Origin of the sequence: Arthrobacter sp. PGP41 (assembly GCF_002953935.1) — a bacterium.
Lineage (GTDB): Bacteria > Actinomycetota > Actinomycetes > Actinomycetales > Micrococcaceae > Arthrobacter.
Genome location: NZ_CP026514.1, coordinates 1,649,158 through 1,879,843 on the forward strand (window position 1 = coordinate 1,649,158; position 230,686 = coordinate 1,879,843).

General features: G+C 64.5%; 206 protein-coding genes, 7 tRNA genes, 3 pseudogenes and 1 riboswitch (2 of these 217 running past the window's edge). Of the genes and pseudogenes, 134 read left to right on the forward strand and 82 right to left on the reverse strand.

Translation table 11 applies throughout. From position 1 onward, the window contains the following. The 16 genes from C3B78_RS07455 to dnaE all read left to right on the forward strand — a co-directional run. Positions 1 to 116: the 3' portion of a UDP-N-acetylmuramoyl-tripeptide--D-alanyl-D-alanine ligase gene (locus C3B78_RS07455; RefSeq protein WP_104997503.1), read on the forward strand. The gene continues 1,351 nt to the left of window position 1, outside the view; the window shows 116 of its 1,467 coding nt (coding positions 1,352–1,467); the start codon falls outside the window, past its left edge; it ends in the stop codon at positions 114 to 116. Continuing rightward, positions 113 to 1,222: a phospho-N-acetylmuramoyl-pentapeptide-transferase gene (gene mraY / locus C3B78_RS07460; RefSeq protein WP_104997504.1), complete on the forward strand. Its 1,110-nt coding sequence runs from the start codon at positions 113 to 115 to the stop codon at positions 1,220 to 1,222. Before C3B78_RS07455 ends, mraY begins: the two co-directional genes overlap by 4 nt. After that, positions 1,204 to 2,778, forward strand: a complete 1,575-nt coding sequence (gene murD, locus C3B78_RS07465) for a UDP-N-acetylmuramoyl-L-alanine--D-glutamate ligase (protein WP_199775354.1) — start codon at positions 1,204 to 1,206, stop codon at positions 2,776 to 2,778. The genes mraY and murD overlap by 19 nt, the downstream gene beginning before the upstream one ends. 2 nt (positions 2,779 to 2,780) lie before the next feature. After that, positions 2,781 to 4,121 (forward strand): putative lipid II flippase FtsW, encoded by a 1,341-nt coding sequence (gene ftsW / locus C3B78_RS07470; RefSeq protein WP_104997506.1) that lies wholly within the window; start codon positions 2,781 to 2,783, stop codon positions 4,119 to 4,121. 6 nt (positions 4,122 to 4,127) lie between these two features. Beyond that, on the forward strand, positions 4,128 to 5,228 hold the full coding sequence (murG, locus tag C3B78_RS07475; protein ID WP_104997507.1) for an undecaprenyldiphospho-muramoylpentapeptide beta-N-acetylglucosaminyltransferase: 1,101 nt from the start codon (positions 4,128 to 4,130) through the stop codon (positions 5,226 to 5,228). After that, complete coding sequence (murC, locus tag C3B78_RS07480; protein WP_104997508.1) at positions 5,225 to 6,601, forward strand: UDP-N-acetylmuramate--L-alanine ligase; 1,377 nt, start codon at positions 5,225 to 5,227, stop codon at positions 6,599 to 6,601. The genes murG and murC overlap by 4 nt, the downstream gene beginning before the upstream one ends. Then, positions 6,594 to 7,547, forward strand: a complete 954-nt coding sequence (locus C3B78_RS07485; protein WP_104997509.1) for a cell division protein FtsQ/DivIB — start codon at positions 6,594 to 6,596, stop codon at positions 7,545 to 7,547. Before murC ends, C3B78_RS07485 begins: the two co-directional genes overlap by 8 nt. 183 nt (positions 7,548 to 7,730) lie before the next feature. After that, positions 7,731 to 8,969, forward strand: coding sequence for a cell division protein FtsZ (gene ftsZ, locus C3B78_RS07490; protein ID WP_104997510.1), 1,239 nt, complete (start codon positions 7,731 to 7,733; stop codon positions 8,967 to 8,969). 8 nt (positions 8,970 to 8,977) lie between these two features. Next, a complete protein-coding gene (locus tag C3B78_RS07495; RefSeq protein WP_104997511.1) occupies positions 8,978 to 9,667 on the forward strand; it encodes a polyphenol oxidase family protein in 690 nt (229 codons plus the stop codon). Then, positions 9,660 to 10,430, forward strand: coding sequence for a YggS family pyridoxal phosphate-dependent enzyme (locus tag C3B78_RS07500; RefSeq protein ID WP_104997512.1), 771 nt, complete (start codon positions 9,660 to 9,662; stop codon positions 10,428 to 10,430). Before C3B78_RS07495 ends, C3B78_RS07500 begins: the two co-directional genes overlap by 8 nt. 90 nt (positions 10,431 to 10,520) lie before the next feature. Beyond that, positions 10,521 to 11,051 carry a cell division protein SepF gene (locus C3B78_RS07505; protein ID WP_104997513.1) on the forward strand — a complete coding sequence of 177 codons (531 nt, stop codon included), beginning with the start codon at positions 10,521 to 10,523 and terminating at the stop codon, positions 11,049 to 11,051. A gap of 120 nt (positions 11,052 to 11,171) precedes the next feature. Further along, complete coding sequence (locus C3B78_RS07510; protein ID WP_104997514.1) at positions 11,172 to 11,459, forward strand: YggT family protein; 288 nt, start codon at positions 11,172 to 11,174, stop codon at positions 11,457 to 11,459. Positions 11,460 to 11,636: 177 nt separating this feature from the next. Further along, entirely contained in the window at positions 11,637 to 12,329 is a 693-nt protein-coding gene (locus C3B78_RS07515) for a DivIVA domain-containing protein (protein ID WP_104997515.1), read from the forward strand. 91 nt (positions 12,330 to 12,420) lie between these two features. Beyond that, positions 12,421 to 12,993, forward strand: coding sequence for a signal peptidase II (gene lspA / locus C3B78_RS07520; protein ID WP_104997516.1), 573 nt, complete (start codon positions 12,421 to 12,423; stop codon positions 12,991 to 12,993). 4 nt (positions 12,994 to 12,997) lie between these two features. After that, positions 12,998 to 13,924, forward strand: a complete 927-nt coding sequence (locus tag C3B78_RS07525) for an RluA family pseudouridine synthase (RefSeq protein ID WP_104999689.1) — start codon at positions 12,998 to 13,000, stop codon at positions 13,922 to 13,924. Between the two features lie 36 nt (positions 13,925 to 13,960). Beyond that, positions 13,961 to 17,518, forward strand: coding sequence for a DNA polymerase III subunit alpha (dnaE, locus tag C3B78_RS07530; protein WP_104997517.1), 3,558 nt, complete (start codon positions 13,961 to 13,963; stop codon positions 17,516 to 17,518). A 78-nt stretch (positions 17,519 to 17,596) separates the two neighbouring features. Here dnaE and C3B78_RS07535 read toward each other — a convergent pair whose 3' ends face one another. Beyond that, on the reverse strand, positions 17,597 to 18,055 hold the full coding sequence (locus C3B78_RS07535; RefSeq protein WP_104999690.1) for a flavin reductase family protein: 459 nt from the start codon (positions 18,053 to 18,055) through the stop codon (positions 17,597 to 17,599). Between the two features lie 178 nt (positions 18,056 to 18,233). On the opposite strand from C3B78_RS07535, the gene C3B78_RS07540 reads away from it, so the two are divergent. From C3B78_RS07540 to nrdR, 3 genes are all read left to right on the forward strand, one after another. Next, entirely contained in the window at positions 18,234 to 18,770 is a 537-nt protein-coding gene (locus tag C3B78_RS07540) for a hypothetical protein (RefSeq protein WP_104997518.1), read from the forward strand. Between the two features lie 4 nt (positions 18,771 to 18,774). Continuing rightward, positions 18,775 to 20,142, forward strand: coding sequence for a histidinol dehydrogenase (gene hisD, locus C3B78_RS07545; protein WP_104997519.1), 1,368 nt, complete (start codon positions 18,775 to 18,777; stop codon positions 20,140 to 20,142). 138 nt (positions 20,143 to 20,280) lie between these two features. Further along, positions 20,281 to 20,784: a transcriptional regulator NrdR gene (gene nrdR / locus C3B78_RS07550; RefSeq protein ID WP_104999691.1), complete on the forward strand. Its 504-nt coding sequence runs from the start codon at positions 20,281 to 20,283 to the stop codon at positions 20,782 to 20,784. Positions 20,785 to 20,993: 209 nt separating this feature from the next. Here nrdR and ppgK read toward each other — a convergent pair whose 3' ends face one another. Beyond that, positions 20,994 to 21,797, reverse strand: coding sequence for a polyphosphate--glucose phosphotransferase (gene ppgK, locus C3B78_RS07555; RefSeq protein ID WP_104997520.1), 804 nt, complete (start codon positions 21,795 to 21,797; stop codon positions 20,994 to 20,996). Positions 21,798 to 21,926: 129 nt separating this feature from the next. Then, the gene (map, locus tag C3B78_RS07560) at positions 21,927 to 22,805 is read right to left on the reverse strand and encodes a type I methionyl aminopeptidase (RefSeq protein WP_104997521.1); all 879 of its coding nucleotides are present in this window, start codon (positions 22,803 to 22,805) and stop codon (positions 21,927 to 21,929) included. A gap of 121 nt (positions 22,806 to 22,926) precedes the next feature. Here map and C3B78_RS19645 point away from each other — a divergent pair, with 121 nt between their 5' ends. Next, the gene (locus C3B78_RS19645) at positions 22,927 to 23,091 is read left to right on the forward strand and encodes an SPOR domain-containing protein (protein WP_120691318.1); all 165 of its coding nucleotides are present in this window, start codon (positions 22,927 to 22,929) and stop codon (positions 23,089 to 23,091) included. A gap of 111 nt (positions 23,092 to 23,202) precedes the next feature. Here the strand turns inward: C3B78_RS19645 and panB are convergent, their stop codons facing one another. After that, positions 23,203 to 24,099 carry a 3-methyl-2-oxobutanoate hydroxymethyltransferase gene (gene panB / locus C3B78_RS07565; RefSeq protein WP_104997522.1) on the reverse strand — a complete coding sequence of 299 codons (897 nt, stop codon included), beginning with the start codon at positions 24,097 to 24,099 and terminating at the stop codon, positions 23,203 to 23,205. A gap of 276 nt (positions 24,100 to 24,375) precedes the next feature. On the opposite strand from panB, the gene glnA (C3B78_RS07570) reads away from it, so the two are divergent. The 4 genes from glnA (C3B78_RS07570) (at position 24,376) to C3B78_RS07585 (ending at position 29,791) form a co-directional block, all read left to right on the forward strand. Then, positions 24,376 to 25,716 carry a type I glutamate--ammonia ligase gene (gene glnA / locus C3B78_RS07570; protein ID WP_104997523.1) on the forward strand — a complete coding sequence of 447 codons (1,341 nt, stop codon included), beginning with the start codon at positions 24,376 to 24,378 and terminating at the stop codon, positions 25,714 to 25,716. 9 nt (positions 25,717 to 25,725) lie between these two features. Beyond that, positions 25,726 to 28,737, forward strand: coding sequence for a bifunctional [glutamine synthetase] adenylyltransferase/[glutamine synthetase]-adenylyl-L-tyrosine phosphorylase (locus C3B78_RS07575; RefSeq protein WP_104997524.1), 3,012 nt, complete (start codon positions 25,726 to 25,728; stop codon positions 28,735 to 28,737). 80 nt (positions 28,738 to 28,817) lie between these two features. After that, positions 28,818 to 29,261: a VOC family protein gene (locus C3B78_RS07580; protein WP_104997525.1), complete on the forward strand. Its 444-nt coding sequence runs from the start codon at positions 28,818 to 28,820 to the stop codon at positions 29,259 to 29,261. 5 nt (positions 29,262 to 29,266) lie between these two features. Next, positions 29,267 to 29,791 (forward strand): GNAT family N-acetyltransferase, encoded by a 525-nt coding sequence (locus tag C3B78_RS07585; protein WP_104997526.1) that lies wholly within the window; start codon positions 29,267 to 29,269, stop codon positions 29,789 to 29,791. A 277-nt stretch (positions 29,792 to 30,068) separates the two neighbouring features. Here C3B78_RS07585 and glnA (C3B78_RS07590) read toward each other — a convergent pair whose 3' ends face one another. Further along, on the reverse strand, positions 30,069 to 31,493 hold the full coding sequence (glnA, locus tag C3B78_RS07590) for a type I glutamate--ammonia ligase (protein ID WP_104997527.1): 1,425 nt from the start codon (positions 31,491 to 31,493) through the stop codon (positions 30,069 to 30,071). Between the two features lie 304 nt (positions 31,494 to 31,797). Here glnA (C3B78_RS07590) and C3B78_RS07595 point away from each other — a divergent pair, with 304 nt between their 5' ends. Further along, complete coding sequence (locus C3B78_RS07595) at positions 31,798 to 32,235, forward strand: RDD family protein (protein ID WP_104999692.1); 438 nt, start codon at positions 31,798 to 31,800, stop codon at positions 32,233 to 32,235. 36 nt (positions 32,236 to 32,271) lie between these two features. On the opposite strand, the gene C3B78_RS07600 is transcribed toward C3B78_RS07595, so the two are convergent. The 4 genes from C3B78_RS07600 to lipB all read right to left on the reverse strand — a co-directional run bounded on the left by C3B78_RS07600 (position 32,272) and on the right by lipB (position 35,248). Beyond that, positions 32,272 to 32,628 (reverse strand): DUF3817 domain-containing protein, encoded by a 357-nt coding sequence (locus tag C3B78_RS07600; RefSeq protein ID WP_104997528.1) that lies wholly within the window; start codon positions 32,626 to 32,628, stop codon positions 32,272 to 32,274. A gap of 83 nt (positions 32,629 to 32,711) precedes the next feature. Then, positions 32,712 to 33,464 (reverse strand): DUF4191 domain-containing protein, encoded by a 753-nt coding sequence (locus C3B78_RS07605; RefSeq protein ID WP_104997529.1) that lies wholly within the window; start codon positions 33,462 to 33,464, stop codon positions 32,712 to 32,714. Positions 33,465 to 33,563: 99 nt separating this feature from the next. Then, a complete protein-coding gene (gene lipA / locus C3B78_RS07610; RefSeq protein ID WP_104997530.1) occupies positions 33,564 to 34,583 on the reverse strand; it encodes a lipoyl synthase in 1,020 nt (339 codons plus the stop codon). Beyond that, complete coding sequence (lipB, locus tag C3B78_RS07615; RefSeq protein ID WP_104997531.1) at positions 34,580 to 35,248, reverse strand: lipoyl(octanoyl) transferase LipB; 669 nt, start codon at positions 35,246 to 35,248, stop codon at positions 34,580 to 34,582. The genes lipA and lipB overlap by 4 nt, the downstream gene beginning before the upstream one ends. A gap of 163 nt (positions 35,249 to 35,411) precedes the next feature. Here lipB and C3B78_RS07620 point away from each other — a divergent pair, with 163 nt between their 5' ends. Next, positions 35,412 to 37,079 carry a serine/threonine-protein kinase gene (locus C3B78_RS07620; protein WP_104997532.1) on the forward strand — a complete coding sequence of 556 codons (1,668 nt, stop codon included), beginning with the start codon at positions 35,412 to 35,414 and terminating at the stop codon, positions 37,077 to 37,079. 27 nt (positions 37,080 to 37,106) lie between these two features. Here the strand turns inward: C3B78_RS07620 and C3B78_RS07625 are convergent, their stop codons facing one another. Continuing rightward, positions 37,107 to 38,033 (reverse strand): TIGR01777 family oxidoreductase, encoded by a 927-nt coding sequence (locus C3B78_RS07625; protein WP_104997533.1) that lies wholly within the window; start codon positions 38,031 to 38,033, stop codon positions 37,107 to 37,109. Between the two features lie 73 nt (positions 38,034 to 38,106). On the opposite strand from C3B78_RS07625, the gene C3B78_RS07630 reads away from it, so the two are divergent. After that, a complete protein-coding gene (locus C3B78_RS07630; protein ID WP_104997534.1) occupies positions 38,107 to 41,613 on the forward strand; it encodes a S41 family peptidase in 3,507 nt (1,168 codons plus the stop codon). A 67-nt stretch (positions 41,614 to 41,680) separates the two neighbouring features. Here C3B78_RS07630 and C3B78_RS07635 read toward each other — a convergent pair whose 3' ends face one another. From C3B78_RS07635 to C3B78_RS07655, 5 genes are all read right to left on the reverse strand, one after another. Further along, positions 41,681 to 42,109: an OsmC family protein gene (locus C3B78_RS07635; protein WP_104997535.1), complete on the reverse strand. Its 429-nt coding sequence runs from the start codon at positions 42,107 to 42,109 to the stop codon at positions 41,681 to 41,683. Between the two features lie 205 nt (positions 42,110 to 42,314). Beyond that, positions 42,315 to 42,665: a hypothetical protein gene (locus tag C3B78_RS07640; protein WP_104997536.1), complete on the reverse strand. Its 351-nt coding sequence runs from the start codon at positions 42,663 to 42,665 to the stop codon at positions 42,315 to 42,317. Between the two features lie 151 nt (positions 42,666 to 42,816). Continuing rightward, positions 42,817 to 44,583 (reverse strand): 2-oxoglutarate dehydrogenase, E2 component, dihydrolipoamide succinyltransferase, encoded by a 1,767-nt coding sequence (gene sucB, locus C3B78_RS07645; RefSeq protein WP_104997537.1) that lies wholly within the window; start codon positions 44,581 to 44,583, stop codon positions 42,817 to 42,819. Between the two features lie 114 nt (positions 44,584 to 44,697). After that, a complete protein-coding gene (gene lpdA / locus C3B78_RS07650) occupies positions 44,698 to 46,080 on the reverse strand; it encodes a dihydrolipoyl dehydrogenase (RefSeq protein ID WP_104997538.1) in 1,383 nt (460 codons plus the stop codon). Positions 46,081 to 46,337: 257 nt separating this feature from the next. After that, positions 46,338 to 47,864 (reverse strand): leucyl aminopeptidase, encoded by a 1,527-nt coding sequence (locus C3B78_RS07655; RefSeq protein ID WP_104997539.1) that lies wholly within the window; start codon positions 47,862 to 47,864, stop codon positions 46,338 to 46,340. A 259-nt stretch (positions 47,865 to 48,123) separates the two neighbouring features. Between C3B78_RS07655 and C3B78_RS07660 the strand changes: the two genes are divergently transcribed. The 4 genes from C3B78_RS07660 to C3B78_RS07675 all read left to right on the forward strand — a co-directional run bounded on the left by C3B78_RS07660 (position 48,124) and on the right by C3B78_RS07675 (position 53,400). Then, positions 48,124 to 49,062 carry a proteasome assembly chaperone family protein gene (locus tag C3B78_RS07660; RefSeq protein WP_104997540.1) on the forward strand — a complete coding sequence of 313 codons (939 nt, stop codon included), beginning with the start codon at positions 48,124 to 48,126 and terminating at the stop codon, positions 49,060 to 49,062. A 51-nt stretch (positions 49,063 to 49,113) separates the two neighbouring features. Then, positions 49,114 to 50,466, forward strand: a complete 1,353-nt coding sequence (locus C3B78_RS07665) for an MFS transporter (RefSeq protein ID WP_104997541.1) — start codon at positions 49,114 to 49,116, stop codon at positions 50,464 to 50,466. Positions 50,467 to 50,543: 77 nt separating this feature from the next. Continuing rightward, positions 50,544 to 51,785 (forward strand): DUF4192 family protein, encoded by a 1,242-nt coding sequence (locus C3B78_RS07670; protein ID WP_104997542.1) that lies wholly within the window; start codon positions 50,544 to 50,546, stop codon positions 51,783 to 51,785. Positions 51,786 to 52,089: 304 nt separating this feature from the next. Then, positions 52,090 to 53,400 (forward strand): RNA polymerase sigma factor, encoded by a 1,311-nt coding sequence (locus C3B78_RS07675; protein ID WP_104997543.1) that lies wholly within the window; start codon positions 52,090 to 52,092, stop codon positions 53,398 to 53,400. A gap of 183 nt (positions 53,401 to 53,583) precedes the next feature. On the opposite strand, the gene C3B78_RS07680 is transcribed toward C3B78_RS07675, so the two are convergent. Next, entirely contained in the window at positions 53,584 to 53,805 is a 222-nt protein-coding gene (locus C3B78_RS07680; protein ID WP_104997544.1) for a DUF7455 domain-containing protein, read from the reverse strand. A gap of 255 nt (positions 53,806 to 54,060) precedes the next feature. On the opposite strand from C3B78_RS07680, the gene C3B78_RS07685 reads away from it, so the two are divergent. Next, positions 54,061 to 56,169 (forward strand): DNA gyrase/topoisomerase IV subunit B, encoded by a 2,109-nt coding sequence (locus C3B78_RS07685; protein WP_104997545.1) that lies wholly within the window; start codon positions 54,061 to 54,063, stop codon positions 56,167 to 56,169. Between the two features lie 43 nt (positions 56,170 to 56,212). Here the strand turns inward: C3B78_RS07685 and C3B78_RS07690 are convergent, their stop codons facing one another. Both C3B78_RS07690 and C3B78_RS07695 read right to left on the reverse strand, forming a co-directional pair. Then, positions 56,213 to 57,202 (reverse strand): M56 family metallopeptidase, encoded by a 990-nt coding sequence (locus tag C3B78_RS07690; RefSeq protein WP_104997546.1) that lies wholly within the window; start codon positions 57,200 to 57,202, stop codon positions 56,213 to 56,215. Positions 57,203 to 57,208: 6 nt separating this feature from the next. Beyond that, complete coding sequence (locus tag C3B78_RS07695) at positions 57,209 to 57,595, reverse strand: BlaI/MecI/CopY family transcriptional regulator (protein WP_104997547.1); 387 nt, start codon at positions 57,593 to 57,595, stop codon at positions 57,209 to 57,211. Positions 57,596 to 57,866: 271 nt separating this feature from the next. On the opposite strand from C3B78_RS07695, the gene C3B78_RS07700 reads away from it, so the two are divergent. The 3 genes from C3B78_RS07700 to cydD are packed head-to-tail and all read left to right on the forward strand — an operon-like array spanning position 57,867 to position 64,080. Next, positions 57,867 to 59,471 (forward strand): cytochrome ubiquinol oxidase subunit I, encoded by a 1,605-nt coding sequence (locus C3B78_RS07700; protein ID WP_104997548.1) that lies wholly within the window; start codon positions 57,867 to 57,869, stop codon positions 59,469 to 59,471. A 27-nt stretch (positions 59,472 to 59,498) separates the two neighbouring features. Then, a complete protein-coding gene (gene cydB, locus C3B78_RS07705) occupies positions 59,499 to 60,548 on the forward strand; it encodes a cytochrome d ubiquinol oxidase subunit II (protein WP_104997549.1) in 1,050 nt (349 codons plus the stop codon). 1 nt (position 60,549) lies between these two features. After that, positions 60,550 to 64,080 (forward strand): thiol reductant ABC exporter subunit CydD, encoded by a 3,531-nt coding sequence (gene cydD, locus C3B78_RS07710; RefSeq protein WP_104997550.1) that lies wholly within the window; start codon positions 60,550 to 60,552, stop codon positions 64,078 to 64,080. Here the strand turns inward: cydD and C3B78_RS07715 are convergent. Together C3B78_RS07715 and C3B78_RS07720 are read right to left on the reverse strand one after the other, a co-directional pair. Then, positions 64,062 to 64,580, reverse strand: a complete 519-nt coding sequence (locus C3B78_RS07715) for a DinB family protein (protein WP_104997551.1) — start codon at positions 64,578 to 64,580, stop codon at positions 64,062 to 64,064. The two genes, cydD and C3B78_RS07715, sit on opposite strands and share 19 nt — an antisense overlap. A 19-nt stretch (positions 64,581 to 64,599) precedes the next feature. Further along, on the reverse strand, positions 64,600 to 67,119 hold the full coding sequence (locus tag C3B78_RS07720) for a DNA gyrase/topoisomerase IV subunit A (protein WP_104997552.1): 2,520 nt from the start codon (positions 67,117 to 67,119) through the stop codon (positions 64,600 to 64,602). Positions 67,120 to 67,208: 89 nt separating this feature from the next. Here C3B78_RS07720 and C3B78_RS07725 point away from each other — a divergent pair, with 89 nt between their 5' ends. From C3B78_RS07725 to C3B78_RS07740, 4 genes are read left to right on the forward strand one after another with little or no spacing between them, the layout of a single operon-like run. After that, complete coding sequence (locus C3B78_RS07725; protein WP_104997553.1) at positions 67,209 to 69,893, forward strand: bifunctional acetate--CoA ligase family protein/GNAT family N-acetyltransferase; 2,685 nt, start codon at positions 67,209 to 67,211, stop codon at positions 69,891 to 69,893. 42 nt (positions 69,894 to 69,935) lie between these two features. Beyond that, complete coding sequence (locus C3B78_RS07730) at positions 69,936 to 70,676, forward strand: DUF5998 family protein (RefSeq protein WP_104997554.1); 741 nt, start codon at positions 69,936 to 69,938, stop codon at positions 70,674 to 70,676. Position 70,677: 1 nt separating this feature from the next. Further along, positions 70,678 to 71,946: an alkaline phosphatase family protein gene (locus C3B78_RS07735; protein ID WP_234005548.1), complete on the forward strand. Its 1,269-nt coding sequence runs from the start codon at positions 70,678 to 70,680 to the stop codon at positions 71,944 to 71,946. Beyond that, on the forward strand, positions 71,939 to 72,664 hold the full coding sequence (locus C3B78_RS07740) for a thymidine kinase (protein ID WP_104997555.1): 726 nt from the start codon (positions 71,939 to 71,941) through the stop codon (positions 72,662 to 72,664). Before C3B78_RS07735 ends, C3B78_RS07740 begins: the two co-directional genes overlap by 8 nt. A gap of 44 nt (positions 72,665 to 72,708) precedes the next feature. On the opposite strand, the gene sepH is transcribed toward C3B78_RS07740, so the two are convergent. Beyond that, positions 72,709 to 74,046 carry a septation protein SepH gene (gene sepH / locus C3B78_RS07745; protein WP_104997556.1) on the reverse strand — a complete coding sequence of 446 codons (1,338 nt, stop codon included), beginning with the start codon at positions 74,044 to 74,046 and terminating at the stop codon, positions 72,709 to 72,711. A 211-nt stretch (positions 74,047 to 74,257) separates the two neighbouring features. On the opposite strand from sepH, the gene C3B78_RS07750 reads away from it, so the two are divergent. Continuing rightward, a complete protein-coding gene (locus C3B78_RS07750) occupies positions 74,258 to 74,557 on the forward strand; it encodes a DUF4193 domain-containing protein (RefSeq protein WP_104997557.1) in 300 nt (99 codons plus the stop codon). Here C3B78_RS07750 and C3B78_RS07755 read toward each other — a convergent pair. After that, positions 74,533 to 75,033 carry a DUF3093 domain-containing protein gene (locus C3B78_RS07755; RefSeq protein WP_104997558.1) on the reverse strand — a complete coding sequence of 167 codons (501 nt, stop codon included), beginning with the start codon at positions 75,031 to 75,033 and terminating at the stop codon, positions 74,533 to 74,535. The two genes, C3B78_RS07750 and C3B78_RS07755, sit on opposite strands and share 25 nt — an antisense overlap. A gap of 172 nt (positions 75,034 to 75,205) precedes the next feature. Between C3B78_RS07755 and dut the strand changes: the two genes are divergently transcribed. From dut to C3B78_RS07775, 4 genes are all read left to right on the forward strand, one after another. Continuing rightward, positions 75,206 to 75,736, forward strand: coding sequence for a dUTP diphosphatase (gene dut, locus C3B78_RS07760; RefSeq protein WP_104997559.1), 531 nt, complete (start codon positions 75,206 to 75,208; stop codon positions 75,734 to 75,736). Between the two features lie 104 nt (positions 75,737 to 75,840). After that, positions 75,841 to 76,554, forward strand: a complete 714-nt coding sequence (locus C3B78_RS07765; protein WP_104997560.1) for a DUF3710 domain-containing protein — start codon at positions 75,841 to 75,843, stop codon at positions 76,552 to 76,554. Then, the gene (locus C3B78_RS07770; RefSeq protein ID WP_311217745.1) at positions 76,547 to 76,936 is read left to right on the forward strand and encodes a hypothetical protein; all 390 of its coding nucleotides are present in this window, start codon (positions 76,547 to 76,549) and stop codon (positions 76,934 to 76,936) included. Before C3B78_RS07765 ends, C3B78_RS07770 begins: the two co-directional genes overlap by 8 nt. Further along, a complete protein-coding gene (locus C3B78_RS07775; RefSeq protein WP_104997561.1) occupies positions 76,933 to 77,721 on the forward strand; it encodes a DUF3159 domain-containing protein in 789 nt (262 codons plus the stop codon). Before C3B78_RS07770 ends, C3B78_RS07775 begins: the two co-directional genes overlap by 4 nt. Before the next feature lie 21 nt (positions 77,722 to 77,742). On the opposite strand, the gene C3B78_RS07780 is transcribed toward C3B78_RS07775, so the two are convergent. Both C3B78_RS07780 and C3B78_RS07785 read right to left on the reverse strand, forming a co-directional pair. Then, a complete protein-coding gene (locus tag C3B78_RS07780) occupies positions 77,743 to 78,492 on the reverse strand; it encodes a potassium channel family protein (protein ID WP_104997562.1) in 750 nt (249 codons plus the stop codon). Then, positions 78,489 to 79,163 (reverse strand): potassium channel family protein, encoded by a 675-nt coding sequence (locus C3B78_RS07785; RefSeq protein ID WP_104997563.1) that lies wholly within the window; start codon positions 79,161 to 79,163, stop codon positions 78,489 to 78,491. Before C3B78_RS07785 ends, C3B78_RS07780 begins: the two co-directional genes overlap by 4 nt. A 119-nt stretch (positions 79,164 to 79,282) precedes the next feature. Between C3B78_RS07785 and C3B78_RS07790 the strand changes: the two genes are divergently transcribed. The 11 genes from C3B78_RS07790 (at position 79,283) to C3B78_RS07840 (ending at position 94,253) form a co-directional block, all read left to right on the forward strand. Continuing rightward, positions 79,283 to 81,259 (forward strand): APC family permease, encoded by a 1,977-nt coding sequence (locus tag C3B78_RS07790; RefSeq protein ID WP_104997564.1) that lies wholly within the window; start codon positions 79,283 to 79,285, stop codon positions 81,257 to 81,259. Then, positions 81,259 to 82,629 (forward strand): class I SAM-dependent RNA methyltransferase, encoded by a 1,371-nt coding sequence (locus C3B78_RS07795; RefSeq protein ID WP_104997565.1) that lies wholly within the window; start codon positions 81,259 to 81,261, stop codon positions 82,627 to 82,629. Before C3B78_RS07790 ends, C3B78_RS07795 begins: the two co-directional genes overlap by 1 nt. Positions 82,630 to 82,794: 165 nt before the next feature. Then, a complete protein-coding gene (locus C3B78_RS07800) occupies positions 82,795 to 85,620 on the forward strand; it encodes an aconitate hydratase (RefSeq protein WP_104997566.1) in 2,826 nt (941 codons plus the stop codon). A gap of 141 nt (positions 85,621 to 85,761) precedes the next feature. After that, on the forward strand, positions 85,762 to 87,735 hold the full coding sequence (dxs, locus tag C3B78_RS07805) for a 1-deoxy-D-xylulose-5-phosphate synthase (RefSeq protein ID WP_104997567.1): 1,974 nt from the start codon (positions 85,762 to 85,764) through the stop codon (positions 87,733 to 87,735). Continuing rightward, positions 87,732 to 88,349, forward strand: a complete 618-nt coding sequence (locus tag C3B78_RS07810) for a DUF402 domain-containing protein (protein WP_199775356.1) — start codon at positions 87,732 to 87,734, stop codon at positions 88,347 to 88,349. Before dxs ends, C3B78_RS07810 begins: the two co-directional genes overlap by 4 nt. Continuing rightward, a complete protein-coding gene (locus C3B78_RS07815; protein ID WP_104997568.1) occupies positions 88,346 to 88,906 on the forward strand; it encodes a hypothetical protein in 561 nt (186 codons plus the stop codon). Before C3B78_RS07810 ends, C3B78_RS07815 begins: the two co-directional genes overlap by 4 nt. A 9-nt stretch (positions 88,907 to 88,915) precedes the next feature. Next, complete coding sequence (locus C3B78_RS07820) at positions 88,916 to 89,893, forward strand: aldo/keto reductase (RefSeq protein ID WP_104997569.1); 978 nt, start codon at positions 88,916 to 88,918, stop codon at positions 89,891 to 89,893. A gap of 8 nt (positions 89,894 to 89,901) precedes the next feature. Then, positions 89,902 to 90,927, forward strand: coding sequence for a nucleoside hydrolase (locus C3B78_RS07825; protein WP_104997570.1), 1,026 nt, complete (start codon positions 89,902 to 89,904; stop codon positions 90,925 to 90,927). Between the two features lie 160 nt (positions 90,928 to 91,087). Next, positions 91,088 to 91,906: a glycosyl transferase family 9 gene (locus tag C3B78_RS07830; protein WP_104997571.1), complete on the forward strand. Its 819-nt coding sequence runs from the start codon at positions 91,088 to 91,090 to the stop codon at positions 91,904 to 91,906. Positions 91,907 to 91,914: 8 nt separating this feature from the next. After that, positions 91,915 to 92,658: an energy-coupling factor transporter transmembrane component T gene (locus C3B78_RS07835; protein ID WP_104997572.1), complete on the forward strand. Its 744-nt coding sequence runs from the start codon at positions 91,915 to 91,917 to the stop codon at positions 92,656 to 92,658. A 2-nt stretch (positions 92,659 to 92,660) separates the two neighbouring features. Beyond that, a complete protein-coding gene (locus C3B78_RS07840) occupies positions 92,661 to 94,253 on the forward strand; it encodes an ABC transporter ATP-binding protein (RefSeq protein ID WP_104997573.1) in 1,593 nt (530 codons plus the stop codon). Between the two features lie 13 nt (positions 94,254 to 94,266). On the opposite strand, the gene C3B78_RS07845 is transcribed toward C3B78_RS07840, so the two are convergent. From C3B78_RS07845 to C3B78_RS07885, 9 genes are all read right to left on the reverse strand, one after another. Then, a complete protein-coding gene (locus tag C3B78_RS07845) occupies positions 94,267 to 96,426 on the reverse strand; it encodes a 3-hydroxyacyl-CoA dehydrogenase NAD-binding domain-containing protein (protein WP_104997574.1) in 2,160 nt (719 codons plus the stop codon). Next, complete coding sequence (locus C3B78_RS07850; protein ID WP_104999696.1) at positions 96,423 to 97,685, reverse strand: thiolase family protein; 1,263 nt, start codon at positions 97,683 to 97,685, stop codon at positions 96,423 to 96,425. Before C3B78_RS07850 ends, C3B78_RS07845 begins: the two co-directional genes overlap by 4 nt. 291 nt (positions 97,686 to 97,976) lie before the next feature. Continuing rightward, complete coding sequence (locus C3B78_RS07855) at positions 97,977 to 99,311, reverse strand: HRDC domain-containing protein (RefSeq protein ID WP_104997575.1); 1,335 nt, start codon at positions 99,309 to 99,311, stop codon at positions 97,977 to 97,979. 121 nt (positions 99,312 to 99,432) lie between these two features. Further along, positions 99,433 to 100,083, reverse strand: coding sequence for a DUF3000 domain-containing protein (locus C3B78_RS07860; RefSeq protein WP_104997576.1), 651 nt, complete (start codon positions 100,081 to 100,083; stop codon positions 99,433 to 99,435). Between the two features lie 67 nt (positions 100,084 to 100,150). Next, a complete protein-coding gene (locus C3B78_RS07865) occupies positions 100,151 to 101,236 on the reverse strand; it encodes a threonine aldolase family protein (RefSeq protein WP_104999697.1) in 1,086 nt (361 codons plus the stop codon). An 8-nt stretch (positions 101,237 to 101,244) separates the two neighbouring features. Beyond that, positions 101,245 to 102,021, reverse strand: coding sequence for an SDR family oxidoreductase (locus C3B78_RS07870; RefSeq protein WP_104997577.1), 777 nt, complete (start codon positions 102,019 to 102,021; stop codon positions 101,245 to 101,247). Further along, positions 102,018 to 103,385, reverse strand: a complete 1,368-nt coding sequence (locus tag C3B78_RS07875) for a DUF6421 family protein (protein WP_104997578.1) — start codon at positions 103,383 to 103,385, stop codon at positions 102,018 to 102,020. The genes C3B78_RS07870 and C3B78_RS07875 overlap by 4 nt, the downstream gene beginning before the upstream one ends. Positions 103,386 to 103,527: 142 nt before the next feature. Further along, on the reverse strand, positions 103,528 to 104,046 hold the full coding sequence (gene msrB, locus C3B78_RS07880) for a peptide-methionine (R)-S-oxide reductase MsrB (RefSeq protein ID WP_199775357.1): 519 nt from the start codon (positions 104,044 to 104,046) through the stop codon (positions 103,528 to 103,530). 14 nt (positions 104,047 to 104,060) lie between these two features. Then, on the reverse strand, positions 104,061 to 104,552 hold the full coding sequence (locus C3B78_RS07885) for a hypothetical protein (RefSeq protein WP_104997579.1): 492 nt from the start codon (positions 104,550 to 104,552) through the stop codon (positions 104,061 to 104,063). A 124-nt stretch (positions 104,553 to 104,676) separates the two neighbouring features. Here C3B78_RS07885 and C3B78_RS07890 point away from each other — a divergent pair, with 124 nt between their 5' ends. Then, a complete protein-coding gene (locus C3B78_RS07890) occupies positions 104,677 to 105,957 on the forward strand; it encodes an alpha/beta hydrolase family protein (protein ID WP_104997580.1) in 1,281 nt (426 codons plus the stop codon). On the opposite strand, the gene ybaK is transcribed toward C3B78_RS07890, so the two are convergent. From ybaK to C3B78_RS07905, 3 genes are read right to left on the reverse strand one after another with little or no spacing between them, the layout of a single operon-like run. Further along, on the reverse strand, positions 105,934 to 106,440 hold the full coding sequence (gene ybaK / locus C3B78_RS07895) for a Cys-tRNA(Pro) deacylase (RefSeq protein ID WP_104997581.1): 507 nt from the start codon (positions 106,438 to 106,440) through the stop codon (positions 105,934 to 105,936). The two genes, C3B78_RS07890 and ybaK, sit on opposite strands and share 24 nt — an antisense overlap. Before the next feature lie 23 nt (positions 106,441 to 106,463). Further along, the gene (locus C3B78_RS07900) at positions 106,464 to 106,922 is read right to left on the reverse strand and encodes a SufE family protein (protein WP_199775358.1); all 459 of its coding nucleotides are present in this window, start codon (positions 106,920 to 106,922) and stop codon (positions 106,464 to 106,466) included. A 38-nt stretch (positions 106,923 to 106,960) separates the two neighbouring features. Beyond that, positions 106,961 to 107,884 carry a sulfurtransferase gene (locus tag C3B78_RS07905; protein ID WP_104997583.1) on the reverse strand — a complete coding sequence of 308 codons (924 nt, stop codon included), beginning with the start codon at positions 107,882 to 107,884 and terminating at the stop codon, positions 106,961 to 106,963. 216 nt (positions 107,885 to 108,100) lie between these two features. Here C3B78_RS07905 and zapE point away from each other — a divergent pair, with 216 nt between their 5' ends. Then, the gene (gene zapE / locus C3B78_RS07910) at positions 108,101 to 109,138 is read left to right on the forward strand and encodes a cell division protein ZapE (RefSeq protein WP_104997584.1); all 1,038 of its coding nucleotides are present in this window, start codon (positions 108,101 to 108,103) and stop codon (positions 109,136 to 109,138) included. Between the two features lie 118 nt (positions 109,139 to 109,256). Here zapE and C3B78_RS07915 read toward each other — a convergent pair whose 3' ends face one another. The 6 genes from C3B78_RS07915 to C3B78_RS07940 form a co-directional block, all read right to left on the reverse strand. After that, the gene (locus C3B78_RS07915; RefSeq protein ID WP_104999699.1) at positions 109,257 to 109,520 is read right to left on the reverse strand and encodes an antitoxin; all 264 of its coding nucleotides are present in this window, start codon (positions 109,518 to 109,520) and stop codon (positions 109,257 to 109,259) included. Between the two features lie 158 nt (positions 109,521 to 109,678). After that, positions 109,679 to 109,750: transfer RNA gene (locus C3B78_RS07920), tRNA-Val, on the reverse strand. Between the two features lie 40 nt (positions 109,751 to 109,790). After that, a tRNA-Gly gene (locus C3B78_RS07925) sits at positions 109,791 to 109,863 on the reverse strand. 58 nt (positions 109,864 to 109,921) lie between these two features. Further along, positions 109,922 to 109,996 (reverse strand) — tRNA-Val (locus C3B78_RS07930). 39 nt (positions 109,997 to 110,035) lie between these two features. Continuing rightward, a tRNA-Cys gene (locus C3B78_RS07935) sits at positions 110,036 to 110,106 on the reverse strand. Between the two features lie 47 nt (positions 110,107 to 110,153). Continuing rightward, positions 110,154 to 110,226, reverse strand: a tRNA-Gly gene (locus tag C3B78_RS07940). A 296-nt stretch (positions 110,227 to 110,522) separates the two neighbouring features. On the opposite strand from C3B78_RS07940, the gene C3B78_RS07945 reads away from it, so the two are divergent. The 14 genes from C3B78_RS07945 to hisF all read left to right on the forward strand — a co-directional run bounded on the left by C3B78_RS07945 (position 110,523) and on the right by hisF (position 121,762). Next, positions 110,523 to 110,594, forward strand: a tRNA-Val gene (locus C3B78_RS07945). Positions 110,595 to 110,698: 104 nt separating this feature from the next. Continuing rightward, positions 110,699 to 111,559, forward strand: a complete 861-nt coding sequence (locus C3B78_RS07950) for a cytochrome (protein ID WP_104997585.1) — start codon at positions 110,699 to 110,701, stop codon at positions 111,557 to 111,559. 63 nt (positions 111,560 to 111,622) lie between these two features. After that, entirely contained in the window at positions 111,623 to 112,234 is a 612-nt protein-coding gene (gene def / locus C3B78_RS07955; RefSeq protein WP_104997586.1) for a peptide deformylase, read from the forward strand. Further along, positions 112,231 to 113,151 carry a methionyl-tRNA formyltransferase gene (fmt, locus tag C3B78_RS07960; RefSeq protein ID WP_104997587.1) on the forward strand — a complete coding sequence of 307 codons (921 nt, stop codon included), beginning with the start codon at positions 112,231 to 112,233 and terminating at the stop codon, positions 113,149 to 113,151. Before def ends, fmt begins: the two co-directional genes overlap by 4 nt. Next, positions 113,148 to 114,719: an RsmB/NOP family class I SAM-dependent RNA methyltransferase gene (locus C3B78_RS07965; RefSeq protein WP_104997588.1), complete on the forward strand. Its 1,572-nt coding sequence runs from the start codon at positions 113,148 to 113,150 to the stop codon at positions 114,717 to 114,719. Before fmt ends, C3B78_RS07965 begins: the two co-directional genes overlap by 4 nt. 18 nt (positions 114,720 to 114,737) lie before the next feature. Further along, positions 114,738 to 115,418: a ribulose-phosphate 3-epimerase gene (gene rpe / locus C3B78_RS07970; RefSeq protein WP_104997589.1), complete on the forward strand. Its 681-nt coding sequence runs from the start codon at positions 114,738 to 114,740 to the stop codon at positions 115,416 to 115,418. 39 nt (positions 115,419 to 115,457) lie between these two features. After that, positions 115,458 to 115,607: riboswitch (FMN riboswitch) on the forward strand. Positions 115,608 to 115,780: 173 nt separating this feature from the next. Beyond that, positions 115,781 to 116,962, forward strand: a complete 1,182-nt coding sequence (gene ribD / locus C3B78_RS07975) for a bifunctional diaminohydroxyphosphoribosylaminopyrimidine deaminase/5-amino-6-(5-phosphoribosylamino)uracil reductase RibD (protein WP_104997590.1) — start codon at positions 115,781 to 115,783, stop codon at positions 116,960 to 116,962. Continuing rightward, positions 116,962 to 117,606, forward strand: coding sequence for a riboflavin synthase (locus tag C3B78_RS07980; protein ID WP_104997591.1), 645 nt, complete (start codon positions 116,962 to 116,964; stop codon positions 117,604 to 117,606). Before ribD ends, C3B78_RS07980 begins: the two co-directional genes overlap by 1 nt. Further along, positions 117,603 to 118,358 (forward strand): 3,4-dihydroxy-2-butanone-4-phosphate synthase, encoded by a 756-nt coding sequence (ribB, locus tag C3B78_RS07985; RefSeq protein ID WP_104997592.1) that lies wholly within the window; start codon positions 117,603 to 117,605, stop codon positions 118,356 to 118,358. Before C3B78_RS07980 ends, ribB begins: the two co-directional genes overlap by 4 nt. Continuing rightward, on the forward strand, positions 118,355 to 119,095 hold the full coding sequence (ribA, locus tag C3B78_RS07990) for a GTP cyclohydrolase II (protein ID WP_104997593.1): 741 nt from the start codon (positions 118,355 to 118,357) through the stop codon (positions 119,093 to 119,095). Before ribB ends, ribA begins: the two co-directional genes overlap by 4 nt. A gap of 69 nt (positions 119,096 to 119,164) precedes the next feature. Further along, positions 119,165 to 119,653: a 6,7-dimethyl-8-ribityllumazine synthase gene (ribH, locus tag C3B78_RS07995; protein ID WP_104997594.1), complete on the forward strand. Its 489-nt coding sequence runs from the start codon at positions 119,165 to 119,167 to the stop codon at positions 119,651 to 119,653. Positions 119,654 to 119,754: 101 nt separating this feature from the next. After that, positions 119,755 to 120,018 (forward strand): phosphoribosyl-ATP diphosphatase, encoded by a 264-nt coding sequence (locus tag C3B78_RS08000; RefSeq protein ID WP_009358176.1) that lies wholly within the window; start codon positions 119,755 to 119,757, stop codon positions 120,016 to 120,018. Positions 120,019 to 120,108: 90 nt separating this feature from the next. Then, a complete protein-coding gene (hisG, locus tag C3B78_RS08005) occupies positions 120,109 to 120,969 on the forward strand; it encodes an ATP phosphoribosyltransferase (protein ID WP_104997595.1) in 861 nt (286 codons plus the stop codon). A 16-nt stretch (positions 120,970 to 120,985) separates the two neighbouring features. Beyond that, complete coding sequence (hisF, locus tag C3B78_RS08010; protein ID WP_104997596.1) at positions 120,986 to 121,762, forward strand: imidazole glycerol phosphate synthase subunit HisF; 777 nt, start codon at positions 120,986 to 120,988, stop codon at positions 121,760 to 121,762. Between the two features lie 83 nt (positions 121,763 to 121,845). Here the strand turns inward: hisF and C3B78_RS08015 are convergent, their stop codons facing one another. Continuing rightward, positions 121,846 to 122,490 carry a TIGR03085 family metal-binding protein gene (locus C3B78_RS08015; protein ID WP_104997597.1) on the reverse strand — a complete coding sequence of 215 codons (645 nt, stop codon included), beginning with the start codon at positions 122,488 to 122,490 and terminating at the stop codon, positions 121,846 to 121,848. A 112-nt stretch (positions 122,491 to 122,602) separates the two neighbouring features. On the opposite strand from C3B78_RS08015, the gene hisI reads away from it, so the two are divergent. The 11 genes from hisI (at position 122,603) to pyk (ending at position 137,906) form a co-directional block, all read left to right on the forward strand. After that, positions 122,603 to 123,046 (forward strand): phosphoribosyl-AMP cyclohydrolase, encoded by a 444-nt coding sequence (gene hisI / locus C3B78_RS08020; RefSeq protein ID WP_104997598.1) that lies wholly within the window; start codon positions 122,603 to 122,605, stop codon positions 123,044 to 123,046. Positions 123,047 to 123,190: 144 nt separating this feature from the next. Next, a complete protein-coding gene (locus C3B78_RS08025) occupies positions 123,191 to 124,753 on the forward strand; it encodes an anthranilate synthase component I (RefSeq protein ID WP_104997599.1) in 1,563 nt (520 codons plus the stop codon). Continuing rightward, positions 124,750 to 125,385: a Trp biosynthesis-associated membrane protein gene (locus C3B78_RS08030; protein WP_104997600.1), complete on the forward strand. Its 636-nt coding sequence runs from the start codon at positions 124,750 to 124,752 to the stop codon at positions 125,383 to 125,385. Before C3B78_RS08025 ends, C3B78_RS08030 begins: the two co-directional genes overlap by 4 nt. Before the next feature lie 104 nt (positions 125,386 to 125,489). Further along, the gene (locus C3B78_RS08035; RefSeq protein WP_050055433.1) at positions 125,490 to 125,777 is read left to right on the forward strand and encodes an HGxxPAAW family protein; all 288 of its coding nucleotides are present in this window, start codon (positions 125,490 to 125,492) and stop codon (positions 125,775 to 125,777) included. After that, a complete protein-coding gene (gene trpC, locus C3B78_RS08040) occupies positions 125,777 to 126,598 on the forward strand; it encodes an indole-3-glycerol phosphate synthase TrpC (protein WP_104997601.1) in 822 nt (273 codons plus the stop codon). Before C3B78_RS08035 ends, trpC begins: the two co-directional genes overlap by 1 nt. A 118-nt stretch (positions 126,599 to 126,716) precedes the next feature. After that, positions 126,717 to 128,045, forward strand: a complete 1,329-nt coding sequence (gene trpB, locus C3B78_RS08045) for a tryptophan synthase subunit beta (protein WP_104997602.1) — start codon at positions 126,717 to 126,719, stop codon at positions 128,043 to 128,045. After that, the gene (trpA, locus tag C3B78_RS08050; RefSeq protein WP_104997603.1) at positions 128,042 to 128,866 is read left to right on the forward strand and encodes a tryptophan synthase subunit alpha; all 825 of its coding nucleotides are present in this window, start codon (positions 128,042 to 128,044) and stop codon (positions 128,864 to 128,866) included. The genes trpB and trpA overlap by 4 nt, the downstream gene beginning before the upstream one ends. 3 nt (positions 128,867 to 128,869) lie before the next feature. Next, positions 128,870 to 130,024 (forward strand): prolipoprotein diacylglyceryl transferase, encoded by a 1,155-nt coding sequence (gene lgt, locus C3B78_RS08055; RefSeq protein ID WP_104997604.1) that lies wholly within the window; start codon positions 128,870 to 128,872, stop codon positions 130,022 to 130,024. 264 nt (positions 130,025 to 130,288) lie between these two features. Then, positions 130,289 to 134,902, forward strand: coding sequence for a glutamate synthase large subunit (gene gltB, locus C3B78_RS08060; RefSeq protein WP_104997605.1), 4,614 nt, complete (start codon positions 130,289 to 130,291; stop codon positions 134,900 to 134,902). Beyond that, complete coding sequence (locus C3B78_RS08065; RefSeq protein ID WP_104997606.1) at positions 134,895 to 136,352, forward strand: glutamate synthase subunit beta; 1,458 nt, start codon at positions 134,895 to 134,897, stop codon at positions 136,350 to 136,352. The genes gltB and C3B78_RS08065 overlap by 8 nt, the downstream gene beginning before the upstream one ends. Before the next feature lie 63 nt (positions 136,353 to 136,415). Beyond that, complete coding sequence (gene pyk, locus C3B78_RS08070; RefSeq protein WP_104997607.1) at positions 136,416 to 137,906, forward strand: pyruvate kinase; 1,491 nt, start codon at positions 136,416 to 136,418, stop codon at positions 137,904 to 137,906. Here the strand turns inward: pyk and C3B78_RS08075 are convergent. The 3 genes from C3B78_RS08075 to C3B78_RS08080 all read right to left on the reverse strand — a co-directional run bounded on the left by C3B78_RS08075 (position 137,903) and on the right by C3B78_RS08080 (position 140,078). Then, positions 137,903 to 138,832, reverse strand: coding sequence for an IS3 family transposase (locus C3B78_RS08075; protein ID WP_234005549.1), 930 nt, complete (start codon positions 138,830 to 138,832; stop codon positions 137,903 to 137,905). The two genes, pyk and C3B78_RS08075, sit on opposite strands and share 4 nt — an antisense overlap. Beyond that, entirely contained in the window at positions 138,829 to 139,152 is a 324-nt protein-coding gene (locus C3B78_RS20000) for a helix-turn-helix domain-containing protein (protein WP_234005550.1), read from the reverse strand. The genes C3B78_RS08075 and C3B78_RS20000 overlap by 4 nt, the downstream gene beginning before the upstream one ends. Before the next feature lie 320 nt (positions 139,153 to 139,472). Then, positions 139,473 to 140,078: an ANTAR domain-containing response regulator gene (locus tag C3B78_RS08080; protein WP_009358190.1), complete on the reverse strand. Its 606-nt coding sequence runs from the start codon at positions 140,076 to 140,078 to the stop codon at positions 139,473 to 139,475. Between the two features lie 203 nt (positions 140,079 to 140,281). Here C3B78_RS08080 and C3B78_RS08085 point away from each other — a divergent pair. From C3B78_RS08085 to C3B78_RS20345, 6 genes are all read left to right on the forward strand, one after another. After that, positions 140,282 to 140,363: transfer RNA gene (locus tag C3B78_RS08085), tRNA-Leu, on the forward strand. An 86-nt stretch (positions 140,364 to 140,449) separates the two neighbouring features. Further along, positions 140,450 to 141,580, forward strand: a complete 1,131-nt coding sequence (locus C3B78_RS08090) for a tyrosine-type recombinase/integrase (protein WP_104997608.1) — start codon at positions 140,450 to 140,452, stop codon at positions 141,578 to 141,580. Between the two features lie 130 nt (positions 141,581 to 141,710). Continuing rightward, positions 141,711 to 141,983 carry a hypothetical protein gene (locus C3B78_RS19650; RefSeq protein ID WP_158677199.1) on the forward strand — a complete coding sequence of 91 codons (273 nt, stop codon included), beginning with the start codon at positions 141,711 to 141,713 and terminating at the stop codon, positions 141,981 to 141,983. Between the two features lie 181 nt (positions 141,984 to 142,164). After that, on the forward strand, positions 142,165 to 142,878 hold the full coding sequence (locus tag C3B78_RS08095) for an HNH endonuclease family protein (protein ID WP_199775359.1): 714 nt from the start codon (positions 142,165 to 142,167) through the stop codon (positions 142,876 to 142,878). Positions 142,879 to 143,313: 435 nt separating this feature from the next. Then, positions 143,314 to 146,109 (forward strand): DUF4365 domain-containing protein, encoded by a 2,796-nt coding sequence (locus C3B78_RS08100; protein ID WP_104997609.1) that lies wholly within the window; start codon positions 143,314 to 143,316, stop codon positions 146,107 to 146,109. A gap of 126 nt (positions 146,110 to 146,235) precedes the next feature. Beyond that, on the forward strand, positions 146,236 to 146,868 hold the full coding sequence (locus tag C3B78_RS20345) for an RNA-guided endonuclease InsQ/TnpB family protein (protein ID WP_442778270.1): 633 nt from the start codon (positions 146,236 to 146,238) through the stop codon (positions 146,866 to 146,868). Position 146,869: 1 nt separating this feature from the next. Here the strand turns inward: C3B78_RS20345 and C3B78_RS08105 are convergent, their stop codons facing one another. Further along, positions 146,870 to 147,691: a hypothetical protein gene (locus C3B78_RS08105; RefSeq protein ID WP_104997610.1), complete on the reverse strand. Its 822-nt coding sequence runs from the start codon at positions 147,689 to 147,691 to the stop codon at positions 146,870 to 146,872. Between the two features lie 643 nt (positions 147,692 to 148,334). Between C3B78_RS08105 and C3B78_RS08110 the strand changes: the two genes are divergently transcribed. The 5 genes from C3B78_RS08110 to C3B78_RS08135 all read left to right on the forward strand — a co-directional run bounded on the left by C3B78_RS08110 (position 148,335) and on the right by C3B78_RS08135 (position 153,197). Beyond that, entirely contained in the window at positions 148,335 to 148,625 is a 291-nt protein-coding gene (locus tag C3B78_RS08110; RefSeq protein ID WP_104997611.1) for a type II toxin-antitoxin system RelE/ParE family toxin, read from the forward strand. A gap of 15 nt (positions 148,626 to 148,640) precedes the next feature. Further along, positions 148,641 to 149,738 carry an ImmA/IrrE family metallo-endopeptidase gene (locus tag C3B78_RS08115; protein WP_158677201.1) on the forward strand — a complete coding sequence of 366 codons (1,098 nt, stop codon included), beginning with the start codon at positions 148,641 to 148,643 and terminating at the stop codon, positions 149,736 to 149,738. Between the two features lie 341 nt (positions 149,739 to 150,079). After that, on the forward strand, positions 150,080 to 150,568 hold the full coding sequence (locus C3B78_RS08120; RefSeq protein WP_104997613.1) for a hypothetical protein: 489 nt from the start codon (positions 150,080 to 150,082) through the stop codon (positions 150,566 to 150,568). Continuing rightward, positions 150,565 to 151,602: a hypothetical protein gene (locus tag C3B78_RS08125; protein ID WP_104997614.1), complete on the forward strand. Its 1,038-nt coding sequence runs from the start codon at positions 150,565 to 150,567 to the stop codon at positions 151,600 to 151,602. The genes C3B78_RS08120 and C3B78_RS08125 overlap by 4 nt, the downstream gene beginning before the upstream one ends. A 419-nt stretch (positions 151,603 to 152,021) precedes the next feature. Continuing rightward, positions 152,022 to 153,197, forward strand: a complete 1,176-nt coding sequence (locus C3B78_RS08135; RefSeq protein WP_158677202.1) for an alpha/beta hydrolase family protein — start codon at positions 152,022 to 152,024, stop codon at positions 153,195 to 153,197. On the opposite strand, the gene C3B78_RS20350 is transcribed toward C3B78_RS08135, so the two are convergent. Beyond that, positions 153,089 to 153,427, reverse strand: coding sequence for a winged helix-turn-helix domain-containing protein (locus tag C3B78_RS20350; RefSeq protein WP_104997617.1), 339 nt, complete (start codon positions 153,425 to 153,427; stop codon positions 153,089 to 153,091). The genes C3B78_RS08135 and C3B78_RS20350 overlap by 109 nt on opposite strands. Before the next feature lie 192 nt (positions 153,428 to 153,619). On the opposite strand from C3B78_RS20350, the gene C3B78_RS08145 reads away from it, so the two are divergent. After that, entirely contained in the window at positions 153,620 to 154,129 is a 510-nt protein-coding gene (locus C3B78_RS08145) for a hypothetical protein (RefSeq protein WP_234005551.1), read from the forward strand. 31 nt (positions 154,130 to 154,160) lie between these two features. Here the strand turns inward: C3B78_RS08145 and C3B78_RS08150 are convergent, their stop codons facing one another. Then, entirely contained in the window at positions 154,161 to 154,484 is a 324-nt protein-coding gene (locus C3B78_RS08150; protein WP_104997618.1) for an ArsR/SmtB family transcription factor, read from the reverse strand. A gap of 186 nt (positions 154,485 to 154,670) precedes the next feature. Between C3B78_RS08150 and C3B78_RS08155 the strand changes: the two genes are divergently transcribed. The 5 genes from C3B78_RS08155 to C3B78_RS08180 all read left to right on the forward strand — a co-directional run bounded on the left by C3B78_RS08155 (position 154,671) and on the right by C3B78_RS08180 (position 161,007). Continuing rightward, complete coding sequence (locus C3B78_RS08155) at positions 154,671 to 155,570, forward strand: hypothetical protein (RefSeq protein ID WP_104997619.1); 900 nt, start codon at positions 154,671 to 154,673, stop codon at positions 155,568 to 155,570. A gap of 975 nt (positions 155,571 to 156,545) precedes the next feature. Beyond that, a complete protein-coding gene (locus C3B78_RS20005) occupies positions 156,546 to 157,433 on the forward strand; it encodes a C40 family peptidase (RefSeq protein ID WP_158677203.1) in 888 nt (295 codons plus the stop codon). Positions 157,434 to 157,909: 476 nt separating this feature from the next. Continuing rightward, positions 157,910 to 159,334 carry a hypothetical protein gene (locus C3B78_RS08170; protein WP_158677204.1) on the forward strand — a complete coding sequence of 475 codons (1,425 nt, stop codon included), beginning with the start codon at positions 157,910 to 157,912 and terminating at the stop codon, positions 159,332 to 159,334. A 360-nt stretch (positions 159,335 to 159,694) separates the two neighbouring features. Next, complete coding sequence (locus C3B78_RS08175; protein WP_104997623.1) at positions 159,695 to 160,273, forward strand: Pycsar system effector family protein; 579 nt, start codon at positions 159,695 to 159,697, stop codon at positions 160,271 to 160,273. A gap of 2 nt (positions 160,274 to 160,275) precedes the next feature. Further along, positions 160,276 to 161,007 carry an adenylate/guanylate cyclase domain-containing protein gene (locus C3B78_RS08180; protein ID WP_199775360.1) on the forward strand — a complete coding sequence of 244 codons (732 nt, stop codon included), beginning with the start codon at positions 160,276 to 160,278 and terminating at the stop codon, positions 161,005 to 161,007. A gap of 291 nt (positions 161,008 to 161,298) precedes the next feature. On the opposite strand, the gene C3B78_RS08185 is transcribed toward C3B78_RS08180, so the two are convergent. After that, positions 161,299 to 162,270 (reverse strand): hypothetical protein, encoded by a 972-nt coding sequence (locus C3B78_RS08185; RefSeq protein ID WP_104997625.1) that lies wholly within the window; start codon positions 162,268 to 162,270, stop codon positions 161,299 to 161,301. 726 nt (positions 162,271 to 162,996) lie between these two features. Here C3B78_RS08185 and C3B78_RS08190 point away from each other — a divergent pair. The 8 genes from C3B78_RS08190 to C3B78_RS08225 all read left to right on the forward strand — a co-directional run bounded on the left by C3B78_RS08190 (position 162,997) and on the right by C3B78_RS08225 (position 171,717). After that, complete coding sequence (locus C3B78_RS08190; protein WP_056393728.1) at positions 162,997 to 163,284, forward strand: hypothetical protein; 288 nt, start codon at positions 162,997 to 162,999, stop codon at positions 163,282 to 163,284. A gap of 444 nt (positions 163,285 to 163,728) precedes the next feature. Then, on the forward strand, positions 163,729 to 164,661 hold the full coding sequence (locus C3B78_RS20355; RefSeq protein ID WP_442778271.1) for a type IV secretion system protein: 933 nt from the start codon (positions 163,729 to 163,731) through the stop codon (positions 164,659 to 164,661). Further along, positions 164,654 to 166,150: an SCO6880 family protein gene (locus C3B78_RS08200; RefSeq protein ID WP_104997627.1), complete on the forward strand. Its 1,497-nt coding sequence runs from the start codon at positions 164,654 to 164,656 to the stop codon at positions 166,148 to 166,150. The genes C3B78_RS20355 and C3B78_RS08200 overlap by 8 nt, the downstream gene beginning before the upstream one ends. Positions 166,151 to 166,377: 227 nt before the next feature. Then, entirely contained in the window at positions 166,378 to 167,592 is a 1,215-nt protein-coding gene (locus tag C3B78_RS08205) for an ATP-binding protein (protein ID WP_199775361.1), read from the forward strand. Positions 167,593 to 167,681: 89 nt separating this feature from the next. Further along, entirely contained in the window at positions 167,682 to 169,412 is a 1,731-nt protein-coding gene (locus C3B78_RS08210; RefSeq protein WP_158677206.1) for a type IV secretory system conjugative DNA transfer family protein, read from the forward strand. Beyond that, the gene (locus tag C3B78_RS08215) at positions 169,399 to 169,911 is read left to right on the forward strand and encodes a hypothetical protein (protein WP_066285540.1); all 513 of its coding nucleotides are present in this window, start codon (positions 169,399 to 169,401) and stop codon (positions 169,909 to 169,911) included. The genes C3B78_RS08210 and C3B78_RS08215 overlap by 14 nt, the downstream gene beginning before the upstream one ends. Positions 169,912 to 169,995: 84 nt before the next feature. Beyond that, on the forward strand, positions 169,996 to 171,156 hold the full coding sequence (locus tag C3B78_RS08220) for an ArdC-like ssDNA-binding domain-containing protein (RefSeq protein ID WP_158677207.1): 1,161 nt from the start codon (positions 169,996 to 169,998) through the stop codon (positions 171,154 to 171,156). A 57-nt stretch (positions 171,157 to 171,213) separates the two neighbouring features. Further along, positions 171,214 to 171,717 (forward strand): single-stranded DNA-binding protein, encoded by a 504-nt coding sequence (locus C3B78_RS08225; protein ID WP_104997631.1) that lies wholly within the window; start codon positions 171,214 to 171,216, stop codon positions 171,715 to 171,717. A gap of 337 nt (positions 171,718 to 172,054) precedes the next feature. Here the strand turns inward: C3B78_RS08225 and C3B78_RS08235 are convergent, their stop codons facing one another. The 3 genes from C3B78_RS08235 to mobF all read right to left on the reverse strand — a co-directional run bounded on the left by C3B78_RS08235 (position 172,055) and on the right by mobF (position 176,559). After that, the gene (locus C3B78_RS08235; RefSeq protein WP_104997633.1) at positions 172,055 to 172,339 is read right to left on the reverse strand and encodes a hypothetical protein; all 285 of its coding nucleotides are present in this window, start codon (positions 172,337 to 172,339) and stop codon (positions 172,055 to 172,057) included. A 65-nt stretch (positions 172,340 to 172,404) separates the two neighbouring features. After that, a complete protein-coding gene (locus C3B78_RS08240) occupies positions 172,405 to 172,935 on the reverse strand; it encodes a hypothetical protein (RefSeq protein WP_104997634.1) in 531 nt (176 codons plus the stop codon). A gap of 21 nt (positions 172,936 to 172,956) precedes the next feature. Then, a complete protein-coding gene (gene mobF, locus C3B78_RS08245; RefSeq protein ID WP_104997635.1) occupies positions 172,957 to 176,559 on the reverse strand; it encodes a MobF family relaxase in 3,603 nt (1,200 codons plus the stop codon). 83 nt (positions 176,560 to 176,642) lie between these two features. Between mobF and C3B78_RS19660 the strand changes: the two genes are divergently transcribed. Further along, positions 176,643 to 176,852, forward strand: coding sequence for a hypothetical protein (locus C3B78_RS19660; RefSeq protein WP_158677208.1), 210 nt, complete (start codon positions 176,643 to 176,645; stop codon positions 176,850 to 176,852). A 524-nt stretch (positions 176,853 to 177,376) separates the two neighbouring features. On the opposite strand, the gene C3B78_RS08255 is transcribed toward C3B78_RS19660, so the two are convergent. Further along, positions 177,377 to 178,291: a sugar-binding transcriptional regulator gene (locus C3B78_RS08255; RefSeq protein WP_199775402.1), complete on the reverse strand. Its 915-nt coding sequence runs from the start codon at positions 178,289 to 178,291 to the stop codon at positions 177,377 to 177,379. Between the two features lie 353 nt (positions 178,292 to 178,644). Here C3B78_RS08255 and C3B78_RS08260 point away from each other — a divergent pair, with 353 nt between their 5' ends. From C3B78_RS08260 to C3B78_RS08295, 8 genes are all read left to right on the forward strand, one after another. Continuing rightward, a complete protein-coding gene (locus tag C3B78_RS08260; protein WP_104997637.1) occupies positions 178,645 to 179,637 on the forward strand; it encodes a sugar phosphate isomerase/epimerase family protein in 993 nt (330 codons plus the stop codon). Beyond that, entirely contained in the window at positions 179,638 to 180,579 is a 942-nt protein-coding gene (locus tag C3B78_RS08265) for a PfkB family carbohydrate kinase (protein ID WP_104997638.1), read from the forward strand. A gap of 131 nt (positions 180,580 to 180,710) precedes the next feature. Continuing rightward, the gene (locus C3B78_RS08270) at positions 180,711 to 181,775 is read left to right on the forward strand and encodes a sugar ABC transporter substrate-binding protein (RefSeq protein ID WP_158677209.1); all 1,065 of its coding nucleotides are present in this window, start codon (positions 180,711 to 180,713) and stop codon (positions 181,773 to 181,775) included. A gap of 19 nt (positions 181,776 to 181,794) precedes the next feature. Continuing rightward, positions 181,795 to 183,300, forward strand: coding sequence for a sugar ABC transporter ATP-binding protein (locus C3B78_RS08275; protein WP_104997640.1), 1,506 nt, complete (start codon positions 181,795 to 181,797; stop codon positions 183,298 to 183,300). After that, entirely contained in the window at positions 183,297 to 184,379 is a 1,083-nt protein-coding gene (locus tag C3B78_RS08280; protein WP_104997641.1) for an ABC transporter permease, read from the forward strand. The genes C3B78_RS08275 and C3B78_RS08280 overlap by 4 nt, the downstream gene beginning before the upstream one ends. 174 nt (positions 184,380 to 184,553) lie before the next feature. Continuing rightward, positions 184,554 to 185,462 (forward strand): amidohydrolase family protein, encoded by a 909-nt coding sequence (locus C3B78_RS08285; protein ID WP_158677210.1) that lies wholly within the window; start codon positions 184,554 to 184,556, stop codon positions 185,460 to 185,462. 65 nt (positions 185,463 to 185,527) lie between these two features. Beyond that, entirely contained in the window at positions 185,528 to 186,880 is a 1,353-nt protein-coding gene (locus C3B78_RS08290) for an NAD(P)H-dependent oxidoreductase (RefSeq protein ID WP_104997643.1), read from the forward strand. A 44-nt stretch (positions 186,881 to 186,924) separates the two neighbouring features. After that, complete coding sequence (locus tag C3B78_RS08295) at positions 186,925 to 187,818, forward strand: NAD(P)-dependent oxidoreductase (RefSeq protein ID WP_104997644.1); 894 nt, start codon at positions 186,925 to 186,927, stop codon at positions 187,816 to 187,818. 268 nt (positions 187,819 to 188,086) lie between these two features. Here C3B78_RS08295 and C3B78_RS20360 read toward each other — a convergent pair. Continuing rightward, positions 188,087 to 188,322, reverse strand: a pseudogene (locus C3B78_RS20360) (DUF2188 domain-containing protein). 793 nt (positions 188,323 to 189,115) lie between these two features. Beyond that, the gene (locus C3B78_RS08305; protein WP_104997645.1) at positions 189,116 to 189,490 is read right to left on the reverse strand and encodes an ArsR/SmtB family transcription factor; all 375 of its coding nucleotides are present in this window, start codon (positions 189,488 to 189,490) and stop codon (positions 189,116 to 189,118) included. Between the two features lie 128 nt (positions 189,491 to 189,618). Here C3B78_RS08305 and C3B78_RS08310 point away from each other — a divergent pair, with 128 nt between their 5' ends. The 6 genes from C3B78_RS08310 to C3B78_RS08330 all read left to right on the forward strand — a co-directional run bounded on the left by C3B78_RS08310 (position 189,619) and on the right by C3B78_RS08330 (position 194,425). Beyond that, on the forward strand, positions 189,619 to 190,353 hold the full coding sequence (locus tag C3B78_RS08310) for an NADPH-dependent F420 reductase (RefSeq protein WP_104997646.1): 735 nt from the start codon (positions 189,619 to 189,621) through the stop codon (positions 190,351 to 190,353). 64 nt (positions 190,354 to 190,417) lie between these two features. Continuing rightward, entirely contained in the window at positions 190,418 to 190,573 is a 156-nt protein-coding gene (locus C3B78_RS08315) for an NAD(P)-binding domain-containing protein (RefSeq protein WP_158677295.1), read from the forward strand. A gap of 768 nt (positions 190,574 to 191,341) precedes the next feature. Continuing rightward, the gene (locus C3B78_RS08320) at positions 191,342 to 192,103 is read left to right on the forward strand and encodes an SDR family NAD(P)-dependent oxidoreductase (protein WP_104997647.1); all 762 of its coding nucleotides are present in this window, start codon (positions 191,342 to 191,344) and stop codon (positions 192,101 to 192,103) included. A 66-nt stretch (positions 192,104 to 192,169) separates the two neighbouring features. Next, positions 192,170 to 192,463 carry a flavin reductase family protein gene (locus C3B78_RS20365; RefSeq protein ID WP_158677211.1) on the forward strand — a complete coding sequence of 98 codons (294 nt, stop codon included), beginning with the start codon at positions 192,170 to 192,172 and terminating at the stop codon, positions 192,461 to 192,463. Next, positions 192,460 to 193,791: an NtaA/DmoA family FMN-dependent monooxygenase gene (locus C3B78_RS08325; RefSeq protein WP_234005552.1), complete on the forward strand. Its 1,332-nt coding sequence runs from the start codon at positions 192,460 to 192,462 to the stop codon at positions 193,789 to 193,791. The genes C3B78_RS20365 and C3B78_RS08325 overlap by 4 nt, the downstream gene beginning before the upstream one ends. 340 nt (positions 193,792 to 194,131) lie before the next feature. Then, positions 194,132 to 194,425 (forward strand): Dabb family protein, encoded by a 294-nt coding sequence (locus C3B78_RS08330; RefSeq protein WP_158677212.1) that lies wholly within the window; start codon positions 194,132 to 194,134, stop codon positions 194,423 to 194,425. A gap of 223 nt (positions 194,426 to 194,648) precedes the next feature. Here C3B78_RS08330 and C3B78_RS08335 read toward each other — a convergent pair whose 3' ends face one another. The 5 genes and pseudogenes from C3B78_RS08335 to C3B78_RS08355 form a co-directional block, all read right to left on the reverse strand. Further along, a complete protein-coding gene (locus tag C3B78_RS08335; RefSeq protein ID WP_104997650.1) occupies positions 194,649 to 195,056 on the reverse strand; it encodes a nuclear transport factor 2 family protein in 408 nt (135 codons plus the stop codon). Between the two features lie 167 nt (positions 195,057 to 195,223). Further along, entirely contained in the window at positions 195,224 to 195,436 is a 213-nt protein-coding gene (locus C3B78_RS08340) for a dodecin (protein WP_104997651.1), read from the reverse strand. 130 nt (positions 195,437 to 195,566) lie between these two features. Continuing rightward, positions 195,567 to 195,689, reverse strand: a pseudogene (locus C3B78_RS20220) (zinc-binding dehydrogenase); the annotation flags it as partial. Positions 195,690 to 196,152: 463 nt separating this feature from the next. Beyond that, the gene (locus tag C3B78_RS20370; RefSeq protein WP_104997652.1) at positions 196,153 to 196,491 is read right to left on the reverse strand and encodes an alcohol dehydrogenase catalytic domain-containing protein; all 339 of its coding nucleotides are present in this window, start codon (positions 196,489 to 196,491) and stop codon (positions 196,153 to 196,155) included. A gap of 59 nt (positions 196,492 to 196,550) precedes the next feature. Then, positions 196,551 to 197,306, reverse strand: coding sequence for an ABC transporter permease (locus C3B78_RS08355; RefSeq protein WP_104997653.1), 756 nt, complete (start codon positions 197,304 to 197,306; stop codon positions 196,551 to 196,553). Here C3B78_RS08355 and C3B78_RS08360 point away from each other — a divergent pair. Next, on the forward strand, positions 197,271 to 197,510 hold the full coding sequence (locus C3B78_RS08360; protein WP_199775362.1) for an ATP-binding cassette domain-containing protein: 240 nt from the start codon (positions 197,271 to 197,273) through the stop codon (positions 197,508 to 197,510). The genes C3B78_RS08355 and C3B78_RS08360 overlap by 36 nt on opposite strands. Before the next feature lie 671 nt (positions 197,511 to 198,181). On the opposite strand, the gene C3B78_RS08365 is transcribed toward C3B78_RS08360, so the two are convergent. The 6 genes from C3B78_RS08365 to C3B78_RS08390 all read right to left on the reverse strand — a co-directional run bounded on the left by C3B78_RS08365 (position 198,182) and on the right by C3B78_RS08390 (position 204,238). Then, on the reverse strand, positions 198,182 to 199,099 hold the full coding sequence (locus C3B78_RS08365) for an HpcH/HpaI aldolase/citrate lyase family protein (protein ID WP_234005553.1): 918 nt from the start codon (positions 199,097 to 199,099) through the stop codon (positions 198,182 to 198,184). A gap of 16 nt (positions 199,100 to 199,115) precedes the next feature. Then, positions 199,116 to 199,427 carry a hypothetical protein gene (locus C3B78_RS08370; protein ID WP_234005554.1) on the reverse strand — a complete coding sequence of 104 codons (312 nt, stop codon included), beginning with the start codon at positions 199,425 to 199,427 and terminating at the stop codon, positions 199,116 to 199,118. Next, positions 199,424 to 200,503, reverse strand: a complete 1,080-nt coding sequence (locus tag C3B78_RS08375; protein ID WP_104997655.1) for a tartrate dehydrogenase — start codon at positions 200,501 to 200,503, stop codon at positions 199,424 to 199,426. The genes C3B78_RS08370 and C3B78_RS08375 overlap by 4 nt, the downstream gene beginning before the upstream one ends. A 36-nt stretch (positions 200,504 to 200,539) precedes the next feature. Beyond that, positions 200,540 to 201,487: a phosphoglycerate dehydrogenase gene (locus tag C3B78_RS08380; protein ID WP_104997656.1), complete on the reverse strand. Its 948-nt coding sequence runs from the start codon at positions 201,485 to 201,487 to the stop codon at positions 200,540 to 200,542. A 115-nt stretch (positions 201,488 to 201,602) separates the two neighbouring features. Continuing rightward, positions 201,603 to 202,979 carry a cation:dicarboxylate symporter family transporter gene (locus C3B78_RS08385; protein WP_199775363.1) on the reverse strand — a complete coding sequence of 459 codons (1,377 nt, stop codon included), beginning with the start codon at positions 202,977 to 202,979 and terminating at the stop codon, positions 201,603 to 201,605. Between the two features lie 92 nt (positions 202,980 to 203,071). After that, positions 203,072 to 204,238 (reverse strand): mandelate racemase/muconate lactonizing enzyme family protein, encoded by a 1,167-nt coding sequence (locus tag C3B78_RS08390; RefSeq protein ID WP_104997657.1) that lies wholly within the window; start codon positions 204,236 to 204,238, stop codon positions 203,072 to 203,074. A 221-nt stretch (positions 204,239 to 204,459) separates the two neighbouring features. Here C3B78_RS08390 and C3B78_RS08395 point away from each other — a divergent pair, with 221 nt between their 5' ends. Further along, complete coding sequence (locus C3B78_RS08395) at positions 204,460 to 205,161, forward strand: GntR family transcriptional regulator (RefSeq protein ID WP_104997658.1); 702 nt, start codon at positions 204,460 to 204,462, stop codon at positions 205,159 to 205,161. A gap of 1,033 nt (positions 205,162 to 206,194) precedes the next feature. Here the strand turns inward: C3B78_RS08395 and C3B78_RS08400 are convergent. The 4 genes from C3B78_RS08400 to C3B78_RS08415 form a co-directional block, all read right to left on the reverse strand. Continuing rightward, positions 206,195 to 207,517, reverse strand: coding sequence for an NtaA/DmoA family FMN-dependent monooxygenase (locus tag C3B78_RS08400; RefSeq protein ID WP_104997659.1), 1,323 nt, complete (start codon positions 207,515 to 207,517; stop codon positions 206,195 to 206,197). Between the two features lie 83 nt (positions 207,518 to 207,600). Further along, entirely contained in the window at positions 207,601 to 208,929 is a 1,329-nt protein-coding gene (locus C3B78_RS08405) for an NtaA/DmoA family FMN-dependent monooxygenase (RefSeq protein WP_104997660.1), read from the reverse strand. 3 nt (positions 208,930 to 208,932) lie between these two features. Beyond that, entirely contained in the window at positions 208,933 to 209,397 is a 465-nt protein-coding gene (locus C3B78_RS08410; RefSeq protein WP_104997661.1) for a flavin reductase family protein, read from the reverse strand. 79 nt (positions 209,398 to 209,476) lie between these two features. Beyond that, positions 209,477 to 210,955 (reverse strand): MDR family MFS transporter, encoded by a 1,479-nt coding sequence (locus C3B78_RS08415; protein WP_104997662.1) that lies wholly within the window; start codon positions 210,953 to 210,955, stop codon positions 209,477 to 209,479. A 191-nt stretch (positions 210,956 to 211,146) separates the two neighbouring features. On the opposite strand from C3B78_RS08415, the gene C3B78_RS08420 reads away from it, so the two are divergent. Together C3B78_RS08420 and C3B78_RS08425 are read left to right on the forward strand one after the other, a co-directional pair. Continuing rightward, positions 211,147 to 211,770, forward strand: a complete 624-nt coding sequence (locus C3B78_RS08420; RefSeq protein ID WP_104997663.1) for a TetR/AcrR family transcriptional regulator — start codon at positions 211,147 to 211,149, stop codon at positions 211,768 to 211,770. Positions 211,771 to 211,986: 216 nt separating this feature from the next. Beyond that, positions 211,987 to 212,580 (forward strand): hypothetical protein, encoded by a 594-nt coding sequence (locus C3B78_RS08425; protein ID WP_199775364.1) that lies wholly within the window; start codon positions 211,987 to 211,989, stop codon positions 212,578 to 212,580. Here C3B78_RS08425 and C3B78_RS08430 read toward each other — a convergent pair. After that, positions 212,482 to 213,243, reverse strand: a complete 762-nt coding sequence (locus C3B78_RS08430) for an SDR family NAD(P)-dependent oxidoreductase (protein ID WP_104997664.1) — start codon at positions 213,241 to 213,243, stop codon at positions 212,482 to 212,484. The two genes, C3B78_RS08425 and C3B78_RS08430, sit on opposite strands and share 99 nt — an antisense overlap. Positions 213,244 to 213,500: 257 nt before the next feature. Beyond that, positions 213,501 to 214,286, reverse strand: coding sequence for an NADPH-dependent F420 reductase (locus C3B78_RS08435; protein WP_267895223.1), 786 nt, complete (start codon positions 214,284 to 214,286; stop codon positions 213,501 to 213,503). An 80-nt stretch (positions 214,287 to 214,366) separates the two neighbouring features. Between C3B78_RS08435 and C3B78_RS08440 the strand changes: the two genes are divergently transcribed. The 7 genes and pseudogenes from C3B78_RS08440 to C3B78_RS08470 form a co-directional block, all read left to right on the forward strand. Further along, the gene (locus C3B78_RS08440) at positions 214,367 to 214,714 is read left to right on the forward strand and encodes an ArsR/SmtB family transcription factor (protein WP_104997666.1); all 348 of its coding nucleotides are present in this window, start codon (positions 214,367 to 214,369) and stop codon (positions 214,712 to 214,714) included. Between the two features lie 743 nt (positions 214,715 to 215,457). Continuing rightward, complete coding sequence (locus tag C3B78_RS08450) at positions 215,458 to 216,192, forward strand: NADPH-dependent F420 reductase (RefSeq protein WP_104997668.1); 735 nt, start codon at positions 215,458 to 215,460, stop codon at positions 216,190 to 216,192. Positions 216,193 to 216,507: 315 nt separating this feature from the next. Beyond that, positions 216,508 to 216,969, forward strand: coding sequence for an SDR family oxidoreductase (locus tag C3B78_RS08455; RefSeq protein WP_158677214.1), 462 nt, complete (start codon positions 216,508 to 216,510; stop codon positions 216,967 to 216,969). Continuing rightward, a complete protein-coding gene (locus C3B78_RS08460) occupies positions 216,966 to 217,259 on the forward strand; it encodes a Dabb family protein (protein WP_104997670.1) in 294 nt (97 codons plus the stop codon). The genes C3B78_RS08455 and C3B78_RS08460 overlap by 4 nt, the downstream gene beginning before the upstream one ends. A 46-nt stretch (positions 217,260 to 217,305) precedes the next feature. Then, the gene (locus tag C3B78_RS19670; RefSeq protein ID WP_157238396.1) at positions 217,306 to 217,473 is read left to right on the forward strand and encodes a hypothetical protein; all 168 of its coding nucleotides are present in this window, start codon (positions 217,306 to 217,308) and stop codon (positions 217,471 to 217,473) included. Between the two features lie 277 nt (positions 217,474 to 217,750). Further along, a complete protein-coding gene (locus C3B78_RS20375; RefSeq protein WP_104997671.1) occupies positions 217,751 to 218,032 on the forward strand; it encodes a PfkB family carbohydrate kinase in 282 nt (93 codons plus the stop codon). 305 nt (positions 218,033 to 218,337) lie between these two features. Further along, a pseudogene (locus C3B78_RS08470) lies at positions 218,338 to 218,490 on the forward strand (IS3-like element ISRhosp5 family transposase); the annotation flags it as partial. 443 nt (positions 218,491 to 218,933) lie between these two features. Here the strand turns inward: C3B78_RS08470 and C3B78_RS08475 are convergent. The 9 genes from C3B78_RS08475 to C3B78_RS08515 form a co-directional block, all read right to left on the reverse strand. Then, on the reverse strand, positions 218,934 to 220,640 hold the full coding sequence (locus C3B78_RS08475) for a CocE/NonD family hydrolase (protein ID WP_104997673.1): 1,707 nt from the start codon (positions 220,638 to 220,640) through the stop codon (positions 218,934 to 218,936). Positions 220,641 to 220,781: 141 nt separating this feature from the next. Further along, complete coding sequence (locus tag C3B78_RS08480; protein ID WP_104997674.1) at positions 220,782 to 221,546, reverse strand: SDR family NAD(P)-dependent oxidoreductase; 765 nt, start codon at positions 221,544 to 221,546, stop codon at positions 220,782 to 220,784. 58 nt (positions 221,547 to 221,604) lie between these two features. Next, a complete protein-coding gene (locus C3B78_RS08485; protein ID WP_104997675.1) occupies positions 221,605 to 222,621 on the reverse strand; it encodes an ABC transporter permease in 1,017 nt (338 codons plus the stop codon). Further along, positions 222,618 to 224,186 carry a sugar ABC transporter ATP-binding protein gene (locus tag C3B78_RS08490; RefSeq protein WP_104997676.1) on the reverse strand — a complete coding sequence of 523 codons (1,569 nt, stop codon included), beginning with the start codon at positions 224,184 to 224,186 and terminating at the stop codon, positions 222,618 to 222,620. Before C3B78_RS08490 ends, C3B78_RS08485 begins: the two co-directional genes overlap by 4 nt. Before the next feature lie 81 nt (positions 224,187 to 224,267). Then, positions 224,268 to 225,365, reverse strand: a complete 1,098-nt coding sequence (locus C3B78_RS08495; RefSeq protein WP_104997677.1) for a sugar ABC transporter substrate-binding protein — start codon at positions 225,363 to 225,365, stop codon at positions 224,268 to 224,270. A gap of 126 nt (positions 225,366 to 225,491) precedes the next feature. Then, on the reverse strand, positions 225,492 to 226,577 hold the full coding sequence (locus C3B78_RS08500) for a sugar ABC transporter substrate-binding protein (protein WP_104997678.1): 1,086 nt from the start codon (positions 226,575 to 226,577) through the stop codon (positions 225,492 to 225,494). Positions 226,578 to 226,893: 316 nt separating this feature from the next. Next, positions 226,894 to 227,034 carry a hypothetical protein gene (locus C3B78_RS20010; protein ID WP_231754780.1) on the reverse strand — a complete coding sequence of 47 codons (141 nt, stop codon included), beginning with the start codon at positions 227,032 to 227,034 and terminating at the stop codon, positions 226,894 to 226,896. 228 nt (positions 227,035 to 227,262) lie between these two features. Next, a complete protein-coding gene (locus C3B78_RS08510) occupies positions 227,263 to 228,714 on the reverse strand; it encodes an MFS transporter (RefSeq protein WP_158677216.1) in 1,452 nt (483 codons plus the stop codon). A 267-nt stretch (positions 228,715 to 228,981) separates the two neighbouring features. Beyond that, complete coding sequence (locus tag C3B78_RS08515) at positions 228,982 to 230,028, reverse strand: AraC family transcriptional regulator (RefSeq protein WP_157238390.1); 1,047 nt, start codon at positions 230,026 to 230,028, stop codon at positions 228,982 to 228,984. A 546-nt stretch (positions 230,029 to 230,574) separates the two neighbouring features. Between C3B78_RS08515 and C3B78_RS08520 the strand changes: the two genes are divergently transcribed. Further along, a protein-coding gene (locus C3B78_RS08520) for a glycoside hydrolase family 15 protein (protein WP_104997682.1) crosses the window boundary here: on the forward strand, positions 230,575 to 230,686 show its 5' portion. It continues 1,682 nt past the right edge of the window; the window shows 112 of its 1,794 coding nt (coding positions 1–112); the start codon lies at positions 230,575 to 230,577; its stop codon lies off the right edge, out of view.

Genomic DNA, 230,686 nt, shown 5'->3' on the forward strand with positions numbered 1-230,686 from the left:
GCGACCTGGTGCTGTTCAAGTCCTCCAACAGCGTGGGACTGCGCCATTTGGGCGATCGGATAGCATTACCCCCACAAACCCCGCAGCCCGCCGATGAAAGGAGCACACTGCTGTGATTGCACTTTTGATCGGCGCCGGACTGGCCCTGCTCTGCGCCCTGGTGGGCACGCCGTTGTTCATCCGGCTCCTGGTCCGCCGCGGCTACGGCCAGTTCATCCGCGACGACGGCCCAACCTCCCACCACACCAAACGCGGAACACCCACCATGGGCGGGACCGTGGTGGTGGCAGCGGTCCTTTTGAGTTACGGCCTGACGCACCTCATCATGCTCATGATGAACCCGGATTCCCCTGGCCCGTCCGCCTCCGCCCTGATCCTGCTGTTCCTTATGGTGGGTATGGGGCTTGTCGGATTCCTGGATGACTTCATCAAGATTTCGCGCCAGCGCAGCCTGGGGCTCAACGCCAAGGCGAAGCTGATCCTGCAGGCAGCAGTGGGCGTCATTTTCGCTGTGCTGGCCCTCAACTTTCCCGATGAGGACGGCCTCGCGCCGGCCTCCACCAAGATTTCCCTGGTCCGGGACCTGCCCTGGCTGGACCTCGCCTTCGGCGGAACCGTGCTGGGTGCCATCCTCTTCGTCATCTGGTCCAACCTGATCGTCACTGCGGCGACCAACGGGGTAAACCTCACGGACGGCCTTGACGGGCTGGCTGCCGGGGCCTCGGTCATGGTTTTCGGCGCCTATACGCTGATGGGCATTTGGCAGAACAACCAGGCCTGCGGCTCGCCCCGGGAAGCCGGCAGCGGGTGCTACCAGGTCCGGGACCCCCTGGACCTGGCCCTGCTGGCCGCCATCATGAGCGCCGCGCTGGTGGGATTCCTGTGGTGGAACACCTCTCCGGCCAAGATCTTCATGGGAGACACCGGCTCCCTCGCCATCGGCGGTGCGATCGCAGGTTTTGCCATCCTTTCCAGGACCGAGCTGTTGCTGGGCATCATCGGCGGACTGTTCGTCCTGATCACCCTTTCGGTGATCATCCAGGTGGGTTACTTCAAAGCCACCGGCGGTAAACGCGTCTTCAAGATGGCACCGCTGCAGCACCACTTCGAACTACAGGGGTGGGCTGAGGTGACCGTGGTGGTCCGGTTCTGGATCCTTGGTGGACTCTTCGTCGCCGTGGGCCTGGGAATTTTCTACGCTGAATGGGTTGTGCTGCTGTGACCGTTTCCCCACGCCTCCAGGAGCTCGTGAGCTGGGATTCCGACTGGGCCGGGCTGCGGGTCGCAGTCACCGGCATCGGGGTGTCAGGGTTCGCCGCCGCTGACACCCTGATCGAACTCGGTGCCCGAGTGGTGGTGGTTGACGCCGCCACCAGCGACACGGCTAAAGCCCACGCCGAAACCTTGAAGATCGTCGGCGCCGCCGACGTCCTGCTCGGCGCTGATGCGGTGCTGCGCCTGCCAAAGATCGACGGCAAACTTCCGGAGCTGATCGTGACGTCACCTGGCTGGCGTCCGGACCAGGCCTTGCTGGCCGCTGCTGCACGGGCCCACATCCCGGTATGGGGCGACGTTGAACTCGCCTGGCGGGTGCGCGAGCGGGAAGGCCGCAAGACAGCGGACTGGCTGGCCATCACCGGAACCAACGGAAAGACAACCACGGTAGGCCTCACCGAATCCATGCTGCGCGCCGCCGGGCTGAAAGCCATCGCCGTGGGCAACGTGGGCACGCCAATCCTGGATGCCATCCGGGACCCCGTTGAATACGACGTTTTCGCGGTCGAACTCTCCAGTTTCCAGCTGCACTGGTCCGAATCCCTCTCGCCGGTGGCCAGCGTGTGCCTCAACGTTGCCGAGGACCACGTCGACTGGCACGGCTCCTACGATTCCTACCTTGCGGACAAGGCCAAGGTCTACGAACGCACCCAAAAGGCCTGCCTCTACAACGCTGAGCAGATCGAAACGGAACGCATGGTGGAAAACGCCGACGTGGTGGAAGGGTGCCGGGCTGTCGGCTTCACTACCCTTACCCCCGCCATCAGCATGCTGGGCGTGGTGGAAGGCCTGCTGGTGGACCGGGCGTTCATCGAAGAACGAAAGGACAGCGCCGCGGAACTGGCCTCGATCGCGGACCTTGGAGCCATTGCGCCCCGGCACATGGTGGCCAACGCCCTGGCGGCCGCGGGCTTGGTACGCGCCTACGGCGTGGAGGCCAAGGCCGTCCGGCAGGGAATCCAGGACTATGTGCCCGGCAACCACCGCATCCAGCCCGTGGCCCGCCACAACGGAGTCCTGTGGATCAACGACTCCAAGGCCACGAACCCGCATGCGGCAGCCGCTTCGCTCGCCTCATTCAGCAACGTCATCTGGATCGCGGGAGGTCTCTCCAAGGGTGTCACCTACGACGACCTTGTGCGGGAGCACGCGCACCGGCTCAAGGCGGTGGTCCTGATCGGAACAGACACTTCCGAGCTGGCCGGCGCCCTCTCGCGACACGCGCCCGATGTCCCGGTGATCCAGCCGGCATCGGGTGACACTGAACAGGTGCAGACTGCTGCAACAGACGGCATCCAGGCCGGTTCCCCCCTGGCCGGGAAACCGGTGATGGCCAGGGCGGTTGCGTCAGCAGCCCAGCTGGCCGGCTCCGGCGATACTGTGCTGATGGCTCCGGCAGCTGCTTCCATGGATCAGTTCTCTTCCTACGCTCACCGTGGTGACACTTTCATCGAAGCTGTCCGCGAGCTGGTGGAAGGGCAGGCCCAGACCGGCGAGGAGTAACAATGGTCAGCACGCCAACACGCCCGCCTGCCCGGCAGCAGGCCGGCAAGCCGCGGCCCGGCTCCTCGGCAACTCCCGCCAGCAGGCCCGCCACTGCCGTTACCCGGCTGCGGGCCGGCTACCGGAAGTTCTGGTCGGCTCTGGAAGGAACCGGAACTTCCCGCAACGGCTCCACCTACTACCTCATCCTGGGATCCACCCTCGCCCTGACGGCGATCGGCATCATGATGGTGCTCTCCGCGTCCAGCGTCGAGTCGATCGCCGCCGGAAAATCGCCGTACGGGGACGCCCTGAAGCAGGGCATGTTCGCCGGGATCGGCATCTTCACCATGTTCGTGCTCTCCCGGGTCAACGTTGTGTGGCTTCGGCGGCTGGCGTGGCCCGCAATCATCGCGGCCCTGGTCCTCCTGGGACTGGTGCAGCTTGTGGGTGCGGAGGTCAACGGCAACAAGAACTGGATCGACCTCGGCGGCATTACCTTCCAGCCGTCCGAAGCGTCCAAGCTGGCCCTCGCGCTCTGGATGGCTACCGTTTTGGCCAGGAAGGGAAAGCTCCTCCGCCTCTGGCAGCACGTCGCCGTCCCTGCCGTCCCGATGGCCATCATCATCGTTGTGCTGGTCCTGGTGGGCAATGACCTTGGGACGGCCATGATCATCATGATGATTACGGCGGCCGCCCTCTTCTTTGCCGGGGCACCCCTGTATCTCTTCGGTATCGCAGGCCTGGTGGCCGCTGCCGGAACGGCCGTCATGGCTGTGACCAGTTCAAACCGCATGTGCCGGATTACTTCGTGGTGGACCGGGGAGTCCTGCGCCGACGGCATCGACGCCAACTACCAGGCCACCAACGGGCTCTACGGGCTGGCGTCGGGAGGCTGGTTCGGCGTTGGGCTGGGGCAGAGCCGGCAAAAGTACAGCTGGATCCCCGAAGCCCATAACGACTTCATCTTTGCCATCATCGGCGAGGAACTCGGCCTGGTGGGGACCGTCGTCGTCCTCATCCTCTTCGCCATCCTGGGCGCAGCGATCTACCGTGTGGTGGTGGCGCAGGCGGACATGTTCCACCGGGTGCTGGCCGGCACCATCATGGTGTGGCTGCTGGGCCAGGCCACGGTCAACATGTCCGTGGTGACCGGCCTCATGCCCGTCATCGGCGTGCCGCTGCCGTTCATTTCCTACGGGGGCTCGGCGCTGCTGATGTCGCTCTGCGCCATCGGGGTGGTGCTTTCCCTGGCAAGGGAGCAGATGGCCCCGTCCATCCGGCCCAAGCGGATGCTCAAGTTCAAGGCCAAGCCGGCGCGGCAAGACGCGGCCCGGAAGAAGACTGCAAGAAAGCGTGCCTAGCCCTCCATGACCTCCAAAACCCCTTCCATTGTCCTGGCAGGCGGCGGCACCGCCGGGCACATCAGCCCGCTGCTGGCCATTGCCGCTGCCCTCCGGAGCGCGTCCCCCGGAGCTGCCATCCTCGCCGTCGGCACGCCGTCCGGGATGGAAACCAGGCTCGTCCCCGCTGCAGGCGTGGAGCTGGCCACCATCGACAGGGTTCCGTTCCCACGGAAACCTTCAGCCGACATGGTGCGGCTTCCCGGCCGGCTCGCCGGTGCCGTGCGCCAGGCCGGGGCCATCCTGGACAGTGCGGCCGCGGACGTCCTGGTGGGCGTCGGCGGCTACGTGTGCACGCCCATGTACCTCGCTGCCCGGAAACGCCGCATCCCCATTGTCATCCACGAGGCAAATGCCCGTCCGGGCCTCGCAAACCGGGTGGGTGCCATGATGACCCACCGGGTCGCCGTCGCCTTCTCCAACACCCCGCTGCGGCATGCAACCCACGTGGGAATGCCGATGCGTTCCGAGATTTCCGGGCTGGACAGGGCCGCCGCGCGAACCGCCGCCCGGGAGTCCCTGGGCCTGGACCCGGTACAGCCGGCGCTGATCGTCACCGGCGGATCTTCCGGGGCCCAGAGCATCAACAGGACCATCGCCGCCGCCGTGGACCGCCTTGCCGGCGCGGGCATCCAGACCCTGCACATCACCGGGCGCGGCAAGACCGTCCTTGACGCCGCCGGCAGGCCCCTTGCGGCAGACGGCTACCGGCAGGTGGAATACATCGACGGCATGGAGCTTGCCTATGCTGCGGCGGACGTGCTGCTGGCCCGCTCCGGTGCGGCCACGGTATGCGAGGTAGCCGCCGTCGGGGTACCTTCAGTCCTGGTGCCGCTGCCCATTGGCAACGGTGAGCAGGCCCTCAACGCCGCCGGACTGGTGGCTGCCGGCGGCGCGCTCCTGGTCAACGACCGGGACTTCACGGCCGAATGGGTGGACCAGGAACTGGTGCCGCTCGTCACGGACCGGCCACGGCTTGCCGCAATGTCAGCCAGTTCCTACCGGCTTGGCATCCGGAACGCCGATCAGCGGATGGCTGATCTCATCCTGGAAGCGGTGGCAGCATGAACCACGCCAAAATCCCTACTCTGGAATCGCTGGGCAGGGTCCACTTCGTGGGCATCGGGGGCGTCGGCATGTCAGCCGTGGCCAGGATCATGGTGGCCCGCGGCGTTCCGGTCAGCGGCTCCGACGCCAAGGACCTGCCGGTGATGGCCGACCTCGCGGCAGCCGGTGCGCGCATTGCCGTGGGATATGCCGCCGCAAACCTCGGAGACGCCCAGACGGTTGTGGCGGGCTCGGCCATCCGCCCGGACAACCCCGAGATCCTTGCCGCCCGGGACGCGGGCCTGCCGGTCCTCCACCGCTCCCAGGCGCTGGCCTCCACCATGGGCGATGACACGGTGGTCACCGTGGCGGGAACCCACGGCAAGTCCACCACCACCTCCATGGTCACCGTCCTGCTGCAGGGCGCGGGCCTGGACCCCTCGTTCGCCATCGGCGCCAACGTTCCGGCGCTCGGCGTCAACGCCGCCCACGGAAGCTCCGGGATCTTCGTGGCGGAGGCAGACGAGTCCGATGGATCCTTCCTCAACTACCGGCCGCGGATTGCCGTCGTCACCAACGTGGAGCCGGACCACCTGGACCACTACGGCACGGCTGAGGCCGTGTACGAATCCTTTGACCGGTTCACCGCGCTGCTGCCCGCCGACGGGGTGCTGGTCGCCTGCGCGGACGACGCCGGCGCGCTGGCCCTCGCCGAAAGGACCAGGCAGCGGGGCACCACCCGCGTGGTGCTTTACGGAACCAAAGAGGGCGCGGACCTCGTGCTGCACGACGGCGGTCCCGGCGACACAGCCGTCTCCACACCGTCGGGCCGCTACCCGCTTGACCTGCAGGTGCCAGGGCGGCACAACGCGCTGAACGCGGCGGCCGCTTTCGCCGTCGCCCTTGAACTGGGAGTTGACCCCGGCGTGTCGGCCGCCGCCCTTGCGCACTTTTCCGGTGCGTCCCGGCGCTTTGAGCTCAAGGGCGAGGCGAGGGGAGTGCGGGTTTTCGACGACTACGCCCACCATCCGACGGAAGTCCGCGCTGCCCTCGCCGCAGCCCGCTCCGTTGCAGGGGACCACAAGGTGCACGTCCTCTTCCAGCCGCACCTGTTTTCCCGCACCCGGGAGTTCGCGCAGGAGTTCGCCGATGCCCTCAACCTTGCCGACACCGCTTTGGTCCTGGACATTTATCCCGCCCGTGAGGATCCCATCCCGGGTGTCACCAGCCAACTCATAGCCGACCACCTGGATGAAGGCGGCAGGCTGGTGGCGGCCGGGGACGCCGTCGCACTCCTTGCGGCCGCCGCGGCGGACGGGGACATCGTGTTGACTGCGGGCGCCGGCGATGTCACCGCGTATGGGCCGCAGATCGTCGAGGCCCTGCGTGGCTAGCACCCGCCGGCCCACCTACACATCCACGGGCCGGTCCGGCGGAGGCGGCGGCGGCGAAGGCGACGTCATTTCGGCGTCCCGGAGTGTTCCCGAGCCTGCTCCCGAAGAACTGCAGAAGCCGAAGAAGCCCCGGCAACCCGGAAAAGCCGGCACCCGCGGTTTCGGCCGCGGCAAGCGCAACGGGAACAAGGCGGAGGTCCAGGCATCGTCCGATGCAGCAGGGGCGAACGTGGTGGCTTTCCCCGAACCGAAAGGGAAGCGGCGGAAGCGGAATATCCTGACGACTGCGGGCATCCTCGTTGCGATTGTGGCGGGGCTGCTGGCGGCGGCCTTTTTTTCCCCCGTGCTGGCCGTCCACACCATTTCGGTGTCCGGCACGCGACTGCTGACGCCGGCCCAGGTGCAGGCCGCGCTTGAGCCGTTGCAGGGGAAGCCCCTACCGCAGGTAACCGACGAAGAGGTAGCGCGGCTGCTGGAACCGCTGGTCCAGGTCAAGTCTGTCTCCGCTCAGGCGAGGCCGCCGTCCGGCCTCGCTGTTGCCGTGCGGGAAAGGGTACCGGTGGCCCTGGTCAAGCAGGGGGAGCAGTACCAGCTGGTGGACGTCGACGGCGTACAGCTGGCTGCCACGGCAGATCCTGCCTCGGTGTCGCTGCCTGTGATCGACGGCGGCGCGGGCACGATCGGCCAGGATCTCTTCCGCGCCACGGCCGCAGTCCTTGGCGCCTTGCCGGCAGACGTGCTCGCGAAGCTGTCCAACGCTTCCGCCCAATCGGTGGACGCGGTGGAACTCAAGCTCGTGGACGGCCAGACCATCATCTGGGGCAACGCGGGCGAAAAGGAGCTGAAGGCCAAAGTACTGGCCGCACTCCTGAAGGTTCCGGCCGACCCCAAGAATCCGGTCAGGGTCTACGACGTGAGCGTTCCCCGGCACCCGGTGACCCGTTAACGCTTTATTTTCCGGTATTAATCCGACACGCGGAGCCGGTTATTGAATGTGGCAACCAGAGGAAATACCGTCACAGACATGAGTTACTTGACATAACTATAACCTTCAACTCGAAGGTTAAGGTTTCAGGCTTCAAGCTCTCCATCAGTTTTCGCAATAAGACACGAACAAGGGACACGTAACGTGGCAGCTCCGCAGAATTACTTGGCCGTCATCAAAGTCGTCGGCATCGGCGGCGGTGGCGTGAACGCAGTCAACCGCATGATCGAGGTCGGCCTCCGAGGTGTTGAATTCATCGCCATCAATACCGACGCCCAGGCCCTGCTCATGAGCGACGCGGACGTGAAGCTCGACGTCGGACGCGAGCTGACCCGCGGGCTGGGAGCAGGCGCCAACCCTGAGGTGGGCAAGCAGGCGGCCGAGGACCACGCGGACGAGATCGAGGAAGTCCTCCGCGGTGCCGACATGGTCTTCGTGACGGCAGGCGAAGGCGGCGGCACCGGTACCGGCGGCGCTCCCGTTGTTGCCCGCATCGCCCGCTCCCTTGGCGCTCTGACCATTGGCGTGGTCACGCGCCCCTTCACGTTCGAAGGCCGCCGCCGTGCAGGTTCCGCCGAAGCCGGCATCGACGCCCTGCGCGATGAAGTGGACACCCTGATCGTCATCCCCAACGATCGGCTCCTGTCCATCAGCGACCGCAACGTTTCCGTCCTGGACGCCTTCCGCTCGGCCGACCAGGTGCTGCTCTCCGGTGTCCAGGGGATCACGGACCTCATCACCACCCCGGGCCTGATCAACCTCGACTTCGCGGACGTCAAGTCCGTTATGCAGGGCGCGGGCTCCGCGCTCATGGGCATCGGCTCCGCGCGCGGCGAAGACCGTGCTGTCAAGGCTGCCGAACTCGCCATCGCGTCCCCGCTGTTGGAGGCCTCGATCGACGGTGCCCACGGCGTCCTGCTGTCCATCCAGGGCGGTTCCGACCTCGGCCTGTTCGAGATCAACGAGGCCGCGCGGCTGGTGCAGGAAGTTGCCCACCCAGAGGCAAACATCATTTTCGGTGCCGTGATCGACGACGCCCTGGGTGACGAGGCCCGGGTGACGGTCATCGCTGCCGGCTTCGACGACGTCAAGGCCACCTCGCCCTCCATGGACCAGTCCCAGCCCCAGGTGGCGCCCCAGCGGCCAGCCGCTCCGGCTGCTGCTCCCGCCCCGTCCCAGGCCCCGTCCGCCGGCAGCCACCAGTCGCACGTCCAGCCTGTCCACGCAGGGGTAGGTGCAGCAGGCCTCAGTAACTGGGGGCAGCAGCGCCCGTCCTCCGTTCCGGCTGACTCCGGCTTCGACGTGGATCTTCCCTCCGTGGTGGAACCTGACCTGACCGGCAGCCACTCGGATGACCTGGATGTCCCCGACTTCCTGAAGTAGGCCGCGGCTTGTTCCATTGGCGCGCCGAGATCCTGCCCGGGGTGTCGGCGGCATTCACTGACACCGGTGCCGGAAACCTCGCACTGCACGTGGGTGACGACCCCCTGGCAGTGCGGCGGCGCCGTGAACGGCTGGAGGCTGCCACGGGCATCGGGCCTGATGGCCTGCGGTTCATGGACCAGGTGCACGGAACGGCCGTTGCCGTGATGGAACGCGCCAGCGTGGCTCCACAAGCCGACGCCATGGTTTCGCGCGGGCTGCCGCTCGCCGTGATGGTGGCCGACTGCATTCCTGTCCTGCTTGCCGGCGAGTCGGCCCACGGTCCCGTCCTGGCCGCCGTGCATGCAGGGCGGCCAGGCGTGGCCAATGGCGTCATCCCCTCGGCCGTGGACAGCATGAAGTCCTTGGGCGCTTCGGCCATCAAGGCCTGGCTTGGGCCGTCCATCTGCGGCAGCTGCTACGAGGTTCCGTCGGCACTTCGGGATGAGGTTGCCGCCCTGGTGCCCGCGACGCGATCCACCACATCCTGGGGCACGCCGGCACTGGACCTTCCGGCCGGCGCCCGGAGCCAGCTGGAGCGTGCCGGGGTTGACGTGGAATACGCGGGGCCGTGCACCTTCGAGACCGACTCCCTCTATTCATACCGCCGCGACAGGAACACAGGGCGTTTCGCCGGCTTGGTCTGGTGCCATGGGTGAGCCTTCGGCATACGACGGCGATGCGGGCCGCCGGGATCCGCTCACCGGGGATCCACGCACCGCAGAGCTGGCCGGCCGGCTGGAAGGTGTTCGAGCCCGCATCGGTGCGGCCGCCGCGGCGGCCGGACGTGGGGACCGGCTGCCCACACTGATAGTGGTCACCAAGTTCCATCCGGCGGAGGACATCCGGCGGCTCGCGTCCCTGGGCGTCACTGACGTCGGTGAAAACCGCGACCAGGAGGCTGCCGGGAAAGCCGAAGTCCTGGCCGACTGCGGGCTCATCTGGCATTTTGTGGGACAGCTGCAGACCAAGAAAGCCAAATCAGTGGTCCGCTATGCCGCCGCGGTCCATTCCGTGGACCGGCCCCAGCTCGTGGATGCCCTGGCCAAGGCCGTGCGAATCCAGCAGGACAACACGGGCCGGGCACCCCTGGACTGCTTCATCCAGGTCAGCCTGGAGGACGACGCCGGTGCCCACCGGGGCGGCGCCGCCCCGTCCGACCTGCCGCTGCTGGCCGACCGGATAGCGGCAGGGGAGGGCCTCCGCCTGGCAGGCGTGATGGCCGTGGCCCCGCTGGGTGCCCCGCCCGGGCCCGCCTTCGAGAAGCTCGCCGGGATCTCTGCCCGGCTGGTGGAACAACATCCCGGTGCCACTGCCATCTCCGCCGGCATGAGCCAGGACCTTGAAGCCGCCATAGCCTTCGGGGCGACACACCTGCGAATCGGCTCCGATATTCTCGGATCGCGTCCCCTAGTGGGGTAGCGTCGGTCCTATTGGAAGTGATGGGCGGGGGACTCCAGTGCTGTCAAGTCATTGGGCGGCCCGCATACGGGACACGATTAGGAGTCGACCATGGCCGGCGCTCTGCGCAAGACAATGATCTATCTTGGGCTCGCCGACGGCGATGAGCATTACGAGTCCGAGCACCAGTCAACACGTAAGGATGAGGACGAAACGATGGAAGCTGACCGCGAGGAGCGCCGTGCACCTGCACCCGTCCGCGAGGTCAGCCGCGAAGCGTCCTACACCCCCGAAGAGGAATACCGCGCCCCAGTGACTCCCATTAAGCGAGCGGCCTCCAGCCGCGAAGAAACCAGCGGACTTCGCCAGATCACCACGATCCATCCCCGCTCCTACAACGATGCCAAGCTCATCGGCGAAAGCTTCCGGGACGGCATTCCGGTGATCATGAACGTTACCGACATGGGCGAGGCCGATGCCAAGCGCCTGGTGGACTTCTCCGCCGGCCTGGTTTTTGGACTCCGCGGGAGCATCGAGCGGGTCACCAACAAGGTCTTCCTGCTGTCGCCGTCATACGTTGAAGTCATCGGCGATGACAAGAAAGCCAGCGAAACACAGGCAAGCTTTTTCAACCAAAGCTGAGCACCAGGCGGTGCGTGGATGCCAGACAGGGGCACCTGTCTGGCATCTGTGCTGAAATAGACGGGACACACCGGCAGCACGCCGCGGTGCACATAGGGACATGGAGATATGAGTTAAGTCATGGGAATCGTTTTCGGACTTGTCTATCTCGCGCTGCTTCTGTTCTTTGTTGCACTGATCATCCGGCTCGTCTTTGACTGGGTCCAGATGTTTGCGCGGGAGTGGCGTCCGCGGGGAGTAGCCCTGGTGGCGGCCCACGCCGTGTATTCAATCACCGATCCGCCCCTGAAAGTACTGCGCCGGCTGATACCGCCCCTGCGTTTGGGCGGCATCTCCCTGGACCTGGGTTTCCTGATCCTCTTCATCGCCGTCAGCATTGCGATGGGGATCACCAGGGGACTTGCCTGATTTACCCGAAATAGACCTAGCAGCGCAGGTGGACCCGCCCGGGAACAGCTACTGTGAAGCGAAGAAAACTCGTGTTTGACACCGCAGTGTTGAATTAGAGTAACCAGACCATATTTAGGTACCGTAGTTTTGACGGCCGGAAGGCCTACTGACTAACTAGACCAGTGAGGTGACCAGATGGCTTTGACGCCAGAAGACGTTGTCAACAAGCGCTTTCAGCCGACCAAGTTCCGCGAGGGCTACGACCAGGACGAAGTTGATGACTTCCTGGACGAGATCGTTGTTGAGCTCCGCCGCCTGAACCAGGAGAACGACGAACTTCGCAAGAAGCTCGCCGAAGCCGGATCCAGCGTTCCGGCCAGCTCGGCCGCTTCCCCCGTTGTGGAGAAGGTCCCCGCGCCCGTCAAGGCCGACAAGGATGAGGCACGCGAAAAGGCGGAAGCCGAAGCCAAGGCTGCCGAAGCAGCGAAGAAGAAGGACGTTCAGCCGTCCGCTCCTGCCGCCGCAGCCCCCGCAGCCTCCAACGCTGCCGCCGTCGCAACCCCTTCGGCTGAGTCCGCCGCCGGCCTCCTGGCCATGGCCCAGCAGATGCACGATCGGCACGTCGCCGAGGGCCAGGCCCAGAAGGACAAGATCATCGCCGAGGCGCAGATCGAAGCCAGCAGCCTGGTCAACGATGCACAGGAGAAGTCCCGCAAGATCCTTGGCGCCCTCGAGCAGCAGCGCTCCGTCCTGGAGCGCAAGGTTGAGCAGCTCCGCGGCTTCGAACGCGACTACCGTTCACGCCTGAAGGCCTACATCGAAGGCCAGCTTCGCGACCTGGACGCCCGCGGTTCCGTTGCTACGCCGGAAGTCAGCGAAGCCAACTAGTCCGTCAAGCACGTATTCTGAAAGCCGGTGGCTGAGGATTCCTCGGCCACCGGCTTTTGGCATTGACACCGGTCTTACGAATGAAAGCACCATGACTGACGAACTTGCTGCGGACTCCGCACGCCCTGTCCCACCTGCCCCGCGTCCAGGCCGCACGGTGCTGCTCTCCGTCTTCGCAGGGTTTGCCCTCTTCGCCTATGTCCTGGACCAGCTCACCAAGCTGTGGGTCACGTCCAGCATGGTGGAAGGCGAACGGATCCCTGTGCTCCCGCCGCTGCTGCACTGGTACTTCATCCGGAACTCCGGCGCTGCGTTTTCCATCGGAGAGAACGTCACGTGGGTGTTCTCCATCATCATGGCCGGGGTGGCTGTGGCAATCCTCTTACAGATCCGCAAACTGGGATCGCTCTGGTGGTCCCTGGCGCTGGGCCTGCTCCTGGGCGGTGCACTGGGCAACCTCACCGACCGGCTCTTCCGTGAACCGTCCTTCGGCATGGGACACGTGGTGGACTTCATCCAGCTTCCCAACTTCGCCATCTTCAACATCGCCGACTCGGCGGTGGTTTCCGCCGTCGCCATCATCTGCATCCTGACACTGCGCGGCATAGCCCTGGATGGCAGCCGGGTGACCACGGAACGCAAGGACAAGGCCGACGATGCCTGAAACGATGCCTGAGCGGATTGTCGTTGCAGACGAATACGGTGGAACCCGCGCCGATGCCGGCCTTGCAGGACTCCTGGGCATCTCGCGTTCCCTCGCGGCGTCCCTCCTTGCCGAGGGCCATGTGCAGAGCAAGGGGACAAGGCTGGGCAAGTCGGCAAAGCTGGTTGCGGGTGACGTGCTTCACGTCAGCAGGCCGGAACGGCGTGACCCCCTGGAAGTCGTGGAGGAAGTTGTGGAAGGCCTGAAGATCCTGCTGGATGACGAGGATTTTGTCGTGGTTGACAAGCCGGTAGGCGTTGCCGCCCATCCGTCGCCCGGGTGGGTCGGGCCCACGGTAGTGGGCGGCCTGGCCGGGGCCGGCTACCGCATCTCCACCTCCGGATCGCCGGAGCGGGCGGGCATCGTGCACCGGCTCGACGTCGGAACGTCCGGTGTCATGGTGGTGGCAAAGTCCGAGCGCGCCTACACGGCACTGAAGCGGGCCTTCAAGGAACGAACGGTGGACAAGGTCTACCACGCCGTTGTCCAGGGCCTTCCGGATCCGCTGGCGGGAACCATCGATGCACCCATCGGCCGGCACCCGGGGCATGACTGGCGTTTCGCGGTGATTGAGGACGGGCGCCACTCCGTCACGCACTACGAAGTGCTGGAAGCCTTTGGCAAAGCCAGCCTGGTGGAGGTCCACCTGGAAACGGGCCGCACCCACCAGATCCGCGTCCACTTTTCCGCACTCCGGCACCCCTGCGCCGGCGACCTGACGTACGGTGCCGATCCGCGGCTTGCTGCCACCCTTGGCCTGACACGTCAGTGGTTGCACGCCCGGGAACTGGGATTCGACCACCCGGTGTCGGGCGAACCCGTCCGGGTCACCAGCGACTACCCGCAGGACCTCGCGTTTGCCCTGGAAATACTCGAGTCCGGGAAGGCCTGACGCAGTCCAGCCGGACCCGGCGCATAGAATAGTGCGGTGACTTCCAGCAACAACTCGTTTGTCCATCTCCACAACCACACCGAGTACTCGATGCTGGACGGCGCCGCCAGGCTCGGCGAGCTGTTCGACGAAACGGAGCGGCTGGGCATGCCTGCCCTCGCCACCACCGACCACGGCTACCTCTTCGGGGCCTTCGACTTCTGGAAGAAGGCCACGGACAAAGGGATCAAGCCGATCATCGGCGTCGAAGCCTATGTGACTCCCGGAACAGCACGCGGTGACAAGAGCCGCGTGCGCTGGGGTGAGGAACACCAGCGCAAGGACGATATTTCCGGCGGTGGCTCCTACACCCACATGACCCTCCTCAGCTACAACAACGCAGGCATGCGGAACCTGTTCAGGGCATCCTCCATCGCCTCCCTGGATGCAGTCTTCGGCAAATGGCCGCGCCTGGACCGGGAACTGCTGAACACCTACTCCGAGGGCCTGATCGCCACCACGGGCTGCCCGTCCGGTGAAATCCAGACCCGGCTGCGGCTGGGCCAGTACCGCGAGGCGCTGGAGGCCGCTGCGGAGTTCCGGGACATTTTCGGGGCGGAGAACTACTTCTGCGAACTCATGGACCACGGGTTGGACATCGAGCGGCGCGTCACCGGGGACCTGCTGCGGCTCGCCAAGGAGCTGAACCTCCCCCTGGTTGCCACCAACGACCTCCACTACACCCATGAGCACGATGCCAAGGCCCACGAGGCCCTGCTGGCCATCCAGTCCGGTTCCACCCTCCTGGAACCCACCTACGACAACGGCGGGTCCCGCTTCGCCTTCTCCGGCAGCGGCTACTACCTGAAGTCACCCCAGGAAATGCGGGAACTGTTCCGCGACCACCCCGACGCGTGCGATAACACCCTCCTGATCGCCGAGCGCTGCGAAGTGTCCTTCAACACCGGGGCCAACTACATGCCGCGGTTCCCCTGCCCGCCGGGGGAGGACGAAACCTCCTGGCTGGTCAAGGAAGTGGCCAAGGGGCTTGAGTACCGTTATCCGGGCGGTGTCCCCGACAACGTCCGTGCCCAGGCCGACTATGAACTGGGCGTCATCACCTCAATGGGCTTCCCCGGCTACTTCCTGGTGGTGGCGGACTTCATCAACTGGGCCAAGAACAACGGCATCCGGGTAGGCCCCGGACGTGGTTCCGGCGCCGGCTCCATGGTGGCCTACGCCATGCGCATCACCGACCTCGACCCCCTGCGCCACGGCCTGATCTTCGAACGCTTCCTGAACCCGGACCGCGTCTCCATGCCCGACTTCGACGTCGACTTCGATGACCGGCGCCGCTCCGAAGTCATCGACTACGTGACCCGGAAGTACGGCGACGAACGCGTGGCCATGATCGTCACCTACGGCACCATCAAGACCAAGCAGGCGCTGAAGGACTCCTCGCGCGTGCTGGGCTACCCGTTCAGCATGGGTGAGACGCTCACCAAGGCACTGCCTCCGGCGGTGATGGCCAAGGACATCCCGCTGGCCGACATCCAAAACCCGGAGGCCAAGCGCTATGGCGAAGCGGGCGACTTCCGCCAGCTCATCAGCACCGACCCCGAAGCTGCGAAAGTCTTCGAGACCGCGCTGGGCATTGAGGGCCTGAAGCGGCAGTGGGGCGTGCATGCAGCAGGCGTCATCATGTCCTCTGATCCGATCATCGACGTCATTCCCATCATGCGCCGGATCCAGGACGGCCAGGTCATTACCCAGTTCGACTACCCCACGTGTGAGGGCCTCGGCCTGATCAAGATGGACTTCCTGGGCCTGCGGAACCTGACGATCATTTCCGACGCCCTGGAAAACATCAAGATGAACCGCGGCATCGACCTGGACCTGGAAAACCTGGAACTCGACGACGCCCCTTCCTACGAGCTGCTGGCCCGCGGCGACACCCTGGGCGTCTTCCAGCTGGACGGCGGACCCATGCGGTCCCTGCTCAAGCTGATGAAGCCTGACAACTTCGAAGACATTTCCGCCGTGCTCGCCCTGTACCGTCCGGGCCCGATGGGTGCGAACGCCCACACGGACTACGCGCTGCGGAAGAACGGGATCCAGGAAGTCATTCCCATCCACCCGGAACTGAAGGAACCGCTTGCGGAGATCCTGGGCGGAACGTACGGCCTGATCGTGTACCAGGAACAGGTCATGGCGGTGGCCCAGAAGCTGGCCGGTTACTCGCTGGGCCAGGCGGACATCCTCCGCCGCGCCATGGGCAAGAAGAAGAAATCGGAACTGGACAAGCAGTTCGCCGGCTTCTCCCAGGGCATGCAGGACAACGGCTACTCCATGGAAGCCGTGAAGACCCTCTGGGACATCCTGCTTCCCTTCTCCGATTACGCCTTCAACAAGGCACACTCCGCCGCCTACGGCGTCATCTCCTACTGGACCGCCTACCTCAAGGCCCACTACGCGCCGGAGTACATGGCCGCCCTGCTGACCTCGGTGGGTGATGACAAGGACAAGTCGGCGATCTACCTCAACGAATGCCGGCGCATGGGCATCACCGTGCTGCCGCCGGACGTGAACGAGTCCGCCCTGAACTTCACCCCGGTGGGCAACGACATCCGCTTCGGCATGGGCGCCATCCGCAACGTCGGCGTCAACGTGGTGGAGGCCATGGTGGCCGCCCGCGAAAGCGAGGGCGCCTTCACGTCCTTCAAGGACTACCTGATGAAGGTCCCCGCCGTTGTCTGCAACAAGCGGACCATCGAATCGCTGATCAAGTCCGGGGCCTTCGACTCATTGGGCCACCACCGCCGGGCCCTGGCCATGATCCACGAAGAGGCCATCGACTCCGTCATCACGCTCAAGCGGAACGAAGCGATCGGACAGTTCGACCTCTTCGCAGGGTTCGACGCAGCCGAATCCGAGTCATCCCTGAGCATCGAGATCCCGGACCTGCCGGAATGGGAGAAGAAGGACAAACTCTCCTTCGAACGGGACATGCTGGGGCTGTACGTCTCGGACCACCCCCTGCAGGGCCTCGAAGGGCTGCTGAGCCAGCATGCGGAGATGAGCATTACCTCAGTCCTCGGCGAAGACGGACCGCAGGACGGCGCGATCATCACCATCGCCGGCATGATCACCTCGCTGAGCAGGCGCATCGCCAAGGCCAGCGGCAACGCCTACGCCAGGGCCGAAGTGGAGGACCTGGGCGGCTCCATGGAAGTCATGTTCTTCGGCCAGGTCTATGGCCCCATCGCCTCTGTCCTCGCCGAGGACCTGATCGTGGTGGTCAAGGGACGCCTGCAAAAGCGCGACGACGGCGCCATCACCCTCAACTGCATGGAACTGTCCGTTCCGGACCTCAGCGAGGGGCTCAACGGCCCGCTGGTGATCACCATGCCCACCTACAAGGCCACGGAAGCGGTAGTCACCGAACTTGGCGACGTCCTCCGTACCCACCGCGGGAACTCAGAAGTTCGGCTGCACCTGCAGGGGGATACCCGGACGGAGATCATGGGCCTGCCGGTCCACCTGCGCGTGAACCCCAGCCCGTCCCTGTTCGGCGACCTGAAAGTGCTTCTCGGACCCGCCTGCCTCGACGCCTGACGAGGCCCTGGACGCCTGACAGGGGGACGGACGACGGCGGCAAGTGCCGCCGGCCGCCCATTGTCCGCGGCGAGTGCGTCAGATCTCGTAGTCCAGCGGGACCGGCTGGCCGTACGCCCCGCCGTGGTACAGCAGGGGAGAGCCGTCGCCGCCTACCTGCCCGTCCACCACCTGGACCACCACAACGGCGTTGTTTTCGAAGGACAGGCGCATCTGCACTTCGCCAATGAGCCAACCGGCTACGCCTTTGAGCACCGGCACGCCGTGCGGGCCCACCTCCCAGTGGTCACCCTCGAAACGGTTGCCGGCACCCGCAAACCGGTCAGCGAGCTGCTGGTTCTCCAGGCCCAGCATATGGACCCCCAGGTAGGTGGTGTTTGCCACGGCCGGCCACGACCGTGAGCTGCGGGCCATGTTGAAGGTGAAGCGCGGGGGCTGGGCGGAAAGCGAGGCAACCGAGGTGGCGGTGAAACCGTAGGGCTGGTCCTGGTAGTTCACCGTGATGATGGCGACGCCGGCGGCATGGCGCCGGAACATCTCCTTGAACGTCCGCTCGAACGGAACGTCAGCTGCTGTCACGGAAACTCCTGGTGGGCTGGATGGCTGGTTATGTATGTTCTCCTTCAAGGGTATTGGTCCCCCCGCACCGGTGGAGAATCCCTTGAAGTCCGCGTACGGCGGTTAACCCGCCGGAACATTTGTTAAGGTTTGTTGCATGACGAAAGCCACCCTCCGCACGCGCCCGCGGCTGTCCTGGGCGATGTTCGCGGTCCCTGCAGCGGCGGGTCTCCCGCTGGGCATCCTGTGGTGGCTCCTGGCTCCCGGTGGCCTCAACCTGGTCACCCGGGATCCGGCCCTCTCCAGCGGCACCAATCCGGAGGTCTGGCTTCCGCGGGACCTGACGCTGGCCGGCCTGCTGGTCCTTGCCGGGTGCCTCCTGGCCGTTTTCCTGGCGGACCGCAAGCGCGCGGATCCGCAGGCGGACCTCCTGATGGGCCTGGCTGGTGCCCTGTGCGGCGCAGTGGTCGCCTGGCAGGCGGGGCTCCTCAGCGCGCAGTTATGGGCGCCCGACGTGGATGCCTCGGCGAACGCCAGCATCGCCTTTTCGCTGCGCGCCTGGCCGGTGCTGCTCCTGTGGCCCGCCGCCACGGCCGTGTCGGTTTTCGCACTGGAGCTTCATAACCTCCTGGGCAGGAAGTCCGACGACGAAACGCACCAGTCGCGGCACGCTGCGGCAGGGCCCGTAAAATAAACCAGTGACCATTTCTTCGGAGAATTCCGCCAGCCCAGCCGCCGCCGTCGTAAACTTCCGCACCGTTGACCTGCGCGGCCAAAGCCTGACCCTCGCCGGCTTGCGCGCCGCTGTCCCGCGCGCCCAGGGCCAGACCGTGGCGGACGCTGAAGAAAAGGTCCTGGACATCATTGCGGCCGTCCGGCGGGGCGGCTTCGGAGCGCTGGGAGAACTGGCCCTTCGCTTCGACGGCGTGCAGCAGCGCCACCCGCTGGTTCCGCAGGAGGCCCTGGCCGCGGCGCTCGAGGAGCTCGAGCCGTCCGTCCGCAGCGCGCTCGAGGAGTCCATCAGCCGCGCGCGGCGCTTCGCCGACGGCCAGCGTCCCCGCAACATCGAGGTCCGGCTCGGCGACGGGGCCGTGGTGGCCCAGAACTGGGTGCCGGTGGCAAGGGTGGGACTCTACGTCCCCGGCGGCCTCGCCGTCTATCCGTCATCCGTGATCATGAACGTTGTTCCGGCCCTCGCTGCGGGCGTGCGCTCGATTGCCCTGGCCTCGCCTCCCCAGAAGGAGTTCGCGGGACTGCCGCACCCCACCATCCTGGCCGCCGCCGCACTGCTGGGAATCACCGAGGTGTATGCCATCGGCGGCGCCCAGGCGATCGCCGCGTTCGCCTACGGTGTTGAGGCAACGGATGCCGGCCCTGCACTGGAGCCGGTGGACGTGGTGACCGGGCCCGGCAACATTTTCGTTGCCACCGCCAAGCGCCTGGTCAAGGGCGTCGTGGGGATCGATTCGGAGGCCGGCACCACGGAGATCGCGATCCTGGCAGACGCTACCGCCCAACCGGCCCTCGTGGCCGCCGACCTCATCAGCCAGGCTGAGCACGACCCCAAGGCGGCCTCGGTGCTGATCACCGATTCCGAGGACCTTGCCGCGGCGGTCCGCGCCGAACTCGGCCGCCAGGCGGCGGCAACCAAGCACTCGGTGCGTGTCCTTGAAGCGCTGTCCGGCCCGCAGTCCGGGGTTGTCCTGGTGGACAACCTGGACCAGGGCATTGCCGCATGCGACGCCTACGCGGCCGAACACCTGGAGATCATGACCCGGGACGCCGCGGGCGTCGCCGCCAGGATCCGGAACGCCGGCGCCATCTTTGTGGGCGACTACAGCCCCGTCAGCCTGGGGGACTACTGCGCGGGATCCAACCACGTCCTGCCCACCAGCGGCACCGCAGCTTTTTCGTCCGGCCTGAACGTCACCACGTTCCTGCGGGCCATCCAGGTGGTCAACTACAGCCGTGACGCACTGGCCGAGGTCAGCGGACACATCGTCAGCCTGTCCGGTGCGGAGGACCTTCCCGCGCACGGGGAAGCGGTGACGGCCAGGTTCGCCTGAGAACCCGCAGGTAGCAACATCTAGTAGCCGCGACCACAACATGTAGTATTACACGCTTGTTATTAGGGGTCCCCAGGACATAAAATGGGAGGCGCTGAAGTTGCGCCGGCACCGGCGCCCGGGAAGGAGGGTGGCACCATGTACTGTCCGTTCTGCCGCAACCCGGATTCCCGGGTGGTGGACAGCCGCATGGCCGATGACGGTTCGGCCATTCGCCGGCGCCGCCAGTGCCCGGAATGCGGCCGAAGATTCACCACTGTGGAAACCACCAGCCTTTCCGTGATTAAGCGGTCTGGCGTGGGGGAGCCCTTCAGCCGCAGCAAGGTGATCAACGGGGTGCGCAAGGCCTGCCAGGGACGGCCCGTCAGCGAAGACGACCTCGCGCTGCTGGCGCAGGAAGTCGAGGAGCAGATCCGTTCCTCCGGTGCGGCCGAGATCGACGCCCACGAGGTGGGCCTGGTCATCCTCGGTCCGCTGCAGAAGCTTGACAAGGTCGCCTACCTGCGGTTTGCCAGCGTCTACCAGGCTTTTGAATCCCTTGAGGACTTCGAAACCGCGATCGCCCTGCTCCGGCAGGAAGAAGAAGGCGCCCCGGGTATTACCGCAAAGGGCGCGAAAAGCTCCGAGAAGAGCCCCTTATAGACTCCGGTGGCGGCAGCGGAGGGGAAGCCGCAGCCGCCACCGGCACCAGCATGCCCAACAAAAAATCTTGACGGCCGCATCACCTGGCGCCCGCATCTTCTGGCGGTGCGATGAGTTCACCGTCGACGCCTGGTTCGGCCCTTACGGCGCCTTCGCCGAAAAACTGATCCGTGCCGCCGCCAACTGCCGGGCGGCGGCACGGCAATTTGCTACTTGGCGAGCTTGTGCTTCAGGGCGATTTCGATGGCGGCCCCGACGATGCCGGCCTCGTTGCGAAGGACCGCCGGCACGATGGGGGTACGGAGCCGAAGGTTGGGCAGGTACTCGTCGGCACGCTTGGAGATGCCGCCGCCCACAATGAACAGTTCGGGCGAGAACAGGAATTCGACGTGGGAGAAGTAGCGCTGCAGCAGGACGCTGTATTCGTCCCAGGACAGCCCGTCGCGTTCCCGTGCCACGGCCGAGGCTTTCGATTCGGCGTCGTGGCCGTCGATTTCCAGGTGTCCCAGTTCAGCGTTGGGAACCAGCTTGCCATCGAAGATGAAGGCGGAGCCGATTCCCGTGCCCAGGGTGATCACCAGGACGGTGCCCTTGACGCCGGCCCCGGCGCCGTAGCGGGCTTCCGCCAGCCCTGCGGCGTCGGCGTCGTTGATGACTTCCACCGGCCGGCCCAGGCGGGACGTCAGGAGCGCGTCGATGTCCGTGTTGAGCCAGCTCTTGTCCACGTTGGCAGCGGAGTGGACCACGCCGTGCTGGATGATGCCGGGGAAGGTCACGCCCACGGGCGAGCCGGCGGCCGGGGCCTCGGGCCGGGCAGAAAGCTCGGAAACCACCAGCGCCACTGCCTCGGCAACGGATTCCGGGGTAGCCGGCTGGGGCGTGGGAACCCGGAACCGTTCACCCAGCAGCTTGCCCTTCTTCAGGTCGACGATGCCGCCCTTGATTCCAGTGCCTCCGATGTCGATGCCGATCAGGGGGGCGTTCTTGTTCGACTTTTCGTCATTCTTGGCCAATGGGTATCCGTTCGTGGCAGAGGCGGGCAGGGTAGGAGCGGCCGGAAAGCCGCCGGGATTGGTGTCCGGTAAGGAACCGGGAAGGGGGTGCAGCGATCAGTACATCAGGCCGGAGACCAGGTGAACAGGCTACGGCAGGGTCAGGATTTCGGCGCCGGAGTCCGTCACCAGCAGGGTGTGCTCGAATTGGGCAGTGCGCTTCCGGTCCTTCGTGACCACTGTCCAGTCATCCGCCCACATGTCCCACTCCACGGTGCCGAGCGTCAGCATCGGCTCGATGGTGAAGACCATGCCTGCCTCGATCACCGTGTTGTAGGCCGGAGCGGCGTCGTAGTGCGGAATGATGAGCCCCGTGTGGAAGGCTTCGCCCACGCCGTGGCCGGTGAAATCCCGCACAACACCGTAGCCGAAGCGCTTGGCGTAGGACTGGATGGCGCGGCCGATCACGTTGATTTCCCGGCCCGGGGCCACTGCCTTGATGGCCCGGTTCAGAGACTCCCGTGTCCGTTCCACCAGCAGCCGGGATTCCTCGTCCACATCGCCCACCAGGAAGGTGTAGTTGGTGTCTCCGTGGACACCGTTGATGAAGGCGGTGATATCGATGTTGAGGATATCGCCGTCCTGGACCACGGTGCTGTCCGGAATGCCGTGGCAAATGACCTCGTTCAGGGACGAGCACAGTGACTTCGGGAAGCCCCGGTAGCCCAGGGTGGAAGGGTAGGCGTGGTGGTCAAGGAGGAACTCATGGCCCACCTTGTCCAGCTGGTCCGTGGTGACGCCCGGCCGGATGTGTTTGCCGACTTCCACGATGGCCTGGGCGGCGATCTTCGAAGCGATCCGGATCTTTTCGATTGTTTCGGGAGATTTGACCTCGGAGCCGGTGAACTTTGCCGGGGCAGGCTTGCCCACGTACTCCGGCCGGGGGATGGACGCCGGGACGGGACGCTGCGGACCTATGGTTCCCGGAGTGAGGGTGCCGATGGGTGCAGTCGAGGCAAGGGAAGGCATAGATTGATCATATAAGGCACTGCAGAACGCCTAACAACCGGAAGCCGCGCGGGACCTGCGAAAGAATCTAAGTTACGCGGATCACGCCGCCGCTTCCCCGCCGCCGGAACGAGGAGCAACGATGACTGAGTACTGGTACAACGTCAGGACGCACGAGATCGAAGAGGACCGGCTGTCCGACTGGAGCCAGCTGATCGGGCCCTACAAGACACGGGAAGAAGCCGAACACGCCCTTGAGAAGGTCCGTGCCCGCAATGAGGCGTGGGAAAAGGACGACGACGACTGACCGCGGGGACGGCAGGCCCGCCTGGGGCGGGCGTGCCTGGCCTGCCTGGCCTGCGGGTATGGCCCGCCCGGCGGTGGAACCCGCGGCCCGGCGGGTGGAACAGGCCCGGAGCTAGAACGAGTGTTCCGGCCCGGGGAACTGGCCGGACCTGACGTCCTCGGCGTAGGCAGTGGCCGCATCCATCAGCGTGCCCCGCAGGTCCGCGTACTGCTTGACGAACTTGGCCATCCGCCCGCCCCGCAGCCCCGCCATATCCTGCCAGACGAGCACCTGCCCGGTAGTTTCCTTGCCGGCGCCGATCCCTACCGTGGGAACGGAGACGGCCGCATCCACCGCCGCCGCCGTTTCGGCCGGAACCATTTCCATCAGGACGCTGAAGGCCCCCGCATCGGCCAGCGCGACGGCGTCGTCAATCAGCCGCTGTGCGTCGCCGCCGCGGCCCTGGACGCGGTACCCGCCCAGCGCATGCTCGCTTTGCGGGGTGAAACCGATGTGCGCCATCACCGGAATCCCGGCCTGCACCATGGCTTTCACCGTGGGGGCATAATATTTGCCGCCCTCGATCTTGACGGCGTGCGCCAGGCCTTCCTTGAGGAACCTGACGCCCGCGGCCACGGCCTGCTCAGGGGAAACCTCATAGCTGCCGAACGGCAGGTCGGCCACGATCAGCGCGCGCTTGGCGGACCGCGCCACCGCCCGGCACAGTGGCAGCAGCTCATCCACGGTGACCGGAAGGCTGGTTTCGTTGCCGAACACGTTGTTCGACGCCGAGTCGCCCACGAGGAGCACCTCGATCCCGGCAGCGTCGAAGATCTCCGCCGTGTACTGCTCATAGGCGGTCAGCATGGCGAACCTGGTCCCGTCCCGCTTGGCCTGCTGAAGGTGGTGGATGCGGACCTTGGCTGGCTTCCGTTCCGAAGCGGACGCTGCAGCCGGTCCGGGCCCGCTGCCGTAGGGGGCGGGGACGTCGGCGGACATGCTGGAGTCGGAGCTGTTGCTTGAGGCCATGGCATGAGCGTAGTGCGGTACCCGCCGTCGTAGCTACCGGGGGTCGTCGCCTCCGGTGGTGATAAGCGTCATAGGACGAAGCTGGAGCAGGTCCCCGGAAGCGGGCGAAGGCTGCACTCCGAAGCCAAAATCCGGCGGGGAGGTGTTAACGCTGTGTTACGCGCAGCGCAGGCTCCAGCATTGGCGCCGAATGCTTAGTACAGTGTTGGTGAACTGCTGCCGGCTTTTCCCCTCTGCGGACCCGGAGCATGGACGTTGACCGGAGAAGAGGCCATCATGGACCGCCAGCAAGAGTTTGTCCTGCGCACAATCGAAGAGCGCGACGTACGATTCGTACGCCTGTGGTTCACCGACGTCGTGGGCTCGCTCAAATCCGTGGCGCTTGCCCCCGCTGAAGTTGAGGGCGCCTTCGAGGAAGGCCTGGGGTTCGACGGTTCCGCGATCGAAGGCCTGGCCCGGGTGTTCGAATCCGACATGCTGGCCCAGCCTGATCCATCCACGTTCCAGATCCTGCCGTGGCGCGGTGAAACGGAGCAGACCTCCAGGATGTTCTGCGACATCCTCACGCCCGACGGCGAGCCGTCCGCCGCGGATCCGCGCAACGTGCTGAAGCGTACCCTCGCGAAGGCGGCGGACATGGGCTTCACGTGCTACACCCACCCGGAAATCGAGTTCTACCTGCTCAAGTCGCAGGAGCCCGGGCCGGATGGTGCACCCGTGCCGGTGGACGAGGGCGGCTATTTCGACCATGTTCCCGGCGGCGTGGCCCAGGACTTCCGCCGCACGGCGGTGACCATGCTCGAATCCGTGGGCATTTCGGTGGAATTCAGCCACCACGAGGCCGGCCCCGGCCAGAACGAAATCGACCTCCGGTACGCGGATGCGCTGCAGACGGCGGACAACATCATGACGTTCCGCACCGTGATCAAGGAAGTGGCTCTCCAGCAGGGCACCTACGCCACCTTCATGCCCAAGCCGTTCACCGCCCATCCCGGCTCCGGCATGCACACGCACTTCTCCCTGTTTGAGGGGGACACCAACGCCTTCTACGAGGCCGGCGCGGAATTCCAGCTGTCCAAGACTGCCCGCCAGTTCATCGCGGGCATTCTCAAGCACGCCCCCGAATTCACTGCGGTGACCAACCAGTTCGTCAACTCCTACAAGCGGCTTTGGGGCGGCGGGGAAGCTCCCAGCTACCTGAGCTGGGGGCACAACAACCGCTCGGCGCTGGTCCGGGTTCCGCTGTACAAGCCGGGCAAGGGCCAGTCCGCCCGGATCGAATACCGCGGCATCGATTCCGCGGCGAACCCCTACCTGGCATACGCCGTCCTGCTGGGAGCCGGCCTGAAGGGCGTCGAGGAAGGCTACGACCTTCCCGCCGCGGCCGAGGACGACGTCTGGTCGCTCAGCTCGGCGGAACGCCGCGCCATGGGCCACGATCCGCTGCCCGCAAGCCTCCATGACGCCATCCGGGCCATGGAAGAATCCGAACTGATGCCCCAGATCCTGGGCGAGCAGGTTTTTGAGCACTTCCTGCGCAACAAGCGCGCCGAGTGGCAGGACTACCGCCTGCAGGTGACGCCCTACGAGCTGCAGCGCAACCTCGGCATCCTCTAGGCGGCGGGCGTGAGCCTGGCGCGCCGCCTGATTGCGGCCGGCTTCAGCGACCTTGACAAGGGCGAGCGGTTCCTGGCTGCCCCGGAGCTGGAAGGGCTGGACCAGGACCGGCTGTTCGCGGGCCTGCACATGTCAGCCAGCCCGGACACTGCCCTGCAATCCCTGGTCCGCCTGATAGAAAAGCACCCGGACCTCAGGGACCTGGCCGCCGCCGACCCCGACACCAGCGAACCGATGTACCGGGTCCTCGGTGCGTCCGAGGCACTGGGGGAGTTCCTCATCCGCCACCCGGAACACCTGGAAGCCTTCCGGGTCCGGGCAAGCCCTGAGCCGCTGCAGGCGAATCCCGCGGACCTGCGCGAAGCCCTCCTGCAGTCCGTGGGCGCCGACCCGCGTGCCGAGCGCCCGGTGGCAGCCAGCACCGGATCCGATGCCTATGCCGCCCTGCGCACGGCCTACCGCAGGGGAGTGGTGGATCTCGCCGTCAAGGACCTGTGCGCCGCCGATCCGTTGGACTTCCTGCCGGCTGTGGGGGGCGAACTCGCGGACCTCGCCGGGGCAGCCATCGAGGCGGCCCTCGCAGTCTCGCGCGCCGAGGCCGCCGGGCAGTACGGAGCGGATGCCGTCGCCGCAGTCGGACTGGCCGTCATCGGCATGGGCAAATGCGGCGCCCGCGAGCTGAACTACATTTCCGACGTCGACGTCATCTACGTCGTGGACTCCGGCGACCTCGAGGACGCGCAGGCGAGCACCATCGGGGCTGCCCTTGCCAGCGGCATATCCCGCGCCATCTCTTCCGTGGCCCGCGAACCGGGCCTGTGGGAGGTGGACGCCAACCTGCGGCCGGAAGGCAAGTCCGGGCCCCTGGTCCGCACCCTGGCCTCGCACGAGACGTACTACGCCCGCTGGGCCGAAAGCTGGGAGTTCCAGGCGCTGCTGAAAGCCAGGACCATTGCCGGTGACGCCGCCCTGGGCCGCCGCTACGAGGAAGCAGTCGCCCCGCTGATCTGGAGTTCGGCAAGCCGTGACGGCTTCGTGGAATCCGTCCAGGCGATGCGGCGCCGCGTCACCGAGCACATCCCGGCCGCAGAGGAGCAGCGGCAGATCAAACTGGGCCGCGGCGGGCTCCGCGACGTTGAGTTCACCGTCCAGCTCCTTCAGCTTGTGCACGGAAAAGCAGATGAAACGCTGCGACGGCGTGACACTACCTCTGCCATTGCCGCCCTGTCCGCCGGAGGGTACATCGGGCGCTCCGACGCTGCTGCATTCGATAACGCCTACCGGTACCTGCGGCTGCTGGAGCACCGCATCCAGCTCTTCCAGTTGCGCAGGACCCACCTCATGCCGGTAGCCGAGCCGGCCCTCCGGTCGCTGGCCAAGGCAGTGCTGGGGCCTTTCTCCAACGAGCGGCCCCATCCCGACGCGCTGCTGGCCACGTGGCAGAAAACCAAGCGTTCTGTACGGGAACTGCACGAGCGTATCTTCTACCGGCCGCTGCTCAACACGGCCGCCAAGCTCAGCAGCGAGGACGCCAAGCTGACCCCGGAAGCCGCCCAGGGCCGGCTGGCGGCCCTCGGGTACCGGGATCCGCAGGGCGCCATGCGGCACATCGAGGCACTCACGGCCGGGGTCAGCAGGCGCGCCGCCCTCCAGCGGCAGCTGCTGCCAATCCTGCTGGACTGGCTGGCCGAAGGCGTGGACCCGGATGCCGGGCTGCTTGCGTTCCGGCGCGTCAGTGAGGCCTTGGGAACCACGCACTGGTACCTGGGAATGCTCCGGGACTCCAACGCCGCAGCGGAACGACTGTGCCACATGCTCTCGAACTCCAGGCTGATAGCGGATCTCCTTGAGGTCTCGCCCGAGTCCGTGGCATGGCTGGGCCACGACAAGGACCTGGTCCCCTTGAGCTTCGAAGCGCAGTGGCAGGAGATCACCTCCAAGATGTCCCGGCATGCGGATCCGGAAAGTGCCATGCGCCTTATCCGGCTGATCCGGCGGCGGGAAATCCTCCGGACCGCCGTGGCAGATTCAGCCGGGCTGCTGGACCAGGACCAGGTGGGGACGGCGCTGGCTGATACCGACCGTGCTGCCGTACTGGGTGCCCTGCGGGTGGCCGAAGGCATCGTCTCCGCCGGCGGCCCGCTGAAAACGGCAGTCCTGGTGGTGGCCATGGGCAGGCAGGGCGGCGGCGAGATCGGCTACGGTTCGGACGCGGACGTTATGTACGTGCACAGGGCCCTTCCCGGTTTCAGCCAGGAGGAAGCGCAGGAGCAGGCCGCGCGGATCGTTGCGAAGGTCTCCACCCTGCTGACGCAGCCCCTTAAGCCGGCCATCATGGCCGAGCGCGTCCTGCAAATGGACGCGGACCTGCGGCCCGAGGGAAAGAACGGCGCTATGGTCCGCTCGCTGGACTCCTTCGCCGAGTACTACCGGCGGTGGTCCCTGATCTGGGAGGCCCAGGCGCTCCTGAGGGCCCGCCCCATGGCCGGTAACGATGATCTTGCCAAGGATTTCCTCGACCTCATCGACCCCATCAGGTACCCGGAAACCATCGCGGATACCGACGTGCGGGAAATCAGGCGGATCAAGGCGCGCGTGGAGGCAGAACGGCTGCCCCGCGGCGCCGATCCCGCACGGCACCTGAAACTGGGCCGCGGCGGGCTGAGCGACGTCGAGTGGCTGGTCCAGCTCCTTCAGCTTCAGCACGCGGGCCGGCATCCCGAACTGCGGACAACCTCGACGCTCGCGGCGCTGGAAGCCGCTGCGCAGCTGGGCTTGCTGGCCCGGGCCGATGCCGACCTTTTGGCGCGTGCCTGGCGCCTGGCCAGCCGTATCCGGTCCGCCAACGTTACCTGGAGCGGCAAAGCCTCGGACCTGCTGCCCTCCTCCCGCCGCGACCTGGAAGCCGTGGCGCGCTGGTGCGGTTACGAGCCCGGTCAGGCCGCCGTCCTCGAAGAGGACTACCTGCGGGTCAGCCGGCGGGCCCGGGCGGTCTTCGAGCGGGTTTTTTACGGACAGTAGCCGCGACCGGCAGCCGGACGCCTCCCCGGCGGTAGCTGAGCAGGGCTGACACCCGCCCTGGCCGGTGCTACTTTGAGCCCATGGCAACCCAAATCTATTTCAACCTGCCCGTCAAAGACCTGAAACGCTCGGTGGACTTTTTCACGGCCCTTGGCTTCTCCTTCAACCCGGACTACACCGACGAGAATGCCACCTGCATGATCGTCAACGAGAACGCCTACGTCATGCTCCTGGTGGAGTCCTTCTTCAAGACCTTCACCTCCAAGGACGTTGCGGACAGCAAGGGCTCCGCGGAGGCGATCATCGCCTACTCCGTGGACAGCCGGGAGGCCGTGGATGAGGCCGTCAGGACAGCCCTGTCCTCCGGCGGGTCCCCGTCCGAAAAACCCCAGGACTACGGATTCATGTATAACCACAGCTTCCAGGATCCGGACGGCCACCTCTGGGAAGTGATGTGGATGGACCCGGCCGGCCCGCCGGCCGAGTCCGCAGCCGGCGGCGATGCCGCCGGCCCCCAGTCCTGAGCGGCATGGGCAGAAGCATTTGGCTCATTTCGCTCCAGGACCTCGACGCCGACGCCCGGGCCGTCCAGCTCGGAGCCGTGGCAAACCTGGAGCTGGGCCCCGGGCAGGAGCGGTTCGTCGGTGACCCGTTCCGAATGGCACTGGCAGGACTGGCTGAGGAATCGCGGCGGCCCTACGTCATTGAGTGCGCCGGCAGGGCCGTTGGGGTGCTGACCCTGCAGGCCGGCGCAGCACGCCTGGCAGGGTGGCCGGACGAGGCGTCTGCGTGGCTTCTGCGGGGTTTCATGATCGACCGGCGGGAACAAGGCCGCGGGCTCGGCGGCCTCGCCGCAGCCGCCGCTGTGGCGGCCGCTGAAAAACTCACCGCCCGGCACCAAACCCGGGAGGCCGGCGTCGTCCTTTCAGTCAATGAAGCCAATCCTGCGGGCGTGTCCGCCTACTGCCGGGCCGGCTTCGAGGACCGGGGCCAGTACACCGGAGGGGCAGCAGGACCCCAGCGCATTATGTTCCGAAGTTTTCGGCCGCGATAGCGCCTCGGCGCCGGGGCGCCGTTTGCACTGAGAAAGCGATTGCCCGATCATGTGGATTGGCGGTGTTCTTCAACCTTGTTGGGGGGAAGGCTGGAACGGTCTTCATCCCGGGGGGCATTCGTCAGGGGGTCTGGTTCCCGGTCTCAGCACGTCTGGAACCGGGCCCCCACCTTTTATCTCTTTTCCGGGTACGACTTTCCCGGACACGCAAAGGCGGCCACCGGATAACCGGTGGCCGCCTTTGCTGCCTTAGGAGTCCTGAAGACCAGGTCCGGGACTAGACGCCGTAGTAGAGCTCGAACTCGTAGGGGTTCGGCCGCAGCGACAGCGGGCGGATCTCGTTCTCGTACTTGTACTCGATCCAGGTGTCGATCAGGTCCTGGGTGAAGACGCCGCCGGCCTGCAGGAACTCGTTGTCCTCGCGCAGGGCCTCCAGGGCTTCCTCGAGGGTGCCCGGAGCCTTCGGGATGTCCTTGGCTTCCTCGGCCGGGAGCTCGTAGAGGTCCTTGTCGATGGGAGCCGGGGGCTCGATGCGGTTGCGGATACCGTCAATGCCGGCCATCAGCTGGGCAGCGAACGCCAGGTAGGGGTTGGAGGAGGGGTCCGGCGCGCGGAACTCGATACGCTTGGCCTTGGGGTTGGTGCCCGTGATGGGGATACGGATACCGGCGGAGCGGTTGCCCTGCGAGTAGACCATGTTGACCGGAGCTTCGAAGCCCTTGACCAGGCGGCGGTAGGAGTTCACCGTCGGGTTGGTGAAGGCCAGGACGGCGGAGGCGTGCTTGAGCAGGCCACCGATGTACCAGCGGGCGGTGTCGGACAGGCCTGCGTAGCCCTTTTCGTCATAGAACAGCGGCTCGCCGCCGTTCCAGAGCGACTGGTGGCAGTGCATGCCGGAGCCGTTGTCGCCGAAGACCGGCTTGGGCATGAAGGTTACGGACTTGCCCCAGGCGTCTGCGGTGTTCTTGATGACGTACTTGAACTTCTGCAGGTCATCGGCAGCGTGGGTCAGCGTGGTGAACTTGTAGTTGATCTCAGCCTGGCCGGCGGATCCAACTTCGTGGTGGCTGCGCTCGACCTCGAGGCCGGCCTCGTCCAGTGCAACACACATGGCGTCACGGAGGTCAGCCTGCTTGTCCTGGGGAGCTACCGGGAAGTAACCGCCCTTGACGGCGGTCTTGTAGCCGAGGTTTCCGCCCTCTTCCTCGCGGCCGGTGTTCCAGTAGGCTTCCTCGGAGTCGATCTTGTAGAAGCTGCCCTGCGGGGAGGACTGGTACTGGACGTTGTCGAACACGAAGAACTCGGCTTCGGGAGCGAAGAACGCGGTGTCGGCGATGCCGGTGGATGCCAGGTACGCCTCAGCCTTCTCGGCAACGCCGCGGGGGTCGCGGTGGTACGGATCGCCCGTGCGCGGGTTGACGATGGAGAAGTTCAGCGCGAGGGTCTTCTCCATGCGGAAGGTGTCCAGGAACGCCGTGGTGACGTCGGGGATGAGCTGCATGTCAGACTCAGCGATGCCCTGGAAACCGCGGATGGAGGATCCGTCGAAGAGCTGGCCGTTGATGAAGAAGTCGGCGTCAACACTCTTCGCGGGGACGTTGAAGTGCTGCTGGACGCCCGGAAGATCGGTGAAACGGATGTCGACGAACTTAATATCTTCGTCCTTGATGAACTTGAGGACTTCGTCCGCAGTCTTGAACATCTATGCTCCTTACGCATATGTAAATATCTGGCGTGCAAGCCAGCTGATCCAGCGCAATCCGACAGCAGGGAAACAACGCAGTGTTTCCCTGCTGTGTATTACCTGCCGTGTTTTACCTGCTGTTTTACCTGCCGGTGGGTTGCTTGAAACTGGTAACAGCCTATGGACGCAGCATTTCCCGTCCGTGTCCGCATTGTTTCGGGCAGGTTACAGAATGCCCTGATATGGCAAGGCTATCTTCCGTCCACTCTGTGGTCTAACGCCATCCACAGTGTGGTCCGCGGGAAGTCGCTAAGCTTGCATGGTGGTAGATCGCAAAGACATTGGCTCCTGGCTCTCCGGCCCCGACACCTCGGGCATCTCCAAGTATCCGGGGGAGAGGCTGGGGCTGCCGGAGTCGGGCCCGGGCTCCATCGCACGGGCAGGCCGCAGGATCGCGGCGATCACGATCGACTGGACAGTCGCGCTGCTGATCAGCAACTTCGCCTTCGCGGGCGACGCCTGGGCCACGCTGGCAATTTTCGCCGTCGAACAGACCCTGCTGGTCGGGACCCTCGGCTACAGCATTGGACACCGTGCGGTGGGCATCCACGTGGTGAGGGCCGGGGGTGCTGCGCCCGGTCCGCTGGCCGCACTGGTGAGGTCCCTGCTGCTGTGCCTGGTGATCCCCGCGGTGATTTTCGATCCTGACCACCGCGGCCTCCACGACAAGGCAATGAATACGCTGTTGGTCCGCCGCTAGGCGCCCGAAGCCCCGGCGGCGCGGAGCCGCCCCAGGCTAGACGGAACTTGGTTCCCGGACGGCAGCTGCGCCGTTGGGTGCCCCGGCAAGGCTGAGGTACCGGCGCTGTCCCGCCCATCGTTCGAACAGGATGGTGGCGAACGGGAACACGGCGGACAGGCCCGCGAACAGGGCAACCACGAAGGGCCAACCCTGCAGCCGCCAGAGTGCCAGGGCGCAGATGCCATACCCCACGAACAGGACCCCGTGAATGGGGCCCGCCACCTGGACGCCAATCTCCGTGGTGCCGGCGATCCACTTGAAGTACATGCCGATGAGGAGCGCCGCCCAGCTGAAGGCTTCCGCGACGGCCAGGATCCGGAACGCGCGGATCACTGCTTTTGTGAGTTTCATGGTGTTGTCCTGTCCTGATGTGGGGGCTGCAAAGAAAACGCCCCGGCTGCCGGCCAAAGCCGGAACCGGGGCGGGTTCAAAACCTAGCGTCCGCGGTTGGGACGAGCCTTGTAGGGGTCAATGCCCTTGGGAATCGGCAGGCGGTTGCCCAGTGACGCGATCCGCTTGGACACGGCACTCACCTCAAGCTTGGTCAGTTCCTTCTTGAGCTTGCCCATCTTCTTGGCTACTTCGCTGAGGGGCACCTGGCCTTCGCCGCGGCCGCTTTCAATCACGTGCACGGTGACGTTGGGCAGTATGCGCGCCAGGCGCTTGCGTTCGGCTTCCAGCAGCGGCTTCACCCGGTGCGTGGGGCCTTCGCTGACCAGCACGATGCCGGGACGGCCGATCGCGCGGAAGACGGCGTCCTGGGTGCGCGGGTTGACGGCAACGGGCTGTTCCTCGGTGATCCAACCGCGCCGCAGGGTGCCCAGCGCAGCGCCGGAGGCGCCGGGCTGGTCCTCAATTTGCGCGAAGGCGGCGCGTTCTGCCCGGCGCGACAGGATGAACGTGGCACCGAGCAGGCCCAGCGGGATCCCGATGATGAGGCCGGTGATCCAGTTGTCCAGCCAGAAGCCCACCAGGAAGCTGACAGCCACAACGCCAAGGAAGACCAGCAGCATAAGCCACGGAACCATGGGGTCATGACGGCGTGTCATGGTGAAGACTTCGCGGATCTGCTTGAGCCGGCTGGGCTTCTTGACCTTCGCCTCTTTGGGCTTCCGCGAGAAGAGGCCACGCTTGACTGCGCTGGAGCCAGACGGAGTGGAGTTGCTGGAATCAGGGGATTTCGCCATAGTTCCTCAATTCTACGTGACCAAAGCCCAAGGGCCGGCACCGGAGTCTTCCGGTGCCGGCCCTTGGGGTGACGCTGTGTTTTTCTGGCAGTGCGCAGCTCAGGAGCGGGCGGCGAGCAGGGTGCTGGCTTCCTGGCGGGTGGTGCCGGAGTCCTGGATGCCGTCGGCGATGTGGGCGAGTTCGGCGGGGATGTCGCGGCCTTTCTTGCGCATTGCGGTGGCCCAGAGCCGGCCGGCGCGGTAGGAGGAGCGGACCAGCGGGCCGGACATGACGCCCAGGAACCCGATCTCGGTGGCCTCGTCCTGCAGGTCCACGAATTCCTGCGGCTTGACCCAGCGGTCCACCGGCAGGTGCCGTTCGGACGGGCGGAGGTACTGGGTGATGGTGATCAGGTCACAGCCGGCCTCGTGCAGGTCCCGGAGGGCTTCGGAGATCTCTTCGCGGGTTTCGCCCATGCCCAGGATCAGGTTGGACTTGGTCACCATGCCCAGGTCCCGGCCCTGCGTGATCACGTCCAGGGACCGCTCGTAGCGGAACGCGGGCCGGATCCGCTTGAAAATCCTCGGCACGGTCTCCACGTTGTGCGCGAACACCTCGGGGGCGGAGTCGCAGATCGCCTTGATGTGTTCGGGCTTGCCGGAGAAGTCCGGGATCAAAAGTTCGACGCCGGTGCCGGGGTTCAGTTCGTGGATCTTCCGGACCGTCTCGGCGTAGAGCCACACGCCCTCGTCGGCGAGGTCGTCGCGGGCCACCCCGGTGACGGTGGCATACCGGAGCTGCATGGCCTGCACGGAGCGGGCCACCTTGGTGGGTTCGAACATGTCCACCGGGGACGGCTTGCCGGTATCGATCTGGCAGAAGTCACACCGCCGGGTGCACTCGGACCCGCCGATCAGGAACGTGGCCTCCTTGTCCTCCCAGCACTCAAAAATATTGGGGCAGCCGGCCTCCTCACACACCGTGTGCAGGCCCTCTTTCTTCACCAGGTTCTTGAGCTGGACGAATTCCGGCCCCATCTGGACCTTCGCCTTGATCCAGTCCGGCTTCCGCTCCACGGGAACAGCCGAGTTGCGCTGCTCAACGCGCAGCAACTTCCGGCCTTCAGGTGCCAATGTCACAGGAGAGCTCCTTCGGGGCTTGAGACGAGTGCTTCTTCATGCTTGCGGAATTCCTCGACGAAACGGTCCACGATGTCGGCCGGGGCAATGTCCTGGCCCGTCTCGAGGGACATCGTGGTGACCCCGGCATCGGTGATGCCGCAGGCGATGATCTGCGCGTAGGGCGCAAGGTCGTTGCTGCAGTTGATGGCAATCCCGTGCATCGTGACTCCATTCAGGACACGAATGCCGATGGCTGCGATCTTGCGGTCCGGGCCCTTGCTGTCAGCCTTGATCCAGACACCTGCCCGGCCCTTGATGCTTTCGGCCTTGATGCCGTAGTCCGCCATGACGGCAATCATGACCGCCTCCAGCCGTTCTACGTAGTCCCGGATGCCTGCCCGGTTCTTCAGCTTCAGGATGGGGTAGGCGATCAGTTGGCCAGGCCCGTGCCAGGTCAGCTTGCCGCCGCGGTCTACAGCCACCACCGGCGTGCCGTCAAACGGCCGTTCGTGGTCTTCTGTGAGCTTGCCGGCCGTATATACAGCCGCATGCTCCAAGAGCAGGACAGTGCTGGGTGCTTCACCGGCGACGACTTTGTTGTGGAGTCCGCGCTGGATGTCCCAGCCCTTTTGGTAGTCGACGAAATCCGGAGCAAGACCCAGCGTGGAAAACTCAAGAGTCATGGCATCCAGCTTAGACCCCGCGGCGTCCCGCGCCCGGTTTAGTGCTTAACCTCACCCACCTGCTGGAGGCATGTCACTGGCGCTCCGGAACCAGTGCGGAGCCCGGATGCCAAGCCTGTGGATAACTTCTGCGGGCCTTGCCGGATTGGGCTAGACATGAGCTATGGAAGATTTGCAGGCACCCGAGGTGCCGGGCTTCGCCGTTGAACGCTTGCTTGGGCAGGGCGGGAGCGCGGTTGTCTGGCTGGCCAGGGAGCAAAGGACGGGGCGGAACTTCGCGGTTAAATGCTTCCGCTCAGGTCAGCGCCGGGCAAACGGCCCGGCGACGGTGACGGAGGATGCCGTGCGGCGTGAGATCCGGATCCTGTCCGTCCTGGACCACCAGCACCTGGTCAAAGCGCGTGATGCCGTCCGGCTGGCAGGGCAGCCGGACGGCGGTACGGCCCTGGTCATGGACTATGCGCCCGGCGGGTCACTGGCCGCCCTCGTATCCAGCCGCGGCAGGCTCACTGTCGGCGAAACAGTCACGGTACTGACGCCCCTGGCCCAGGTCCTGGACTACCTGCACAGCAAAGGATTCACCCACTCGGACGTCTCCCCGGGAAACGTCCTGTTCACCGGACAGGGCAAACCGCTGCTGTCCGATCTCGGCATAGCGCGGATGCTGGGTGACCCCGGCAGCATGGCACTTTCCGGAACGCCCGGCTTCACGGACCCGGCCCCGGTGGACGCAGTGCGGGGCCTCCAACCCGAACGGGACGTCTACTCGACGGCGGCACTGGGCTGGTTCTGCCTGACCGGCCAGGCTCCGCCCCGGACGGCTGACCGGCCGCCGCTTTCGCTCCTTCTTCCGGAGGTTCCGCGGGAGATGGCGGCCGCCCTGGAAGCCGGGCTCAACGAAGACCGGCGGGCCCGGCCCTCAGCGGCTGCCCTTGGCACGGCCGTCTACCGCAGCGCCTCGCCCCGGCCGCTGGACCTCGCTGCAGCGGTCCATCCCACGGTGATCCCGGAACTCATTACCCGCCGGCACATCCCGGCGCCGTGCCGGAGCGGAACAGTCAAGGACAAGGCCGCGGCCGCCGGCAGGCGGATCGCCACAGCGAAGCGGGGGGCGCTGCCGCTTCCCAGGCAACGCATGCCGTTCCCGGACGCCACGGGTGAGGTTCATCCGGCCCGCGGCAAACACCGGCTCACGGCGCCCGGCAGGGCGCGCCGCCGTAAGCCGGGATTGCGGCGCGTGCTGCCCGCCGCCGCGGCAGTGGCAGCCGCCGGCCTGTGGTGGCTCGCTGGAACCGGTGGTGCACCCGCCGAATCTGCCCCTGCTCCGGGACCAGCTGCCATTACTGCCCCGCCTCCGGCCCCTGCCGGTACAGCAACCGTAGGTACAGGGCGCGGCACTCAGGGCGGTGCAGGCCTTGCCGATGCCGCCAGGCAGCAAGCAGGGGACTCCGATCCCGTCCGGGCGGTCGAGGGCCTCGCCCTCCTGCGGGACCTTGCATTCAGCAGGGGCTATTGGGAACTGCTGGCAGAAGTCAACGCAAAGGATTCGCCGGCAGCGGCCACGGACCAGCAGTCAGCGGAGCCCCTTCGCAGCTCCGGCCATGTCCTGGAGGGTTTCTCCAGCAACCTCGCGGAGCTTCGCGCCGAGGACGGTGCAACTGCCGCGCGGGCCGTGGTGAGTGTTGTGTCCAGTTCCTCCGCCTATGAGGAGAAGGACGCCCAGGGCGTCGTAGTACGGGCCGGGCCGGCGGCGGGAGCGCGCCAGCTCAGGCTGGTCCTGATAGCCGGGGACGGCGGGTGGCGGATTAGCGAGATCCTGCCGGGCTCCTGATCCTGGCGCACCGGCCTGCCGGCAGCGTCAGCCCAGGCCGGCCCCTTCCCTGCCTGCAACCTTGTCCTTGCCCGCCACCCACTGCGCGGCCTGTGACAGCGTGGGATGCTGCCACTCGAAACCGGCCGCCTGCAGCACGGCAGGCTCCATGCGCTGGCTGGACAGCAGGAGCTCGTCCGCCAGGCCACGCATCACCAGCCGGAGGACAGGGGCAGGAACCCGCAGGGCCGCGGGGCGGTGCACGGCGCGGGCGAGAGCCCCCACCAGGGCATTGACGTCGGCATCCTCGGGAGCACACAGGTTGACCGGCCCGCTGATGCCGGACTCCAGCAAAAAGAGGAACGCCGCGGACACGTCCGGAAGGGTTATCCAGGGCCAGTACTGGCGGCCGTTCCCCAGCGGACCGCCCACGCCCAGCCGAATCAGCGGCAGCAGCCGGCCCAGGGCGCCTCCCTTCCTGCTGAGGACCACACCCGTCCGTGTCACCACCACCCGCACACCCGGGGGAGCGGTGGCAGCGGCGTCCTCCCATTCCCCGCAGATCGCCGCCAGCGTCCCGGACCCCCGTGGCGCATCTTCCCTGAGCACGGTATTTTCGGCGTCGCCGTAGTAATTGGAGCCGGACTGGCTCAACAGGACATGCGGCGGGGAATCAAGCTGCTGCATCGCCCGGGTGAGGGTATGCGTTGAATCCACCCGCGAGCGGAAGAGCTCCTCAACGCGCCTGCGGGTCCAGGGCCGGTCACCGATGCCGGCGCCGGAGAGATTGACGACGGCGTCCGCCCCGGCAAGGGCCTGCGGGTCCAGTTCGCCCGCGGCGGGGTTCCACCGGACTTCCGCCGCCCTGCGGGGGTCCCGCCTGACCAAGGACACGACGTCGTGTCCGGTGTTCCGGAAGGTTGCTGACATGGATTTGCCGATCAGCCCGGAGGCCCCGGCCATGACGATGCGCATGGTCCATCTCACCACGCCACGTCCCCGGCGGCACCTCCCGACGGGCTGCGGAAGGGTTGACTATGATCGAACGATGACCTTTTCGAGCTACTTCCGTTTCCCGCATCTGCATGGCGATCTGGTCACCTTCGTGGCCGAGGATGACGTGTGGATTGCGCCCCTGGGCGGCGGACGCGCCTGGCGCGTCTCGGCACTCCAGATGCCCGCCCGCAACCCCCGCTTCACCCCCGACGGGAAGCGGCTGGTGTGGACAGTGGTCCAGGGAACGGCGCCTGAGGTGGTATCGGCAGAGGTCGATGGCGGGGGGTACCGCCAGCTGACCTACTTCGGCCACAGCACCACCAGGGTCAAGGGCTTCACGGCCGGCGGTTCGGTAGTTGTGACGAGTGCTTTCCGGCAGGCGGAAAGCAGGCACACGCACGCCTACAGCGTTCCGCTGGAGGGCGGCTGGGCGGAGGAACTCCCGTTCGGACCTGTCGAGTCCGTGGCTTTTGGCCCCGAAGTGGGCGATGAGCGCCCCGTGGTAGTGGGCAGCGTGCTGTCCCGGGAACCGGCCTGGTGGAAGCGCTACCGCGGAGGCACGGCAGGGAAACTGTGGATCGACACCGATGGCAACGGGGAGTTCGAGCGCCTCCTCCCGGAGCTTGAGGGCAACCTCGCTGATCCAATGTGGGTGGATGGCCGCATTGCGTTCCTTTCCGATCACGAGGGTTACGGCAACCTGTATTCGGTCCTGCCCGGCGGAAAGGACCTGCGCCGGCACACGGACCACGAGGACTTCTACGTCCGGCACGCCTCCACGGACGGCAAGCGCGTTATCTTCGAGTCCGCCGGCGAGCTCTGGGTGCTGCACGATCTCGGTTCCGACGCCGTCCGGCTGGACATCAGCCTTGGCTCCGCATCGCAATCCAGGCGCCCTGCACTGCTGAAGGCCACCAAACACCTCGGCGCGGTGGTACCGGACACCAGCGGCTCCGCCAGCGCTGTCGAAGCCCACGGGACCATCCACTGGCTTCGCCACAAGGATGGTCCCTCCCGCATCATTGAGGCAACGCCGGGCGTCCGCGCCCGCCTGCCCCGGCCCCTCGGCGACGGCCGGATCGCCTACCTGGCGGACCACGACGGCGCGGAGGCGCTGTATATCAAGGACATCGCGGCACCCGTCCCGCACCCTGCTGCTGCAGCCGGCGTGACCAGCGCGGCAGTGGACCACAAGGGAACTGTTGCCCCGCCCGCGCCGGCGCCGACGGACGACGTCGTGCTGCCGCAGCCCGTCCCTGCTGCCGGCGCTGCCGTGCTCGCCGGGAACACCCCGGCGGCCCATGGCCCGGACGAGCAGGCCGACGTCGCGCCTGAATCAGGCGCCCCGGCTGCGGAGGCGCCGGCAGGGCCGGCCGCAGTCCGCATCGCCTTCCCCAAGCCGTCGCGTGCCAGTGCGCTCGAGGCGAGCCCGGACGGGTGCCGGATAGCCTTGGGAACGTCATTCGGCGAGGTCTACGTGGCAGACACGCGCACGGGCGAACTGACACTGGTGTCCAGCATCGGCGAAGGCACCGTTGCGGACCTGGCATGGTCCGGGGACTCGCAGTGGCTCGTATGGTCGGAACCGGTCACGTCCTTCGGCTCCCGCAGCCGGTTGCGGCTGGCCAACGCGGCACAGCCCGGTGCCGCCCCGGTGGAAGTCACCGATGGGCGCTTCTGTGACCAGTCGCCGGCCTTCACCCCCGACGGCAAGTTCCTGGCCTTCCTCTCCAACCGCAGCTTCGACCCGGTGTACGACGGACACTCCTTCGACCTCTCCTTCCCCAGTCCCATCAAGCCCTACCTTGTGGCGCTTGCGGCGGACACGCCGTCGCCCTTCGGCCCCGCCGTGGACTCAGACGGCGGAGGCGCGGCAGCCACACAGGAAGAGGAAAAGCCCGACGACGGCTCCCGCCCTGGCAACGCCCTGCCGGAGGTCCGGGTGGATCCCGAGGGCCTGGCGCACCGGGTCATCACCGTGCCTGTGCCGCAGGGCAACTACACGTCCCTGAAGGCCGCCGAAGGGGCGCTGCTGTGGCTCGACTGGGCCCTGGCCGGCGTGACCGGTGATGGAAAAGCCAGCCAGGAGGACAAGGACTCCCGGCCCAGCCTGGTCCGGTACGACCTTGGCCGGCGCAAGCTGGCCACCCTCGTGGATGCGCTGGACAGTTACCGGCTGTCAGGGGACCGCAGCACCGTGGTGCTGATCTCGGACAAGGAGGTCACCGTGGTCCCCGCCGACGCGAAGGCGGATGAGGAGTCCGGGAAGCTGGTCAAGGTGGATCTCGGCCGGATCAGGGTCATGATGGACCCGCTAAGTGTCTGGGGGCAGGCCTTTGACGAGGCCTGGCGGCTGCAGCGGGATTTCTTCTGGACGGAGGATATGGCAGGGCAGGACTGGGATTCCATCCACCGCCGCTACCGTCCGCTCGTGGAACGCCTCGGCTCGCACGATGACCTGGTTGACCTCCTGTGGGAGCTGCACGGCGAGCTGGGGACGTCCCATGCCTACGTCCGGCCGGCGCCTGTCACCGAAAACGGCAGCCACGGCCAGGGCAGGCTCGGCGCGGACCTGGCGTACGTCTCCGGCGGGTGGGAGATCACCCGGATCCTTGCCGGCGAGTCCTCCGATCCGCTGGCCACTTCACCCCTGACCAGGCCTGGAATCGGCGCCAAGGCGGGCGATATCCTGCTGGCTGTCGACGGCGTGCCGCTGTCCGAAGGCGTCACCCCGGCCATGCAGCTGGTGGGAGCGGCCGGACGGGCAGTCGAGCTCACCCTCCTGAGTGGTCCGGCACACGGGGCCGCAGCAGGCACCCAGCGCCGCGTCGCCGTGGTTCCCGTCAAGGACGAGGAGCGCTTGCGGTACCAGGACTGGGTTGCCTCAAACCGGCGGACTGTCCGCGAAGCCTCGGGGGGCAAGTTCGGCTACCTGCACATCCCGGACATGATGGCCAACGGCTGGGCACAGCTGCACCGGGACCTGGACACTGAAACTGCGCTTGACGGCCTTATCGTGGACGTGCGACGCAACCGCGGCGGCCACACCTCGCAGCTGGTCGCGGAATTGATCGGCCGCAAGGTGACCGGGTGGAGCATGCCGCGCGGTGAAAAGCCGCGGACATACCCGCACCACGCACCGCGCGGTCCGGTGATTATCCTGGCCGACGAATTCGCCGGCTCGGACGGCGACATCATCACCCAGGTGTCCAAGCTCAGGGGGATCGGACCGGTGATCGGCACCCGCACGTGGGGCGGCGTGGTGGGCATCGACAACCGGTTCTCCCTTGCGGACGGCACCGGCGTGACGCAGCCGCGGTACGCCACCTGGTTCGGCGGCGGTGTGGGCTGGAGCGTGGAGAACTACGGGGTGGAGCCGGATATCGAGGTGGTATTTCCTCCGCACGCCTATGCGGCAGGCCGGGACCCCCAGCTGGAGTACGGCATCGGCACGCTTAAGGAGATGGTGCAGGAACTGCCCACGGACCGTCCGCCGGCCCGCGAAGGGTACCGCCGGCTGCGTCCCGCTCCGCTCCCCGCACGGCGGCAGGGCCAGTAGCCGCCGCGCACAAAAAGCCCCGCCTGGCCGTCACGGCCAGGCGGGGCTTTTGCTTACCGGCGCCGGGTCAGGACTCCAGCGTTGCATCCAGGGTGATGTCGATGCTGGCCAGGGCGCCGGAAACGGGGCAGCCCACCTTTGCCTCGCTTGCGATCTTCTGGAACTCTTCCTCGGAGATGCCCGGGATCCGTGCCGACATGGTCAGGTGGCTTCCCGTGATGCCGGTTCCCGGGACGAACGTGACGTCAGCCTTGGTGTTCACTTCCTCCGGCGCGTGGCCGGCCTGGGCCAGTGCGTGGCTGAAGGCCATGGAGAAGCAGGCCGAGTGGGCTGCGGCAATCAGTTCCTCCGGGCTGGTCTTGCCGCCGGAAGCCTCGGTACGGGCCTTCCAGGTGACCTCATAGGTGCCGAGGCCTGAGCTGTCCAGCGTGGTGTTCCCGGAACCTGACATCAGGTCGCCGTTCCATACCGTGTGCGCGGTGCGTGTTGCTGCCATTACCACTCCTCAAGTCGATTCAAACCGGGGCAGGCCAGTGCCCGGCCCCGCCGTCTCCCATCCTAGGGATTTCGCGGGAACCGTGCACCAGCTGTCCGCTGTCAGAGGATTGTTACCACGCTTGTTATGTACCGCCGGTTAGATGGCGACGGCGACGCCCCCGCGGAAGGGGCGTCGCCGCTGTCATTGTTTCAGCGTGTGGCTGCTACTGCCAGAGCGTGGCGATGGCGATGTTCAGCAGCGCGAGTCCGCCCACGCCGTGGGCCAGGCCCGCGCTGATGTCCTCGCCCTTTTTGTACTTCCGGCGGCCGATGAAGGCCAGTACGCCCACAACCAGGGCGATGACGAGCTTGATGCCCAGCTTGGGGTAGTTGGCGTCCATGTCCAGTGCCGGGATGAGTCCCATCAGGGCAACCCCGGTCAGCAGCTGCAGCATGGCGCCGTCAAATTGGCGGGGGTGGACGGTGGGCTTCTTCATCTGCCCGATCCAGATGCCCACGATCATGGCCGCGCCGACGATGTGCAGGAAAACCACAATGTTATAGACGATGTTCATGAGACCAGTGTAGCCAGAGGTTCTACGGGACGTAGTAGTGCCGGCGCGGGCCCGTGCGCCCGGGGACGTGCCCGCTTAAATGCCGACGGCGGCGCAGGCTTTGCGGAGGTTTCCCGCCGCTGCCTGCGCCGCCGTCGTGCGCTTTTGCCTGTTACAGCCCGAGGTCCGCCTCGAAGGCGCCTTCCTCAAGGCGTGCCTTCAGGGTCTGGAGGAACCGGCCGGCGTCCGCGCCGTCCACCAGGCGGTGGTCGTACGTCAGGGACAGGTACATCATGGACCGGATGGCGATCGAATCGTCACCGTTGTCATCGGAAACCACTACCGGGCGCTTGACGATGGCGCCGGTGCCAAGGATGCCCACCTGCGGCTGGTTGATGATCGGGGTGTCGAACAGGGCGCCGACGGATCCGATGTTGGTGATGCTGAACGTGCCGCCGGACAGCTCGTCCGGGCCGATCTTGCCGTCGCGGGTGCGGCTGGCAACGTCGGCAATCTTCCCGGCCAGTCCGGCGAGGTTCAGGCTGCCGGCGTCGGAGATGACCGGGACCAGCAGGCCCTTGTCCGTGTCGACGGCGATCGCCAGGTGTTCGGCGTTGTGGTACGTGATTTCCTGCTTGTCCTCGTCGTACGCAGCGTTGAGCTTGGGGTGCTGCTTGAGGGCCTCGGCCACGGCCTTGGCGATGAACGGCAGGAAGGTCAGCTTGGTGCCGTTCTGGGCCTGGAACGAGTTCTTGGCCTTGAGGCGGAGCTTGGCGATCTTGGTCATGTCCACTTCGTGGACCTGGGTCAGCTGGGTGGAGATTTCCAGCGACTCACGCATGCGGCGGGCGATGACCTGGCGGATGCGCGGTGCCTTCTGGGTGGTGCCGCGCAGCGAGGAAACCGCGGCTCCGGATGCTGCCGGTGCCGGAGCGGACGCTGCCGGGGCTGCCTGAGCGGGTGCGGCCTTGGCTTCGGCTGCCGCGATGACATCCTGCTTGCGGATGCGGCCTCCGACGCCGGTGCCGGAGAGCGAGGTGATGTCCACGCCGTGCTGGTTGGCCAGCTTGCGGACCAGGGGGGTGACGTAGCCGGACTCGCCGCCGGCGGCGGGTGCCTCGGCTGCGGCCGGAGCGGCCGGAGCTGCTGCGGCCTTCGGTGCTTCCTGCTTGGGTGCTTCCTGGGCAGGTGCAGCCTGCGGAGCCGGTGCCTCAGCTTTGGACTCTTCCGCCTTGGGGGCTTCCTCTGCAGGTGCAGCCGGGGCGGGGGCCTCTGCGGGCGCTGCTGCCGCACCTGAGCCGATGACGGCCAGGACGGAGCCAACCTCTGCGGTTTCGTCCTCGTTGACGCGGATCTCCTGGAGGGTGCCGGCCACGGGGGAGGGGATTTCGGTGTCTACCTTGTCGGTGGACACCTCCAGCAGGGGCTCGTCCACCTCGACGGCGTCGCCGACGGCCTTCAGCCAGCGGGTGACCGTGCCCTCGGTAACGCTCTCGCCGAGGGCCGGGAGGGTGACCTCGTGGCTCTCGCCGCCGCCGGCGGCCGGTGCCTCAGGTGTGGAAGCTTCCTGCGCGGGAGCTTCCTGGGCAGGTGCCTCCTGCGCCGGGGCTTCGTCCGGTGCGGCGGCTTCAGTGGACGGGGCCTCGGCCGGAGCGGACTGCTCAGCGGCAGGGGCCTCATCGGCCGGGGCGCCGCCGCCGGAGCCATCGCCAATGCGGACCAGGGGAGCGCCGACCTCGGCGGTCTCGTCCTCGGCAACCAGGATTTCCTCAATCACGCCAGCTACAGGAGAGGGGATTTCAGTGTCTACTTTGTCGGTGGAGACTTCGAGCAGCGGCTCGTCCACCTCTACCCGGTCACCTACCTGCTTGAGCCAGCGGGTGACGGTTCCTTCGGTGACGCTCTCACCGAGGGCGGGCAAGTTAACGGATTCAGACATGTCGTCCCCGTTCTCCTTATTGATCTTTAGTGCGGATGATTGCTGCCTGTTGGCCAGCCTAGTGCACCCGGCATTCCGTGCCGGGTGCACCAGGCCCTGTGATGCTGGGGGAGACTAGCCGTGAAGGGGCTTGCCCGCGAGTGCAAGGTGGGCTTCGCCCAGGGACTCGTTCTGCGTGGGGTGGGCGTGCAGCAGCTGGGCCACATCCTCGGGGTACGCTTCCCAGTTCACGATCAGCTGGGCTTCGCCCACCTGTTCGCCCATGCGGGCACCGATCATGTGGACGCCCACCACCGGGCCGTCCTTCTGGCGGACCAGCTTGACCAGGCCGGAGGTGCCCAGGATGGAGCTCTTGCCGTTGCCGGCGAGGTTGTATTCCTGGGTCTGGACCTGGTCTTCGCCGAACTTCTCCTTGGCGGCCTTTTCGGTGTAGCCGACCGTGGCGATTTCGGGGTCGGAGTAGGTGACCTTCGGGATGTTGATGTCCTCGACGACCACAGGCTTCAGGCCAGCGATTTCCTCGGCCACGAAGATGCCCTGCTGGTAGCCGCGGTGCGCCAGCTGGACGCCCGGCACGATGTCGCCCACGGCGTAGATGTTGCCGACGCCGGTGTGAAGGCGTTCGTTAGTGATGACGAAGCCGCGGTCGATTGTGACGCCCGCTTCCTCGTAGCCAAGGTTGGCGGTGACGGGGCCGCGGCCCACGGCAACAAGGAGGAGGTCGGCTTCGAAGGTCTTGCCGTCCACCAGGGTGACCTTGACGCCGTCGTCATTCTGCTCGACGCCCTGGAAGAACACGCCGGTGGAGAACTTGATGCCGCGCTTCTTGAAGGCCCGTTCGAAGTTCTTCACGATGGTGGCGTCCTCGTTGGGAACCAGCGAGGGCAGGCCCTCGACGATCGTGACGTCCACGCCGAAGGACTTCCAGACGGAGGCGAATTCGACGCCGATCACGCCGCCGCCCAGGATAATGGCGCTCTTGGGGATGGAATCCATGGTGAGGGCCTGGTCCGAGGTGATGACTTTGCCGCCGATTTCCAGCCCCGGGAGGGTGCGGGAGTAGGAGCCGGTGGCCAGGACGATGTTCTTGCCCTTGTACGCCGTGCCGTTGACCACGACGGTGTCAGTGCCCTGGAGTTTGCCTTCACCCTCGATGACGGTGATGCCCTTGGACTTGATGAGGCCCTGGAGACCCTTGTACTTGCCGGCGATGATGCCGTCCTTGTACGCGTTGACGGCGTTGATGTCGATGCCGTCGAGGGTGACGTTCACGCCGTACTTGGCGGAGTCCCGTGCGTGGTCGGCCAGCTCCGCGGAGTGCAGGAGGGCCTTGGTGGGGATGCAGCCGTTGTGGAGGCAGGTGCCGCCCAGTTTGGCTTTCTCCACGAGGCCGACGGTGAGGCCAAGCTGTACTGCCCGCAGCGCGGCGGCGTATCCGCCGCTGCCGCCACCGAGTACCAGGATGTCGAATTCTTGCGCAGTTGCCTGATCGGCCACTTAGACGCTCCCTCGCGTGAACGATGACGCGGTCCTGCGCATCATCTGGTCTTGGAACCTGGACTGCCGTGATTATTCCAGCAGGCCAATTCTTTTGCATTTGTGACTACCGTGGTTCACCTTAGCGAACCACTTATCCATGCTCCACCCTGGCACCACGTTTGTGGAGCGCTTGTGTCGAGTGTCACGCGGCTTTGTGGCACAGGGATCACCGGTCCCGCAAAGCCTGGTGCCAGCCCGCTGCGGGCCGCCATATGTCAGGCGGCAGCAGCCAGGATGTCCTCCACATAGGCCACCAGGGTCCGGACGGTGCAGCCCGTTCCCTGCTTGTGGGTGTAGCCATAGGGGCTCCCGTTGTTGAAGGACGGCCCGGCGATGTCGATGTGGGCCCAGGGGATCTGTTCCCCGTCCTTGCCCTTACCCACGAATTCACGGAGGAAAACTGCGGCGGTCATCATGCCGCCATGGCGTTCGCCGATGTTCGCGAGGTCGGCCACCTGTGAGTCGAGGCTGGGACGCAGTTCCTCGGGAAGCGGCATGGGCCATACGAGTTCGCCGGCGCGGTCCGCTGCGGCCTTGAGCGGGCCGGTCACGCTGTCCGATCCCATGACGCCGGCCGTCCGGTTTCCCAGTGCGATCAGCTGTGCCCCGGTGAGCGTTGCGACGTCGATGATGGCGTCCGGGTACTCGGCACTGGCAGCCACGATGCCGTCGGCCATCACCAGCCTGCCCTCGGCATCGGTGTTCAGGACCTCCACGGTCTTCCCGCCGAACATCGTCAGGACGTCGGCCGGCCGGGAAGCGGCGCCGGAGGGCATGTTCTCGGCGATGCAGAGCCAGGCGGTGGCCTTCACCGGCAGGCCAAGTCCCGCCAGGGCCAGGACAGTGTTAAGGACGACGGCGGCGCCCGCCATGTCGCTCTTCATGTCGCCCATGCCGAGGGCCGGCTTAATGGAGATTCCGCCGGTGTCAAAGGTGATGCCTTTGCCGACGAGCGCGATCTTTGACGTTGCCTTGGCGGGAGAGTATTCCACCTTGACCAGCCGCGGCTGGCGGGCGGAGCCCTTGCCCACGCCCATGATGCCGCCGAAGCCTTCCTTCTCGAGGCGCTTCTCGTCCCACACGGTGACCTTCACGGGCAGGCCCTTGGCCAGGTCCTTGGCAGCCTCGGCGAAGGACTCGGGGTAGAGGTGGCTGGGCGGCTGGTTCACCAGCGAACGGGTGGCGTTTACCGCCTTGCCGATCAGTGTGGCCCTTTTAAGGACAGGGGCAAGTTCCTTCTGGTCGGCCAGGTCGGTGAAAATGACCGCGTTGCGGACAGGATCCTTCAGGCCTTCCCTGGAGGTGCGGAACTCTGTGAAGGAATAGGCCCCCAGGGCGGCACCTTCGGCCACCGCTGCGACGTCGGCGGCAGTCGCCGTCGGGAACGCCAAGGCAACCGTGGCGAAACCGGCGAGCTGGCGGATGGCGGAACCGGCTGCCCGGCGCAGTGCTTCCCCGGCCAACGGTTGCGCAGGCGTTACCTTGCCCACGCCCGCCAGGACCAGGACGCCCGCGCCGGTCTCGGGGAGGCCCGGCAGGCGCACCAGCTGGTCCGCGGCACCCGTGACGCCGAGCGCCTTAAGGGAATCAGCCAGCGCTTCGGCGGACCTGGCCGTCAACGGGTTCTCCAGGAGGACGGGACCGTCTGCACCCTGCCCCACGCCTATGACCACTGCGTCGCTGGGACTCTTCTTCAGGTCCCGAGAGAGGGTACTAAGGTTGATTTCAGTATTCTTGACCACGGGGTCAGTCCTCGATTCTCGAAAGATGTTCGGGCAGGGAGCATGTTCGGCGTTCTGCCATGGTTCCCCGGGTACGGCCGTTCGGAACGCAGTCCGGGAGTTGCAGGCCCGTCTGGCAGGCCAGTTCCGATCGTAGCCCTTGGCCGCTGCGCACGGGGTATTTCGTGAGAGTTGCGCCACACCGGGCGCCGGAATGCGAGGCCGTCCCGGGGCGTTGTAAAGAAAGAATGTCCACCCGCACCTATGAAAGGAACATGCCGTGCTTGAACGGATTTCCGGCTCCCTCCTGGACCCCGGTGCGCTTTATGCGAGCAACATTGAGCTGTTCCACAGCCCCGGGCTCCGCGGGCTGAACCTGGTGATGGGCTTCACCGGGTTCGCCGATGCCGGCCACGTGGTGAAGCAGATCAACGCGGAACTGCTCGACTCCCTCGACGCCGAGCCGGTGGCGGTCTTCGACGCCGACCAGCTGATTGACTACCGCTCACGCAGGCCGCACCTGACGTTCGTGGAGGACCACCTCCAGGATTACCAGGAGCCGAAGCTGGCCCTGTACCGCCTCGTGGACGGGCTCGGGAAGCCCTTCCTCCTGCTGGCAGGTTTCGAACCGGACCTGCAGTGGGAACGCTTTGCGCGCGCAGTGGTGGGCATCGTGGAGCAACTGGACGTCAACCTGGTCACCTGGATCCACTCCATTCCCATGCCGGTTCCGCACACCCGCCCTGTGGGCGTCACGGTGCACGGCAACCGGCCGGAGCTGATCGAGGGCATCTCGGTGTGGAAGCCCACCGTGGAGGTTCCCGCAGCTGTAGGACACATCCTGGAACTCCGCCTGGTGGAGGCAGGACGGAATGTTGCCGGTTACGTCATCCACGTCCCCCACTACCTGGCCGAGGCCGAATACCCCACGGCCGCCGTCGCAGGCCTGGAGTACCTGGGCGCGGCCACCTCGCTGATGCTGCCCTCGGACAGGCTCCGCGAAGCCGGGCGCGAGGTCGGCCGCCAGATCGCCGAACAGATTGACGCCTCCGAGGAAGTCCAGCAGGTGGTGTCGCGGCTGGAGACCCGCTACGACGAAAAGGCCGAGGGCACGGTCCGCCGCTCGCTCCTCGCGGACGAGAACGACGAACTGCCCAACGCCGACGTCCTGGGCGCCGCGGTGGAAGCGTACCTGGCCCGGGAGAACCCGGGTCAATAAAGCGGCTGGGTCAATAAAGGCCGCCGGCGGCTGCCCGGGCATAATGAAGTGGTGACTGCACCCCGCGCCTGGCTTATCTGGACCATCGGAATCTTTGGGTACCTGGTAGCCGTGGCGCAGCGCACGTCCTTTGGCGTGGTGGGGCTGGAAGCCACGGAGCGGTTCCATGCCAGCGCATCGGCGATTTCGTTCTTCACTGTCCTCCAGCTCCTTGTCTACGCCGGGCTCCAGATCCCGGTGGGCCTGCTGGTGGACAGGTTCGGCTCCCGCGCCATGATCTCCTGCGGCGCTGCCCTGATGGGCCTGGGCCAGCTCCAACTTGCTTTTGCCGACACAATTCCCGGGGGAGTGGCCGGCCGCGTGCTGGTGGGGGCCGGGGACGCCATGACCTTTATCTCCGTGATCCGCCTGATTCCCTTGTGGTTCGCTCCCGCCCGGGTGCCCCTGGTGACCCAGCTGACGGGCATGTCCGGCCAGTTGGGCCAGCTGTTCAGCGTCATCCCGTTCGCCTTCGTCCTCCATCTCTCAGGCTGGACCACCGCATTCCTGATGCTGGCAGGCCTGTCCGCGCTCGCAGTTGTCCTGGTCCTGCTGCTCCTGCAGGACGCCCCGCCGGGCACCGAGCGGCCGCACGCAAAGCAGGGCCTGCGGGCTACCGGCGCATCCCTGGCCCGGGCCTGGCGCCAGCCGGGGACGAGGCTGGGCATGTGGAGCCACTTCACCATCCAGTTCAGCGGCACGGTGTTTGCCATGACGTGGGGCTACCCCTTCCTCCTTTCGGGCCAGGGGCTGGACGCCGGAACGGTTGCCGCCCTCATGGCGCTGTACGTCGCCGCCGCAATGGCGGTAGGGCCATTCATCGGACGCTTCGTTTCACGGCATCCGTTGCGGCGTTCCACCATGGTCCTGCTGATTGCCGGCGCTACCGCGGGGGCATGGGCTGCCGTCCTGCTGACTCCCGGACAGGCACCCCTCTGGCTGCTGGCCGGCCTTGTCGTGGTGCTTGCCGTCGGCGGCCCCGGTTCGATGATCGGCTTCGACTTCGCCCGGACGTTCAATCCGGCGCACCGGATCGGAACGGCGACGGGCATCGTTAACGTGGGCGGGTTCATCGCAGCCCTTGTTGCGATCTTCCTGATCGGGCTGGTGCTGGACGTCCTGTATGCCAGCGGTTTCTCCAACGGCATCCTGTACGGACTGGATCCGTTCCGTATTGCCCTGAGCGTCCAGTTCCTGCTGCTCGGATCCGGTGCGGCGGCGATGCTGGCATGCCGGCAAAAGGTGCGGCGCCAGATGGCCGCGCAGGGCGTCATTGTTCCACCCTTGCGCAGCGCCCTTGCCCGCCAGCGGCGGGAAAGCCTCGCCCGGCGCCGGCAGCCGACGCCTACGGACGGTGCGGACTAGTCCTGCACAGCGCACGTTTCCCCACATAGCCGGATCAGGTCCTTATCCGGGTCCGGCGGTCCGTGAAGGCTGGAGGCATGACACCTCCAGAACACCTGACAATCCGCAGCCCGGAAGACGTCCTGGGCTTCATTCCCCACTCACTGGGCTACTGGCCGTCCGCAAGCCTCGTCGCCATGACGTTGCAGGGCAAACGGCTGGGCGCCACGCTCAGGCTGGATCTTCCCGGCCCGGACGTCCTGGCGCAGCCCGCCGCTTTTGCCCGGACGGTCTGCAGCTACCTTGAAGCGGACCGGAATGCCGACGGGTCGCTGCTGGCACTCTTCACCAACAACGGCTGGCTGGCCGGGCCGGACTGCTATGGCAGCCTGCTCGCGGGGCTGCAATGGGCGCTGGACGGAGCAGGGATGCCGGTCCGGGATGCCTGGTACGTCGGCACCGAGTATTGGCGGGACGCGTTTTGTGCTGATCCTGCGTGCTGCCCCTTCCCCGGACGTCCGGTGCAGGAGATCCGGGACAGCACCCTGAACGCCGAAATGGTGTACCGCGGAAGCAGCGTGGGCCCGTCCCCCCAGGACCAGCCGGCTGCGGTCCTGCCCGGTTCCAGCCTGCATTGTGCTGCAGTGCTTGAGGCGGAAGCGGCGTGGTTGGCGCAACTGGACCTGCGCCGCGGAAGCAGGGCGCAGTTTGACGCTGTCCTGGGGCTATGGGATGCCCAGCTTAACCGTCCCCCGGGTGAAGCGTGGCTTCCCGAGGTTGAACGCGACGGCTTCCTGCGGGCAACCCTGTTGGTACCGCGATGGCGGGATGCCGTCCTGATGATGGCGGCCGCCGGAAGGGCGGCAGCGGAAGCCGGGGCCGGGCAGTCACCCACCTTTCGCGAGGAGTGCCGCCTTGAACCTGTGGCCCCGCCGGCAGGATCCCTTGGCGCCGGCATTGGCGGGAAGGCCGCTCCGGCCGGTGGTCCTGTACATGGCGGGGTGACGGAAGCGGGTGTTCCCCGCTACGGCGATGTCCTGATGGGGATCCAGCCTGCCGTTCCGGACTGGGAGAGGCTCGACGCCTTGGATTCCATTTTCCTGCAACTCGCGGCATCCGGAGGTAGGGCTGGGGCAGCATCGCTCACGGGAAGGGGCTGGATCGCATGGTGCCGGGGGCGTGGCTCCTTCTCCGCGGCCTACCTTGCCCAGGCCCTGGACGTGGAACCCGGGTACCGGCTCGCGGAACTGCTGCTGGAACTGGTCCGCCGGGGAACCATCTGCGGCTGGGCGGCACGGAAGGAGGCCGCCTGGCAGAAATTCGGCCCCGACGCGGCGTGATCGGTGGGCGCAGGGATTGCGGGGAGGGTGCAGCGGGCACGTGCCGGCGGGCTGGCCGAACGAGGAGAACGGGGGAGAGGCCCCTTCCGGGAAATCATGAGACAATGGATGCCGAGACCCGGTTGGGTCCGTGTATCGAGCGTCCAGGATTGTGCCCTTTCGGGGAACATTACAGCGGTTCCGGCAGTTGTCTTAATAGACTCTGCGGGCCGTGGTGGCGCTTGGTTTTCACCACGGACTTGACAGGGTCATAGTGGTGTTGCCCGTATGGTGATTCCACAGACCACCGCTAGAAAGGTTTTCTGTGACCCCGTCTTCCACGAAGAAGGACCCCTCCGCCCAGGACGAACTGTCCGCCGAGGAGAAGCAGGCTGCGACCAACGCCAAGCGGGCAGCTACGCGGGCAGCCAACAAAGCATCTGCCGGTGAGGCCGCGGACGGCAAGCGCGAGCCCAAGAAGCGCGGGCCCAGGCCCGGCGCAAAGGCAGCTGCCGAGGCCGCCGGCAAGTCTGCGGCTGGCGGCGCTGACGATGTAGAAGAAGTCGACGAAGAGCTCGACGACATCATCCTCGAAGGACCTGAGGTTATCGAGGACGACGCCGAGGCCGATCCCGCCAAGGGTGCCGCCGGCTCCGGCAAGGGCTTCGTCTACTCGGACGCTGATGACGACGACGCACCCGTGCAGCAGGTCATGTCCGCCGGAGCTACTGCCGATCCCGTCAAGGACTACCTGAAGCAGATCGGTAAGGTTGCGCTGCTCAACGCCGAGCAGGAAGTCGACCTTGCGCTCCGGATCGAAGCCGGACTTTTTGCCGAGGAAAAGATCAACGCCGACGACGGCTCCATGGATCCGAAGTACAAGCGCGAGCTTGAATTCATCATCCATGACGGGAAACGTGCCAAGAACCACCTCCTGGAAGCGAACCTCCGCCTGGTGGTCTCGCTGGCCAAGCGTTACACCGGCCGCGGCATGCTGTTCCTGGACCTCATCCAGGAAGGCAACCTGGGCCTCATCCGTGCGGTGGAGAAGTTCGACTACACCAAGGGCTTCAAGTTCTCCACCTATGCCACCTGGTGGATCCGCCAGGCAATCACCCGCGCCATGGCCGACCAGGCCCGCACCATCCGTATTCCAGTGCACATGGTCGAGGTCATCAACAAGCTGGCCCGCGTGCAGCGCCAGATGCTGCAGGACCTGGGCCGTGAACCCACGCCCGAAGAGCTGGCCCTCGAACTGGACATGACGCCCGAAAAGGTCGTTGAAGTCCAGAAGTACGGCCGCGAGCCCATTTCGCTGCACACGCCCCTGGGCGAGGACGGCGACTCCGAGTTCGGCGACCTGATCGAGGACTCCGAAGCCGTGGTTCCGGCGGATGCCGTGAGCTTCACGCTCCTGCAGGAGCAGCTGCACTCCGTCCTGGACACACTCTCCGAGCGCGAGGCCGGCGTTGTGGCCATGCGCTTCGGCCTGACGGATGGACAGCCGAAGACTTTAGACGAAATCGGAAAGGTCTACGGAGTCACGCGTGAGCGCATCCGCCAGATCGAATCGAAGACCATGTCCAAGCTCCGCCACCCGTCGCGGTCGCAGGTGCTCCGGGACTACCTGGACTAAACAGAACCGGTCAAACACAGCGGCCCGCCGGCCGCCGCGCCCCCCGCGCGGCAGCCGGCGGGCCGCTTGGTTTCCCCAGGCCGTCCGGGCTGTTGCGGCGGGCCAGGGCGGTGCTTTGAAGGTTGTGGTTAAAAGGATTGGGACCCCACCTTGCGGTGGGGTCCCAACAACTTCGGGAAGAACCTAGTCGATTTCCACGACTGCCTTCTCGTGAAGCCTGCCCGTCTCGTCGTGCCAGTCGGAGCTCAACGGCTTGAGGGTTGCCTCCACTGCACGGGCGTGGTGGCCGCAGAACAGCAGTTCACCGCCGGAGGACTCCAATACAACCCGGACGTAAGCCTGGGCTCCGCAACGATCGCACCGGTCGAGTGCGTTGAGTGTGCGGTCTGCCACTGCTGTTGTCATGTCGGCCTCCTTAGTAGATCAGTACGTCTATATAACCAGCATTCGTAACAAATCCATCGCAAGGATGGGGCAAGTTCGCTGTGCGCGTATCCGCAAAATTGGCTCAAGTTCGCCGCAGGGCCCGCCGGCACCACCCGCGTGGCACGGTCCACACCCCCGGCCAGGTGTGGCAGCCGGCCTGCCGGTCCCGGGCCGACTACCCTAGAGGAAGCGATCCCAGCCTGCTGTTTCCGTCCCTGAAGGAGTTCATCACCAGTGGCACCAAGTTCTGATTACACTGCCCGGCACCTGTCTGTACTGGAGGGCCTCGAGGCTGTCCGCAAGCGCCCGGGCATGTACATCGGTTCCACCGACTCCCGCGGACTCATGCACTGCCTCTGGGAGATCATTGACAACTCCGTGGATGAGGCCCTGGCCGGGTTCGGCCACGACATCAAGATCATCCTCCACGCCGACAACTCCGTGGAGATCCATGACGACGGCCGCGGCATCCCTATCGACAAAGAACCCAAGACCGGCCTGACGGGCGTCGAAGTGGTCTTCACCAAACTCCACGCGGGCGGCAAGTTCGGCGGCGGCTCCTACACGGCCTCAGGCGGCCTGCACGGCGTCGGCGCATCCGTGGTCAACGCGCTGTCCTCCCGCCTCGACGTCGAAGTGGACCGCGGCGGCAAGACCTACAAGATGTCCTTCCGGCGCGGCGAGCCCGGGCGCTTCAAGGACGTTGGCTCCAGGATCGACCCCGCCGCACCCTTTACCCCGTTCGTGGACGATTCCGTCCTGGACGTGGTGGGCAAAGCAAAGCGCGGGGTCACGGGCACCCGGATCCGGTACTGGGCCGACCGGCAGATCTTCACCCCGGATGCAAAGTTCTCCTATGACGAACTGGCGGCCCGTGCGCGCCAGACCTCCTTCCTGGTACCAGGCCTCAAACTGACGGTGCGGGATGAGCGGAGGTTCCCGGGAACACCCGGGGAGGCAGGAGTCCACGAAGAAGTCTTCCACCACGACGGCGGCATCTCCGAATTCGTCGAGTTCCTCGCCGCCGATCCCGCCGTCACCGACGTCTGGCGGCTGCACGGCTCCGGAAAGTTCAAGGAGACAGTTCCCGTCCTGGACGAGCGCGGGCACAGCCAGCTGGCGGAGGTGGAACGGGACTGCGAGGTGGATGTCGCGCTGCGCTGGGGCATCGGCTACGACAGCACCGTCCGGAGTTTCGTCAACATCATCTCCACCCCCAAGGGCGGAACGCACCAGTCAGGCTTTGAGCAGGCCCTGGTCAAGACGTTCCGCAAAGCGGTGGAAACCAACGCCCGGAAGCTCAAGGCGGGCAATGACAAGATCGAAAAGGACGACATCTTCGCGGGCCTGACCGCCGTCCTGACGGTACGGCTTGCCGAGCCCCAGTTCGAAGGCCAGACCAAGGAAATCCTGGGCACCTCGGCGGTGCGCGCCATCGTGTCCAAGGTGGTGGAACAGGAGATCAGCGCCAAGCTCGGTTCCGCGAACCGGAATGACAAGGCCCAGTCCGCGCTGCTGCTGGAAAAAATCGTCAACGAGATGAAGTCGCGCATCTCGGCGCGGGTGCACAAGGAAACCCAGCGGCGCAAGAACGCCCTGGAAACATCCTCGATGCCCACCAAGCTTGCCGACTGCCGCACGGACGACGTCGACCGTTCCGAACTGTTCATCGTGGAAGGCGACTCAGCACTGGGCACCGCCAAGCTGGCCCGGTCCTCGGACTTCCAGGCCCTGCTGCCCATCCGCGGCAAGATCCTCAACGTCCAGAAGGCGTCCGTGGGGGACATGCTCTCCAACGCCGAATGCGCAGCCCTCATCCAGGTGGTGGGCGCTGGTTCCGGCCGCAGCTTCGACATCAGCGCCGCCCGCTACGGCAAAGTGATCCTGATGACGGACGCCGACGTTGACGGTGCCCACATCCGTACGCTGCTCCTGACGCTTTTCTTCCGCTACATGCGCCCCATGATCGAAGACGGCCGCGTTTTCGCCGCTGTCCCGCCGCTGCACCGGGTGGAGGTCATCAACGCGGGCCAGAAGGCGAATGAAATGATCTACACGTACTCGGAGGCGGAACTCCACGTCCTCCTGGCCCGCCTGGCCAAGGAAGGCAAGCGGTACAAGGAGCCCATCCAGCGCTACAAGGGCCTGGGCGAAATGGATGCCGAGCAGCTGGCCGAGACCACCATGGACCCGCGGCACCGCACCCTGCGCAAGGTGGGCATCGAGAACGCCAAGCAGGCAGAGGAAATCTTTGACCTGCTGATGGGCTCGGACGTCTCGCCGCGCAAGGACTTTATCATCGCCGGCGCCGCCAGCCTGGACCGGGAGCGCATCGACGCCTGACGGCGGGCGGTGAGCCGGAGGTCCGGAGGTACGACGCCGGGACTCAGCCCAGCAGGCCCGGCACCACCAGCAGGGCGGTGGGCAGCGCCAGCAGCAGCACGGATCCGGCCATCACCATGTTCCGGACCGGCGCCGGCAGCTCAGGCTGGGGTGAGAGCAGCCTGCTGACCCGGGAGGCCGTGGTGCGGGCCGGGTCCGGGCCGGGCGTGCCGGCGGCCTCGAGCCCGGACAGGGCCAGGCTGGAAGCTGCGGGACGGAGTTCCGCTCCGCCGGTGTTCCCGGCCGATCCGCTGGCCACGATGGCGATTGCCTTGATCAGCGTGGCCTTGCTCTCGGTTTTGAGCGCGACGTCGTCGGCCAGCATTTCGATCAGCGAATTCACCGCCTCCTGGGCAAGGCGGGTGGTGGGCAGCCATGGCAGCGCTTGCCGCCAGGCGGCAAAAGCCCACAGCAGCAGGTGGTGCCGTTGGTTCAGGTGCGCATTCTCATGGATCAGGACCGCCCGGAGTTCTGCCGGTTCAAGGGCCGCCATCAGGCCATCCGAGAGGACCGTCACCGAGCGGGCGCCGCCGGGAAGGCAGTAGGCCACGGGGGAGTCATGGCTGATAACGAGCGTTCCCGTTCCTTCAGCGGACGGTGAGGCCAGGAGGGCCAGCAGTTCGCGGTGGCGCCGGCGCTGGCGCTCAATCTTGTAGTAGGTCAGCAGCAGGGTGAACACCAGGTGGGCGGTAAGCAGGGCGGCGGCGGACAGGGCAAAGATGTGCCAGAATCCCAAAGCCGTGGTGGGGGCATTGAAGAGCACCATTCCGGCCAGCGCCCGAAGCCCCGCAATCAGGTTGTCGCCGATAGGCTCCAGGCCGTAGACCAGCATGGCGCCGATCATCGACAGGCCGCCGGCCAGTGCGATCGCCTGCCACAGGATCATGGCAGTGAACGGCGAACGGGCGGGCCACTTCGCCCGCGAGAGGAGGATAGGCACCGGCCACGCCAGGACTATCGCAAGGACCGCCAGCAGGTATGAGGCCCAGAACATGGTGCGTTACAGGTGGCCCAGCAGTTTGCGCAGCGTCTCGGCCTCGCCCTCGGAAACGGACCCAATGAAGCGTGCCAGCACGGCCTCGCGGTCCGGCGCGGACCCCAGAACTTCATGCATCAGCTCAGCGGTGTGGTCCTCACGGCTGGACACCGCCTGGTAGCGGTGCGGGCGGGTGCCGCGTTCGCGCTCCACCAGGCCCTTCTTTTCCAGCCGGGACAGCACGGTAAGGACGGTGGTGACGGCAAGTTCCTTGCCTTCATGGCCTGCAGAGCCGTCCTGTCCGGCCGACGTCCGCGCCAGCCGGTCCCGCAGTGTATTAGCGGTGGCTGCTTCCTGGCCCGCCCAGAGCAGATCCATCACTGCCCGTTCCAGTTCACCAAGACTAGCCATTGCACTTTTCCTTTGTTCCCCGAGCCACCGCGTGGAAGCGGCGGTGGCTGCATGCTTCGCTTCAACTACAGGTTCTAATTTACCCGGTTTTCACGGGACTTTCTACGTTGGGTAGAACACTTGGCCTGCCGCTTCCCTTGCCTGCGGCTCCAGGGGCGTGGAAGCTGGTTTTTACACCGCTGCCGACGTTGTTCTACACTCGGTAGAAGTTCAGTTCTACAAAACGTAGAAGATCTGCATTTCGCTGACACGAGGGGCCGCCTTGGACGCTATGGACGCGCTGGAAATCGCACGCTGGCAATTCGGCATCACCACGGTTTACCACTTCATGATGGTTCCGCTGACCATCGGCCTTGGCCTGGTTGTGGCCGTCATCCAGACCGCCTGGCACCGCACTGGCAACCCCGAATACCTGCGGATGACCAAGTTCTGGGGCAAGCTGTTCCTCATCAACTTCATCATGGGCGTGGCCACCGGCATCGTCCAGGAGTTCCAGTTCGGTATGGCCTGGAGCGAATACAGCCGGTTCGTGGGCGATGTTTTCGGCGCGCCGCTGGCACTGGAGGCGCTCCTCGCCTTCTTCGTGGAATCCACGTTCCTGGGCTTGTGGATCTTCGGCTGGAAACAGCTCAAGCCCGGCATCCACCTGGCCTGCCTGTGGATAGCCGTTATCGGTTCCGTCTTCTCCGCCTACTTCATCATTGTCGCCAACAGCTGGATGCAGCACCCGGTGGGTGTGGAGATGATCGACGGCCGGCCCGTCATGACTGACGCCTGGGCCGTCTTCACCAACAACACCGCCCTCGTTGCCGTGCCCCACACACTGTTCGGCGCCCTGGCGGTGGCGGGCGGCTTCCTCCTAGGCATCGCCTGGTACCACCTGTGGCGGAGGCGGCGCGACGGCGTGGACACCGTGGGTGCCGACGGCAAGGTGGTCCCCGGCGAAGCAGCAGGTATACCCGGCCGTGACGTGAATGACCACAAGGTCTGGCTCCGGTCCCTGCGGATCGGTGCCGTGGTTGCCATGATCTCCTTCGCCGGGACTGCCCTCACCGGCGACCTCCAGGGCAAATTGATGTTCGAGCAGCAGCCCATGAAGATGGCCGCGGCAGAAGCTGCCTGCCACGACGGCACCGGCTTCTCGGTCCTCAGCATCGGCAACATCGGCTCGCAGAACTGCGACGACATCGTGGCCCTGATCGAGGTTCCGGGCATCCTCTCCTACCTGGCGAAGGGTGACTTCACCACCGAAGTCAAGGGCGTCAACAGCCTGCTGCCCGAATACCGGGAGAAGTACGGCACGAACCTGCCGGACAATCCGATCTACGGTGAACGCGCCGGGCAGGAGATCGACTACCTGCCGGTCATGGAGGTGACCTATTGGGGCTTCCGCATGATGATCGGCTTCGGCGGGCTTGCAGCCCTGGCAGCGCTGGTGGCGCTGTGGATCACCCGGAAGGGAACCGTTCCCGAGTCTTCGTGGCTCATGCGGCTGGCGGTCTTCGGCATCCTGGCCCCGTTCGGCGCCAACGCCGCCGGCTGGATCTTCACGGAAATGGGACGCCAGCCTTTTGTGGTGGCCCCCAATCCCGACCCCAGCGGCATCGACCAGGTGTTTATGTTCACCGCCGCCGCCGTTTCGCCGGGGGTCTCGGCGGGAGAACTGCTGGCATCACTGGTAACGCTGACGGCAGTTTACGCAGTCCTGCTGGTGGTTGAAGTCAAGCTGCTGGTCAAGTACATCCGGGGTGGAGTAGTTTCCGCCATGCCGGAACTGGTGCACGCCCCCGTAGACGAGGACGGGGACGCCACGCCCGGACCGGGCGGCCCGGGCGCGGGGAAACCTGCCGACGACGTCCTGGCCTTCGCGTACTAGCCCGATACCAAGCAGAGGAAACACAGAATGGAACTGCTCCCAACCATCTGGTTCATCGCCATCGCCGTGCTGTGGACCGGGTACCTCTTCCTCGAGGGCTTCGATCTCGGCGTCGGAATGCTCATGAAGCTCTTCGCCCGCAACAACACCGAACGACGGGTCCTGCTCAACACCATCGGCCCGGTCTGGGACGGCAACGAGGTTTGGCTCCTGACCGCCGGCGGCGCCACCTTCGCTGCCTTCCCGCTCTGGTACGCCTCACTGTTTTCGGCGCTCTACCTGCCGCTGCTGGTGGTGCTCGTTGCCCTGATCTTCCGCGCGGTGGCCTTCGAATACCGCGGCAAGGTGGACACGGATCAGTGGCGTGCCCGCTGGGACTGGGCCATCGCCCTGGGCTCCTTTTTCGCGGCTTTCGGAGTGGGCGCCGCGCTGGCCCTCACCACCACCGGGCTTCCCCTGAATGCGAACGGCGACCGTGAGGGCGGTCCGTTGGCCTGGTTCAGCGGCTACGCCGTGCTGGGCGGGCTGGCCGTGGCGGGTTTCTCGCTGCTGCATGCGCTGGCCTTCCTGGCCCTGAAGACTGACGGCGACGTCCGGCACCGGGCCCGCCGGTGGTTCGTGCGGCTGCTGCCGGTGCTGTTGCTGCCCATCGCCGCGTGGGCGCTCAGCATCCAGTTCCTCGACGGCAAGCCCTGGACCTGGGCCCTGGTCATCCTCGCCGTTGCCGCGGCAGCCGCAGCCTGGGTCCTGGCCCGCAAGGCAGCCGAAGGCAAGGCATTCCTGGCCCTCGGCGCCTTCCTGGTACTTGGTACTGCGTGCATATTCGGCGCAGTATTCCCCGTGGTGCTGCCCTCTACCTTGGACAGCGCCTTCGACCTGACCGTTTCAAACGCCTCCTCCTCGGACTACACCCTTGGCCTTATGAGTGTCGTGGCAGCCCTCGGCCTCCCCCTGGTCATCGCATACCAGGCATGGACCTACTGGGTCTTCCGGAGGCGTGTGAGCGCGGCACACATCCCGGAGGCGCACAGCTTCCTGCCGGCCATCGCCGCCAGGGCCTTCACCACGAAGGGCTGACATGCGGCCACGTTTCCCGCCCGGTCCATCCACCCGCTCCGCCATCTATGTCCTGGGACTGCTGGCCGCGCTCAAGGCGCTGTCTCTTGTGCTCATGGGGCAGGCGGTGGCATCGGCCCTCGCCGGAATGGTGACGGGAGACCCGGGCTGGGCCGGAGAGGTCCCCCTGGGGCTGGCCGGCGCGGTCCTGCGCTCCCTGACGGTCTGGGGACAAGCCGTTGCATCCCGCCGGGCCGCCCTTGGCATCAAGGAGGAGCTCCGCGCCGGGCTCCTTGAACGGGCTCTGCGCAACGGCGTAAGGGAGACCGGACCGGCCGACGGCGGACTCGCCGTCCTGGCAACCCGCGGCCTGGACGCCCTGGACAGCTACTACACCCAGTTCCTCCCCGCCCTGGTGAACTGCGCCGCGATTCCGCTGCTGCTCGGGGCACGGGTCCTCTACGCCGACTGGGTCAGCGCAGTGGTGGTTGTCCTGACGGTGCCGCTCGTGCCGCTGTTCATGGTGCTGATCGGCCGGTACACCGAGGACAGCGTCCGCGAGGCGCAGGCCTCCCTCGCAAGGCTCTCCGCCCACATGCTGGAGCTCGCCAAAGGCCTGCCCGTCCTGGTGGGACTCGGCCGGGCCACGGCGCAGCGCAAGGCCCTGGAAGAGATCTCGGAGGAATACCGCGCACGCACCATGGGAACCCTGCGCACGGCCTTCCTGTCGGCGCTCGCGCTGGAACTGATCGCAACCATCTCCGTCGCTGTGGTGGCGGTGTTCATCGGCGTCCGCCTGGTGCACGGCGACATGCCCCTCGAGGCAGGCCTGCTTGCCCTGATCCTGGCGCCGGACTGCTATCTTCCGCTGCGGGAACTGGGCACCGCCCACCACGCCAGCGACGATGGCCGGGTTGCCCTCGCCGCGGCCACCGCTGTCACGGATGCTCCCGAGCCACGCCCGCTTCCTGCAGCCAAGGCAGGAAGGCCCGGGGCGCCGGTCACTGTCACGGACCTTGCCGTGAGCTACGGCGGAAGGGCGGGGCCCGCCGTCGGCCCGCTCACGTTCTCGGCGCCCCAAGGCAGGATCACCGCCCTCGACGGCGCCAGCGGCGCAGGAAAGAGCACGGTCCTCGGCGTCCTGGCCGGGACCATTGGCGACGGCGCCGGCACCACGGTAACCGGCACGGTCCGGGGCCTTGACCGTACCGTCCTGGCCTGGGTGCCGCAGCACCCCGCGATGCTCGCGGACACCGTCCTTGACGAGGTGCTGCTCTACCTTTCCGGGGACATCCAGGGCGCCCGCGTCCAGGCAGGCGCGGAAGCCGCCGCACGCGCCTGCCTGGCCCGCGCTGCCGCCGGCCACCTGGCCCAACAGCACCCGGCGGAACTGAGCCCGGGCGAGCTGCGCAGGGTCGCCCTGGCCCGGGGGCTGGCAAGGATCGAGGCCGGCGCCACCGTCCTGTTGCTCGACGAGCCCACCGCACACCTGGACGACGCCTCGGCGATGGCTGTCGAGGAGGCCATCAGGAAGCTCCGGGGCCGGGTGACGGTGATCCTGGTGGCGCACAATGAACGCACCCGCAGCCTCGCGGACCATGTGGTGCCGGTGGCCGGACCTGGCGGGACAGCACCCCCCGCCGCGCACCCGACGGATGCATTCCGGGCAAAACCTGCTGCCGCGGCCGGCTCCGCCGTCGGCGAAGAGACCTACGCCCCGGCGGGCACGGCTGCCGGCGCCGCAACCCCCGCCGCCGCCGAACCAGCCGACAGCCGCGCCACCGCCCGACTACTCGCAGTGCTCCTTGCGCCGGTCCGCGGCAAGTTCGCGGCCGCCGCGGTGGTGGGCACGCTGGCGGCTGTGTTCGCCGTGGCATTGTCCGGCCTGTCGGGCTGGCTGATCATCCGGGCCAGCGAGCAGCCGCCCATCCTGTACCTGCTGACCGCGATCGTGGGGGTGCGGTTCTTTGGAATCGGGCGGGCCGTGCTCCGATACTGGGAACGGCTCCTCCTGCATGATGCGGTGTTTTCCGCCCTCACCCGGCTCCGCGGACAGCTATGGGAGTCGCTGAGCCGCAGGGCGCTCGCACTCCGCCGCCTGCTCCAGGGCGGCAACGTCCTGGGATCGGTGATTGACGACGTCGATACTGTCCGCGACCTCCTGCCCCGCGTTGTGCTGCCGCCTGCTACCGCCCTCGCCGTCTCCTTGCTGGCACTGGCCACCACCGGCCTGCTGGTGCCGGCCGCGCTCCCGGCCGTCCTTGCCGCCGCCGCGGCCAGCCTGTTCCTGGCGCCCGCCGTCGCACTGTGGGCTGACGGCAAATCTGCCGGCGCCGAACAGATGCTGAGGTCCGGAGTTCTGCGCCGCACTTCCGCAGCCCTCGATGCCAGGGCCGATCTGCACGCCAACAGCGTCGCCTTCCCGGTCCTTGCCGGACTGCGCGCGCAGGACCGAAGTGCCACCCGGGCGTCCCGGCGCTCAGCCTGGGCGGACGGACTGGGACACGCCATCACCACCGCTTCGTGCTGTGCGGCGGCTTTCGCTGCCGCCTGGCTGGCGGCTCCCGCGGTGCTCGAGGGCCGCCTCGAGCCCGCCACTGCGGCGGTGGTGGTGCTGCTGCTCCTCGCTCTGGTGGAACCTTACGCAGCGATGACGACGGCGGTACGCCAGTTCCCGGCGCTTCGGACGGTCATGCGGCGCGTCGCCGCGTCGGGCGCGCTGGACGGCGCCGCCCCCGATTCCGGCGACGCCCCCGATTCCGACGGCGGCACTGCCGACGGCCTGCAGGAGGTGCCTCCCCGGCGCAACGGTGCTCCCGGCGTCGAACTCGAAAACCTTGCCGCGGCCTGGCCGGGCGGGGCGCCGGCGTTTACCGGGCTGGACGCGGTTGCGGAACCGGGGCGTTGGCTGGCAGTCACCGGGCCCTCCGGCTCCGGAAAGTCCACCCTGCTCTCGGTCCTGCTGGGCTTCCTTCCGGCCGCCGCGGGGACTGCCCGGGTGACCGGCCGGGCCGCGTGGTGCCCGCAGGAGGCCCACCTCTTTGACTCGACCATCCGCGGCAACCTGCTGCTGGGCAAGCCTTCCTCCGGGGATCGGGCTGCCGGCGGCGAGGAAGCCGGCGGCGACGCCGAACTTCGGGATGCGCTTGCTTCCGTTGGGTTGTCCAGCCTGGTGGAGCGGCTGCCGGCGGGCCTGGACACCCGGATCGGTCCCGGAGGGGCGTTCCTGAGCGGAGGGGAGCGCCAGCGCCTGGTCGTGGCCCGCACGCTAATGACGGGCGCGGAGGTGATCCTGCTGGATGAGCCGACGGCCCACCTGGATGCGGAATCGGCACAGGCCATGCTGGCGGACCTCCGCGCGGGGCTGCGGAACCGCACTGTGGTGCTGGTAACCCACAACCCGGCTGACATCGCCCCCGGAGACGCCCGCCTGGTGCTTGGCCCCGGCTCGGGGAACACAGGACGTGCGCCGGCGCCTGCTGCTGCCCCGACCTATGCCTCGACTGCGTATGCGCTTACCGCGGCAGAGGGGGATCAGCCGTCCACGTCGTGAAGGTGATGGACGACGTCGTGCAGGAAGTACTGGGCCAGCGTCAGGACAGTGAATTCAGAACCGTTGCTGCGCAGCCCTTTCCGACCCCACTCCGCTTCGCGGACACCGGCAAACGACTCCGCCACCTGCTTGCCCTCTGCGGCCAGCTCAGCGCTCACCACCGCGGGATCGGCGTTGGCGTAGTCCTTGTCCAGCGCTGTCCGGTCCTGGTCCCAGTTCTCGAACCGGGCGTCGTCCGAATCCAGCATGAGGTTCAGCCGCTGGTCAAAGAGGCTGAAGACGTCCCGGACGTGGCAGGCGTACTCCAGCGCCGACCAGGTGTGCTCATTCGGTCGCTCGGCAGCGTCCGGCCTGCGCAGGACAGCACGCCAGCGGGGAAGCATGTTTTCGATAGTCCCGGGGACCGTCGACGGCGTCACCGTGGAAGCGTCGAAAGAGCATTCCGGGCATGGACGGGTCAGGACCCAGGTCCAGTCCTTCTCATCAGGAACGATAGGCATGGAAGCAGTCTAAGCGGGATCAGGCAGTCCCGGCGGGATCAGGCCAGGCCATGGCGGGACCCACCACATCCACCGGCTGGGAGAGCGGGACGCCGGATCCGTCACGCCGGCCATGCTCCTGCGGCAGGGACCTGGCGACCCCGGCTGCCGAGGCCGCCTTGGCGGGGCCGTGGCCTGCCCAAGCGAGCAGCAGCGTGTCCTCGCCCTTCAGGAAGCGGTGGGCCCGCACACCGGCCGTTGCACGTCCCTTCACGGGGTACTCGGAGAATGCCGTCACCTTGGCCGTGCCGGGGGCGGTGCCGGGAAGGGCGCCGGTGGTCCCCGCGATGGTCACCACCACGGCGGCCTCGTCCTTCGGCTGGATGGCGCCGAAATACAGCACCCGGTCCCCGGGCGCCAGCTTGATGCCCGCCATGCCGCCCGCCGTACGGCCCTGCGGCCGCACGGTTGCGGCACCAAACTTCAGCAGCTGGGCCTGGCTGGTCAGGAACACCAGCTCGGCATCATCAGCTCCCGCCGGCACCACGTTGACCACAAAGTCCTTGTCCTTCAGGGAAATGACGTCCCAGTCTTCCCGGTTCAGCGGATAGTCCGGCTGCACGCGCTTCACCACTCCCTGGGCAGTTCCGATGGCCAGCACTTCGTCCAGCGGGACGAACGCCACCAGGGTTTCCCCCTTCACCAGGGTCAGGAAGTCCTTGGCCGGCACCCCGCCGGCGAGGTTCGGCAGGCCCGAGACCGGGGGCAGGACCGGCATGTCCATCACCTGGAGGCGCAGCATACGGCCCTGCGAGGTAACCGCGGCGATCTCGCCCCGCGCCGAGGTCTTGACCACGGACGTGTACACATCGTGCTTGGCCCGCGGACCGGCCTCCGCCAGCGGCTCCTGGTTGCTGGTGCGGGCCACCTGCCCGGACGCGGTCAGGATTGCCCAGCAGGGGTCGTCCGCAATTTCCAGGGCCAGCGGCGCGGCCTTGCCCTTCTTTCCCGCGGCCAGGGCGAGGTCGGCGGCAACTGTTGGGGCCACGGCCTCTGATTCCAGCAGGACCGTCCGCCGCGGCGTGCCGTGCTGCTCGGCGATGGCGCCCAGTTCGTCGGACACCAGGGTGCGCAGCCGCTCCTCTGAGCTCAGGATGGCCTCCAGCTCCGCTATCTCGCGGCGGAGCTCATCCTGTTCCTTCTCGAGCTCAATCCGGGAGTACTTGGTCAGCTGGCGCAGCCGGAGCTCCAGGATATAGTTCGCCTGGATTTCCGTGAGGTCGTAGATGGACATCAGCCGGGCCCGGGCGGCGGCGGCCTCATCCGAGGACCGGATGATCTGGATGACTTCGTCGATGTCCACGATGGCGATGAGGAGGCCCTCCACCAGGTGGAGGCGGTCCTTCTTCTTCCCCAGCCGGAACACGGTCCGGCGGCGCACCACGTCGATCCGGTGGTTCACGTAGACGGTGAGCAGCTGCACCAGGCCCAGGGTCTGCGGCTGGCCGTCCACCAGGGTGACGTTGTTGATGCCGAAGGAGTCTTCCATCGGCGAGTAGCGGTAGAGCTGCTGCAGGACGGCGTTGGGGTTGAAGCCGTTCTTGAGCTCGATGACCAGCCGCAGGCCGTGCTTCCGGTCGGTCAGGTCGACGATGTCGCTGATGCCCGTCAGCTTCTTGGCATTAACGGCGTCCTTGATCTTCTCGATGACCTTCTCCGGGCCCACCATGTAGGGGAGCTCGGTGACCACCAGGCCGGTCCGGCGCGCGGAAAGCTGCTCGATTTCCACCTTGGCCCGGGTCTTGAAGGACCCGCGCCCGGTGGCGTAGGCGTCGCGGATGCCGTCCAGGCCCACAATCCGCCCGCCGCTGGGCAGGTCCGGGCCGGGTACGAAGCGCATGAGGTCATCAAGCGTCGCGTCCGGGTTGGCGATCAGGTGCCGCGCGGCGGAGATGACCTCCACGAGGTTGTGCGGGGCCATGTTGGTGGCCATGCCGACGGCGATGCCGGTGGCGCCGTTGACCAGCAGGTTGGGGAACGCTGCCGGCAGGACGTCCGGCTGGGTCAGCTGGTTGTCGTAGTTGGGGACAAAGTCCACCACTTCTTCATCGAGATGGTCTGTCAGCGTGAGGGCGGCGGCGGCCAGCCGTGCTTCCGTATACCGCGGAGCCGCAGGGCCGTCGTCGAGCGAGCCGAAGTTACCGTGCCCGTCAATGAGCGGCAGCCGCAGCGAGAAGTCCTGCGCCATGCGCACCATGGCGTCGTAGATGGCGGTATCGCCGTGCGGGTGCAGCTTGCCCATGACCTCGCCCACCACGCGGGCGCTCTTCACGTGGCCGCGGTCCGGACGCAGGCCCATGTCGCTCATCATGTAGAGGATGCGGCGCTGCACCGGCTTGAGCCCGTCGCGGGCGTCGGGAAGGGCCCGCGAGTAAATCACCGAATACGCGTACTCCAGGAAGGACCCCTCCATTTCGGAGGTGACATCGATGTCCACGATGTTCTCCGTGTAGGGGGTGCTGTCTTCCACGGTGGGGGCTGGGCTTTGGCGGCGGGCCATGGGGTTGGTAAATCCTTCTGGTGTGCTGTGCAATCGGTTTATTGTGCGCGAGCGGCGGTGCTGCGGGAGATTTTGGCTAGGCTAAGCCTATGGTGGATCAGCCCGTGGACGGCGAATATCCGGAACATTGGGAAGCCGATGTCGTCCTGCGGGACGGCGGAACCGCGCATCTGCGGCCAATCCATCCCTCGGATGCGGACGCTGTCCAGGCATTCCACATGGGACAGTCGCAGAATTCAATCTACATGCGCTTCTTCGCGTTCAAGGCCAAACTCTCCAGCAAGGAGCTCAAGCGGTTCACCGAGGTGGATTACCGGGACCGGGTGGCGTTCGTCATCACCATCGGCGGCGAAATCGTCGGCATCGGCCGGTATGACCGGCTCGACGACCCCGCCGAGGCGGAAGTGGCGTTCAACATCGCGGACGCCCACCAGGGAAGGGGCATTGGCTCCATCCTGCTGGAACACCTTGCCGCCGCCGCCCACGAAAACGGCATCCGCCGCTTCAGCGCCGAAGTGCTGCCGGAAAACCGCAAGATGCTGATGGTCTTTTCCGATGCCGGGTATGACGTCAAACGGCATTTTGACGACGGCGTCGTCAGCCTGGAGTTCAACATCGACCCCACGGAAAAGTCCCGGGCTGTGATGGAATCCCGCGAACACCGCGCAGAGGCGAGGAGCGTCCGCGACCTGCTGACGCCGTCGTCCGTTGCCGTCATCGGCGCGAGCCGAAAATGGGGGACCGTGGGGTACCAGCTGCTGGAGCACATCATTGAGGGCGGCTTCCGCGGCAGCGTGTATGCCATCAACCCCGAGGCGCTGGAACTGGCTGGCATGATGTCCTTCGGCAGGCTCTCCGAGGTCCCCGAGCCCGTCCAGCTTGCGGTGGTGGCCGTCCCCTACGAGGAAGTCGCCGCCGTCGTGGCCGACTGCGCCGCAGCCGGAGTGAAGGGCCTGGTGGTTGCATCGGCGGGCTTCGCGGACGACGGCGAACGCGGCCTCGCGAGGCAGCGGGACCTGGTACGCCAGGCCCGGGCCAACGGCATGCGGGTGATAGGACCGGCGTCCCTGGGAATTGTGAACACCCACCCCGACGTGTCGCTCAACGCTTCCATGGCACCCGTGATGCCGCTGCGGGGCAGCCTGGGGCTGTTCTCCCAGTCGGCCGCCATCGGCGTCTCGCTCTACGCCGCCTCCAGCAGGCGGCGGCTGGGCCTGTCCACTTTCCTCTCCGCCGGCAACCGCGCCGATGTTTCCGGCAACGACATGATGCAGTACTGGGAGGACGACGCCGACACCTCGGCAGTCGGCCTGTACCTGGAATCCATCGGCAACCCGCGCAAGTTCTCCCGGCTGGCCCGCCGGCTGGCCCGCATCAAGCCGGTGATCGTGGCCAAGTCCGACGCCATGGGGCTTCGGCTGCCGCCCGGGCACGCCGTCCGCACCACCCAGGCGCCGGCAGGAGCCCTCGACGCCATGCTGCGCCAGTCCGGCGTCATCCGGGTGGAAACCATAGAGCAACTGGTGGACGTTGCGCAGGTGGTCTCCGGCCAGCCGCTTCCGGCCGGGCCCGGGCTGGCCATCTTCAGCAACTCCCAGGCGCTGGGCAAAGTGGTGGCAGACAGTGCCTCCTCGCACGGCCTGGGCGTTGGCCAGGTGGTGGCCGGGGTGGACCTCGACGCCGGCCAGTCGGTTGCCCTTCCCGCCCTGCGCTCGGCCCTGCTCGCCGCGCTGGAGTCGGACGCCGTCCACGCAGCCGTCGCTGCCCTGCTTCCGGCCCGCGGGCTCACCGTGGACAGCATCGCCGAGGTCCTGGCCGAATGCTCCGTGAAGTCCGGAAAACCCGTGGTGGCCGCATTCACCGGGATCCTGGATCCGTCTGTCTACGTTGAGGGGATGGTGGGGCCCGGGGAGCGTGCCGTGCCCTGCTTTTCCAACCCCGGCGCAGCGGTGGCCGCGCTCGCGGCCGTGGTGCGGTATGCCGAGTGGGTCTCGCGCGACCACGGACATTTCGTTGAACCGGAAGGCTGCGATCCGCAGGCCGCCCGGGCCGAACTCGAGGCCCACCTCCGCGACGTGAAAGGTGAGCAGCTCAAGCAGCTGGACCCGGCAGCCACGCGTTCCCTCCTGGGCCACTACGGCATCACCGTGCTGCCCTCTGCCGGCTTTGACACCCCTGACGAGGCGGTGGAGGCTGCGGAGGCCCTCGGCTGGCCGGTAGCGCTGAAAACCACCGACCCCTCGCTGCGCCACCGGCTGGACCTCGGGGGAGTGCGGCTGGACATCCAGGACGCCGAGTCCCTGCGCCTGAACGTGCTCCAGATGCGCCGCACCCTGTCCCGCTACGGCGATCCTGCCCTGGAGGTGCAGACCATGGCGCCCGTTGGCCAGGCCTGCACCTTCCGGGCCATCGAAGACCCCCTCCTGGGACCGGTCATCTCCTTCGGACTGGCGGGCGACGCCGTCAATCTGCTGGATGACTGGGCCCACCGGGTGCCGCCCTTGTCCGCGGCGGACGTGCACGACTTCATCCGCGGACCGCGCGCGGCACGGAAGCTGTTCGGCTACCAGGGCCTGCCCGCCGTGGACGTTGCCGCACTCGAGGACCTTGCCGGCAGGCTCGCGTGGCTGAAGGACAGCCACCCGGAGATCGCGCTGCTGGAATTCAATCCTGTGCTTTGCGGGGCCTCCGGTGCGGTCATCCTGGCCGCGGACGTGCGGATCGGCAACGCGGCCCAGCGCACCGACAGCGCCCGCCGCGCCATGCTCGGCTGACGCGGTTAGCAATGTGACCTGCCCATCTGTGAAAATGGGGGAATGAGCTCACAGCCTCCCGCGTCGGCGCCCCAAACGCCCGGCAATGAAAATCAGGCAGTCCGCCACAGCTCACACAACCACGGTGCCCAGGGCCAAAGCCTGGACGGCGCACTGCAGAAGGCCGGTTTCTACCCGCGCCTTGTGGCCGACGTGGTGGATGACGCCCTGGACGGACGCGACTGTGTAGCCCACCTGGTGCACCTGGAAACCCACTTCGACCGGGCCGAGGTCCGGCGCCACATCACCGTGCTGGTGCTGACCGCGGACATGCTGGTGATCACCCATGTGGACGACCAGCAGCTGGACGAGGCCGGTGAACAGATCGTGGCCCAGATCTCCACGGAGTCGGTTCCCGTGGCGCAGATCCGCTCCGTGGTGCTCAGCTACATGTACGCCCAGCCGCAGAACTACAAGCCATCGGATCCCGTGCGCGAGGTGACGCTGTCCATCGCCTGGTCCGGCGGCCAGCGGTTGGACATGGGCCCCGCCAGTTGCGGTGATCCCCAGTGCGAAGCCGACCATGGCTACAGCGGCACCATTGCCCAGGAGGACATCGTCCTCCGGATCAGCGCTGAGGCGGACGGGCTGCAGGCAGTCCAGGACGCCAAGTTGTTTGCCCGTGCGCTGCGCGCAGTCAACACGGGCTCCGCCGCTCCCGTGCCGCACATCCAGTCCCTTCCTCCGCGCCCGCGTCCGGGTGTGTTCGGCAACCGGCTGAGCCGCGGGCACCAGCAGCGCTGAGATGCCGGAAGAACGCCGCCTAACCATTCCCGCCGCAGTTGCTCCGCCGCACGCCGCTCCAGTCCAGGCAGGCGCGGCGGCTGACCTTCCGCCCGCCCCCGCCTACGGGCGGCGCTCCGTAGCGGATGTGCTGACCAGCGCCGCGGCAAGCCTGGGCCTCGATGGCTTCACCAATACGCTTGGCCTTCCTGCGGCGTCGCGGGTCTGCGTCGTCGTGGCCGACGGCCTGGGCCGGAACCTCCTGAAGCAGAGGTCCGCGCACACACCCTTCCTCAGGTCCGTCATCCAGTCCGGGCAGGGGGAAGTTCCTGTGTGGCTGGACTCGGCATTTCCCTCCACCACGGCCGCCGCGCTGGCAAGTTTCGGTACGGGGTTGCCCCCCGGCCAGCACGGCATGGTGGGCTACGACGTGCTGGACCCGGCGCAGGACAAAGTGGTCAACATGCTCGGCAACTGGGACGCAGGGGTGGACCCCCTCGCCTGGCAGCCGTTCCCCACCGTGCTGGAACGGGCTGCAGGCCAGGCGGCCGTCACCACGGTCAGCCTTCCCCAGTTCGGGGATTCGCCCATGACCAGGGCTGCCCTGCGCGGCGGGACCTTCGTGGCAGGCACCACCTCGCACGCCCGGACGGAAGCCGCCGCAGAAGCCCTCGCCGCCCCCGGCCCCGCCCTGTTGTACTTCTACCTTAACGAGCTGGACAAGGCCGGACACCGCTACGGCTGCCAGTCCGAACACTGGGAGCACCAGCTCGAGGAGCTGGATGCCACCATGAAGCGGTTGCATGCCTCCCTGCCTGCCGGCACCACCATCCTGCTGACCGCGGACCACGGCATGCTGGACGTGCCGGAACAACAGCGCATCGACTTCTCAGCAGACCCGGCGCTGGTGGAAGGGGTCCGGCACACGGCCGGCGAACCGCGCATGGTGCACCTCTACCTGGAAACCGGAGCGGACGGCACGGGGCCCGACGCCGGTGCACGCGAACGGCTTCTCGCGGCCTGGCGCGGCCGGTTCGGTGCCCGTGTCTGGGCCTTCACCAGGGAGGACGCCATTGCGGCGGGCCTCTTCGGTCCGGTCCGGCCCGACGTCGAGGGCAGGATCGGAGACGTGATGATTGCGGCCCGGGATGAGCTGGCACTGTATGACACACGGCGTGTCCGCCCCACTGCGATGGAAGTCGTGGGCCAGCACGGATCACTGACCAAGGCTGAGCGGGAGGTTCCGCTGCTGTGTTTCACGGCCGGGGGCAGGAGCGTCCGCCGTGGCTGAACTCGTCTTCTTTTCGGGCACCATGGACTGCGGCAAATCCACGCTCGCACTGCAGATGGATCACAACCACCGTGCCCGGGGCCGGGGCGGTGTGCGCTTTAGCCGCAACGACCGTGCCGGCGAATCCCGCATCTCCAGCCGGCTCGGCCTCGAAACCGACGCAGTGGAGGTGGCGGACGGCACGGACTTCTGGGAGGAAGTCATGCTGCGGCGCACCCAGGGCCAGCGCGTCGACTACCTGATTTGCGATGAGGCACAGTTCTATACGCCGGAGCAGGTGGAACAGTTGGCGAAAGTCGTGGACGAGATCGGCGTCGACGTTTTTGCCTTCGGCATTACCGCCGACTTCCGCACCAGGCTTTTCCCCGGCTCGCAGCGGCTGATCGAACTTGCGGACCGGGTGCAGGTTTTGCAGGTGGAGGCCCTGTGCTGGTGCGGCCGCCGGGCAACGCACAACGCAAGGACGGTGGACGGCGTCATGGTCACCGAAGGCGCCCAGGTGGTGGTGGGTGACGTCGACATGGCCCTTGATGGAGCAGCGGCTCCCGCAGCAGGCCACATTCCCGTTGTGGGCTACGAAACCCTCTGCCGGCGCCACTTCATGCGGCGCGTCACGGCCCATGGTGCCAACCTCATGGCTGAGCAGGACCCGCTGCTGCCTTTCGAGGTGGATGCGTGCCTATGGCGCGGCACCGGCGCAACCGGGCCGGGCGCCTAAGCGTCCGGTGCTCCGGCGCCGGCTGGCCGGCGCACAGGCAGTACCTAGTCTCCGCGGGTCCCGAAGACTATCTCGTCCCAGGATGGAACGCTGGAGCGTTTGGGCCTTGCAGGTTGCCTTTCCGGTGCGCCCGTTTCCGGAAGCTGGCCGGTGGTGGGGGAGTTATCGTCAGTCCGCGGTGCCGGCCGGCGCGGACTGCCGCCCAGCAGTTCGTCCAGTCCTGCTCCGCTGCCTGAGGCGCCGTTGCCGCGTGCCGCGTCAGGATCCGCTGAACCGGAGGGGCACTGGGGCGATGCCACGATTGTTATCTCCCGGGTGTCTGTACTGACACCGTTGTGCAACCTGAGGTTGTCGTCCACCGGGTCCGGGTGCGGGGGGATGAGGCTCAGCCGGGAAAGCATCGACGGGCGGGCGTCCCGGCGCCGGATGAAGGCATCACCCTGGGCAGCGGGGGCACTGCCACGGTCCGCCTCCGGCTCCGCGTCCTCGTCATCCGCTTCCGGCGTGACCTCGGAGGGCCGGGGATGGGCGGCCGGCACGCCGTGCGTGAGGAGAAGGGCCAGCGCGTCGTCGGAATCCTCATCCACGCCAAGCCGCTGGCCCCGGCGCGAACGCAGCATGTCCAGGAGGCCGTCGGATTCCTTTTCCTTGCCCGGGGCCTGGCCGGGGTTGCCTCCCTGGCTTCCGGGAGCGGCATCGGCATCGGTTTCAAAGTCAAAGGGCCGGTCGGAAACGGCCGACAGCCGGCGGGCAGGAACGGGACCGTCCAGGGGTTCCAGTTCGCTCAGTTGCTGGGCCCACCGGTTGGCGTTCTGCAGCGACTTCCGCGCCGGGCTGAAGGTCCACAGTGCCGGGGGCTCCTCACCAATGCCCGGGGTGTTGCCCTTCTTGGCTTCGAAGGTGGCCGAGACAGTCCAGGTCCCATCCTGGCGACGCCAGGAATCCCACTCCACCGTTGCCGGGTCAATGCCATGGGCGGCGAGCCGGTGCCCCACCATGTCATTGAGCGTGGCAGGGTTGTCGCCGAACGCGGACCGGTAGCCGTCATGGCCGGGGGAAGGTGTGGCCACTTCCACTTTTCGGGCCTGGTGGGCAACATATTCCCGTTCGGCAAGGACCGGCCCCTCATACCGTTCAACCTTGGCCAGCGGAAGCCCGGAAAGCTCGGCGACGTCGGCTGCGGTGGCACCGGCGCGTATCCGCGCCTGGATGTCCCGTGGGGACATCGGAACTCCTGGCCGCTCAGCACGCGGCTTAACCGCAGGCCGGCTGGCCGTCCTCAGCGCTTCGTCGATCGGCAGCTGGAACATCTCGCCGCCGGCCCCGCTCAACAGGAGGTGAGTCCCGTCGTCGTGTACGCCTACAAGCCGTAGATCCTGCATACAAATCCTCCACCCTGGCATTACTATCACTCGAAACTTTGCCACCCGAGGGGCGGGTTTTCGGTCAAGGGGCAGGGCGCGCCGCGATTTTCCGGGACAAGGCTCGCAAATCGGGTGCCACCCCCGGCCTTCCGCCCGGGCACCAACCCGGTGCACCCCGCGTTATGAAGGGTGTTGTCCCGGACACGTCAGGAAGAAGGCCAGGGCCGCGATGTCCACCGATTACGATGCGCCGCGCAAGTCCGGGGAAGACGCCACGGCGGATTCCCTGGAAGAGTTGAAGGCGCGCCGCGCGGACAAACCGGTTGCTGTGGTGGATGAGGACGAAAGCGAGCTTGCGGCCGGCTTCGAACTGCCGGGCGCGGACCTCTCCGGCGAGGAACTGGTGGTCCAGGTGGTTCCGGCCCAGGCTGACGAATTCACCTGCTCCTCGTGCTTCCTGTTACGGCACCGCTCCCAGATCGCCAGGGAGAAGGACGGCCGGTTTTACTGCAGGGACTGTGAGGGCTGAAGGGCTGCCGCGAGTCTGTCCGGGTGCCGGGTGGAAGCCAGCCAGTAGGGCGTGGGGTCCGAGGGGTCGGTAATGCCGATTTTGACGACCGGATCAATCCAGCCACGGATGCAAAGGTAGGCCAGGCCGTTCAGCCGGGTGCCGCGTTCCGCCGTCGCTTCTTCACCGCGGAATGGCTGGGCGGCACCCACGAAGCGGCGTTCAATGGTTGCCCGCCCCACCGTCAGGGTGTTTTCGGTGACCAGGATGGTGGGGGTGGAAAGGATCAGGAGTACGGCGATGATCGTGAAGAGCACCACCGCAGCCGTGTAGCCCGCAGCCGCGCTGATAGGTGCAAACACCAGGATTCCGGCACCCGAGATGCCCGCTGCGATGATCCAGATCCAGGCATTGGGCCACAGCTTTTCCCGGTAGACCACTGCGGCTTCGGCGGATGGTGTGTTCGGAACGGGCGCGGCGGAACTGGATTCGGGCATGACGCAAGCTTTCCATCTTTCCCTCGCTATTTCATCCCGGCCGCTTCTGTCCCGGCGCCTGCTGCACACTCCCCGCCGGCACGGTGCCTGCCGCCCCCGGTAGGTGCTGGCAGGCGCCGGCGGGCGCCCGCGCCTAGGTGCGGACGATGGGCGCGGGTTAGAGTGAGTGACTGTGACTGATCATTCCGCAGCCGTAGACACCTTCCCCGCAGCAGCACCTGCCGGCCTGGCGGCGTCGGCCGCGGCGCCCACACTGCAGGTGCAGCTGAAGATGCTGGATCCAGGCCTTGAGGCGCCGTCGTACGCGCACCCTGGTGACGCCGGCGCCGACCTTCGTGCCAGGGAGGACGTTGTCCTGCAGCCGGGGGAGCGCAAGCTGGTGCCCACGGGAGTGGCAATTGCCCTCCCTGAGGGCTTCGTTGCCCTGATCCATCCGCGGTCCGGGCTTGCCACCAAGCACGGCCTGACCATCGTCAACGCCCCCGGAACGGTTGATGCCGGATACCGGGGGGAAATAGCCGTCACCCTGCTGAACACCGACGCGAACCAGTCCATTGAGCTGAGCCGCGGCGATAGAATTGCGCAGATGGTCATCCAGCGTGTGGAGCACGCGCAGTTCATCCCCGTCAATGAATTAAGCGGGTCCGTGCGCGGTACGGGAGGATTCGGATCTACCGGCGGATTCAACCCGCCGCGGGCCTAAAGAACGATTTCCGTTCGGGCAGTATTGCTGCCGGGCGCGTACAGCAGGACGGCGGGACCCCCACGGGCCGGACCGGCACATTTCACAACTAAGGAGACACCCTCATGGTCTTTGGGCTCGGCAGGAAAGCCAAGAAGGAACAGACAGCCGAACCGGACGACTCCCTGAACGCCGCGGAGGCTTCCGCCGACATGGCGGCCGCCGCGGGCATCCGGGCGAACGGCCCCTTTGATGAATCCGAAATCACCAGCCGCGACGGCTACGTGGATCTGGGCGCGCTGCTGATCACGCCCAGCGAGGGCCTCCAGTTGCGCCTTGAGGTCGAGGAAGCCACCCAGCGCGTCGTTGCGGTGACGCTGGACCTCAATGGCTCCAGCCTGCAGCTGCAGGCATTCGCCGCTCCCAAGACCGAGGGCCTGTGGGACGAGATTCGCGAGCAGATCGGCCAGTCCGTGGGTGCGCAGGGTGGCCAGGTGGAAGAGATCGACGGCAGCTTTGGGACCGAACTCGTGGCCAAGTTGCCTGCGGGGCTTCCCGACGGCAGCCAGGGCTACCGGGTGGCCCGCTTTGTGGGCGTGGATGGACCGCGCTGGTTCCTTCGCGGAGTGCTGGGCGGTCCGGCGGCCCTGGAACGTGAAGCAGCCGAGCCGCTGGAGGCGCTGTTCAGGCAGGTTGTGGTGATCCGCGGGGACAGCCCCATGCCGCCCCGCGACCTGCTGCAGCTGCGCCTGCCCAAGGACGCGGCCACCACGCCTCCTCCGCCTGCCCCTTCCCTTGGGGAACCGGAACGTGGTCCGGAAACCACACAGATTGGCTGACGCGGCACCCGGGGACGGGCTCCAGCCCCGCCCTGCCGTTCTCTCCCTGGATGAGCTTCCGGATAAGGGCCGCGTCGTTTGCCAGGGACGCATTGAATCGGTGACGTACCTCCCGGCGGACCAGGCACCTGCGTTCACCGCCATTGTTTCCGACGCCGAGCCGGGCCGCGCCGAACCAGGCCGGGCCGAACCCGGCAGGAGGCAGTCCGGCCAGGCCAAGGCACATGGCAGGCTCCGGGTTGTATGGCTGGGGCGCCGCCGCGTGCCGGGCATCGAAGCCGGCGCCGAGCTCCGGCTTGAAGGAATGCTGTCCCGCAGCCAAGGCCTGCCTACCATGTTCAACCCACGCTACGAAATACTGTCCCGCCAGGAGAACGAATGACCGAGCCCCAGCCCGACCCGTCCTCCGGACCCCCAAGCAACGGCACCCCTGGCCGTGATGGAAGCCAGGGACCGGCCCGGGAGCCGTCACCGGTGGCCGGCCTTGCGGCGGAGTACGCGGCCAAGGCGGGGCTGCACCGGACGCACGACGGCCGGGTGGACGTCCTGCGCAGTGCCGGCGGTGTCCAGGGCATTGCCGAAAGCATCGTGCCCGGACTCATGTTCCTGGTTGCCTTCACCATTACCAGGGAGCTGACGCTGTCCCTGGTGGCGGCACTGGCTTCCGCCGCGGTGTTCACCGTGGTCCGGCTGGTCCAGCGGCGCCCCCTCACCCAGGCGTTGGCCGGTGTGGTGGGCGTAGGCATCTCGGCCTGGCTCGCCAACAGCACCGGCAAGGCGGAGGATTTCTACCTCCCCGGTTTCTTCACCAACGCCGGTTACATCCTGGCGATGGTGCTCTCCATCTTCCTCAAATGGCCGGTGGCCGGTCTGCTCTTCGGGTTCATCCGGAACGAGGGCCTCGACTGGCGCAAGGATCCCGCCCGGGTCAGGGCCTACCAGCTCGGCACCTGGATCATCGTTGCGGTCCTGGTGCTTCGGCTCGTGGTGCAGGTTCCGCTCTACCTCATGGGCCCGGACGGGCTAGCCGCGCTGGCCACCACCCGGCTGATCATGGGCGCGCCCCTGTACATCCTGGGTGTCTGGATTGCCTGGCTGGTGACACGGCCGGCCCCCGTCGACGCCGGCACGGACCCCAACGGGGAGGACGCGGGCCGGAAAGCCTGACGCCCTGACGGCCGGATCGTCCTAGCCCTCGAACCCGTCGTCCTCGGGCGCCTGCTGCGCGCCCCTGGCCCCGGCCGGCAGCGGAGCGTCCGCCTCCCCGGCCGTATCAAGGGCGTCAGGCGCCAACAGGGCGCGCAGGTGGTCCTCAGCTGCAATGGTGGTGACGAAGAACAACTCGTCGCCGCCGTCGATCACGTCGTCCCGGCTGGGCGTGATGGGAGCATGATCACGCAGGATGGCCACCAGGGTTGAATCCTCCGGCCACCGGATGTCGCCGACCGTCTGGCCGATCACATGCGAGTCGTGCGGCACGGTGAACTCCACGAGGGAAGAAACGCCGGTCTGGAGGGTGAGCAGCCGGACCAGGTCGCCGATCTCCACGGCTTCCTCCACGAGGGCGGTCATGAGCTGCGGAGTGTTGACGGCGACGTCAACGCCCCAGGAATCGTTGAACATCCAGTCGTTCTTGGGGTTGTTCACCCGCCCCACGGTGCGGCCCACCCCGAATTCGGTTTTGGCCAGCAGGGAAACCACCAGGTTGACCTTGTCATCGCCGGTGGCCGACACCACCACGTCTGCGTCTTCCACTTTGGCCCCCTGCAGCGTGCTCAGCTCACAGGCGTCGCCCACCAGCCAGTGTGCGCCGCGGAGGCCGCTGCGTCCAATGACCTCCGGTTTGAGGTCGATCAGGAGGATCTCATGCTTGTGCGCCAGCAGTTCCCTGGCGATGGACGAGCCGACGCTGCCGGCACCCACAATCACGACTTTCACTGATACTCCTTGGCGGGTGCTTTGGCGAGGATATGGGCTACCTGGGCGCTGCGGTCAACCTGCAGCATCGCATGCACGGTATCGCCGTCCTGGTAGGCGGTGGCGGCGTCCGGCAGGAGTCCCTCACCAAAACGGGTCAGGTACGCCACCCGGATAGCGGCGGCTTTCTCAATGGTGCTCACCCGTTGCCCGATCCAGCTGGCGTCGAGGTCGAGCTCGGCGAGCACCAGGCGTCCGGACGGCTCCCGGAAATCACCTGCGAGGTGCTGTTCGGGCAGGATACGCCGCAGTACCTGGTCCGCGCTCCAGCGCACGGCCGCAACGGTGGGAATCCCAAGGCGCTGGTAGATCTCGGCACGGCCGGGATCATAGATGCGGGCCACGACGTGGGGGACGTGGAACGTTTCCCTGGCTACCCGGGTGGCAAGGATGTTGGAGTTGTCGCCGCTGGAGACGGCGGCGAACGCGTACGCTTCAGCCACGCCGGCCTGTTTCAGGGTGTCCCGGTCGAAGCCGACGCCGGTGACTTTGCGTCCGGTGAATCCTTGCCGGAGCCTGCGGAAGGCGCGGTCGTCCTGGTCGATGATGGCCACGGAATGCCCGGCGTCCTCCAGCGTGTGCGCCAGCGTTGCCCCTACCCGGCCACATCCCATGATCACGAAATGCGCCACGGTCTCTCCTCTGTATTCCTGTCAAGCTCCTGCTGCTAGAACTCTACCGCCAGCGTGCGGGCTCCCGTTGTCGCCCGGTCCGTCATGACATCGTCCGGGAATCAGACTAGCTTTGTGGGGTGTTGACAATATTGAACGCCGTCAAGCGTGTGCTGGTGGGGAGGCCATTTCGAAATGACCGCCTGGCCCACACGCTGCTTCCCAAACGGATCGCACTTCCGGTCTTCGCCTCCGACGCACTCTCTTCCGTAGCCTATGCGCCGGACGAGATCCTGCTGACGCTGGCGCTGGCGGGCGTCAGTGCGGTGGCGTTCTCGCCGTGGGTGGGCGTGGCGGTGATGGTGGTCCTGCTGACGGTGGTGGCCTCCTACCGGCAGAACGTCCACGCCTATCCTTCCGGCGGCGGCGACTACGAGATCGCCGGCGAGAACCTGGGGAGGTACGCAGGCCTCACGGTGGCGTCGGCACTGCTGGTGGACTACGTCCTGACAGTGGCGGTGTCCATATCCTCGGCGGCCGCCTACCTCACCACCGCCGTCCCTTCCCTGCACGGCCAGCAGGCCGCCATTGCCGCCACCGGCGTCGTCATCCTTGCTCTGGTGAACCTGCGCGGGATCAAAGAGGCCGGCACCCTCTTCGCCGTCCCCACCTACATCTTTATGGCCTCCATCCTCGGCATGACGGCGGTGGGACTGTTCCAGGCGGCAACCGGACAGCTGGGCCAGGCGCCCTCCGCTGCCTTCACGATCGTCCCCGCCCCTGGTTTCGACGAGGGCCTTGTGGGCCTCGCCGGCGCCTTCCTGCTGCTGCGGGCCTTTTCCTCGGGCGCCGCGGCGCTGACCGGCGTCGAAGCCATCAGCAACGGCGTGCCCAACTTCCGGCCGCCGAAGAGCAAGAACGCCGCCACCACCCTGTTGCTGCTGGGCGTCATCGGCGCCACCATGCTGGCAGGCATCATCTACCTGGCCAATGCCACCAAGGTGCACATCGTCCTGGACCCGGCAACCGAGTTCCTGCTCAACGGCAACCCGCTGCCGGAGGGGTACATCCAGAACCCTGCCATCAGCCAGATCGCCCAGACGATTTTCGGTCCGGGATCCATACCGTTCTACATCGTGGTGGCCGCCACCGGCGTGATCCTGGTGTTTGCCGCCAACACCGCTTTCAACGGCTTTCCGGTGCTGGGCTCCATCCTCGCCCAGGACGGCTACCTGCCGCGGCAGCTGCGCACCAGGGGTGACAGGCTGGCGTTCAGCAATGGCGTCCTGGCCCTCGCCGCCGGCGCCCTGGTGCTGATCATCGCCTTCGACGCGGACGTCACCAAGCTCATCCAGCTCTACATCGTGGGTGTCTTCATCTCGTTCACCGCCAGCCAGCTGGGGATGATCCGGCATTGGGGGCGGCAGCTCAAGCTGGCCAAGGACAAGGCAGTCCGGCGCCGGATGGCCAAGTCCCGCGTCATCAACAGCATCGGCTTCGGCATGACGGCCACGGTCCTGGTCATCGTGCTGGTCACCAAGTTCGAGCAGGGCGCCTGGATTGCCCTGCTTGCCATGGTCATCCTGTTCCTCATCATGTGGAGCATCAGGGCGCACTACGACAACGTGGCCAGGGAACTGGCAGTGGACGAGGACTCTTCGCCGCGTGCCCTTCCCACCAGGGTGCACGCCGTCCTGCTGGTGTCCCATGTGCGCAAGCCCGTGCTGCGGGCGCTGGCGTATGCCAGGGCATCCCGGCCTTCCCGGCTTGATGCGGTAACAGTGGACATCGATGCCGAGGAAACCGCGCAGACCGTGGCTGACTGGGAAAAGCTGGAGATTCCGGTGCCGCTGACCGTGCTGGCCAGTCCGTACCGCGAGACTGTCACACCCATCATGGAGTACGTCAAACACATGCGGAAGGATTCCCCGCGCGACCTGATCGTGGTCTACATCCCCGAATACGTTGTAGGCAAGTGGTGGGAGCAGCTGGTCCACAACCAGACTGCCCTGCGAATCAAGACCCGGCTGCACTTTGAACCCGGCGTCATGGTGGCGAGCGTCCCCTGGCAGTTGAAATCATCCGAAGAAGCGAAGAACCTGCAGGACGTCCAATAATGGCAAACACAGAAACACGGCCGCCCCTGACCGGAGACGCAGGCAGGGAAGTAGTGCTCGACGTCGGTCCGGTGGCCCACGGCGGCCACTGCGTTGCCAGGCACGAGGGCCGGGTGATTTTCGTCCGGCACGGCATTCCCGGGGAAAAGGTGCGGGTGCGGCTGACGGATGCGGAGGAAAAGGCCAAATTCTGGCGGGCGGACGTCGTCGAGGTCCTTGAAGCCTCTCCGGACCGCGTGGACCACTTCTGGCGCCTGGCCGATTCAACGCGGGCCTGGAGCCACGGACACCCCCCGGTGGGCGGAGCCGAGTTCGGCCACATCACCCTCGCCCGCCAGCGCAGCCTCAAAGCGGAAGTGCTTGCCGAACAGCTCAAGCGGCTCGCCGGCGTCGAGCAGCTGCCCGGTGGGGCCGGGAGCGTGGAAGCCGTGGGCGGAACGGCCGACGGCGGGGACGGCCTTGGGTGGCGCACGCGCGCGGGCTTTGCGGTCACCCCCGGCGGCAGGCTGGGCATGCACGCGCACCGCTCCACGCACATCGTTCCGGTCCGGGAGATGCCGCTCGCTTCGGAGGCAATCAACAACCTGCGCCTCTGGGACGTCGACCTCCAGGGCATCGAGCGCGTGGAAGTGGCTGCACCGGCCAACGGCTCGCGTCCCCTGGTGCTGCTGGCGCCAGGACCGGGAACCAAGCCCAAACGGCTTAGCGCCATCGCAGCCCAACTGCCCGGCGAGGTGTCCGTAGCCACTTTCGACCCCGCTACTGAGGCCGTGCAGCAGCTTCGCGGCCGTACGTGGGTGCAGGAATCAGCGGCCGGGCACGACTACCGGGTCACCGGCGCAGGGTTCTGGCAGATCCACCGCGACGCGCCCGGGGCCCTTGTGGGGGCTGTCACAGAATTCCTCCGCGGCGGGGGCTTCCTCCACCCCGGGGCGGTTGTTGCCGACCTCTACGCGGGAGCCGGCCTCTTCACCGCAGTCCTGGCTGACGCGGTGGGGGAGACGGGGTCCGTCCTGTCCGTGGAAGGTGCCGCCGGAACCAGCCGGGATGCACGGAAGAACCTGCACGGGGCGCCCCAGGTGGAGATCGTCCAAGGCAGGGTGGAGCGCGTGCTCCGCCAGAAACCGCGGAGTTTTGACGCCCTGATCCTGGACCCGCCCCGGGCGGGGGCAGGGAAGGCAGTGGTGAGCCAGCTTGTTGAGGCCCGCCCCCGCGCCATTGCCTACGTGTCCTGTGATCCGGCGTCGTTCGCCCGGGACGTGGGGTACTTCCGCCAGGCGGGATGGGGGCTGTCAGGCCTCCGTGCCTTCGATCTCTATCCCCATACCCACCATCTGGAGACGGTGGCGCTGCTGGCGCCCCTTCCGTGATGCCACTGCGGTTTTCGACTACGATGGCCGTAGTAGTCCCACGTCGCGCTCCGTAGTCACGGCCGGCCGTGTGCAATTTTCGGGCCCGAAACTAATTAGGGCTTCCTAACTAGCAGGCGGTCAACCGCGCGACAAAGATGAAACTGTTGCGAGAGGAGTCCTGCGATGAGCACTGTGGACAGCTTCGGTTCAAAAGGCAAACTTAATGTAGCCGGAACCGAATACGAAATTTTCCGGTTGAACTCCGTTGAAGGTGCAGAAAACCTTCCGTTCAGCCTCAAGGTATTGCTTGAAAACCTGTTGAGGACCGAGGACGGCGCGAACATCACTGCCGATCACGTCCGCGCCTTGGCAGGCTGGGATCCCAATGCCCAGCCCGATACAGAAATCCAGTTCACGCCTGCACGCGTGATCATGCAGGACTTCACCGGCGTCCCCTGCGTGGTGGACCTGGCGACGATGCGTGAAGCGGTCAAGGAACTGGGCGGCGACCCCAAGCGGGTGAACCCCCTGGCGCCTGCCGAGATGGTCATTGACCACTCGGTCCAGATCGATGCTTTCGGCAACTCCGGCGCACTGGAGCGCAACATGGAGATCGAATACCAGCGCAACGGGGAGCGTTACCAGTTCCTGCGCTGGGGCCAGACCGCGTTCGACGACTTCAAGGTGGTTCCCCCGGGAACCGGCATCGTCCACCAGGTCAACATCGAATACCTGGCACGCACCGTCATGACCCGTGAAGTTGACGGCGCGCTCCGTGCGTACCCGGATACCTGCGTGGGCACCGACTCGCACACCACCATGGTCAACGGCCTGGGCGTGCTCGGCTGGGGCGTTGGCGGCATCGAAGCCGAGGCCGCCATGCTGGGCCAGCCCGTCTCCATGCTGATCCCGCGTGTTGTGGGCTTCAAGCTGAGCGGTTCCATCCCGGCGGGCGCTACGGCAACCGACGTGGTGCTGACCATCACCGAGATGCTCCGCAAGCACGGCGTTGTGGGCAAGTTCGTGGAGTTCTACGGCGAAGGCGTGGCCGCTGTGCCGCTGGCCAACCGCGCCACCATCGGCAACATGAGCCCGGAGTTCGGTTCCACGGCCGCCATGTTCCCGATCGACGACGTCACCCTGGACTACCTGCGCCTCACCGGCCGCTCGGAGCAGAACGTCGCCCTCGTGGAGGCGTACGCGAAGGAGCAGGGGCTCTGGCACGATGCTTCCCGCGACATCAAGTTCTCCGAGTACCTGGAACTGGACCTGTCCACGGTTGTTCCGTCCATCGCAGGCCCCAAGCGCCCGCAGGACCGCATCGAATTGACCGAGGCCAAGGACGAGTTCCGCCACGACCTCAAGAACTACGTTTCCCACGATGCTAACGCCGGTACCCTGGACGAATCGCTGGAGGAGTCCTTCCCGGCCTCCGATTCGCCTTCCTTCACCGCCGGTGCCACGCACATCTCCGACACCGACCGGGAGCCCCCGAAGTACTCGGCAGGCCACGGGGCGGCGGGCCGGATCTCCCAGCCTGTGCCGGTCAAGACGGCTGACGGCCGCGAGTTCGAGCTGGACCACGGTGCCGTCACCATCGCCTCCATCACCTCCTGCACCAACACGTCCAACCCCTCGGTCATGCTGGCCGCCGCAGTCCTGGCGCGCAACGCCGTGGACAAGGGCCTGACGTCCAAGCCGTGGGTCAAGACCTCCGTAGCCCCCGGCTCGAAGGTTGTCACCGACTACTACGAGAAGTCCGGCCTGACCCCCTACCTGGAGAAGCTCGGCTTCTACATCGTGGGCTACGGCTGCGCCACCTGCATCGGCAACTCCGGCCCGCTGGAAGCTGAAGTTTCGGAAGCCATCCAGGCCAACGACCTCGCCGTTGCTGCTGTCCTCTCGGGCAACCGCAACTTCGAAGGCCGCATCAACCCGGACGTCAAGATGAACTATCTGGCCTCCCCGCCGCTGGTCATCGCCTACGCCCTGGCCGGTTCCATGGACTTCGACTTCGAAACGGACGCCCTGGGCAAGGACCAGGCCGGGAACGACGTCTTCCTCAGGGACATCTGGCCCAACCCGGTCGAGGTCCAGCAGGTCATCGACTCCTCGATCGACAAGGACATGTTCGCGAGGGGCTACGAAGGCGTCTTCGAGGGCGACGCCCGCTGGAAGGCGCTCGACACTCCCGCCGGCGACACCTTCGCCTGGGATCCGAACTCCACCTACGTCCGGAAGCCCCCGTACTTCGAGGGCATGCAGGCGCAGCCGGAGCCGGTCAAGGACATCACGGGCGCCCGCGTGCTCCTGAAGCTGGGCGATTCGGTCACCACCGACCACATCTCCCCGGCCGGTTCGTTCAAGTCCGACACCCCTGCCGGCCAGTACCTGCTGGCCAACGGCGTGGAGCGCAAGGATTTCAACTCCTACGGTTCCCGCCGCGGCAACCACGAGGTGATGATCCGCGGAACGTTCGCCAACATCCGCATCAAGAACCAGATCCTGGACGGCGTCGAAGGTGGCTTCACCCGCGACTTCACCCAGGAAGGCGGCCCGCAGGCCTACGTCTACGACGCCGCGCAGAACTACCAGGCAGCCGGCACCCCGCTGGTGATCCTGGCCGGCAAGGAATACGGTTCCGGTTCCTCCCGCGACTGGGCTGCAAAGGGTACCGCCCTGCTGGGCGTCAAGGCCGTCATCGCCGAGAGCTACGAGCGCATCCACCGCTCCAACCTCATCGGCATGGGCGTCCTGCCGCTGCAGTTCCCGGCCGGCGAGTCCGCTGCAACCCTGGGCCTTTCCGGCACGGAGACGTTCTCGGTCGAGGGCGTCACCGCCCTGAACGAGGGCACCACGCCCAAGACCCTCAAGGTCACCGCCACCGCTGAAGACGGCACCGCCAAGTCCTTCGACGCCATCCTGCGCATCGATACTCCGGGTGAAGCGGACTACTACCGGAACGGCGGCATCCTGCAGTACGTGCTGCGGCAGATCTCCGTCAACTAGCGGGTTCCGCGAGCAGGCACCACCTCCCGAAGCCCCGGCCGGTCACCGACCAGCCGGGGCTTCGGCTTTTGGGGTGAGCCAGGCCCTGCGGGCCGAGGCGTTAGAGTTAAACGGCACGTCTACCACCCGAAGGAGGGGTCATTGGGAATCTTGGACACCATCCGGAATCCGCAGGACCTGAACGAGTTGTCCGAAGAACAGCTGAAAGAGTTGGCTTCGGAGGTCAGGGAGTTCCTGATCACGAACGTCTCCCAGACCGGCGGCCACCTCGGACCAAACCTCGGCGTGGTGGAGCTGACACTTGCCGTGCACCGCATCTTCGATTCGCCCCGTGACAGCATCGTTTTTGACACCGGCCACCAGTCGTACGTCCACAAGCTCCTGACCGGGCGCCAGGACTTCAGCACCCTTCGCCAGGAAGGCGGCCTCTCCGGCTACCCGTCCCGCGCGGAGTCCGAACATGACATTGTGGAGAGTTCGCACGCCTCCTCTTCACTGTCGTGGGCCGACGGCATCTCCCGCGCCCGGCAGCTGACCGGCGAAGGCGACCGGCACGTCGTCGCCGTCGTAGGCGACGGTGCCCTCACCGGCGGCATGGCCTGGGAAGCCATCAACAACATCGCCGCGGACAAGAAGCGCCGCGTTGTCATTGTGGTCAATGACAACGGCAGGTCCTACGCTCCCACCGTGGGCGGCTTCGCCGACTACCTGGCCTCGCTGCGCCCCACCATCGACTCCTTCCGCGCCACCCCCGCCTACGAACGGGCGCTGGACTGGTGGAAGAAGAAGCTGCAGAGCGGCGGGCCCGTTGGCCAGTTCACCTACAAGAGCCTGCACGCCATGAAGAAGGGCATCAAGGACTGGTGGGCGCCGCAGGGGATGTTCGAGGACCTCGGCATGAAGTACATCGGCCCGGTGGACGGCCACAACCTCCAGGCGATGGAGCACGCCCTCGCCACGGCCAAGCACTACGCGGGCCCGGTGATCGTCCACGCCATGACCGAAAAGGGCCACGGCTACGCTCCTGCACGTGCCCATGAGGCTGACCAGTTCCACGCCGTCGGCATTATCGACCCCGAAACGGGCGAGCCCACCGGAACCGCCGGGGCCCAGTCCTGGACGTCCGTGTTTGCCGATGAGATCGCCGCCATCGCGGATGAGCGGAAGGACGTCGTGGGCATTACCGGCGCCATGCTCATCCCCGTGGGCCTGCACAAGTTCGCTGCCCGGCACCCGGACCGCGTGATCGACGTCGGAATCGCCGAACAGCACGCCCTCACCTCCGCTGCGGGAATGGCGTTCGGCGGCCTGCATCCGGTGGTCGCCGTCTACGCCACCTTCCTCAACCGGGCCTTCGACCAGCTCCTGATGGACGTGGCGCTGCACAAGGCAGGCGTCACCATCGTCCTGGACCGTGCCGGGGTCACCGGGCCGGACGGTGCCAGCCACCACGGCATGTGGGACATGTCCATGGTCCAGATCGTTCCCGGCCTCCATCTGGCGGCGCCGCGCGACGCCACCAGGCTGCGCGAGGAACTCCGCGAAGCTGTAGCCGTCAGCGACGCACCCACGGTGGTCCGCTTCTCCAAAGGCTCCGTTGGAGCCGAAGTGGAAGCGCTGGAACGGCTCCGTGACGGCGTGGACGTGCTGGCCCGCAGGCCCAGCGGCTCAACCGAGAACGATGTCCTGATCATCAGTGTGGGCGCCATGTCCGAACTCGCGCTGGATGTGGCCAACCGGCTTGGCGCGCAAGGCATCAGCTCCACGGTGGTGGACCCGCGCTGGGTCCTGCCCGTTCCGCGCTCCATCATTGCCCTGGCGTCCCACCACCGCCTGGTCATTTGCATCGAGGACGGCGTCCGTGCCGGCGGCGTCGGTTCACGGATCCGCCAGGAAATGCGCGCAGCAGGCGTGGACACCGCCCTGAACGAGGTGGGCCTGCCGGTCGAATTCCTGGACCACGGCACCCGCGGACAGATCCTCGAACGCGTGGGCCTGACCGCCCAGCAGATCACGCACGACGTCGTAGCGCAGGTTCTCGGGACCAAGGTCCCGTTTGCGCGTCCCCTGCCCGGACAACAGCACCCCACCACCGGCAGCCTTCCGATTCTGTGAGGGAAGAAGACGCACTGAAGTACCCGGGTGCAGCGGGGGAGTCCGGGCGGCCCGTGCACACCACTACCACGCGGGTTCCCGCCGGGCTGCAGCCTGGCCAGCTGGTAGTGGCCAGGAACAGGAAATGGAACGGCAAGGCGCACTGGGTAGTGCCGGGGCGCTACCTGGGCGAAGACGAACATGGGTGGTGGATCTTCCAGGGAACCAATGAGTTCTGCTCCAGGCCCGGTGCGGCGTTCTACACCAAATCCGACGCCGTGCTGCTGGTTCCGCGCTCCGGCGACTGGGTTGCCACGTTCTACGATGACGCCCACCCGAACGGGGTCCGGGTGTACGTGGACCTGGCCGTGGGCCACGAGTGGACCGTCATCCGGCCCGCCGTCACCGAGTTCCATGTGATCGACATGGACCTGGATGTCATCCGCACCGAAGACCGCGGCGTGTTCATCGACGACCAGGACGAGTTCGCCGAGCACAGTATCTCCATGCATTACCCGGACCGGCTGGTGGCGGACATCCAAAAGGCCGCAGACCAGCTTTACCATGCCGTCAAGGCGCAACACGCTCCGTTCGACGGCACTGACGTCGCATGGTTCACAAAGGGACGAAAATGAGCGGAATTGTCAGGGTCTACAAGCGCGACGACGAGGGCACCCTCCACTTCCGGGAGGCCTGGTACGACGGGGACTACAGCCAGTTCGTCATGAACTACGGCGTGGTGGGGCACCAGAGCAAAACGGAAGAAACCGACGTGCCGGATGCGGAGGCAGCCGAGGGGCTCCTGGACGCCTTCGCGGCCCAGTGCGCCGAGGACGGATACGCCGAAATCCCCGACGAGGAGCAGTTCTGGGTGGTTGCCCAGTTCGCACTCAAAACCAGGGAAGGCACGGACCGGGACCGCTACCTCGAAGAGAAGGCAACGGACGCCCTCATCAGCCACCTCGCCTGGCGTGGACTGGGAACCGTGGAGCGTTCCGGGTTCACGGATTACAAGCTGAACATCTTCTGCCTTTGCCCCGACGTGAACAAGGCCGTCAACGCCATCAAGGTCTGCACCCGCGGCGAGGACCTGGACTTCACCAAGCTGAGCATCGGGGCCGCCCCGTACAACGAGCCCGAGCACTTCAAGCTCAAGCACTCAGCCAAACCCGCCACCGGCTTCAGCCTTTAGGAGCATCCCGTGACCGCGTACCGCCGCGTCGGCAAATCCGGCCTGACCGTCTCCACCGTGGGCCTGGGCTGCAACAACCTTGGCCGCGCCAACACCGTCACCGAATCCCAGGAAGCCACGGACGCCGTCGTCCACGCCGCACTCGACGCCGGAATCACCCTGTTCGACGTCGCAGACACCTACGGCCGGGAACCCGGCCTCAGCGAGACGATGCTGGGCAGGGCCCTCGGCAGCCGGCGGCCCGACGTCGTCCTTGCCACCAAGTTCGGCATGGACATGAAAGGCGCGAGCGGGCCGGACTTCGGCGCCCGAGGCTCGCGCCGCTACATCATCCAAGCGGTGGAGGCGTCGCTGCGGCGGCTGGGCACCGACTGGATCGACCTCTACCAGTTCCACACCCCGGATCCGCTGACCCCGATTGACGAAACCCTGTCCGCACTCGACACACTCGTCACCAGCGGCAAGGTCCGCTACCTCGGGCACTCCAACCGCGCCGGCTGGCAGATCGCCCAGGCCGAGTACGTCGCCCGCGAACTCGGCGGCGCCCGCTTCATTTCAACCCAGAACCACTACAACCTCCTGGACCGCCGGGCGGAACTCGAGGTGACCCCGGCCGCCGAGGAGTTCGGACTGGGCGTCCTGCCGTACTTCCCCCTCGCCAACGGACTGCTGACCGGCAAGTACTCGCCCGGCCACGCCCCGGAGGGCTCCAGGCTCAGCCACACCCGCACGCACCTCGTCCACGACGCCGACTGGGACCAGCTGGACAGGTTCAGCAGCTTCGCCAGGGACCGCGACCTGAACGAAATCCAGGTTGCGTTCTCCTGGCTGGCGGCCCAGCCCTCGGTGGCCAGCGTCATCGCCGGAGCCACCCGGCCTGAGCAGGTGCGCCAGAACGCCGGAGCAGCGGACTGGGTTCCTTCTGACAAGGACCTTGCCGAGCTCGACGATATTTTCCCCGCAGCGCCCAAGGTGGCGCTCTTCTAGGAAACGACATGACCGCCTTCCTGCTGGATGTGGACACCGGCATCGACGACGCCCTGGCACTCGCGTACCTTGCCGCCCTCCCGGACACGGAGTTCGTCTCCGTCACCGCAACCCCCGGAAACGTGGACGCGGACCAGGTGGCCCGCAACACGCTGGCACTGCTGGAACTCTGCGGACGCCCCGGGGTGGAAGTGGCGGTCGGCGCGCGCGGACCGCTGGCCATACCGCTGCTGACCACGCCGGAAACGCACGGCCCGCAGGGCATCGGGTACGCGGTCCTGCCGGAACCTGCCGGCGCTGTGTCGGCGCGCCACGCCGTCGACCTGTGGGTTGACCACGCACGCAACCGGCCGGGGGAGCTCACGGCCCTGATCACAGCGCCCCTGACCAACTTCGCGCTGGCCCTGCGGCAGGAACCCCGGCTGCCCGAGCTGCTGGCAAAGGTGGTGATCATGGGCGGCAGCTTCTACCACCAGGGCAACACCACGCCCACGGCGGAGTGGAACACGCACGTGGATCCGCACGCGGCCAAGGAAGTCTATGCCGCCTTCCGCGGGCAGCCGCTGGAGAAACTGCCGGTCGTCTGCTCGCTGGACACCACTGAGCGGATCGAGCTGCACCCGGCGCACGTCCAGCAGCTGGCCGAGGCGGCCGGCGCGACAGTTCCCGAGCTGGTGCTGCCCGGCCAGCCCGAAGGACAGCGCAGCACCTCGGACAACGTGCTCATCAGGCACCTGTCCGATGCCCTGCGGTTCTACTTCGAATTCCACCGCCACTATGACCAGGGATACCTGGCCCATGTCCACGACTTCTTCGCCGCCGGTGTGGCCGCGGGCACCCTGGAGTTCCAGGCACTGCCCGCCACCGTCGACGTCGAGACCGGGTCTCCGCTCCTGATGGGCACCACCGTGGCGGACTTCCGGGGACTGTGGGGCATTCCGCCCAATGCCAGGGTGGTGACGGCGAACCAGCCTGAAGCCGCCTTCCGGGAACTGGTGTCCGCCGTCGGGAGCATGGCCCGGCGCCTGGGCTGAGCGCCGCAAAACCTCGCTGGGCCGCGCAAAACGGCCGCGGTAGAATGGTTCGCGTCCGGCCCGGCCACACGCCGCCGGCTGCTGCCGAGGTGACATAGGCGGCGCTCCGCCCGGCCCGGGAACTCCGGGTCCTCCGCGCCCGCACCCTGAAGGAACCTCCATGTCATCGCATTCCCTGACGTTGCCGTCCCCGGCGCCCGCCGCCGCCCGCAAGCGCCGGCTGCTGGAAATCCTCGGCGCCCTGGCCATCGCCGGCACCTACGTCTACCTGGTGCTGAACCAGCCTGCAGACATCACCGGGGGACCGGGCAGCGCGTCCGCCTTGATCGCCCTTTCCGGCTTCCTCGTCGGCGCCGTGCTGCTGATTGTCGCCGTCCTGCCTACGCTGCCGGCCTCCACTGTGGTGCTGATCCCCGTGGCACTGGTGCTGAACATTGTGCTTGGCCAGTTCGTCGGCAGCACCCTGGTCCCGTTCTACCTTGACACCATCGGCACGGTCCTCATCGCGGTGCTGGCCGGCCCGGCGGCGGGTGCGGCGACCGGTGCGCTGAGCAGCATTGTCTGGTCCTTCTTCAACCCCACCGTGCTGCCGTTCGCCGCCGGGGCCGCACTGATCGGCTGCCTTGCCGGCCTCGCCGCCCGCCATGGAATGTTCCGCCGCTTCTACCTCGCCCCCGTAGCAGGGTTTGCCACCGGCATCATCGGCGGCGTGGTGTCCGCGCCGGTGGCGGCTTTCGTCTTTGGCGGTACTTCCGGAGTGGCCACCGGTGCCATCGTCAGTGCCTTCCGCGCCATGGGCGACACCCTCCTGGCCGCCATCACCAAACAGGCGCTCATCTCCGACCCCATGGACAAAGCGATAGTGTTCACCGTGGTGGCCCTCCTGGCCTACGCGCTTCCGCGCCGCGCGCGGCTGCAGTTCCCGTTCATCCGCCGGCACCGCGTGCTGGCCGGCAAGATGCCTGAACAGAGTTCCTGACCAGTCTGATGCGCCTCCACCCGCTGACCTCGCTGGCAGCCGCCGGCAGCACGGCGGCCATTACGACGGCGGCAGCCAGTTTGCCGCTGTCCCTCGCCGTCGTGGCCGCGGCCGCCGTCGTGTCGGCCCGCGCGGGCACGGCGCGCAGGACGCTTCCGGCCGCCGCTGCTGTCCTGGTCCCGCTGGGGCTGTCACTGCTGGTCATGCATGGGCTGTTCTTCCCTGAGGGGCGGACCGTCCTGGCGCAGTGGGGGCCGGCCCGCGTCACCACGGAGGGGCTTTCCTTTGCCGTGGAGCGGGCGGCACAGCTGGGGGCGGCAGTCCTTGCGCTCCTGGTCTTCTCCTTCAGTGTCAGCGTTCCGGACCTGGTGGCGGCGTTGTCCGCCCGCGGCGTCCAGGGCCGGTTCGCTTTCGTGCTGGCGTCCACCCTCACCCTGCTGCCGGCCATCACCTCCAGGGCGGAGGGGATCCGGCAGGCCCAGGAATCCCGCGGCCTGGTGATCCGGCGCGGGCTGCTGCACCGCGTGGCCGCCTTCCGCCGCCAGGCGGTCCCGCTGGTCCTGTCCCTGGTCGAGGACGCCGGTACCCGTGCAGCGGCGCTGGAGTCCCGTGGCTTCAGCAACCCGGGACCCCGGACCACCTACCGCGACGTGCCGGATTCCCAACTCCAGCATGTGCTCCGGGTTGGCCTGCTGGTGGCCGCCTCAGCGGCGGTTGCCCTCCGGCTTTGGCTTTCCGCGGTGGGAACCTAAATATGGCCGGAGGCCGGGACACCCTGGAAACCGCCGGACCCATACTGTCGGCCGGCATCAGCACCTTCACGTTCCATGACGACGCCGCCCCCGTCCTGCAAGGGATGGAGCTCGCCTTCGTCCCCGGAACGTTCACCGCTGTGCTCGGACCGTCGGGAAGCGGGAAATCCACTCTGGGCCGGGTGCTGGCCGGCTGGCTTCCGCCCGGTGGCGGGGGAACCCTCCACGGCTTCCTGGAGCTCGCGGGTACCCGCCTGCAGTTCGGCAGCGGCAGGGATCCGCGCATCAATCCCGCGGAATGGGGCCGCCAGGTGGGGTTTGTTCCCCAGGATCCAGCCGCCGTCCTGTCCACGGTGCGGGCCACAGTGGCCGAAGAACTCGCGTTCGGCCTCGAGAACAGGGCAGTGGAGCGCGCCGCCATGAAGGCCACGGTGGAACGTACCGCCGCGCTCCTGGGACTCACGGACCTCCTAAACCATCACCCGGCCCGGCTTTCCGGCGGCGAGCTGCGCCGGCTTGCCATTGGGTGCGCCATCGTCACGGAACCGCGGGTGCTGATCATGGACGAGCCCTTCGCTTCGCTGGACAGCGCCGGAACCGCCGGACTGGCACAGCTGGTGCGGGACCTCGTCAAGGGCGGCACCGCCGTCGTGGTCCTCAGCCAGGTGGTCGACGCGCCGCTGCTTGACGCCGGGACGTGGCATGTCGTGGTGGACGGCAGGGTGACGGCCAGCGGCACCCCTGCCGACCTGCATCCGGGCTCCGGGCTGCTGCCCTCGGGCATCCGGCGCCCTGGCAGCCTGGTGGAAGGAACACTTGCGGCACGGCCCCGCGGATCAGCGCGCCCGGCCGTGCCGGCCAGTGTGCCGCCTGGCACGGCACCAACCGTCCCGGCCTTGGAGCTCCGCGGGGTCTCCTTCGATTACGCAGGCGGCGGCAGGAGGACCCCTGGCCGTACGCGGCGGGGAGGTGGTCCCGACGACGCCAAACAACCCCAGGTGCTGCGGGACGTCAACCTGGCGGTCAAGCCCGGAGAGATCGTGGCAGTCACCGGCCCCAACGGCGCAGGGAAATCAACGTTGCTGCGCCAATTCAACGGTCTGCTGCGGCCCGCTTCCGGGCAAGTCCTCGTCCGTGGCTCAGACATCGCCGGGATCCCGGCGGGCATGGTGGCCCGATCAGTGGGCCTGCTGTTCCAGCAACCCCGGGACCAGCTGTTCGAGCGGACCGTACTCCGTGAGGTGCGCTTCGGCCTGGACAGCCTCTTCCAGCCCGGTGAGGCGGCGGGCCGGGCCCTCGAGGCGCTGGCCGCCGTCGGCCTGGCAGGGGCTGCCGGTGAGCACCCCGCCGAACTGCCCGCGTCCAGCCAGCGCCTCCTTGCCCTGGCCACGGTCCTTGCCCGCAAACCCGCGGTCCTGGCCCTGGACGAACCCACCGTGGCGCTCGACGGCGACGGCCTGGCCCTGCTGGACGCTGCGGTGCGTGCCGCGGCAGGGGAGGGCTCCGCCGTCGTGCTGGTCACGCACGATCTCGCCTATGCCCGGTCAATGGCACACCGCGGTGTGGAGCTCGACGGCGGCCGGCTGGCCCGCTGATCAGGCTGGCTGGTCAGGCCGGGCGGGACGCCACTCCCGGCGGCAGGAAGCGCCTGCCGTTGACGCGCTCGGAGGCACCCACCCGGTCAAGGTACGGGGTGATGCCGCCGAGGAACAAGGGCCAACCGGCGCCGAGGATCATGCAGAGGTCAATGTCCTCCGGGCCCGCAACCACGCCTTCTGCGAGCATCAGGCCGATTTCCTCGGCAAGGGCGTCCTGGGTGCGCTGGAGCACCTGCCCGGCGGTGGAAGGGGAGGTGCCGAAGGACATCAGCGACAGGGTGGACTCGGGGATCGCCTTCGAGCCGTCCGGGCCGGTGGTCCAGAGCCCCTTCACGCCGTTGTCGATGAGCTTTTGCAGGTTGGCGGACACTGTGAAGCGTTCGCCGAAGGCGGCGTGGAGCGATTCCTGCACGTGCTGGGCGACAGGAAGCCCCACCATGGCGCCCAGGGTGAAGGGCGTCATCGGCAGGCCCATGGGCCGCAGGGCGTTGTCGGCCACTTCAGCCGCGGTGCCCTCGTCAAAGGCCGCCGTCACTTCGCCCATCAGCCGCAGCAGGATCCGGTTGACCACGAACGCGGCGGCGTCCTTGACCAGCACGGCTGTCTTCTTCAGGCCCTTGGCCAGCTCAAACGCGGTGGCGAGGACGGCGTCGTCGGTCCGCGGGGCCCGGACGATTTCCAGCAGCGGCATGACCGCCACCGGATTGAAGAAATGGAAGCCCACAACGCGCTCCGGGTGCTTCAAATCCTCCGCCATGGCCGTGACCGACAAGGAAGAAGTGTTGGTGGCCAGGATGCAGTCCGGCGTCACGACCTCTTCCAGTTCCGCGAAGACCTGTTTCTTGACGTTGAGTTCTTCAAAGACCGCTTCGATCACAAAATCGGCGTCCGCGAAAACCTCCTTGGACACCGAGCCCGTGACCAGCGCCTTCGTCCGGTTGGCGGCGTCCTGGCTGATGCGTGCCTTGGCCAGCAGCTTGTCTACCTCAGCGTGGACATAACCCACGCCCTTGTCCACCCTGGCCTGGTCGATGTCCGTCATCACCACGGGGACCTTGAGCTGGCGGGCGAACAGCAGTGCCAGCTGGCTGGCCATCAGGCCGGCGCCAACAACTCCCACCTTGGTGACCGGGCGGGCCAGTTTGCTGTCCGGGGCTCCGGCCGGCCGCTTGGAGCGCTTCTGGACCAGGTCGAGGAAGGCGTACACGGTGGCACGGAATTCATCACTCTGCATGAGTCCGGCCAGGGTTTCGCATTCAAGGGCAGCGGATTCGGCCTGGGTCATGGTGCGGTTCGCTTCGAGGATGTCCAGGACCTTTCCCGGGGCGGGTGCTGCATTGGAGGTCTTGGCCTCCACGAAGGCCCGCCCGGCCGCGACCGCACCGGCCCACCTGGCGGCGGTTTCGGGTTCGGAAGGATCGACGGCGTTGGCGCGTTCCGGGGTTACGGTGCCGGAGATAACTCCCGCCGCCCAGGCCAGGGACTGCTCGAGGAAATCGGCCGGTTCGAAGATGGCGTCGGCCAAGCCGAGGCTGAATGCCTCGGGGCCGGTCAGCGTCCGGTTGTTGCTGAGCGGGTTTTCGATCATCACCTTCACGGCGTTTTCCGGCCCGATGAGGCGGGGCAGGATGTAGACACCGCCCCAGCCCGGGACCAGGCCGAGGAAGGCTTCCGGCAGCGCCAGTGCCCCGGCTCCCGTGGACACGGTGCGGTAGGTGGACTGCAGCGCGATTTCGAGGCCGCCGCCCAGGGCTGCGCCGTTGATGAAGGCGAAGCTGGGAACGCCCAGGTTGGCCAGGGTTGCGTAAACGTCGTGGCCCAGCTGCGCCATCCACAGCCCGTGCTCGCGTTCTTCGAGGTTCTTGACGGCGGAAAGATCGGCGCCGGCCACGAGGTAGTAGGGCTTGCCCGTTACTCCGACGCCGACGATCTCGCCGCGGCCGGCGCGCTCGCGAAGGCCCTCCAGCACCGTGCCGAGCTCCACCAGGGTGTTGGGTCCCAGCGTGGTGGGCTTGGAGTGGTCCAGGCCGTTGTCCAAGGTGATGAGCGCAAAAGTGCCCGGGCTGGGTTTTCCCGCCGGAGCGGGCAGTTCGATGTCCTGGACGTAGGAGTGCGTGACGGTCTCGTTCGGGAACAGGTCTGCAAGCTTGGTGAAATCTGCGGCGCTCATGCGGCTCCTTCGGAAGCGGTTTCGGTGGCGGCGGAATCCCCGGGCCGGGCTCCGCTGTAGTCTGTGTATTCCGAGTGATGCGGGTTTTCCCAGATCACGGTGGCTCCCATGCCGAGGCCGACGCACATGGTGGTGATGCCGTACCGGACGGAGTGGTCCTCCTCGAACTGCCGGGCGAGCTGGGTCATCAGCCGAACACCGGACGAGGCCAGGGGGTGGCCCACGGCGATGGCGCCGCCGTAGCGGTTGACCCGGGGGTCGTCCTCGGGAATGCCGAAATGGTCCAGGAAGCTGAGCACCTGCACGGCAAAAGCTTCGTTGATTTCAAAGAGGCCGATGTCCGCAATGGTGAGCCCCGCATTCTTCAGCGCCTTCTCGGTGGCCGGCACGGGCCCGATGCCCATGACTTCTGGTTCAACACCGGCATACGCGTAGCTGACCAGACGCATTTTGACCGCCAGCCCCAGCTCGGCGGCAGCCTCGGCGGACGCCAGGACCGCTGCGGTGGCGCCGTCGTTCAGGCCTGCGGCATTCCCGGCGGTGACGCGGCCGTGGGCCCGGAACGGGGTGCGGAGGCCGGCGAGGTCGGCCAAGGTGGTGCCTGGCCGCGGCGGTTCGTCCGCCGTGTTCAGTGTCCAGCCCTGGCCGGGCTTCAGCGCGGCAACGGGAACCAGGTCCGGCTGGATGCGGCCGTTGCGGCGGGCATTCTCGAACTTAGCCTGCGAAGCGACGGCGTAGGCATCCGTTCGTTCCTTGGTGATGGCCGGAAAACGGTCGTGCAGGTTCTCGGCAGTGTTCCCCATGTTGAGCGCGGCCGGGTCCACCAGCCGCTCTGAAATGAACCGCGGATTCGGGTCGGCGCCTGACCCCATCGGGTGGTTGCCCATGTGTTCCACGCCTCCGGCCACCACAACGTCGTATGCGCCGAAGCTGATCCCTCCGGCCACAGCGGTCACCGCGGTCATGGCTCCGGCGCACATGCGGTCAACGGCAAAGCCGGGAACCGTCCTGGGCAGTCCGGCAAGCAGGGCAGCCGTCCGGCCAAGGGTTAGGCCTTGGTCTCCGGTCTGGGTGGTGGCCGCAATAGCCACTTCATCGATCCGCGCGGGCGGCAGCGACGGGTTCCGCCGAAGCAGTTCGCGGATGCACTTCACTATCAGGTCGTCAGCCCGGGTGCCGGCGTAGATGCCCTTGTCCCCGGCCCTGCCGAACGGTGTGCGGAGGCCGTCCACAAAGACGACGTCCCGGACAGTGCGCATGGATGCGCCGCTTCCCTGGTGGCTCACGTATAACTCCTCATCGAGACGTAGGCGCCGGTGGCATGCCTTTGCTGGCAGTGGCCTGGCGGCAATACGTCCGATGTTACTCGTCAGTAACTTAGCCCGCAAGGCCCCCGCCTAAAGGGACGCTCTCTCACTTAATGCGCATTTTTGGCCAATGCTCTCTCACTCTCTTCAAGAAAGTGAGCGAGCGTTGGCGGCTTTCACGCATCAAGTGAGAGAGCGTTTGGGATTCGTTGTGGGAGCCGGAGGCGGTGCAGCCGGATGCGCCTATTTCCCCGCTGCGGTGGCGTCCGCTTTGGGTTCCTTGGCGGGCAGCGGCTGCGGGTGCAGGAACGCTTCAACGATCAGGGGCGTCGCCAGTTCCACCTGCCACTCACGTGCGCCCAGGGCGCGCAGTTCGGCGGCGACTGCTGTTTCGGTGATTTCCGCCGGCGGCCGCCAGGCTACCCGCCGCAGGTAATCCGGAGTAAGCAGGTTCTCCAGCGGGAGGCTCAGCGACTCCGCCTTCGCCTGCAGCAGCGGCCGTGCGGTGGCCAGGCGGGCAGCGGCCTCCGGGTCCCGGTCCGCCCACACACGGGGCGGAGGCGGCGCGTTGGTGGGGAGGTGGAGCGGCGGGAGTTCTTCGAGATCCCGTGCAGCTGCGATGCAGCGCAGCCAGCGGGGCGCTTCACGTTGCGCCGCCCGGCCGTGGAAGCCCTTGGTGCCCAGCAGCTGCGGCACGGTGGCCGGCATGGCTTTGGCCGCCGCCACCAGGGCGGAGTCAGGAATCAGCCGTCCCGGTGCCACGTCCCGTTTCTGTGCCAGGGAGTCGCGCTCCAGCCACAGCTCACGTACGGCGGCCAGCTGCCGGCGGTCCCTGATCTGGTGCAGGCCGGAGGTCTTCCGCCACGGGTCCACGCGGGCTGCAGGCAATCCGGCGGCCAGGATCGCAGCGAACTCCTGCTCGGCGTATTCCAGCTTTCCGTCCGCCTGCAGGAGCTCGATGAGTTCCTCCCGCAGTTCCGTGAGGACTTCAACGTCCAGTGCGGCATACCGCAGCCAGGGTTCGGGGAGAGGCCGGGTGGACCAGTCCGCTGCCGAGTGCTCCTTGGCGAGCCCGAAGCCGAGCAGCTGCTCGATGACGGCGGCCAGGCCCACGCGGGGCAGCCCGGCCAGCCGTGCAGCGAGTTCGGTGTCGAAAAGCTTGTCCGGCCACATGCCCAGCTCCGCGAGGCAGGGCAGGTCCTGGCTGGCGGCGTGCAGGATCCATTCGACACCGCGGAGGGCGTCGTTGATGACGTCCAGGTTCTCGAAGGGTTCGGGGTCGATCAGCCAGGTCCCGGCGCCTTCGCGCCGGATCTGGACCAGGAACGCGCGCTGCCCGTAACGGAAGCCGGAAGCCCGCTCGGCGTCCACACCCGCCGGTCCGGTGCCGGCGGCGATGGCCGCAGCGCAGCGCTCCAGGCCGGACTGCGTCTGGATGACCAGCGGAACGCCCTCCCGGGGGGCGGCGAGCTCAACGATTTCGGGGATGGGGCTGTCAAAGCCTTCCACCGTGATGTGGGGTGCGGTATCAGCAGCCGGGACGCCGGCCGTGGTGTTTTCCGGAATGTTAGGGGTCATGATGCCTCCAGTTTACCGGCCGGCCGGTACACGCCTGCCTTCTGGCCCGGCACCATGCCCCGCCATCCCGTCCGCGGCGGTGCGCCATCGGTCCGCCTTCGGTCCGTCACCAACAATGGTCTTAGTTCCGGCGGCGCAGCGTCAGCGGCGTCACGCCGTCCGGCAGCGGCGGCAGGCCGGCGAAGGTGCACACCATGTCGGACCAGGCCTCAAGGTGGGCCTGGACGTCGGACGTGGCGGGTGTCCAGGAGGCCCGCAGTTCGATGTCGATGGATCCGGGCCTTTCGGACAGGGTCCCGAAACTCTCCGAGAGGACCCTGGTGGCAGTGCCGCCGGCGGCCCGGTACGCCGCCTTGTGGTTCTCCAGTGCCTCCACCAGCCAGGTCCAGGCGACTGTTCCGAGCATTTCGTCGTTGCCCATCTCGGGTTCCAGCTCCGCACGGATATAGGTGACAATGCGGAATTCCCCGTCCCAGACCTCGGAGCCTTGGGGGTCGTGGAGGAGGATGAACCGCCCCGTTGCAAGTTCCATCCCGTCCTCGCCTTCCGTTCCGGACGCGGCAGCGAGTGCCATCGCGGCGGGGCCGTGAAGCGGGGTGCCCGGGGCGCCGGAGCCGGGGGCGAAAACTTCGGCGCCCAGGGCCACGGCAAAGGGCGCCAGCCGGGCCGGCGCCGGGATTTCCGCCAGGCGCAGTTCCCGGCGGCACTGGGCTTTCCTGAGGGTTCCCAAAGCGTGGAGAAACTCCGGGGGAACCTGGTCAAGTGCGTTCACCTTCGCAGGTTACGCAACCGGGCGGGGCAGGTCGGGTAGGCTCGCCGCCGGCTGACGGCGCGGACCGTCAGTTCCCGCCATTGTGCAGTTCCCGGCGGAGTGCGGCAACGAAGGCATCCACATCCTCTTCGGTGGTATCGAAGGAACACATCCAGCGCACCTCGCGCGTGGCTTCATTCCAATCGTAAAAGCGGAACGACGCGCGCAGCCTGTCGGCCACGCCTTCGGGGAGGACGGCAAAAACGCCGTTGGATTCGGTCTCCTGGGTGGGCCGGACGCCGTCGATGGTGTCGACGGCGGCGCGGAGCCGGGCGGCCATGGCGTTGGCGTGCGCGGCGGACCGCAACCACAAGTCACCTTCCAGGAGCGCGATGAACTGCGCTGACAGGAAGCGCATCTTGGAGGCCAGCTGCATGTCCATCTTGCGCAGGTAGACGAGCCCGTGGGCCGCTTCCGGGTTCAGTGCCACCACCACTTCGCCGAACAGCAGGCCGTTCTTGGTGCCGCCAAAGGACAGGATGTCCACCCCGGCGTCGCGCGTGAAGGCCCGCAGCGGAATCCGGAGGTGGGCAGCGGCGTTGGCCAGCCGGGCGCCGTCCATGTGCAGCTTCATTCCCTTGGCATGGGCATGGTCAGCAATGGCCCGGACTTCCTCCGGCGTGTAGCAGGTGCCGAGTTCCGTGGTCTGGGTGATGGACACCGCCAGCGGCTGGGCGCGGTGCTCGTCCCCCCAGCCCCAGGCCTCCCGGTCAATCAGTTCGGGCGTGAGCTTGCCGTCCGGCGTGGGGACATGCAGCAGCTTGATGCCGCCCATGCGTTCCGGCGCGCCGTTCTCATCCATGTTGATGTGGGCGGTGGAGGCGCAGACCACGGCGCCCCAGCGGGGGAGCAGTGACTGCAGTGAAAGGACGTTGGCGCCGGTGCCGTTGAAGACGGGAAAGCACTCGATGCCTGGGCCGAAGTGGTCCTCCATCAGCTGCTGCAGCCTGGCCGTGTAGTCGTCCTCGCCGTAGGAGACCTGGTGGCCGTCGTTGGCGGCCGCCAGGGCAGCCAGCACCTCGGGATGGACGCCCGAGTAGTTGTCCGAGGCGAAACCCCGCACGTTCGGATCATGGAGGCGGATGCCGGCGGCGGTTTCGGCGGTTGTCGTCATGGCTTTGCTCACGCTTTCAGTCTAGGTAAAGTCCGGGCCGGGGACACTGACGCCGCCAGCTGCAGCCGCCGGCCGTTCAGTTCGGCGGCAGGGGCATCAAAGAGTCCGACGACGGCGCGCGCCAGGTCTTCGACGTCCGTTGCGCCCGCGAAGGACCGCTCGGGGTGGCGGCGGCGCAGTTCCTCATCCACAAGTGCTTTGACCACCAGGACGACGGCGGCTGCCGCGCTGCCGCCGTTCCTGCCGGCGGCGCGGCTGAAACCATCAGCGATGGCTAGGGTCCAAGCCTCGGCCGCTGCCTTCGCGGCGGCGTAACTGGCTGTTGCCGCGGTGGGCATGGCGGCGGTGGTGGAGGACACCATGGCGAACCGGCCACAACCGGAGGCGGCGACGTCGTCGTAAAAGACGCGAGAGACGTTGCGGAGCGTGGTGACGGCTCCGCGCACAAGGAAGTCCCAGTCCTCGTCGGTCTGGTCCGCAATGCATTGCGCCCCGCGCCAGCCGCCCACCAGGTGGATCACAGCATCCATTGGCCCGGCAGCAGCGGTGACATCGGCCCGCAGCTGCCGTACCTCATCCATGCGTGCAAGGTCGCACACGAAGGGGGCAACGCCGTCGCCCGCCTGTGCTGCCGCTTTCCTGATCCGCTCCAGGTCCGAGCCCACGGTGAAGACGCGGTGCCCGGCCTCCCTGAGTGCCCGGGCCACAGCGACGCCGGACGCGCCGCTGCCGCCCGTAACCAGGACGTTCAGCGGCGGTTTTGCCGGCTCTGTAGCAGCTGTCACAGCGCGGATGCTCCAGTGATGCCGGCAGTGGACTCAATGACCGGGCGCATCTTCTTTTCCAGTGCTTCGTAGAACATGGACAGCGGGAATTCGTCGTCGAGCACCTGGTCAGTGAGGCCTCGCGGCGGGCCCGCCAGCGGCAGCGCCTCCGGCCCCCTGGCCCAAACGGACGCCGGATGGGGAGTCACAGTGGCGGAGACCAGCTCGTATGCAGCCAGCCAGTGGGCGGTTTTGGGGCGGTCGATGGAGCGCCAGTACAGGTCGTCGATGCGGGCGCCGAGGGCGATGACAGCATTGGCTACTTCATCCCAGTCGATGGTCAGCCGGGTGTCCGTCCAGTGCAGGACGCGCTGCTGGTGCAGCCACGCGAACAGGAGCTGGCCGCCCAGGCCGTCGTAATTCCGGACGCGGCTGCCGGTGATCGCGAACCGGAAGATGCGGTCAAAGATGATGGCGTACTGCACCAGCTTGGCGTGGCGCCGGGCTTCCGGATCGGCGTCCTCGTCTTTTTCTATCCGCACGGACTCGCGGAACGCAGTCAGGTCGCAGCGCAGTTCTTCAAGGGAGTACAGGAAGAAGGGCATCCGCTGCTTGATCATGAACGGATCGAATGGCAGGTCGCCGCGCATGTGCGTCCGGTCGTGGATCAGGTCCCACATGACAAACGTGGCCTCTGTCAGGTCCTGGTCGGCGAGCATCTCCGCTGCCCCTTCGGGCAGTTCCAGGCAGGTGGTCTCGGCGGCGGCCTTGAGGACGCGGCGGAACCTGGCTGCCTCCCTGTCCGCGAAAATCGCACCCCAGGTGAAGGTGGGGGTCCTGCTGACCGCCACGGTCTCAGGAAACAGCACTGCCGAGTTCGTGTCGTAGCCGGCGGTAAAGTCCACGAACCGGATGGGTACGAACAGCTTGTTCGAGTAGTCCCCGGCCTCAAGCCCGGCGATGAAATCGGGCCAGATCACCTCCACCAGGACTGCCTCCACAAGGCGGTTGCTGCTGCCGTTCTGGGTGTACATGGGGAAGACGACCAGGTGCTGCAGACCGTCCTGGCGCTGTTTTTGTGGTTGGAAGGCCAAGAGGGAGGAAAGGAAGTCGGGGGTGGCGAATCCGGCCTGGGCCCACCGCGAGAAGTCAGCGCAGGCAGCTTCCAGGTACGCAGCATCATGCGGGAAGGCGGGGGCGAGGGCACGGAGCGCATCGATGATCTCATCCACCAGGGCAGCTGCCCCTGCGTGGTGTGCGGGATCCGGAATGGAGCCGTCCCGGGCCTGGAACGCCTGGATGGCGGTTGCGGCTGCCTTGAGCCGGAGCCAGTCCTTGTTTTCGGCTGAAATCCCGGTGACGGCGGTGGTCAGGGTTTCGGTCATCGTCGGCTGCCTTTCTGGTTGCTTGCTTCTATGGCGAGCGTAGCAAGCAACCAGCAGGGCTAATTGAAAAAGTGGTCAACCCTAAGTATTCCTTTGGCTCGGAGCCCTTTCCAGTGCCCGGAGCAGGACCTTCCCTGCGGGATCAGGACTCCCGTTCCGGGCCGTTGACCTGCGGATCCTCGGTGGAGACCAGCCGGATGGAGATGGAGTTGATGCAGTAGCGCTGGTCGGTGGGGGTCCCGTAGCCCTCACCTTCAAACACGTGCCCCAGGTGGGAGTCGCATGTGGCGCAGCGGACCTCCACCCGGTCCATTCCCAGCGTGCGGTCATGGATGTAGCGGACGTTTCCTTCGGCAAGCGGGGCCCAGAAGGACGGCCAGCCGCAGTGGGAATCGAACTTTTCGTTGCTGGTGAATAGGTCCGCTCCGCAGGCCCGGCACTGGTACACGCCGGCAGTGTGGGTGTCCCAGTACTCGCCCGTGTACGGACGCTCGGTTCCCGCCTCGCGGAGCACATGGTATTCCTCCGGCGTGAGCTCCTCGCGCCACTGTGCGTCGGTCTTTTCCACCCCGTTGCCCGCGACGCCGGCCCCGGCCGGCGGTTCCGTGGCCGGGGGTTCCGTAGCCTTGTTGCCGAAGATGCTGTTTCCGAAGATGCTCATAGCCTTGTCAACGCTTACGAGTCGCCGATAAATCCCGAGCCTGCATAAAGGTGGAGTACCGGCACGCCCAATTGGTCCTGTGCTTTGTTGGCCCAGTCCGTATGGAAGGTGTCAGCGACGGCGTGCGGCCGGGTAATCACAACGGCCTGCCCGGCGCCGGTTTCACGGACCTTGGCGACCAGCCCGTTGACGGCCCCGCCGTCCACTATTTCGCCAGTGACGCCGGTGCCCAGCCCCTCCAGGGCGGCCAGGGATACGGCGAGGGTCTCCGCTGCCTGCGCCCGCTCCTGCGTGGGATCGGGGGCGTGGGCAGTTAGTTCCCTGAAGGCCTTGGCTATGTCCAGCATTGAAAGGTTTTCAAGGAAGTCCACCAGCAGGTGCCGCTCGGTGTTTGCTGGCACGAGCACCACCAGGCGCGTTTCTGCCCCATCCACCAGGCGTTCGATGTTCAGGCGGTCGTCCGCCCCCAGGGGTTCTTCAGTCAGGATGACGATCGGTTCACTCATGGCCCTAGCCTAGTCCCGGAAGCGGGCCATGCGCAGGGGGCGCCGCGCCCGGCGGGCGGCGGGGCGGACCTGGCGGTCCGCGGCGAAATGCGGGCTTCGGTGCCCGGGCGGTAAGAATAGTTCCATGGCAACTTTCCAGCGAACCCGCCCCGCCCCCGTACACCGCCCCGAGACCGGTGGAATGTCGTTGCGGGCAAAATGGGCAATCGGCGGAGCGATCGGCGGAGGCGGCCTGGCCGGACTCCTGGGCGCGGGTTCGTCCGCGCTGGCGGTGTACTTCGCACGCCGGGTCATCACTCCCGCCCGGCAGCGGACGTCGGACCAGGAGATACTCGCCGTCATCAGGGACGGCCAGGGGCAGCGGGCCATCTTTGCCGCCACTGACGACACCACGGTCGACGGCGTCTACGGGTTCTTCTTCGACGGCGGCAAAGGGCACGCGCGGATCGGCCGCATCGTCTCCTACTCGCCCGCCGACAGGACCGTGCTGCGAGAGGTTGAAGCGGTATATGCCGGCGACCTCTCTGCGGCGCGCCGCGGCTGGTGGAGCGGGGCCGTCTATCCTGACCCTGCCGCCGCCGGAATTCCCTATGAGGATGTCAGCATCGATGTGGAGCGCGGGCAGGCGCCCGCCTGGCTGGTCCGCGCCGGCGGCACGGCCCGCACGTGGGCGGTGATGGTGCATGGACGCGGCGCCACCCGGCAGGAGGCGCTGCGCGCCGTCGGGCCCGCGCTGGAGCTTGGGCTCACCAGCCTCCTGGTTTCCTACCGGAATGACGGCCTGGCGCCGTCCGCCGACGACGGCCGTTACGGCCTGGGCTCCACGGAGTGGCGTGACATTGAAGCTGCCATCGAGTACGCGCTGGCCAACGGGGCCGAAGAAATCGTGCTGTTCGGCTGGTCCATGGGAGGCGCCATCTGCCTGCAGACATCGGACCTGTCCCGATACCGGCACCTGATCCGGGCCATGGTGCTCGACGCGCCGGTTACTGACTGGGTCAATGTGCTGGCCCACCATGCACAGCTGAACAGGATCCCCTCCCTGGTGGGGCGGTATGGCCAGCTGATGCTGGGGCATCCACTGGGCAGGCGGCTCACCGGACTGTCCGCGCCCGTGGACCTGAAGGTGATGGACTGGGTGTCCCGGGCCGTCGAGCTGCGGACTCCCACCCTGATCCTGCACAGCGTCGATGACGAATATGTACCCTACGAGCCTTCGGCCCTGCTTGCGGAGCGGAACCCGGAGATGGTGACCTTCGAGCCCTTCCACCAGGCCCGGCACACCAAGGAGTGGAATGTCGATCCCGACCGGTGGGAAGGCCGGGTCAAGTCGTGGCTTCGGCAGCAGCTGGCTCCCAGGCTCAACCCTGGCGCCCTGGGCTCACTGGCTTCCGGGAGCGGGTGAGCTGATGGAGGCCGTGACGGCGTCCGTGAGCCGGACCAGGTCGGCCGGTGCCAGTTCGATGTCCAGTCCGCGCCTGCCACCGGAGACCAGCAGGGTGTCGAGCGCCAGGGCGCTGGTGTCCAGCACGGTGGGGGAGGGCAGCCGCTGGCCCAGCGGTGAAATGCCGCCGAGCACATAGCCGGTGCGCCGCTGGGCCGCGGCGTGATCTGCCATTGCCGCCTTCTTTGTTCCCAGCACCGCAGCGAACGCCTTCAGGTCAAGGGTTCCGCTGACCGGCACGATTCCCACGGCCAGCCGCCCCTCCACCTCCACCATGAGGGTCTTGAAGACCCTCGACGGATGGATGCCGAGGACTTGGGCCGCTTCCGCCCCGTAGCTTGCGGTTGCGGGATCGTGGGTATACGGGTGGAGCACAAAGGGAACCCCGGCCGCGGCCAGAGCCGCTGTTGCCGGGGTTCCCTGTGCTGCGCTCTTGCGTGCCATGGGTGCTTCCCGCCGCGTTGGTATCAGGAACGTCCGGCGGTAGCCGCAGCCACCCTGCGCTTGATCCTCCCCAGCATGGCGGTCATGCCCCGCATGCGCAGGGGCGTGATGGCCCTGGTGAGCCCCAGGAGTTCGGGCATGTCGTCCGGAACAGAGAGGATCTCTTCGGCGGACAGCCCGTCCAGGCCTTCATGGAGCACGCCGGCGAAGCCCCGTGTTGTGGGAGCCTCCGCAGGGGCCTTGAAGAACAGCCGCACGGCGGCGCCGGGGCCGCCCTCCCTGTCCGTCTCGATGGTCAGGAAGAGCGGCGACTGGCATTCCACCACCTGTTCCAGCAGTTCGGGGTGGTCCTTGAGCCTGTCCGGCAGTTCCGGGAGGCCCTGGGAGAATTCCAGCAGCAGCTGGAGCCGCTCGGGTTCAGTCAGGGCCTGGAAGTCATCCACGATTGCCGCCAGGGCGGAAGGCAAAGCTTGAGTAGTCATCGGTTCAAGTCTACGCAATTGCGCCGCGGCGGGCAGCGTCAGGCGCCGACTGCGGCAGGGACCGAACCGCGTTCCGCGCCCTTGGCGATCGGTACGCGCACGGCGTTGCCCCACTCGGTCCAGGAGCCGTCGTAGTTGCGGACGGAATCGAAGCCCAGGAGGTACTTGAGGGCGAACCAGGTGTGGCTGGAACGTTCGCCGATACGGCAGTAGGCCACGACGTCGTCGCCCGCCTTCAGGCCCGCTTCGCCAAGGTAGAGGGCTTCAAGTTCCTCCCGGCTGCGGTAGGTACCGTCCGCGGCGGCGGCGCGTGCCCACGGGATCGACGCGGCAGTGGGAATGTGGCCGCCGCGCAGGGCGCCTTCTTCCGGGTAGGCCGGCATGTGGGTGCGCTGGCCGGTGTATTCCTCGGGGGAGCGGACATCGATCAGGGGCTTGCCGAAGTGCGCAAGGACGTCTTCCTTGAAGGCGCGGATGGGAGCGTCGTTGCGCTCAACAACCGGGTAGTCGGCCCTGGCTGGAGCAGGCTTCTCCGTGGTGAGTTCGCGTCCTTCGGCAATCCACTTGTCCCGGCCGCCGTCGAGCAGCCGCACGTCCTGGTGGCCGAAAAGGGTGAAGACCCACAGGGCGTAGGCGGCCCACCAGTTGGACTTGTCCCCGTAGATGACCACGGTGCTGTCACGGGAAATCCCCTTCGACGCCGCCAGTTCCGCGAAGGCGGCCCCGTCCACGTAGTCGCGGGTTACTTCGTCGTTGAGGTCGGTGTGCCAGTCGATCTTTACGGCGCCGGGGATGTGGCCGGTTTCGTACAGGAGCACGTCTTCGTCGGATTCCACCACCACCAGCTCTCCGTTGGCGGCAGCGCCACTTTCCAGGGCGGCCGCAAGCCACTCCGTGGAAACCAGCCGCTCCGGGTGGGCGTAGGCGGCGAACTTCTCATTCTGTTCAACGGGATAGGGCATGATTCTGGCCTTTCATTGAGGACACGGGTGACCTGCTGGACCTGAAGAGGACCTGGTTCCACCCTAGCCAGCGGCCCGGGCCATGTCCGTATTCCGTTAACAGGGCGAAATGTTGGCTTCATCACGCCGTCCGGCGCGGGGACGTGCGGCATTAAAAGGCCCGGTCGCAATGCCGGTATCCTTTCTGGGGACCACCCACCAGCAGAACGGACCACCTTGGTACAGATCGAACAGCTTGCCGCCCGCACTCCGGCAGTTTCGGTGGATGAACTCCTCAAGGGTTTTTATCCGTCGCCGCGATTCGGCCAGGTTTCCTTTGCCAGTTACCGCCCCGATCCCAAGCAGCCCAGCCAGTCCGCCGCCGTCCGGGCACTGGAGGGCTTTGCCGACGGCGTCGGTTCCAATGGGGGCGGAGGGCTGTTCAAGAAACTGTTTGCGAAGAAGGACGGTTCCCGCGCGGGCATCTACCTGGACGGCGGGTTCGGCGTCGGCAAGACCCACCTGCTGGCCTCGTTGTGGCACGCTGCGCCCGGCCCGAAAGCCTTCGGCACGTTCGTGGAGTACACGAACCTGGTGGGCGCCCTGTCCTTTCGCAAGACAGTAGAGGCGCTCAGCAGCTACAAGCTTGTCTGCATCGATGAATTCGAGCTCGACGATCCGGGCGACACCGTCCTGATGTCCCGGCTGATGCGCGAGTTGGCCGACGCCGGGGTGAAACTGGCCGCCACCTCCAACACCTTGCCCGGCTCCCTGGGTGACGGCAGGTTCGCGGCAGTCGACTTCCAGCGCGAAATCCAGGTGCTTGCGGACCAGTTCGACGTCATCCGGATTGACGGGGAAGACTTCCGCCACCGGGGCCTGCCCGCGGCGCCGGCCCCGCTGAAGAACAGCGAACTGTCCTCCCACATGAAAGCGGAGTTCGACGGAAAGACGGTTGCCCAGGACGAGTTCAGCACCCTGATTGGGCATCTGGCCGGGGTGCACCCCAGCCGCTACCGCCAGCTGATTGACGGTATTGACGGGGTGGTGTGGCGCAACGTGCACACCATCACCGAGCAGGCCGTGGCGCTCCGGTTCGTGGTGCTTGCCGACAGGCTCTACGACAAGGACGTTCCGATCCTGGCCAGCGGAGTGCCGTTTGACCAGCTCTTCACCGAGGACATGATGACCGGCGGCTACATGAAGAAGTACTTCCGCGCTGTCTCCCGCCTCACCGCGCTGGCCCGCGAAGGGCAGAACCACGAGCCGTCCTAGGCATCGGGCCGCCGCCGGCACCCGCCGTCGTCCTTAAACGCCAAAGGTGCAGGTGCCGCCTCCCGGCGGGACCTGCACCCCCTTGACGTGCTAGGGCAATGCCCTGGCCAAATCCTTCTTACGGAGTCCTGTCAGCCGGCGGAACCGGGTTGACGGGAGTGACCGGCGGAACCTGCTCAGCGGCAGGTGCCTGGCCCGGGGTTCCGTTTTTGTCAATGAGCTTGGAAGCGCCATCCTGGATTTTGTCCACATGGCCGGAGTACTTGCCTCCGGTCTTGGTGTCGACGAAATCACCGGCCTTGTTGATGCCGTTCTTGATGGTCTGCTCGTTGCCGCGGATGAGACCCTGAGCTTTGCCCTTTAGATCGTCAATCAGTCCCACGAACACCTCCCTTCAATCGCGGAGCCAGGTCGCTCCTCCGCGTTCGATCCTAGCGCCGCGGGGGATGCCCAACAAGGAAACCAACCGTTTTGGCCGTTCGCCCGTAGCGGATGCAGGCGCCGGGCATGAAAAAAGCAGCTCCGGGGAGCTGCTGCATGTGGGCGATACTGGGATCGAACCAGTGACCTCTTCCGTGTCAGGGAAGCGCGCTACCGCTGCGCCAATCGCCCGGAACCGGAAGTCCGGCTTATGGGATTTTAGAAGTATGAGAGCGGACGACGAGATTCGAACTCGCGACATCCACCTTGGCAAGGTGGTGCTCTACCAGCTGAGCTACGTCCGCGTATGAAGTGCGTTCCGGCCGGGGCCGGTGCGTACTGCATGAAGCAAGTTTCCTTGCTTGGTGGGCGATACTGGGATCGAACCAGTGACCTCTTCCGTGTCAGGGAAGCGCGCTACCGCTGCGCCAATCGCCCATTGCATCCGGTTTGATCCGGAAACCATGGTTTTCACCGAGGTGGGTACGGGATTCGAACCCGTGTATACGGCTTTGCAGGCCGCTGCCTCGCCTCTCGGCCAACCCACCGTGTAAGCGTCGGTTCCGGAGAACCTTTGCTGTGACAGTGTCCTGCGAGCGGACGACGAGATTCGAACTCGCGACATCCACCTTGGCAAGGTGGTGCTCTACCAGCTGAGCTACGTCCGCATTTTGGAGGGTTGATTCCTTGCCGTTCCCGGCATTTCCTCGCGTTCCAACGAGTAAAAACAATATAGGAGGTTCAGGGATTCTCCAAATCGCCCCGGCCAGGGGCAGGCGGCGTGGCCTTGCTTCCCAGTGCTGGCGCGGAAGCGGGCGAGTTACAGGGGTGTAATTCACGACGGCGGACGGGGGCCTTTTGGCTCTTCCCTTGCCCTTGTGGGGGCTGCGGCAGCGCGGTCCCGGCGGGTCAAGGCCGGCGATTTTTGAATTACGCCAACGTCGGCTAGCATTCAAATGCATCAGGGCGATTGGCGCAGTGGTAGCGCGCTTCGTTCACACCGAAGAGGTCACTGGTTCGAACCCAGTATCGCCCACCGCACAGAGGTCCGTTTCCGCTCGTTCGCAGCGGAAACGGACCTTTTTGTTTGTGCGGATCCTGCCTGCAGATTTTGTCGGCCCCCTGTGAAAGAGTTTTTCTATGACAGCTCCACTCCTCGCCCATGCAACCGAATACGGCCGGATGTACGCCCGCTCCACGTCGGAGCAGTTCTCGGTTCCGTCCATCACCACGGTCATCAGCCAGCAGCCGCACGGACTGGACGGCTGGTTCGGGTACATGGGGGCCAGCAGCCTCGCCAACGATCCCTTGCTGGCGGACTGCCTGGGGAGCCCGGCCAAAATCCGCCAGGCTGTCAGCCGGGCGGCGAAGGCTGCCGAAAACTACCGCGATGACGCCGCAAAGCGCGGGGACCGGGTGCATTACTACTGCGAGCAGGTGGCGCTTCGTGCGTTGGGGCGTCCCCACGCCATGCAGGAGGCCCGCGAAGCCTTGGCCGCCAACGGGGAAGAGGCCTTCGCTGTCCGGTTCGATGAATGGTGGGAACTGTTCCGGGTGGAACCCATCGCTCCGGAAATCACCGTCTGGAACAATGCCGTGGGGTATGCAGGAACCCTGGACCTGGTGGCCCGGATCAACGGCCGCGTCTGCCTGATCGATTACAAGACCAAGGGCACCACGCGGGACGGCCTGGTCAAGCCGCTCGATGACAAAGTGGTGATGCAGCTGGTGGCCGGCATGAAGGCCGAAGAAAGCCTGGTGGACCCCGTGGCAGGGACGTGGGAGCCCTGGAAGTACGGTGAAAACCCTGTCCTGCTGGCGGTGGCCATCGGCGAGACGGAGGTCCGTCCCGTCCGCGCCAACCCGGATGTCCTGAAGCATCACTGGTGGAAGTTCTGCGCCCTGCGGCGGGTCTGGGAGCTCTCTGCGGACACCATCAGCGCCGGCGCGGCGCTGCTCCCCATCGCCCCGCCACCGCTGGCGCAGGTGCAGACGGCCTAGCAGTTTCTCTGCGCCTAAACTGGATAGGTCCCCTTTGCCGTCAACCGTGAGGAAATACCGCGCATGGCTATCCTGAATATCCGCATCATTGGCGATCCTGTGCTGCGCACAGTTGCCGATCCCGTGACGGAATTCGGGCCCGAGCTGGCCAAGCTGGTCGCGGACATGACCGAAACCATGGAGGACGTGGACGGTGCCGGCCTGGCCGCGCCGCAGGTGGGCGTAAGCCAGCGCGTTTTTACCTACCGCATCGACGGCGTCGAGGGCCACATCATCAATCCTGTGCTGGAAAACAGCGAGGACTACCAGCCCGACCATGTGGAAGGCTGCCTGTCCATCCCCGGCCTGGGCTTTCCGGTGCGGCGTTTCCGCTCCACGCGCGTCACCGGCGTCGACCTGCACGGCAACCCTGTCACGGTGGAGGGGGAAGGGCTGTTGGCCCGCTGCTTCCAGCACGAAAACGACCATCTTGACGGCATCCTCTACACTGACCGGCTCGAGGGTGAGCACCGGAAAACCGCCCTGCGGTCCATCCGCAACGCCAACTACGACTCCATCACCGAACGCACGACGACGAAGCGCGCCAGGACTGTCGGGTCCAGTTTCGGCGGCCCCGCCCAAGGCTCCCCGCGGGGCTCGAGCTTCGGCGCCGGGGCAGCCGGCGGCGCAGGGTGAGGGTCCTGTTCGCGGGAACTCCCGCCGTCGCCGTCCCTTCGCTCGACGCGCTCGTGGAAGCCGGCTTCGAAGTGGTTGCCGTGCTGACCCGCCCTGATGCCCCCGTGGGCCGCAAGCGCGTGCTCACTCCGTCGCCCGTTGCGGCGCGCGCAGCTGAACTGGGAATCGAGGTCATTCATGCCGCCCGCGTTGATGCTGAGGCAACGGCCAGGATTGCCGGCGTAAACCCGGACGTAGCCGCCATTGTGGCCTACGGCGGACTGGTTCCGCCGGCCGCCCTCGCTATCCCGCGGCACGGCTGGATCAACCTGCACTTTTCCCTGCTGCCGGCCTGGCGCGGTGCGGCCCCGGTACAGCGTGCCGTCATGGCAGGGGACGACGTCACCGGAGCTGTGACCTTCCAGCTGGAAGAAGGACTGGATACGGGACCCGTGTTCGGCACCCTTACGGAATCGGTGGGGCCGGAGGACACGGCGGGAGAACTCCTTGAGCGGCTGTCCCACAGCGGCGCCGTGCTCCTGGCCCGGACATTGTCCGCCATCGAGGCAGGGAAGGCCTTCCCTCAACCCCAGGCGGGCGAGGTGACCCACGCGCCCAAGCTGACCCTGGAAGATGGCCACCTTCGGTGGAACCACCCGGCCCTGGCCATAGGGCGGCAGGCCCGGGGCGTAACCCCCGAACCCGGTGCGTGGACCCTCCTGGACGGGCACCGCGTCAAGCTGGAACCGGTCCGGCTGCGGCCCGATGTCACCGGCCTTGCCCCGGGGGCCCTGTCCCTCGAGGGCAAAAGCGTGCTGGTGGGCACAGGATCCCACGCCGTGGAACTGACCCGGATCCAGCCTGCGGGCAAGAAAATGATGGCCGCTGCCGACTGGGCACGCGGCATGGCTTCCCTTGAAAGTGTGGTGTTCGAATGAGCGCGTCCGGCGGCAATCCAGGCGGGGGCGGCAACGCCGGGCGCGGCGCCGCGGGCGGCGGCCGCGGCAAAGGGGGACCCAGGGAGAACAGCCGGCGAAACGCCCAGGGCCGTGAACGGAACCGCGGTCCGCAGCGCAGCTTCACGGAAAACGCGCCCTCCCAACGGACCCGCCGTGCCGATCCCGCCCGGCTGGTGGCCTTCGAAGTCCTGCGCGCCGTCGCTGCCGAGGACGCGTACGCCAACCTCGTGCTCCCGGCACGGATCCGCCACCACGGGCTGGACAAGCGGGACGCCGGCTTCGCCACCGAACTAACGTATGGTGCCCTGCGGGGCCAAGGCACCTACGACGCCATCCTGGCGCGCTGCGTGGACCGACCGCTTGACCAGCTGGACCCGGCGGTCCTGGACGCTCTCCGGATCGGAACCCACCAGCTGCTGGCCATGCGCGTCCCCGCACACGCCGCCCTCGACCAGACCGTCGGCCTGGCGCGTGCCGTGATCGGGGCGGGGCCTTCAGCGCTCATCAACGCTGTGCTCCGCAAGGTTGCTGCACACACGCTTGCGGAGTGGCTGGACGTGCTGGTGGCCGGAGAGACCGACGAAACGAAAATCGCTGCGCTCCGCTACGCCCACCCGGAATGGATCGTCCGCGCCATGCGCCAATCACTGGTGGCGCACGGCCGGCCGGCCAGCGAAGTGAACCACCTCCTGGAAGCGGACAACGCCGCCCCGGTGGTCAACCTGGTGGCCCTGCCTGGCCTGGGCAACCTGGACGAGGCGCTGGAGAACGGGGCCATTCCGGGCGAACTCGTCCAGGGGTCTGCCCTTTCCAGCGGCGGTGACCTGGGGCGGTTCTCCTCCATCCGTGAAGGAACCACCCGGGTCCAGGACGTCGGCTCCCAGCTGGTGGCCCGCGCCATGGCGGCCGTTGACATCGATGTGCCGGCAGGAGCGGGCGATACCAAGGCGGAGGCGTGGCTTGACCTCTGCGCCGGTCCGGGTGGAAAGGCAGCCCTGCTGGGCGCCCTGGCCAAGCAACGGGGCGCAACACTGCTGGCCAACGAACCCGCTCCCCACCGCGCCAAGCTCGTCAGCCAGGCGCTCTCGGCCGTGCCGCCGGAAACCTGGCAGGTCCGGACCGGAGACGGCCGCGACGTCGGATCCGAAGCGCCCGAATCATTTGACCGTGTCCTCGTGGACGTCCCCTGCAGCGGCCTCGGCGCATTGCGGCGCCGGCCGGAGTCCCGGTGGCGCCGATCACCCAAGGACCTTGCCGATCTCGGTCCACTGCAGCGCGAGCTGCTGGCCTCTGCCCTGGCAGCGGTTCGTCCAGGGGGAGTGGTGGCCTACGTGACCTGCTCGCCGCATCCGGCGGAAACAACGGCCGTCGTGGCTGATGCCCTCCGCAAACGCGATGACCTGGAACTCCTTGACGCCGGAGCGGCGCTGGACGCCGTCAGCCTCCCCGGAAAGCTGGACGCCGGGCACGAGTCCACAGCGCAGCTCTGGCCCCATATCCACGGCACAGACGCCATGTTCCTCGCGCTCATCCATAAGAAGCCCTGACCCGTGAAAGGTTCCCCTGTGACGCAATGCTGCATCAACCCGAGCATCCTCTCGGCCGACTTCGTCAACCTGGAGGCCGAACTGCAGCGCATCAGCAGCGCTGACGCCGTGCACGTGGACGTCATGGACAACCACTTCGTCCCCAACCTGACCATCGGACTGCCCGTGGTGCAGCGCATCCAGGAGGTGAGCCCCATACCCCTGGACGCGCACCTGATGATCGCTGACGCAGACCGGTGGGCACCGGGCTTCGCCGACGCCGGCCTGGCGTCCGTCACATTCCACGCGGAGGCGTCCATCGCGCCCGTGAAGCTGGCCCGCGAACTTCGCAGCAGGGGATCGAAAGCCGGGATGGCAATCCGGCCGGCTACCCCCGTGGAGCCCTACCTGGACATGCTGTCCGAGCTGGACATGCTGCTCATCATGACGGTGGAGCCCGGATTCGGCGGCCAGGCATTCCTGGACCTCACCCTGCCCAAGATCCGGCGCGCCAGGGCTGCCATTGACGGTTCAGGAATCGGCGTGGCCATCCAGGTTGACGGCGGGATCACGGAGGAGACAATCGTCCGGGCCGCGGAAGCAGGCGCCAACGTGTTTGTTGCCGGCTCCGCCGTCTACGGCGCCGAAGACCCCGCCGCGGCCATCGAGCGCCTGCGCCGGGAGGCCAACAGGACGTTACCCGCGGTGACGGGGGAATAGCCGGGAGCCGGTGCCGGTTATGGCACAATAGCAACACACATACGTGCTCCGGGGTCGGTGTAAGTCCGAACCGGCGGTGACAGTCCGCGACCCGCGAGCCGGTGGTTTCCGCAAGGAAATCCCGGCGGACGGTTGAACCGGTGAAATTCCGGTACCGACAGTTAAAGTCTGGATGAGAGAAGCACGTACAGCTGTATCTGTGGGGCCATTCCGGCGCCGCAGCCTTCTGCTGTCGTAAACCCCCGGAGCCATCGCGGTTCGAGAGGGAAGGAACGACACGGAATGAACCCCAAGCGATGGCTCTTCGATGCCAAACACCCTGCCGTTTTTCCGGAGGGCGCAGCCGCCGCACTGGTTGCCGCATGACGGCGGGCAATCCGGCCACGGCCGACGCAATCACCGGGCCGCACTCCAGCCACCCGCTGCAGCACGCTGACGGGGCAGTTACTGCCTTCAGTGCTGCCGAGACCGGAGCCATGGAAGCAGCCCTCGAAGCAGCCCTGCGGGGCCCGCGGGGGGCAAACCCCTTGGTGGGCGCCGTCGTCGTGGATCCTGCAGGCCGCCACCTGGTCACCGGTTTCCACCGCGGCGCCGGCACCGCGCACGCAGAGGCGGACGCGATCAGCCAGGCCACAACCGCGGGCCTGGATCTCTCGGGCTGCACCATGGTGGTTACCCTGGAGCCCTGCAACCACGTGGGGCGCACAGGCCCTTGCGCCGAGGCCATCATTGGCGCCGGAATAACGGACGTGGTGTACGCGGTGGATGATCCGCACGACCCGGCAGCAGGCGGAGCCGCAACGCTGCGTGCCGCGGGCGTCCGGGTCCGCAGCGGGCTCGGGGCTGCGGAGTCCCTGGACCTGAACCGCCAATGGTTTGAGGCTGTGATGGCGAAACGGCCCTTCGTCACCCTCCACATCGCCCAGACGCTGGACAGCCGCATCGCGGCCGAGGACGGCACCAGCCAATGGATTTCCAGCCCGGAATCCCTGGCGGACAACCACGCCATCCGCAGCCGGATCGATGCCATCCTGGTGGGCACCCAGACCGTCCTGGTGGATGACCCGCGGCTCACCGCCCGGAACGAATCGGGAGCACTGGCAGCGAGCCAGCCGGTGCGGGCCGTCATGGGGCTGCGCGACGTCCCCGCCGGCGCCGCCGTGCGCGGAACAGACGGACTGGTGGCGCACCTCCGCACCCGGGACCCGCGCGAGGCGCTGGCCATGCTGTACCGATCCGGGACCCGCCACGTCATGGTGGAGGGAGGCTCGCGCATCCTGAGCGCGTTCCTCTCTGCCGGGCTGGTCGATGAACTCATCGTGTATCAGGCGCCCACCCTGCTGGGCTCCGGCACGCCGGCCCTGGGGAGCCTGGGGATCACCACCCTCGCCGACGCCCAGCAATGGGACTGGGACGGGTCCGACGGCGGTGCCGTGCGAAAGCTGGGCCGGGACCTGCGACTTCACCTTAGACCGCAACGGACCGTTGCACTGGAACCTCAACCAACCCGCGACAGCGCGGAGCCAGCCCAGGGAGGCTACTGATGTTTACCGGAATTATTGCCGAACAAGGGCATGTCCTGGCCGTGGAGCGGGACGGGAACGCCAGCGCCACCGTGCGGCTGCACGCCCCCGGCACCACCGAAGGGCTCGCGCTCGGCGGCTCCATCGCCGTCAACGGGGTGTGCCTCACGGCCACGGAGATCAACGGCAAGGAATTCAGTGTTGACGTGATGGGGGAAACCCTGGTCCGCAGCACCATTGGCGAACTTGCGCCGGGTGATTCGGTCAACCTTGAACGCTGCGTTACGGCGGGCGGCCGGCTGGACGGGCATGTGGTGCAGGGGCACGTGGACGGTGTCGGGGTGCTGCTGGAACGCGAGGCCCTCGGCAACTGGGAGCGGCTTCGGTTCGGCGTGCCCGCCAACCTGGCGCGCTACATCGCCGAAAAGGGCTCCATAGCCATCGACGGCGTCTCGCTGACAGTGACCGCAGTCAGTGAGGCCAGCGAGCAGGCACCTTGGTTTGAGGTGGGGCTCATTCCCACAACCCTGGCTGAAACCGGCCTGGGCGCCAAGAGGACCGGCAGCCGGGTGAACCTGGAAGTGGATGTCCTGGCCAAGTACACCGAACGCCTGCTGGCGTTCAACACGCCGGCGCCCGCCGCCGTTGAGGGAGGGGCCCGATGAACGCCGCAGTAAAGCTGGAAAATGCAGCGGCGGCCGGATCCGCCGTCGCCGCTGCTGCCCGCACCGGCCAGCCAGCGGCTGCCACTGGACTCGATACCATCGAAGAAGCGGTACGGGCCATCGCCGCCGGCAGGCCGGTGCTGGCAGTGGACAACGAGGACCGGGAGAACGAGGGCGACATCATCTTCGCCGCCCAGCATGCCACCCCGGCCCTGATGGGCTGGACCATCCGCTACAGCTCGGGTGTCATCTGCGTTCCGCTGTCAGGGGACCGCGCGGACGCCTTGGCACTGCCTCCGATGGTGGCGGTCAACGAGGACGCCAAGGGGACGGCCTACACGGTGTCCTGTGATGCCACAGTGGGTGTGAGTACCGGGATTTCCGCGACTGACCGGGCCCTGACCGCCCGCGTGCTCGCAGATCCGCAGGCCGGGCCGGAGGCGCTGACCCGTCCCGGGCATATTTTCCCGCTGCGGGCCGTTAATGGGGGAGTGCGGGAACGCCCAGGCCACACCGAAGCGGCCGTAGACCTGTGCCGGCTCGCCGGACTGGAAGCTGTGGGCGTAATCGCCGAAGTTGTCTATGACGACGGTGAGATGATGCGGCTGGACGGGCTTCGCGCCTTCGCTGCCGAACACGGGTGCCCACTGATCTCGATTGAAGACCTGGTGGCCTACCTCGAGGCAACGGGCCCAGCGGCTGACAGCAATACCCGGGCAGGACGCGCGGGCGGAGAAGAGGAGATACGATGACGGCTTCCGGAGCTTCGGGCAACGGCCACCACGCGCCGGGTTCGGGTAACGGCCACCACCCGGAACCCGGACACGGCCGGGTAACCCATCCCGTCAGCGGCGGGCCCGTCGTGCAGCTGCCGACCGCATTTGGCGACTTCATTGCCCAGGCGTGGACGGACCTGGTCACCGGCCACGAGCACCTGGCCGTCAGTTCCCCCAACCCGCCCAGGGACGGAAAGGCACCTTTGGTCCGGCTTCACTCCGAGTGCCTGACCGGGGATGTCTTCGGTTCCTACCGCTGCGACTGCGGCGAACAGCTTGCCTACGCCCTGGAAATGATCGGCGAGCAAGGCGGCACCCTGCTGTACCTGCGCGGCCAGGAGGGCCGCGGCATCGGCCTTGCCAACAAGATTAAGGCCTACGCGCTGCAGGAGGCCGGCTTTGACACCGTCGAGGCCAACGAGCAGCTGGGCCTGCCCGTGGATGCCCGCTGCTACAAGGCTGCCGCCCAGGTGCTCGCGGAAATGGGGCTGCACGAGGTGCGGCTCCTGAGCAACAACCCGGACAAGCAGAACAGGCTGGCAAACGCCGGTGTCAGGGTGGTTGAAATGGTCCCCACGGAGGTGCCCTCCCGCGACCAGAACATCCGGTACCTGCAGACCAAGAAGGACCGCATGGAGCACCGGCTGACGCTCGATACCCACGTGGCTGCCGTCCCAGCCGCCGCTGACTCCTTTGGCCACGAACAAGACTGACCGCAGCATCAAGCTGGCCACGCCACAAGACCGACCACATCACAAGACTGAACGGAACAGAACTGACCTATGAGCGGACACGGCGCCCCCGACATCGACCTCACCACCCTCAACCCCGCGGAAACCTCGCAGCTGCGGCTGGCAATCGTGGCAGCCAGCTGGCACACGCAGATCATGGACGGCCTCCTGGACGGCGCCCTCCGGGCCGCAAAGGACGCCGGGATTGCCGAGCCCACGGTCCTGCGCGTCCCCGGCAGCTTTGAGCTTCCCGTGGCTGCCGCGCGGCTGGCGCCGCACTTCGACGCGGTGGTTGCCCTCGGCGTCGTCATCCGTGGCGGCACCCCGCACTTTGACTACGTGTGCCAGGCAGCGACGTCGGGCCTCACCGACGTCAGCGTGCGCACCGGCGTCCCGGTTGGCTTCGGCGTCCTGACCTGCGATACCGAACAGCAGGGCCTGGACCGTGCCGGCCTGCCGGGCTCCAAGGAAGACAAGGGCCACGAGGCCGTCACCGCGGCCTTGGCCACCGCCGTCGTGCTGAAGCAGTACGGCAGCTAGCAAAGCCCGCATGGCGGGCGCGTGTGTATTCGCTCACATCGCGCCCGTCATGCAACGGCCCGGGAAGCGCCCTTTGGGCCGCAGCAAGTAGGCTGTAGGGCGTGAAGAATTTCGAGACGCTGTTCGCTGAGCTCAGCGAGAAGGCAGCCACCCGCCCGGAAGGCTCCCGCACCGTCGCTGAATTGGAGTCCGGTGTTCACGGCATCGGCAAGAAAGTCGTTGAGGAAGCAGCCGAAGTGTGGATGGCTGCCGAATATGAATCCGATGAAGCCGCGGCCGAGGAAATCTCCCAGCTGCTGTACCACCTGCAGGTCCTGATGCTCGCCAAAGGCCTCACCCTGGAAGACGTCTACAAGCATCTGTAGCCACCGGTCCGGCGCGCTTCACGCCGCCGGTGCCCGCCGTGGCCTGCATTGCCTGAACCGCTAGACCTCCCTCACCCAGAAAGACCTTCCATGCTGCGAGTAGCCGTCCCCAACAAGGGCTCCCTGTCCGAAGCCGCATCCGCCATGCTGTCAGAGGCGGGGTACCGCCAGCGCCGGGACTCCCGCGAGCTGGTGATGGTGGACCCGGACAATGACATCGAGTTCTTCTTCCTCCGTCCCCGCGACATCGCCGTATACGTCGGCCAGGGAACGCTCGACGTCGGCATCACCGGCCGCGATCTCCTCCTGGACGCCGAGGTGGAGGCTGAAGAGCTGCTTCCGCTGGGTTTTGCTGCCTCCACGTTCCGTTTTGCGGGTCCCGTGGGAGACTTCGCGAAGGTGGAGGAACTGGAAGGGAAGCGGCTTGCCACCAGCTACGACGGCCTGCTGCGTGGCTACCTGGCCGAGCGCGGCATCAAGGCCAAGGTGGTCCGCCTGGACGGTGCCGTGGAATCCTCGGTCCGGCTGGGCGTCGCGGATGCCATCGCGGATGTTGTCGAGACCGGCAACACCCTCAAGGCCGCCGGGATGGAGATCTTCGGCGAACCGATCCTGAAATCCGAGGCCGTCCTGATCCGCCGTACCGGCGAAGGCGGTGCGGCGAACGGAACGGCCAAGGAGATCGAGGTCCTGATCCGCCGGCTCCAGGGCGTACTGGTGGCCCGCCAGTACGTGCTGATGGACTACGACATCCGCAAGGAGCTCGTGGAACAGGCCGCTGCCCTCACACCCGGTCTGGAATCGCCCACTGTCTCGCCGCTGCGCGACTCGGACTGGGTTGCCGTCCGGTCCATGGTGCCCAAGAAGGAAACCAACCGGATCATGGACGAGCTGTACGATCTCGGCGCCCGCGCCATCCTGGTCAGCAGCATCCACGCCTGCCGCATCTGATTTCCAGGAGAATTTCATGGCTGTAGCTGTACGAGTCATTCCCTGCCTCGACGTGGACGCCGGGCGCGTCGTCAAGGGCGTCAACTTCGAGGGCCTGCGCGACGCCGGCGACCCCGTGGAGCTCGCCCACCGCTACGACAACGCCGGAGCAGATGAACTGACCTTCCTGGACGTCACGGCGTCCTCCGGCAACCGCGAAACCACGTTCGATGTAGTCCGCCGGACGGCCGAAGAGGTCTTCATCCCGCTCTGCGTCGGCGGTGGCGTCCGGGGAGTCGCAGAGGTGGACAAGCTGCTGCGCTACGGCGCAGACAAAGCGTCCATCAACACCGCCGCCGTCGCCCGGCCGGACGTCATCGACGAGATCACCCGGCATTTCGGTTCCCAGGTCCTCGTCCTGTCCCTCGACGCCCGCCGCACCCGCCCGGGATCCCAGCCCACGCCGTCGGGGTTCGAAGTGACTACCCACGGCGGACGCACAGGAACCGGTATCGACGCCATCGCATGGGCCAGGGAAGCCGCGGACCGCGGCGTGGGGGAGATCCTGCTGAACTCCATCGACGCCGACGGCACCAAGGATGGGTTCGACCTCGAACTGATCAAGCTGGTCCGGGCCGCCGTCAAGGTGCCCATCATCGCCTCGGGCGGCGCGGGGGAGCCTGCGCACTTTCCGCCCGCCGTAGCGGCCGGCGCTGATGCCGTCCTGGCAGCATCCATCTTCCACTGGGGGCCGGACAACATGATGTCGCAGGTCAAGGACGCCATCCGCGAAGCAGGCTTCGAAGTCCGCTGACCCCCTGCTTAAACAGCAACGCGGGGTCACTTTACGCCCGATGAACCAAGGTTTTCGGGCGTAAAGTGACCCCGCGTTGCTTTTTAAAGCCCTACTTCGGCTGACTGGAGCAGCGCGACGGCGTCCGGCTGGCCTTCGAAGGTCACCAGCGCGTGGCGGGTCCGACCGTGGGCATGCATCAGCAGTTCGCCCGGCTCGCCCACGATGGCCACCGAAACAGGGGCACGTTTGGCCACATGGCGCGGTCCGGACGGGCGCACCAGGACGATGCCCAGATCGACACCGCGGTACAGGATGGCGGCGCGCTTGACGAGCTCATCCCACAGGGCTTCCGAGTAGGCCTCGTCCAGTGCCCGGGGCGCCCAGCGGTCAACCGCCCGGCGGACGTCCTCCGTGTGGACGAAGTACTCGATGAGGTTGGAGCTTTCGTCCAGCGCCTTGATCTTCATCGGCGACAATGCCGGCGGCCCCGCGCGGAACGTGTTGACGAGCTTCGCGTACTCCTCGCCCGTGGTGAGCTTCGCGGCAAGCCTGGCAGTGGCCTGGTCCGAGGCCTTGGCCAGGCGCTTGATGATCAGTCCCAGCCCCACGGCCGCCTTGCGTTCGCGCAGGTAAAGGTGCGCGGCAAGGTCCCTGGTACGCCAGCCCTTGCAGAGCGTGGGCGCGTCAGGGCCCGCCGCAAGCAGGGTCTCGGCAAGGACTTCTCGGGACGGTTCGACGAAATGCATCACTTGTGAAACTAGCACGACACGCGCAGAGTTGGGCAGCACGCCCGCCCCTGGTGGCCGTGCCGTCGTTCACACACATCGAGGGCCAAGTGGAGGCACTAGACTTGACCTGATGTCTGAGCAGCCCGCCCCTGTCCCGAACCCCGGTATTGCCGCGCCCGCAGCCACTTCGCCCGGCCAGGCCCCGGCCCCGCTGGCGAGCCCGCTTCCCGCGGAGCTGGCAGCCGCGCTCAAGCGTGACAGCGCCGGCCTGGTGGCGGCCGTGGTCCAGCAGTACGACACCAACGAGGTCCTGATGCTGGGCTGGATGGATGACGAAGCCCTGCACCGGACCATGACCACCGGCCGGGTGACCTTCTACTCGCGCTCCCGCCAGGAGTACTGGCGCAAGGGGGACACTTCCGGGCATGTGCAGTGGGTTAAATCGGTGGCCATGGACTGCGACGGCGATGCGCTGCTTGTGCGCGTTGACCAGGTTGGGGCCGCGTGCCACACCGGCACACGCACGTGCTTCGACGGCCGGGACCTGGCTGTCGCCACAGGCCAGGCAAGCTGAATCATTTCCAGCCGCAGCCCGCTGCGGAACGGGGGAGGGCAGGGGCCGCCCCCTCCAAGCAAAGCCACCGCCGGGATTCCCGGCCTCCAGGCACCTGGCCCTTCCAGAACCGGCCCCTACAAGAACAGGCGGAACAGCATAGCCATGCAGGACCTTGGAATCATCAGCCCCGGCCTTGAGGAGTTCCGGGAACTGGCCGGCCATAGCCGCGTCATCCCCGTCCGGCTCAAGGTGCTCGCGGACGCCGAGACGCCCATCGGCCTTTACCGCAAGCTGGCGCAGGGGCAGCCCGGAACCTTCCTGATGGAATCCGCTGCGGTGGGCGGCGCCTGGTCGCGCTACTCATTCATCGGCGCCAAATCCCGGGCAACATTGACCACCAAGGACGGAAACGCGCACTGGCTGGGTGAACCGCCGGCGGGGGTCCCCGTGGACGGCAGCCCCGTCGACGCCATCCGCGACACCATCGAAGCCCTCCGCACCGACAGGTTCGAGGGGCTGCCGCCGTTCACCTCCGGGCTGGTGGGATTCCTGGGCTGGGAGACCGTCCGGCACTGGGAACGCCTGGTGAGCCCGCCGGAGGACGACCTGCACCTGCCGGAAATGGCGCTGAATCTGGTGACCGACATGGCCGTCCACGACAACGTTGACGGCACGGTGCTGCTCATTGCCAACGCCATCAACTTCGACAACAGCTCCGACCGCGTGGATGAGGCCTGGCACGATGCCGTGGCCAGGGTCAAGGCGCTCCTTGCCAAGGTCAGCAGCCCCGTTGCGCAGCCCGTGTCCGTCCTCGCTCCGGCGGCACTGGACTTCGCCTCTAGCGTCCAGGAGCGCTGGGACGAAGCCGAGTACCTGGCGGCCCTGGACCGGGGCAAGGAAGCCATCGTTGACGGTGAGGTGTTCCAGGTGGTCATCTCGCGCCGCTTCGAGATGGAGTGCAAGGCGTCCGCGCTGGACGTCTACCGGGTCCTGCGGAACACCAACCCCAGCCCGTACATGTACATTTTCAGCCTCGAGGACGCCGACGGTCGGGAGTACTCGATTGTGGGTTCCTCGCCGGAGGCCCTCGTCACGGTGACCGGTGAAGAAGTCATCACCCACCCCATCGCCGGCTCGCGCCCCCGCGGCAAGACGGTGGAGGCGGACAAAGCCCTCGCCGACGAGTTGCTGGCGGACCAGAAGGAACGCGCCGAACACCTGATGCTCGTGGACCTCTCTCGCAACGATCTCTCCAAGGTCTGCGTAGCGGGAACCGTGGACGTCACGCAGTTCATGGAGGTGGAACGCTTCAGCCACATCATGCACCTGGTGTCCACGGTCGTTGGCCGGCTCTCGCCCAAGGCCAAGGCCTATGACGTGCTCAAGGCCACGTTCCCGGCCGGCACCCTGTCCGGGGCCCCGAAACCCCGCGCCCTGCGCCTCCTGGACGAACTCGAGCCGCACCGCCGGGGTATCTACGGCGGCGTGGTGGGCTACCTGGATTTCGCCGGCGACATGGACATGGCCATTGCCATCCGTTCGGCGCTGATCCGGGACGGGCGTGCCTACGTCCAGGCCGGAGGCGGGATCGTGGCTGACTCGGTCAACCCAACGGAGGCCCTGGAAACAGTCAACAAGGCCGCGGCGCCGCTCCGGGCGGTCCACACGGCGGGTTCGCTGCAGAACATTTCGGCGGATTCGCTTCCCGGGGCGGACTCCCGGTGACAGGCAGCGGACCGGCTTCAGCGCCAACGGGGACTTCCGGCAGGCGCACGCCGGCGTGGGCACGCAAGTCCACGCTGGTGCTGCTTATTGCGGTCCTGGCGCTGGCGGTCTTCGGCACCACCACCCAAACCTGGATGACCGTCACGCTCGATCCGAACCAGGCGGGACAGGCCGGGGCCGCGCAGGACGCGCTTGAGGTCCAGGGAAGCAAGGCCGCCACCACCGTCACTGCACTGGCGCTGGTGGCCCTCGCCGGCGGCCTGGCCGCAGCCATAGCGGGCAGGATCGCGCGGTGGATCATCACCGCCATCATCGTCCTGGCCTCCGCTGGAATTGTTGCCGCAGCAGCAACGGTCCTGGCCAGCCCGCTGGCGGCCGCCCAGGGCTCCATTGCGGAAGCGACCGGCATCACCGGAAGCCAGGCGCACGTTGCCGTCACTGCCTTCCCCGTCCTCGCCGTCGTCGCAGGCTGCCTGCTGGCCCTCGCCGCCCTGGTCATTCCCCTCGCCGCACGGCACTGGAAGGCGCGGACGAAATATGACGTGGCGGCCACGGGCAGCGCCGCGGCCTCCGGTCCCGTGGATGAAATCGACAGCTGGGACCGGCTGTCCCGCGGCGACGATCCCACCTGACCCGGCAGGTGCCCACCGCCAGCCCCCGGCAGGGTGCCGCGGATAACAGGTCACCGGCCAAAAAATGGCAGAATGTAAGCAGTATCCACCCTGAGGAGATTTCCATGAGCAAAGCACCTGCGTCCGTTTCCAAGTCCGGCACCCGAACGGTGGCCCCTGGCGCCATCGACCACAGCCAGGAACTTGGCCACGGCAACAGCCCCGCAGCCTGGACCTGCGTCATCGTCATGCTGGTGGGCGCCCTCATCGCATCCATTGCCTTCGTGATCGCCAGCACGCCCATCTTCATCGCCGGCGCCGGCGTCATGGTGCTGGGCCTGATCCTCGGTTACATCATGCGCAAGGCAGGCTACGGCGTCGAAGGCAGCAAGCTGAAGAACTCCGGCCACTGATGTCCACTGTTCTCGATGACATCAACGCTGGTGTCAGGGAGGATATGGCGGCCCGGAAGCAGCTCGTTTCGCTGGCTGAGCTGAAGGACCTGGCGCAGGCGGCGGCGCCTGCCCGCGACGCGTGGGCAGCCCTTGGCGGAACTTCCCCGTCACGGAATGAGCTCAAGGTCATCGCGGAAATCAAGCGCCGCAGCCCCTCCAAGGGTGACCTCGCCGCCATCGGCGATCCCGCGTCCCTCGCCCGGCAGTATGCCGACGGCGGTGCCTCCGTCATCAGCGTCCTCACCGAGCAGCGCCGCTTCAACGGATCCCTGGCCGACCTCGATGCGGTGCGCGCCGCCGTCGACGTTCCGCTGCTGCGGAAAGACTTCACGCTGGACGAGTACCAGATCTGGGAGGCGCGCGCCCACGGGGCGGACCTGATCCTGCTCATCGTTGCTGCGCTCTCGGACGCCCAGCTCGCCGAATTCAGTGCCCTCAGCCACGAACTTGGCATGAACGTCCTTGTGGAGACGCACACGGAAGAGGAAATCGAGCGGGCGGTGGCCGCGCAGGCGCGCATCATCGGCGTCAACGTGCGGAACCTGAAGACGCTCGACGTCGACCGTTCAGTTTTCGCTTCCCTGGCCGGGCGGATCCCGGCCGGCGCAGTGGTGGTTGCCGAGTCCGGCGTCCGCGACGCCGACGACGTCACCCACTACGCCGCAAGCGGCGCCAACGCCGTGCTCGTGGGCGAGGCGCTGGTCAGCCACTCGACGCCGCGGGAGCGGATCGCCGAGTTCAAGGCCGCCGGCGCCGCCGCCATAGCGGCCCGGGGCTGAGGCCAACGCACCCGCGCGCAGGCGGGCGGGGCTGAATCCCCGCCCGCTGAACGCGTCCGGCAGGCTGCCCTGCCGGGACAACCACCTTTGCACTACCAACTCGAACAGGACGGGACTGATGGCTGAAGCACCCTCAGGAAACGCTGACAACAACGCCGCGGAAGCATTCCTGCAGGGCGGCTCCCTCAAGCACGCCCCGGGGCCGTATTTCGGCAGCTACGGCGGACGCTGGATGCCAGAATCCCTGATCGCCGCCCTGGATGAACTCGAGGAGACGTTCAACAAGGCCAAGGACGACCCCGAATTCCGGGCGCAGATCGCGGACCTCAACAAGAACTACTCCGGCCGGCCGTCGCTGCTGACCGAAGCGAAGCGCTTTTCCCAGCATGCCGGTGGCGTCCGGGTCTTCCTCAAGCGCGAGGACCTGAACCACACGGGTTCGCACAAGATCAACAACGTGCTGGGCCAGGCGCTGCTCGCCAAGCGCATGGGCAAGACCCGCGTCATCGCCGAGACCGGCGCCGGCCAGCACGGCGTGGCAAGCGCAACCGCGGCCGCCCTGATGGGCCTTGAGTGCGTCGTCTACATGGGCGCGGAGGACTGCCGCCGCCAGGCCCTCAACGTGGCCCGCATGGAGCTCCTGGGCGCCACGGTCATTCCTGTCACCAGCGGCTCGCAGACCCTCAAGGACGCCATCAACGACGCCCTGCGGGACTGGGTGGCCAACGTGGACAACACGCACTACCTGCTGGGCACGGCCGCCGGTGCGCACCCGTTCCCTGCGATGGTCCGCTACTTCCATGAGGTCATCGGCGAAGAAGCCCGCGCCCAGATCCTTGAGCAGGCCGGACGGCTCCCGGACGCCGTCTGCGCGTGCATCGGCGGCGGCTCCAACGCCATCGGCATCTTCCACGGCTTCCTGGACGATCCGTCCGTCAGGATCTACGGCTTCGAAGCCGGCGGCGACGGCGTGGACACCGGACGCCACGCGGCCACCATTACGCTTGGCAAGCCCGGCGTCCTCCACGGTGCGCGCTCCTACCTCATGCAGGACGACGACGGCCAGACCATCGAGTCCCACTCGATCTCAGCCGGCCTCGACTACCCCGGTGTGGGCCCGGAGCACTCCTACCTCGCTGACATCGGCCGGGTGAGCTACGAGCCCATCACGGACAGCGAGGCCATGGATTCCTTCCGGCTGCTGTGCCGCACGGAGGGCATCATTCCCGCCATTGAGTCCTCGCACGCCCTGGCCGGTGCCATCAAGGTGGGGCAGCGGCTGGCTGCCGAAGCCGCCGAGGCCGGCGGTTCGGCGCAGGACAAGATAATCATCGTGAACCTTTCCGGGCGCGGGGACAAGGACGTGGCCACCGCAGCCGAATGGTTCGACCTGTTGGACAAGAATTCCGCCGAGTCGGAAATCGGCAAAGAGGGGGAGCAGCTGTGAGCACTGCACAGACCACCAGCAAGTCGGCAGCGGCGATCGACAAAGCCCGTGCTGAAGGCCGCGCCGCCCTGATCGGCTACCTTCCCGCCGGCTACCCCAGCGTGGGGGAGACCATTGCCGCCGGTATTGCCCTGGCTGAGAATGGTGCGGACCTGATCGAGATCGGCATTCCCTACTCCGACCCCGTCATGGACGGCCAGGTCATCCAGGCCGCCACCACCGAGGCGCTTGCCAAGGGCTTTTCCGTGCGCCAGGTCTTTGATGTGGTTGCCGGCATCACCAGCAAGACGGACGCCGCCGTCCTGGTGATGACCTACTGGAACCCCGTGGTCCGGATGGGTGTGGACGAGTTCTCCCGCCGCCTGGCCGAAGCCGGGGGAGCAGGGCTCATCACCCCCGACCTCATCCCCGACGAGGCAGCGGAATGGATGGAGGCCTCGGATAAATACGGGCTGGACCGGGTGTTCCTCGTGGCGCCGTCCTCCACAGCCGAGCGCATGCAGCGCACCGTGGACGCGAGCCGCGGCTTCGTGTACGCCGTGTCCATCATGGGCGTCACCGGCGCGCGGACGTCCGTCAGCACTGCAGCCAAGGACGTGGTGGCGGCGGCACACGCCGCAGGAGCCGAACGTGTGTGCGTCGGGCTGGGCGTCTCCACTGCGGACCAGGTCCGCGAGATCGCCGCCTACGCCGAAGGAGTCATTGTGGGCACCGCCCTGGTGGCTGCAATCCGCGACGGCGGGGCGGACGCAGTTGCGGCCCTTACCAAGGACCTCAGCAGCGGACTGAGACGCACCGGACTGACAGAGGAAGAGGCCTAGGCCATGCAGACCCTCCTCCAGGCAGCAGCGATGGTGCCGGCCAGCATTCCGAGCCCGGACTGGTCCGGTTTCGACATTCCCCTGCCGTGGGGAACGCTGCGCATCCACGCCTACGCCCTGTGCATCCTGGCAGGCATCGTGGCGGGCCTGTGGCTCACTTCCGTCCGCTGGGCCAGGCGCGGCGCACCTGAAGGCAGCGTCTGGGACATTGTGGTCTGGGCCATCCCCTTCGGCATCATCGGCGGCCGCCTGTACCATGTGGTCTCGTCGCCGGACGCCTACTTCGGCCCCGGTTTCGACGGCACAGGCGACCTTTCCCTGATCCCGCAGATCCAGCGCGGCGGCCTCGGCATCTGGGGTGCCGTGGTCCTCGGCGTCGTGGGCGCGTGGATCGGCTGCCGCCGCAGCGGCGTCAAGCTCAGCGCCTTCCTGGACGCAGCGGCACCCGGGCTGCTGCTGGCCCAGGCCGTGGGCCGCTGGGGCAACTACTTCAACCAGGAACTCTTCGGCGGGCCCACCACCCTGCCGTGGGGCCTGCAGATCGACGCCGACAACCCGAACTTTCCGGCCGGAACCCCGGCGGACACACTGTTCCACCCCACGTTCCTGTACGAGTCGCTATGGAACGTGGCCGGCGTCGTCATCCTGCTCGCGCTGGACCGGAAGTTCAACTTCCGCCGCAGCCGGCTGTTCTGGCTTTATGCCATGTACTACACCCTGGGCCGGGTCTGGATCGAGGCGATGCGCATCGACGATGCCGAGCAGATCTCCCTGTTCGGCATCACCACCCGCCTGAACGTGTGGACGAGCATCTTCGTGTTCCTGGCCGCGCTCGTGGCGTTCCTCCTGCTGGGCATGAAGAAGCGGACGGAGCCGGACAGCCCCTATCTTCCGGGCCGGGAACCCGCCGGGGACGATGAACGGAAGGCGGCCGTGGAGGGTGGTGACGAGGTCCGGGATCCGGACCCTGTTGTCTCAGATAGTGAATCGCGTGATAATCTCCCTGATAACCAAAGCGGTTCCCGGCGTGTTTCCGTCCCAACGGAAGAGGCCGCGGCTGCGCCGGCGGGCCCCACGCCCGGACCGGACGCAACAGCTGCCGGAAAGTCCGGCAGCACAGCCACAGGAAGCGCGCCGGAAGCCGGCACTACCAAGTAGCGCGCGGGCCAGGCAGGGCAGCAGAGCCACCGCTCGAAGCGCCCAATCACCACAGCGTCGTGGCAGCGGGGCCACCCCGGACAGCATGGAAATGCTGCCTGGTGTTGCCCGGGGCAGGGGCCTGCGTAACCGTTAGTTCAGCAGGCCACCCTGACCTACAATTTCCAGTAAATAACACTTTGTTGTGCCCATGAGAGCGGCGCCCGACGAGTGGGGCCAACGGTGTCCCTTCCATACGCACGATCAGGAGGAAGGACGTCTCCCATGACCCAAACTCTTCACACTCCCAGCTGGTCTGAACCAGATCAGCCTGAGACTGCCATGTCGCCGTTCAAGCGCTTCGCGGCCCTTCCGGAGGCAAGCGGGCTCTACAACCCGGAGCAGGAGAAGGACGCCTGCGGTCTTGCGATTATCGCCACCCTCCGCGGCGAACCCGGCTATGACATCGTGGACGCCGCCCTCACCGCCCTGCGCAACCTTGAGCACCGCGGTGCCGTGGGCGCGGACGAGGGCACCGGTGACGGCGCCGGCCTCCTCATGCAGATCCCGGACGAATTCTTCCGTGCAGTCACGGAATTCGAACTTCCCGCCCCCGGCCAATACGTGGCCGGCACGGCTTTCCTTCCCGCTGAACAGCGCGAGGCCGACGCCGCCAAGTCCGGCATCGAGGGCCTCGCGGCTGACGAGGGCCTGAAGGTCCTCGGCTGGCGCGAAGTGCCTATCGTCGCAGACCTGGTGGGTGCCATGGCACGCGCCTGCATGCCCTACTTCTCCCAGCCGTTCCTGGCGTCCGCTACCGGCGAGGAGCTGGACCGCAACGAACTTGACTCCCGGGCCTGGCGGATCCGCAAGCGCGCCCAGAACAAGTTCGGCGTCTACTTCCCGTCGCTGTCCTCGCGCACCATCGTCTACAAGGGCATGCTCACCACTGCCCAGCTGGAGCCGTTCTACCCGGACCTCTCGGACAAGCGCTTCAAGACCAAGCTCGCGATCGTCCACTCGCGCTTCTCCACCAACACCTTCCCGTCCTGGCCCCTGGCCCAGCCGTTCCGCACCATCGCCCACAACGGTGAGATCAACACCGTCAAGGGCAACCGGAACTGGATGCGCGCCCGCCAGTCCCAGCTCGCCAACCCGCTGCTGGGCGAGACGCCGGAAGAGCTGTACCCCATCTGCACCCCGGGTGCCTCGGACTCCGCGTCCTTCGACGAGGTAGCCGAGCTGCTGTGGCTCTCCGGCCGCCCCATCACGCACTCCATCATGATGATGATCCCCGAGGCCTGGGAAAACCACGCCACCATGGATCCTGCCCGCCGTGCGTTCTACGAGTACCACTCCCTCCTGATGGAGCCGTGGGACGGCCCGGCGGCCGTCTCCTTCACGGACGGCAACCTCGTGGGCGCCACCCTGGACCGCAACGGCCTTCGCCCTGGCCGCTTCTGGATCACCGAGGACGGCCTGATCGTCTTCGCCTCTGAGGTGGGCGTCATCGACGTTGAACCCTCCAAGGTGGTTAAGAAGGGCCGCGTTTCCCCGGGCAAGATGTTCCTGGTGGACACTGACGCAGGCCGCATCATTGACGACGAAGAGGTCAAGGCCGAAGTCGCCGCCGCCAACCCGTGGGCGGAGTGGGTCAAGGACAACCTGATCGACCTCAACGACCTTCCCGAGCGCGAGCACGTGGTCCACACCGCCGCGTCGGTGAATATCCGCCAGCGCACCTTCGGCTACACCACCGAGGAACTGAAGATCCTGCTCGGCCCGATGGCCCGCACCGGCGCCGAGCCGCTGGGCGCCATGGGCTCGGACACCCCGGTGGCCGTGCTGTCCACGCGCCCGCGCCTGCTCTTCGACTACTTCGTGCAGTCCTTCGCGCAGGTGACCAACCCGCCGCTGGACGCCATCCGCGAAGAACTGGTCACGTCGCTGACCTGTGCCATCGGGCCCAACGGGAACCTCCTGGACACCAAGCAGGTGCGCCAGCCGCAGGTGCAGCTTCCGTTCCCGGTGATCAATAACGACCAGCTCGCGAAGATCGCCAACATCGAGAACGCCGACGGCGACAAGGTGGCCATGAAGGTCCGCGGGCTTTACCGCCCGGAGGGCGGCGAGAACGCGCTCCGCGCCCGCCTCACCGAGATCTGCGAGCAGGTGTCCGGTGCCATCAACCGCGGCGTCCAGTACGTAGTGCTGTCCGACCGCGACTCCAACGCGCAGTGGGCGCCCATCCCGTCGCTGCTGCTTGTCAGTGCCGTGCACCACCACTTGCTCCGCAGCGCCAACCGCACCAAGACCGCACTGGTGGTCGAGGCCGGCGACGTCCGCGAAACGCACCATGTGGCAGTCCTGATTGGCTACGGCGCTTCCGCCGTCAACCCGTACCTGGCCATGGAATCCGTGGAGCAGCTCATCGCGGCCGGCGACGTCACCGGGGTCACCCCGCAGGACGGGGTCTACAACCTGATCAAGGGCCTCGGCAAGGGCGTCCTGAAGATCATGTCCAAGATGGGCATCTCCACGGTGGCCTCCTACACCGGCGCCCAGACGTTCGAGGCGCTTGGTTTGGGCCAGGACCTCGTGGACGAATTCTTCGCCGGCACCCACTCGCAGCTTGGCGGCGTGGGCCTGGACGTCATCGCCGCCGAAGTTTCGGCCCGCCACCAGATGGCCTACCCCGAAGGCGGCATCGAACAGCCCCACCGCCCGCTGCTGGGCGGCGGCGAATACCAGTGGCGCCGCGACGGCGAGCCCCACCTGTTCAACCCGGAGACCGTCTTCCGTCTGCAGCACGCAACCCGTGAGCGCCGCTACGACATCTTCAAGGCGTACACCCGCGGCGTGGACGACCAGTCGCAGAACCTGATGACCCTCCGCGGCCTCCTCAAGTTCAAGAACGAGCGCCCCGCCGTTCCGCTCGAGGAAGTGGAGCCGGTCTCCAGCATCGTCAAGCGCTTCTCCACCGGTGCCATGAGCTACGGCTCAATCTCCCAGGAGGCCCACGAAACGCTGGCCATCGCCATGAACCAGCTGGGCGGCAAGTCCAACACCGGCGAAGGCGGCGAGGACGTGGACCGCCTGCTCGATCCGAAGCGCCGTTCCGCGGTCAAGCAGATCGCGTCCGGCCGTTTCGGCGTGACCAGCCTGTACCTGACCAACGCCGACGACATCCAGATCAAGATGGCCCAGGGCGCCAAGCCCGGCGAGGGCGGCCAGCTGATGGCGCAGAAGGTCTACCCGTGGGTGGCCCGCACCCGCCACTCGACCCCCGGCGTCGGGCTCATTTCCCCGCCCCCGCACCACGACATCTACTCGATCGAGGACCTCGCGCAGCTGATTTATGACGCCAAGCGCGCCAACCCCTCTGCCCGGGTGCACGTCAAGCTCGTCTCCGAGGTGGGCATCGGCACAGTTGCCGCCGGTGTCACCAAGGCGAAGGCCGACGTCGTACTGGTCTCCGGCCACGACGGCGGAACCGGCGCCTCGCCGCTGAACTCGCTCAAGCATGCCGGTGTCCCGTGGGAGCTCGGCCTGGCCGAGACCCAGCAGACCCTGATGCTCAATGGCCTGCGCGACCGCGTGGTGGTGCAGGTGGACGGCCAGCTCAAGACCGGCCGCGACGTTGTGATCGCGGCGCTGCTGGGCGGCGAGGAGTTCGGCTTCGCCACTGCCCCGCTGGTGGTTGAAGGCTGCATCATGATGCGCGTCTGCCATCTGGACACCTGTCCGGTGGGCGTCGCGACGCAGAACCCCGAGCTGCGTGCCCGCTTCACCGGCAAGCCGGAGTTCGTGGTCAACTTCTTCGAGTTCCTGGCCGAGGAAGTCCGCGAGATCCTGGCGGAGCTGGGCTTCCGCAGCCTTGAGGAGGCCATCGGCCACGCCGAGGTCCTCGACGCCCGCGACGCCGTCAACCACTGGAAGGCTGACGGCCTGGACCTGGACCCCATCCTGCACGGGCTGGAGTTCGACGACGACGCCCCGCTGCGGAACCTGACCGGCCAGAACCACGAGCTGGACAAGCACTTCGACCAGCGCCTGATCACCATGGCCACCGAGGCGCTGACCGACCGCAGCCCGGTGAAGATCGCCGTCGACGTCATCAACACCGACCGCTCTGTGGGCACCATGCTGGGCCACGTCGTGACCAAGACGTTCGGCACGGATGTCCTGGCGACGGACACGATCGACATCACCCTCAGCGGCACCGCAGGTCAGTCGCTGGGCGCCTTCCTGCCCGCAGGCATCACCCTGCGGCTGTACGGCGACTCGAACGACTACGTGGGCAAGGGCCTCTCCGGCGGCCGCATCATCGTCCGCCCGGACCGGACCAACGTGTTCAAGGCGGAGACGAATGTCATCGCCGGCAACGTGATTGGTTACGGCGCCACCAGCGGCGAGATGTTCCTGCGGGGCCAGGTGGGCGAACGCTTCCTGGTCCGCAATTCAGGTGCCACCGCCGTCGTGGAAGGCATCGGCGACCACGGCTGCGAGTACATGACCGGCGGCCAGACGCTGATCATCGGCCGCACGGGCCGGAACTTCGGCGCCGGTATGTCCGGCGGAACCGCTTACGTGCTGGACCTGGACTCCGCCCGGGTCAACAAGGAAGCCCTGCAGTCCGGCGAACTCCAGCTCCGCGAACTGGACGCCGAGGACCGCGACATCGTGCACGGCCTGCTGGTCAAGCACGTTGAAGAAACTGATTCCCAGCTGGCTGCGCGCCTCCTCGAGAATTTCGATGACACCGCTGCCCGCATTACCAAGGTGCTGCCGCGGGACTACGCGGCCGTGCTGCAAACCCGTCTCGACGCCATCGAAGAGGGCCTGGACCCCGACGGCGAAGAAGTATGGTCTCGAATCCTGGAGGTGACCGGTGGCTGATCCACGCGGATTTCTGAAAGTACGCCAGCGTGAAACCCAGCCGCGCCGTCCCGTTCCCGTCCGCATCATGGACTGGAAGGAAGTGTACGAGGCGCAGGAAAAGGGCACGCTGAAGGCGCAGGCCGGCCGCTGCATGGACTGCGGCGTGCCGTTCTGCCACCAGGGCTGCCCGCTCGGCAACCTCATTCCCGAGTGGAACGACCTCATGTGGCGGGACAAGGGCGAGGAAGCGATCGAGCGCCTGCACGCCACCAACAACTTCCCGGAGTTCACCGGCCGCCTGTGCCCGGCTCCATGCGAGGCGTCCTGCGTCCTGGGGATCAACCAGCCTGCTGTCACCATCAAGCAGGTGGAAGTCTCCATCATCGACGAGGCCTGGGACAACGGCTGGGTGGAGCCGCTGCCTCCCGCACGCCTGACTGGAAAGACGGTGGCCGTCGTCGGCTCCGGTCCCGCAGGGCTGGCCGTGGCGCAGCAGCTGACACGCGTAGGCCACACCGTGGCTGTGTACGAACGCGACGACAAGATCGGCGGCCTGCTGCGCTACGGGATCCCTGACTTCAAGATGGAGAAAGAGCAGGTGGACCGCCGCGTCGAACAGATGAAGGCGGAAGGCACCCGCTTCCGGACCGGCGTCGCCGTGGGCACCGACGTGACGTGGGAGCAGCTGCGGCGGCGCTACGACGCCGTGGTGATCTGCACAGGCGCCACCGTGCCGCGCGACCTTCCCATCCCGGGCCGGGACCTTGATGGCGTGCACTTCGCCATGGACTACCTGGTCCCGGCAAACCGCGCCGTGGCGGGGGAGCAGATCGAAAACCAGATCCACGCCCAGGGCAAGCATGTTGTGATCCTCGGCGGCGGCGACACCGGGGCGGACTGCCTGGGTACCGCGCACCGCCACGGTGCAGCATCGGTGACCACCCTCGCCATCGGCAAGCAGCCGCCGGTCGAGCGTGCCAGCCACCAGCCGTGGCCCACGTTCCCCAACCTCTTCGAGGTTGCCAGCGCCCACGAGGAAGGTGGGGAGCGCACGTACCTTGCCTCCACCGTGGAGTTCGTGGGCGAAAACGGCAAGCTGACCGGCGTCAAGGTTGCCGAGACCGAATTCGTGGACGGCAAGCGCCTGCCCAAGGCCGGCACCGAGCGGATCATCCCCGCGGACCTGGTGTTCCTGTCGCTCGGCTTCACCGGCGCCGAGCCCGCCGGGATCACCGAACAGGTGAAGGCAGAGTTCGACGGCCGCGGCAACGTGTCCCGCGACGGCTACTACATGACCAACACCGAGGGCGTCTTCGTGGCCGGCGACGCCGGCCGCGGGCAGTCCCTCATTGTCTGGGCCATCGCCGAAGGCCGTGCCGCGGCTGCAGCAGTGGACAAGTTCCTGATGGGGAGCACCATCCTTCCAGCCCCCGTGGCCCCGACGGATCGCGCCATCGCCGTGCTCTAGGCATGCATCGGGGGTTCACCTCCACGACAACTAATCAATGCAAGAGACCAATAGGGTAGGTATATGAGACGCGCAAAAATTGTGGCTACGTTCGGCCCGGCCATCGCCAGCTATGAGAACACCCTCGCGGTGCTGGAAGCCGGCGTTGACGTCGCCCGCATGAACATGAGCCACGGCGACTACTCCGTGCATGACAACACCTACGAGAACGTCCGGAAGGCGGCTGCCGACCTCGGCAAGGCCGTGGCCATCATGGCTGACCTGCAGGGTCCCAAGATCCGCCTGGGCCGATTCGTTGACGGACCGCACTTGTTGGCTGTTGGAGACACCTTCACGATCACCACCGAGGACGTTCCCGGCACCAAGGAAATTTGCTCGACCACGTTGAAGAGCCTCACCGAGGACGTCAACGTGGGCGATGCCCTGCTGATCGACGACGGCAAGGTGGCACTGCGTGCCATCGCCGTTGACGACGTCAAGGTGGTCGCCGAGGTGACCGTTGGCGGCATGGTGTCGAACAACAAGGGCATCAACCTTCCCGGCGTGGCCGTCAACGTGCCCGCGCTGAGCGAAAAAGACGAGGACGACCTCCGCTGGGCCATGCGCCGCGGTGTCGACCTGGTTGCCCTCTCGTTCGTCCGCGACGCGTCGGACATTGTCCGCGTGCACGAGATCATGGACGAGGAAGGCCGCCGTGTGCCGGTCATCGCCAAGATCGAAAAGCCGCAGGCTGTGGAGCAGCTGCCCGAGATCATCGACGCGTTCGACGCCATCATGGTGGCCCGTGGCGACCTCGGTGTGGAGCTTCCGCTGGAGGAAGTGCCGATCGTGCAGAAGCGTGCCATTGAGCTGGCCCGCCGCTGGGCGAAGCCGGTCATCGTGGCCACCCAGGTCCTCGAATCCATGATCGACAACCCGCGCCCCACCCGTGCAGAGGCCTCTGACTGCGCCAACGCCGTGCTGGACGGTGCAGACGCCGTTATGCTTTCCGGCGAGACCAGCGTGGGCAAGTACCCGATCGAAACCGTCAAGGTCATGGCCCGGATCATCGAGTCCACCGAGGTCCACGGCCTGGAGCGCGTCCCGCCGCTGGGCACTAAGCCCAAGACCCGCGGCGGCGCCATCACCCGTGCCGCCGTCGAAATCGCCGACCAGCTGGACGCCAAGTACATCTGTGCGTTCACCCAGTCCGGTGACTCGGCGCGCCGCCTGTCCCGCCTGCGCCCGATCAAGCCGGTCTTCGCCTTCACCCCGGTGGAGCAGGTCTGGAACCAGCTGGCGCTGACCTGGGGCATCCAGCCGGTGCTGGTGCAGATGGTGGACCACACGGATGAGATGACCGCGCAGGTGGACCGCAGCCTGCTGGAGATGGGCCTCGTTGACGACGGCGACCTGGTGGTTATTGCCGCCGGTTCGCCTCCCGGAAAGGCCGGCTCCACCAACTCGCTGAAGGTGCACAAGGTGGGCGACCTCGCCGATTCCACCCGTGTTGGCGAAGCAGCCAGCAACAAGGAAAAGCTCGGCCCTTGGCCGGAAAAGAAGAAGAAGGCCTAGCCTTCTGACAGCGAAAAGGACCCCTTCAATTTGAAGTGGTCCCCGATAGTTGGACTGGCCAAGTAAGATCCTAAGCCGCGAGGGCCTGGGCTCGGTATTGCACCGGGCTCAGGCCCTCGAGCTTTGTCGAGATCCGGTCGTTGTTGTACCAGCGGATGTACTCGTTTAGGTTTGCGGTCAGTGCGTCGGTGCTGATGAACCGAACGTGGTGGAACATCTCTTCCTTGAGGTGACCGAAGAAAGTTTTCCATCACGGCGTTGTCGTAGCAGTTTCCCTTGCGGGACATGGATTGGACTGCGCCAGCGTCCTTGAGGAGCGATTTCCATGAGGCGTGACGGTACTGGAAGCCCTGGTCTGAATGCACGACCGGATGTTGACCGGGTTCCAGGCAGGCGAGGGCTTGCTTGAGCGAAGAGTTGGTGAGTGCAAGGTTCGGGGAGGGGCTAATCGAATGGGCGACGATCTGCCGGTCAAAGAGGTCCATGACCGGCGAGAAGTAGAGCTTCCGGTCGCCGACACTGAACTCAGTCACGTCCGTGACCCACTTCTGATTCGGGGCGGTGGCCTCGAACTCCCGGTTCAGCAGGTTAGGCGCGGCAGTGCCTTGTTCGCCTTGATAGGAGTTGTAGCGCTTCCTCCGCCGGACCTTGCAGGCCAGCCCGAGTGTGCGCATCAGCTTCAGCACGGTCTTCTTCGCGAGTATCCAGCCCTGCTTGAGCAGTTCCGTGTGGACACGGCGGTGCCCGTACCGGCCGTGGTTCGTCGTGAAGATCTCCGTGACTGTGGCCTTGAGGGCCTCTTGGGGGTCTGGAGCCTGGAGTCGTGACTGGTGATAGAAGAATGTCGATCGGGCAAGACCCGACACTTGCAGCAGAACAGGAAGCGGGAAGTCAGCCTTGAGGGCAGTCAGGGCCTGGACCTTCACCGTTGTTCTTGAGCCCTCAAGGCCCGCAATTTTCCCAGATAGGCCACTTCTGCCCGCAAACGCTCGTTCTCACGGCGCCGCCGCTCCAGCTCGGATGGTTCAACGGGCGGGGTGTCGGGCTTCCGAGGTCGGCCTTTTGGTTTTGGTCGCAAGGAGTCCGGGCCCTCAAGACGGTAGGCGCGCACCCACGTTCTCAGTAGGACCGGAGAGGACAGGCCAGCTTCTGCTGCCAAATCAGGGGCAGTCTCGCCGGCGAGGAACCGTTCGACCAAAGCGAGCTTGAATTCGAAAGAGTATGACTGTTTTGTCGGCTTGGTCACCAGCGCTCCTTGGCCATGAATCCTCCACCGCCGATACAGCCTCTTGACCGGCCAATTAGACACGCCCAACAGATTAGCTGTCGCCTTATCTGCAAGGCCTTTCTCAAACCACGCTACAGCCGCCTCACGCTGAGCCTCGGACAACGAACTATCTACACGCAAAAAACTGCTCCCCGGAAGTCAGAACTGAATTTCTCAGTCCAACTTCCAGGGAGCAGTTCATTGGCGGGGGTCCTTTTCGGTTTGCCCTGTGCTTTTCGGTTTGCTCTGTGCTTTGCGGCTGGACCTGCCGGCTTTGCGGCAGGCCCAGCCAGCGGCAGTCAGTTGACCTGGTTGATGATGGTCTCGGCGACTTCGCGCATGCTCAGGCGGCGGTCCATGGACGTCTTCTGGATCCAGCGGAAGGCTTCCGGCTCCGTGAGGCCCATCTTGGTGGTGAGCAGGCTCTTGGCGCGCTCCACAAGCTTGCGGGTGGCGAACTGCTCCTGGAGGTCCGAGACCTCGCTTTCGAGGGCCTTGATCTCCTCGTGGCGGGAGAGCGCGATTTCCAGCGCGGGGATGAGGTCCGCGGGGGTGAAAGGCTTCACGACGTATGCCATGGCGCCGGCGTCGCGGGCACGCTCCACGAGTTCCTTCTGGCTGAATGCGGTCAGCAGAACCACGGGGGCGATGCGGGCTTTGACGATCTTCTCGGCTGCCGAGATGCCGTCCATAACGGGCATTTTGACGTCCATCAGGACCAGGTCCGGCTTCAGTTCCTCGGCGAGCTGGACGGCCTTCTCGCCGTTGTCCGCCTCGCCCACAACGTCATAGCCCTCGCCGCGCAGGATTTCGATGATGTCGAGGCGGATGAGGGTTTCATCCTCCGCCACAATGACGCGGCGCGCCGGCTGGGACGTGGGTTTTGACTCCGTCTGTTCAGTCACGGGATCTCCTTGGAAAGGTACGGCGGGGACATCACTATCTTAGGTGCGCCCGGTCCTGTACTTGATCTGCATGGTCGGTTGCGGCGTCAGCGGCGCGATTCTGGAATTCAGCCTATCTGGATGTAGAGTAATTCCGCGTACGTGAAGCGATCGCGTTGCTCACAATCAGCTGTGGGCGTACCGGCTTGATTCATGTATTCCGCGCCCGAGTGGCGGAATTGGCAGACGCGCCGCACTCAAAATGCGGTATCGAAAGGTGTGTGGGTTCGAGTCCCACCTCGGGCACAGTGTTTTCGCAGTTCAAGGGCCTGTTGAGCGGTCAGGTGTGTACAAAACCACCAAAAGTGTGTACACGAGCGTACCGTTTTTCTATGGCCAGCATCGCTACACGCACCAAAAAGGACGGTTCCAAGTCCTACATGGTGCGTTGGCGGGATCCGAAAACCCGGTCCAACCAAGGGCTCACAGTTGCCACTCTTGTCGAAGCCGAAACCCTGAAGAGGCTTTTAGATGCCAACGGCCAGTCCTTCGAGATTGCGCAGCATGCCATCCTCTCCAACGAGAAGCGCGCACCGACCGTTGCTGAGGTCATCCAGGAACACATCGACCTGTTGATCCGCCCATCGAGCGGAACCACGAAGACGTACCAGACGATGCTGGATCTGCATATCAGGCACGTAATTGGCCATGTACCGGTGGACAAGCTGGACTACCGTCTGATCGCCCATTGGGTGAAATCGATGATGGCCAAGGGCAAGGCGCCGAAAACCATCCACAATGTTCACGGCCTAATTTCGGCTGCCATGAATACTGCGGAGATGCTCGGGTACATATCGCGGAACCCTTGCCGCGGGGTGCAGCTTCCGGGGATTGAAAAGGCCGAGGATGAGGCCATGTTCCTCACTCATGCGGAGTTTAGCCTCATCATGGAGGGGATGGGGGAGCGGTACAAGGCCTTCACCAACTTCCTGGTGATGACCGGCACCCGATTTGGCGAGGCCACCGCCCTTACTGTCGCTGACGTCGACCTGCTCTCGAAACCGCCCACGGCCCGGATCAACAAGGCATGGAAACGGGACGGCCAGAACCAGTTCTACATTGGGGCGACGAAGACAGGTGCCGGCAAGCGAACCATAGGGTTGAACCCTGCGCTTGTGGAATTGCTGATCCCGTTGGTGGCGAGCAGGCCCGGGAAGGAACTTGTGTTCACGACGCCTAAGGGTGAGCGCATCATCCACAAGCTCTACTGGCACCACTACTGGGTGCCTGCCGTTCGCACCGCCCAGGCAATTGGCCTGACCAAGAACCCCCGCATCCACGACCTCCGCCACACTCACGCGTCATGGCTGATCCAGGACGGTGTGCCCTTGTTTACCATCTCACGCAGGCTCGGGCATGCCTCTACCAGGACCACAGAGCAGGTGTACGGGCACTTGATGCCCGAGGCGCTTCAGGCTGGTGCTGACGCGACTGAGCGGTCGATAACGGCTTTCCTGCGGTGACGGTCATACTACTCAGCATGGCGGAAGTTTGTTTCCCGGGCTCGCTTAACTGACGAGCAGCGTCGGTCATGTCGGTTGGCCTCCATGTGGAAATGAAAGTGGAAAGTAACGCCTTCCTTTTGGAGATCCAGTGGAGATCGAATTTTTTGAACCCGCCGAAGCTGCCGCGCTCATGCACTGCACGGAGTCATGGCTGCGTGATGGCGCCACAAGCGGACGCTTTCCCCATGCGTGCTGGGGAAAGGGAAAAATCATCTTCACTTCGGAGCACATTCTGGAAATCGCGAAGTTGAGTGAAATTCTTCCCGACGCTAGTCGTCCCTCGCTCTCACCCAGTCGCCCGGTGACGAAGGAAAGGCGCATTGGTACCCGGTCCAAAGTCAGACTGGCCACCGCGAACTGATCTAGTGTGACCTTTCCGACCGGGCCACGGTTCCAGGAGCGCAGGCAGCGGGGGCGTGTGTGAAGTACACATGGCTAGAGGACTATGAATGTGGACGTGTGGCAGGCACCACGGACACCATTACGCCCCGCACGCAGTGGTCGAAGCTAGCGTTGAACAACGCCGTATAACCAGAAGGTCCATGAAAACTACCTGTTCTCCCGCCAAAGTCCTGACCGCAGTCACCACGATGATGCTGGCTGGGTCATTAGCAGGTTGTGACGCCGCAGCTATCGCTTTTGAAGTCATCGATCCCGCTCCAGGCGTCGCCGCCGGTGCGCCCGCCCCTGCCCGTGACGCCGCCAACGCCCTGGTACAACTGGAGGGCATTCCGGTGAAAGGTCGCGCCCCAAAGACCGGCTATACCCGGGATGAGTTTGGGCCGGCTTGGGCTGACGTGGACCGCAACGGCTGCGACACCCGCAACGACATCCTCGCCCGCGACCTGACGAGCGAAACGTTCAAACCAGGCACCAATAACTGCGTGGTCATGACTGGTACCTTGGCCGATAGGTACACCGGCACCACAATTACCTTCACGCGCGGCCAGGACACCAGCTCCGACGTCCAGATCGACCACATCGTGGCCCTCAGTGACGCCTGGCAGAACGGTGCGCAGCAGCTCAGCGACGATCAACGCAAGGATCTCGCCAACGACCCTCTGAACCTCATGGCTGCCGACGGCCCCACCAACGGCGCTAAAGGCGACAAAGATGCCGCTACATGGCTCCCGCCGAATAAAGCGTTCCGGTGCGAGTACGTCACCCGTCAAACTGCCGTCAAGACCAAATACCGGCTCTGGGTCACGCAAGCCGAGCACGACGCCATCGCCGGCCTTCTTGAAGGCTGCAAATAAGTGCCATCGACGGGGACGTAGCCTTTAGGCGGGGCGCCGATAGCAGTGGTACAAACATTTGATGGCGCTGAAGGGACATGTCCGAAAAAGCGTGTACCTGCTAGCGCCCTGGTTCGAGCTCCGCATCCGGCTGTGGGTCAGGGCCGCCCAGTCAGCAAGTCCAACCCAATTACCTTCCAACGATCCGCGATACTGCCTGAGGCAGGGCAGCGACGAGGCCGAAGTAGACCTTCGGCTTCGGTGGCAGGATGCAATGAAAATGGTCCACGGGCCAGTTTGACTCGATGTCAATCCGTCCCCCGGGAGGTGCCTGGATTAGCCACGGCAGTCGCCCACTCAGGCGACTGCCGTGGCGCGCCGGGCTGACTGCTGTTCGGCAATTCGGCAATTCGGTAGCGTAGGCAGCAGCTAAATGACCGATGATCCGGGGAAGAGATGCGCGCGGGAGAAACTGAAGACGTTGGGACGGCCGGCCAGTCAATCGTCAAGTCCCAGTTTGAGAAGCTCCGCTGGGGTGCCAACCCTAACCCTGACCATGATCTCGGAACGGACCTCTGGCTCCAGCCGCGGGATGAAAGAAGAGTTGACCTAAATTCAATTGCAGGGGCTCAGGTCAAGTCCAGCCGAACCAAGGGCCCCAAGAGCAAATACTTCAAGAACCCCAGCAACGACGATCAAGGGAACCTCGAGGGCTGGTGGTACTACGAAGCGGAGAACGACCACTTCGACTACTGGACGAAACACACCGCTCCCCACTTCCTGATTCTGCACGACCTTGAGACAGGGGAGTCGTACTGGGTCCACGTGACCCAGGACAGATTGCAGTCCACGGGCGGCGGCACGAAGATCCTGGTCCCCGTTCATCAGCTTGTTGACGAGGCTCACAACCGAAAATTGATTGAAGTTGCTACGAGCGAAAGGCCGCACATCCCATGGGAAGGAAGCGCCTGGGGCGGTGCCAACACGCTCGCTGCCGGAGACGTTCTCAGACATGCACTGATAGTGCCTCGACTAGTGGCGCCACACCGTAATGACCAGCCAAAAACGTTTAAGCCAGAGCAGGCGGTAGCTGCCCTTGTGCTCCTTAGACAGTCAGATCTCGAGGGACGAGTGCCTGATGCTGAGGGGCGTAATAAGTCAAAGTTGTGGTGCTGGGCCTTCGTCACGGCGCTCGAGTCGTACCTGCAGACCGAGGATCCTGAAGTGTTTAGGGATGCCTTGGACTCGGCAAAGAAGGCGTCGGACAAAGTGGCCGTTGTTTGTACCTGGGTAGCCGCTCACTTGGAACATGGAGAAGCGTCAGATGCTCTTGCCCTGCTGGACAAGGCCATCGATGATGATTGCGCCTCAGCGGAGGATCACGTATGGCTGTTAGTCCAACGCGCAAGGTGCTTGAACGAACTGGGTCGCCGCGACGAAGCCAAAATGGTCGCGCTGGAAGCACTCCAAGGCCGCAATTCCGCTCCCGATGATTCAACTTTGAGTGCGCTCTGTGGAGCAGCGTCTTGGATTGTGTTCTCTTCGACGCCGTTTGGCGCTAGGAGCTTCTCGGACGTGATCACAGGGAGCGACAACCTCGCGTCCTGGTGGAGGACTCAGGTCATGGCGTGGGGGCTGTCATCGAACTTTGAGGAGCAGTTCAGAACTTGGTCCCAGGACTCCACGCGCAGGGTTGGCTTCGAGGATTCAGCCTGGAGGCACTTGCGCGCGAGCTCACTCATCGCTGGGCTGGTAGGCGACCAAGGAAGCTGGACCCAGTCATATGCCAGGCTGGCGAAGCTTCAGCTGATGCGCACGACGGAGGAATCGGACGTATCTGAGGTCGCCCAGTCACTGACGATGCTTCGCGAGTCAGGGGACCACAAAGGCCTCTCAGATGCAGTTCATAGGATTGTTCATGAAGGGCCTGCTGAATCCGCCCGCTCCGCTAGCGAAGCCGTAAAGCTGGAAGAATCAACTAGGACAACCCTGCGGTCAAACATGGCTTTGCTGAAGGCAGCGGCCGACGTCGTCACGCCTCAGACCGCGGACTCTGCTGCCCAATGGTGCATGGAACATCTTCTGGACCTGCCGGCCTTCCATGAGAAGTATTTACCTGGATTTTATGCCCCCATCGAGCTCCTCAGACTCCTCGCCCCACTGGTGCCCGCCCTGAGTGACTCCGGCCTTAAAGAGCTCCTGAAATGGCTTGAGGCATTGCCCGAGCAGCCCGATCATTTCGATGCCCAGACTTATGGCGTGGTCTTCAGGGCTGTTGCCGATCGGCTTCGCGGGACAGCAGACATCGAGAAGCTCGTTACCAGACCGGCGGGAGACCACGCAGCCCTAACCCAGGTGATCGCAAAGCTTCGCGCTCAAGATGATCCTAATTACCGATTAAGCCTGCTGAAGGACATCGAGAAGGGCGATCAGGCCGCACTCCACAGTTTCGGGGATGTCGAGTCACTAACCGAACCCGCCGTCCGAGGCATGCTGGATGCTCTGGCCAAGGAGGTTAACAACATCACGGCTATGGCCGGCGCCTTGGCATATGGCGGCGGCACAGATTCCGTTCGCACGCTCGTTCTACTCAACCTCTGGCACCCCGAGTATGCCCAGTGGGAACCGTTCTTGAAGTTCCTTGAAGAGCCTCGGACATCCAAAGACGATCTCGTAGGCTGCCTATCAGTCCTAGGGCGTCTACCGCTTAAGATCACGGCAGACAGGGAAAGGCTGACAACGTCCCTTCGCCGCCTTATGTCGGAAAAAGGCGGGGAAGGCGAATGGCTCTTTGGAGCGTGGGCAGATGTCCGCGGCCTGGCCGCGGAAGCCCTGTTTGCGGTTGATCCAGATTCTGTAACCGAAGAAGACATCTGGGTCCTGATGCGTGGAAGCTCCGGACAAAAGCACTCCGCTGCGCGCATCATCGCTCAGAGAGAAAAGGCCGAGGAATTTGGACTGCTGGTAGCGCTGTCTGCATCGGACGATACGAGCGTCAGGGCTATCGTGGCGAACAGACTCGCCGGCTGGGTGTCGCGTGGTATTGCCGGTGCTAGGGCTTCTGCCTTATTGAGCACCATGCTCGACAGCCGTGGGACCGAGTTGCCCCAAGCGGTGATCGCGCACGTTCAAGGGGCTCCGCAGGATGAAGGCGTGACGCAAATTATCGATCGATACAAGGACCACATCTCAGCGACGGTGCGACGTGCGATTAGCACTATTCAGGAGCGGGCCGAACCGGAGATGAGCTAGCCGCCTGCCACGACGTGGCCGGCCACCGACGCAAAGTCTTACTTAGGACCTAGCGGCAACCGAATGCGAATACCAAAGCTACTGGATGTCCTTTTGATGACAGTGAACGAGGGCGGTGGGAAAACGATGTGCATTCGACAGCGGCTTTACCCTAGGACCGGGCAGTCGCTTGTCATGGAGTCTCACCTCGCGCACGCCCGTTTCGTGTTCAACCTCGGGCTGGAACAGCGGCGAATATGGCATCCCGCCAAAAGCGGGAACTTTACTGTAACTGAGACGACCCAGGGGCGGGAGCTGACAGAGGCCAGAAAAGAATTCCCTTGGCTGGCGGAAGGCTCGTCGGACGTTCACCGGGGTGCACTGAGGGATCTGCATGCGGCCTATCGAAATTTCTGGCGGGACCCCGTGCGGTACAGAGCACCTAAATTCCGGTCACGGAAAGGGCGCAATAGCTTCGTCGTAAAGGACTTAGTCTTCATCCGGCTCAACAGAAAATGGGCCGCTGTTAGGGTGCCAAAGTGCGGGAAGATCAAATTTCGCCTCACTCGCGGCTGGTCCGACGTTTCGGCGGCGGTCAGCGGCCGTGTCATGCGCTCAGGAAGTGGCAAGTGGCACTTGACCCTGATGGCCCTGCCAAAGCCTTTCGAACGGGCCGGAACGGGGGAGGCGATTGGAATCGATCGAGGCGTTGCCCGAACAGTAAGCACTTCAGACGGGAGACACAGCAAAATTCCCTCGTTGAGCCAAAACGGGCCATGACTTAGGCCTTGTCCTTTGCCCACCAGAGAAATTCGGCAGCATGCTGCTGGTGGCGGAAGCCGTCACCCAGAAGCGCACGCAGCAAATCGTTGCTCCACAGGATCAGGCGTCCTTTAGTCCAGGTGGTCGTCTCGGGGGCGGGCAGTTCGAGGCCCCAGAGGGATCGGGCGATTTCTCTTTTACCAGCCAAACCGGTGTACATGAGAATTGTTAGGTACTCGTTGGGGTAGACGATGCAGAGGACCTTCGTGAGCAGGGACTCCTTGAAGCCCTTCATCGCATTAGGGGTCGCGTCGTTGATAAGCGCAGTAAGGCGATCCTCCAACGCGGATGGCGAAGTGCCGCGGAGCAGATAATCGATAGTCCTGCGAACTTGTGCAGCCGCGGCCTGGGCACCCATTTCGTTCCAAGCTTCATTGAAGACCGACATGTTTCCCGGGTTCGCGCCGACGTTGGAGTTGCCGAAGTCCTTCAGATCCTGCGGGTTCGCCTTCGGCAGGCCTTCCGCGCTGAACACCTGCTGGTATTTTCTCCAGTAAGGGTCAACGTTCGGCACAGGTTCAGGTTCACGCCGTAGAAACTCAGCCTTAAGTTCATTGGCCCGTGCCAACTTCACCGGATCGACATCCCCGGGCTTAGGGAACTGCTTCTTAATCTCCTCCAAAGTAGGCAGCGGTTTCATCTGCCGGGCCGCCTCACCGCGGAGCCACTCGTCTCCGCAGTTCGTGCATTTGACCTTCTTCTGCGTCCCGGTCAACCGTGAGACGAGCTCCACATGCTCGTCTGTCTGGCATCTGGCGCATTCAAGGAGATCAATTGCCATGGGGACTTACCTTCCGGGAACGAGGAGATATGTGGGCAACCCAAACGCTAGCAGTGCCTGCCTTGCGCAGTGGTCGTCGCAAGGGCAATTGTCCGTGCCTGGAAAGTTGTCTCACGTCGTGGCCGTGGACCTGCCGGAAGAACGGGAATACCGGCAGTTCATGTGCTCTTGCGCGGGGCAGCGCCCCATGCCTCTGAAGATTTCGACGTTGCAGAAATTTGTAGAGCAGCTCTTAGGGGCATCGAACGGGACCGATTTCTCCAGCGTAGGGCCGGGCCCTCGTTGCACGTCCTAGATGCATCATCAACCCCTGAAAGCAAGACCGCCACTCGGGTCGCGAAGATGGTCAGCTGGTCAAGGCCGCCCTGTACCGGTACCTGATCAGGGTCAAACTTCATCATTCTGATGGCGGCTTTCGCAAGACTTTTGGCGAGGGCTTCCAAAACCCAGCGTAAGTCCTGAAGTCAGGAGAACACTCGCTAGGATTGACCAGCGGAACCCTGGCTGCAGATAGGGACCGTTACGGGCAACTTGCTGGATACAGGGGGATTAGCGTGCTGAGAGTCGCGAGGTCAGGGCTTCTTCCATTCACATGGGAATGCTGTAGTCTTACTGCATGTTACCTAGTAGGTAACAGTTGGGGATGAAGGTTTACTCAACCAACAAGAAGCTCGCCAAGGCCGCCGCTAGCGCAGCCGAGGCGAAAAAGCTTTATGGGGCGGACGTGGGGAAAGCACTTGGACTTCGCATAAAGCAATTGCATTCCGCGAGGATGATCAGCGACCTCACGGGCTCCACGGGAAAATGGGCACCCAAGAAACACAACCTCAAGGGGATGTACGCAGCCCATGTCACCCCGAATTATCGGCTGCTGGTTGAGTTCAACGACGACGAAACCGTTGCCAACCTGATCGACATTGTTGACTACCACTGAGAGGGGATGGCCGTCATGACTGAAATTATCGAGATCGAGACCGACTACGCTATCCCGGCTGGTGAGTACATCCAGGAATGGCTGGAGGAAAACAACTGGACGCAGGCAAGGCTGGCACGGGCGGTAGGGGTAACTCCTAAGCACATCAGCAAGCTGATCGCCGGCGCTAGGCTCACGCACGAGGTGGCCATCCAGTTGGAGTTCGTTACTGGCATCGCTGCCCGGATATGGATGAGCTACGAGAATACCTATCGAGAGGATGTTGCGCGCCTGGCTCTGCAGCATTCACTCGAGGAGCACGTAGAGATCGCGCGCGCATTTCCACTCAAGGACATGCGTGCGCGCGGGCTCATTTCGGGTAATCTCCGCAAGCCTGGTGAGGTCCTCATGGAACTGATGGCCTTCTTCCGGGTCGGAAGCTTAGACGGGTTGAATGCGCGCACACAGCCCGTTCCCGCCTTCCGTCAGGCCTTGTCTCATAGCGTTGACCCGGGCGCAGTGCAGGTATGGCTCCGGTTGATTGAGATGGAGTTGGAGCAGTCTGAACCCCTAGACGTGCCCTTCGACAGGGACATGCTTGAAGCGGTAATTCCGGACATACGCAAACTCTCGGCCGACTACCCGGAGGATTTTGGCGCCCGCTTGGTTCATCTGCTCGCTTCGGCTGGCGTCCGCTTGCTGTTCATCAACGACGTTCCTGGTGCGCGTGTTCATGGTTGCACGCAGTGGTTTGGCGGGACTCCTGTGGTCACTCTGAGTACCCGCGGAAAAGACGATGGGAAGTTTTGGTTCACGCTCTTTCACGAAATCGGGCATGTCCTTCGTCATGAGGGCAACAGAATGTTCATCCAGGCTGATTCTGGGAAACGGACCCCACATGAAGATGAAGCGGACGAGTTCGCACGCGATACGCTCATCCCGCCCGAGTTCGTTCCTGAATTGCGAACGCTAAACTCCAAGACGAAGGTCCGCAGCTTCGCCCGTAGGATTGGGACATGCCCTGGTGTCGTCGTGGGAAGGATGCACCGGGAACAAGTATGGGACTTCCGGTTCGGACAGGACCTATTTCAGAAGCTAGTGATCAGCGACGACGAAGAAGCCGAATCGTCATAGTCGAAAAACAGATGGAAGGCCAAGAGACCCCTTAGGTTTGCTGGCCTTCCATCTGTTTTCCGCCAGTGCATAACCTGGATTTATACGACGGGGAACCGCCGGGCTAAAGCCTGCCCTAGGCGGGCAAAGCTTTAGGTACACGCCATAGCTGCACGACCCCTGATGCCGTAGACAAGATTTGTAGGCCTTTCCTGGCGCCATCGACCATACGGGCCATCTTCGTGCCTCTGCTCTGGACATGTCCAGAGCAGAGGCGTTCAATTGAAGCTGTGGCGCCTGACGCGCCGCGGTGGCTGCTCAATGGGAGTCACCACTCGCTGTCCGCTGCGAGGAGGGGCGGTATGGACCAGCAAAAATCGCAAGAACAGGGCCCAGCTCAGGTTGCGGCCGAGGCATTCGTATCACTGCGGCTACCGAGCCACCTGACGCTGGAGAGGCTCATCGTAATCGTGGCCGCCCGACGACGGCGTCGAATCGAGATCGAAGCCACAACGATCCTCAACGGCACTTCCGTTTGCGGTCTCTGGTTATCGACGGATACCCGGGAAATCATCCTGCACGCCGTCACCGACTCAGCGCTCCATAGGCAGCAGTTCATCCTTCATGAACTTGGACATATGATCCTGCGCCACGACGAGTTGGGAATTTCCTCCGACTATGCAGCAAGCCTCTTCCCGAACCTTGACGGAGAAATGGTGTCACGAGCTTTGGCACGGAGCAGCTTCGTCGACGATCTTGAGGCCGCAGCTGAGACTCTCGCAGATCTTCTTGCCGGCGCTATCCGCGACAGCACCATGGAGCCAAGGTCATTCGAGCAGGTTTTCGGGTGATCCAGGCAGTCACGGCTGCGGTCATCTGGGGCCTCGTTCTGTGCTTGCTGCCCGGCGCGCGCACGAGGAAAGACCACAGCATCCTCGTTGCCGCCGTTGCGATTGCAACCGCGCTCTCCCTGAATGTCGATCCAATCTATCTCGCGGGTGATCAAGCCCTCGGCGGCCACAACCTCCTGGATCTTTTCGCGAACATTTTGATGGTCGTGGGAATCTACTTCCTTTCCCAGGCGATCCTCCGTGCTGCAGAACTTAACGATGCACCTGCGCGCAGAGACCGTCGCGGCCTCCTAATCTTGGGGCTGGTCGCCGTGGGGCTGGTCCTTGCATTCCTCCGCATTGAGGCGCCGGCGTCCTCAACCAAATTCATGTTGGATTACGGGGACCAGCCTGCTGCCGCCCTCTATTCCACGATCCAGTTTGTTTACATCGGGATTGTCATCGGCATCACCGGATACGTGTGCTTTAGATTCCGACGGCGGATGGCTGCTTCCTACTTTCGCGTCGCCTTCACCCTCATCGGCATGGGGTGCTTGCTGGCTCTCGTCGTAGTGTTCTCAGTTTTGGGGATGAACCTAGCCCATCTTTTCGGAGACCAGTCGACCATGCAGCAGTTGGGGGCTATATACGACACCAGCTTTGTCGGGGCCATGTTGTTCCTGTGTGCCGGACTTGCCCTGCCGCCAGTAGCGCGCCGAATCGTTCAACGAACGCAACAGAGGACCCAGGCTGGCTTGCTAGAAGACCTCAGATCCACCTGGGAAAAAGCGACAGCTACCCGCAAGGATGGACGTCTGGCGACACCCGCTGGAGTCATCGAGCGGGGAGACCCAGAGACGCGGAGACTTCATCGGATGCTCGTCGAGATCGAGGATGCTCTCCTGATGGATCCCGCTGCTTCTAGGTTGCTGGATGAGGCTGATTTTCAAACATTGACTCGAACAGAGAATTACCTCGCTTCCCATAGGGACTCACAGAGTGGTCGATTGGGCATGGCGCGATGGGGGAGGGGGAAGAACCGAAGTGGCATATGATGCCGTAGAACCCTCGGAGTCGCCGCAGGCCAGGCTCGCTCGCAAGATCAATCTCTTGCTGGATTTGTATGAGTCCCGAGGAACAGGGCCCTTGTCCTACAGGGAAGTCAGCGAAGCAATGTCGCAACATGGCACGCCGTTGTCGAGGTCACGATGGGCCTACATGCGGAGCGGTGACAGCTCCCTGGCTATGGACCAGGATCTGCTGCAGAACCTTGCGGCATTCTTCGGCGTGGATCGCCGATACCTTCTGGATGACTCAACAGAGATACCCGAACTAGTGGAAGCCCAACTCAACCTCCTTAGGTCGATGCGGGAGGCTCGCGTGAAAAATTTCGCAGCAAGGCAATTGCAGGACTTGTCTCCCGAGACGCTGGCGCGACTTAGGGAGGTCATTGACAAGCATGTCAGGAGCGAAGATGAGGGCTCCTAAAGCGCTGGGCCCGCTAGCCCTTGCAGCTGTATGTGCATCTTCAATAACGATCCTCGGCGCCGCCTACTTTGCGCGCCGGGTGGTGGTGCCGAGCACGACACGTCGGGAGGATCTTTCCATCAGGCAAGTCTTCTCCGGCGAGGATGGATCCCTGAGGATTGAACTGCCAGCGACCCCGTTAACGAGAGCGCCTGGCCGATACAGCTTGTGGTTCGGCAACGGCAAGGGCCACGCCTGCATCGGTCCTGTCGTAGACGAAAAGACGAATAAGGGAACAGTGACTCGGCTCGTGGAGCGAGTCGACTCCGGCGACCTGCACGCTGCTACCGCCGGCATCTGGAGCGGGTACGCGTACTCGAAACCCGAGCAACTGGGCCTGCCTTTTGAGGACGTGGAAATTCAGGTCGACGGAGGTATGGCGCCTGCATGGAAATTCGCGCCCACGGCCGCCGGTCCGGTGTCATCGACATGGGCCATCCACGCGCATGGAATGGGTGGAAAACGAGCCGGCGCCCTTCGCGGTGTTCCTGTTGCGAGCAGACTCGGCATCACCTCGCTGGTCGTGTCGTTCCGGAACGACGGCGAAGCGCCGCCGTCGAACGATTCCCGGTATTCCTTGGGCCAGAATGAGTGGCTGGATGTTGAAGCGGCCATTGCGTACGCGGTGGGCCACGGCGCTGAGCGGCTGGTATTGTTCGGATGGTCTCTTGGCGGTTCCATGGCTCTGCGTGCAGCAAATCTCTCAGCCCATTCTGATCGGATCATCGGCCTGGTGCTCGTGGCTCCCGTCCTGGATTGGGCCGAGACTCTAACGTCTAACGGGAGTGCCAGTGGATTGCCTAAAGCTATCGCCAAGGCTGGGCTGAGTTTGTTGGGTTCGAATGCGGGCCGCTGGGCTACGGGCCTCAAGCAATCCATTGACCTCTCCGCACTGGACTGGGTAACCCGCGCTGGCGACCTCAGGACGCCGACCCTCATATTGCATGGGATCGTCGACAAATCGACACCGGTCGCGGTCTCTGAACGATTCGCCGAGCTACGACCCGACCTTGTTCAGTTGGTTCTCTTCGATGTTCCTGGGCATTCACTCGAGTGGAACGCCGATACCGAGAAGTGGGAGTCGTCCATTGCGCGCTTCCTGAAATCGCTGCCCGCTGACTGAAACGTGGCCGCAAGGTCCGTAAGTTCCCTTTCGACCTCATCCGGCTGCGCTTCATACTTTTCCGAACCGAGGATCACTATCCCTGCCTCGCATAGAAGACTCAGGTGTTTGCGGACAGAGGAAGCAGAAATGGTGAGGGCTGCTGCGACCTCACGGCAGGTGGCCGGGCCATGGGTGATCAAATAGCGAATAAGGCGACTTCGCGTCCGGTTCATCAAGATGTTCGCCATGGAGACCACAATCAGGTGACGAGGGAATCTCTTGTGGCCCGCTGTAGACGGGTCTACAGCAAAACGATACGCTCATCCACATACGGATGGAAGGACGAAGGCCCGCTTATTGCACGTGGGGTTGGCTAAGGCAATACTGGGCACAATTAGTGACTCGCTGACGGAAGTCATGTCTGGTCTGGGAGGTGAAGCGTGTCTGGAGGCGACGAAGGTCTCGAAGGCGCGGAACTGTCTCCCAAAGCCGAACTTGCACGCCGCCTCAACCTGCTGCTCGACGTCGTTGTTGCAGAGCGAGGACAACCCGTCACGTTCCGCGAAGTCCAGCAAAAGCTGGCGGATAAGGGCATCAAGCTTTCCAGAGCCCGCTGGTTCTACATGAAGGACGGCACAGGCAGGCTGGTGAGCGACCCGGCGCTACTGGGCGCCCTGTGCGACATCTTCAATGTGGATCCGGCATATCTGCTAGGCAGCGAGGACGCAGACCTGCCCGAGCGCATTGATTCCCAGCTTGAGTTTGTGAAATCTCTCCGCGCTGCGAGGGTGAAGACGTTCGCGGCGCGGACCCTCGGTGACGTGTCGCCCGAGACGCTTCGGGCGATCACAGAGTACTTGAATAAGGACATCAGCCGTCGGCCAGAAGGGGAGAGGGCCGAGGTCAGTCCGCAATTGGACGCGGATGAGGGGCCGGGGCGCGCAGACTAAACGTCGGGGTCATCTTTCCAACCCACTGCGGCTACTTTTCCAGCAAGTACTTAAGGTGAGCGTCGAGCAGCTCCTTAATCCGGACAGGGTTCGCCGAATACCGCGGTGACCGTCCGTGCCTACGTCCAGGCTCGACGTCGACCATCACCACGCCTGCCTCTTCGAGCGCGGCCAGATGCTTGGCCACGCTGGGATCGCCCGCGCTGACAGCAGAGACGATGTCTCCGCGCGTCGCAGGCCCAGTGGCCGTGAGGAATCGAAGGATTTCGTTTCGCGCCCGGTTGCCGAAGGTTGCGACGGCAGCCTCGACGTCGGCCGACCAGGCGGCGTCGTGGGGTTGCGTAATTCTCGGCATACGGCCATTCTTCCCGAATGCATCGCAAAAAGTAAGAACAGCACTCTTGACGATACTTTAATTATCTTCGACAATAATTCTTGTAGCTTCTTCTGATCGTTGTTGGATCTCCGCATCCACTAACTGGGGTGGCCGTTTGCGCAACTCTGCGAACTACTCGATCTGAACAGTCAAAGCGGTGAAGCCATGGAAATTGAAGCCAAGGCATATCAATCCACAAAGGGAACAGAGACGGTCGCTGACGTTGATGTCTCATTGCGAAGCGCACCTCCGCCGGGAGAACCCGTCATCCAGATCGATCGAATCATGGTCGCGGTTGATGGGGTGCACCGTTACGTCACTTCCCGGCTCGCGCGGATCGGGCGATCCTGCGATGTGGACGATGTCATGCAGGACATCCGGGTCGCCATTTGGGACGGGGTTGCGCGGGGACGCTACCGGGAGCTGCCCGGCATCCCGTTTGAAGCGTGGGTCCAAGGTGTCTGCAATAAGATCTGGGCTGCCCATATCCGGCGCGAGCTTAGCCATCAAACGTTGCCCTTGCTTGTTGACTTCACGACGACGGAAAGCTCACCGGAGCTTCTTGCTGTCGTCCATGCCGGTGCGGCAGGAAGCGACGTCGAGAACTATGTTGATCAGGCCTGGGCACACGCCATGCTGGGCCTGGTCCAGCGCAGCGTCAGTGAGGAAACTTGGAGGCTTGCCGTATCCAGCCTTACGGGGCCGAGGCATTACGGACCTCCGTCTCCCAAGGATCGGCGTCGGTGGCATGCCGTAACGGTCGTTCGGCAGACGGCCAGAACGATCAACACGGCATTGAACTGCCACCCCGAACCCGGATTAGGTATCGACGACCTCTGCCGGTGTGCTGCCAACTGCCTTCCCACAAACGTCCTCAGGAGCGTCGCGGAGACCATAGTCCGTCCGGGGCTGCGAGGACTGGATAGGTCCGTACAGATGGCTGCTCTTGCCTCTGAGCTCGGCGTTACAGAGAGATATATCGCGGTGAATATCGGATTTGCCCGGCAGCTGTACCAGGCAGCTTGGCGTGTGCTTCAGCACGAAGTGAATAGACCGGCTGTTTGAGCCATGGTGTCCTTCGCCGGAGTTGGCTGTGAATTGGTTCCGTAAAGTTGACCGCCGGGCGAGGCTGGCGGCAGGGCTGGTTGCCCTGCTCATGATTGGTGGGGTCTTTCTGCTTTGGCCTGCCGATGGCCTCAGCGGACCGGTCCCGCCGACCACGTCCGGCACTGCGCCTGCAACGACGATGCCATCAGGCACTTCCACTGCACCAGGTAGCACGTCCCGTGTTCCTGACGGGCCGCTCGTCACGGCGGAGGCAACGCCGGATGGTTTGCCACGTACCCTCGATCACCGAGCGCTCGCTGTAGCGGCAGCAAAGGGAATCTATAGCTGGGACAGCCGTTCGTCGTCGTACTCGGATGTATATACCAGGGTGCGGTCCTGGTGGGAGTTGCTTCCCGATGGATCCAATCCCTTATCTGTACTGGTTCGGGAGTTTGAAGGGACTGGCGTGACGGCGGGGACGTTCACCACCCTGGCAGACCAGTCCGCTCGCCGAATCGGCACCGCTGAGTCCCTGCGCTGCGATCTCGAGTTGGCCAAAGTTCAGGAGTATCCGGCCCCGTGGGAGGGCCTTCACGTATGCACGGTGACGGTGCAAGTTGTGGACGAGTCTAATAACGGCAAAAGTGCCTTTGCGGCACCCGTCACGGTGATGGTCAACTGTCCTCCTGCGACCACTGCTCCGTCTGGGCGCTGCGCCATGGTTGCCTTCTACGCGACCCCAGAGAGAATCGTCTACTAGTGGCTGGACTGGTGGTCGTCGCAGGCCTCATGCGGCGCCGGGCATTGGTGAAGGTCATATCGGCGGCCGCTTCCCTCGCCCTGCTTGTTGGCGCCATGGCATTTGCCGGAGGCGTGGCGGCGCTCACTGGTCTGGGTCGCCAATCGGCAGTTGCCTGTACACCAGCGGGATCCGAGGGGGCCGCTGCGCCTAACGCGGGTGGTGCTGGCCTGGAAGTGCGGAACGCTGGGCTCTTGCTCTACGAGCTGACGCCTCGTCAGGAGAGCGTTGCACGGACGTACATCGCGGTCGGCAAGCAGCTTGGAATACCGCGCTCTGGGCGGATCATCGCCATCATGATGGCGCTGCAGGAGTCGAGTCTGCGCATGCTCGCGAACCCCAGCGTGCCTGCTTCCCTGCAGTTCCCGAATGACGGCGTTGGACGTGACCACGACTCGATCGGTTCAGCACAACAGCGTCCGGCGGCGGGCTGGGGGACAGTTGCGCAGCTAATGGATCCCTCCTATAACGCGCGCGCCTTCTACGGTGGGCCGTCGGGACCGAACCGCGGCAGTCCTCGAGGACTCCTGGACATTCCCGGTTGGCAGGGAATGGACAAAGGTCTGGCGGCTCAAGCAGTCCAGGTGTCTGCTTTTCCCGAACTGTATGCGCGTTGGGAGCCGGCGGCCACGGCAATTGTTGCTGCGCTTGAGGGCGGCACCGCTCCTGCCTCCTGTTCAGATTCCTCGCGAGCGCTGTGGCCTGGGGCATCTTCCCCTAACTTGAGCCAGCTGCGCCAAGACATTCTGAGGTTCACGAAGGAAGGTTTGGGCGGAAGGTATGTGTGGGGCGGGACCGCCTTTAAAGCCTGGGACTGCTCTGGCTACGTGCAGTGGATTTACAGGCAGGCCGGAATCGAGCTGCCGCGAGTAGAACAGTGGCGTGTGGGTGTCCGAACAGAGAACCCTCAACCAGGAGATCTGGTCGTTCAAAATCCCCAGGGACCTGACAACTGGGGCCACGTCGGCATCTACGCGGGCGACGGCATGATGTGGAGTGCCCTGAACCCGGCGGTAGGGACGTTGTTGCATCCAGTGAATTGGAATCCTGGTCCTGCCTATTTCGATCTGTTGGAGCGCTAAAGAACTCTTCTAGTGCCATTAGTACGTCGCTAACCTGCGACGTCCCGCCTATCGCTGAGACTTGTTATTTGACCGCCTGAACCGAACATATACGAACGGGCAACTCAAACCAGCTCGATTTCAGGGCAGAACCACGTTCATGGCAGCTGTTTCGATTGCCTTTGTCGTCCTCGGTGCAGCCCGGGCTTCCAGGAGGTTCAACCCTTGCTGGCGCAGCGGTCGTTTTCGACAGTGCGGTGCGCCGCTTCCATGTGGAGGTCGCGGCCGACATCGGCCAGCCGATACTAAATACACGACACTTGTAACTTTACGGGCCCTTCAGTCGGCAGTCAGGGGCCGTGATTGTGAAAGCTCCTCCGGGGTCGGCTCCCCCTCTACCGTTTCCTCCAACGGAAAGTGCAAATATATGCATTAGCTCGTGTTGTCGGCGGTCCCCGCTAAAATCCAAGCAATGGCTCTAATTGGGGGAAACCGAGTTGAACAACAAGCGATTCACGATGGGGGACACTGCTCCGGGTCTCGTTATCGACAACGTCGAGGACACGCCCTACGTAACCGGGATGCTGTCTTTCGGGGAATTGAAGGGCGTCAGCCTACTGGTCCCGTTCGTCAACAACACACCTCAGTTTGCAGCCGTGAAGGGTTGGGTACGCGACGGTCGGCCGCCGTCCAACCTCCAGTTACTTACCGACCGTGGTCGGTTCACTCTCTATGGCTGCCGGACCTCCGGATCGTCGCTCAATATGGGCGGGCAGGGGTTTTCGACGGTGAGGATCACGCCGCAAGAGGTCGTCTACAAGGATCGTGACGGCGACTTTGACGACGCGCTTGAAGTCACAGAGCTCCGCTCGCGGATAGATGGCCTGACTGAGTGGACGGATATGGGAGCTACGTCCTACTCCTTGGTGGCGGACGAAAAGAACCGGGCGCAAAAGATCAATGTTGAGGTGCAGTCTCCGCCCCCGCTGGTTTGGCAGCACGGCGATGTGACGTTCGAATTGAGCACTAACTGGGCCGTGGACGACGAGAAGCCCGGTTTTCGTGTGCGTGAATGGGTATGTCTGACCACGAAGTTCGAAACGTCGAGGCCCTGTGCTGAGCACTTCGCCGAACAGCGCAAGATCGCGGCGCTGTTGACGCTCATGTACGGACAAGCGGCCGTATTCCGCCACCATGAGATACGGGACGAGCGATTCAATGCCAAGGTTCTCACCGGCAAAGTCGTCGACGTGCCATTCTTCGAGATGGTCTCCGAGGATACTGTCTCCGACTATTGGCGGCCCCTTCCTGGGGAGATGAAGCACCCGCTGGCCACTGCCTCCGACGTCGGTGTGGACGGTCTGCAACGCTGGTTGGAGGGCTTCGACCAGTGGGAGCGCGTTATTCACCCCGGCGCCGGAACGCTTAGACGGCCTGAGTCCTACGTCGAGGACCACATCGTCAACGCCTCCGTGAGTTTGGAGGCCGCAGGTCACCTCATTGGAGAGGTCGAAGGCGAGCGAGAGTCTTGGTCAACAAGAGGAAAACGCTCATACCCGACTACTGCAACGTACGTCTTCCGTGCCCTAGCTGCGGTCAACCTCGATTGGTTTGACGTAGCCGCGTCTCGTTTGGCTCTTGCAAGGGCGATTGCGAACAACTACAACGACGTCAAGCACCCTGAGCGGGGCCCGATGCCTCCAGCCGAGCACACGTATGTTGCTGGAAAGATTGCGCTTCTTGTTGTGCGGTTGCTGGCGCTTCGGCTGATGGAACCGGATATGAATCTAATCAAGGCATTTGGTGAGGACTGGAAGTTCAACCAGTTCAAGCAGCAGATCGTCGGCATGGATGTGTATGCCGATGCCAGCGGTCGATTTGGTCCCCGCCCCGAGGGGCTCGCTTCGGTGGACGAAGATTGAAGGCCGCTGTATTTCGCTGCTGCTTGACTTCTGGGGCTGTTAGGCTGCGGCGATGGGGATAATTCAGAAGCTTTCTGCCTTCCTTCGCGGCGCGAACGTGTAGCGTTTAGGGCGCCTTCACCGGGCAGTTTTTTGGGCGGGGTAGAGGGGACACCCTGAACTGGGAATCCGCAACGCTGCACGTCAGAGCCCGGTTTAGTAGGGTACCGGCTATCAGGACGGTGTTGGCTGGTAGATCTTGGACTCCTTCAACGTGTCCAGGACCCTTGCTCTGCAGGCGTGAAGATGATGACTCCGCCGTGCAGACCGTAAGGTACGTTCCAGTGAGACAAAGGCCGCTGCTAGTGAAATGGAATCCAAATGAGGCGCACCACGTGGGGACCCAAGGGAGAGCCGGACGTTCCTGCGGTTGCGGAACCCCAACCTGACCAGGCTTGGAAGGCACTGTCCGTTACCAATGAGTGGATAAGACATGCAGATACGAAGACAGGTGTAACCCTCGCCTTTGTCGGAGCTACCGTCGCGGCTCTGTTCAACCTCGTCAAGGACGAAGATAAGTGGACCTGTGCGCTGACTCTGGCTGTGAGCTTGTGTGCCCTTGCTTTGGTGTCCTCTGCAGGCTTCGCCTGCGCGGCGCTCTTCCCTCGGACCCGTGGCCGACTACCGAACGGGGAGGAAGCAGACGAAGACGCCGTGAACCTCTTGTTCTTCGGTGACATCGCCGGACACTACATGAAGGACAGGCCAACGTATCTGCAGGTGTTGTCCCTGCTCACGAGCGACCCCACGCGGCTCACGCGCCAAGTAGCCGCCCAGATCCACGAGAACGCGCATATAGCCACAACCAAGTTCAAGTACGTCAACCGCGCCATCATTGCAGAACTGGTCGCGGTTGGTGTCGTGGCTTCTGTCGCCGTCATAGCTGCGACAGGATGGTAACTGTGGACGGAAACTATAAGTACTACTCATACACCTCCAGCGCCGCGCGGATCGATGAAATTTTGGATCAGCCGACAGGGCAGTTCGAAGAAAAGGACAACTTTCCGGACCGCGACAGACTGACCTACACCAACGGCGTCTACGGTAAATGCACCGCGATATTCGTCGACATACGCGACTCCTCCGGTCTCACCGAAAAACACGAGAGGCCGGCGCTTGCAAAGATCTGCAGATCGTTCATTTCTGAGATGGTCGCCGTTCTGAACAGCTCCCCTCTGGTCAGGGAAGTTAACATCGTGGGTGACTGCGTCTGGGCGGTGTACAGCACTCCGCTGCAAAGCAACATCGATGATCTTTTCAACATTGTTTGCACTGCAAACACCCTGAAGAAGTTGCTCAACGCCAAGCTCAGCAAGAAGGCCCTCACACCCCTGAAGCTGGGCATTGGAGTCGATTACGGGCGAGCACTCATGATCAAGGCCGGCTACAGCGGCAGCGGCATCAATGACGTGATCTACATGGGAGATGTGGTGAACCGTGCCGCCCACTTGGCCAACAAAGCCGGAAGAGCCTACGCAGACCCGATTTGGGTGGGAGACTGGTTCGCTGGAAACCTCAACGAGCACAACGCCAAACTGCTGACTTCAAGCTACGAAACGGGGCTTGGCAAGGTCCGAAAGGGCAACGCCATCATTTCACCCATGGACGAGTGGATTGACGAAAACTTCGGCTAGCTCGTTTGTTCAGCGGAGAGCCATCGTGGCCTGGGCCGAAGTTGAGTAATCGCGTGATCACCTCTACTGCGATCTGACCAAGAGCGCTACTGACAAAACGGCCATCCATCGCTGCAACTTATGCGCAACCAGCAGCGCTTTCGACTGTCTCAGTAACCAATCCGTTGTTGAGAGATCTCACGCATCCTTTTGCACGCTCGATTTAACGTGTTCTCTCCACGTATGTGACTCAATCCTGGCCCTACCTACGACTGACCTGCTCGGAGGGAGGTCGTTGGGTACGTATGAATGTCAGCGTGACAGCTCGTCGAGCAAGGACCGGAGCTGTCGAAAACGTTCCTGCATGAACTCCGTCCTGAACTCTTCTCGTGCTCGCCTGCGTCGCTTGCTGGCCTCGTTTTTTTCAACCGAGCCAGAAGCCAGCAGGTTTCGGCTATGGAGTGCTTTCTCCGTAACGCCCGCTCTCTTTGTTTCGCCAGCAAGAATTGCGGTGCAGAACTCTTCACCATGAATCGCGCACCAGCCACTATTCAACGCCTGGCCAAACCGCTCGTCGTCCGGAATTTTGTCGAGAGTTCGTTCCTCCCATAGAAGACTTGGCGCTACTGCATCCGGCTTGCCATCTGAGCAGCCGCACGAGAACGCGAGGAAGTCATTGTTCTCTATCTCGTCCCACACGCTTCCAGTAACCAGGATGTGCTCTGGATCAGTTTGCTGCGCCGCTTTTGCCGCATAGTTGACCGGTCTGCCCGCCCAAACGGGCTCTTGCAGGTCTAGGTGCCGCGGCAAACCCACCTTTTTCACCAAGATGGAGCCACTTGCGACGCCAACTTTGAACCCAGTAGACGGTGCCTCCGGCCACTTGTGCTCCAGCTTTTGCGTGAAGTCTGTGCTGAAGGTGCGAATGGAAATACCTGCACACATAGCCCGCTCGTAGCGCGATTCCCCCCAGAAGAGCCCGAATCCGCCATCTCCTTGGATATCGACAAAATCCGCGTCGAACGCTTCCAGAATCTTGACCACACCGCCCACTCCAGCGTCGTAAATGCTGGCCGTGCTGGCGGGTCGGCGGCCCTTTTCCAAATTGGTTGAGGACTTCAGATCAAAGAAAACGGCCACCAAATCATCCAAACGGTGCCAGGTCTTCGCGTTTACAGGAAGATTCTCCAAGTCGAGGGAGGTTTTGTACTCCACCTTGGGCATCCGCTCAAATAGGTCAGCTGTCCGCTGATACGCCGAATCCAGTAGCTGATCAAGTTCCAAAGGCTGCCCATTCCCGTCAGTAGTTGATTACAGCCTAGTTCCGGGGTCTGACAGTAATGTCCAGTGAGACTGGGGTCCGTGCCTCGAGTGCCGACCGATCGGCACGAAGATGATGAAAGTTACCAGGCGGAGAGTGTCAACGGGCGCCCACGTGAGAAAGATTGTCGCCCAGAGCAGGAAGAATACTCCGGTAATTAGCAACTGTCATGCGGAACTGCTGATCGACCTCTCCTTCGACGCGAAGCGCGGTCCGGGCTTGCTGAGCCTGACCCACCTTGTGACATGCCGCGAGCCTACCCACTGGGTCAGCGAACGCAAGTCATGCCGGGGCAGTCGAATCATCGAAGGCGCCACCTCGTCGCGCGCGCATCCCGTAGAGGGATGCCCTCACGAACACCTGAACCGGTCGCCACATCCGGGTCCACGTGTCTCATAACCGAAGTGCCTCCAAACCCTAGAGATTCAAGACAGCTGGCGGCGCAGTGATGCGACAAAGAACGATCACAAAACGCCGCCATTTATCGGCAAACTCCGCACGGGAAGCCGGAGAGCCACAGGAGGAGTCTCAAAACGATGTGTTGTGGGACGTTATTACTGCTCCGCCCTGATGTCGTGACAAAGGCTCTGCCAATAGTTATGGAAAGAGGTCATGTCGCTTCCTCCCGCTGGTTCCATGAACCCTTGAGCTCATCTGCTCACTCCAGGGAACAAGACGGACGGAGCATCATGTACTTTGCAGCGGTGGACCCGGGGATCACCCCGAACGCGAGCTTTCCCTTCCTGGAATCGCTTAAACAGATCGGCGGGGGCATCCTCGTGGGCGCCTTCATCATCATCGCCATCGTGGCAATCATCGGTGCCGCGATGCTGCTGGCGGGCAAGCTTAGCCAGTCATCCCGCCTCGCCTCCGGCGGGGGCGTGATCCTCCTTTGGACGGGACCGGTGGCCGCCATTCTCGGCGGCATCAACGGCTACATCCTCTGGTCGCAGACGGCGTTCCCTCTCGGGTTTTAGCTCATGCCTGTTGAGTGCGACCTCAATGGATGGTGGCCACCCGGCTGCGGCCTGGTCTCCCAAGCCAACGACAACGCCTTGGGTGCGGTCACCTCACTATTCGCCAACATCCTTCAGAACATGGCGTCCTGGCTGTGGGCTTTCATCACCGGCGCCTTCACCGTATCGAACGTGGACGACTCCCAGTGGCTGTCGGTCGAGGGGCTGACCAGCTGGTGGGTCGCCGTCATGATGACGCCGCTAGTCGTCGTGATGATCCTCCAGGTCCTGTCGGGCCTGGTCAGTCAGCAGCCGAGACGCATCGGCCGCGCAATGCTCGGCGGAGCTGCCGCCATTCCACTCGTCGGGGCTGCCGTGTATCTCGTCCGGCAACTAACGCGGGCGAGTGATTTAGCCTCAGCCGCGCTGCTCGAATCGATCGGCTCTGACCCATACCTCGTTTTCATGAGGCTTTTCGGATTCGAAAGAGCACCAGAAGGAAGTGGTCGGGAATGGAACTTGGTCTCGCTGGCACCTGGGACGACAGGAGGCCCAGCCGGCGCCGTCGTCGTCACTGTGATGGCAGTTATTGTCGTGTGGATCCTTGCCTTCATCCTGATGTGCTCGATGATCTTCCGCTCCTTTGCACTCGTCGTCTTGGCGGCCGTCGCGCCGGTGGCGTTGATGCTGCTGCCCTGGGACAAGACAAAGTCCTGGGCACGCCGCTGGTGCGAGGTGGTCATTGCCCTAGTGTTGGCAAAACCCTTAGCCGCAACGGTCTTGGCCGTTGCCGTTAAACTCTTCGCCGAGTCCAAGTCCTTTGCCGGATTGGCAGCTGGCACGGTGGGCATGGCGCTTGCCTGCAGCGCACCTCTGGTGGCCCTGCGCTTGGTTAGCTTCGCAGGCGGGGAACTCGCGGCAGCAGCCCAAACGGCCGGTGGCGGCCACGTCCTTTCCCGGAGCAGCAGTGTGGCGGCTCGCCAGATCAGTCGCCAGACAGGTGGTCGCCTGACGCTTGCGGGACTAGTAAATCGGTCCGCCATGACCCGGCCGATCAGCTCAAGCCGCAGCCTCTTCCCTACACAAGTGTTGGCGCCGGCTGTACGGTCCGGGATGCCCTCGCCCCAGGGTGACGGCGGCCAGTTGGCCTTGAGAACCGCGCCCTCCAACGGAGGCCCGAACACCCTGCACCCACCGGGGTCGCAGCAGGGCTTAGCGCGCATAGGCCCTCACGAAAACAGCGGTACCGCCCCGGCATCCGCGCGGCCGGCCCCACTCGGAGAGGCCGAACCGCGAGCGCATCCCAACGCAAGCCCACCGGCCCCTTCGAGGGTGCGGCCTCCGAAACCCCATCCACCAAGAATCGACCCTCCGAACGGAGGTACCCCACATGTCTGACGATGCCCGTGCCCTCGAGGCCGTCAAATTCCCCAGATACGAGCGCCGCGGGTTCTTCCTTGGCCTCAAGTGGTACCAGTTGTTGATAGTCGCAGGGGGCGGCGCGGTTGCCATAGTGGCTTCTGCCAGCAGTGGGCCGGTTGGCCTATTTTCCTCCGGACCCCTCTGGCTTGGGCTTATGCTGCTCGGGCTCCTCCAGTATTCCCGCATTCCTTATCCCGTATGGGCGAAACAGCTCGCTGTGTTCTTCTACCGGGCAGCGGTAGGACAAACACGGTTCCTTGCAAAACCCGCAGCTCCGCAACTGGCTGGTCGGCTTGCTCTTCCGGGCGGCCTTGGCAACTTGGAGATCCGAACAACGTCCAGTGGTGAATGCTTCATGGTCGATCACCACGGCCGGGAGGCAATCGCGGTGTTGCGCTGCAGCACACGGTCCTTTGCACTCCTGGATGCAGATGACAAAGCGTGGGCGGTGCAAGCCTGGTCACGTGTGCAGGCCGGCATGGCTCAACGTCCAGGCGTGGCCAGGATTGCGGTCCAGGATTACACGGTGCCCTATCCTTCGTCGGCGCTCTGGGAGTTCTACAAAGACAACGCCATGCCGGCGCAGGCTGGCGAGAAAGCGGTGTGGGGACGACGCGCGTATGAGGACTTGCTCGGTGCAGCCGGGGCAACCATGAGCCATGAACTCCTGGTCGCGGTAGTCCTGGACACAAGCAAGGCTCGACGGCGGATCAAGGAGTCGGGCGGGGGACTGGTAGGCCTGGAACACGTCCTGCGGCTGGAAGTCGATGCGATGAAAACGTCGCTCGGTACCCACAGCGTGAAGGTAGAAGAGTGGGTTCGTGAACCCGGACTGCTAAGCATCATCCGTGGAGCATTCGATCCCGCCGCTCTGCCGGCCGCCAAAGCGCCGTTGGCGGCAGCCGCGCCGTCGGCCGAGTCGACAAGTAGAGAGATGGATTCTCTCCACCGACATGGCCCGATGGCCGTGGAAGAACACTGGACCTACCTGCGGACCGACACCGGGTTCCACCAGACCTTCTGGATCGCTGAATGGCCCCGCCAGAAAGTCTTCCCGGGCTTCCTGCATCCGCTGATTTATGTGGGCGAATTCCGCCACACGTTCACGGAAGTAATACGGGCAGTGCCCACCGCTGAAGCCCTCCGTGACATCCGCTCGGCGCAGGAAGCGCATGAGACCCGCCGTCGTATCAACGCCCGTTTCGATAGGCCGCTAACCCGTGAACAGAAGGCCGAAGAAGAAGAAGTGATCCAGAGAGAGGAAGAGATCGTCGCCGGCCATGGCGACGTCCGCCCGGCTGCCTACATCACCGTCACGGCGACCTCGCTGGAGGACTTGGCACGGCATCGTCAGGAACTTGAGTCTGCTGCCGCCGGAGCATTCGTTGAGCTTCGGCTTCTCTACGGACAGCAATGGGCAGCGTTTGTCGCCGGCGGCCTTCCGCTTGGAAGGGGACTGCGTTGAAGCAGGCATCGAAAAGCGTCGAGTATCTACCGTCGGGAAAGAATCAAACAGAACGGAAAGCACGACGGCGTCCCGCACCACCCGCTGCAGGATGGGCGGGCGCCGCGGTAGGGGACAAGCAGCGCGATCTGCAGGGGTTGCGCCTCGCAGGGGACTGGGGGAGCAACGAGCCGAATTCGATGCGAGGTCCGCATCGGTTGCAGCCGGCGCCCCACCGGGCATCGACCATGACGTTTGCCGCCGCCTACCCGTTCCTTACGGAGTCGGGGCTGGGGCACGAAGGAACCTACATGGGCACCGACGTCTTCGGATCCGGGGCCTTCTCCTACGATCCCTGGATCCTGTACGACAAGGGGATTATCAGCGGCCCGTCCATTGTTGTGATCGGGACGGTCGGCACCGGCAAATCGATGTGTGGCAAGTCGCTCGTGACGCGATCAATCACCCTAGGGCGAAAGGCAGCCGTCGCGTCTGATCCCAAGGGCGAGTGGGTGGCGGTAGCGGAGGCTGTTGGTGGCAAGGTCATTTCCGTCGGCCCGGGCCGCCCTGCAAGGGTGAATCCCCTCGACGCCGGTCCCCGCTCCAATGCCCTTACCGAGGCTCAGTGGCAAGCGGTGGTAAGGCAACGGCGCCGTTATCTCCTGGGGGCCTTGGTCTCGCTCATGCGGCAGGGCACGCCCCTTCGGCCCGTGGAGCACACAGCCTTGGACATCGCCCTCATGGAAACCATGGCCGAGAACTCAAACCCGACCCTGCCCATGGTGCTGGACCACCTCCTCAAGCCATCGAAGGAGATGACCGCCCTTGTCGGCACAGACGGAGCAACCGCCGTGAGCCATTCACTGCGACGCACTGTGTCCGGTGATCTCGAAGGGATGTTCGATGCGCCATCCACTGTGGCCTTCGACGCTGACGCCCCCATGATGGTGATGGACACGTCAGCGCTGATCGGAGCGTCCGAGCAAGCGCTTTCGTTGGCCGCGGCCTGCGGTGCCACGTGGCTGGAAGCCGCCATCACCAACCCCGACGGTGGGAAGCGGCTTGTCGTGTACGACGAGGGGTGGCGGATGCTCGCAGATCCGTACATGTTGGCAAAGATGAGCGAGCAGTGGCGACTCGCCAGAACCTACGGGATCGCAAACCTGCTCATCATGCACAAGGTCGCCGACCTCAACGAGATCGGTGACAGCACGAGTGGACACAGACAGAAAGCACTGGGCCTGCTGACGGAGGCTGACACCAGGGTCATTTACCGGCAGAAGCACGACGCGATGCGCCTTACCAAGGAAGCGCTCGGCCTGACGGAAGCGGAGTGCGAGCATGTTGAGAACCTTCCGAAGGGCGTCGGGCTTTGGAAAGTGGGCAACCGCTCCTTCATCGTTGCCAATCGAGTGACCACTGACGAGCTTGCTGTTTTCGGGACAGACGACAGGATGCTGTGAGGAGGCCGGGCAGCGCACGGGCTGCAAGTGACAACCCTTTTGTTACCGCTGGGCTTGTTTCCGCTGCAGCCTACATAAGTCTTTGCGCAGTGGTGCAGACAGCAGCGCACGTGGCCGGCTCTTGGCAGTGCGGCACCATGCCGCCGCCGCCCTTCAACCCTGCCGCCGCCGTCGGACTTCTCGCCAACAGAATGGAATGGATCGTTGTCCGCCGCGCTGATTGTGTGTTTGGCACAGACAGCGTCTGGTGGGTGCTCGCCCCGGCTCTACTGCTGGTGGCTGCGCTCGCCGTCGGTGCGGTGGGCCTTTGGCGGCGATGGAAGCAATCGGGGGGTTGGCTGCGCCAAGACATCCTTAACCGCGACGGCGTTGCCCGCCGTGCGGAGATTCTTCACGACTTTGGGGCTAGGGCCGTGCGGAAACGAGGGAAGTTCACGCGTCCAGGACTGGCAAACCCTTCGGTGCAGGACCTGTCGTGGACGCTGGGCCGCTCACGGGGCGTCACCGTTCATGTCTCCACGGAGGAATCGATGGTGATTCAGGGTGCGCCACGATCCGGCAAGGGCTTGTACGTCGTCATCAACGCCATTCTTGATGCGCCGGGGGCAGTCGTCACAACATCCACGCGTGCGGACAACCTGGTGGTGACGATGAAGGCGCGGGCTTCAGGTGGGCGACCCGTGACCGTCTTTGACCCACAGGGTATGTCGGGGATCCCGTCGTCGCTTCGCTGGTCGCCGGTACGCGGGTGCGAAGACCCTGACATTGCTACCCGGCGGGCGTTGGTTATCACGGCGGACACCGAGATGAAGGGCGAGAACGCTGCCTGGCAAAAGCGCTCGCTGATAGTTCTTCAGTGTCTGCTCCATGCTGCGGCGCTGTCCGGCGAGGGAGTGACGGCTTTCCGACGCTGGTCTTCCAGTCCGGTGCTGGCGCGCGAAGCTTTCGAGGTGCTGGGCCAGCCGGGCGCGGCCCTGGGTTGGCAGGCCGACCTGATGGGCATCTTGGAGGACGACCCGCGGAATACGTCTAACTCGTGGATTGGGGTTTCGGCGGCGGTGGCGCCTCTGTCCTCACCGAAGGTGCTGGCCGCGCTTAATCCACAGGATGCCTCTGAGGAGTTCGATCCGAAAGCCTTCATCAGGGAGCGGGGAACCCTGTACCTGATCGGCACTAGGGCCGGAGCTGCCGCGGCGGGCCCGTACTTGTCCGCGCTGATTGACGACATCGACAATGCAGCGCGGGAAATGGCCTTCGTATCGCCAGGAGGACGGCTAGAGCCACCTCTTTCCTTGATCCTCGACGAAATCGCCAACCTGGCCCCATGGCCCGGGCTGCCTGTGGCGCTGTCCGACGGCGGCGGTATCGGGATCTCAACGCTCGTCGTTTTGCAGTCGTTGTCCCAGGCCCGTTCGGGCTGGTCCATCGATGAGGCATCGACCATCTGGGACTCGGCGATCATCAAAGTGATCTTTGGAGGCGGATCTGACGAACGGGACCTGCGTTCGCTCGCCGGGTTGCTGGGGGAGAGGAGCCTCACCCTCACCACGCGGTCCTGGTCTGCCGCTGGCCGGCAGGACGGGGAGCAGATACGGGAAAGTCCTGTGATTGCTCTGGACGAGATTCGACGCCTGCCCGCTGGCACCGCGCTGATGCTTGGGCGGCGGACTCGACCGATCCTGCTCGACCTACTCGAGTGGCACAAGCGTAAGGACGCGGGGGAGCTGCGCCGCTTGAAGGCCGAGATGGAGCGCATCTTGGCCGACGGGCACAGGGAGCGTCAGCAAAAGACAAAAGGGGCGCCGGATGCGCAGCCATGACGAGACCGAGGAGTTCGATGTTCCGTCTGCTGGCTCCTTCGGGGACGACGAGATCACCGCACAGTTGTTTCGATCCGCTTTTGGTGCTTCAGCGGCTTCCAAGAGCGTGACCCGCCGTTGGCGGGAAATGACTCCGGAGCAGTCCCAGGAAGTTTGGGGTGCCCTTTTCTCATGGGTGCGATGGCTTGTCGCGACTTATCAGCTGACGACGTCGGTCATTCCTGACTGCTGGTGGCGTCACCCCGAGATTGTGGCTGAGTTGTATGCGCTTCACCGCGCCGAGCTTGCCTCCTACACCCAAGATGACCCGGGCTTCGGCCCGCTTGCCTTTCACGAAAGGCTCCCGCACGCCGTCGAACGCCTGCGGATGCACACCAGGACTGCCGGGTGCGTAGGGCTGCAGGCACACAAGGAGCCTGCGCCCCGAATCCTGTCTGGTGATGACCCTGACTTTGTTGAGTGGCGGAAGGCTGCTCATCAACTGGTTGCTGACTTCTGAGTCATGTCGCTCTTGAGGTGCTTAACCATGAACGGGTCTCTGCGCAGCAATGCTGCGGTCCAAGAAGCATGAAGGGTGGCTGTCGTGACCGCTACACCTGAAGTTCAATCTAGCAGTTTGCCCGACCAGAGCTCTCCGGAAGCGAGCGTCGGCGCTCGCCGTATGGCGCCCGAGGAGCGAATCGCCTCATTGATGGATGGCCTGCACTCGATTCTGGAGGAGGCGGTCGAGTCACCTTCACATTGGCAGGTTCTGCTCGATGCCTCAGCCAATTTGTGGCGGTACTCAGGTGGCAACGTCGCCTTGCTCATGATGCAGATGGCGCAGCGGGGTACGGACGAGCCGACGCTCGTCGCGGGGTACAAGGAATGGGAACGGCACGGCCGCACTGTCCTTCGTGGCGAGCAGGCCCTGTGGGTCATTGCACCTCGGACTGCCCGTGTGCAGCAAATGCTGCTGCCCGATGGTACGCGCCAGCGCATTCCCCTGGGCGACAAACTTCCCAAGGGTGCTATCGACGAGGGGAAGAAGACCCTCATCACGGGTTGGCGCGGGCAGGCAGTCTTCGACGTTTCGCAGACCCAGGGGGCTCCGCTGCTGGTTCCCAGGCCGAGTGATGCCCCGACCTTCGACGCGCCGGACCTATGGGAGTCGCTGGCCCGGGTTGCCCGCACGCACGGCTTCTCGATCCAGGTCACCGATGCGCAGTTCGGCCTGACGAGTGGTTTCACCGACTTCGCGCAGCGCCAGGTTCAAGTGGGCGGCTGGCTGAATCCGGAGGAGCGGGTCGCCGTCCTGGCGCATGAGCTCGGCCATGTTTTGCTACACGGGCCGGATGACAAGGTGGGAAGGCTTTACGGGAGCAGCGTGGACCACCGAGGCCTTGCCGAGGTCGAGGCCGAGTCTGTGGCGTACACGATCCTCAAGGCTCATGGAATTGACCGGGGTCCGCAGTCTGCAAGTTACCTATCAGGCTGGGCTGATGCAGTGATTGAGGCGGAGCATTCAGCCGCTGTGCGCAGCTCTTCTCCGAAGCAACCCGCCTCGCGGGTGGATATTGCGAAGTCAGTCTTAGGCCGCGTCACGGCGGCAAGCAAGAACATCCTCGAATCCACCAATCCTCCGGGTTTTGGCGGGAAGGTTCCCACTGCTGAAGTCTCGCCCCGGGTCCAGGGCCAGGATTCGTACGTACGCCTGCAGCAGCCCGGCGGACCATCCCGAGGGTTGGAGATTTCCGGCCCGTAGGGCGGCCGCGAAGTGTTGGACGGGAGAAACCCGTCTGCGAAAGAAAGGGCAGAAGATATGAGTACCAAGATTCCGGTCAACATTGCCGGAAACCTCGTCGCGGACCCTGAGCTTACCTACGGTGAGTCCGGAGTAGCGCACGCCAAACTGCGGGTTGCTGTGAACCAGCGGATTCAGGGAGCCGACGGGTCCTGGCACGACGGAGACCCGGTCTTCCACAACGTCTCCGCGTTCCGGGCGCTCGCAGAGAACGCTTCGAACTCCCTCAAGAAGGGGGACCCGGTAACGGTGTCGGGTGAACTCGAGTTCCGCGCGTTCGAAAAGGATGGTGAGCGACGGGAAGCCCGTCGGATTATTGCTGAAACCATCGGTCCTGACCTTCGGTTCGGGACGGCCGCTTACCAGCGCTCCCCGCGGGCGGCAGCCGGTCCGGACGCTGCTGTAGATGCGGGTCTGCAAGCGGCGCCTGAAGCGGCTCAACCTGCTTACAGCATCGCTACGAAAGGTCGGGTGGCCGCACCCCCTTTAGGCGGGCCGGCGCGGGCTGACATAAGCATGTAGCTGACTGCTGCTGGCAGTGATGGCCTGGTCCTCATTTGGACCAGGCCATCACCTTGTCTACGCTCCGCATGTACGCTCAGACGCTTTCGGCCGCCGCATTAAGACAGTCGACGGAATTGTCCAGGCTTCACCTGCACCAGGATCGGCAGCGCGAGTTGGACCGGTGCGGCGCCGACCGGCGTGTCGAGAAGATCGTTGATCGACGTCTGTCCTCTCAGCTCCCCTGAGGGATCTCTTTCCATGCCCACGACCCTAGGCACGACCGCGAGCCTTGCGTTTCTTCGACACGCGCGGCGCGCCCCGATGCTCACCTGAGCGTCCCCGGGATGGCTGCCAACTACAACGCACTACTGCCCTTCCACTCATCAGGCTTTACACGCCTGATGCTCGACGAATGAGCCCACCCCATGTGGTACTTGCCGGAAGAGTCCAGCCATTCGATGAGGCCATACTTGTGGGTCCAACCGACGGCTTTGCCGTAAATTCCGCTGACGTACACGAGCGGACGCCCATACTTCGGGAAATCCCGGATGGGTGCTGGGTCATCTATTGGCCGGGTTGCTTCGGCGTCCAGACGCATCATCATTCGCTCGACATCTTCGGGGGAGCCGGACTTGATCATGAAGCTACTTTAGAACATATATTCGAATGTTCGAATCGACCCAGCATCGGGACCGTGGATGCCGCTTAGGGGTGCCGGCCCTCAGCGGGTGCCCAAGCTAAGCAGTCGGCGGCTCGAATGAAGTACGTCGCTGGCCATGGTGTGCTGGGCATCACTTGAGCGGGGTCCGGGGCGATGAGCAGGACGGATCCTGGCCATAGGGGTTCGGGTAGTGCTTCTATCCAGGCAGGCTGAACGTGGTTGAAGCGGTTCCACATGATAGTGACCCACGCGCCGGTGGGTTGCACCGCGTCGACGCTGAGGAGGGTCACCTCTGTCGTGGTCCCGCTGGCCAGCTTTGCGTTGTCAAAGGATCGCCATCTGTTTGCTGCGTTAGCCAGCCAGGTCCGCCGTCGGGCGGATCTTTTCCCCCATAACAGCGCCAGCACTAGAACAGTTGCCAGCAACAAGCTGCCAACGATGACCTTCATGACGAGAGGAAGTTCCGTGGCGGCCAAGGCTATGAAAGAGAGGGCAAAGACTATGAAGACAACCGCGCTGGCTATCACTAGTCCGGTTGTCGCTACCTTGGGTCTTACCGCCGGATTGACGACCATTCGCATTACCTCCTTACCAGATTAGAGCTGCCAGCCGGCACTTGTAAGGACGACTTGCTGAGAAAGGGCTGAATCCACAGGTGAGTCATCTAGCTGAGCGGTGCCACGGCGACGAGCATTGTTGATTGCTGCATTGATTCGTTCACGCTGGCCCCGTTGGTCCGATTCGTAATCCTCCGGAGTCGGGCCCAGGGGGAGGGGAGAGTCCGGCAGCGCCCACCTGTCGCGAAAGACGGCAACGTCACGGACCAGCTGCCAGGTTTCGCCGCTGGTGCTATCTCCGACGGCTTCAAGCAAAGCACGTTTCCACTCAGGATCGGCTGTCAGCGCTGCCATGCTCACGGTCTCCGTCCTTTGGGAGATACGTACCCTGACCTGCTGAATCATCGACGCTAAGTCAGGGCGCGGAATGGTGAGTTTTTCAACCAGAGGTTCCTCAACCGCCGTCGTCCTTCCTTTCATGAACCGGCGTAAGCGCACGCTGAGGACAGCGCAGCGATCATTGGCGCTGCTAGTTTCCTGGCAGAACTGGCTCAGTATGCGCTCGATACCCTGCCGGCTGACGGCTGTGGCTTTCCGCCATGCCGCGACAGCTGCGCCCCACGACGGAGATTGTTCGAATTCCTGTGAGGCACCAGGGGTATGTTCGTCCAACTGCTGTCTAAGATCCAGTCCTGCCGCGATCTGCGCGAGGTAGTCATACTCCGCGTAAAGCCGCTCAAGGCTGTCCGCCTTCCTAAGCTCCGCGTCACGAATCTCGTGGGCAGTCCGTTCGGCGCCCTCAGCCGCCAGCACCTCGCCAAGGATGCCCTGCCATGAGAGCTGCAGTGATGGATCGACGGCAGGATGGTCGGCGTCGTCACCTTCGCTGACGTAGGCATAGTTACCGGAACGGCCACGGGTCATGCTTACATATAGCAACTCGCGCGTGAGCCGGCCCTGTGTGACTACCGTGTGGCCGGTGTCCACGGTTATGCCTTGGGAACGGTGTGCCGTTGTTGCATAGCCCAGCTCGACGGATGTCTCCAGATACGCCCGGGGGAGTAGGACGCTCGCGCCTGTGTCCCGCCGCCGGGCGAGCAGGGAGCCGTCACGCCGACTGATGCCTTCGACGTCGAACAGCGTTCCGTTCCTCACGAAATTACCGTCACTGTCCACTAGCTTTCGGTTATTTCCGCGGGCGATGACCGTGTCACCGGAACCCGCCCGTAGGCCATCGCTGAGCAGCACCGTCTGATCGGGATCAACTTCACCCTGTGACACTCGGTCCGCCTGCGCCCGTTCATTGAGCATGCCGACCGTTTCATTGTCGGCGGCAATGAGGATGGACGACTTGCCTGCCCGAGTTTCTGCCTGCCAGGCGACGTAGGCCTGGTCAGCCATATTCAGGTAGGTGCCGTGCCGGATCCGCCCATGTTGGGCATAGTCGTTGATGGCTGAGTAGTCACCGTTCCGGAGCTTGAGCGACGACGCACGCTCCCACTCCTCATGGAATCTCCAGATCGTGCTCAGCCGTGTTGCCTTACCCTGCCGGTCCAGCCAGCCAAGTACGCCTCCGGCGTCGATGGCGTCCAGCTGTCCCGGGTCGCCGACCAACAGAATCTTGGCGCCCGCATCGTGCGCCTGCTGTACGAGAGCCGCGAGCTGGAAAGTCGAGACCATTGACGCTTCATCAACGATGATGAGCTGATTCGCATGGAAGCACCAGCGTTGCTGGGTGGCAGCGAGCTGCGCCGCCTCCTGCGCTAACGCAATGCTCCAGCGCTCGCCAACACGAGCCGCGGCCAGTTGCGACTGCACATTGAAGAAGCGCCCCGCCCGTGAACTAGCCCCTTGGCCGGCCGATTCGTGCAGCCACTTGGTGACGTTCTCCGTTGCCATAGCGAGTTCGCGGCCGAGGACTTCGGCGCTGGCAGCTGCCGAGGCGAGTCCTACAACGCTGCCGGCGCCGTACTGCGCTTCCCATACTGCCTTCACTGCACTCAACGTCGTCGTCTTTCCCGTGCCTGCTGGCCCCACGATCGCGTCGAGCCGGTTGCCGCCCAGGACCACCTCGGCAACGGCGGCACGCTGGTCAAAGTGAAGCACTCCGCTCTCCGGCTGTTGGACTCGGTCAAGGAGGTCCATGATGACGTCTGCGCGGACTGCCGGGCCGCCGTCGTCGTTCCTTGCTGCCGTGACCGCGTCCTCACAGGCGAGCGTGGACGTATCGGTGTAGAGGCGCGATCCGTGAAAGTCGAAGACGCTTCGTGGTCCATGCCGGACGTCTGCCTCGGCGTGGACCGGGACGGTGTACCGGTAATCATTCAGAGGCACGGACTGCTGCTCGGCCGCGGTGGCGACGGCGTCCATGAGCGTGCTCCTGTCCGCCGCCGTACGGCAACGCAGCTGGGCGCAGACGCGTTCGGCTTCCGCAAGGAGATTCCAGCGGTTCCAGGTTGAGCGTTTGTGAGCGACCCGCTCACGTGTCAGGGTTGCGACGGCGCAGATCCAGTCAGACGTGACGTCAGTGAAGCCAAACGGGGCGATTCGGGAGCGGTTGATCGTAGCCGCGATGACGTCGTCCGGTGGGAATCCTTTGGCGGTGGCGCGTGCCCTCCATTCTCTGGATAGCTCGTGCAGGGGCGTGGGGAGCTCGGACTTGGGGTCGCGTGTGGCCAAGGTCGCTTGCTGCCGCAGCTTGATGACCGTTGCTGTGCTTGGCGGATGCCCGTGTTCCGTTATCCACTCCGCGACGAGGCGGTCTGTTTCCACATTGATCAGCCGGGACCGGTTCGAGAACTCGCGGATGAGGTCCCCATCGACCCCGGTGAGCTGCTGGCTGGGATTGCCCGTATTGGCGGCGGGGAGGCGGATGTCCGTGTCGCTCCCAAGTTCCCGCTGGAGGGCGTCAAAGAGGAGTCCGTTGTAGTGTTCGCTGGCGGCGACGGCGGCCTTGTATAGCGTGCGGGAGTCAAGGGTGACCCAAGCTCCGTCGGTGATGCGCTGGATGCGGTTGGCGATGACAAGGTGGGTGTGGAGTTGCGGGTCGCCGGTGCGAGATTCCCAGTGGTCGAAGGCGGCGGCGATGGCGCCCCTTGTGCCGACGTGGGCGACGCCGTTTCGTCCGGCGCGGGTGTGGATGACCTGCTCTTCTAACCAGGCAAGGGTTGCCTCCATCGCCTCGTGGTGCACACGGAGGATTAGGTGTTGCGTGCTGCGAGGGCTGAGTGCCCAGAGGACTGACACTGACTTTGGCACGCTGAAGGTGAGGTCGAAACCTACGACGGCGTGCCTTACCGTTGGTGGGCCGGTTTTGTTTACGACGGCGGTGGGGTGGCTGTGCGGCCGGCCCAGGGGTGTGCTGGTGTCCGGATGTACGGCTAAGTCGAAGACTGCTTTCGCGTCTGTTTCGGTGACGACGTTGCCGGCACTTCTGTTGATGGCTGGGAGTCCGCTGCCGATCCACCGGCCTTCAGGCGTCCCTGCCTTCATGTAGTAGGTGGTGGCGTCCGGGGGAGTAGCGGTGAGGTCATCCATCATCGTGGTTTTGAACAGGTAGCGTAGACCTGATTGTGCCGAGAGGCGTGCGATGGACATCGTCATGGCCGCGCCGCTCTTGCCTGGCGCTTGGATGGATGCCATCCGCGGCGGTTGAGGATGTCCAGCGTTGCGGGGTCGAGGGAGACGCCTTTTGCGTTCGCAAGCGAAACCAGCCATGCTGCGAGATGCGCGAGATCCTGCACGTTGGTCCGTTGCGCACGCTTCAGCCGAGCTACTTCGAGCTGGAGGACATTGTTGCTTTGACGCTGCTCGGAGTTCTCGGCCTCAAGCCGATCAATCTCACAGGACTGGGAGCGGAGCTTGGACTGGAGAATCTCGACCCGGCGCTGGCAGATCCTTGTCCTAGTTGCCAGCTGGCGCTGCGCAGCCTTTAGCTCGTCCTTGGGAATTACAGCTCCGGCGTCAGCCTCTACCGCCACTGCGGGACGGCGCGCAGTTCGACGTATACGATCCCGCTTCCGGTTGCCGCAACGGATTGAACAGAAGCGCTGGATTCTGCGGGAAGGCTCGAAGCCGGCCGCACACTCTTCGCAAATCTTGACGGTCACGAAGGTTCATCAGTTCGGGCCCCGGTTTCGACATGACCAGACGTGAGCTGTCCTCACGCCGATGGCCTTGGATGCCAGAGGTGTGAGGCTGTTGATGAGGGAGGTTGACCGCATTAGAAAGGCGCCACGTAGTGTTGCGTTGCCGCACCTCGGCTTACGGGAAGGCTGTCCGCCGGTCTCTTGGTTCGGAACGGTTTGTGCCCAGAGTGTCCAGTTTTGGTCTAGGACTCTCTTCAGCGATCGTCAATAGAGTAGAAATGGGGCTCTACTCTGACACCCTGCACCAGGACACCTGACGTCAGGTTGGCGTGTGGTCCAGCAGGACATTGTCTGCTGCGTCGAGGTGCCACCTAGAGTTGCGGCCGTTCCAGGAGCTGTCTTGCCACGTCGGCATCCGTTATGAGGACGTTGATCCACCCGCCGGCTACGGCGCCGCGGATGGCGTTGAGTTTGCCCATGCCACCGGCTACGCCGACGCGGCGGGGTACCTGCATCATGGCGTCGGCGTCGATGGAGATCACTCTTTCTTCGATAGCCGGCTTCATGGGCAGTCCGTCGATGTCGAAGAATCGCAGACAGATCTCACCGACTGCTCCCGCCCGGGACAGTTCTCCTTCTTCCGTGCTGCTTAAGGCGTTCCCGCTGGCTTGCCAGAGGGGTGAGGCGGGGAATGTTCCGATACCCACCAGCAAGGTCGTCAGGCGCTGCCAGGCTTCTACTGATGCAGCCACGGCTGGATCCCCGAGGAATGCCTCGCGAATCTGCCGGTTCGCCACAAGTCCGGGGCAGCCCATGTAGTAGGGCTTGGCTGAAGTGAGCTCTGCTAGGTGGGAGACCAGGCGGCTGGCTTGCATCTGGGCCTGGGGACTACCCACGCCGCCGATGAGCTGTATCACTTCATTCGCAATTTTTCGGGGGCGTGAGCGCATGGCTTCCACCGTGTGCAGAAGGGTGGTGCTCCATGAGGAGATTCCGACGTAGTCGTTGGCGTCAATTGTAGTTTCGAGGTAGGTGGCTGCGGACGAGCCGAGCCGCATCCCCAGTGAAGCACCGTCCATGACGTCCACGACCACGACCTCGCGGAGCTGGTACTTCTCCTCGAGGGCCTTTTCGAGTCCGACGTAGATTCCAGTTGGCTGGACGATGGATGTACGGACTATCCCCAGGTCGACGGCGTTCTTGAGGTAGCGCGACACCCTTGCCTGGGAGAGGTTCAGCCGCTGGGAGATGTCTCCCTGCGAAAGCCCTTCCTCGTGGTAGAGCACGGCGATCTTTGTGAAGAGTCGAAGTTGTTCCGTGCTAACCGACAGTAGGGTTGATGGTTCGGTGAACTGCGTCATATTTCGTAACTTTCGGTGCGTGTCTGAATGTTTATGCAGACCCGAATAGCTGCTGGATCTGCCCGTCCTGCGGGAAGCTTTACTCCCATGAGCGGAACGTGGCCCAAGGTCTGAGTCATCCAGCGTAGGGAATAGTCCTGAATGGATATTCAGCGCTGAAAAATCTCTACCTTAATGTCGATTTTGCCATCCTTTCCGGGCATTTTGGCTCATAGACTTCCAAAACCAGCCCGACTTCAGAGACGAAGTTCCGTCAGGAATTTCGATCGCCGGACGAAGTGGCCTTCACGATCGAAAGCGAAACGCAGATGACAGATGTTAAGTACTCCACCCGCCTTAATTCTTTTGGGCTGGGCAAGGGCAAGAAGTACCCCAGCGGCGAAGACTCGGTGATCGATCTGATCGCTGTTGCCGGAAGCGTCAAGGGGTTGACGTCACTCGAACTGAACTACCCGGAGCACTTCGGTCAGCATTCAGTAGAGGAAATCAAGGCTGCTTTGGACAAGGCCGATCTCGATGTCCGGGGTATCCAGCTCCGTTGGCCGGCACCTCAGTTCTCCAATGGGGGATTCACCAACCCTGACCCGGCGCTTCGCGAAGCAGCGGTCGCAATGGTGAAAGAAGCCATCAGCTTGTGCCGGGAATTTGGTTCGGACCATGTTCTCCTGTGGCCGGCGCATGACGGTTATGAATACCCCCTGCAGATGGACTACATGAAGTCCTGGAACTGGATGGTCGAAAGCCTTCAGGCAGTCGCCGATGTTGACCAGGACATCCGTATTTCGATCGAGTACAAGCCGGCCGAGCCGCGTGGACGCACGATTCTGAACACCACCGGTGCAGTCATGAACCTCATCAAAGATTGCGACCGTCCCAACCTCGGCATCACGCTGGACTTCGGCCACCTGCTGATGGCGCGGGAAAATCCGGCGCAGTCCGCCGCGATGTGCCTGCGGGAGCAGAAACTGTTCGGGCTGCAGCTCAACGACTCGCATGGCGTGGCCGATGACGGCCTCGTGGTAGCGTCGATCCACTTCGCGGAGACACTGGAACTGGTCTACTACCTGCTCCGCGAGGGATATCAGGGAACGTACTACTTCGACACCGATCCGGTTCGGGAGAACCCTGTCGCTGAGTGCGAGATGAACATCGAGAGGATGCAGACCATCATCAACAAGGCCCGCGACTTGGTCAAAAACCAGCCGGATCTTCCCAGCGGAGATGCTCTGCGCTCATCGTCGGTTTTGTGGTCGCAGGTAGTGGGTGTCTAGGTGGGATCAACCGGTGTTTGCGTTGTCGGGTCGGTAAACGCAGACCTCATTGCGTATCGCGGCGCAGAAGTAAGCGCTGCAGGATATGTGACGGGCGACAGCTTCGAGATGGCCGCGGGCGGCAAGAGTCTGAACGCCGCGATGAGCATCGCAGCGGCTGATCCTACGGTCTCCCTCGTGGCCCGCGTCGGCTCCGATGATCTGGGAAATTTCGTCATCAGCACCCTGCACGAACGGGGGATTGCAACCGAGGGCATCATTCGGGATGAACGGACCCACACCGGCGTAGGACACGTCAGAATAGATTCCCAGGGGGAGTACGACACCGTCGTGATCCCCGGAGCCAACGGAAACTTCTCACCGGCAGACATCGACGGCTACCTCCAATCCCATGAACCGCCGGCGTTCGTAGTCCTGAACCTCGAAGTGCCGCTTCCCACCGTCAGGCACGCAGCGGCCCGCTTCCGGGAACTCGGTTCTAAACTGGTTCTGAACCTCTCGCCGGTGTGTGCAGAGGCAAGGTCGCTCCTCCGGCTCGCGGACGTTGTTGTTCTAAATCTCCGGGAAACCTGCCACGTACTGGATGTTCCGCCCACCACCGATGTCCTGCTGCTTCTCACCGCTCTACGGGAAGCCGGCGCGAAGACCCCTGTCCTGACACTCGGCGGGGGCGGGGTCGCTGCCCTGCATGGAAATGACTTCGTGCAGGCGGACGTGGGACCGACAACGGTAGTCAATTCAGTCGGTGCAGGGGACAGCTTCCTGGGAACAATGGTTCTGGCGATGGCGAACGGCCATCCGTTTCCCTTGTGCCTCAGGGCGGCCAATGAGGCGGGCAGGCTCGTGTGCAGCAGGCCTGAGTCTTTCCTGACCACTGCTGACGTCCGTCTTATCGAGGACGGTCTCGGAGTTTCCCTCGCCAACACCTCCGTTGGCCACTAGCTGACCAGCGCCCTGCAAGACCAGCACCATTCAAGAACCGTTGCTGGTGCCCCAAGCAAGCAGTATCGCAACAAAATTTAGCAAGAGTGCCGCATGTTGCGGGCCTTCCAATGATGAAAGGAACTATCACAATGACTAAACTTCCTCGCGCTGTTACACAGCTTTTCGCCGCTACGGCGGCAGTGGCGCTACTCGCAGCCTGCAGTGCTACCCCTGACGGGCCAGCGGGCCAGCCCGCAGGGTCCGGCGGGGACCTGGTGAGCCTCGTTGATGCCGCCGCAAAGACACCGATCACTGATCTAAAGGCCAGCCTTGGCGAGCCGGCAGCGCCGGCGGCCGACACGAAGCTCTGCTACATCACCCGGACGCTGTCCAATGAGTTCTGGGGATTTGAGCGGGACGGCTTCGAAGCCGAGGCCAAGAAGCTCGGCGTTAAGTACCAGACGTTCGATGTGACCGACGAGTCCTCCATCACGGAACAGCTCGACAAGGCAAAGAGTGCCGCGAACCAGGGCTGCAGCGCCCTGCTTGCCTCACCGATTTCCGCCACGGGCCTGGACACCGTCTTCACTGAAGCCTTGGCGCAGAACGTCCCGGTGGTCGTGCTGAACGACGCCAAAGGCAATATCCCTGGGAGTGTTTATGTCGGCCCCGATGCCCTGACGATCGGTGAAACTGCTGCTGATTACATCGCTACTAAGCTTCCCGAGGGCGGCAAGGTTGCCATGATCGAAGGCGACCCGGGGTCATCCAATGCGTTGAACCGGGGTGAGGGATTCAAGAATGGCTTGGCCAAGCATTCGAACCTGCAGCTGGTCGCTTCCCAGACGGCAAAGTGGGATCAAACCAGGGCACAGGAAATTGCCACTGCCATGCTCACCGCCAACCCGGACATCAAGGCGTTCTATTCACAGAATGATGGCATGGCGTTCGGAGTCGCAGCTGCCATCGCTGCGAAAAACCTCACGGGCAAGGTAGTGCTGGTCGGTACCGACGGCATCCCGCAGGCCAAGAAGGAAATCCAGGCCGGCAACATGACCGCCACGGTCAGCGAGCAGCCCGTGACCGAAGGCGCCAGCGGCGTCAATGCAGCCCTTTGGCTGATGGACGGCAAGAAGGTCCCCGGATGGATCGACGTTCCGGCCTTCATCATCGATTCTGAGAACGTCGGGAAATACCCGACCGGAATGCCGTAAGGCAGAAACGGCACCCATCATGGTTACACCGCTGCTGGAACTGCAGAATATCGCGAAGTCATTCCCCGGAGTCCGCGCTCTGAATGACGTCAGCTTCACGTTGGAACGCGGAGAAATTTGCACCCTGGCTGGAGAGAACGGGGCGGGCAAAAGCACGCTGCTCGCCATTCTCGGCGGCTCCCTCGTCCCGGACCATGGATCCGTCATCATCGACGGACACGTGCGGCAGCATTTCTCACCCCGCCAGGCACTGGCCGACGGGGTGAGGATTGCCCATCAGGAACCGGCCATCGTTCCGCAGCTGTCCGTAGAGCAAAATCTCGTGCTGGGGCGTACGTCACGCCAGCGCCGGGACGCAGGCAAAGACATCGACCAGGCGCTGGCAGACGTCGCCCAGATGGGGTTCCCGCTCAAGGCCAAAGCTTCGGTACGGGGGCTCAGCCCGGCCCAGCGGCACGCCCTGACCATTGCCAGGGCGCTGGCGTTCGGCGCCAAGATCGTCGCCCTCGACGAACCCACCACCAGCATGCTCGAACACAACGTCGAAGGCGTCCTGAGCCGGGTGCGGGAAATCGCACACACCCGCGGCGTAGGCATCATCTATGTCTCACACAAGATGCCCGAGGTCATGAGCGTCTCGGACAAAGTGGTGGTCCTGCGCGACGGCACCGTGAACTACACACAGCCGATCGCACAGACCTCGGAACAGGACATCGTACGGAACATGGTCGGCCGGGAGCTGCTGTCATTCAAACGGCAGCACCCTGTCCCACCAGAGGCTCCGGTCCTGTTTTCAGCCTCCGGGGTCAGCCACCCCACCGGCGGAGGTCCTCTGTCCCTGGACGTCCGGGCCGGCGAAGTTTTGGGCATCGCCGGCCTGGTGGGATCCGGCCGTACCGAGTTCCTGCGGGCCATCATCAGGGCGGACAGGGGCAGCACCGGCACCGTGAGCGTGGACGGGAAAAAGCGAAAAATCCGCTCACCGCGGGACAGCAGAAACGCCGGCATCGCGTTCATCCCCGAAGAACGCAAGCACCAGGGTCTGGTCCTGCAGGTTCCTGCCTACTTCAACGTCGCACTTACCGCCGACCGGCAGTTCAACGGCTTCGGGCCCATCATCAGCGTGCGGAAGCAAATTGCCGCCGCCGAGGAGGCAGCCGCGCGGATGTCACTCCGGCCCGCCAATGTACGTCTCAATGCCCGCCAGTTCTCCGGCGGTAACCAACAAAAAATTGTGATCGCGAAATGGACCTGGCGCAACACCAAAGTATTCCTTTTCGATGAACCCACAAAGGGTGTGGATGTCGGCGGCAAAGTCGAAATCTACGAACTCATCGATGCGCTGGCCAAAGCCGGAAGCGCAGTAATCGTGGTTTCCTCCGACCTTCCGGAAATCATCTCCCTCAGCGACCGGGTCAAAGTCATGCGCCAGGGTCAGTTCGTCTCCGAGCACACCGGTGACGACATCAACGAACACAGCCTCGTGGCCAGCGCCATGGGCATCGCAGAAAGAACAACGACATGAGCCAGCCCACCCTGCCAAAGAAAGACCAGGCCGAAGACAGCGGAGCGACGAACCGAAGGCCCTACGCAACAGCCATCAAAAAGTCACGCACCCGGCCGACACTGAACCTCCAGGCGCTGGGAATCTACATCGCCGCAGTTGTCATCTTCCTCATTTTCGGGTTGCTGAACCCCAACTTCCTCACCTCCGGCAACCTCCGCGACATTGCCGTCTCAGCCAGCGTCAACGCCATCATCGGGCTCGGAATTACCTTTGTCATCATCACGGGGGGCATCGATCTGGCGGTCGGGTCGATCGCAAGTTTTGTCGGGATCGTCTCTGCCTCCCTCATGGTCAACGCCGGAACGACTCCCTTCCTCGCGCTGCTCGCAGGCATCGCGTTGGGCCTGGTTTGTGGCGCCATCAACGGGTTGCTTATCACCAAGCTCAAGCTGCCCCCGTTCATCGCCACGCTCGGCACCATGAGTATCTACCAGGGCTTCGCATACGTGGTTACGAACGGGCGCCCTGTGTACAACGTCCCCAGGGACTTTGTCTTCATGCTCAACAGCTACGTAGGCGGCATCCCGGTCGCAGTCATCCTCGTAGCCGTCCTCGCCGTTCTCTGCTGGCTGCTGCTCCGCCGGACCGTCTTTGGACAGAACGTTATCGCTACCGGCGGCAGCGAAGAAACAGCCTGGCTCTCAGGTGTCCGCGTCGACAGGGTAAAAATCGCGGTCTACGCCCTCTCCGGCGTCCTCGCCGGAGTCGGCGGACTGGTCATCGTCGCACGCATCAATGCCGCACAGACCGACGCCGGAAGCCCGTACCTGCTCACAGCAATCGCTTCGGCCGTCATTGGCGGGGCAAACCTCATGGGCGGAGAAGGCCGTATCGCCGGGACCCTGGTCGGAGCCCTGATCCTGGGGGCACTCACCAACGGCCTGGTGCTGCTCAACGTCCCCAGCTTCTACGAGCAAATCGTCACGGGCCTGGTCGTCGTCATCGCGGTGGCGTTGGACCAAGGCAGCAAGGGATGGCCGCTTCTCAAGAAACAGAAAGAGAAGACCCCACCGCAAAAGGAGGCCGCCGCAGCCTGACCGGGCACCTCAGCAATCAGCCGAAAGCCTGGTCGCCCAACGGCCCGGAACGGCGGCAGCGGTAGACCGCGGCCGCCGTTCCGGATCCACAATCACGCAAACGTCTGGCTTGGTCACCCCTGTCCCCAGACCAGTACCGTCCGGTGGCGCGGCCCCGGATGGGAGGAGCTGACAGTGCTCGACTTCGACGTCATCGACGCTCATCACCACCTGTGCGATTTCTCCAACTCATACCCATGGCTCCAGGGCCCGGCAGAACCCCGGTATCACGGCGATGACCGGCCACTGCGCAAGAGTTACCTCATTGGTGACTACCTGAAGGATGCCGGGCAATTCCGGCTTGCTGGATCGGTACATATTGAGAACGGGGCCGCCGACCCACTGTGGGAAGCTAACTGGATTCAGGGTGTCCACGAGGACAACGGTTTGCCTTCAGTGCAAGTGGCCAGAGCATCTCTGGCAGAACCATCAGTACTGGCTCACCTTGAACGCCTGGCATCAGTACCCTCGGTGCGGGGTGTACGGGACATCCTCAGCTGGCACCCCGACCCCCGATACACCCACACCTCTCGCCCGGACCTCATCACCGACGCACGCTGGCTCAAAGGTTTCTCGCACCTTTCCTCGCTGGGCCTGTCCTTTGACCTCCAGGTCTTTCCGGACCAACTGGACCAGGCAGCGCGACTGGCAGCTGACCACCCGGACACGTCCATCGTTCTGGACCACGCAGGAATGCCCCTACTACGCGATGCTGAATCCCATCACCACTGGCGCTCACGAATGCAAAACCTCGCCAAGCAGCCCAATGTCGTCACCAAGATTTCGGCACTGGGAACGAACGACCACTCCTGGACCAAAGAAACCATCCGGCCGATCGTCCTGGACACAATCGACATCTTCGGCCCCAACCGAACCATGTTCGGAAGCAACTTCCCCGTCGACAGCCTGTACTCCAGCTTCACCGCGCTGTACACCGCCTTCGACGAGATAACAACTGACATGACGGCTGGCGACCGCCAACAGCTCTTCGCGGAAACGGCAAAGACAACCTACGGCATCGAAACTCTTAACTCGAAGCTATAAAAGGCAGACGCCACCGCAGGTTCCCGCACCTCGTTTAGCCATCAAAACAAGAAGGATCCTCCCTCATGAATCTTCACAAACTACTCACCGAACGCGAACGGGAAGGCAGTCCCATCCGGGTCGGCCTGATCGGCGCCGGACGCTACGGAACCATGTACCTGGCCCAAGCCAACAACATCCCGGGGATCCACGTCGTCGCCATCGCAGACATCAACGTCAAACGCGCTGAAGGTGCCTTCGAACTCGTTGGATGGCCCAAAGACCAGATCGCCCCCGACATAGCAACCGCCCTGAGGGACCGCTCAACCGCGATCGTGGCCAACGCCGACGAGCTTTTCAACGTCGACATCGACATCATCGTGGAAGCCACCGGCAACCCTATCGTGGGCGTCAAGCACGCACTGCGCGCCATCGAAACGAAAAAACACATCATCATGGTCACTGTTGAAGCCGACGCCCTGGCAGGGCCCGCCCTTGCCAAACGGGCAGAAGCAGCCGGTGTCGTCTACTCAATGGCATACGGCGACCAGCCGGCCCTCATCATGGAACTCGTCGACTGGGCCCGCACCAGCGGCTTCGACGTCGTCTGCGCCGGCAAGGGCGCCAAATTCCTCGAGCACTACCACGAGATGAACCCCGACAACGTCTGGGAAAACTGGGAATTCTCCAAGGAACTCACCGACTCCGGGCAGCTGAACCCCAACATGCACACCTCCTTCCGCGACGGCACCAAAGCCTCCATCGAAATGGCCGCCGTAGCCAACGGGGCAGGACTGGTCCCCTCTGACACCGGGCTGACCTTTACGCCGGGAGACGTTGAGGAAATTGCCTCTATCTGCCGCCCTGCCGATGTCGGAGGAGCCCTCGCTCACGAAGGCACTGTCGACGTTATGTCCAGTGTCAAGAGCGACGGCACCTGGATCCCCCACAACACGCAGGAAGGCGTGTTCGTCGTCGTGAAGGCCACGAACGAATACGTGTCCGGCTGCTTCACCGAATACCCCTGGCACCCGGACCCCACCGGCCAGTACGCCGCCTTGTACCGCCCCTACCACTACGTCGGCCTTGAGCTGAACGTATCAATCGCCAACGCCGTCCTCCGCGGAATCCCCACCGGTTCACCCATCGGGTTCTTCGGCGACGTTGTTGCCACCGCCAAGAAGGACCTTAAAGCCGGTGAATTCCTCGACGGCGAAGGCGGGTACACCGTGTGGGGCCAACTCGTTTCGGCCAAGCACTCCGTCACCACCGGTGCGCTGCCGGTTGCACTGGCCCACCACGTGGAACTGCGCAATGACGTCGCCAAAGGCGGAATTGTCCGCTGGGACGACGTCATCATGGACGACTCGCTCACCCAGGCCCTCGAACTGCGACGGGAAACCGAAGCCCTGGTGACGGATCCAGCGCTTCCGGCCTGACACGCTACTGCGGCCCGCTACTTCGAATTCAGGAGACACCGGAAATGGCCCCTTCTTCCTCCGATGGACTGCCCGCGTCCGTGGCCCTGCTCGGAACAGGACCGATGGGCGCCCCGATTGCCCGCAACATCATCGCCGGAGGTGTACCCCTAAAACTCTGGAACCGCACCACGGATAAGGCCAAGGCAATCGATGGCGGCTTGGTGGCCCCCACTCCTGCAGAAGCTGCAAGCGAAGTAGTGCTGACTGTCCTGCCAGACCTGCCTCAGGTCGCAGCCCTTCTTCCCGGCGAGAATGGGTTACTGGCGGGATGGAAGAGCGCAGGGATAGATAACCCCACCCTTGTCATCCACGGCACCGTGTCACCGGTAGCAGTGGAAAGCTTCGCACAGGAATGCCGCCAGCGCTGGGGTGTGACCGTCGTCGACGCGCCCCTCAGTGGCGGAACCATCGGCGCGGAAGAGGGACGACTGAGCATCATGGCCGGCGGCCCGCCCGAGGCAACCGAACGCCTCAAACCACTGTTCGCGTTGTACGGCACCACAGTGCTTTGGGTCGGTGGAACGGGTGCGGGATCCACCGTCAAAGCATGCAACCAGATTGTCGTCGCCGCCACCGTGACTGCCTTGGCCGAAGCTATGGCCCTCGCAGCCAGCGCCGGTCTTGACCTCGAAAAAGTCCAGTCCATACTTGCCGGGGGACTCGCCAATTCCGAGGTGCTTAGGCAGAAAGGCCGACGCTGGATTGAGCAGGACTTCGAAGGCGGGGGATCTGCGAAAAACCAGCTTAAGGACCTAAATTTTGTGGCTGAACTTGCCGGGCACCGCGGGCAGAAACTCCCACTCACCAATAGCCTCCAAAACGCTTTTGAAAAGATGGTGGCAGAAGGGGCGGGAAACCTGGACCACACAGGAATCTTTCGAAGCCTCCGGACCTGACCGCGTCCAGCCTGTTCGGGCTCCCGCGAGGGGCGGGACCTGGGGGAGCCTGCATCACGGTACAGCGTTCGGGAGCTACTTCTTCTGCTGCCGAGCACCTCATCACCACGAAGTGGGAAGGAAACCATACTCGCCCGAGCAGTGCCCCTCGCGACGAAAGGCGCCGGCCGATGTCCGACTTACAGCCCACCTTATTCCGTCCGCAGACAGGAAAACCCCGCCGACTCCTGTTGCTAGATCGAAGCCGGCGGGGTCATTACGACCCGCCTTATCCAGGTGTATTCCGTGGATCATTGCCAGGAGCAATCGTGTCCTTTGCCCTGACCTTGTTGTCCTTGCCGTGGATGTTCAATTCGAGGCCCTTAGACCGGGACAGGTAACCCCGAGCAGCAGCGATTGCTGCGGACTGGGTGTCGTGACAGAAGAAGCGCGAGACGAGCCTTCACGCTCTGCCTTCCATCCATGCTCACCAGGAACCACATGGTACGCATTTCGCTCAGCCATTTAAATCACCCCCAGGAGGCTTTTGCTGATGGAATGCAACGTATCAAACCGGACTGACAATGCCGTCCAAGGGGCCACGCCAGGTTCGGAGCGGTCGGGATACGCAGCAGAATGGGTTTTGTCCACCACGTCGGGAGGTTCAAGAAGCCCCCTTCGCAGGCACTCCCCCGCCCATTTCTAAGAGCCGATAATGAATGTTCCGTCACCCTGCCTCGAGAGGGCAAACCGCGCTTTCTGATTACGCCGGAACTGGTGGCGACTCTGATTCCGTCCATAACTGGGGTCAATTCAGGTTATCCACGGCTGGAAGTAGGAGCCGTTGGGGTAGCTCCTTGGCAGCAGTAGCGGTGGGTAACCCATGAGAGTTGTCCCCGGATGTGGACCGGCGGACCGGACTTCCCGTTCAACGTCGATCAACTTCGGTTGTTCGGAGGCCCGACAAGGAGCCGTGTGTCAGCTTTTGGTGTGCTGCCACCGGACGCTGTCGTGGAAGGTGGCACCTAGTGCTCGTCGTCTCGAAACTAGAGATGAGTGTCGCTGTCGAGACAGTGAGTTCCGACACGTGATTGCAAGAAGCGATGAGTCCGCGAATTCACCTTTGGGCACGAAGACTTCATACAGTCATACGTGAAGCCACCGAGGCGTGCAGGGCAGCTGCTCTGGAACTGGGCGCTGAGATCAGACTTCAAGCCACGCTTGCCGACCGTAAACACGGACCCCATCGTTGGTGTTCGCTGCACGTGCTCGTAGGTTCGGCTACGTCCCGAATTGATTGTTTTCAGGTAGGTAAGGGTCAGGCGACGTCCGGGTCTGCCTGGCTGGCTCGGCTGAGAGCCGGCTGGTGTTCCCGCAGGACAAGCTCCATCAGGCCTGGGAAGCGGCGATCGAGCTCGCGGCGAAGCCAGTTCCTGTGTCGGTTGCCATGTGCTTCCTGTTTGATGGTTCCGGACTCGCGGAGGACGCGCCAGTGCCGTGTCAGGGCCGATTTTGACATGCCGAAGTCAGAGCCGCTGCACCCGGTGCCGGGCTCCGCGGCGATGAACTCGACGATCGCGCGCCGGGTGGGATCGCTCAGCGCGAACATAACGGCCAACAGGTCGAAATTCTCCTCAGCCGGGACCGTGAGCGGATTCGCCAAGCGACTGGCCGGCGTGGTTGCCCTGTCCATCGGGTGGCGATCCATCCCAGACCAAAGATGTACATATCTAGGTGTACATCTGTTAGGCTTCTTGTACACGGATGAGTGTACATCCGGTCGCACCTGTCGTGTGGGACTAACCAACGAAGGAAACACCTATGAAGATCACTGTTATCGGCGCTGGAGCTATCGGCGGCAACCTCGCACGTCGTCTCAGCGAAGCCGGACACGACGTTCTCGTCGCTGACGCCCGCGGACCGGAAGTCGTCGCTGAAGAAGTCCTTGCCGCCGGCGCGCGTGCCGCCGAGATGGACGCCGCGGTCACGGACCGCGACGTGATCGTGCTGGCGGTCCCGTTCTCGGTACAGCCGGATCTCGCCGATCTCCTGGCCGGTGCGTCTGACGACACGATCGTGGTCGACACGTCGAACTACTACCCTTATATGATGGGCCCGGTAGCAGCCGTCGACGCCGGACAGGTCGAAAGCGAATGGAGCCAGGAACAGCTCGGGCGTCCCGTTGTGAAGGCATGGAATGCAGCACTCGCCGGTACCCAGCAGACTAGGGGACTCCCCGCCGGATCTGCTGGCCGAATTGCAATCCCTGTCGCTGCGGACTCCGCCGAGGCTCGTGCGACGGTCATGGGCCTCGTTGACGACACCGGCTTTGACCCCTTCGACGCCGGTGTGATTGCCGACTCGTGGCGCCAGCAGCCGGGCACCCCGGCCTACTGCACCGAGCTCGGCCTTGACGACCTCGCCAAGGCTATTGCCGCGGCCGAGAAAGACAAGGCGACGATCACGCGTGACCGTCTCATCGAGTACTTCAGCTCTTTCGAGAAGATGCCGTCTCTGGACGAAACGGTCGCGATCAACCGCGCAGCACACAACTAGCATTTGCCATTACAGGCCCCACGTCAGCGGCATTGACATGTGCCCTAAGAAAGAAGAAGAGATGATGACGATCATTGGCTTGATCGGGATCGGGAACATCGGAAGTGGTGTGGCGCGCTGGGCCATCGCGGCGGGGTACCAGACGGTGTTGAGCAACAGCCGGGGCCCCGAGTCACTTGCAGGCGGCCGTCGCGATCGGGATGGTGGTTGTTCGTGTTGATCACCGTTTGGCGCGGAGTTCGGCGACCGGCACGAGCCGATAGTCGTTCAGGGGGGATGGACACGATCACGATGTCGCCGGCCGCGGCAGTCTCTGACGTGTTGCCGCTCGCGGGCGGGGTCCTAGGTCGGCGATAAGGCACTACCCGGAGCTCGACGACGAATCGTCGACGCCAACCAAGTTGCTGCACGCCCATCTCCGGAGTCGCGTATGGTCAAGGCCTTCAACAACATCTCCTTCCCCCACCTTACGGACCTGGCCCGCCCCCGGGGACACGGAGCGCTCTGTCCCCCTCGCCATGCCTGAGACGATGCAGTAGCGAAAGCATCGGCGACCGAGTTCCTCGACGCGAGCGAGTACCACGCCCGGGACGCCGGTGCCCTGTCGGAGGGGTGGCGGTTCCAGCGGGACACTCTTTCGTGCACCCGCCCGTATTTCAGCGGAACCACGCGAACATCGGCCGTCCAGTCTTCCGCGACGAGCCAGCCGCACGGCTGGCCGCGGCTAAGCGCTACCGCGACTTCAAAAGCGCATGCGGTCGTCGCCGGATCATCGAGCGATCACGGCATCCGTTTAAACCTTCCCAGAAGACCCCAACCTCGCCGCCACCCTTTCTATGCCGGCAGCATCATCACCGCACTCACCACCTTGATCCGGAGTGACCAGGCGATCGCTAGCGCGACCCTCGTCGAGCTAACGCCCGGGCTCTTACCTGAGTGGCCCCTCCGACGAGAACCCCTATAAGAACCAAGAAACGGAGCAATAACCATGTCAAGACTGAACGGCAAAGTAGCCATCATCACCGGAGCGGCCAGCGGGATCGGCCTGTCCACCGTTGAGATCTTCGCGGCGGAAGGAGCGACGGTCATCGCCACCGACATCTCTGAAGGCGCTCTCAACCGTGCGGTCGAGGCTGTCACCGCCACCGGTGGAAACGTCGTCGCCCGCACTCTGGACGTCAGCTCCCCGGAGTCGTGGCAGCGGGTTGTGAACGACGTCGTCACCGAGTGGGGAACCATCGATATTCTCGTCAACAATGCCGGTATTGCAATCCCGAAGGGCATCCTCGAGGCCGAGTTGGAGGACTGGAACAAAGTCCTGGCAATCAATGCGACCGGCACCTGGCTGGGAATGAAGAACGTCTTGCCCTTCATGCAGACAGCCGGAGGCGGGTCCATCGTGAACGTGTCGTCGCTCGCCGCGATGATCTCCGGGGCCGCCGACGGCGGTGGCGCCGCATACTCCGCGTCCAAGGGCGCCGTCCGCTCCCTCACGAAACACGCCGCCAACTATTTCGCAAAGGACAGCATCCGGGTGAACTCCGTGCACCCGGGCCCGATCTACACCAGCCTCATCCAGAACTACGGCATCACCAAGGAACAAGCAGCCGACCCGGTGAACGTGACACTCCCGCCCCACATCGGCGAGGCCTCCGACATCGCCTACGGAATCCTCTACCTCGCCTCCGACGAAGCCAAGTTCGTCACTGGCGAAGAACTCATCATCGACGGCGGATTCGCCACCCACTAACCCCAACCCACAAAAAACTGTGGGCCTTTTGAATCCGTTCCGACGGGACAGAGGGGTCAACGTCCAGTGGACTCCGTCAAGGGTGAGAACCCCGTCCTTGGCGTGGTCTCCGCATCGCTCGACTGCAGCATCTGGGCCGAACATGATTTCGGCGACCACCTCATCATCCTCGGACGAGTCCCCGAACTCGGAGCGAGCGAGAATTCTGTTCCCGATCCGCTTTTTTACCCATTTGGGAAGGACCACCATCGTGGCGCCCACCCTGCTGCAGGAACGGCGTTCTTCGCTAGCTGCAGCGTTTCACCCCACAACCATGATCCTCGGCAGGCTTGCCGAGGATCTGAAAAGGAGTCATTGTGACTAGTCGACAAATGCTGTTGGCCATGCAACTGGGCAACGGGTACGGAATGCAGGGCGGAGCATGGCGGGCACCGGGTGTTGACGCCTCCAATTACGCCAACTTCGACGCGCAAGTGCGGTACGCCCAGGCCGCTGAACGGGGCAAGTTCGCGTTCCTGTTTCTGCCTGACTTCCTGGTCCAAACCGGGGACTTGGATCACGAGGCGCCGCAACAGACCCTCGATCCGTTGATGACAGCGGCAGCCGTCGCCCGTGGCACCAGTCGCATCGGTTTAGTGGCCACTGCGTCCACGACCTTCAACGAGCCCTACAACATCGCCCGCCAGTTCAAAGCGTTGGACGTCATGAGTCACGGCCGAATGGGGTGGAACGCGGTGACCACCAGCGACCCTGGATCGGCGGCCAACTTCGGCCGTCAGATCGCTCCGCGCCCAGAGCGTTACCAGCGCGCTCACGAGACCATCCAGATTGTGCATGCACTTTGGGGCAGCTGGGAGGAAGACGCCTGGCTCAAAGACACTGAGAACGCTCGATTCGCCGATCCGGCCAAGATCCAGCCGGTCGATCTCCAAGGAAAGTATGTCGCCTCACGCGGCCCTCTGCCCATCCCGCCTTCCGAGCAGGGCCAGCCCGTTATCTTCTCCGCCGGCGGCGGGCAAAACGGGCTGGAGCTTGCCGGGCGTTACGCCAGCGGGGTCATCGGAGCCGTGTTCACCATCGAGGACGCCCGCGCCCAGCGCGAAGCAATCCGCGACGCCGCCCGCCGGGCCGGCCGCGACCCCGATGAGGTCAAGTTCTTCGCTGGGGTCATGCCTGCGATCGGCGCCACCAAACGGGCAGCCTTGGACCGCAGGCTGGCGCTGGGCGAGCAAACTTTCCCCGCCCGCGTCTCTTACCTGGGTTCCATGCTGGGCCTGGACCTGAAGGTCGATCAGCTGGACCAGCCGCTGAACCCCGCCCAACTGGCAGCCGCACACGCCAGCCCGTTCGATCCCCGCTCTCCGCGCGCGCTGAAGATCGCCCGGGAGGGGTGGACCATCCGCGACGTGCTCGCTCACGGCGTCATCGACTACCACCCGACACCGGTCGGTCCCGCATCAGTGACCGCTGACCACATGCAGGAGTGGTTCGAAGCCGACGCCGTCGACGGCTTCTGGCTCCTCTTCGACGTCTACGAAGACGCGATCGACACCTTCGTCGACGAGGTCGTCCCCCTGCTGCAGGAACGTGGCCTCTACCACCTGGACTACGAAGGTACCACCCTGCGCGAGAACCTTGGAGCCCACCAGCAGTACGGACTCGACCCTCGCTTGGGCAGCGGACAGTGAACCAGAACGAAGGAACAGCATGAAGTTCGCCGTTAGCTGGGGCCTGCCGATACGCCAACGCGGTCATCGACGCAACGGCGTACCGCCCAGCAGCCCGGGTGCGGGACACCGTAATCCGGATGAAGTGGGTTTGCTGTCAATTCTGTTCCCTTTCGGGAAGCGCGGGACGTGGACAACGTGCCAGCCATCACAGGAGCTTCCGGCGGACAGGGCAAGGTCGAGGCGAAGCTGACATCGCTTATGGCGTGCTCTTCCTCGCCGGTCACGAATCATGATTCGTGACCGGCACCGACATCATCATCGACGGCGGTTACACCGCCCAGTAACGGAGAACAACATCATGATCCGACACATCGTTTTGTTCCGAGTCATCGAAGGCACGCCGACCGAGCGGGTGCAGGAGGCCATCGATCGCCTCGAAGCACTCGTCGATGTCATCCCTGGCCTGCACTCACTGAAGGCAGGCATTGACATCGGCATTGAAGGCAACTTCAACTTCGGCCTCGTCGCCGAACTCGAGGACCGCGCCGCACTCGAAGTGTTCTCTCAGGACCCCTCCCACATGGAGGTAGCCATGTTCATCCTCGAGTTCCGCAAGACCACCGACATCGCCATTCTCGACCTCGAGATGTAAGACAAAGCGCAGGGGCTACCGATGGTTCGGTAGCCCCTGCGCTACTCTTCGTTTGCTCGCTGTGTCAGCTTGGAGAATGGTTCTAACCCGGCAGGCTAGCCCGCGGTACCGGTAATGAGAACATGCTTCCCGTCGAGAACCGAGCGTTATTCGTCGCTATTGTTCCAGCATGCCCAGGCGTCTTAGAAGATGTCTCGGCATCGTGCGGAAGGCGCCCTGAGACTCACGTGGGGCTTGCGCCGGTCTCCGAGTTGACAACTCGCGAAGCAAACTTCCATTCTCCTTCGACTCGGCGAAACCTATCGACATAGGTGCCGATCGCCGCGAGGACAGGAACGCCATCGACGATTCTGAAGAACTGGAAGTAGGCCGTTCCGGATGCTTCGTCCCCGTCGATCGCAACGTTAATGCTTGAGACGTAATGCTTGGCCTGGACCCCGTCGGGAAGCTGCAGCTCTACGCTCAGGATACGAAGGTCGTGGTGCCCACGACGCGGTCCGATGCGGGGAATCTCAAAAGTTCCGTCCTGGGTGAACAGCGACACCCACTCTTCGTGCTGATTCAGATCTCGGGTCGAGCCGAAGCGGGAACAGAGACGGTAAATCGCCCACATGTCGTCGGCATATGTCATGTTGGCTCCTTCGTCATAAAGCTAAGGACAGGCGGATCCCCTGATAACCACCAGCCCGGCGCCGACCGTGGCGATAGGCATCGCAGGGTCTCATATTATGAGTGTAGCGCTCTCATTATGAATAAGGATGTCGGCTTGACTTTACTGCGAAGCAGTTTGGGCGGAAATCAGTGTTCCTCGAGACGGAAGCCGAGCTTAACGGTGACCTGCCAGTCAGCGACTTTGCCCTCCTCCAGATGGCCCCGGATTTCCTTGACCTCGAACCAGTCAAGGTGGCGGAGGGTCTGGGATGCCTTGGCGATTCCATTGCGGACGGCGTCGTCGACTCCCTGGTCCGATGTGCCGACAATTTCAGAAATGCTGTACGTGTGGTTGGACAACTTCGCTCCTCGTGATTGCCTTGCGATTCCCGGATGCGGGCGGTGCTTGAAGACTAGCGGCACTTTAAGAAGGTTGCATCCCGATGCCAGATGCAACTGGTCTCTGGTATCGGTTCCGTTCTGTTTCGGCTTAGGGGAAGAGGACGATACGTCCTCTTGTCCCACCTCGCTCCAACAACCTATGTGCAGTCTCTGCGGAGGAAAGGGGGAATTGAGCACCTACACGGGAGTCAAATGGCCCAGCTCGGCGTGCCGGCGCAACTTGGGTAGCAGGTCAGTCCTTTTCAGCGCTTCTGATATATCCAGGCTGTCCTTGCGAACAGGTTCCGGCTGGAGTTCCACAGGCCGCACGAAGACAACTGTGCCGGCATCAGACACCGCAGGCGGAAATTCGTCTAATTGGAAAGAGCAGTCGATAAGCGCAGGCACCCCCTCGGCGACGAGATTACGAATGGCGACGGCGACTTTTGGCCCTCGACGAACAATTCAATCTGCCCCCAACCGGCGTACAAGATCCTCGTCACGTGGCGAAGTGTCAGCGATGACGCCCAGTCCGTACGCTTTGGCTAACTCGACCGTGTACGCGCCGAGGGCACCCGCAGCCCCATGACCGCGAGGATGTCGCCAAACTTTAGATTGACTGCGTCCAATGCTAACAAGGCACTTAGACCATTCATCGGGAGTGGCTGCGTGAGCGAAATCCATGTTGTCAGGGATCATCTCGACTTGTTCGGCCGGCACGACAATGCGTTCGGCCTATGCCCCTGCCGGCCTGAGGGAAACACCACCGCCATGACCGAGTCGCCCACGTCCAGCTCAACACCGGCCCCGATCTTACGAACGATTCCGGCAGCCTCCATGCCGATTGCGAATGGACCCTCTGCAGGCAAGGGATGCCATGCCGGTGCTCCCGCTCGCCGCATTGTGTCCGTCGGGTTGACCGTGCAGGCCTTCACCTCGATACATACTTCGCCTGGACCCGGTACTGGGTTGGAGACCTCCATGAGTGTGAGTGCCTCGGGTCCGCCAAACTCTCGTGTCATGACCGCTTTCATCTGTTCCTCCGTGTCTAGAAATTGGTGAAGAGCCCCTTTTCCGGGGCAGTGGGCCCAGGTCAGGCTTCTCCTGAGCGTTTCCGTGACCGGGTGTAGGCGTCGAGGGATACGGCGGCGAGTACGATCACGCCGAGGGCGACCTCTTGTGTTGCTTGTGGAAATGCGAGGATGTCGAAGACGTTGTTGATGGTTCCAAAGATCAGGATGCCAACGAGCGTTCGCCACATCGCGCCTTCTCCGCCGAGCAATGAAGTTCCGCCGATGATAACGATCGCGATCGAGTTGAGTGTGACTCCGACGGCGACGCCTGGCTGCCCGACGCCGATGACCGACCCCAAGACGATTCCCGCAAGTGCGGCGAGCATAGCCGTCAACACGTAGGTACTTGCCCGGAGTGAGGTCACGGGGAGTCCGGCCAGCCGTGCGGCTTCGTTGTTGCCGCCGATCGCGTAGATTCCCCGGCCGTACACGGTCTTGGAAAGTGCGAACCATCCTGCCGCGACGAGGACCGCAAGAAGCCAGACGGAGAGCGGGGCTCCGAGGAAGTCCTCGTCGGAAAGGAAATCGTAGCCGCCCGTTGCCATGGAAACCGGTTTGGAATTCGTGTACAGCAAGGTCAGGCCGCTGAACAAAGACGCGGTGGCGAGAGTTGCGATAAACGCGTTCACTTTCGCTTTGGTGATGAGGAGGGCGTTGATCAGGCCGAGGAGGAATCCGATCGCCAGCGTGATGAGTATGGCCCGTCCCGCATCGAGCCCGGCGTTGCCCCGATTCTTGAAGTGGTTGGGCTCACCGTTCCGGGAGCCATTGAAAATATCGACCTGGACGTGAGGCCCGGGGAAATACTTGGCATCGCCGGTTTGGTAGGTTCTGGCCGTTCGACGTTACTTAGGGCGATCGCCGGCGCGGAACCCACTGCACGGGGAACCATCCGCCTGGCGGGCGCAGAGCCTGCCTGGCCGCGGACTGTGCGGGCCGCGCGCAAACTCGGAATCGGTCTAATCCCTGAGGACCAATGAGATGCAGCCAGGCTACGGTCAGATCCGTGTCGCCACCGTGAGCGCACCAGGTGCCGGACTTCCGTAGCATCGTGTCATCACCTCAACTCGGAGGGACCTGACCACCTTGGCGTTCCAGCGGTCGTTGCAACACCAGCATCTCCAGGAGTTGCAACGACCGTTTCGCCTTTAACGAAAGAAGCTGCCGCCGGAGCAGAACGCCCAGTTCCTTTCGCTTGGCAAAACCAGCCCGCTTTTAGGTGTCCGTTTTCAATGAATCTGGCAGCGGCGACGTGGGAAAATGCCAGTTCTTCTGGCTGGATCCGCGGCATTTGGCTGTCACTCGATCTGGCATTTCCGTGTGCGTGGAAATGTATCGTTCCGGCTGTCCGGTTCTATAGCCATTCAGTCCCGTAGCTGGCGTGATTGCGGAGCGCGTGTTCGACCCGGGCCGCTGCTCGGGCACGGCTGAGCAGGCATGTGGGGCGAGTATTGAAGCGAGTTCCTGGGCGACGAAGGTGCGGCGGCGGTCGGATGGGATTTCGGTGGTGACCTTTGTATCGGTAGTTTGCGTAGGCCATTCTTCTTCTTCCTGATATTGGTTGCCAATTACGGCAGTGTGCGGACCTGCCACGGACATGTGTTGTTGGCCATGTGCGCCCACTCAGCCATCTGGCCGGGTGGGGGAGGCGCTAGAGCGCTGGCTGCACCCCGAAGGCGACGGCGAGCTTCATGATTTTCTCGGCGCGGCCCAGGCGGGGCAGGTCGGATCCGTCGCGGATGACACGGCCGTTGGCTTCGAAGTCCGCCATGAAGTCCGTGGCCCAGGCGACATCGGACGGTGTGGGGCTGATGACCTCGTTGACGACGGGGGTCTGGTCGATGGCCAGGCAGAACTTGCCGGTCATGCCCATCATCACAGTGATGCCGGTCTGCTCGCGCAGGATGGGGTGGTTGGTGCCCACGGTTGGGCCGTCGATGGGGCCCGGCAGGTTGCCCGCCCGGCTGGCGACAACGAGCTTGGCGCGCGGGTAGGCCATCGCTTCGGCGGTGGCGGCCATGCCGGTATCGCGGCGGAAGTCACCGGAGCCGAAGGCGAGGCGGAAAGCGCCCTGGGCCTTGGCAATGTTGTTGGCTTCCTCGATGCCGACGGCCGATTCCACCAGCGGGATAACGGGGGTGTTGCCGTCCATGCGGTGGAAGGATTCGGTGACCTGGTCAGCGGACTCGGTCTTGGCCAGCATGACGCCGAGCAGGCCCGGGGTGCCGCGCAGGCCAGCGAGGTCGTCCGCCCAGAAGGGGCGGGTGGCATCGTTGATCCGGACCCAGGCCTTGCCGCCTGCGGTAAGCCAGTCCACCACGTGGCCCCGGGCCTGGTCCTTCTGCGACGGGTCCACGGCATCTTCAATATCCAAGATGATCGAGTCGGCGCGGGACACGGCCGACTGGTAAAAAAGCTCGGTCTTCATGGCATTAACAAGGAGCCAAGACCGGGCGATCTCTGCCGGGATGTGGCGTTCGGGGGTGAAGTTCGGGAACGCATCACTCGGTGCTGGGGAAGAGGAGGAAGTATCTCCGGCGCTTTGGGACATGTAAATTGGCTGCGTCATGGGTCTCCCTGCTGGGTCAGTTACGTGCTGGTGCGGTGGATGTCATGCGGTAGCAGAGCCCGTCTTCGGCTTCTTCCGGTTCTGCCCACACCTCGATCCCGCGCGCGGCTTCGTACATGGTGCGTGGTTGTGCGGCGTCTCCTGCAATCCAGAGTGCTGTGGAGTCTGCCATGGCATCATCGATGGTTCCGGTGCGGATGATCCTGCCTTTTTGGCGGATCTGGACCCTCGCTCCGATGAGCCGGTTCCAATGGATGTATTGGCGGAGCATGATCCGCTCTCCGAAGACAGGTGCGTGCTGCTTGCTGACTCCGGTTGATGGGGTCATGGTGCGGTCAGGGCTAATGCCACTGCCTTGCCCAGTTCTTCGGTGGTGGCGTTGCCGCCCATGTCCGGTGTGAGTGCCTGGTGCCCGTGGGCGAGTACCGTTTCCATGGCGGTGGTGATGGCGGCTGCGGCTTCGGGTTCTCCGAGGTGGTCGAGCATCATGGCGGCGCACCAGATTTGCCCGATGGGGTTGGCGATGCCTTTGCCGGCGATGTCCGGGGCGGAGCCGTGGACGGGCTCGAAGAGGCTGGGGAATTTGCGTTCGGGGTTGATGTTGCCGCTGGGGACGATGCCTATGGTTCCGGTGCAGGCTGGTCCGAGGTCAGAGAGGATATCTCCGAAGAGGTTGCTGGCGACGACGACGTCGAACCAGTCGGGGTGCATGACGAAGTTAGCGGCCAGGATGTCGATATGGTACTTGTCCACGCTGACGTCACTGAAGTCCTTGGCCATGTCCTGGACGCGTTCGTCCCAGTAGGGCATGGTGATGGAGATGCCGTTGCTCTTCGTGGCGGAGGTCAGGTGCTTTTTGGGTCGGCTCTGGGCGAGATCGAAGGCGTATTTGAGGATGCGGTCCACGCCGGTGCGGGTCATGACGGTTTCCTGGACCACGGTTTCGCGGTCGGTGCCTTCGAAGATTTTCCCGCCGATGCTGGAGTATTCGCCTTCGGTGTTTTCGCGCACGACGTAGAAGTCGACGTCGCCCGGGGCGCGGCCGGCCAGGGGGCTGGGGACGCCGGGCAGGAGTTTGACCGGGCGGAGACTGACGTACTGGTCAAAGTGACGGCGGAACTGCAGCAGGCTTCCCCACAGCGAGATGTGGTCGGGAACGACGTCGGGCCATCCGACGGCGCCGAAGAAGATGGAGTCGAACTGGTTTAACTGGTCGAACCATCCGTCGGGGAGCATTTTGCCGTGCCGGGTGTAGTAGTCCGCGGAGGCGTAGTCGAAGTGCTCGTATGTGAGGTTGAGGTCGAATGCTGAGGCTGCTGCGTCGAGGACGCGCAGCCCTTCGGGCACGACTTCGGTGCCGATTCCGTCGCCGGGAATGACTGCGATGCGGTGGGGTTTCGACATCAGGGATCCTTCGTTGCTTTGATTCGGGGGTTCGGGTTAGCGGTCGACAGGGTGTGCCGGTTCGCGGTTTTCGAGGACGTCGATGACGGCGTGCGCGGCGGCCAGCCCAGCCCGGGTCCGGGCCTCGGCCGTTTGTCCTGCAAGGTGGGACGTGATGAGGATGTTGTCCAAGCGCCGGAGGGGGCTGTCTACGGGCAGGGGTTCGTTCTCGAGCACGTCCAGAGCGGCGCCGGCGATGGTGCCGTCGTAAAGCGCGGTGGTCAGCGCTTCTTCGTCCACGAGTGAGCCGCGGGCTGTGTTGATGAGAACGGCGGTGCGTTTCATCGCCTTTAGCCGGGACGCGTCGATAAGTTTGCCAGCGGACTGTCCTGCGCGGGTGTGCAGGGAGAGGTAGTCGGCCTCGCGAATGACGGTGTCGAGGTCGGTGAACTGGACCGAAGTGCTGTCGAGGTCGGGGTGGATGGTGCTGACCATAACGGTCATGCCGAGGGCGATGCCGAGGTTTGCGGTGGCGCGTCCGCTGGGGCCGTAGCCGATGATGCCGAGGGTGGAGCCGCGCAGTTCATGGCCGGCTTCGCGGGGCCAGTGTTCTTGGCGTACCGCGGTCGTGACCTCCAGGAGGCGGCGTGCGGTCATGATGATCAGTCCGATGGTGAGTTCGGCGACGGAGTGGTGGTTGGTTCCGGGGGCGTTGCAGACCCGTATCCCTTGTGCGGCAGCGGCCTGGATGTCGATGGAGTCATACCCTACGCCGCTGCGTGCGATGACTTTCAGGGATGCGGCGCCGGTGAGCATGTCGGCGGTGACCGGTTCGCTGGCAAGGATCGCACCGGAGATGCCGTCGAACAACGAGCGGCGTTCCTCAATGGTCCGTGGGCCCCGGGAGGGTGCGTAGACCGGTTCCAGGCCGTGTTCGCGCAGGAGCTGGTCAACGGTATCTCCCGGGTGGAGGTAGTCGGTGGTGATCAGGATACGGGCGGCCATATGCAGGTGGATTCCTAATTTGGTTCGTGCGGAGGCGCTGCCGTCAGCGGCTGTGGATTTACGGTTCACACGGGCAGGGCCGCCGCGGTGTGCGGCGGCCCTGCATGCTGCGGTGTTAGTGGACGTCAACCTTGTCCGCTTCCACAGCGGTCGGTGTCTTTGCTTCGATTTCCTTCTTCTTCTGGCCGGCGGCGTGCAGGGCCTGGCGTGCCTGTTCGGGGTCGTAGTCCTTTTCCCACTTACCGACGACGACTGCTGCCATCACGTTGCCGAGGACGTTGATGAACACCCGTCCTTCGTTCAGGAGCCGGTCGATGCCGACGATGAGGGCGAGGGCGGCCAGGGGGATGCCGCCGACGGAGCTCAGGGTGCTGGCCAGGACGATGAACGCGCCGCCTGCAATTCCAGCGGTGCCCTTGCTGGTGAGCATCATGACGCCAACCATGACCAGTTGCTGTTCCCAGGAGAGGTCCATGCCTACGGCCTGGGCCAGGAATACGGAGGCCATGGTCAGGTAGACCGCGGAGCCGTCGAGGTTGAAGGAGAACCCGGACGGGATGACGATGCCGACGGTGGATTTGCCGACGCCCATGGCTTCGAGCTTCTTGATCAGCTGCGGAAGGACCGCTTCGCTGGAGCAGGTGCTCAGTGCGATTAGCAGTTCGGCCTTGAAGTACCGCATCACGGTGAAGATGTTCAGTCCGCAGGTACGGGCGATGATGCCCAGGATCACCAGGACGTAGAGGACGCAGGTTCCGGTGAACAGCAGGACGAGGTAGCCGAGTTGCTGCAGGCTTTGGGTGCCGTAGTTGGCCACTACGGCGGCCAGTGCGCCGAAGGTGCCGATGGGGGCAAGGCGCATGACCCAGTTGACGATCTTGAAGATGACTGTGGATAGAGCCTGGATGCCCTTGGTCAGGAAGGCGCCGGCTTCACCGGATACATTCATTGCGGCACCGAAGATGATGGAGACCATCAGGGCGGCAATGATGGTGTGGCCGGTCAAGGCGCCAAACAGGGATTCGGGGATGATGTTGTTGACGAACTCGATGCCGTTGAAGCCTTCGCTGGCCTTGGCGGGAACCTTGCTGGAGTCCAGCTGGGACGGATCGATGTTCATGCCATCGCCGGGACGGAAGACGTTGGCAACAACCAGGCCGATGAGCATCGACAGCAGCGACAGGGCAAGGAAGTAGCCCAGTGCCTTCACCCCGATGCGGCCGGCCTTGCGCAGGCTGTCCATGGATGCGATGCCAAGGGAAACAACGCAGAACACCACCGGAATGACGATCATCTTCACCAGGGCGATGAACCAGTCGCTGAGCGGGGTGAGCTGTTTGCCGACTTCGGGGAGGAGGAAGCCGACGGCGATGCCCAGGACTGCACCCAGGACGACTTGGAACCAGAGTTCGCGCATCAGCCGGCCGAACCGGGATCGCTGCTTGGGCGGGTGGGTGGAATGTTGCGGGTTCTGCATGGTGTGGGACGACATCTTGGGTGCTCCTTTGCACGACAGACAGAGAAAATTGGAGAGGTGCGGTCCCGGGCAGTGATACTGCCCGGGACCAGGGCACTACCAGAGGGTTAGCTGTGCAGTTCGCGCAGGACCTTGTAGAACTCTGCCTTGCCTTCAAGGCCGATGCCGGGCAGGTCGCCCGGGGCCACGCGGCTGTTGACGATGACCGCGTCGTCGGTGAAGCCGCCGGTGGGCTGGAACTCGCCCGGGTAGGACTCGTTTCCGCCGAGCTTGAGGGCTGCGGCGATGTGTAGGGAGAACTGGTGTCCGCCGTGCGGGATGCAGCGGCGTGAGGACCAGCCGTGCTGGGCGAGCATGTCCTGGATCCGGCGGTATTCAGTCAGGCCGTAGCTCAGGGCCGGGTCGACCTGGATGAAGTCGCGGTCCGGGCGCATCCCGCCGTAGCGGACCAGGTTGCGGGCGTCCTGGAGGGAGAACAGGTTCTCCCCGGTTGCGATCGGGTTTTTATAGTGCTCGGAGAGAGTGGCGTTCAGGGCGTAGTCCAGCGGGTCGCCGACTTCCTCGTACCAGAACAGCCCGTACTGGTCGATGGCTTTGCCGTATTCCAGCGCCGTCTCCAGGTCAAACTTGCCGTTGACGTCCACCATCAGGCGGGAGCCGTCGCCGTCGAGAACCTCGATCACGGCTTCGATGCGGCGAAGGTCTTCGGCCAGGTCGGCGCCGCCGATCTTCATCTTGACCACGTCGTAGCCCTTGGCCAGGAAGCCGCGCATTTCGTTCTGCAGGTCCTCCAGGGACTTGCCCGGTGCGTAGTAACCGCCGGCGGCGTAGACGAAGACATCCTTGTCCGGGTTGCCGTCACCATAGTGATCAGAGATCCACCGGTACAGCGGGACGCCGGCGATCTTCGCGGCCAGGTCGTGCAGGGCCATGTCGGCCACGCCAACAGCGACCGAGCGCTCACCATGGCCGCCGGGCTTCTCGTTGGACATCATCAGGTCCCACGCCTTTTCCGGCGAAAGCTGGCCGTCCTCATCCAGAAGGTCCTCGGACGGGGCATCCATGATCCGCGGAAGGATGCGGTCCTTCAAGATGCCCGTGGCGTTGTAGCGGCCATTGGAGTTAAACCCGTAGCCCACCAGAGGCTTTCCGTCGACGAACACATCAGAGACAAGCGCGATGATCGTGCAGTCCATCTTGGTGAAGTCAATGAAGGCGTTCCGGATCGAGGAACTGATGGGGATGGTGCCTACGTGAGCGGAAACGATTTTCATCTTTGAAACTCTCCTGAGTAGTGTCTTATTTCTTATAAGACCCGGATTGAGGTCAACCCGGGGTGCTAGGGGCAGGCAGCCCGTCGAACGAATATCTTATAAGACCTGCGATAAAGGTTAGCGGGGAGTGATGGTGCGCACAAGTCTTTCCAAGGGATTTCTTATAAGATGTTCCATGGGGAGCGAGGCTGCCCCGTTCAGAAAGAGATTCGGAGCGTCAGATGAGCACCACGAACGTTTTTTCCAGTAAGGGCAGTCTGGCGTACAGCGAACTCCGCCAGCTGATCCTCTCTGGCGGCCTTGCCCCCGGCTCACGCGTTTCCCAGTACGAACTGGCGGACAAGATGCAGATGAGCATCACACCCCTGCGCGAAGCGATCCGCCGACTCTCAAGCGAAGGCCTGATCATCATGGACACCCACCGGGACTCCCGCGTGGCTGACGTGAGTGCGTCAGAGGCCCGCGAACTGCTGGAAGTCCGCCTCTCGCTGGAGCCGTCAGCGACCGAGCTGGCGGCACACCGCCGGACCGAAGCCGACATCGTCGCCATGCGGATTGCAGCCGAGAAGCTCCTGCCGGTCACCCGGGTCTGGGGCGAAGACGCCATCACAGCACACCGCGATTTCCACCGGGCCGTCTACGCCGCCTCCCACAACACCAGCATGATCAAGCTCCTCGATGACCTGTGGGACAAGTCCGACCGCTACCGTCGCCTCGGCCTGGAACTTCCCTCCGGCGATGAACCCCGCACCATCGACCTTAACCAGCACCACCAGATCCTTGAACTTGTCGCCTCCGGCGATGGCCCCGGCGCAGCCGAACTCGCCCGGACCCACATCGCCAACAGCCTCACAGCCTCAGTAACCGGAGCCCTGGAGGAACGCGAGAACGTCCAAGGTGTAACCCTGGAGAACACTGCCTGATATTCGCCGATGTTCAGGAACAGGCTACTTCTAACTGCCCTTGTACCGCACGGACTATTCAGCCAGAGATGTAAAACCTCACGGAAGACTGGGCTACATCGACGGTGCCATTGAGTCTGGTGGAACGGTTGCCAAAAGAGTGCTGAGCGCGCTTCGAGCCGGAGCTGTGGAGGTCCACTAGCCCGCCTCTACCTCACGAGTCACTGTTGACAATCTCGGCGGAACTACTTGTTCATCAGCCGAATCGGCCCGGTTGATGGCGCGTCTGCGCTGAATCTCGGTCGTTAGCCCAGAGGAGCAAAGGTTGGCCCTGCCCATCGTTTACGCGCAGGCACCTTCCTTCCGGCAGCCTTACGTTGGCCTGGTGGTGACTTGTTTCGACAGGGTCACCACCAGGCGAAAACGCGTCCCCGAATGTTAGACATGGGCTTTTTCAAGGAACGGCGGGAACACTGATGCCGTGCCCAACGTGATCTAGCGTCGACGGGAGCGTGGAAAGCGCTGGGAGTGCCAGAGGTTGGATTCGTAGGACCAGCGGGCGTAAACCTCGTCTTCGGTGCGAAGATCATCGATCACCCGGCCGGAACTGGTGGGGATTCTGATCCGTCCAGGGCTGGGGTCAATTCAGGTTATCCACCGCTGGAAATTGGGAGCCGTGGGGGTAGCTCCCTGGCAGCAGTAGCGGTGGATAACCTTGAGAATTGTCCCCGGCTGTGGGCGGGCGGACCTGACTTCTCTTTAAAACGTAGATCAATTCCAGTTGTTCTGAGGACCAGGCAAGGGACCGTGTGTCAGCTATAGGTGTGCCTCAACTGATGAACTTCCCGTCCGAGGCCCCAGATGTGTGAATCGCAGCGATAAGTGGCGGCCTTTTTCGCAGCACTGGTTGTCACCCGGCTGGTCGTAAATTGATCGTTCAGCATGCACCCGGCTCCTTCGTCCAAGCGCCTAATCTCCGACTTGGCTAATCAATCCGGTTGGCCAAGAGGCACAATCAAAGAATCGTCGATTGTAAAGTCGGCGGCCATCCGCATCACCGTGTTACGCGCGGGTCGACTCCATATTGGGCTGGGGAGTTCAAATGATCGCGCAGGGTGGCGCCGTCATAGTCCCGGTGGAACAGACCTCGGTCTTGGAGGATCGGCACGACGCTGTCGACGAAGGCATCGACTCCGCTGTTATAGATGTCCGGGGATACCCAGAAGCCGTCGACGGCGTCGGATTCGAACCAACTCTGCATGTGGTCGGCGGCTTCGGCTGCCGGGCCGACGATGACGGGGTGGTAGTCGATGACGCCGTGCGCGAGTATGTCGCGGACGGTCCAGCCTTCGCGCGCGATCTTCAGTGCGTGGATCGAGCGGGGGTCGGTCGGTGATGGTCGAGCTTCGGATAACTGCGCAAGGGAGAGTGGTTCATCGAGGTGTGCGGGATCAAGGTACAGGCCGAGCATCCGCCCGAGATACGCAGCGCGATGAGGGAACGTTCGTGCGCTCAGCGTGATGCGGCGATCGAGGCCTTCTCGTTTATCGGGGGTGATCGTCGTCATCAGGCCGGCGAAGAACTTGATCTCGTCCGGGTTCCGTCCGGCGCGTTCGGCTGCTTCACGGAACGCGGTGCGCTGTGCACGCGCATCGTCGATCGTGAAGGCCGCGCCGATGACGGCGTTTGCCCAGCGTCCGGCGAACTCGTGGGCGTTTCGACTGCCTCCGGCGTGGAAGATGACGGGTTGCCCCTGTTCGGACGGAGGAATGTACAGGGGCCCGCGGGAGGCGACGTGTTCGCCACCAAGGTTGATCGGGGCGACCTGCTCCGGGTCGGCGAAACGGCCCGTGGCCTTGTCGTGTACCCAGGCGGTCTGGCCCCAGCTGCCCCAGAGAGCCTGCACGAGTTGGACGGTCTCGTGTGCTCTTCCGTAGCGTTCCGGGCTGGACGGAATATGTTGGCCGTAGTTGGCGGCGACGTCTTCGCCGCTGGACGTGACGGCGTTCCATCCCGTCCGTCCGTGACTCAGGACGTCGAGTGCTTTGAACTGTCGGGCGAGGTTGAATGGTTCGTTGAAGGTGGTGGAGCCGGTGGCGACGAGGCCGATATGGCTAGTTTCGCGGGCGACCGCTGCCAAGGTGACCATGACGTCGAGGTTGAAGTTGGGTGGCTCGTTCGCGATGTCGCCGACGTGGGTGGGGCCGTCGGGGAGGAACAGGAATTGGAGTTTTCCGCGCTCGGCGGCCTGGGCGTGCCGAACTTTCGCGTCGAAGCTCGTATAGCTTGTGGGATCGACTCCTGGGGCGCGCCAGGCGCCAGGCAGGTTGCCGTACCCGTTACCCAAGTGCAGGCCGATGAGCATCTGTCTGGTCATGATGTTTTCTCTCCGTGTGTAAATCTGAGCTGTCGTTGCTGTCGAGTGCGCTCTAAGTGTGGGCTGTGTAAGAGGACCCGTTGTTAGGGAGTCCGCGTTCGACGGTGCAGTCCGTACTGGTGGTCGATGCCGAGATTCTCGCGGAGGGTCTCGCCTTCGTACTCGGTGCGGAACAGGCCGCGCTGCTGCAGGATCGGAATGACTCCGTCGACGAAGGACTCCATTCCCTCGGGAATAACACCGGGGATGACCCAGAAGCCGTCCGCGGCATCAGCTTCGAACCATTCCTGCAGGTGATCGGCGATGACTTCGGGGGGACCGATAGGGGAAGGGTGGTAGTCGATGACGGCGTGGTGGAGTACTTGACGCACGGTCCAGCCTTCCTTGGCGACCTCAAGCGCTCTAGGCGATCGCGGGTCACCGGGGTTGGCCCGTGCGACGGCCAACTGATCCGCGCGCAGTGGGGCGTCGAGGTCGATTGTCCCCAACGGCAAGCCGAGGAGCTGGCCGAGATGGCGCACCTGCTGCTCGATGTCGGGTTCGATCAGCTTTCCGCGTCGAGCAAGAGCCTCCGCGTGGGTCGACGCGATGGTGGGCATCACTCCGACGAAGAACTTGACATCATCAGGGCTGCGACCGGCAGATTCGGCGGCGTGGCGCACTGCTGAGCGCTGATGCCGGGCCTCCTCTATGGTAAAGACCTCACTGATAAGGACGTCGGCGTAGCGGCCGGCGAAGGCGAGGCTGTGCGGGCTGGCGCCAGCGTGGGCCATGACCGGCTGGCCCTGCTTGGAGGGCGGGATCTCCAGTGGGCCGCGGGAGGAGACGTAAGTTCCTCTGAGGTTCACGGGCGAGATTTTGGACAGGTCGGTGATCCTCCGGGACTGCTGGTCGCCGATCCAGGCATCCTCTTCCCAGCTCCCCCAGAGCGCCTGGACGATCTGAACGACCTCGTCTGCGCGGGCATAGCGAGTGTCACGGTCCTCGATCGCGCGCCCGAAATTCGCGGCGGCCTGAGGTGACGAGGTGGTCACGGCGTTCCAGCCCATGCGCCCGCCGGAAACGACGTCGAGGGACTTGAGCACGCGGGCGATGTTGTAGGGCTCCTGGAAGGTGGCGCTGACAGTGGTGACGAGACCGATCCGCTCGGTAGCCAGGGCGATGGCGGTAGCCACGATGGTCGGCTCGAGGGTCTGGTTCGGCGCGTGCGCCTCACTGCGCTGGGTCTGCGCGAGGAAGTCGCCGAGGAAAAGGAAATCGAACATGCCACGTTCGGCGGCCTGAGCGGCGCGCACCAGGACGTGGATGTTGTCGTAGTCGTGGGGATCGACCCCGGGTTCCAACCACGCGTAAGGGCTGGCGCCGTAGGGAGTGGCACTTGCTGCGGCCAGATGCATCTTCTTACGGGACATCGTCTACTCTCTCTCGCACTGGATCGTAGCGACCTGACGGTTGTAAAAGGTCAAGGGGCTCATGTCGTCGTAGCGCTGGTGGTCTATGACTTCGAAGAGAACGAGCTCGTGGTCACCAGCCGGCACGTGCTGGTGGGGCCGAACGACGAAGGTGGCTGCCGCCTGCGGCAGGGTGCGTGCCTGGGCGGTGGCGTGATCTAGAGTGATGCCGTCGAGCCGGGCGGGGCCGGACAGGCGAAGCTGAGACACGAGTGCGAGGTGAGACTCTCCCAGAATCGTGATACCCAACTCTTTCGCTTGGCGAAGCCGGGGCCAGGTGGTCGAGGTATGGGTAAAGGCCATGGAGACGAGTGGCGGGTCCAGAGAAAGGCTGGTGAAGGAGTTCGCGAGCATCGCCTCGTTCTGGCTGTTGACCTCGGCGGCTATAAGTGCCATTCCGGTGGGGTAGGCGGCGAAGGAGTGACGCATGGTAGCGGCTGACGAGGTTTGCAATGTCGATATCTTCCCTATCGGATGATCGAGGGTTTCGGAGCAGGCGGGGTGATGCTCAGTGCCCAACGGGCACCTGGGGACCGCTGGAGGCGGGCTTGCGGATGAAGAATGCGAGCGGGATTGCGATAAGCGAGAGGACCGCTCCACAGACGAACGCGGCGTGGATGCCGTCGGCCGTGGCCGCCATGACGCTGGCCCCTTCTTCGATTCGCGGTGTCGATGTCGCAGTCATCACCGTGAAAAACACCGCGATGCCGACCGCGCCGGCGAGCTGCTGTACGGTGCTGACCGTGGCGCTGCCGTGGGAGTAGAACTGCGGGCTGAGCGATGCGAGCCCCGAGGTGAACAACGGGGTGAATGCGAGGGCCAGGCCGATACTCAGCACGATGTGGGCGACGAGGACCGTGACGATGCTCGAACCAGCGCCCAGCGTCGTCATGAACCACAACGCACCGCTCACGATGATCGAGCCCGGAACAACGAGTACGGTCGGTCCGACTTTGTCATAGATGCGCCCGACGAACGGCGCGAGGAACCCCATCACAAGTCCGCCGGGCAGCATCAGCAAGCCGGTGGTCAGGGCATCGAGTTCGAGCACGATCTGCGTGTATATCGGCAGCAGGGTGAGAGTGCCAAACAGTGTGGTCGTGTAGATCGCGATCACGGCCATCGCGAGCGTGAAGCCCGAGCTCGTGAAGGTGCGCAGGTCAAGCAGTGCGCGGTCTGTGCGTTGCAGCTGCAACTGGCGCAGGATGAAAAGCGCGATGCCTGCTGCGCCAAGGGCGAGGGGCGCCCAGCTGGTCGGGCTGGAGATTCCTGCCTCGGTCTCGCCGATGTGACTGAGGCCAAAAACGAGCCCGCCGAAGCCGATGGCCGAAAGAACGACCGACACGTAATCGAGCGGGGTCTTGCGCGGCTCGCTGACGTTGGGTATGCGCAGGACCCCGACCACGAGAGCAAGTACGGCGACCGGCAGCACGATGATGAACATCCAGCGCCAGCTCAGCGCGCTCAGGATGAGGCCCGACACGGTCGGGCCGACCGCGGGGGCGACAGAGATCACGATCGAGACGTTGCCCATCACGCGTCCGCGTCGCTCTGCGGGGACGAGGGTGAACATGGTGGTGAAAAGCAGGGGGATCATGATCGCTGTACCCAAGGCCTGCACGACGCGTGCGCCGACCAGGATCTCAAAGCCGGGCGCGATGGCCGCGATGAGTGTGCCGATACTGAACAACGACATGGCGCTGCTGAAGATCGCACGGGTACTGACGCGCTGCAGCAGGAAGCCGGTGATCGGAATCACGACCGCCATGCTGAGGAGGAAGGCGGTGGTGAGCCACTGCGCCGCGCTTGCCTCGATGTCGAAATCGTCCATGAGGTGAGGAAGTGCGACGCTCATGATCGTTTCGTTCAGGATGACGACAAACGTTGAGGCGAGCAGCACACCGATCGCGAGCCGATTGCGCCCGTCGACCTCCTGCGGATGAGTATGCGCCACATGAGGAAGCGATGCGGTGGAGGTGCCTGACATAGCTACGTTCCGTTCATTGAGAGGTTGATTTGGAGGCGACGACACCCGGTCATCACGCTGGATCGACGAGTCAGACCTGTGGTGACACACCATCGGCGACCAGCAGCGTGCTCTATAGTGGAGAGCGTCTCCCATTAGGTGAACGACTATACGGAGACACTCTCCGTTTTGTCAAAAGTGAGGCAACCGTTATGTCCAGGACCGCCACGAGCAGCGCCCGCGCCCCGCGGGCGGATGCCCGACGCAATCGAGATCACATCCTCGACGCCGCCGAGCAGTACTTCTCTAAGCACGGAGTGGGCGGCTCGCTCGACGCGATCGCGAAACAAGCAGGCGTCGGCGCGGGAACCCTGTACCGGCATTTTCCCAACCGGGAAGCTCTGCTCGCGGCCTTGCTCGCCGCGCGCGATGAGGCGTTGATGTCCCGCAGAGACGAGCTCCGCACCAAGGCGGCTAACGCGGCCGACGCACTCGACGGCTGGCTCGAAGCGCTAACCGAGTGGGCAGGCGCGTTCGACGGGCTGCCCGACCCCCTCCGCGCTGCGGCGGCCACCAGCACATCCCCGCTCGCAGTTACATGCGAAGGATTCATCACAACAACCGAGGAGTTCTTGCACGCCGCACAACGAGATGGAAGTGCCCGGAAGGAGATTCGGGCACGGGATCTCTTCTTGGTCGCACTGGCCACGAGCTGGGTCCGCGGAGCGGCTTTGGCCGATGGCACATCCGCCGCGGCCCTGGCCGGTATCACCAGAAACGGGTGGGAACTGAACTCGTCCTACACACGCGGGGTGTCAGCGACAACCGCCGACTAGAACGTCACATCATATGGGACGGATCGACAACATTAAGGGAGAACACCATGAACCGAATCGGAATCACGACTGGCCGTAAGGGCCGGCTACGAGGTCCTCATCGCAAACTCGCGAGGACCGGAGACACTTGCCGGCCTGATCGAAGAGCTCGGCCCTCGGGCGTAGGCCGGCGACGTCCGCGCCGCAGTTGAGTTCGGCGACATCCCGGTCCTGGCCGTGCCGCTGGCCGCCTACCCGAACCTGCCTGTGGAGGCCTTCGCCGGGAAGACGATCCTCTCGACCGGGAACTACTACCCCTTCAACAACATCCTCTTCCACTACATCCCGAACCTCGCGCACTCCACTCCCCGGACCGCGCTGGCAATCGCCGGTGACAACGACGAGGCCAAGACGCGGATCGCGGCGATCGTGGACGCCCTCGGCTTCGACACCATCGACGCCGGAACGCTAGCTGAGTCATGGCGCTTCGAACCGGACTCCGGTGCCTACACCCCGATCTACGCCGCCGACCTGGAAGGCATGAAGCGGGACTACCTCGGGGAACCCCGGAGCGCCTGTCTCCGCAGAACGCCTCGGGGAGCTACTCGCCGCTTCACACCGCCCCGACGTCGCCGCGCGACAGTTCTGACCGCGACCTACTCAACAGGCCAGGAAAACACCTCTGGCACCCCGGAAGAGCGCCCCGACGCGGGACTCTCCCGGGGTTCAGGTCTAGTGGGCGGCGTAGCCGCCGTCGATGATCAGTTCCTCACCGGTGACGAATCCGGCCTCGTCGGACGCGAGATACAGGATGCCGTAAGCGACGTCTGATGCCTCGCCGATGTGCGGCGGCAGAATTGAGTTGGCGGCATCCGCAGCCTGTTCTTTGGTGACGCCATAGTTCTTGATGAGGTTTGTGTAGATGGGCCCCGGGTGGACGGAGTTCACCCGGATACTGTCACCGGCGAAATAGTTTGCCGCGTGCTTGGTCAGGGATCGCACCGCACCCTTTGAAGCCGAGTAGGCGGCGCTGGCGCCATCGGCCGCCCCTGAGATGATTCCACCCAGCGACGACACGTTCACGATGGCTCCGCGCCCGGCGGTCTGCATGCTGGGAATGACGTTCTTCATTCCCAGCCAGGTGCCGGTGGTGTTGATCGCGAGTACCTTGTTCCACTCGTCGAGTTCAGTCTCGAGAAGACCCTTGGCGAGGGCGATGCCGGCGTTATTGACCAGGATGTCGATGGTCCCCCACGCAGCAGTGACGTCCGCGACCACGCTCTTCCAGGACTCGGGAGAACTGACGTCGAGCGTATGTGTGAGCACCTCCGCTCCCGTGGCGGCAATTTCCTCAACCGCACGGGCGAGTGCATCCTCGGAGATGTCGGTCGCGACGACCTTGGCCCCCTCGGCTGCGAAGAGCTGAGCGGTGGCAAGACCGATACCGCTGGCAGCTCCGGTGATGATGGCAACCTTGCCTTTTAAGCGTGACATGTGATGTTTCTCTGTTCTCTCAATATGGTCTCGCCGATGACGAGCCATGCGGCTATGTGGCCGCTCGTTTGTCGGCGGGGTCGCACTCGGACGCGTCCGGGCCGGGTTCCAGCCAGGAGATGAGCGCGGCATTCGGATCGCCGGCCAGGAATGTGGCGCGACGTCGAAGTGATCGGACGAAGGATCGTCCCGGGATCGTGTGAGGGCTTATGACCCGGCCAGCCGCAGCGCCCCCTGCCTATTCAGGCTCTCGAGATTCACTCGTGTGCCGAACGGTTGATGGCGACCGTCTCGTCTAACGAGGGCATTGCCTCGAGTGAAGCGAAGCGCTCGCCCAGCTGGTCACGCGTCACGGGCGCCTTGTCTTTCTCAGCCGCGGCAATAGCCTTGGCGAGGTCTTCCAGGCCCAGCTCGGTGCAGTAGGCCGGGGTGCCGGGCTGCTGACGCCACGAGTCGGCAATTACGCCGGCGTCGAAGGGGTCAAAGCCGGTGTCGTCAACGAGGCCCATGACCGTCGCACGAGCCTCGGCGGAGTCCGCAGCGACAGGGATTGCAATTCGGCCAGGAGATCCTGCGGGGAGTCCCTTGGTCTGCTGGGTACCGGCCAGTGCTGCATTCCATGTCTTAACCACGGGGCGCCCGAGCTGTTCCTGGCTCCATGCGCTTTCGACCTGACCGGCGTCGACGGCTGCTACCGGCCCGACCATGGATGGGTAGTAGTTCGAGGTGTCAACGATGATCGCGTCCGCGGGTGCCTTGGTGAGCAGATCGGTGAGCTTGGGCTGGACGGAAAACGGAACCGACAGGATGACCACGTCACGGTCCTCCACTGCACCATCGAGTTCTACGGCATGTGCGCCCGCGGCGACGACCTCGGTGGCAATAGCCTCGGGTCCACGAGCATCGGCCACGTTCACATCGTGGCCGGCCTCGCTCAGTCGGCGTGCAAGGTTCCCGCCGATAGCTCCGGCGCCGATAACAGTAATCTTCATCTGGTTTTCCTTTGTCGCAGGATCCCATGGAGAGCACCAGGGGATGTACACTAAGTCATGTACATAAAAAAGCGTAACACGATGTACGTGGATATGTGTACATGATGTCGGTTACAGGGAGGAATGATGCTGTGGCAAGTCGTTTAGCAAACCCGTTGACCATGCCGGATGAACAAGACCTGGACCTGTTCGCGGTGATGTCTGCGCTCGTCGACCCCACCCGCCGCGCGATCGTGGAAATGGTTGCCGCGGCGCCTGGAGAGGCGTGCAGCAGGTCGGACTTCGGCGTTTCGAAATCGGCACTGACCCGGCACTGGCGCGTTCTTCGAGAGGCGGGCGTCATCAAGCAAGAAGCCCAGGGCAATCGGCACAGGAACTGGCTCCGCAGAGAGGAGCTCGACCGACGCTTCCCTGGCCTGTTGGACTTGGTAATCGCCGCGGACGCGAGTTCCAAGACCGATTCACCTTCGAGTCACTAAGAATCGCACCCGGAAGGCTCCATGCGCTGTTGCGCACGTGTCCCTGCCTCTTCTGCGGGGCTGCAGGGCGCGCCCGCAGTCCTAACGGAAAAGCGAGTGGGGCTGCGGATGGTGGGTGGCGGCTGGCTTCCGCTCTGGAGCGACTTGGAAATCAACCGCTTTTCGACGGCTACTGGTACCTTCGCGAGCTCCGGTTCGCGGAATTCTGAGGGTGGCGATGTTATCAAGTTGCGTCTCAGCGAAAACTGTCTCAGGTTCGTGACGATGAGGAGTTTGCGAGTCACAAAGGCCGAGTGAGACTTTTTGGATACACCCGATGTCTAGGTTGACGCTGCCGACGATGACGATATCGGGGGCGGGGTTGTATCTTCTTTTTTTCATTGTTTTTTCTCCTCGTTTTTGTGGAGGTCTGGTGTTGTTCAGGCTCGTTCCGGCGATGCCGGGTACGCCGAAGTCGGAGCCGCTGCACCCGGTGCCGGGTTCCTGGGCGATGAACTCGATGAACGAGCGCCGGGTGGGACGTTCAGCGCGGACACGGCGAAGAGGTTGAGATCCTCCTCAGGCGGGCCATGAGGGAATTCGCCAAGCGACTGGCCGGCGTGGTTGCCCTATCCATCGGGTGGTGATCCATCACAGACCAAAGATGTACACATTCAGGCGTACATCTGCTAGGCTTCTTGTACGCGAATGAGTGTACATTCGGTCCTCACCTGTCGTGGGACCAACCAACGAAGGAAACACCTATGAAGATCACAGTTATCGGCGCTGGAGCTATCGGCGGCAACATCGCACGTCGTCTCAGCGAAGCTCGACACGACGTTCTCGTCGCTGACGCCCGCGGACCGGAAGTCGTCGCTGAAGAAGTCCTCGCCGCGGGCGCGCTTGCTGCCGAGATGGACGCCGCGGTCACGGACCGCGACGTGATCGTGCTGGCGGTCCCGTTCTCGGTACAGCGGGATCTCGCAGATCTCCTGGCCAGTGTGTCTAGGGACACGATCGTGGTCGACACGTCGAACTATTACCCCTACATGATGGGCCCGGTTGAGGCAGTAGACAACGGACAGGTCGAGAGCGAATGGAGCCAGGAGCAGCTCGGTCGTCCCGTGGTGAAGGCATGGAATGCAGCACTGGCCGGTACCCAGCAGACCAAGGGACTCCCCGCAGGATCTCCTGGCCGAATTGCAATCCCTGTCGCTGCGGACTCCGCCGAGGCTCGCGCTACGGTCATGGGCCTCGTGGGCGACACCGGCTTTGACCCCTTCGACGCCGGCGTAATTGCCGACTCGTGGCGCCAGCAGCCGGGCACCCCGGCCTACTGCACCGAGCTCGGCCTGGCAGACCTCGCCAAGGCTATTGCCGCGGCCGAGAAAGACAAGGCGACGATCACGCGTGACCGTCTCATCGAGTACTTCGGCTCTTTCGAGAAGATGCCGTCTCTGGACGAAACTGTCGCGATCAACCGCGCAGCACATAATTAGCGTCTGCCAAAAACAGGGCAAACATCAGGCGACGTCTATACAGGAAGGCCGTAATCATCACAGGAGCGGCCGGGGGGCAAGGCAAGTTTGAGGCTAAGCTCTTCGCCCTTAGGGCACGAAGGTCGTCGCCACGGACCTCACGCGCTGTTAGAGAGACGGTCGCAGAGATCAAATGAAGCGACTGGATCCAAGGCAGCCGTCGGGCTCAAGCACAACATCGTCACGAAGAGCGACTGCGTCGACTTCGTTCCAAAGGCCGCTGAGGCGTTCGGCAAGGTGGACACCCCTGATCAACACCGGCCAGACACAGGATATGTGGGACATCGACGCCGGCGAGACGATCCGCATCCTCGACGTCAACATCCCCGGCACGCCGCTCGAAGCTGCGATGCCGAGATCAAGAAGAACGGCACGGGTTCGATCGTCAAGATCTCGTCTGCAGCCGGTCTCGTGGGCGGTGTCAGCGGTGGCCCAGCGGCGTACTCGGCTATCAAGGAGGCTCTGCGCGCGATCACGAAGAAGATCGCGCTGGACGTTGCCAAGGCCGACGTCCGCCTGAATACGGTCCGATCGCGGCTCACCCGCACCCCCATTATAGAAGCCATGTCGAAGGAAACCGCCGACGCGGTCCTCTCGAAGATCCCGATCTTCGGCGCCGATCCGATCGACATCACCTACCGCGTGCTCTTCCTCGCCGAGCCGCGGGTTCGTGACCGGAACCGACGCCGACATCATCATCGACGGCGGCCACGCCGCCCAGTAAAGGAGACACCATGATCCGACACATCGTTTTATTCCGCGTCATCGAAGGCACACCGGCGAAGCGCGTGCAGGAGGCCATCGATCGACTTGAAGCACTCGTCGGTGTCATCCCCGGCCTGCGCTCTTTAAAGGCAGGCATCGACATAGGTATCGAAGGAAACTTCGACTTCGGCCTCGTCGCCGAGCTCGATGACCGCGCCGCCCTGGAAGTGTTCTCGGCCGACCCCACCCACATGGAGGTGGCCATGTTCATCCTCGAGTTCCGCAAAAACACCGACATTGCCATCCTCGACCTCGAGATTTAACAACGCGGGGCCCCCGAACTAGCGGTTCGGGGCCCCGCTTGTGGCGATGGCAGACAAGGCGGGTTTCGGATCCCAGCAGAACTGTGACAGAACTTCGCCCGCAACTGCCGAAAACTCGATCGTCGTCGTCAGCGAGGCCAACGCGACGGTGAGTCCCCACAGCGTCACGGAAGCAGCCGAAGCTGCCGCAGAAGCAGCCGAAGTGCTCGCCTGAAGTGCCGCTGGACGTAATTCGCAGAGCTGCGCAGCGGTCGAGGGGGATCTTTGTGCTCAACCCCGCGCGGGCCCGAGCGCTCGACACGGAACTCCTGGTGCTGGTGCGATGTGATGTTCGTTAACGAAGGCGCGTTCGAGGTCATCTTCGGCCAGCGCGTCCCAGAGAACCCGGCTCTGCTTGGGGGGCCATGGCCGGACGAAAGGCGCCGACCTTCCTCGTCGTAACTCTCGGAGGTCGAAGCGCCCTGATCTAGCTCAGCGGAGAGTCGACCCAGATCCCAGCGCCCTCGGTGAATGTGGTGGACACCACTGGCGCCGGCGACACTTTCGTGGGAGTCCTCGGTAACGCCCTGACCAAGGGCGAGTCCCTCCTCATGCCGCGAACAGGGCGGTCTGCCAGGCGTCCCTCTCGACGCAGTCCCTCGGTGCAACCTCTGGCATGCCCACGGCCGTCGTCGTCCGCGAACTCCAGGGAGAACCCGCCCCTGTCTACGACCAGTGAGAACCAGCGCTCAGGCTGTTACGCCGTTTCCGGGAAGGTACACCTTGCCAGCTAGCATCTGGGCTGGGGCAACTCGTCGATATCGTGGTCCTTGCTGCCCTCTCGGTGGACCTTTCTCTTCCCCCCATGTAGATTCCGTCAAGCCATGGCGACATCCGGATATGGGATAACGACGACCCCGGCACGGAAACGCTCATTCCAACCTTGCTTGCCGGGTGTACGAGGAGACGGTCTCTCTGCTAATCGTGTATCACGAGCAAGGAGGGCTTTCGGTACACCGAAGCGACGGCCCGCTGCGGGGTGAGAGTCTTTTTCGCCGCCTTGTTCGCTCTTGTTCGCCTCTCGGGGATCCGGCACTGCACCACCGTCCCCGGCCCGGCCGCGGCAAGGATCCCGGACATCCTGGGCCGGGACTTCACTGCTTCGGCCCCGAACCAGCGCTACGTCGGGGACATGACCTACCTGCTGATCAAGGGCTCCAAGCCGTGGTACCTAGCCACCGTCATCGACCTGTACGCCTGAACGCCTCCAGCGCGTCCCGCCGTACCGGCCCACGTTCGCGGACCCGTATCGGAAGCACCTGCCCAGCCGCCGGGCGACCGAGCCCAGGGCCGGTTCAACAGCTCCTCCGCGAGACCCCTGAGCTGGGCTACCAGGGCAGCGGGAACCAGCTGACCCCGTACCTGAACCAGGGCCGCACCAGGATGAGCGTCCCGGACCTCTTACCCCGCCTTGCCTCCCCGCCTCCCTCTAAGCAGACCGGACAGGCTCACCGTCGGACAGCAAGAGCGCCTCGACCAGCTCGCCGCCTCCTGCCCGGCGATCACCGCAGGGCTCAGCCTGGTCCAGGCGTTCGCCGCTCTTTTGGAGCCCAACGAGGCCAATCCCACCACCGCATCCTCCTCGCCTGAACGACGTTGGGCTCCACCACCGAAAGCGTGCCAGGGTAGCAAACTTTACTGACCCTCGCGGTTGGCCAATACGTTCTCCGGTCCACTGGGGACGATCGGGAGAATGATTCGCGAGGGACGTTTGCGGTCGTGGTAGAGCCGCTGCTGTGCGACGCGGATGGAAGTGCCCTCAGTCACGGGTTCCCCGGTGTTGAGGTTGCGGTCCCAGCGGGGGAAATTGCTGGAAGTCACCTGCACGCGCAGGCAGTGGCCCGCCTTTATAACGATGGAGGTCGACCACAGGTCGACATCGACCTCGTCGACACGCTCCGATTCGGTATGCACACGTGTTATCCCGTCGGTGATATTGCGCGATATGCCAGCCGCGTCGACCTCGCACAGCCGCACTACCCAGTCGGTGGAGGGACCGTCCGTGGAGGCGAAGATGGTTGCGCGCACGCGTCCGGTGATCTCGAGGTCAGCCTCAAGCGGATCGGTGGTGAAAACCAGAACGTCGTCACGGGCCTCCACGACGCGCTGGTCGAAAGGGCCTGCGGGGAAGTCGGAGGCCATTTGGATGCTTCCACCTCGGGTGATGACGGGGTCAGCCGGGTCGTAGGTGAAGCCCGACCCGGCCTCGTCAAGCTCGGGCACTGACCATGTCAGAGTCTTGTCCTCGTTGAGATACAGCGCCGTGTCTTTGGCCCGTGCGAGCGGCCAGTCCTCTTCGGACCTCCACTGGTTCGTACCCATAACGAAGATCAGGACACCGGGTTCGTGTGCGTGGGTGGCGGGCATGTCCTTTAGCCAGTGGTCGTACCACTCTCGCTCGATATCAGTGACCGTCTGTCCGCCCGGGGTCTGGGCGGAAAGGCCGAAGTTGATTTCACCGACCTGGCCTCCATTCCAAGGCGATGAGAGGCTGCCATGGTGCCAGGGCCCGATTACGAGGCGAGCGGTACGGCCGCGTGCCCGCAGGCCGACGTAGTTGTCGATGTCTCCTTGCAGAAAGAGGTCGTACCAGCCCGCGAACCCCAAGGTGGGAACGTCTATATCGTCGTACTTGCTTGAGACGCGTGTGTCCTCCATGGTTGTGGGATCCGCCAAGGCTCGGGTGACCCCGAGGTCCGGCTGACCTGTCGCCGCCAGCGCCGCAGGGGCACCTGCCGGTAGCTGCCAATACGTGCGGGTGGCGAGAGCGTCAAGGTCGGTGAACGTCGTCCCCAACTGCCTCATCATTGCGTCGGCCTCGAGCCCGGCCTTCGGGATCTGGCCCAAGGCGGTAAACAGTCCCCAGAAAAGGTTGTTTCCGAACTCGATCGCCCCGCCTCGGAACAGTAAGCCGTTGTCCGGGTCGGCGAAAGTTGTGGCAGGGACGATGGTCGCCAGATGTGGGGGACGGGCAATCGCGGCGCTCCACTGGGTGCTGCCGAGATAGCTGGGGCCAAACATGCCCACCCTGCCGTTGCTGCCCGGTAGAGAAGCCGCCCATTCAACGGTGTCGTAGCCATCCTCGCGTTCGTGTTGCAAGGGATGCCACTCGCCGTCGGAAGTGAAGCGACCCCTGGAGTCCTGCGTGACCACCATGTAGCCAGCTCGCACCAACGTCCTGACGTCGAGCTGGCCGGTCTCCATCAAATTCTTGTCGTAAGGGTGGCGGGCAAGAAGAACAGGGAAAGGACCTTCTCCCTCAGGGCGGAAAACGTTTGCTCGCAAAATGGTGCCGTCGCGCATCGTGGCGGGAACGTCAAGTTGAAGGGTGATTTCATGCATGTGCTTGTCCTTCTGAAGTCGACCGCATCCACTACGATCCCGTTTCGGGGTCGTGGGCGGCTAGCTTATGAATGGTCGAAGCGATACCGCGACATCTTCGTTGGCAATGACGGCCCGCTGTAGTACTAGGAGTAGGTTTCCTCAGCGAGAGATGAATCCGCCGTCGATGACGAGCTCGCTACCGGTGATGAACTTTGCCTCGTCCGAGGCAAGGTAGAGCATGCCGTACGCGATGTCGGAGGCCTCCCCGGCGTGGGGCGGCAAAGGAACAGTTCCGGGGTTGGCCAGCGTTTCCCTGGTGAACCCGTAACCACGGGTCAGGCCGGTATCGATCGGACCCGGATGCACCGAGTTTACCCGGATGCTGTCCTTTGCGAACCACTGGGCAGCGTGCTTTGTCAGGGACCGGACCGCACCCTTCGAGGCGGAATATGCCGCGCCCCCGCCGTCCCCGGCGCCACCACCGATAATCCCGGCGATCGACGAGACGTTCACAATGGAACCGTGGCCGGCGGCCTGCATGGTGGGGATTACACTCTTCATCCCGAGCCAGGGTCCGGTGGCGTTGATGGCCATGACCTTGTTCCAGTCCTCCAGCCCGGCGTCGAGAATACCATTTGGCAGGGCAATGCCAGCATTGTTGATCAGGATGTCGATCGTGCCCCACTCCAGCAGGACGTCATCAACCACACGATTCCAATCCTCAACGGAAGAGACGTCGTGAGTGCGGGCGATTGCCTCGCCACCATCAGCCGTAACTTCATCGACCGCCTGCTGCAGTGCCTCCGCGGAGATGTCCGTAGCCAGTACCCGGGCCCCTTCGGCCACGAAGAGCTTGAGGGCGGAGAGCCCCAGTCCGCTGGCTGCACCCGTAATGATGGCGACCTTGCCGGCCAATCGTGACATATTCATATTCCTTCTCTGATAGGGGATTCTTCAGCAAAGCTGCCGTTGTCGCGGCAGGTCAGGCTTCTCCTGAGCGTTTCCGTGACCGGGTGTAGGCGTCGAGGGATACGGCGGCGAGTACGATCACGCCGAGGGCGACCTCTTGTGTTGCTTGCGGGAATGCGAGGATGTCGAAGACGTTGTTGATGGTTCCGAAGATCAGGATGCCGACGAGGGTTCGCCACATGGCGCCTTCTCCGCCGAGCAGTGAAGTTCCGCCGATGATGACGATGGCGATCGAGTTGAGTGTGACTCCGACGGCTACGCCTGGCTGTCCGACGCCGATGACCGATCCTAGGACGATGCCGGCGAGTGCGGCGAGCATGGCTGTCAGCACGTAGGTACTTGCGCGCAGTGAGGTTACGGGGAGTCCGGCCAGCCGTGCGGCTTCGTTGTTGCCGCCGATTGCGTAGATTCCCCGGCCGTAGACGGTTTTGGAAAGTGCGAACCATCCTGCCGCGACGAGGACCGCAAGAAGCCAGACGGAGAGCGGGGCTCCGAGGAAGTCTTCATCGGAAAGGAAGTCGTAGCCGCCCGTTGCCATGGAAACCGGTTTGGAGTTTGTGTACAGCAGGGTCAGGCCGCTGAACAAAGACGCGGTGGCGAGAGTTGCGATAAACGCGTTCACTTTCGCTTTTGTGATGAGGAGGGCGTTGATCAGGCCGAGGAGGAATCCGATCGCCAGCGTGATGAGTATGGCCGGCCCCGCAGGCATCATGTGGGACAGCGTTGCGTAGGACACCCCGCCGATAGCCAGGACGGCGGCCACCGAAAGGTCAAAGCCTCCTGCGATGATGATGAACGTCATCCCTACCGCGATAATGCCGACGGGCGCGTTCTGGGTCAGGATGTTGACCAGGTTTCCCGGGTTGAGGAACCGGGGATTGAGGATGACCGCTGTGATGACGAGGATGATGAGCACCCAGACCATCCCGAGACTTGCTGCTCTCTCTCGCAGGTTGAGGCTTTTGCCTGCTGTCACAGCAGGAATAACGGTTCCTTCCGGGGTGGTGTCCCGGTCGATGGTGGCGCTCATGCGTGCTCCTTCAATCCAAACGCTGCTTGCAGTACGTCTTCCATGGCGATCTGCTGATCGCCGGTCCGCTCAAGGAGCCCCATGCTGTGGCCCTTGGCAATTACGAGCACCCGGTCGGACACCGCCAACACTTCTTCAAGCTCGGACGAGACCATGATCACGGCAACGCCCTCGGCCGCCATCAGGCGTAACGTCTCCAGGAGTTCGCCCTTGGCGCCGACGTCGATGCCGCGTGTTGGCTCGTCGGCGAGGAGCACTCGGGGTCGGTCGTACAACCACCGTGCCATCAGCAACTTCTGCTGATTGCCGCCGGAGAACCTGTCGCTGCGTTCACCTAATCGGGCTACGGGGAAGTTCAGCCTGGAGGCTGCGTCGGCGACCATGGCACGGAGTTTCTTACGGACAATCACGCCCCCGGTTGAGGCGGAGCCAAGGTTGGAGAGGGCGATGTTGTCCGCCGCGCTGCGGAGCAGGACGAGCCCTTCTCCCTTGCGGTCCTCAGGGATTAGACCGATTCCGAGTTTGCGCGCGGCCCGCACAGTCCGCGGCCAGGCAGGCTCTGCGCCCGCCAGGCGGATGGTGCCCCGTGCAGTGGGTTCCGCGCCAGCGATCGCCCTAAGTAACGTCGAACGGCCAGAACCTACCAAACCGGCGATGCCAAGTATTTCCCCGGGCCTCACGTCCAGGTCGATATTTTCAATGGCTCCCGGAACGGTGAGCCCAACCACCTCAAGAATCGGGGCAACGCCGGGCTCGATAGGTCCGGCGTGTATTTCCACCGGCTTGTCCAGGAGCACGCGGCTAAGCGTCTGGTCACCCCGCTGGTCACCGAGCATCGCACGCACGAGTTCAGCCCGGGATTTCTCCCCGCGCCTGCTCGTGGTGATGGCCCGGCCGTTCCTGAAGACCGTTATCCAGTCGGCAAGGCGTTCGATCTCGTCGAAGTTGTGGCTCACGATCACGATGGTGACACCGCGCTTGCGTAACCCTTCGATCGCCTTGTAGAGCGCCTCCCGCTCCTCGACGGCGAGCGAGGCGCTCGGCTCATCAAAGAGGATGACGCGCGGATCGATGACCAGGGACCGCATGATCTCGAGCAGCTGCTGCTCTGCGACCGAGAGGGTGCCTACGGGAACGCCCGCAGGTATGACCCTGACGTCCAGCTCGGTACACAGCTGGACGTAGCGGCGACGCATTTCGCGGCTGGAGAGAACTCCTAACCGGGACAGGACGGACCCAAGAAATACATTCGCTGCTGCATCCAGATGCGGGATGATCGTCAGTTCCTGATAGATGGCTGAGACGCCGCTCCGGCGTGCAGCGCGAAGGTTTCCCGGTTCAAGCGGTTCACCGAAGACTTCGACAACACCTCCGTCAAAGTCGACGCGACCGGCGATCGCACCCAGGGCTGTGGACTTTCCCGCTCCGTTCTCGCCGATCAGTGCATGTACTGTTCCTTCGTGGATCTCAACGTCCACGTCGATCAATGCGCGGGTGGCACCGTAGGTCTTCGATACCGCTTTAAGCGCGACGGCGATAGCCGGGTCCGATTGCGAAGGCTCCATTGCCGGGTCTACTTTCTGTACTGGGCTGGGGCGGCGTTCGAGGGAACGTCGCCCCAGCCCAAGGTTGGGCGACCTGCGGTGTTAGCGCAGCTCGGCGGGCAGTTCTGAGATCGTTTCCTTCGTGACCACAAAAGGATTCTTTGCAGTGCCAATGACCGAGTCATCCACAAAACGGGGGCCGGCATCCCCTCGTTGCGCGGCCGCGATGGAGCTGAGGTTTGCCTTCATCTGGTTATAAGGAAAGAGCATCGTGGAGAGCTGGACGTTGCCGGCTTCTAATTGTTCGATCTGGAACTTGCCGAAACCGACGTCCGCAACATGGATCTTTTCGGAAAGACCGGCGTCTTTTGCGGCCTGGATGACGCCTTGGGTTAGGTCGGGCGCGGACGCAGACAGGATGAGGGTAGTGTCAGGATGGCCCTGCAGGTATGTCTGGGTCTTGTTGTACGCGTCAGTCGTGGTCCAGTCGGTGTAGATCGTGTCAATTGAATAGTCGGTGTTGTCCTGCGCAAGCTTTGCCATTGCGGCTTCTGTAACGCGCGTCTGAGTGTTGACCGCCGGGCCAAGTACGGCCACCACCTTCTGCTTACCCGGGTTAGCCTTTGCTGCGGCCGCCAACCAGCCGTCGACGTAGTCGCGGGTGGTGTTGCTGCCCACGAAGTTCAAGGTGCCCGGGACCCAGACCTCGTCAACTGACTTACCGCTCTGATCTGTGCCGTCGTCGCAGAGGGGCGATCCTGAAATCGACGTGAGGATATTAGCCTTTGCGAAATCCTCGGTGAGGAGCTTGCAGGACATCACGCCGTCGAGGGCCATAACTACCGCGGCGTCGAAGTTTCCGGACGTCATCGCTGTCTGCATTTGGTTGAGCTGCTTGTTCGGGTCATATCCTGCGTCAAATAAGGTCATGTCCATACCAAGTTCATTCGCAGTTTCCTTCGCCGCCCGCTCCTGCTCCAACCCGAACTCATTGGCGACTCCCGGGATAAAAACAGCGACCTTGAGGCCCTGGCCGGTCTTCAGGTTCACTTTCGTGTCGTTGCCGACATCGATTGCGACCGTGCCGGCTGGACCCTGATTGCCCGGGTCGCCGCTGCTGTTTCCCGCGCAACCGGCCAAGGCGAGCAGTACCGCTGTGGATCCCGCGGCCAGCATGGCCCGCGACTTTGGTGTACGCATAATTCTCCTGATTGCTTGTTCCGGCGCCGTAGGCGGCCGGGATATATGTGATGCCGCGGGCTTCTTTGCTTCGCGATCGTGGCGTGGTCCGCCGACTCTGCTTAGGGGAGTGGCAGCTACCCGGGGCTAGCGCAGTTCGGGGGGAAGTTCGGAGATTGAGTCCTTCGTGATGGTGAAAGGACTCTTCGCCGTGCCAATGACCGAGTCATCCACAAAACGAGGGCCGGCATCCCCGCGTTGAGCCGCCGCGATGGTCTCGAGAGATACCTTTATCCCGTTGTATGGGAAGAACAGGGTTGAGAACTGGATGTTCCCCGCCTCGATCTGTTCGATCGAAAACCCGCCGAAACCCTGGTCTACGATGTGGATCTTGCCGAGAAGGCCCGCGTCGTCTACGGCTTCGACGATGCCCCGAGAGATGTCCGGCGTGTACATGGACAGGATGAGGGTGGTGTCCGGATGGCCCTGGAGGTAAGTCTGGGTCTCGTTGAACGTGCCTGTCGTGGTGTAGTCGGTGTAGAGCTTGTCGACCGTATAGTCAGGGTTGTCCTTCGCGAATTTCGCGAGGGCAACTTCAATGACTCGCGTTTGGGCGGCGACAGCGGGACCAAGGACAGCAACAACCTTCTGCTTGCCGGGGTTCGCCTCGGCCGCGGCGGCAAACCAGCCATCGATGTAGGCGCGGGTGTTGTTGCTGCCGACGAAGTTCATGGTGCCGGGCGCCCATACCTCTTCAACCGATGCTCCGGTCTGATTAATGCCGTACTCGCACAGCGGCGTGACGTTGTTCACCACCAGGATGTTGGCCTTGGGGTAATCCTCGGTGATGGTCTTGCACACCACCGTGCCGTCGAGCGCCTGCACCACGGCGGCGTCGTAATCCCCGGATGCCAGCGCCGTCTGCATCTGGTTTAGCTGTTGACTCGGGTCGTAACTCCCGTCGAACAAGGTCATCTCCATGCCGAGCTCCTTGGCCGTCTCCTTCGCGGCGAGCTCCTGCGCCTGCCCGTACGCATTTGCTACGCCCGGGATGAATACGGCGACCTTGAGGTTGGGGCTGGCCTTCAGATTGACCGTCATGTCGTTGCCGACATCGATCGCAACAGTGGCAGCGGGGCCTTGGCTGCTTGCGCTTTCAGCGCAACCAGCCAGAGCCAGCAGCACCGCCGTGGATCCAGCAGCCAACATAATTCGCGACTTCGTTGTTCGCATCTTTGCTCCTCGCGTTTCTTTCGCATGCTGTGAAGCGTGCGTCCCCTGGCCTCCCGTTTATCCGGCTGGCGCCGTTGACGACCGGAATACGGGGTGGCCCGCCAGCTTCTTTGCTCGGCGATCTTGGTGGGTGCTATGCCGACGGTACTTGTGTCATAGCTCACCCGTCAAGAGAAAACTTGCGCTATTTGTGAATCACTATCGTAATGCGCGATATGGAACGATTCACCTAGTCATCGTCAATAATCGCCAGTCATGCGTGCTCGTGGGCTTGCTCCTTGCTGGTGGACCCCAGGCAGGCTAACCGGGTAGAACGTCACCTTCCGCCGTTGGCGGTCTCCCAGTTGTAGGTCATCCAGACCTCGAATCCCTCGACTTTGCTGATCAATTGACGCTGGTTCACACCATCCGCCCCCAGCCAAAGGATCCTGTCGTCGGCCGTGACGGCGTCAACCATCCCTGTCCGGACAAACCGGCCATACTGTCTTATTTGTACGGATTCTCCAATAAGGGGAAGCCACTCATCTTGCTTGTGGAATGTCATAGTTGTGTCCGTTGAATAGTGGTTTTCGGCTTGTGGGGCCGGTGAGCAACCCGCTGTTTTGAGTCCGCGACTTGCTCACCGGCCTTCGGCGAGAATGGCTCGCCGCCCGGAGGAGGCCTCCAGGATCAGCTTTAGGTCCTCTTAGTGGCTGGCAACATGGACCTTCGTGGGATCTGTCTCCGTGTCGACTGCATGCAGATCGGTGATGCGCTTCGGTGCCAGCACCGCCCAGACGATCACGAAGACAGCGATAATCACGGCCGATGCGATGTAGATACCGGCAAAGGTTGCCTCCGGAATGAATCCGTCGGCGCCGGGGACCAGCACATTCAAGATGATTGCGACGGCGATCATCGCTCCGACGAACTGGATGATGTTTTGCATGCCAACGGTCACTGCCATGTTGTCCTGGCGGCCAGCGGCTGCAACGAGGGTGTATCCCGTAGTCAGGCAGCTGAGGATCGTGAGCGCGTACAGGAACACCCACAACCAGGACAGCCAGACGTGGCCGTGGGCCAGGGCGAGTCCGAGGAAGACGAGGACCGCAGCAGATCCGGAAACAACCAGGACGGTCTTCGGTCCCAGGCGCCGAAGGCCCCATCGGGTCCACAGGTATCCCAATGCCGCCCCGGGAATCATCGCGAGGAGTACGTATGAGGAGTCCAGGGCAGAGAGGCCATGGCCGTACCCGGACGAAGCCGGGGTCTGCAGCCATGCCGGCAGCACGATGAAGATGCCCTGGCCAACCAGGCTGATCAGGAGGATTCCGGAGTAGCCAATGAGAGTCTGCCGGATATCCATGTTGCGGAATGACACCAGGGGTTCCTGGGTGCGTCGCTGCTGAATGATCCAAGCAGCCAGTGTCACGGCACTGACGAGGAATGCTCCGAGCACCAGCGGTGAGGTCCAGCCCTGGCCGGGCCCTTCAGCAATGCCAACGAGGAGCGCCGTGACCCACACGCCGAGCCCCAGCGCGCCAAACCAGTCCAACTGGACCACAGCACGGGCGGCGGCAGGTGTCTCAGGTGACTTCAGAGCCAGGATCAGCATCACGCCGTACAAAGCAAAGGTCACCCAGAAGACGGTCTCCCACGGCAAACCCAGTCCAACGATGAGTCCGCCGGCAATAAGTGCGAGCGGCACAAGGACTGCCATCACTGTCGAGAGCACCAACGAGACCAGCCGGATTTGTCGGGCGGTAGCACGTGGACGCAGAAGTCCCCAGCTCAGTGGAATCGTGACCGCGAGGCCCATGAGGAACCGGCCCGCGACCAGAGGCCAGAAACCGTCGGCGGTTGCACCGAGGGCGCATCCCACCAGTGCCAAGACGATCAGTGCGATGAGAACCTTGCGATGCCCGAAAATATCACCCATCCGGGCGGTCAGGCTGACGGAAATCACGCTGCCCATCATCAGCGCGTTAAGGACCCACCCGATTTCCGAGCCCGTCAGGCCTGATTCAGTCGCGATCACCCCGATGAGCGGGGCGAGGATTCCGTACTGGATGTCAAGCGTTATGCCGCTCAGCAGGAGTAGGGCAATGATCGGTGTGCTTCGGCCGGTGCGGGGCTCGACCGCTATTGTTTGTGTCATCTTTGACCACCTTTTGTTTATATCCAGCAGCTGCTGGGATCGTTCCTGACGCGAAGAGCAGCGCATATGACTGGATCATTGGTTCGATCTGCCGACGACGTCGACGCCATGCGTTGTGCTCTGCGGAAGAATCCGGCTTCTTTGCCGGGCCAGTGCAGGCTTCAACGTTAAGTTGGAGGGACCCCGGCCCGGCATGGCAATGAACGCCGTCCGCATGGGAAAGTACGCCAAGGTACGTTTGCGTTTATCAGGACAATGCGGGCAGGCTTAGGCCCCGGATGTGACGTTGGTTTTGTAGTGGGAAGCTTCCCGGTAGGCCGTGGGCGGCATGCCCTTCCACCGTTTAAAGGCGATGGTGAAGCTCGCAGGCTCTGTATAGCCAAGCCTGCGGGATATGCGCGCTACCGAAAGATCCGTATTCGAGAGCAAATCGGCGGCAAGGTCGCTCAGGGTCTTGTCCCGGAGCTGGGCGAAGTCGTCCCCGGTGAGTTCAAGCTTGCGCTGCAGGGTGCGAGGAGAAACTCGAAGTGTTGCGGCCACGTTTGCCAGTTTGCGGTTAAGCTCAGGGGCCGCCTTTATGGTCTTTGCGACAGTGTCGGCCCAGTCTCCGGTCGCCCTGAGAGTGTCGACGATCTGGGTATCCGCCTTGATCCACGCCGCGTGCTGAAAGGCGTTACCGAAAGGAAGCTCCTGTGCTGACGTTGCTGGGTCCCACCATAGCCGCAGCGTTTCGGCGCCACAGTCGATCACGCAGGGAACGTTAGCCGCAAGTTCGGGGGAGGCTTCCGCGAGAGGGAATTCAATCTGGGTGAAAGGGAAAGGGCTGCCATAGAGCCAGGTGAAATTCCGGGCAATGAAACAAAGGTCGCGGTAAACGCTGAACGGGATCAGCTCTTCCGGGGCATCGGGGTAGGTGAACTCCATCCCGGTTACTGCGCCATCCGGTGTCCTCAGTGACGCCAGTTCGAACAGCGCAGGGCCATAGTCAGTGGTACTCGCAACGTCTACCCACGCCTCGATGGTCGGCGCAGTAGCAAGGGCCAATCCTCTCACCCCGAAGGCGCCCAGTGAGTAAGCGCGCGCTGCGCGCACCCAGAGATCCACACGATCTTCTGTTAGACCAACGAACTGAAGCTGGAAGGCCAATTCCTTCCTCGCAGGAATTGTCCCTCCCGGACGGTTCACCGCATCGGGGTCAATTTCCGCATGCGCGAGCGCGCTCTGCCAATCCAGGTCCGCATCCTCAAGCAGTCCACGCAGTATGTGCACGCTAAAATTTGGTACCCGAAGGTTCTGGTATGTTCCCCCTTTCACCGTCGCCACCTTCTGCCCCAGGCATACCGGGGCGACTTAGCAAGTCCAGGACGGGATGGGGGAAGCATCTCTCTCCTCTTCTTTGTGGAGGGACGGGCTCCTGCTCGAAAGCGCATCGGCAAATCCGAGTATCAGAAGGCTCGTGAAGTCACGTCAGTAGCTTTGCACCTTCGGGGGCTTACAACACGCCAAAGAGCGCGTTTGGCGCGGTTTCCCATCTACTTGGCGTCGCTGGTCCTGCCGGTCCAACGCTGCGGGCTCCTAACGTTGAAGCTAAGCAAGGCCTCGCAAGGGAGCCGAAACAAAGCAACGAAGGAGAGGAAACGAGATGACGCGCGAAGAAGCCTTCACACTCTGCCCTTCAGACTCCTATGTGGAGCTCTACGGAAACCAGTGGCTCATCGTTCCGTTTGCACCGGTCGCACAGCCTCAGTTCTTTGTCTGTACACCAGGCCAACGCAATGCCCAAGCACGGTAAGCAACCCTGCGTTCCTGCCCGGAGCCGCAAGGCCTATGGGGATCTTTCATCTTGTGGTTGAGTGAAGCATGGCTGCCCAGATTGAGGATTATGCGCTGCTTTCGGATCTCCACACCGGACCCCTTGTTTCCCGGCAGGGCAGTGTGGACTGGCTCTGCTTCCCGCGTTTCGACTCGCCCT

Coding starts and splice junctions, on each gene's coding strand:
- C3B78_RS07535 (WP_104999690.1), bottom strand. CDS start 18,055: ATGTTCCGGCGCCATGCCGCCGGCGTCGCCATCATCACGGTGAACTAC.
- trpB (WP_104997602.1), top strand. CDS start 126,717: ATGGCTGAAGCACCCTCAGGAAACGCTGACAACAACGCCGCGGAAGCA.
- sucB (WP_104997537.1), bottom strand. CDS start 44,583: ATGTCTGAATCCGTTAACTTGCCCGCCCTCGGTGAGAGCGTCACCGAA.
- murC (WP_104997508.1), top strand. CDS start 5,225: ATGAACCACGCCAAAATCCCTACTCTGGAATCGCTGGGCAGGGTCCAC.
- C3B78_RS08095 (WP_199775359.1), top strand. CDS start 142,165: ATGAAAACTACCTGTTCTCCCGCCAAAGTCCTGACCGCAGTCACCACG.
- C3B78_RS07815 (WP_104997568.1), top strand. CDS start 88,346: ATGAGCGGAATTGTCAGGGTCTACAAGCGCGACGACGAGGGCACCCTC.
- C3B78_RS08015 (WP_104997597.1), bottom strand. CDS start 122,490: ATGCATTTCGTCGAACCGTCCCGAGAAGTCCTTGCCGAGACCCTGCTT.
- C3B78_RS07515 (WP_104997515.1), top strand. CDS start 11,637: ATGGCTTTGACGCCAGAAGACGTTGTCAACAAGCGCTTTCAGCCGACC.
- mobF (WP_104997635.1), bottom strand. CDS start 176,559: ATGGCATCCATCCAAGCGCCAGGCAAGAGCGGCGCGGCCATGACGATG.
- C3B78_RS07755 (WP_104997558.1), bottom strand. CDS start 75,033: ATGCCCGAATCCAGTTCCGCCGCGCCCGTTCCGAACACACCATCCGCC.
- C3B78_RS08110 (WP_104997611.1), top strand. CDS start 148,335: ATGAAGGTTTACTCAACCAACAAGAAGCTCGCCAAGGCCGCCGCTAGC.
- C3B78_RS07735 (WP_234005548.1), top strand. CDS start 70,678: ATGCCGGAAGAACGCCGCCTAACCATTCCCGCCGCAGTTGCTCCGCCG.
- lspA (WP_104997516.1), top strand. CDS start 12,421: ATGACTGACGAACTTGCTGCGGACTCCGCACGCCCTGTCCCACCTGCC.
- C3B78_RS07825 (WP_104997570.1), top strand. CDS start 89,902: ATGACCGCCTTCCTGCTGGATGTGGACACCGGCATCGACGACGCCCTG.
- C3B78_RS08090 (WP_104997608.1), top strand. CDS start 140,450: ATGGCCAGCATCGCTACACGCACCAAAAAGGACGGTTCCAAGTCCTAC.
- C3B78_RS07715 (WP_104997551.1), bottom strand. CDS start 64,580: ATGCCTATCGTTCCTGATGAGAAGGACTGGACCTGGGTCCTGACCCGT.
- C3B78_RS08480 (WP_104997674.1), bottom strand. CDS start 221,546: ATGTCACGATTGGCCGGCAAGGTCGCCATCATTACGGGTGCAGCCAGC.
- C3B78_RS07980 (WP_104997591.1), top strand. CDS start 116,962: ATGTTTACCGGAATTATTGCCGAACAAGGGCATGTCCTGGCCGTGGAG.
- C3B78_RS08320 (WP_104997647.1), top strand. CDS start 191,342: ATGTCAAGACTGAACGGCAAAGTAGCCATCATCACCGGAGCGGCCAGC.
- C3B78_RS20350 (WP_104997617.1), bottom strand. CDS start 153,427: ATGGCGAACATCTTGATGAACCGGACGCGAAGTCGCCTTATTCGCTAT.
- ribB (WP_104997592.1), top strand. CDS start 117,603: ATGAACGCCGCAGTAAAGCTGGAAAATGCAGCGGCGGCCGGATCCGCC.
- ybaK (WP_104997581.1), bottom strand. CDS start 106,440: ATGGCACGCAAGAGCGCAGCACAGGGAACCCCGGCAACAGCGGCTCTG.
- C3B78_RS07865 (WP_104999697.1), bottom strand. CDS start 101,236: ATGACGACAACCGCCGAAACCGCCGCCGGCATCCGCCTCCATGATCCG.
- ribD (WP_104997590.1), top strand. CDS start 115,781: ATGACGGCGGGCAATCCGGCCACGGCCGACGCAATCACCGGGCCGCAC.
- C3B78_RS07670 (WP_104997542.1), top strand. CDS start 50,544: ATGACACCTCCAGAACACCTGACAATCCGCAGCCCGGAAGACGTCCTG.
- C3B78_RS07845 (WP_104997574.1), bottom strand. CDS start 96,426: ATGAGCGCCGCAGATTTCACCAAGCTTGCAGACCTGTTCCCGAACGAG.
- hisF (WP_104997596.1), top strand. CDS start 120,986: ATGGCTGTAGCTGTACGAGTCATTCCCTGCCTCGACGTGGACGCCGGG.
- C3B78_RS08475 (WP_104997673.1), bottom strand. CDS start 220,640: ATGCATGAAATCACCCTTCAACTTGACGTTCCCGCCACGATGCGCGAC.
- C3B78_RS07580 (WP_104997525.1), top strand. CDS start 28,818: ATGGCAACCCAAATCTATTTCAACCTGCCCGTCAAAGACCTGAAACGC.
- C3B78_RS08405 (WP_104997660.1), bottom strand. CDS start 208,929: ATGTCCCGTAAGAAGATGCATCTGGCCGCAGCAAGTGCCACTCCCTAC.
- C3B78_RS08025 (WP_104997599.1), top strand. CDS start 123,191: ATGCAGGACCTTGGAATCATCAGCCCCGGCCTTGAGGAGTTCCGGGAA.
- C3B78_RS07700 (WP_104997548.1), top strand. CDS start 57,867: ATGGACGCGCTGGAAATCGCACGCTGGCAATTCGGCATCACCACGGTT.
- lipB (WP_104997531.1), bottom strand. CDS start 35,248: ATGACTCTTGAGTTTTCCACGCTGGGTCTTGCTCCGGATTTCGTCGAC.
- msrB (WP_199775357.1), bottom strand. CDS start 104,046: ATGAGCATCTTCGGAAACAGCATCTTCGGCAACAAGGCTACGGAACCC.
- C3B78_RS07875 (WP_104997578.1), bottom strand. CDS start 103,385: ATGACCGAAACCCTGACCACCGCCGTCACCGGGATTTCAGCCGAAAAC.
- C3B78_RS07855 (WP_104997575.1), bottom strand. CDS start 99,311: ATGACCCCTAACATTCCGGAAAACACCACGGCCGGCGTCCCGGCTGCT.
- C3B78_RS08370 (WP_234005554.1), bottom strand. CDS start 199,427: ATGACCCCATCAACCGGAGTCAGCAAGCAGCACGCACCTGTCTTCGGA.
- C3B78_RS19660 (WP_158677208.1), top strand. CDS start 176,643: ATGCGCGAGATCCTGCACGTTGGTCCGTTGCGCACGCTTCAGCCGAGC.
- C3B78_RS07830 (WP_104997571.1), top strand. CDS start 91,088: ATGTCATCGCATTCCCTGACGTTGCCGTCCCCGGCGCCCGCCGCCGCC.
- ribH (WP_104997594.1), top strand. CDS start 119,165: ATGAGCGGACACGGCGCCCCCGACATCGACCTCACCACCCTCAACCCC.
- C3B78_RS08420 (WP_104997663.1), top strand. CDS start 211,147: ATGTCCAGGACCGCCACGAGCAGCGCCCGCGCCCCGCGGGCGGATGCC.
- C3B78_RS08275 (WP_104997640.1), top strand. CDS start 181,795: ATGGTTACACCGCTGCTGGAACTGCAGAATATCGCGAAGTCATTCCCC.
- C3B78_RS08105 (WP_104997610.1), bottom strand. CDS start 147,691: ATGGCAATTGATCTCCTTGAATGCGCCAGATGCCAGACAGACGAGCAT.
- C3B78_RS07640 (WP_104997536.1), bottom strand. CDS start 42,665: ATGAACATCGTCTATAACATTGTGGTTTTCCTGCACATCGTCGGCGCG.
- C3B78_RS08495 (WP_104997677.1), bottom strand. CDS start 225,365: ATGCGTACACCAAAGTCGCGGGCCATGCTGGCCGCGGGATCCACAGCG.
- C3B78_RS07505 (WP_104997513.1), top strand. CDS start 10,521: ATGGCCGGCGCTCTGCGCAAGACAATGATCTATCTTGGGCTCGCCGAC.
- ftsW (WP_104997506.1), top strand. CDS start 2,781: ATGGTCAGCACGCCAACACGCCCGCCTGCCCGGCAGCAGGCCGGCAAG.
- C3B78_RS07850 (WP_104999696.1), bottom strand. CDS start 97,685: ATGCGCACTGTCCGGGACGTCGTCTTTGTGGACGGCCTCCGCACACCG.
- C3B78_RS07525 (WP_104999689.1), top strand. CDS start 12,998: ATGCCTGAGCGGATTGTCGTTGCAGACGAATACGGTGGAACCCGCGCC.
- hisI (WP_104997598.1), top strand. CDS start 122,603: ATGTCTGAGCAGCCCGCCCCTGTCCCGAACCCCGGTATTGCCGCGCCC.
- C3B78_RS08205 (WP_199775361.1), top strand. CDS start 166,378: ATGACGTTTGCCGCCGCCTACCCGTTCCTTACGGAGTCGGGGCTGGGG.
- C3B78_RS08200 (WP_104997627.1), top strand. CDS start 164,654: ATGTCTGACGATGCCCGTGCCCTCGAGGCCGTCAAATTCCCCAGATAC.
- C3B78_RS08290 (WP_104997643.1), top strand. CDS start 185,528: ATGAATCTTCACAAACTACTCACCGAACGCGAACGGGAAGGCAGTCCC.
- C3B78_RS07695 (WP_104997547.1), bottom strand. CDS start 57,595: ATGGCTAGTCTTGGTGAACTGGAACGGGCAGTGATGGATCTGCTCTGG.
- C3B78_RS07950 (WP_104997585.1), top strand. CDS start 110,699: ATGACAGCTCCACTCCTCGCCCATGCAACCGAATACGGCCGGATGTAC.
- C3B78_RS19670 (WP_157238396.1), top strand. CDS start 217,306: ATGGCAGACAAGGCGGGTTTCGGATCCCAGCAGAACTGTGACAGAACT.
- C3B78_RS07900 (WP_199775358.1), bottom strand. CDS start 106,922: ATGACTACTCAAGCTTTGCCTTCCGCCCTGGCGGCAATCGTGGATGAC.
- C3B78_RS07510 (WP_104997514.1), top strand. CDS start 11,172: ATGGGAATCGTTTTCGGACTTGTCTATCTCGCGCTGCTTCTGTTCTTT.
- C3B78_RS07725 (WP_104997553.1), top strand. CDS start 67,209: ATGGTGGATCAGCCCGTGGACGGCGAATATCCGGAACATTGGGAAGCC.
- C3B78_RS07540 (WP_104997518.1), top strand. CDS start 18,234: ATGACGAAAGCCACCCTCCGCACGCGCCCGCGGCTGTCCTGGGCGATG.
- C3B78_RS08120 (WP_104997613.1), top strand. CDS start 150,080: ATGGACCAGCAAAAATCGCAAGAACAGGGCCCAGCTCAGGTTGCGGCC.
- C3B78_RS08390 (WP_104997657.1), bottom strand. CDS start 204,238: ATGAAAATCGTTTCCGCTCACGTAGGCACCATCCCCATCAGTTCCTCG.
- C3B78_RS08270 (WP_158677209.1), top strand. CDS start 180,711: ATGACTAAACTTCCTCGCGCTGTTACACAGCTTTTCGCCGCTACGGCG.
- C3B78_RS07635 (WP_104997535.1), bottom strand. CDS start 42,109: ATGGCAGCAACACGCACCGCGCACACGGTATGGAACGGCGACCTGATG.
- C3B78_RS08460 (WP_104997670.1), top strand. CDS start 216,966: ATGATCCGACACATCGTTTTATTCCGCGTCATCGAAGGCACACCGGCG.
- C3B78_RS07690 (WP_104997546.1), bottom strand. CDS start 57,202: ATGTTCTGGGCCTCATACCTGCTGGCGGTCCTTGCGATAGTCCTGGCG.
- C3B78_RS20010 (WP_231754780.1), bottom strand. CDS start 227,034: ATGGTTGACGCCGTCACGGCCGACGACAGGATCCTTTGGCTGGGGGCG.
- C3B78_RS08410 (WP_104997661.1), bottom strand. CDS start 209,397: ATGCGTCACTCCTTCGCCGCCTACCCCACCGGAATGGCACTTATAGCC.
- C3B78_RS08305 (WP_104997645.1), bottom strand. CDS start 189,490: ATGGACAGGGCAACCACGCCGGCCAGTCGCTTGGCGAATCCGCTCACG.
- C3B78_RS07500 (WP_104997512.1), top strand. CDS start 9,660: ATGGGTGAGCCTTCGGCATACGACGGCGATGCGGGCCGCCGGGATCCG.
- C3B78_RS19645 (WP_120691318.1), top strand. CDS start 22,927: ATGACTGAGTACTGGTACAACGTCAGGACGCACGAGATCGAAGAGGAC.
- C3B78_RS08375 (WP_104997655.1), bottom strand. CDS start 200,503: ATGTCGAAACCCCACCGCATCGCAGTCATTCCCGGCGACGGAATCGGC.
- C3B78_RS08100 (WP_104997609.1), top strand. CDS start 143,314: ATGCGCGCGGGAGAAACTGAAGACGTTGGGACGGCCGGCCAGTCAATC.
- ribA (WP_104997593.1), top strand. CDS start 118,355: ATGACGGCTTCCGGAGCTTCGGGCAACGGCCACCACGCGCCGGGTTCG.
- gltB (WP_104997605.1), top strand. CDS start 130,289: ATGACCCAAACTCTTCACACTCCCAGCTGGTCTGAACCAGATCAGCCT.
- C3B78_RS07965 (WP_104997588.1), top strand. CDS start 113,148: ATGAGCGCGTCCGGCGGCAATCCAGGCGGGGGCGGCAACGCCGGGCGC.
- C3B78_RS08490 (WP_104997676.1), bottom strand. CDS start 224,186: ATGGAGCCTTCGCAATCGGACCCGGCTATCGCCGTCGCGCTTAAAGCG.
- C3B78_RS07620 (WP_104997532.1), top strand. CDS start 35,412: ATGGAAGATTTGCAGGCACCCGAGGTGCCGGGCTTCGCCGTTGAACGC.
- C3B78_RS08365 (WP_234005553.1), bottom strand. CDS start 199,099: ATGACGCAGCCAATTTACATGTCCCAAAGCGCCGGAGATACTTCCTCC.
- C3B78_RS08450 (WP_104997668.1), top strand. CDS start 215,458: ATGAAGATCACAGTTATCGGCGCTGGAGCTATCGGCGGCAACATCGCA.
- C3B78_RS08330 (WP_158677212.1), top strand. CDS start 194,132: ATGATCCGACACATCGTTTTGTTCCGAGTCATCGAAGGCACGCCGACC.
- C3B78_RS07765 (WP_104997560.1), top strand. CDS start 75,841: ATGGTCTTTGGGCTCGGCAGGAAAGCCAAGAAGGAACAGACAGCCGAA.
- C3B78_RS08240 (WP_104997634.1), bottom strand. CDS start 172,935: ATGGTCGTCAATCCGGCGGTAAGACCCAAGGTAGCGACAACCGGACTA.
- C3B78_RS08190 (WP_056393728.1), top strand. CDS start 162,997: ATGTACTTTGCAGCGGTGGACCCGGGGATCACCCCGAACGCGAGCTTT.
- C3B78_RS07890 (WP_104997580.1), top strand. CDS start 104,677: ATGGCAACTTTCCAGCGAACCCGCCCCGCCCCCGTACACCGCCCCGAG.
- C3B78_RS08400 (WP_104997659.1), bottom strand. CDS start 207,517: ATGACCAGACAGATGCTCATCGGCCTGCACTTGGGTAACGGGTACGGC.
- C3B78_RS07840 (WP_104997573.1), top strand. CDS start 92,661: ATGGCCGGAGGCCGGGACACCCTGGAAACCGCCGGACCCATACTGTCG.
- C3B78_RS07720 (WP_104997552.1), bottom strand. CDS start 67,119: ATGGCCCGCCGCCAAAGCCCAGCCCCCACCGTGGAAGACAGCACCCCC.
- murD (WP_199775354.1), top strand. CDS start 1,204: ATGGGTTGTGCTGCTGTGACCGTTTCCCCACGCCTCCAGGAGCTCGTG.
- C3B78_RS08335 (WP_104997650.1), bottom strand. CDS start 195,056: ATGACATATGCCGACGACATGTGGGCGATTTACCGTCTCTGTTCCCGC.
- C3B78_RS08430 (WP_104997664.1), bottom strand. CDS start 213,243: ATGTCACGCTTAAAAGGCAAGGTTGCCATCATCACCGGAGCTGCCAGC.
- C3B78_RS07605 (WP_104997529.1), bottom strand. CDS start 33,464: ATGGCGAAATCCCCTGATTCCAGCAACTCCACTCCGTCTGGCTCCAGC.
- C3B78_RS08385 (WP_199775363.1), bottom strand. CDS start 202,979: ATGTCGTCCCACACCATGCAGAACCCGCAACATTCCACCCACCCGCCC.
- C3B78_RS07600 (WP_104997528.1), bottom strand. CDS start 32,628: ATGAAACTCACAAAAGCAGTGATCCGCGCGTTCCGGATCCTGGCCGTC.
- C3B78_RS08135 (WP_158677202.1), top strand. CDS start 152,022: ATGAGGGCTCCTAAAGCGCTGGGCCCGCTAGCCCTTGCAGCTGTATGT.
- C3B78_RS07885 (WP_104997579.1), bottom strand. CDS start 104,552: ATGAGTGAACCGATCGTCATCCTGACTGAAGAACCCCTGGGGGCGGAC.
- C3B78_RS07835 (WP_104997572.1), top strand. CDS start 91,915: ATGCGCCTCCACCCGCTGACCTCGCTGGCAGCCGCCGGCAGCACGGCG.
- C3B78_RS07775 (WP_104997561.1), top strand. CDS start 76,933: ATGACCGAGCCCCAGCCCGACCCGTCCTCCGGACCCCCAAGCAACGGC.
- C3B78_RS08415 (WP_104997662.1), bottom strand. CDS start 210,955: ATGTCAGGCACCTCCACCGCATCGCTTCCTCATGTGGCGCATACTCAT.
- nrdR (WP_104999691.1), top strand. CDS start 20,281: ATGTACTGTCCGTTCTGCCGCAACCCGGATTCCCGGGTGGTGGACAGC.
- C3B78_RS20370 (WP_104997652.1), bottom strand. CDS start 196,491: ATGAAAGCGGTCATGACACGAGAGTTTGGCGGACCCGAGGCACTCACA.
- C3B78_RS07905 (WP_104997583.1), bottom strand. CDS start 107,884: ATGCCCTATCCCGTTGAACAGAATGAGAAGTTCGCCGCCTACGCCCAC.
- glnA (WP_104997523.1), top strand. CDS start 24,376: ATGGACCGCCAGCAAGAGTTTGTCCTGCGCACAATCGAAGAGCGCGAC.
- C3B78_RS07800 (WP_104997566.1), top strand. CDS start 82,795: ATGAGCACTGTGGACAGCTTCGGTTCAAAAGGCAAACTTAATGTAGCC.
- C3B78_RS08235 (WP_104997633.1), bottom strand. CDS start 172,339: ATGATCAAGTCCGGCTCCCCCGAAGATGTCGAGCGAATGATGATGCGT.
- C3B78_RS20345 (WP_442778270.1), top strand. CDS start 146,236: ATGTGCATTCGACAGCGGCTTTACCCTAGGACCGGGCAGTCGCTTGTC.
- cydD (WP_104997550.1), top strand. CDS start 60,550: ATGCGGCCACGTTTCCCGCCCGGTCCATCCACCCGCTCCGCCATCTAT.
- C3B78_RS20355 (WP_442778271.1), top strand. CDS start 163,729: ATGAGGCTTTTCGGATTCGAAAGAGCACCAGAAGGAAGTGGTCGGGAA.
- C3B78_RS07630 (WP_104997534.1), top strand. CDS start 38,107: ATGACCTTTTCGAGCTACTTCCGTTTCCCGCATCTGCATGGCGATCTG.
- hisG (WP_104997595.1), top strand. CDS start 120,109: ATGCTGCGAGTAGCCGTCCCCAACAAGGGCTCCCTGTCCGAAGCCGCA.
- C3B78_RS08380 (WP_104997656.1), bottom strand. CDS start 201,487: ATGGCCGCCCGTATCCTGATCACCACCGACTACCTCCACCCGGGAGAT.
- cydB (WP_104997549.1), top strand. CDS start 59,499: ATGGAACTGCTCCCAACCATCTGGTTCATCGCCATCGCCGTGCTGTGG.
- C3B78_RS08215 (WP_066285540.1), top strand. CDS start 169,399: ATGCGCAGCCATGACGAGACCGAGGAGTTCGATGTTCCGTCTGCTGGC.
- lgt (WP_104997604.1), top strand. CDS start 128,870: ATGCAGACCCTCCTCCAGGCAGCAGCGATGGTGCCGGCCAGCATTCCG.
- def (WP_104997586.1), top strand. CDS start 111,623: ATGGCTATCCTGAATATCCGCATCATTGGCGATCCTGTGCTGCGCACA.
- pyk (WP_104997607.1), top strand. CDS start 136,416: ATGAGACGCGCAAAAATTGTGGCTACGTTCGGCCCGGCCATCGCCAGC.
- C3B78_RS08280 (WP_104997641.1), top strand. CDS start 183,297: ATGAGCCAGCCCACCCTGCCAAAGAAAGACCAGGCCGAAGACAGCGGA.
- sepH (WP_104997556.1), bottom strand. CDS start 74,046: ATGCAGGATCTACGGCTTGTAGGCGTACACGACGACGGGACTCACCTC.
- trpC (WP_104997601.1), top strand. CDS start 125,777: ATGTCCACTGTTCTCGATGACATCAACGCTGGTGTCAGGGAGGATATG.
- C3B78_RS07750 (WP_104997557.1), top strand. CDS start 74,258: ATGTCCACCGATTACGATGCGCCGCGCAAGTCCGGGGAAGACGCCACG.
- C3B78_RS08115 (WP_158677201.1), top strand. CDS start 148,641: ATGACTGAAATTATCGAGATCGAGACCGACTACGCTATCCCGGCTGGT.
- glnA (WP_104997527.1), bottom strand. CDS start 31,493: ATGTTCAAGACTGCGGACGAAGTCCTCAAGTTCATCAAGGACGAAGAT.
- C3B78_RS08150 (WP_104997618.1), bottom strand. CDS start 154,484: ATGCCGAGAATTACGCAACCCCACGACGCCGCCTGGTCGGCCGACGTC.
- murG (WP_104997507.1), top strand. CDS start 4,128: ATGACCTCCAAAACCCCTTCCATTGTCCTGGCAGGCGGCGGCACCGCC.
- C3B78_RS08155 (WP_104997619.1), top strand. CDS start 154,671: ATGGAAATTGAAGCCAAGGCATATCAATCCACAAAGGGAACAGAGACG.
- C3B78_RS08035 (WP_050055433.1), top strand. CDS start 125,490: ATGAGCAAAGCACCTGCGTCCGTTTCCAAGTCCGGCACCCGAACGGTG.
- map (WP_104997521.1), bottom strand. CDS start 22,805: ATGCCTTCCCTTGCCTCGACTGCACCCATCGGCACCCTCACTCCGGGA.
- C3B78_RS08510 (WP_158677216.1), bottom strand. CDS start 228,714: ATGACACAAACAATAGCGGTCGAGCCCCGCACCGGCCGAAGCACACCG.
- C3B78_RS08310 (WP_104997646.1), top strand. CDS start 189,619: ATGAAGATCACTGTTATCGGCGCTGGAGCTATCGGCGGCAACCTCGCA.
- C3B78_RS08485 (WP_104997675.1), bottom strand. CDS start 222,621: ATGAGCGCCACCATCGACCGGGACACCACCCCGGAAGGAACCGTTATT.
- C3B78_RS08395 (WP_104997658.1), top strand. CDS start 204,460: ATGAGCACCACGAACGTTTTTTCCAGTAAGGGCAGTCTGGCGTACAGC.
- C3B78_RS08500 (WP_104997678.1), bottom strand. CDS start 226,577: ATGCGAACAACGAAGTCGCGAATTATGTTGGCTGCTGGATCCACGGCG.
- panB (WP_104997522.1), bottom strand. CDS start 24,099: ATGGCCTCAAGCAACAGCTCCGACTCCAGCATGTCCGCCGACGTCCCC.
- C3B78_RS08315 (WP_158677295.1), top strand. CDS start 190,418: ATGACGATCATTGGCTTGATCGGGATCGGGAACATCGGAAGTGGTGTG.
- C3B78_RS08225 (WP_104997631.1), top strand. CDS start 171,214: ATGAGTACCAAGATTCCGGTCAACATTGCCGGAAACCTCGTCGCGGAC.
- C3B78_RS07730 (WP_104997554.1), top strand. CDS start 69,936: ATGAGCTCACAGCCTCCCGCGTCGGCGCCCCAAACGCCCGGCAATGAA.
- C3B78_RS07585 (WP_104997526.1), top strand. CDS start 29,267: ATGGGCAGAAGCATTTGGCTCATTTCGCTCCAGGACCTCGACGCCGAC.
- C3B78_RS07625 (WP_104997533.1), bottom strand. CDS start 38,033: ATGCGCATCGTCATGGCCGGGGCCTCCGGGCTGATCGGCAAATCCATG.
- C3B78_RS07680 (WP_104997544.1), bottom strand. CDS start 53,805: ATGACAACAGCAGTGGCAGACCGCACACTCAACGCACTCGACCGGTGC.
- C3B78_RS08295 (WP_104997644.1), top strand. CDS start 186,925: ATGGCCCCTTCTTCCTCCGATGGACTGCCCGCGTCCGTGGCCCTGCTC.
- C3B78_RS07795 (WP_104997565.1), top strand. CDS start 81,259: ATGGCAAACACAGAAACACGGCCGCCCCTGACCGGAGACGCAGGCAGG.
- C3B78_RS08175 (WP_104997623.1), top strand. CDS start 159,695: ATGAGGCGCACCACGTGGGGACCCAAGGGAGAGCCGGACGTTCCTGCG.